General features: G+C 36.7%; 204 protein-coding genes, 2 tRNA genes and 1 other RNA gene (1 of these 207 cut by a window edge). 109 read left to right on the top strand and 98 right to left on the bottom strand.

Translation table 11 applies throughout. From position 1 onward, the window contains the following. Positions 1-1,801 carry the 3' portion of a T9SS type A sorting domain-containing protein gene (locus ULVI_RS08720; RefSeq protein WP_068591862.1) on the top strand. It extends 509 nt beyond the left edge of the window, so the window shows 1,801 of its 2,310 coding nt (coding positions 510-2,310); the start codon falls outside the window, past its left edge; it ends in the stop codon at positions 1,799-1,801. A 312-nt stretch (positions 1,802-2,113) separates the two neighbouring features. On the opposite strand, the gene ULVI_RS08715 is transcribed toward ULVI_RS08720, so the two are convergent. Together ULVI_RS08715 and ULVI_RS08710 are read right to left on the bottom strand one after the other, a co-directional pair. After that, a complete protein-coding gene (locus tag ULVI_RS08715; RefSeq protein WP_068591860.1) occupies positions 2,114-2,557 on the bottom strand; it encodes a PepSY-like domain-containing protein in 444 nt (147 codons plus the stop codon). A gap of 94 nt (positions 2,558-2,651) precedes the next feature. Continuing rightward, positions 2,652-3,269 (bottom strand): HD domain-containing protein, encoded by a 618-nt coding sequence (locus ULVI_RS08710; protein WP_068591857.1) that lies wholly within the window; start codon positions 3,267-3,269, stop codon positions 2,652-2,654. Between the two features lie 182 nt (positions 3,270-3,451). Here ULVI_RS08710 and ULVI_RS08705 point away from each other — a divergent pair, with 182 nt between their 5' ends. The 3 genes from ULVI_RS08705 (at position 3,452) to ULVI_RS08695 (ending at position 6,351) form a co-directional block, all read left to right on the top strand. Further along, the gene (locus ULVI_RS08705) at positions 3,452-4,126 is read left to right on the top strand and encodes a response regulator transcription factor (RefSeq protein ID WP_068591854.1); all 675 of its coding nucleotides are present in this window, start codon (positions 3,452-3,454) and stop codon (positions 4,124-4,126) included. Further along, a complete protein-coding gene (locus ULVI_RS08700) occupies positions 4,123-5,403 on the top strand; it encodes a sensor histidine kinase (RefSeq protein ID WP_068591853.1) in 1,281 nt (426 codons plus the stop codon). The genes ULVI_RS08705 and ULVI_RS08700 overlap by 4 nt, the downstream gene beginning before the upstream one ends. Positions 5,404-5,487: 84 nt before the next feature. Continuing rightward, entirely contained in the window at positions 5,488-6,351 is an 864-nt protein-coding gene (locus ULVI_RS08695; RefSeq protein ID WP_068591851.1) for an SdiA-regulated domain-containing protein, read from the top strand. A 93-nt stretch (positions 6,352-6,444) separates the two neighbouring features. Here the strand turns inward: ULVI_RS08695 and ULVI_RS08690 are convergent, their stop codons facing one another. The 8 genes from ULVI_RS08690 to ULVI_RS08655 all read right to left on the bottom strand — a co-directional run bounded on the left by ULVI_RS08690 (position 6,445) and on the right by ULVI_RS08655 (position 15,195). Beyond that, positions 6,445-7,287, bottom strand: a complete 843-nt coding sequence (locus ULVI_RS08690) for a universal stress protein (protein ID WP_068591849.1) — start codon at positions 7,285-7,287, stop codon at positions 6,445-6,447. A gap of 12 nt (positions 7,288-7,299) precedes the next feature. Continuing rightward, a complete protein-coding gene (locus tag ULVI_RS08685; RefSeq protein WP_068591847.1) occupies positions 7,300-7,689 on the bottom strand; it encodes a hypothetical protein in 390 nt (129 codons plus the stop codon). 15 nt (positions 7,690-7,704) lie between these two features. Then, on the bottom strand, positions 7,705-8,127 hold the full coding sequence (locus tag ULVI_RS08680; protein ID WP_068592551.1) for a hypothetical protein: 423 nt from the start codon (positions 8,125-8,127) through the stop codon (positions 7,705-7,707). Between the two features lie 10 nt (positions 8,128-8,137). Beyond that, complete coding sequence (locus tag ULVI_RS08675) at positions 8,138-8,557, bottom strand: GreA/GreB family elongation factor (RefSeq protein ID WP_068591845.1); 420 nt, start codon at positions 8,555-8,557, stop codon at positions 8,138-8,140. Between the two features lie 23 nt (positions 8,558-8,580). Next, positions 8,581-9,885: a Glu/Leu/Phe/Val family dehydrogenase gene (locus ULVI_RS08670; protein ID WP_068591843.1), complete on the bottom strand. Its 1,305-nt coding sequence runs from the start codon at positions 9,883-9,885 to the stop codon at positions 8,581-8,583. Between the two features lie 535 nt (positions 9,886-10,420). Continuing rightward, positions 10,421-11,752: a sigma-54-dependent transcriptional regulator gene (locus tag ULVI_RS08665; protein WP_068592550.1), complete on the bottom strand. Its 1,332-nt coding sequence runs from the start codon at positions 11,750-11,752 to the stop codon at positions 10,421-10,423. Between the two features lie 16 nt (positions 11,753-11,768). Next, positions 11,769-12,848 (bottom strand): sensor histidine kinase, encoded by a 1,080-nt coding sequence (locus tag ULVI_RS08660; RefSeq protein WP_068591841.1) that lies wholly within the window; start codon positions 12,846-12,848, stop codon positions 11,769-11,771. An 82-nt stretch (positions 12,849-12,930) separates the two neighbouring features. Further along, positions 12,931-15,195, bottom strand: coding sequence for an FUSC family protein (locus tag ULVI_RS08655; protein ID WP_068591839.1), 2,265 nt, complete (start codon positions 15,193-15,195; stop codon positions 12,931-12,933). Positions 15,196-15,612: 417 nt separating this feature from the next. Between ULVI_RS08655 and ULVI_RS08650 the strand changes: the two genes are divergently transcribed. Both ULVI_RS08650 and ULVI_RS08645 read left to right on the top strand, forming a co-directional pair. Further along, complete coding sequence (locus ULVI_RS08650; RefSeq protein WP_068591838.1) at positions 15,613-16,050, top strand: hypothetical protein; 438 nt, start codon at positions 15,613-15,615, stop codon at positions 16,048-16,050. Positions 16,051-16,223: 173 nt separating this feature from the next. Next, positions 16,224-17,039, top strand: a complete 816-nt coding sequence (locus ULVI_RS08645) for an SDR family oxidoreductase (RefSeq protein ID WP_068591836.1) — start codon at positions 16,224-16,226, stop codon at positions 17,037-17,039. Positions 17,040-17,208: 169 nt separating this feature from the next. On the opposite strand, the gene ULVI_RS08640 is transcribed toward ULVI_RS08645, so the two are convergent. The 4 genes from ULVI_RS08640 to ULVI_RS08635 all read right to left on the bottom strand — a co-directional run bounded on the left by ULVI_RS08640 (position 17,209) and on the right by ULVI_RS08635 (position 18,466). Continuing rightward, positions 17,209-17,293, bottom strand: a tRNA-Ser gene (locus ULVI_RS08640). Between the two features lie 161 nt (positions 17,294-17,454). Further along, positions 17,455-17,598: a hypothetical protein gene (locus ULVI_RS15430; protein WP_157632595.1), complete on the bottom strand. Its 144-nt coding sequence runs from the start codon at positions 17,596-17,598 to the stop codon at positions 17,455-17,457. An 11-nt stretch (positions 17,599-17,609) separates the two neighbouring features. Then, positions 17,610-17,759, bottom strand: a complete 150-nt coding sequence (locus ULVI_RS15560; RefSeq protein ID WP_197463494.1) for a hypothetical protein — start codon at positions 17,757-17,759, stop codon at positions 17,610-17,612. A 134-nt stretch (positions 17,760-17,893) separates the two neighbouring features. After that, positions 17,894-18,466 carry an outer membrane beta-barrel protein gene (locus tag ULVI_RS08635; RefSeq protein WP_068592549.1) on the bottom strand — a complete coding sequence of 191 codons (573 nt, stop codon included), beginning with the start codon at positions 18,464-18,466 and terminating at the stop codon, positions 17,894-17,896. Between the two features lie 230 nt (positions 18,467-18,696). Here ULVI_RS08635 and ULVI_RS08630 point away from each other — a divergent pair, with 230 nt between their 5' ends. The 3 genes from ULVI_RS08630 (at position 18,697) to ULVI_RS08620 (ending at position 20,612) form a co-directional block, all read left to right on the top strand. Further along, positions 18,697-19,377, top strand: coding sequence for a magnesium and cobalt transport protein CorA (locus ULVI_RS08630; protein WP_068591834.1), 681 nt, complete (start codon positions 18,697-18,699; stop codon positions 19,375-19,377). Between the two features lie 5 nt (positions 19,378-19,382). Further along, entirely contained in the window at positions 19,383-19,985 is a 603-nt protein-coding gene (locus ULVI_RS08625; RefSeq protein ID WP_068591832.1) for a DUF2652 domain-containing protein, read from the top strand. A gap of 141 nt (positions 19,986-20,126) precedes the next feature. Further along, positions 20,127-20,612, top strand: a complete 486-nt coding sequence (locus tag ULVI_RS08620) for a ferritin-like domain-containing protein (protein WP_068591830.1) — start codon at positions 20,127-20,129, stop codon at positions 20,610-20,612. Positions 20,613-20,679: 67 nt separating this feature from the next. On the opposite strand, the gene ULVI_RS08615 is transcribed toward ULVI_RS08620, so the two are convergent. After that, positions 20,680-22,065, bottom strand: a complete 1,386-nt coding sequence (locus ULVI_RS08615) for an MBL fold metallo-hydrolase (protein ID WP_068591828.1) — start codon at positions 22,063-22,065, stop codon at positions 20,680-20,682. 226 nt (positions 22,066-22,291) lie between these two features. Between ULVI_RS08615 and ULVI_RS08610 the strand changes: the two genes are divergently transcribed. Continuing rightward, complete coding sequence (locus ULVI_RS08610; protein ID WP_157632594.1) at positions 22,292-22,624, top strand: hypothetical protein; 333 nt, start codon at positions 22,292-22,294, stop codon at positions 22,622-22,624. Positions 22,625-22,681: 57 nt separating this feature from the next. After that, entirely contained in the window at positions 22,682-23,692 is a 1,011-nt protein-coding gene (locus tag ULVI_RS08605; RefSeq protein ID WP_068591824.1) for a M28 family metallopeptidase, read from the top strand. Positions 23,693-23,952: 260 nt separating this feature from the next. Here ULVI_RS08605 and ULVI_RS08600 read toward each other — a convergent pair. The 3 genes from ULVI_RS08600 to ULVI_RS08590 all read right to left on the bottom strand — a co-directional run bounded on the left by ULVI_RS08600 (position 23,953) and on the right by ULVI_RS08590 (position 26,020). Beyond that, positions 23,953-24,028, bottom strand: a tRNA-His gene (locus ULVI_RS08600). 112 nt (positions 24,029-24,140) lie between these two features. Further along, on the bottom strand, positions 24,141-24,857 hold the full coding sequence (gene bshB1, locus ULVI_RS08595) for a bacillithiol biosynthesis deacetylase BshB1 (RefSeq protein ID WP_068591820.1): 717 nt from the start codon (positions 24,855-24,857) through the stop codon (positions 24,141-24,143). Then, positions 24,854-26,020, bottom strand: coding sequence for a trans-sulfuration enzyme family protein (locus tag ULVI_RS08590; protein WP_068591818.1), 1,167 nt, complete (start codon positions 26,018-26,020; stop codon positions 24,854-24,856). Before ULVI_RS08590 ends, bshB1 begins: the two co-directional genes overlap by 4 nt. A 64-nt stretch (positions 26,021-26,084) precedes the next feature. Here ULVI_RS08590 and hutI point away from each other — a divergent pair, with 64 nt between their 5' ends. From hutI to ULVI_RS08560, 6 genes are all read left to right on the top strand, one after another. Continuing rightward, positions 26,085-27,326: an imidazolonepropionase gene (hutI, locus tag ULVI_RS08585; protein WP_068591817.1), complete on the top strand. Its 1,242-nt coding sequence runs from the start codon at positions 26,085-26,087 to the stop codon at positions 27,324-27,326. An 8-nt stretch (positions 27,327-27,334) separates the two neighbouring features. Continuing rightward, positions 27,335-28,339 carry a formimidoylglutamase gene (locus ULVI_RS08580; protein ID WP_068591815.1) on the top strand — a complete coding sequence of 335 codons (1,005 nt, stop codon included), beginning with the start codon at positions 27,335-27,337 and terminating at the stop codon, positions 28,337-28,339. After that, positions 28,330-28,794, top strand: coding sequence for a GNAT family N-acetyltransferase (locus ULVI_RS08575; protein WP_068591813.1), 465 nt, complete (start codon positions 28,330-28,332; stop codon positions 28,792-28,794). Before ULVI_RS08580 ends, ULVI_RS08575 begins: the two co-directional genes overlap by 10 nt. Before the next feature lie 62 nt (positions 28,795-28,856). After that, a complete protein-coding gene (locus tag ULVI_RS08570) occupies positions 28,857-29,669 on the top strand; it encodes an MBL fold metallo-hydrolase (RefSeq protein ID WP_068591811.1) in 813 nt (270 codons plus the stop codon). Positions 29,670-30,059: 390 nt separating this feature from the next. Further along, on the top strand, positions 30,060-31,214 hold the full coding sequence (locus ULVI_RS08565; RefSeq protein ID WP_068591809.1) for a N(5)-(carboxyethyl)ornithine synthase: 1,155 nt from the start codon (positions 30,060-30,062) through the stop codon (positions 31,212-31,214). A 243-nt stretch (positions 31,215-31,457) separates the two neighbouring features. After that, positions 31,458-32,525: a methyltransferase gene (locus tag ULVI_RS08560; RefSeq protein WP_068591807.1), complete on the top strand. Its 1,068-nt coding sequence runs from the start codon at positions 31,458-31,460 to the stop codon at positions 32,523-32,525. Between the two features lie 35 nt (positions 32,526-32,560). Here ULVI_RS08560 and ULVI_RS08555 read toward each other — a convergent pair whose 3' ends face one another. From ULVI_RS08555 to ULVI_RS15425, 3 genes are read right to left on the bottom strand one after another with little or no spacing between them, the layout of a single operon-like run. Then, a complete protein-coding gene (locus ULVI_RS08555) occupies positions 32,561-33,022 on the bottom strand; it encodes a hypothetical protein (RefSeq protein WP_068591805.1) in 462 nt (153 codons plus the stop codon). After that, complete coding sequence (gene ettA / locus ULVI_RS08550; RefSeq protein ID WP_068591803.1) at positions 33,023-34,714, bottom strand: energy-dependent translational throttle protein EttA; 1,692 nt, start codon at positions 34,712-34,714, stop codon at positions 33,023-33,025. A 30-nt stretch (positions 34,715-34,744) separates the two neighbouring features. Then, positions 34,745-34,921 carry a CAL67264 family membrane protein gene (locus ULVI_RS15425; protein WP_241780980.1) on the bottom strand — a complete coding sequence of 59 codons (177 nt, stop codon included), beginning with the start codon at positions 34,919-34,921 and terminating at the stop codon, positions 34,745-34,747. 310 nt (positions 34,922-35,231) lie between these two features. On the opposite strand from ULVI_RS15425, the gene ULVI_RS08545 reads away from it, so the two are divergent. The 3 genes from ULVI_RS08545 to ULVI_RS08535 all read left to right on the top strand — a co-directional run bounded on the left by ULVI_RS08545 (position 35,232) and on the right by ULVI_RS08535 (position 38,796). Further along, positions 35,232-36,875 (top strand): acyl-CoA carboxylase subunit beta, encoded by a 1,644-nt coding sequence (locus tag ULVI_RS08545; protein ID WP_068591801.1) that lies wholly within the window; start codon positions 35,232-35,234, stop codon positions 36,873-36,875. A 150-nt stretch (positions 36,876-37,025) separates the two neighbouring features. Next, entirely contained in the window at positions 37,026-38,297 is a 1,272-nt protein-coding gene (locus ULVI_RS08540) for an MFS transporter (RefSeq protein ID WP_068591798.1), read from the top strand. A 25-nt stretch (positions 38,298-38,322) separates the two neighbouring features. After that, positions 38,323-38,796 carry a nuclear transport factor 2 family protein gene (locus ULVI_RS08535; RefSeq protein ID WP_068591796.1) on the top strand — a complete coding sequence of 158 codons (474 nt, stop codon included), beginning with the start codon at positions 38,323-38,325 and terminating at the stop codon, positions 38,794-38,796. A 13-nt stretch (positions 38,797-38,809) separates the two neighbouring features. Here the strand turns inward: ULVI_RS08535 and ULVI_RS08530 are convergent, their stop codons facing one another. From ULVI_RS08530 to ULVI_RS08495, 8 genes are all read right to left on the bottom strand, one after another. Then, entirely contained in the window at positions 38,810-40,135 is a 1,326-nt protein-coding gene (locus tag ULVI_RS08530; RefSeq protein WP_068591794.1) for a M24 family metallopeptidase, read from the bottom strand. A gap of 138 nt (positions 40,136-40,273) precedes the next feature. Next, a complete protein-coding gene (locus ULVI_RS08525; protein WP_068591793.1) occupies positions 40,274-42,142 on the bottom strand; it encodes a vWA domain-containing protein in 1,869 nt (622 codons plus the stop codon). Between the two features lie 157 nt (positions 42,143-42,299). Continuing rightward, the gene (locus tag ULVI_RS08520; protein WP_068591791.1) at positions 42,300-43,379 is read right to left on the bottom strand and encodes an AMP-binding protein; all 1,080 of its coding nucleotides are present in this window, start codon (positions 43,377-43,379) and stop codon (positions 42,300-42,302) included. A gap of 23 nt (positions 43,380-43,402) precedes the next feature. Beyond that, entirely contained in the window at positions 43,403-44,314 is a 912-nt protein-coding gene (locus ULVI_RS08515; protein WP_068591789.1) for a CPBP family intramembrane glutamic endopeptidase, read from the bottom strand. Between the two features lie 29 nt (positions 44,315-44,343). Beyond that, entirely contained in the window at positions 44,344-45,387 is a 1,044-nt protein-coding gene (locus ULVI_RS08510; RefSeq protein WP_068591787.1) for an o-succinylbenzoate synthase, read from the bottom strand. Positions 45,388-46,178: 791 nt separating this feature from the next. After that, on the bottom strand, positions 46,179-46,859 hold the full coding sequence (locus ULVI_RS08505) for a metal-dependent hydrolase (protein ID WP_068591785.1): 681 nt from the start codon (positions 46,857-46,859) through the stop codon (positions 46,179-46,181). Positions 46,860-46,930: 71 nt separating this feature from the next. After that, positions 46,931-47,833 carry a 1,4-dihydroxy-2-naphthoate octaprenyltransferase gene (gene menA / locus ULVI_RS08500; RefSeq protein ID WP_068591783.1) on the bottom strand — a complete coding sequence of 301 codons (903 nt, stop codon included), beginning with the start codon at positions 47,831-47,833 and terminating at the stop codon, positions 46,931-46,933. A gap of 87 nt (positions 47,834-47,920) precedes the next feature. After that, a complete protein-coding gene (locus tag ULVI_RS08495) occupies positions 47,921-51,820 on the bottom strand; it encodes a choice-of-anchor I family protein (RefSeq protein ID WP_068591781.1) in 3,900 nt (1,299 codons plus the stop codon). 203 nt (positions 51,821-52,023) lie between these two features. Between ULVI_RS08495 and ULVI_RS08490 the strand changes: the two genes are divergently transcribed. Next, positions 52,024-52,395: a DoxX family protein gene (locus ULVI_RS08490; protein WP_068591779.1), complete on the top strand. Its 372-nt coding sequence runs from the start codon at positions 52,024-52,026 to the stop codon at positions 52,393-52,395. A 43-nt stretch (positions 52,396-52,438) separates the two neighbouring features. Here ULVI_RS08490 and holA read toward each other — a convergent pair whose 3' ends face one another. After that, positions 52,439-53,446 carry a DNA polymerase III subunit delta gene (holA, locus tag ULVI_RS08485; protein WP_068591777.1) on the bottom strand — a complete coding sequence of 336 codons (1,008 nt, stop codon included), beginning with the start codon at positions 53,444-53,446 and terminating at the stop codon, positions 52,439-52,441. A gap of 89 nt (positions 53,447-53,535) precedes the next feature. Here holA and ULVI_RS08480 point away from each other — a divergent pair, with 89 nt between their 5' ends. From ULVI_RS08480 to ULVI_RS08455, 6 genes are all read left to right on the top strand, one after another. Beyond that, complete coding sequence (locus ULVI_RS08480) at positions 53,536-53,982, top strand: type I restriction enzyme HsdR N-terminal domain-containing protein (protein WP_068591775.1); 447 nt, start codon at positions 53,536-53,538, stop codon at positions 53,980-53,982. Between the two features lie 156 nt (positions 53,983-54,138). After that, positions 54,139-55,131, top strand: a complete 993-nt coding sequence (locus tag ULVI_RS08475; RefSeq protein WP_068591773.1) for a glycosyltransferase family 2 protein — start codon at positions 54,139-54,141, stop codon at positions 55,129-55,131. Between the two features lie 89 nt (positions 55,132-55,220). Beyond that, the gene (locus ULVI_RS08470; RefSeq protein ID WP_068591771.1) at positions 55,221-56,081 is read left to right on the top strand and encodes an OmpA family protein; all 861 of its coding nucleotides are present in this window, start codon (positions 55,221-55,223) and stop codon (positions 56,079-56,081) included. Between the two features lie 221 nt (positions 56,082-56,302). Then, positions 56,303-59,209 (top strand): T9SS type B sorting domain-containing protein, encoded by a 2,907-nt coding sequence (locus ULVI_RS08465; RefSeq protein ID WP_082830822.1) that lies wholly within the window; start codon positions 56,303-56,305, stop codon positions 59,207-59,209. Positions 59,210-59,226: 17 nt separating this feature from the next. Beyond that, complete coding sequence (locus ULVI_RS08460; protein ID WP_241780968.1) at positions 59,227-60,192, top strand: PorP/SprF family type IX secretion system membrane protein; 966 nt, start codon at positions 59,227-59,229, stop codon at positions 60,190-60,192. A gap of 10 nt (positions 60,193-60,202) precedes the next feature. After that, positions 60,203-62,245, top strand: a complete 2,043-nt coding sequence (locus ULVI_RS08455; RefSeq protein ID WP_068591767.1) for an OmpA family protein — start codon at positions 60,203-60,205, stop codon at positions 62,243-62,245. A gap of 81 nt (positions 62,246-62,326) precedes the next feature. Here ULVI_RS08455 and ULVI_RS08450 read toward each other — a convergent pair whose 3' ends face one another. The 4 genes from ULVI_RS08450 to ULVI_RS08435 all read right to left on the bottom strand — a co-directional run bounded on the left by ULVI_RS08450 (position 62,327) and on the right by ULVI_RS08435 (position 66,949). Next, positions 62,327-64,603, bottom strand: a complete 2,277-nt coding sequence (locus ULVI_RS08450; RefSeq protein WP_068591765.1) for a beta strand repeat-containing protein — start codon at positions 64,601-64,603, stop codon at positions 62,327-62,329. Positions 64,604-65,182: 579 nt separating this feature from the next. Beyond that, positions 65,183-66,019 (bottom strand): alpha/beta fold hydrolase, encoded by an 837-nt coding sequence (locus ULVI_RS08445; RefSeq protein ID WP_068591763.1) that lies wholly within the window; start codon positions 66,017-66,019, stop codon positions 65,183-65,185. 93 nt (positions 66,020-66,112) lie between these two features. Continuing rightward, entirely contained in the window at positions 66,113-66,730 is a 618-nt protein-coding gene (locus ULVI_RS08440; RefSeq protein ID WP_068591761.1) for an L-threonylcarbamoyladenylate synthase, read from the bottom strand. 6 nt (positions 66,731-66,736) lie between these two features. Continuing rightward, on the bottom strand, positions 66,737-66,949 hold the full coding sequence (locus ULVI_RS08435) for a hypervirulence associated TUDOR domain-containing protein (RefSeq protein WP_068591759.1): 213 nt from the start codon (positions 66,947-66,949) through the stop codon (positions 66,737-66,739). A 108-nt stretch (positions 66,950-67,057) separates the two neighbouring features. Here ULVI_RS08435 and ULVI_RS08430 point away from each other — a divergent pair, with 108 nt between their 5' ends. Together ULVI_RS08430 and ULVI_RS08425 are read left to right on the top strand one after the other, a co-directional pair. Continuing rightward, positions 67,058-67,939 (top strand): alpha/beta hydrolase, encoded by an 882-nt coding sequence (locus tag ULVI_RS08430; protein ID WP_068591758.1) that lies wholly within the window; start codon positions 67,058-67,060, stop codon positions 67,937-67,939. A 429-nt stretch (positions 67,940-68,368) separates the two neighbouring features. After that, positions 68,369-69,385 carry an alpha/beta hydrolase gene (locus tag ULVI_RS08425; RefSeq protein WP_317039838.1) on the top strand — a complete coding sequence of 339 codons (1,017 nt, stop codon included), beginning with the start codon at positions 68,369-68,371 and terminating at the stop codon, positions 69,383-69,385. On the opposite strand, the gene ULVI_RS08420 is transcribed toward ULVI_RS08425, so the two are convergent. Then, complete coding sequence (locus ULVI_RS08420; RefSeq protein ID WP_068591755.1) at positions 69,375-71,693, bottom strand: ATP-dependent helicase; 2,319 nt, start codon at positions 71,691-71,693, stop codon at positions 69,375-69,377. The two genes, ULVI_RS08425 and ULVI_RS08420, sit on opposite strands and share 11 nt — an antisense overlap. A gap of 190 nt (positions 71,694-71,883) precedes the next feature. Between ULVI_RS08420 and ULVI_RS08415 the strand changes: the two genes are divergently transcribed. From ULVI_RS08415 to ULVI_RS08400, 4 genes are all read left to right on the top strand, one after another. Beyond that, positions 71,884-73,167 carry an amidohydrolase gene (locus tag ULVI_RS08415; RefSeq protein ID WP_068591752.1) on the top strand — a complete coding sequence of 428 codons (1,284 nt, stop codon included), beginning with the start codon at positions 71,884-71,886 and terminating at the stop codon, positions 73,165-73,167. Continuing rightward, entirely contained in the window at positions 73,168-74,784 is a 1,617-nt protein-coding gene (locus ULVI_RS08410) for an FMN-binding glutamate synthase family protein (protein WP_068591750.1), read from the top strand. Between the two features lie 7 nt (positions 74,785-74,791). Next, positions 74,792-75,313 carry a DUF7935 family protein gene (locus ULVI_RS08405; RefSeq protein WP_068591748.1) on the top strand — a complete coding sequence of 174 codons (522 nt, stop codon included), beginning with the start codon at positions 74,792-74,794 and terminating at the stop codon, positions 75,311-75,313. Between the two features lie 267 nt (positions 75,314-75,580). Further along, positions 75,581-76,876 (top strand): amidohydrolase family protein, encoded by a 1,296-nt coding sequence (locus ULVI_RS08400; protein ID WP_068591746.1) that lies wholly within the window; start codon positions 75,581-75,583, stop codon positions 76,874-76,876. Between the two features lie 14 nt (positions 76,877-76,890). Here ULVI_RS08400 and ULVI_RS08395 read toward each other — a convergent pair whose 3' ends face one another. Genes ULVI_RS08395 through ULVI_RS08380 form a run of 4 tightly spaced genes read right to left on the bottom strand, consistent with a single transcriptional unit; the run spans position 76,891 to position 79,737 of the window. Beyond that, positions 76,891-77,529: a response regulator gene (locus tag ULVI_RS08395; RefSeq protein ID WP_068591744.1), complete on the bottom strand. Its 639-nt coding sequence runs from the start codon at positions 77,527-77,529 to the stop codon at positions 76,891-76,893. A 53-nt stretch (positions 77,530-77,582) separates the two neighbouring features. Beyond that, entirely contained in the window at positions 77,583-78,332 is a 750-nt protein-coding gene (locus ULVI_RS08390) for a sensor histidine kinase (protein WP_068591742.1), read from the bottom strand. Beyond that, complete coding sequence (locus ULVI_RS08385) at positions 78,314-78,970, bottom strand: hypothetical protein (protein ID WP_068591741.1); 657 nt, start codon at positions 78,968-78,970, stop codon at positions 78,314-78,316. The genes ULVI_RS08390 and ULVI_RS08385 overlap by 19 nt, the downstream gene beginning before the upstream one ends. 11 nt (positions 78,971-78,981) lie before the next feature. Continuing rightward, positions 78,982-79,737, bottom strand: coding sequence for a hypothetical protein (locus ULVI_RS08380; protein ID WP_068591739.1), 756 nt, complete (start codon positions 79,735-79,737; stop codon positions 78,982-78,984). A gap of 478 nt (positions 79,738-80,215) precedes the next feature. On the opposite strand from ULVI_RS08380, the gene ULVI_RS08375 reads away from it, so the two are divergent. Both ULVI_RS08375 and ULVI_RS08370 read left to right on the top strand, forming a co-directional pair. Next, positions 80,216-80,647: a lipocalin family protein gene (locus tag ULVI_RS08375; protein ID WP_068591737.1), complete on the top strand. Its 432-nt coding sequence runs from the start codon at positions 80,216-80,218 to the stop codon at positions 80,645-80,647. 88 nt (positions 80,648-80,735) lie between these two features. Next, positions 80,736-81,032 carry a DUF721 domain-containing protein gene (locus ULVI_RS08370; protein WP_068591735.1) on the top strand — a complete coding sequence of 99 codons (297 nt, stop codon included), beginning with the start codon at positions 80,736-80,738 and terminating at the stop codon, positions 81,030-81,032. An 81-nt stretch (positions 81,033-81,113) separates the two neighbouring features. Here ULVI_RS08370 and ULVI_RS08365 read toward each other — a convergent pair whose 3' ends face one another. Together ULVI_RS08365 and ULVI_RS08360 are read right to left on the bottom strand one after the other, a co-directional pair. After that, positions 81,114-81,533 carry a nucleoside-diphosphate kinase gene (locus tag ULVI_RS08365; RefSeq protein ID WP_068591733.1) on the bottom strand — a complete coding sequence of 140 codons (420 nt, stop codon included), beginning with the start codon at positions 81,531-81,533 and terminating at the stop codon, positions 81,114-81,116. 349 nt (positions 81,534-81,882) lie between these two features. After that, positions 81,883-82,935, bottom strand: a complete 1,053-nt coding sequence (locus ULVI_RS08360; RefSeq protein ID WP_068591731.1) for an alkaline phosphatase D family protein — start codon at positions 82,933-82,935, stop codon at positions 81,883-81,885. 75 nt (positions 82,936-83,010) lie between these two features. Here ULVI_RS08360 and ULVI_RS08355 point away from each other — a divergent pair, with 75 nt between their 5' ends. Genes ULVI_RS08355 through ULVI_RS08345 form a run of 3 tightly spaced genes read left to right on the top strand, consistent with a single transcriptional unit; the run spans position 83,011 to position 85,697 of the window. Beyond that, positions 83,011-84,033, top strand: a complete 1,023-nt coding sequence (locus tag ULVI_RS08355; protein WP_068591729.1) for a DHH family phosphoesterase — start codon at positions 83,011-83,013, stop codon at positions 84,031-84,033. After that, complete coding sequence (gene gldI, locus ULVI_RS08350) at positions 84,020-84,580, top strand: gliding motility-associated peptidyl-prolyl isomerase GldI (RefSeq protein ID WP_082830820.1); 561 nt, start codon at positions 84,020-84,022, stop codon at positions 84,578-84,580. Before ULVI_RS08355 ends, gldI begins: the two co-directional genes overlap by 14 nt. Positions 84,581-84,590: 10 nt before the next feature. Further along, on the top strand, positions 84,591-85,697 hold the full coding sequence (locus ULVI_RS08345; protein WP_068591725.1) for a peptidylprolyl isomerase: 1,107 nt from the start codon (positions 84,591-84,593) through the stop codon (positions 85,695-85,697). Positions 85,698-85,772: 75 nt separating this feature from the next. Here the strand turns inward: ULVI_RS08345 and lysM are convergent, their stop codons facing one another. Together lysM and ULVI_RS08335 are read right to left on the bottom strand one after the other, a co-directional pair. Beyond that, the gene (lysM, locus tag ULVI_RS08340; RefSeq protein WP_068591723.1) at positions 85,773-86,270 is read right to left on the bottom strand and encodes a peptidoglycan-binding protein LysM; all 498 of its coding nucleotides are present in this window, start codon (positions 86,268-86,270) and stop codon (positions 85,773-85,775) included. Between the two features lie 96 nt (positions 86,271-86,366). Next, a complete protein-coding gene (locus tag ULVI_RS08335) occupies positions 86,367-87,824 on the bottom strand; it encodes an aminoacyl-histidine dipeptidase (protein ID WP_068591721.1) in 1,458 nt (485 codons plus the stop codon). 162 nt (positions 87,825-87,986) lie between these two features. Between ULVI_RS08335 and ULVI_RS08330 the strand changes: the two genes are divergently transcribed. The 5 genes from ULVI_RS08330 to ULVI_RS08310 all read left to right on the top strand — a co-directional run bounded on the left by ULVI_RS08330 (position 87,987) and on the right by ULVI_RS08310 (position 94,857). Then, positions 87,987-89,054: a DUF3810 domain-containing protein gene (locus ULVI_RS08330; RefSeq protein ID WP_068591717.1), complete on the top strand. Its 1,068-nt coding sequence runs from the start codon at positions 87,987-87,989 to the stop codon at positions 89,052-89,054. Positions 89,055-89,724: 670 nt separating this feature from the next. Further along, a complete protein-coding gene (locus tag ULVI_RS08325; protein WP_068591715.1) occupies positions 89,725-92,685 on the top strand; it encodes an amidohydrolase family protein in 2,961 nt (986 codons plus the stop codon). Between the two features lie 7 nt (positions 92,686-92,692). Then, a complete protein-coding gene (locus ULVI_RS08320; protein ID WP_068591713.1) occupies positions 92,693-93,982 on the top strand; it encodes an amidohydrolase family protein in 1,290 nt (429 codons plus the stop codon). Positions 93,983-94,045: 63 nt separating this feature from the next. Then, positions 94,046-94,303: a VF530 family protein gene (locus ULVI_RS08315; RefSeq protein ID WP_068591711.1), complete on the top strand. Its 258-nt coding sequence runs from the start codon at positions 94,046-94,048 to the stop codon at positions 94,301-94,303. 92 nt (positions 94,304-94,395) lie between these two features. Further along, a complete protein-coding gene (locus ULVI_RS08310) occupies positions 94,396-94,857 on the top strand; it encodes a tRNA (cytidine(34)-2'-O)-methyltransferase (RefSeq protein ID WP_068591710.1) in 462 nt (153 codons plus the stop codon). Positions 94,858-94,952: 95 nt separating this feature from the next. On the opposite strand, the gene ULVI_RS08305 is transcribed toward ULVI_RS08310, so the two are convergent. The 4 genes from ULVI_RS08305 to ULVI_RS08290 all read right to left on the bottom strand — a co-directional run bounded on the left by ULVI_RS08305 (position 94,953) and on the right by ULVI_RS08290 (position 100,650). Then, positions 94,953-95,762, bottom strand: coding sequence for a DUF6503 family protein (locus tag ULVI_RS08305; RefSeq protein ID WP_068591708.1), 810 nt, complete (start codon positions 95,760-95,762; stop codon positions 94,953-94,955). Positions 95,763-95,846: 84 nt separating this feature from the next. Further along, entirely contained in the window at positions 95,847-97,610 is a 1,764-nt protein-coding gene (locus ULVI_RS08300; protein WP_068591706.1) for a T9SS type A sorting domain-containing protein, read from the bottom strand. A gap of 58 nt (positions 97,611-97,668) precedes the next feature. Next, positions 97,669-98,583 carry a patatin-like phospholipase family protein gene (locus ULVI_RS08295; protein ID WP_068591704.1) on the bottom strand — a complete coding sequence of 305 codons (915 nt, stop codon included), beginning with the start codon at positions 98,581-98,583 and terminating at the stop codon, positions 97,669-97,671. Continuing rightward, positions 98,584-100,650: a M1 family metallopeptidase gene (locus ULVI_RS08290; RefSeq protein WP_068591703.1), complete on the bottom strand. Its 2,067-nt coding sequence runs from the start codon at positions 100,648-100,650 to the stop codon at positions 98,584-98,586. A 90-nt stretch (positions 100,651-100,740) separates the two neighbouring features. On the opposite strand from ULVI_RS08290, the gene recG reads away from it, so the two are divergent. Beyond that, positions 100,741-102,846: an ATP-dependent DNA helicase RecG gene (recG, locus tag ULVI_RS08285; RefSeq protein WP_068591701.1), complete on the top strand. Its 2,106-nt coding sequence runs from the start codon at positions 100,741-100,743 to the stop codon at positions 102,844-102,846. A gap of 131 nt (positions 102,847-102,977) precedes the next feature. Continuing rightward, entirely contained in the window at positions 102,978-103,358 is a 381-nt protein-coding gene (locus ULVI_RS08280) for a hypothetical protein (RefSeq protein ID WP_068591699.1), read from the top strand. 5 nt (positions 103,359-103,363) lie between these two features. On the opposite strand, the gene ULVI_RS08275 is transcribed toward ULVI_RS08280, so the two are convergent. Both ULVI_RS08275 and ULVI_RS08270 read right to left on the bottom strand, forming a co-directional pair. Beyond that, positions 103,364-103,711, bottom strand: a complete 348-nt coding sequence (locus ULVI_RS08275; protein WP_068591697.1) for a MotA/TolQ/ExbB proton channel family protein — start codon at positions 103,709-103,711, stop codon at positions 103,364-103,366. A 36-nt stretch (positions 103,712-103,747) separates the two neighbouring features. Then, positions 103,748-104,992: a serine hydrolase domain-containing protein gene (locus ULVI_RS08270; protein ID WP_068591695.1), complete on the bottom strand. Its 1,245-nt coding sequence runs from the start codon at positions 104,990-104,992 to the stop codon at positions 103,748-103,750. A 321-nt stretch (positions 104,993-105,313) separates the two neighbouring features. On the opposite strand from ULVI_RS08270, the gene ULVI_RS08265 reads away from it, so the two are divergent. The 3 genes from ULVI_RS08265 (at position 105,314) to ULVI_RS08255 (ending at position 108,058) form a co-directional block, all read left to right on the top strand. Then, entirely contained in the window at positions 105,314-105,949 is a 636-nt protein-coding gene (locus tag ULVI_RS08265; RefSeq protein ID WP_197463493.1) for an SMI1/KNR4 family protein, read from the top strand. Positions 105,950-106,433: 484 nt separating this feature from the next. Then, entirely contained in the window at positions 106,434-107,330 is an 897-nt protein-coding gene (locus ULVI_RS08260) for a sensor histidine kinase (RefSeq protein WP_241780967.1), read from the top strand. A 2-nt stretch (positions 107,331-107,332) separates the two neighbouring features. Then, a complete protein-coding gene (locus ULVI_RS08255; RefSeq protein WP_068591691.1) occupies positions 107,333-108,058 on the top strand; it encodes a LytR/AlgR family response regulator transcription factor in 726 nt (241 codons plus the stop codon). Positions 108,059-108,164: 106 nt separating this feature from the next. On the opposite strand, the gene ULVI_RS08250 is transcribed toward ULVI_RS08255, so the two are convergent. After that, complete coding sequence (locus ULVI_RS08250) at positions 108,165-109,553, bottom strand: M16 family metallopeptidase (RefSeq protein WP_068591689.1); 1,389 nt, start codon at positions 109,551-109,553, stop codon at positions 108,165-108,167. Then, entirely contained in the window at positions 109,553-110,956 is a 1,404-nt protein-coding gene (locus ULVI_RS08245; protein ID WP_068591686.1) for a M16 family metallopeptidase, read from the bottom strand. The genes ULVI_RS08250 and ULVI_RS08245 overlap by 1 nt, the downstream gene beginning before the upstream one ends. A 205-nt stretch (positions 110,957-111,161) precedes the next feature. Between ULVI_RS08245 and ULVI_RS08240 the strand changes: the two genes are divergently transcribed. After that, positions 111,162-111,428, top strand: a complete 267-nt coding sequence (locus ULVI_RS08240; RefSeq protein ID WP_068591685.1) for a hypothetical protein — start codon at positions 111,162-111,164, stop codon at positions 111,426-111,428. 108 nt (positions 111,429-111,536) lie between these two features. Here the strand turns inward: ULVI_RS08240 and ULVI_RS08235 are convergent, their stop codons facing one another. Further along, positions 111,537-112,748 (bottom strand): peroxiredoxin family protein, encoded by a 1,212-nt coding sequence (locus ULVI_RS08235; RefSeq protein WP_068591683.1) that lies wholly within the window; start codon positions 112,746-112,748, stop codon positions 111,537-111,539. A 96-nt stretch (positions 112,749-112,844) separates the two neighbouring features. On the opposite strand from ULVI_RS08235, the gene pheT reads away from it, so the two are divergent. Continuing rightward, positions 112,845-115,271 carry a phenylalanine--tRNA ligase subunit beta gene (pheT, locus tag ULVI_RS08230; protein WP_068591681.1) on the top strand — a complete coding sequence of 809 codons (2,427 nt, stop codon included), beginning with the start codon at positions 112,845-112,847 and terminating at the stop codon, positions 115,269-115,271. An 81-nt stretch (positions 115,272-115,352) separates the two neighbouring features. On the opposite strand, the gene ULVI_RS08225 is transcribed toward pheT, so the two are convergent. Together ULVI_RS08225 and ULVI_RS08220 are read right to left on the bottom strand one after the other, a co-directional pair. Further along, positions 115,353-115,976 (bottom strand): fasciclin domain-containing protein, encoded by a 624-nt coding sequence (locus tag ULVI_RS08225; RefSeq protein WP_082830819.1) that lies wholly within the window; start codon positions 115,974-115,976, stop codon positions 115,353-115,355. 91 nt (positions 115,977-116,067) lie between these two features. Continuing rightward, positions 116,068-116,649: a fasciclin domain-containing protein gene (locus ULVI_RS08220; protein WP_068591678.1), complete on the bottom strand. Its 582-nt coding sequence runs from the start codon at positions 116,647-116,649 to the stop codon at positions 116,068-116,070. 145 nt (positions 116,650-116,794) lie between these two features. Here ULVI_RS08220 and ULVI_RS08215 point away from each other — a divergent pair, with 145 nt between their 5' ends. Continuing rightward, positions 116,795-117,520, top strand: coding sequence for a hypothetical protein (locus ULVI_RS08215; RefSeq protein ID WP_068591676.1), 726 nt, complete (start codon positions 116,795-116,797; stop codon positions 117,518-117,520). Between the two features lie 29 nt (positions 117,521-117,549). Further along, entirely contained in the window at positions 117,550-118,365 is an 816-nt protein-coding gene (locus tag ULVI_RS08210; RefSeq protein ID WP_068591674.1) for a DUF1572 family protein, read from the top strand. An 87-nt stretch (positions 118,366-118,452) separates the two neighbouring features. Here ULVI_RS08210 and ULVI_RS08205 read toward each other — a convergent pair whose 3' ends face one another. Continuing rightward, on the bottom strand, positions 118,453-120,081 hold the full coding sequence (locus tag ULVI_RS08205; RefSeq protein WP_068591672.1) for an ABC-F family ATP-binding cassette domain-containing protein: 1,629 nt from the start codon (positions 120,079-120,081) through the stop codon (positions 118,453-118,455). 153 nt (positions 120,082-120,234) lie between these two features. Here ULVI_RS08205 and ULVI_RS08200 point away from each other — a divergent pair, with 153 nt between their 5' ends. Next, positions 120,235-121,626 carry a TlpA family protein disulfide reductase gene (locus tag ULVI_RS08200; RefSeq protein ID WP_157632592.1) on the top strand — a complete coding sequence of 464 codons (1,392 nt, stop codon included), beginning with the start codon at positions 120,235-120,237 and terminating at the stop codon, positions 121,624-121,626. Positions 121,627-121,747: 121 nt separating this feature from the next. Here the strand turns inward: ULVI_RS08200 and fsa are convergent, their stop codons facing one another. The 3 genes from fsa to ffs form a co-directional block, all read right to left on the bottom strand. Continuing rightward, on the bottom strand, positions 121,748-122,401 hold the full coding sequence (fsa, locus tag ULVI_RS08195) for a fructose-6-phosphate aldolase (protein WP_068591669.1): 654 nt from the start codon (positions 122,399-122,401) through the stop codon (positions 121,748-121,750). Positions 122,402-122,613: 212 nt separating this feature from the next. Further along, positions 122,614-123,423, bottom strand: coding sequence for an SDR family oxidoreductase (locus ULVI_RS08190; protein WP_068591667.1), 810 nt, complete (start codon positions 123,421-123,423; stop codon positions 122,614-122,616). Positions 123,424-123,563: 140 nt separating this feature from the next. After that, an RNA gene (gene ffs, locus ULVI_RS08185) (signal recognition particle sRNA small type) lies at positions 123,564-123,662 on the bottom strand. 86 nt (positions 123,663-123,748) lie between these two features. Here ffs and ULVI_RS08180 point away from each other — a divergent pair. From ULVI_RS08180 to ULVI_RS08170, 3 genes are all read left to right on the top strand, one after another. Next, positions 123,749-124,804, top strand: coding sequence for a glutaminyl-peptide cyclotransferase (locus tag ULVI_RS08180; protein WP_068591666.1), 1,056 nt, complete (start codon positions 123,749-123,751; stop codon positions 124,802-124,804). A 163-nt stretch (positions 124,805-124,967) separates the two neighbouring features. Then, positions 124,968-126,065: a carboxypeptidase-like regulatory domain-containing protein gene (locus ULVI_RS15655; protein ID WP_068591664.1), complete on the top strand. Its 1,098-nt coding sequence runs from the start codon at positions 124,968-124,970 to the stop codon at positions 126,063-126,065. An 87-nt stretch (positions 126,066-126,152) separates the two neighbouring features. Continuing rightward, complete coding sequence (locus ULVI_RS08170) at positions 126,153-127,700, top strand: hypothetical protein (protein ID WP_068591662.1); 1,548 nt, start codon at positions 126,153-126,155, stop codon at positions 127,698-127,700. A gap of 9 nt (positions 127,701-127,709) precedes the next feature. Here the strand turns inward: ULVI_RS08170 and ULVI_RS08165 are convergent, their stop codons facing one another. From ULVI_RS08165 to glyA, 5 genes are all read right to left on the bottom strand, one after another. After that, on the bottom strand, positions 127,710-128,249 hold the full coding sequence (locus tag ULVI_RS08165; RefSeq protein ID WP_068591660.1) for a Cif family virulence factor: 540 nt from the start codon (positions 128,247-128,249) through the stop codon (positions 127,710-127,712). Between the two features lie 87 nt (positions 128,250-128,336). Further along, on the bottom strand, positions 128,337-129,683 hold the full coding sequence (locus ULVI_RS08160) for a cytochrome-c peroxidase (RefSeq protein WP_068591659.1): 1,347 nt from the start codon (positions 129,681-129,683) through the stop codon (positions 128,337-128,339). A gap of 252 nt (positions 129,684-129,935) precedes the next feature. After that, a complete protein-coding gene (locus tag ULVI_RS08155) occupies positions 129,936-130,433 on the bottom strand; it encodes a GNAT family N-acetyltransferase (RefSeq protein WP_068591656.1) in 498 nt (165 codons plus the stop codon). 9 nt (positions 130,434-130,442) lie between these two features. Beyond that, positions 130,443-130,943, bottom strand: a complete 501-nt coding sequence (locus ULVI_RS08150) for a GreA/GreB family elongation factor (protein ID WP_068591655.1) — start codon at positions 130,941-130,943, stop codon at positions 130,443-130,445. 49 nt (positions 130,944-130,992) lie between these two features. Next, the gene (glyA, locus tag ULVI_RS08145) at positions 130,993-132,267 is read right to left on the bottom strand and encodes a serine hydroxymethyltransferase (protein WP_068591653.1); all 1,275 of its coding nucleotides are present in this window, start codon (positions 132,265-132,267) and stop codon (positions 130,993-130,995) included. A 107-nt stretch (positions 132,268-132,374) separates the two neighbouring features. Between glyA and fahA the strand changes: the two genes are divergently transcribed. After that, entirely contained in the window at positions 132,375-133,655 is a 1,281-nt protein-coding gene (fahA, locus tag ULVI_RS08140) for a fumarylacetoacetase (RefSeq protein ID WP_068591651.1), read from the top strand. Positions 133,656-133,705: 50 nt separating this feature from the next. Continuing rightward, on the top strand, positions 133,706-134,887 hold the full coding sequence (locus tag ULVI_RS08135) for a hypothetical protein (RefSeq protein ID WP_068591649.1): 1,182 nt from the start codon (positions 133,706-133,708) through the stop codon (positions 134,885-134,887). A 73-nt stretch (positions 134,888-134,960) separates the two neighbouring features. Here the strand turns inward: ULVI_RS08135 and ytxJ are convergent, their stop codons facing one another. After that, on the bottom strand, positions 134,961-135,353 hold the full coding sequence (ytxJ, locus tag ULVI_RS08130; RefSeq protein WP_068591647.1) for a bacillithiol system redox-active protein YtxJ: 393 nt from the start codon (positions 135,351-135,353) through the stop codon (positions 134,961-134,963). A 300-nt stretch (positions 135,354-135,653) separates the two neighbouring features. On the opposite strand from ytxJ, the gene ULVI_RS08125 reads away from it, so the two are divergent. Both ULVI_RS08125 and clpB read left to right on the top strand, forming a co-directional pair. Beyond that, on the top strand, positions 135,654-139,004 hold the full coding sequence (locus ULVI_RS08125; RefSeq protein ID WP_068591645.1) for a fibronectin type III domain-containing protein: 3,351 nt from the start codon (positions 135,654-135,656) through the stop codon (positions 139,002-139,004). Between the two features lie 167 nt (positions 139,005-139,171). Further along, positions 139,172-141,781 carry an ATP-dependent chaperone ClpB gene (gene clpB / locus ULVI_RS08120; RefSeq protein WP_068591644.1) on the top strand — a complete coding sequence of 870 codons (2,610 nt, stop codon included), beginning with the start codon at positions 139,172-139,174 and terminating at the stop codon, positions 141,779-141,781. A gap of 203 nt (positions 141,782-141,984) precedes the next feature. Here the strand turns inward: clpB and ULVI_RS08115 are convergent, their stop codons facing one another. Then, positions 141,985-142,170: a CsbD family protein gene (locus ULVI_RS08115; RefSeq protein WP_068591642.1), complete on the bottom strand. Its 186-nt coding sequence runs from the start codon at positions 142,168-142,170 to the stop codon at positions 141,985-141,987. A 297-nt stretch (positions 142,171-142,467) separates the two neighbouring features. Between ULVI_RS08115 and ULVI_RS08110 the strand changes: the two genes are divergently transcribed. Then, positions 142,468-142,995, top strand: coding sequence for a SixA phosphatase family protein (locus ULVI_RS08110; RefSeq protein ID WP_082830817.1), 528 nt, complete (start codon positions 142,468-142,470; stop codon positions 142,993-142,995). Here the strand turns inward: ULVI_RS08110 and ULVI_RS08105 are convergent. Continuing rightward, the gene (locus ULVI_RS08105; protein WP_068591640.1) at positions 142,992-143,738 is read right to left on the bottom strand and encodes a DUF6503 family protein; all 747 of its coding nucleotides are present in this window, start codon (positions 143,736-143,738) and stop codon (positions 142,992-142,994) included. The genes ULVI_RS08110 and ULVI_RS08105 overlap by 4 nt on opposite strands. A 92-nt stretch (positions 143,739-143,830) precedes the next feature. On the opposite strand from ULVI_RS08105, the gene smpB reads away from it, so the two are divergent. From smpB to ULVI_RS08090, 3 genes are all read left to right on the top strand, one after another. Then, complete coding sequence (smpB, locus tag ULVI_RS08100; RefSeq protein WP_068591639.1) at positions 143,831-144,298, top strand: SsrA-binding protein SmpB; 468 nt, start codon at positions 143,831-143,833, stop codon at positions 144,296-144,298. Positions 144,299-144,367: 69 nt separating this feature from the next. Beyond that, the gene (locus tag ULVI_RS08095; protein WP_068591636.1) at positions 144,368-146,848 is read left to right on the top strand and encodes a DUF5686 and carboxypeptidase regulatory-like domain-containing protein; all 2,481 of its coding nucleotides are present in this window, start codon (positions 144,368-144,370) and stop codon (positions 146,846-146,848) included. 117 nt (positions 146,849-146,965) lie between these two features. Further along, positions 146,966-147,946: a DUF1028 domain-containing protein gene (locus tag ULVI_RS08090; RefSeq protein ID WP_068591633.1), complete on the top strand. Its 981-nt coding sequence runs from the start codon at positions 146,966-146,968 to the stop codon at positions 147,944-147,946. A gap of 6 nt (positions 147,947-147,952) precedes the next feature. On the opposite strand, the gene ULVI_RS08085 is transcribed toward ULVI_RS08090, so the two are convergent. Continuing rightward, complete coding sequence (locus tag ULVI_RS08085) at positions 147,953-148,594, bottom strand: protein-L-isoaspartate(D-aspartate) O-methyltransferase (RefSeq protein ID WP_068591631.1); 642 nt, start codon at positions 148,592-148,594, stop codon at positions 147,953-147,955. Positions 148,595-148,746: 152 nt separating this feature from the next. Here ULVI_RS08085 and ULVI_RS08080 point away from each other — a divergent pair, with 152 nt between their 5' ends. From ULVI_RS08080 to miaA, 7 genes are all read left to right on the top strand, one after another. Continuing rightward, entirely contained in the window at positions 148,747-149,715 is a 969-nt protein-coding gene (locus tag ULVI_RS08080; protein WP_068591629.1) for a Gfo/Idh/MocA family protein, read from the top strand. A gap of 64 nt (positions 149,716-149,779) precedes the next feature. Then, positions 149,780-150,670 (top strand): 3-hydroxybutyryl-CoA dehydrogenase, encoded by an 891-nt coding sequence (locus tag ULVI_RS08075; protein WP_068591626.1) that lies wholly within the window; start codon positions 149,780-149,782, stop codon positions 150,668-150,670. A gap of 41 nt (positions 150,671-150,711) precedes the next feature. Next, on the top strand, positions 150,712-151,950 hold the full coding sequence (locus ULVI_RS08070; protein WP_068591625.1) for a DUF1015 domain-containing protein: 1,239 nt from the start codon (positions 150,712-150,714) through the stop codon (positions 151,948-151,950). Between the two features lie 32 nt (positions 151,951-151,982). Continuing rightward, positions 151,983-152,645: a YggS family pyridoxal phosphate-dependent enzyme gene (locus ULVI_RS08065; protein WP_068591622.1), complete on the top strand. Its 663-nt coding sequence runs from the start codon at positions 151,983-151,985 to the stop codon at positions 152,643-152,645. A 36-nt stretch (positions 152,646-152,681) separates the two neighbouring features. Beyond that, a complete protein-coding gene (locus ULVI_RS08060) occupies positions 152,682-154,061 on the top strand; it encodes an exonuclease domain-containing protein (protein WP_068591621.1) in 1,380 nt (459 codons plus the stop codon). A gap of 40 nt (positions 154,062-154,101) precedes the next feature. Then, positions 154,102-154,977: an ion transporter gene (locus ULVI_RS08055; protein ID WP_068591619.1), complete on the top strand. Its 876-nt coding sequence runs from the start codon at positions 154,102-154,104 to the stop codon at positions 154,975-154,977. After that, on the top strand, positions 154,967-155,884 hold the full coding sequence (gene miaA, locus ULVI_RS08050; protein WP_068591617.1) for a tRNA (adenosine(37)-N6)-dimethylallyltransferase MiaA: 918 nt from the start codon (positions 154,967-154,969) through the stop codon (positions 155,882-155,884). Before ULVI_RS08055 ends, miaA begins: the two co-directional genes overlap by 11 nt. A gap of 35 nt (positions 155,885-155,919) precedes the next feature. On the opposite strand, the gene ULVI_RS08045 is transcribed toward miaA, so the two are convergent. From ULVI_RS08045 to ULVI_RS07965, 17 genes are all read right to left on the bottom strand, one after another. Continuing rightward, entirely contained in the window at positions 155,920-156,636 is a 717-nt protein-coding gene (locus ULVI_RS08045) for a response regulator transcription factor (protein ID WP_068591615.1), read from the bottom strand. 4 nt (positions 156,637-156,640) lie between these two features. After that, on the bottom strand, positions 156,641-158,203 hold the full coding sequence (locus ULVI_RS08040; RefSeq protein ID WP_068591614.1) for a sensor histidine kinase: 1,563 nt from the start codon (positions 158,201-158,203) through the stop codon (positions 156,641-156,643). 72 nt (positions 158,204-158,275) lie between these two features. After that, positions 158,276-158,866 (bottom strand): dephospho-CoA kinase, encoded by a 591-nt coding sequence (gene coaE, locus ULVI_RS08035; protein ID WP_068591612.1) that lies wholly within the window; start codon positions 158,864-158,866, stop codon positions 158,276-158,278. Continuing rightward, positions 158,863-159,813: a YbbR-like domain-containing protein gene (locus ULVI_RS08030; RefSeq protein ID WP_068591610.1), complete on the bottom strand. Its 951-nt coding sequence runs from the start codon at positions 159,811-159,813 to the stop codon at positions 158,863-158,865. Before ULVI_RS08030 ends, coaE begins: the two co-directional genes overlap by 4 nt. Positions 159,814-159,841: 28 nt before the next feature. Then, positions 159,842-160,843, bottom strand: coding sequence for a glycosyltransferase (locus tag ULVI_RS08025; protein WP_068591608.1), 1,002 nt, complete (start codon positions 160,841-160,843; stop codon positions 159,842-159,844). Between the two features lie 14 nt (positions 160,844-160,857). After that, positions 160,858-161,673, bottom strand: a complete 816-nt coding sequence (locus tag ULVI_RS08020) for an enoyl-ACP reductase FabI (protein WP_068591606.1) — start codon at positions 161,671-161,673, stop codon at positions 160,858-160,860. Between the two features lie 24 nt (positions 161,674-161,697). After that, positions 161,698-163,350 carry a DNA repair protein RecN gene (gene recN / locus ULVI_RS08015; protein ID WP_068591603.1) on the bottom strand — a complete coding sequence of 551 codons (1,653 nt, stop codon included), beginning with the start codon at positions 163,348-163,350 and terminating at the stop codon, positions 161,698-161,700. 111 nt (positions 163,351-163,461) lie between these two features. Further along, positions 163,462-164,352 carry a type IX secretion system protein PorD gene (gene porD / locus ULVI_RS08010; RefSeq protein WP_068591602.1) on the bottom strand — a complete coding sequence of 297 codons (891 nt, stop codon included), beginning with the start codon at positions 164,350-164,352 and terminating at the stop codon, positions 163,462-163,464. After that, the gene (gene coaBC, locus ULVI_RS08005; RefSeq protein ID WP_068591600.1) at positions 164,345-165,556 is read right to left on the bottom strand and encodes a bifunctional phosphopantothenoylcysteine decarboxylase/phosphopantothenate--cysteine ligase CoaBC; all 1,212 of its coding nucleotides are present in this window, start codon (positions 165,554-165,556) and stop codon (positions 164,345-164,347) included. Before coaBC ends, porD begins: the two co-directional genes overlap by 8 nt. Positions 165,557-165,558: 2 nt before the next feature. Further along, a complete protein-coding gene (locus ULVI_RS08000; RefSeq protein ID WP_068591598.1) occupies positions 165,559-165,894 on the bottom strand; it encodes a DNA-directed RNA polymerase subunit omega in 336 nt (111 codons plus the stop codon). A gap of 10 nt (positions 165,895-165,904) precedes the next feature. Next, positions 165,905-166,732 carry an outer membrane protein assembly factor BamD gene (locus ULVI_RS07995; protein ID WP_068591596.1) on the bottom strand — a complete coding sequence of 276 codons (828 nt, stop codon included), beginning with the start codon at positions 166,730-166,732 and terminating at the stop codon, positions 165,905-165,907. Positions 166,733-166,868: 136 nt separating this feature from the next. Further along, positions 166,869-167,744, bottom strand: coding sequence for a 4-hydroxy-tetrahydrodipicolinate synthase (dapA, locus tag ULVI_RS07990; protein ID WP_068591594.1), 876 nt, complete (start codon positions 167,742-167,744; stop codon positions 166,869-166,871). A gap of 31 nt (positions 167,745-167,775) precedes the next feature. After that, on the bottom strand, positions 167,776-168,294 hold the full coding sequence (locus tag ULVI_RS07985) for a DUF6913 domain-containing protein (RefSeq protein ID WP_068591592.1): 519 nt from the start codon (positions 168,292-168,294) through the stop codon (positions 167,776-167,778). A gap of 58 nt (positions 168,295-168,352) precedes the next feature. Then, positions 168,353-170,347 carry an NAD-dependent DNA ligase LigA gene (ligA, locus tag ULVI_RS07980; RefSeq protein WP_068591589.1) on the bottom strand — a complete coding sequence of 665 codons (1,995 nt, stop codon included), beginning with the start codon at positions 170,345-170,347 and terminating at the stop codon, positions 168,353-168,355. 108 nt (positions 170,348-170,455) lie between these two features. Then, positions 170,456-171,046, bottom strand: coding sequence for an LOG family protein (locus ULVI_RS07975; RefSeq protein ID WP_068591587.1), 591 nt, complete (start codon positions 171,044-171,046; stop codon positions 170,456-170,458). Beyond that, a complete protein-coding gene (gene prmC / locus ULVI_RS07970) occupies positions 171,039-171,893 on the bottom strand; it encodes a peptide chain release factor N(5)-glutamine methyltransferase (RefSeq protein WP_068591585.1) in 855 nt (284 codons plus the stop codon). The genes ULVI_RS07975 and prmC overlap by 8 nt, the downstream gene beginning before the upstream one ends. Before the next feature lie 6 nt (positions 171,894-171,899). Next, on the bottom strand, positions 171,900-172,385 hold the full coding sequence (locus tag ULVI_RS07965; RefSeq protein ID WP_068591583.1) for a GNAT family N-acetyltransferase: 486 nt from the start codon (positions 172,383-172,385) through the stop codon (positions 171,900-171,902). 27 nt (positions 172,386-172,412) lie between these two features. Here ULVI_RS07965 and ribD point away from each other — a divergent pair, with 27 nt between their 5' ends. The 16 genes from ribD (at position 172,413) to ULVI_RS07885 (ending at position 193,040) form a co-directional block, all read left to right on the top strand. After that, the gene (gene ribD / locus ULVI_RS07960) at positions 172,413-173,465 is read left to right on the top strand and encodes a bifunctional diaminohydroxyphosphoribosylaminopyrimidine deaminase/5-amino-6-(5-phosphoribosylamino)uracil reductase RibD (protein WP_157632590.1); all 1,053 of its coding nucleotides are present in this window, start codon (positions 172,413-172,415) and stop codon (positions 173,463-173,465) included. Then, positions 173,462-174,334 carry a DMT family transporter gene (locus tag ULVI_RS07955; protein WP_068591579.1) on the top strand — a complete coding sequence of 291 codons (873 nt, stop codon included), beginning with the start codon at positions 173,462-173,464 and terminating at the stop codon, positions 174,332-174,334. The genes ribD and ULVI_RS07955 overlap by 4 nt, the downstream gene beginning before the upstream one ends. Next, positions 174,334-174,978, top strand: a complete 645-nt coding sequence (locus ULVI_RS07950; protein WP_068591577.1) for an IMPACT family protein — start codon at positions 174,334-174,336, stop codon at positions 174,976-174,978. The genes ULVI_RS07955 and ULVI_RS07950 overlap by 1 nt, the downstream gene beginning before the upstream one ends. A gap of 283 nt (positions 174,979-175,261) precedes the next feature. Continuing rightward, complete coding sequence (locus tag ULVI_RS07945) at positions 175,262-176,068, top strand: TrmH family RNA methyltransferase (protein WP_068591575.1); 807 nt, start codon at positions 175,262-175,264, stop codon at positions 176,066-176,068. Between the two features lie 34 nt (positions 176,069-176,102). Further along, positions 176,103-177,335, top strand: a complete 1,233-nt coding sequence (locus ULVI_RS07940) for a M48 family metallopeptidase (RefSeq protein WP_068591573.1) — start codon at positions 176,103-176,105, stop codon at positions 177,333-177,335. 37 nt (positions 177,336-177,372) lie between these two features. Next, a complete protein-coding gene (locus tag ULVI_RS07935) occupies positions 177,373-179,121 on the top strand; it encodes a mechanosensitive ion channel family protein (RefSeq protein WP_068591571.1) in 1,749 nt (582 codons plus the stop codon). Positions 179,122-179,399: 278 nt separating this feature from the next. Continuing rightward, positions 179,400-181,604, top strand: a complete 2,205-nt coding sequence (locus ULVI_RS07930) for a RelA/SpoT family protein (protein ID WP_068591569.1) — start codon at positions 179,400-179,402, stop codon at positions 181,602-181,604. A gap of 22 nt (positions 181,605-181,626) precedes the next feature. After that, on the top strand, positions 181,627-182,082 hold the full coding sequence (locus tag ULVI_RS07925) for a Fur family transcriptional regulator (protein WP_068591568.1): 456 nt from the start codon (positions 181,627-181,629) through the stop codon (positions 182,080-182,082). A 3-nt stretch (positions 182,083-182,085) separates the two neighbouring features. Next, entirely contained in the window at positions 182,086-183,357 is a 1,272-nt protein-coding gene (locus ULVI_RS07920; protein WP_068591567.1) for an adenylosuccinate synthase, read from the top strand. A gap of 50 nt (positions 183,358-183,407) precedes the next feature. Continuing rightward, a complete protein-coding gene (locus ULVI_RS07915; protein WP_241780966.1) occupies positions 183,408-185,183 on the top strand; it encodes an OstA-like protein in 1,776 nt (591 codons plus the stop codon). Positions 185,184-185,222: 39 nt separating this feature from the next. After that, complete coding sequence (locus tag ULVI_RS07910; protein ID WP_068591565.1) at positions 185,223-186,404, top strand: aspartate aminotransferase family protein; 1,182 nt, start codon at positions 185,223-185,225, stop codon at positions 186,402-186,404. A gap of 146 nt (positions 186,405-186,550) precedes the next feature. Continuing rightward, on the top strand, positions 186,551-187,954 hold the full coding sequence (locus ULVI_RS07905) for a tetratricopeptide repeat protein (RefSeq protein ID WP_068591563.1): 1,404 nt from the start codon (positions 186,551-186,553) through the stop codon (positions 187,952-187,954). Positions 187,955-187,988: 34 nt separating this feature from the next. Beyond that, positions 187,989-188,963, top strand: coding sequence for a DUF368 domain-containing protein (locus tag ULVI_RS07900; RefSeq protein WP_068591561.1), 975 nt, complete (start codon positions 187,989-187,991; stop codon positions 188,961-188,963). 127 nt (positions 188,964-189,090) lie between these two features. Beyond that, positions 189,091-190,113 carry a DUF368 domain-containing protein gene (locus tag ULVI_RS07895; protein WP_068591559.1) on the top strand — a complete coding sequence of 341 codons (1,023 nt, stop codon included), beginning with the start codon at positions 189,091-189,093 and terminating at the stop codon, positions 190,111-190,113. Continuing rightward, positions 190,106-190,837 carry a shikimate dehydrogenase family protein gene (locus ULVI_RS07890; protein ID WP_068591558.1) on the top strand — a complete coding sequence of 244 codons (732 nt, stop codon included), beginning with the start codon at positions 190,106-190,108 and terminating at the stop codon, positions 190,835-190,837. Before ULVI_RS07895 ends, ULVI_RS07890 begins: the two co-directional genes overlap by 8 nt. 91 nt (positions 190,838-190,928) lie before the next feature. Then, a complete protein-coding gene (locus tag ULVI_RS07885; protein WP_068591556.1) occupies positions 190,929-193,040 on the top strand; it encodes a DUF349 domain-containing protein in 2,112 nt (703 codons plus the stop codon). Between the two features lie 52 nt (positions 193,041-193,092). Here ULVI_RS07885 and ULVI_RS07880 read toward each other — a convergent pair whose 3' ends face one another. The 5 genes from ULVI_RS07880 to ruvX form a co-directional block, all read right to left on the bottom strand. Continuing rightward, positions 193,093-194,031, bottom strand: coding sequence for an FAD-dependent oxidoreductase (locus ULVI_RS07880; RefSeq protein WP_068591554.1), 939 nt, complete (start codon positions 194,029-194,031; stop codon positions 193,093-193,095). Between the two features lie 40 nt (positions 194,032-194,071). Beyond that, positions 194,072-194,845, bottom strand: coding sequence for a nucleoside triphosphate pyrophosphohydrolase (gene mazG / locus ULVI_RS07875; protein ID WP_068591552.1), 774 nt, complete (start codon positions 194,843-194,845; stop codon positions 194,072-194,074). 138 nt (positions 194,846-194,983) lie between these two features. After that, a complete protein-coding gene (locus ULVI_RS07870) occupies positions 194,984-195,562 on the bottom strand; it encodes a DUF5606 family protein (protein WP_068591549.1) in 579 nt (192 codons plus the stop codon). Between the two features lie 99 nt (positions 195,563-195,661). Next, positions 195,662-196,252 carry a peptide deformylase gene (gene def, locus ULVI_RS07865; RefSeq protein ID WP_068591547.1) on the bottom strand — a complete coding sequence of 197 codons (591 nt, stop codon included), beginning with the start codon at positions 196,250-196,252 and terminating at the stop codon, positions 195,662-195,664. Between the two features lie 92 nt (positions 196,253-196,344). Further along, positions 196,345-196,755 (bottom strand): Holliday junction resolvase RuvX, encoded by a 411-nt coding sequence (gene ruvX / locus ULVI_RS07860; protein WP_068591545.1) that lies wholly within the window; start codon positions 196,753-196,755, stop codon positions 196,345-196,347. A 183-nt stretch (positions 196,756-196,938) separates the two neighbouring features. On the opposite strand from ruvX, the gene ULVI_RS07855 reads away from it, so the two are divergent. Further along, positions 196,939-197,754 carry a 2,3,4,5-tetrahydropyridine-2,6-dicarboxylate N-succinyltransferase gene (locus ULVI_RS07855; protein ID WP_068591543.1) on the top strand — a complete coding sequence of 272 codons (816 nt, stop codon included), beginning with the start codon at positions 196,939-196,941 and terminating at the stop codon, positions 197,752-197,754. An 81-nt stretch (positions 197,755-197,835) separates the two neighbouring features. Beyond that, the gene (locus ULVI_RS07850) at positions 197,836-198,849 is read left to right on the top strand and encodes an LLM class flavin-dependent oxidoreductase (protein ID WP_068591541.1); all 1,014 of its coding nucleotides are present in this window, start codon (positions 197,836-197,838) and stop codon (positions 198,847-198,849) included. Between the two features lie 29 nt (positions 198,850-198,878). Here ULVI_RS07850 and ULVI_RS07845 read toward each other — a convergent pair whose 3' ends face one another. Continuing rightward, complete coding sequence (locus ULVI_RS07845; RefSeq protein ID WP_068591539.1) at positions 198,879-199,637, bottom strand: lipopolysaccharide kinase InaA family protein; 759 nt, start codon at positions 199,635-199,637, stop codon at positions 198,879-198,881. A 51-nt stretch (positions 199,638-199,688) separates the two neighbouring features. Here ULVI_RS07845 and ULVI_RS07840 point away from each other — a divergent pair, with 51 nt between their 5' ends. Further along, entirely contained in the window at positions 199,689-200,762 is a 1,074-nt protein-coding gene (locus ULVI_RS07840) for a glycosyltransferase family 9 protein (RefSeq protein ID WP_068591537.1), read from the top strand. Positions 200,763-201,053: 291 nt separating this feature from the next. Here ULVI_RS07840 and ULVI_RS07835 read toward each other — a convergent pair whose 3' ends face one another. Continuing rightward, on the bottom strand, positions 201,054-201,872 hold the full coding sequence (locus tag ULVI_RS07835; RefSeq protein WP_068591535.1) for a glycosyltransferase family 2 protein: 819 nt from the start codon (positions 201,870-201,872) through the stop codon (positions 201,054-201,056). A 1-nt stretch (position 201,873) separates the two neighbouring features. Then, entirely contained in the window at positions 201,874-202,698 is an 825-nt protein-coding gene (locus ULVI_RS07830; RefSeq protein WP_068591532.1) for a glycosyltransferase family 2 protein, read from the bottom strand. Positions 202,699-202,811: 113 nt separating this feature from the next. Here ULVI_RS07830 and ULVI_RS07825 point away from each other — a divergent pair, with 113 nt between their 5' ends. The 3 genes from ULVI_RS07825 (at position 202,812) to ULVI_RS07815 (ending at position 205,240) form a co-directional block, all read left to right on the top strand. After that, positions 202,812-203,549: a glycosyltransferase family 2 protein gene (locus tag ULVI_RS07825; RefSeq protein ID WP_082830815.1), complete on the top strand. Its 738-nt coding sequence runs from the start codon at positions 202,812-202,814 to the stop codon at positions 203,547-203,549. Between the two features lie 108 nt (positions 203,550-203,657). Beyond that, on the top strand, positions 203,658-204,422 hold the full coding sequence (locus ULVI_RS07820) for a glycosyltransferase family 2 protein (RefSeq protein ID WP_068591528.1): 765 nt from the start codon (positions 203,658-203,660) through the stop codon (positions 204,420-204,422). Positions 204,423-204,433: 11 nt separating this feature from the next. Further along, positions 204,434-205,240, top strand: a complete 807-nt coding sequence (locus ULVI_RS07815) for a glycosyltransferase family 2 protein (RefSeq protein WP_068591526.1) — start codon at positions 204,434-204,436, stop codon at positions 205,238-205,240. Positions 205,241-205,306: 66 nt separating this feature from the next. Here ULVI_RS07815 and ULVI_RS07810 read toward each other — a convergent pair whose 3' ends face one another. After that, the gene (locus tag ULVI_RS07810) at positions 205,307-205,705 is read right to left on the bottom strand and encodes an acyl-CoA thioesterase (RefSeq protein ID WP_068591524.1); all 399 of its coding nucleotides are present in this window, start codon (positions 205,703-205,705) and stop codon (positions 205,307-205,309) included. A 204-nt stretch (positions 205,706-205,909) separates the two neighbouring features. On the opposite strand from ULVI_RS07810, the gene dnaA reads away from it, so the two are divergent. From dnaA to ULVI_RS07790, 4 genes are read left to right on the top strand one after another with little or no spacing between them, the layout of a single operon-like run. Further along, positions 205,910-207,340, top strand: coding sequence for a chromosomal replication initiator protein DnaA (gene dnaA, locus ULVI_RS07805; RefSeq protein WP_068591522.1), 1,431 nt, complete (start codon positions 205,910-205,912; stop codon positions 207,338-207,340). A 48-nt stretch (positions 207,341-207,388) separates the two neighbouring features. Beyond that, complete coding sequence (locus tag ULVI_RS07800) at positions 207,389-207,841, top strand: low molecular weight protein-tyrosine-phosphatase (RefSeq protein ID WP_068591519.1); 453 nt, start codon at positions 207,389-207,391, stop codon at positions 207,839-207,841. Positions 207,842-207,877: 36 nt separating this feature from the next. Next, positions 207,878-209,260 (top strand): PQQ-dependent sugar dehydrogenase, encoded by a 1,383-nt coding sequence (locus tag ULVI_RS07795; RefSeq protein WP_068591518.1) that lies wholly within the window; start codon positions 207,878-207,880, stop codon positions 209,258-209,260. Positions 209,261-209,267: 7 nt separating this feature from the next. Next, positions 209,268-209,981 (top strand): SAM-dependent methyltransferase, encoded by a 714-nt coding sequence (locus tag ULVI_RS07790; protein ID WP_068591516.1) that lies wholly within the window; start codon positions 209,268-209,270, stop codon positions 209,979-209,981. A gap of 5 nt (positions 209,982-209,986) precedes the next feature. On the opposite strand, the gene ULVI_RS07785 is transcribed toward ULVI_RS07790, so the two are convergent. The 4 genes from ULVI_RS07785 to dapF form a co-directional block, all read right to left on the bottom strand. Then, complete coding sequence (locus ULVI_RS07785) at positions 209,987-210,637, bottom strand: peptidoglycan-binding protein LysM (RefSeq protein ID WP_068591512.1); 651 nt, start codon at positions 210,635-210,637, stop codon at positions 209,987-209,989. Between the two features lie 325 nt (positions 210,638-210,962). Continuing rightward, positions 210,963-212,006: an endolytic transglycosylase MltG gene (gene mltG, locus ULVI_RS07780; protein WP_068591510.1), complete on the bottom strand. Its 1,044-nt coding sequence runs from the start codon at positions 212,004-212,006 to the stop codon at positions 210,963-210,965. 24 nt (positions 212,007-212,030) lie between these two features. Then, a complete protein-coding gene (locus ULVI_RS07775) occupies positions 212,031-212,564 on the bottom strand; it encodes a GNAT family N-acetyltransferase (protein WP_068591507.1) in 534 nt (177 codons plus the stop codon). Continuing rightward, positions 212,561-213,334, bottom strand: coding sequence for a diaminopimelate epimerase (gene dapF / locus ULVI_RS07770; protein WP_068592538.1), 774 nt, complete (start codon positions 213,332-213,334; stop codon positions 212,561-212,563). Before dapF ends, ULVI_RS07775 begins: the two co-directional genes overlap by 4 nt. A 134-nt stretch (positions 213,335-213,468) precedes the next feature. Between dapF and ULVI_RS07765 the strand changes: the two genes are divergently transcribed. The 12 genes from ULVI_RS07765 (at position 213,469) to ULVI_RS15785 (ending at position 228,802) form a co-directional block, all read left to right on the top strand. Then, positions 213,469-214,863, top strand: a complete 1,395-nt coding sequence (locus tag ULVI_RS07765; protein WP_068591505.1) for a S1C family serine protease — start codon at positions 213,469-213,471, stop codon at positions 214,861-214,863. 262 nt (positions 214,864-215,125) lie between these two features. Then, a complete protein-coding gene (locus ULVI_RS07760; RefSeq protein WP_068591503.1) occupies positions 215,126-216,574 on the top strand; it encodes a glyceraldehyde-3-phosphate dehydrogenase in 1,449 nt (482 codons plus the stop codon). 141 nt (positions 216,575-216,715) lie between these two features. Next, a complete protein-coding gene (locus ULVI_RS07755) occupies positions 216,716-217,996 on the top strand; it encodes an AsmA family protein (protein ID WP_082830814.1) in 1,281 nt (426 codons plus the stop codon). A 55-nt stretch (positions 217,997-218,051) separates the two neighbouring features. After that, complete coding sequence (locus ULVI_RS07750; RefSeq protein WP_068592535.1) at positions 218,052-218,507, top strand: GNAT family N-acetyltransferase; 456 nt, start codon at positions 218,052-218,054, stop codon at positions 218,505-218,507. 42 nt (positions 218,508-218,549) lie between these two features. Then, on the top strand, positions 218,550-219,227 hold the full coding sequence (gene trmD, locus ULVI_RS07745) for a tRNA (guanosine(37)-N1)-methyltransferase TrmD (protein WP_068591501.1): 678 nt from the start codon (positions 218,550-218,552) through the stop codon (positions 219,225-219,227). 27 nt (positions 219,228-219,254) lie between these two features. Beyond that, positions 219,255-221,048, top strand: a complete 1,794-nt coding sequence (locus tag ULVI_RS07740; protein WP_068591498.1) for a DUF885 domain-containing protein — start codon at positions 219,255-219,257, stop codon at positions 221,046-221,048. A 271-nt stretch (positions 221,049-221,319) separates the two neighbouring features. Next, complete coding sequence (gene rplS / locus ULVI_RS07735) at positions 221,320-221,670, top strand: 50S ribosomal protein L19 (protein ID WP_068591496.1); 351 nt, start codon at positions 221,320-221,322, stop codon at positions 221,668-221,670. 598 nt (positions 221,671-222,268) lie between these two features. After that, positions 222,269-224,497: an NADP-dependent isocitrate dehydrogenase gene (locus ULVI_RS07730; RefSeq protein WP_068591493.1), complete on the top strand. Its 2,229-nt coding sequence runs from the start codon at positions 222,269-222,271 to the stop codon at positions 224,495-224,497. 81 nt (positions 224,498-224,578) lie between these two features. Beyond that, positions 224,579-226,939: a TonB-dependent receptor gene (locus ULVI_RS07725; protein ID WP_068591491.1), complete on the top strand. Its 2,361-nt coding sequence runs from the start codon at positions 224,579-224,581 to the stop codon at positions 226,937-226,939. A gap of 3 nt (positions 226,940-226,942) precedes the next feature. Beyond that, positions 226,943-227,743, top strand: coding sequence for a DUF4249 domain-containing protein (locus ULVI_RS07720; RefSeq protein WP_068591488.1), 801 nt, complete (start codon positions 226,943-226,945; stop codon positions 227,741-227,743). Positions 227,744-227,760: 17 nt separating this feature from the next. Then, entirely contained in the window at positions 227,761-228,579 is an 819-nt protein-coding gene (gene murQ, locus ULVI_RS07715; protein WP_068591485.1) for an N-acetylmuramic acid 6-phosphate etherase, read from the top strand. Continuing rightward, positions 228,557-228,802, top strand: a complete 246-nt coding sequence (locus ULVI_RS15785; RefSeq protein ID WP_082830813.1) for a DUF6095 family protein — start codon at positions 228,557-228,559, stop codon at positions 228,800-228,802. Before murQ ends, ULVI_RS15785 begins: the two co-directional genes overlap by 23 nt. 10 nt (positions 228,803-228,812) lie before the next feature. Here ULVI_RS15785 and ULVI_RS07705 read toward each other — a convergent pair whose 3' ends face one another. Beyond that, entirely contained in the window at positions 228,813-229,922 is a 1,110-nt protein-coding gene (locus ULVI_RS07705) for a T9SS type A sorting domain-containing protein (RefSeq protein ID WP_068591482.1), read from the bottom strand. Positions 229,923-230,686 lie beyond the last annotated feature (764 nt).

Raw genomic sequence — 230,686 nt, 5'->3', positions numbered from 1 at the left:
GTGGAATGAAATTTATTACACCAACAATTACGACACTGTCTTTATAAACGATGTTGCTATTAATCCTGCCGACCCCAATACACTTTATTTATCTCGTGGTAATGGAAGCACCGATGTAGATGGTGGTCTATTTATTTCGAATGATGCTGGGCAAACTTGGACCGAAACTTTAGAAGGTATTATTCTAGACCCAATCACATTTAACCCCGAAGATGCCCAACATTTTTGGGTTGGAACAGGAATTAGCTTTGGGGCTACAGAAGAAAATTTATACGTTTCTGAAGATGGAGGAAGTACATTTAGTACGGCTGATATTTCATGGACCGAAGGAATTTTAAATAGCATTAATGTTATAACATACAATGAGGCAAATCCTTCACAACTTATCGTTCTAGAAGAAAATGAAATTGCAATTTCTGAAGACGGAGGTACCACCTGGCAAAACATAGTCTATCCTGATGAAAATCCTGAAAGTTATTATTATGGACTAAATGCTTCGTACAATCCTCAAAATTCAGAAGAAATTCTAATAAGTGCTAATTATATTCCTTTAGTTTCAAGCGACGGTGGTGTTACACTTTCATGGTTAAAAAGTCCGTATTTTGTAAGTACCGGAACAATGGATCTTTTCAGAAATGAAACAGAAACGCACTTATATTACGGGGTTCAATTCGGATTTGTACATCGGGATGTTTCCACTGGTGTCGACACCCCTTACGATATTGTTCCTTTAAACATTTTCTCTAATAACCCTGGGCAAACGCAATATGCTGATAAACAAACTGCAGGTCGTGTGTACACGTTCACATCTAGTTTTTTAGGATCTAATTTAATGCTTAGTAACGATCATGGTGCGACTAAGATACAGTTAGAGAATATCTTTACGAATTTTTTCACAGCTGTAGCTTCGTTTCCAGAATCACCAGATAAAATACTAACCGCTTTTGCAGGGTTTCAGCCAAGTGAAACCAAGCTACAACATATCGATTTTTCTGATGTCAATAATATAGTAATCACAGATTTGGTTTTACCAGAATTAGATATAATTAATGCTATCTCAATTGATGGATCTGGAAAGATTGTACTTCCAATTGGAATCAGTGTTTATACTTCGGAAGATGAAGGAGCGACTTGGACAAACAGCAGTACTGGTCTTGAAGTTTTAACTGCAAACGATCTTATTTTCGATATACAACGCGACCCCTTGAATAGTTCTAACTATGCATTGGCCTCTTCAAAAGGAATATTTATTTCTGAAGATGGAGGAGAAAATTGGGAGCGAAAAACAACCTCGTTAGTATATACAGTTGCCTTTTCTACTGAAACGGAAGGAGCTATGGCAGCCGCAACCTATAGTTCGCAATTTTCAGAATACGCTTTACATTATTCGACCGATGGTGGTGAAAACTGGGATACATTAACGAATACTGAGTTGTTAGGTATTGCTGCCAACAACACAGAATTCTATTTTGATGAAACCTCAGTAAGAGCCTATATAGGATCTTATGATGTAGGTCTAGTAGAATATACGATAGACTTGACCACACTAAACAATGAAGATTTTACCAATACTGAAGCTTCCTTTATAATGTATCCTAATCCTGCTTCAGATCAAGTTTCAATTCAACTAAAAAACGAATCGATACATACGGTAACACTCTTTTCTGTAACTGGTGAAAAAGTTATGGAGTTGAGATCCATTAATACTTTAAACATTTCCGAATTGGCACAAGGCATATATGTTGTTCGGGTTACCACAGATTCAAATAAAACATATTTCAAAAAATTATTGGTTCACTAATTCCTCACAATTATTTATGTAGAAACATAGCTCTGTGGAAGTACCACGGAGCTATATTTTTTTATACTAATTACTACTAGTGAATATATTAAGAGTCGAGAACGTTTATAGCATATCATTTTAAGTAAAACAGAAATAATCTTAAAACAAAAGTTAGCTGCAGCAACCTATTAACAAATGCTTTAAACCAAAAATCCCCGTCATCTAATCGACAACGAGGACCTTACTTAAAAGGGAAGTAATGTCTAGCTAGAATACATGAGCAACTTAGCTCCGCTCCTAGCCCGACAACTTTTAAATATTAAGTTGAGATTACATTCTTTCTTCTACAATGCTACCATCGTCTAACATAAATAACTCTATGTCTTTACTAAACATTTTCTCAAGCTCAACTTCGTAGATTTTCTTACCGTTTTCTTCGGTCATTTCTACTTCATCGATTTTATGTTTCGAGTAGTTCGTTTTTAAAGCGGTAGTTACTGCTGCCGGTAAATCGGCGATGGCAAGTTCTTTTTCCGTTTTAACTATATTTCCATTTTCAGAATACCAGATTTCATGCTCCATTCGGTTAGCGTCGAATTCCACCTTATATGTGGTTCCTTCTTTCTCCCATTCTACATCGGTAGCTTGAGGATATGCTTTCTGAAAACTTTCATTTAAATTGGCAGGAACTTCCTGCATTGTTAAATCCTGTGCTTGTACTGCAACAACTCCAAATAAGGCTAATGCCGCGATTTTAAATTTTAAATTTTTCATGTCGTTTATTTTTTAATTATGCTACAAAGTAATGAGCCAAAGCTGTAAGAAATTGGGAATCTAGGGTCTTAAAAGGTTAATACTTTCCAAAAAATTATTCGGCCAGAGCTCTCCTTTTTTGGTCTGCTTGTACCTTTAACATGTTTAGATTTTTAATTTTCTGAGGTGAAAATTTTTCTTTAGCATACGTAGTGTAAAATGAATGTTCTTTTAAAAAGGTAATATTTTTAGCTAACCATTCATCATCGGTGTAGCGAGCATCGCCAAATGTTGCCCATTCTTTTCGCAGCTTCGCATTTTTAGTACTAAAATTTTCAGTTCCTAAATGAATAAGGTCTGCATCACATAAAACTTGTTCTTCAACAGTGGTTGGTTTTTTCGATATTTCAGTAGCCTTAATAAGTTTTATAACTGCATTAATTTGTTCCATATTACACCCCTCTTTTTTTAAAAAATTATAAGCATACTTACAACTTAACGCTTCATGTCCCGCAGCACCTTGCTCATTACCAAGGTCGTGAAAATATGCTGCTATAGTAAGTTCAAAAATACTTGCTTCACTCAATCCTTCACCTTGGGCAATATGTTTAGCATAGTGTACAACGTCGAGCGTATGCTCCCAATTATGAAAAGGCAACGTACTACATCTACCCTCATTCATTACAATTGAACAATATTCCCTAACTTTTTTTAGTAGTTTTTTACGTATCATGGCAGCGGTCTTAATTTTCCCAATAGTAAATAAACTATAGAATTCTGTAATAAATTGGTAATCTGTCTTTTCTATGGTATTAGACTTTTTTTAAAAACTTGAATGCTGAATACTAGAGATTTTAGAATCGTTCCCAATTCTTTATAGATTTCCGTTATATTGTTGTAGAAATTGCAACTGAAATGAAAATCTTAATTGTAGAGGACGAACCCCAAATGCTGGATAATATGCGCCAGAGTTTAGTACGTGAACATTATACCGTAGAAGCCGTATCAAGCTTTAAAGATGCTAATGATAAAATTGGTCTGTATGAATACGACTGCATCTTATTGGATATTGGTCTACCCGATGGCAACGGATTAGAATTGCTTCAGAATTTAAAAAAACAAGGTAAAGAAGATGGGGTGATTATAGTTTCTGCAAAAGATTCGCTAGATGATCGTTTAACAGGATTAGACTTAGGTGCAGACGACTATTTGCCTAAACCATTCCATATGGCTGAATTGCATGCACGTGTAAAAGCTGTAGTGAGACGCCGAAATTTTGAAGGAAATAAACTGGTTGAAGCAGGAAATGTAACTATAGATCCCGAAAGCAGAAACGTCTTAATCGAAGGCGAAGAAGTAATTTTAAATCGAAAGGAATATGACATTCTCATGTATCTTATAACCAATAAAACACGACTAGTTACTAAGGCAGCTCTTGCAGAACACGTTTGGGGAGACCATATAGATCAAGCAGATAGTTTCGATTTTATCTATTCGCAAATAAAGAACCTGCGTAAAAAATTAGAAAAAGCAACTATACAAGTAGAAGCTGTATACGGCGTTGGTTACAAGCTAGAAATAGATTCATGAAGCTACTTAATTACACTTCTAAATATTTAGCATTGGTACTTCTATTGCTCATCACTTCTTGGGCAGTATTGTTTTATTACGCTATGCTGGATGAAATTTATGATAGTTTAGACGACGGACTAGAAAATCAAAAACTTCTTATGGTCGAACGGGCTGCCGAAGACCCAACCATTCTTTCTCAAGATGATCCAGAATTTAAAAAACACGTATATAATTTTACCCCTATTTCAAGAAAAACATACCTCAACTTTAAAGAGAGTTACCGAGACACCTCTATGTTTATGCTAAACGAAAAGGACTTTGAACCAGTTCGAATCTATGAAAGTGCGGTAGCATATGGTGATGATCATTATAAACTAAAAATCATTACCTCTATGGTTGAAGAGGATGATTTAGTTCAAGATCTTGCCGTATACCTTATTGGGCTCTACATTATACTTATTTCAAGCATTTTATTACTGAATAATTTATTACTTAAAAAAATATGGAAACCTTTCTACAACCTTATCGCACAACTAAGAGATTTTAAAATTGAAAAAAATACAACCATTGCAATTCCAGACACTACTATTGAAGAATTTAATTTATTAAATACAACGGTAGACAAGCTTATAAAAAAATCTACAGGGAGTTATGTAGCACAAAAACAATTTATTGAAAATGCATCCCACGAACTACAAACGCCACTAGCTATTAGCATTAACAAATTGGAGCTGTTTTTAGAAAATAATACACTAAATGAAAAGCAATCGAAAGATCTTGCTACCGTACTGGACAATCTTGGGAAATTAACCCGAATGAACAAATCACTATTATTGCTTTCAAAAATAGAAAATCAGCAATTTGAAGAAGAAGCATTGGTAGATTTTGCGGCACTTACCAAAAGAATTATCTCCGATTTTGAAGATCTTGCTCATCACAAACAAATGGAAATAAAATTTATTTCTGAAGGAACATTCAAACTAAATATGAATGAAGACCTCGCTATTATTTTATTAACTAACCTAATAAAAAATGCGCTGATCCACGGAAAGAAAAAAGAGGAAATTCTTATTACACTGCAAAAAAATAGTTGGCAAATTAGCAATTACGGTATCACTAATGAATTGGATAAAACAACATTATTTAGTCGTTTCAAGAAAACTGGAAATTTAAAAAAATCTACAGGTTTAGGTCTTGCCATCGCAAAAGCTGTCGCCGATAAATACTCTTTAGAACTAGGCTATAATTTTAAAGATTTTCATACATTTAATATAGCGTTACCCCTCAACAGTTAAAGTTTTCCAAATTAGTTACCAGCAGTCAAAATTCCAAATTGTTTACAGTTTTGGCATAGATATTTGTACTCTAAATTTAAAGCTATGAAAACGCTAAACTATTTTTTACTCGGATTATTTACGGTAATAGTTGTGACAGCTACTTTAGCAGTAACTGCGCAGCCATTAACAAACAAATTGCAACATACGCATGGTGCTTCCGAATATTCGGTTGAGAAAACATGGGAGTTGCCAAAAGATCTAAACGAAGTAAGCGGTATTGCCTGGATTTCAGACAACACCATTGCTAGTGTACAAGATGAAGATGGTGTAATATTTATTTATGACCTTGAAAAAAAGAAAGTCGTTAAAGAGATCGAATTTGCAGGATCTGGCGATTATGAAGGTATTACGGTACATAATGATAATGCCTATGTGCTTCGAAGTGATGGTAAGATCTATGAGGTTGTAAACTTTTTAAATGAAAATAAATCAGTAACCACTTTCGAGACTGACTTTTCATCTAAAAACAACATGGAAACCCTTGCTTTCGATACAGCAAATAAAGCGTTACTAATCGCTCCCAAAGACCGGGATAAGAAAGATGATTTTAAAGGATTATACACCATTCCCATCGAATCTAAAACAATGGAAGCAGTCCCCACTATTAAAATAAATATGAACGATATTGCTTTTAAAAATTTTAAAAAGAAAAAGGTGTATAAAACATTTAGTCCTTCAGATGTTTCTATTCACCCAAAAACAGGAGAATATTATGTTCTTGAAGGTATAAAACCTAAATTAGTGATTCTCGATGCAGACGGAACTATAAAAAAGGTACATGAATTAGATACCAAAGAATTTTCGCAGCCAGAAGGAATAACTTTTAGTCCAGATGGTACATTATATATTTCGAATGAATCTGGCGATGGACCCGCCACTATTGTTCAGGTAAAATTCAACCAATAAAATTAATTAGTTATTTTTACGAAAAAGCCTTGTCATTACATTAATGCCAAGGCTTTTTATATTAAAAATTATTTGCGCTACTTAGTTTTACATTTAGGGATGAAGCGCTATTAGAGGAGTTTTTTGCAGAGGTCCCATGTTGGTAATTCTTGAATGTGTTAACCCGCATTTTTGCCAAAAATCTGGTTTGCGGTCTAGAACACAAATTATATAATCTGAATGGTAATCTGCAAAACTTTTTAAATCAGGAGCAGTTTCAATATATTCAACACCTACTGGGTTTTTTGAGAGCATTTCAATTTGAAAACGCACTTTATTCTGATTTTCTTTCTGAAGCTTTGTCATCTTATCTTTTTCGCATAACGTAAAAATCTTAACGCTTCCTCTCGAAATTTCTACAAATTCGTACCAATTTTTAAGCTTCGATTCTGAAAGAAGGACTTCAAAGTTAGAAACTAATACAAATTCTGGTTTTTTCTGTTTAGGAGTCGATGCTGGTATAATCATAACCGGGCATTCCCTAATATTGTCAAGAATACGCTTTGTGTTTTTACTGTACGTATCTGTAGCTCGTTTTGTTTGCACTTTCCCAGCAATCACTACTAAATCAATATCAAGTTCTTTAATGGCTTTTCTAACACCTTCAATGAGATTTGCATATTCTGAAATTGCATTAAATTGATGCCTTTTATTTTCACATTTTGAAGTTATTTTCTGAATGACGCGTCCCAAACTCATTTCTGATTCTCTTTTTGGTTTCTCAAAAAAATCATCTCCTGCCTGAAGTAGATTTACTGCATTAAGCCCTTCAATATCGTAGGAATACGTATTAAGGAAGTAAAAGTGACATTTCTCCCTTTTAAAAAAAGAAACTGCATAATCAATCGCGTCATAACTTTTAAAGGTAAAGTCGATAGGAATTAAAATCTTTTTCATGGCATCGTGGTTTTAGTTTCGTTTATATGTGGATAGCATTGTATAGACCGATTTTCTCAACGCATAAAAATCATGCATTAGCTCCATATAACTATCTCGTTTTTTCTCGTGTTCTTTCGCACGTTTCACGTCGTATATTACTTTTCCATATTCATATTCACTATTTAATCCTTGTTCGTACTTGCAGAGAGCTGCCAGCACTAAAGTATTTTTTCTTCGTACTCCCAAAAGCGTCGTCTCGATCGTAATATTTTGAAGAAGTTGCTTTTCAATTACTAGTAACTGTGATAATTCAGTATTAAGAATTGTTAACGTATCGATCCACATATTTAATTCAATGAGATCTTTTTTAATACACAATCTTCTATGCGCATCTATTTTATATAACAATTCGTTTTCCAATAAGATGTTTGTTATTTATTGTACTGGGTTATTCACTATAAACTTTCCTTTTACTTTGCTAAAAAATTCATCCTTCAACCTTCTGTATTTATCTAAGTGATATAAATAACTTCGTCGGTACGTCTCGTGTTCTGTTATATACACCATATCACAATGCGTGTCTTCACACTCTGCGATATCTACTCTAGATTTCATGTATTTATATAGTACTTGAAGCAGGTTATCATTTTCAGCATTCTTTTTTTGAAATCTTTCAAGAATACTTTCATCCTCTAATTTACTAGATAGGTCCTCTCCACAAAGTCCTATTAGGTTCATGAGCTCCTTCTTAATGTATTTTAAATGATTAATCCAATTGTCTAATTCAATATTGTTAATCTTATGTGTTACATCTACATCGGTGTCGTGATTGTAAATTTCTTTTTGAAGTATTTCCATAGCATTTGTTTTAAATCGGTACATCAATTTTTTTATGCATAATATCTTGTGTTACCGCTACAATTTTAATTTTCTCTTCTCCCTTCGGAAAATCCCAAACTACGGTATCTCCTTCCGAATATCCAAAGAGGGCTGCTCCCATAGGAGTTAAGATAGAAATCTTATTTTGCTTCACATCTTTGTCTCCTGGAGTTACAAGTTGGATTGATTTTTCCCATCCTTTTTCAGAGTAAACCGTGATCTTACTGTTAAATCGAATAACGTCATCGGGCATTTCAGCTGCATCCATTATTTGAGCATTCTTTAACTCTTCACTGAGCCGATGCAGTGATTTCTGAATTTGAAAATCTTCTGCATATCCCGAAATATTTAGAATACGTTTTAGATACACATATTCTTTTTTTTCTAGCAATAAACTACCGTATTTCATAATCTATTTTTTTTATTTAATAATTAAGGAAAAATCCCTCTTTGAATGTATGCTTTCTCTATACGCTTAATAGCGATACAGTAGGCAGCTGTACGCAGATCCATTCCTTCTTTTTCTGAATATTCATAAACTTTATTGAAAGACTCTTTCATTTTTTTGTCCAACTTCGCCATTACTTCGTCTAATTGCCAAAGCTCTCCGTTCCGGTTTTGAAGCCATTCAAAATAACTACCTACAACACCTCCAGAATTACATAGAATATCAGGAAGGATGGTAACACCTCGCTCCAACAATAGTTTTTCACCTTCTACATTGGTAGGTCCGTTAGCACCTTCAGCAATAAGTTTTGCCTTAATTGTATGTGCATTTTCTACGGTAATTTGATTCCCCAAAGCCGCCGGTATGCATATGTCACATTCAGTTCCAAAAAATTCCTCTTTATTTAAAACAACCGATTCTGGAAAATCTACAATGCTTCCATTATTTACCTTAGTGTAATTAAATAGGTCGTCTACTTTAATTCCGTCTGCATTCTGAATACTTCCAAAAGCATCCTGCACTGCAACTAACTTGGCACCTTCCTTTTCTAAGAAATAAGCTGCCCAATACCCAACATTTCCAAATCCTTGAACAATAAATTTCTTTCCATATAAACTTTCATTTTTACGTTCTGCCCAAAATTTAATATTCAGAAATACTCCATAACCTGTAGCACGATCTCTACCTTCTAGTCCCCCACTTCCGTCAGGTTTTCCAGTCACCACGTGTTGATTTGCAGTACGCTCTGCAGGTGGACGCGTACTCATATACGTATCTGCAATCCATGCCATAGTTTGACTATTGGTGTTTACATCTGGTGCAGGAATGTCGTGCTCTGGTCCAATATTATCTGCCAGTGCAAACGTGAATCTACGCGTAATGCGTTCTAATTCGTTTTGAGAGTATTTTGAAGGGTCTAGTTGAATTCCTCCTTTACCTCCACCATAAGGTAAGCCTGCTAAAGATGTCTTCCATGTCATCCACATAGCTAATGCTCGTGCAGCATCAATATCTACGGTAGGATGATATCGAAGACCGCCTTTATAAGGTCCCAATGCATTATTATGTTGTACTCTGTACCCAGTAAAAATTTCTACATCCCCATTATCCATTTTTACGGGAAAATGAACGATGATTTCATTATTAGTTATACTCAATATTTTCCGAATGTTAGGGTGTAGATTTACTTGTTCTGCAGCACTGTTGAACTGCTCCATTACATTATCCATCATCCCCTTTACAGGAGTTCTTTTTGTTTTTGTATCTAATTCTGCTGTGATTGCTGTCATAATTGTGAACCGCTCATGCGGCTATTTTAAATAATTATCTAAAAAGACGATTTGCTATGCTTCTTTCGTGATATTTTTCAATTACATAATTGCTTTTTCTTTTCTTGTTACCTAGCTTTTGAAGCTTCTTAGCGGTTACCATTGCATGTAAATTCATAATTATTTGATTTAAAATTTATTTAAGCCAAAACCAATTCAAATTGGCACTTAGTATTTATATTAAATTCCTGCGCTTGTTGAAACGTTGTTTTATAAATAGTTTCTTCATAATCGCAAAATGACCATTTCTATTCTTTATGATGCGCTAACAATCAGTTTTTTACACAAATACAAGTAAGACATATAATAATTGAGCTTGTCTTATAGAACATGGTTATTTTTATATACCTAAGGGCAATCTATATGCCATAGCATACCAAAAAAATGCCTTATACAGTAGAAACCCAGTGGTAGAAAGGGCTTATGTGGATAATCGCAAAAGAGTCTAAATTTTAAATTGGGAGAATACTACCCAACTGGGGTAAAAAGTATCGCTTTAAAGTTCGTCTTCAGAAAGTTTTTGTCGAATGGTTTTTCGATCAATTCCTAAAATTTCTGCAGCTTTAGTTTTATTATTATTGGTAGCATTTAACACCCTTCTAATGTACTGTTTCTCTATTTCCTTTAAGGGAACGAGTTGATCTTTGGAGAAATCGATTGTATATTTTAGAGACTGCGGAAGATGTTCGACACCAATTATTCTATCACACATAATTACTGCGCGTTGTATTACATTTTCCAATTCGCGGATATTCCCAGGCCAATGGTATCGTTGTAACACACTAGAAGCTTCTTCAGTTATTTTTACAAAACGATCTTTATATTCCACACCATATTTAAACAGAAATTTTTCTACCAATAGCGGAATATCTTCCTTCCGTTCGCGAAGTGGAGCGACTTCAATCTCAACAACAGTAAGTCTGTAAAATAGATCTTCTCTAAAAGTTTCCTTCTTAATCATCTCCTGCAGATCACTATTAGTAGCTGCAATAATTCGCACATCGATTTTTTCAGCTTTTTGAGCCCCTACCTTTACTACCTCTTTCTCTTGAAGCACTCGCAATAATCTTGACTGCACCGCCGTAGAAGCATTGCCTATTTCATCTAAAAATATCGTTCCCCCGTTTGCCGCTTGGAAAAATCCGTCGCGATTACGATCGGCTCCTGTAAAAGCCCCTTTAGTATATCCAAACAGTTCAGACTCTAATAAGTTTTCTGGAATGCCTCCGCAATTCACCGAGATAAAAGGCGCTCTTGAGAATTTTCCTTCATAGTGTATTGCCCGTGCTACAAGCTCTTTTCCAGTACCACTTTCTCCTTCTATAAAAATAGTGGCCTTATTATTCTTTACACGTTCAATAATCTCAATAACATTATTAATTTTTTCTGAATTTCCAATTATGCCTCCATACCCCTTGTTTTTTTCTTCGGAAAAAGTTGCCTTAGGAATAATTGTTCTTTCCCCAATAGATTTATCTATCGCGGTTTTTAACTCCTCTTTAGTAAAGGGCTTGGTTAAATAATCGACTACTCCCGATTTAATCACTGAGAGAGAATCTTGAACCGAAGGATATCCTGTAACTACAAGTTTGGGAAGTTTCGGATAATGCTCTGAAACAAATTTAATAAGTTCAAATCCGTCGATGCCCGGCATTTTTAAATCGGTAATAAGCAAATCGATGTGGGTATCTCGCAAGATCTGAACGGCTTCTTTTACCGAAACTGCTTTGTAGGTATGAAAATTCCAAGATTGCAAATGGCGTCGCAACAACTCTAATATATTAATATCATCATCTACAATTAATATGTTTTCATTTTTTAGTCGCATGTCCATTACAAAGTAATTAAGATTTAGGAAGTTTTACAGTAAAACTTGCCCCTTTTTTTTCATTGTTCTCCGCCACTATAGTACCATTATGACTTGCAACAATTCCATGAACAACACTTAATCCTAATCCAGAACCATCTCCTGTAGGTTTAGTAGTGAAAAATGGCTGAAATACTTTTTCTAAGGCTTCTTCAGAAAGTCCTGTGCCTTCATCTATAATTTTTAGCACGATATCTTTACGCGACTGAAATGCCTCGATGGTAACCAATCCATTTACGGGAGAAAAATAAATCGCATTAATTATTAAATTAAATATTATCTGAGTTAATTGAATTGTATCTGCTCGTAACATTAATACCTCATCTTCAATCTTAATGACATAATTCACTTGAGCTTTTTTAAAAGATGCATCGAGTAATGCTATCGCGTTCTTAATACTGGGTACAATATTAACTTCTTGCATTTCCTGGGGCATTTCACAAGCAAAGAACATAAGTTTTTTTACTACCTCACGAGAAAAAATTGCATTGCTAATTACTTTTTCGATGTCTTTTGAATCTTGCTTATTGGCTTCAAGTTCTTCTTTTATTAATTCTGAAAAACCTAAAATATTAGCCAGTGGAGTATTAAGTTCATGTGCGATTCCAGCAGTAATTTCTCCCAAAATACTAAGTCTGTCTGCACGTTCCATTTGTCGTTTTAAAGAAGTTTCGTTCTTCTGAATCTCAATTCTTTCAATCAAATTTCCCAATTTTAGCGCAACATTGTCCAACAATGGTTGCTCTTCAGTAAGAAATGTATCTTGGTTATTTTGAAGCGATGCATTAATACTCCCACTTACTTTATTAAAAACTAATATATCTGAAGAGATGCAGTTATCGGTGTTGATAGCTCCTGTTTGGTACACATTTAAATTAGTTCGAATCACAATTTCGGTTCGGTCGGGAAACTGAAGCCCCTTTTTCAAACTTAGTGCTATTGCCTGTGCCATACTCGATATCGATTCTGCATCAGCATTCACTATAATGCTTGATACTTCATAGAGGCATCTAAGCTCTTTAATGCGTTCTTTTAAAGCTTCATCGGTAGTACTCATAGTAACATAAATATTCAATTAATACTTCATTAAACCTTCATCGTCACAAAAAGAATATCGTGTTCTGTAACGACCTGTTATTCTATGCATGCATACGCTCTTTTAATACTGCATCGTATTTTAATGTAGCTTTTTTAAGATTTTCTGAAAGAGCCTTCATCCAAACTAACTGGTTCGCCATTAAGTAAGCTTCTTGCAAGTGATGCAACGTTTCGGTGTCGATCTCTGTATTTCCTTCCTTAATATCACGATCTCGAAGTTCAGATAAATGCTGGTATGCCTCCATGATCTTTTTTTCAGCATTGCTACTTTCGCTCGCAACAGACACTTCTTCAGTAAAATTTGTATCCTCTAATATAGCGGTTGCAGCCCGTAATGTATTAACTATTTTAAGAATAATAGTATCAAATTCTTTAGAAGCAGGAGTGGTTTGGTGATTGGTTACAAAAGTTCCAATCGAAGCGATCCCAGAGATCATTGTTTGGTTCAAGGTAACCATATCATAAAGTAAACGATATTCTTTTTGTTTCGATTTGGGGTCTTGGGTCATTCTTTGAAAAGCTCCATTTAAGTTACTTATCGCTAGAAATGCTTCTTTTCTCGCTACTTTATAACTAAGTTCTGCTTCAGTTTTATCGTGATATAACTTTTGAGTGGCAATGAGATATTCGGTATTTCTTTGCAGCATCGTTAAAAGAACGTGTTTCATATTTAAAGCTTCCCAGCTTGGCCATAAAGTATAGTTTGCAATTACCGCAATACCTGCACCAAGCACAGTGTCAATTACACGATACTGTATAACTTCTAATGCATCAGGATTTATAAGTGAATATACAAATATGATATTCAGTGTAATAAAAGCAGCTCCCGACTTGTAATTTTGTTGAATAAGGGCAAATGCCATCGTTAACGATATAATAGCCAATACCGAGTAGATAATCGTATTCTGGGTAACAAGTACAATTCCAATAGCAATCACGGCACCAATAAGCGTTCCCACGATGCGGTCTTTAGACCGTTCTTTCGTCAATCCATAATTGGGTCGCATAATCACAACGATTGTCAAGAGAATCCAATAACCGTTATGAATTCCGAGTAACGTTCCTAGTACATACGCAAATAAAATAGCAACAGTGAACCGTAAAGAATGTCTAAATAAGGTAGATTGTAAACTGAAGTTTTGAATAATTACGTTGAAGCGGTATTCTTGGAGAGTTAAGAACTTACTTTCCTCTTGACGCTTAACAGATACTTTTGAAGCATGCTTTACATTTGCCATGACTCTTCGAATGGCCCTTATTTCTTGAAACAATTGCTCTTGATAATCGAAAAGGTTTTTTAAGATAAGTGCACCTTCTCGTGCTTTGGGTAGTGTAACATCCTCAACATAGGTCGAAATTACACCTCGAGCCTTTTGTAAAGCCTCTAATAACAGATCTTTGCTAGGAATTTTATCTTTTTGAATAAGTATTTCTGAAAGCGTAATAAGATGATTCCCCATTTTCTTATTTAACTTTTTTGATGCTTTCAAGTATCCTTTATTATTTTCAAACAGAGCATCAATCTCACTGTAATCTAAATGTTTTGCTTCAATAAGTTCTACAATGTTAATAGTAGAGATAAAAATAAGAAGCTGTTTTTCATCGTAATGAGATCGTCCAGATCGTTTTCTCTCTAGAAGTAGTAATTCTCGTAAGGTTTCTTGTTTTTCAGTAATTTGAGTTTGTAGTACTATAGATTGTTGCATTAGCGTCTCCCTGTCTGCTTTTTTTGTAAGCAATCGAGCTCTAAGCCTTAAGTATTCTCCAATAGTATGGAGCGTTTCAGAAAGGAGTTGATTTGCATCTTTATTGGGAGCTAGTTTCAGAAAAACATATGAAACTATTAAATACCAAAGCCCCCCTACTCCCATCAAGAGAACATGAGACCATATTTCGAAGGCAGTTTCTTTTTGAATAGCAAAAGCAAGTACCATCGCTAATAATCCCGAAAAAGATACCAATGAAGCTCTAAATCCGTAAATTGATAAGAAAGAAATAAAGAAAGAAATTATGGCAAGTGCTCCTATGAGTATAAATGCAAAAGGCTTTAAAAATAAAATTATCGCCGTAATGAGCATTGTTAAACCTGCACTTATTAAAATAGCATTTACTTTACGTTTTAAACTTCCAGGGATATCTCCAGGGGCATTTAAAAAAGCCCCAATTACGATGGGGGGAGCATACTCAAAAAGTCCTAAAAAGTTTAAAATTACTAAGGGAATAACTACAGCAAAGCTAAGCCTAACACCACTGTAAAAGTGGGAACTTCTTAAAAACAATTCGATGATTGTTAGGTATTTTCTCAAGACGTAATTTTTAAAGTACAAAGGTACTGTAATTAAAACTTCACAGTTAATTCTGCACCACCTATAAACTCTTACCCCGCACCTAACATTACCCAAATTCGACGCGTTAAAAAGTGTATCTACATATTACGAATAGACGTAAATCGATAGATGATAGACTTACATTAGATGTGAAAAAGCATTTTTTAAGGGACAGTTTAAATACGGAAAAAGATAAAACTAGTCTACTTAATATACTAAGTAATAACTGATGGTACTATTCTTTTCTTCTGAAACTGATAACCTTTTTTAATAGTTATAGTTTCGACATAACAAATTATACTACTTTATATAAGAAAGCTCTTTTTAAAGTATAACTAAAAAATGTTTCAGTTAAATAATTAGCTATCTTGACAGGCACATAATTGAAAATGCTATATGGAACTTATTTCAGAAATTATTACCGTGGGAATAATAGCAACCTTAGGTATGACTGCCTTTAGTTATCTTGTTTCTTATTTTTCAAATAGTAAATTTGAAGAACCTCAACTTCTAAATATTTTAATTAGAAGGTATCAAGGGCCTGCAACGACTATTTGTAGAGAGCATGTGTTGGGATGGACGATTCATTTTTTAATAGGGATGTTATTTGTAGGAGTTTTTAAAATTTTACAGGGTTATTCGATTGTAACATTAACTCTTTTATCTGGATCGATCTTTGGATTTTTAGGTGGAATATTTGGTGTTGGTTTTTGGGGATTTATACTTAAAATTCATCCCAATCCTCCACAAATTAATAAAGTAGTTTATTTTATTCAGTTGGTCATTGCACATGTTATTTTTGGAATATGTCTCATTTATCTTCTAAATTTCTAATGTAGTTACTAGCTACACATACACACTTTCGGTAATTTACAAGAACAGGTCGATACAGAATCGCCTTCAGTACTAATTTAGAAAACTTCCGTACAATTTCTTAAACTGCTAATGTTATTATAATTAACTACCAAGCGAGCCTTAATCCTGTTAGCTTTGATTAAAAAACTACCATGAAAACAATTATGATTACAGGAGCCGGATCTGGCTTAGGAAAAGGAACGGCAATTGGACTTGCTAAAAAAGGCCATAAAATTATTGCGGGAGTTCATGTTTGGGAACAGAAATCTAAATTGCTAGAAGAAATTAAAGCGAACAAGTTGCAGGATAACATTGAAATCATCAAGCTCGATATTTTAAATGATTTGGATTGTATGAATGCTTCTAAATATGAGATTGATATTTTAGTGAATAATGCAGGGATGGGACATTCAGGTCCTGTAGGAGAAATGCCTGTCGATTTTTTACGTGAAGTAATGGAAACGAATGTCTTCTCTACATTAGAGTTTTCACAACCATTTATTAAGCAAATGGTAGAAAGAGGAACTGGAAAAGTTGTTTTTGTATCATCAATTGCTGGGCTTACAACCTCTCCATTTTTGGGTGCTTATAATGCCTCGAAACATGCATTAGAATCGGTTGCGCAAAGTTTAAGAGATGAACTTCATGAATTTGGAGTACATGTAGCAACTATTAATCCAGGACCCTTCGAAACAGGATTTAATGATCGTATGTATGAAACATTTGAGCAATGGTATGATGAAGATTTCTATTTTACAGATAAAGAAACCATTGTTAAAGCTTCTAAAGAATTGTTAGACAACCAATTTGATCCGCAACAAATGATCGACGAAATGGTCGATGTAATCCCTAAGGATAACCAAGCTTTTAGGACTATTGTTCCAAAAGATTTTATTGAACAATGTAAATCGTATCAAAAAAGACAATATGAATTAAAATGTAATGAAATTGACGATAGTAAATCTTAACCAATTCATTATTACGATGAGAGTTGTTGCACAAAGATGACTGTTATGAAATTAACGCTAAATTTGCTCTATAATTTATTAGATCGAGCATTTTATTTCATCTACGAGTAACTATCCTGTCAACTACAAAAATAAAGCCCCGTTATCATTGCGATAACGGGGCTTTTTGCGGAGAAAGAGGGATTCGAACCCCCGGAGGTGTAACCCTCAACAGTTTTCAAGACTGCCGCATTCGACCACTCTGCCATTTCTCCTTGAGTGCCTCATCAGGTATTCCCTGAATGCGGGTGCAAATATAACACCTTTTTTCACTCTTTAAAACCTTTTAGATTAATTTTTAAAAAAAGCACAAAAAAAATCTGAAGTCAACATCTTATGAATGTTACTTCAGACTTTATGTTTGCACTATATACTATTAACGACTCGGTTTTTTCGAATCGTCTTGATCTCCATATTGATTTGTATGTTCGTCCTTTTGTGGACCTTTAATACGCTCTGGATTTAGACTATCTCTCTCTTCCGATTGTTTGTCTTTGTTTTTTTTATCATTATCGCTCATAATATGTGATTTTAAGCGTTATCGCGTGGCTGATGTTGTTCTCTTTTTTGCTCAACTTGATGGTTTATTTTTTTACCATCAGCTTCTCTTCCTTTTTTATTTATAGCAATCTCTTCTTCACTTTGATTGCTCTGATTTGGAATTTTCTTTTCATCGTTCATAATAGTTGATTTTAAAGTTCACTTAAAAGTAACGATAATTAGACATTCATCCTTCAAAATTATTAAACCTTAACAGCAGTTGTTAAAAGTGCCTTAACGCTTTCATTAAGATTCTTAAAAATTTTATTATTGTTTTAGAAAGGTACCGAAAGACCCAATATGATCTGCTCTGGACGGGTGTCTATTCTATTAGTAGGAATGTTCGAGAAATCCACTTCATTTTCAGAAAGTCCTCGTTCGTAACGAACATCAATTCCAAAACTTTCAAAATTTAGTCCTACCCCTAGTTGTGCTCCTACTGTAAAATCGTTTTCAGCAGTTTCCAGATCGAAATCTTCAAACTCATTCTTCAAAATATATTGAAGCGAAGGACCTGCAAAGACGGTAATAGGTCCTAAAACATCTATACCCACTAATAAAGGCACATCGAGTTTGCTTACTGAAAGATCCCCACTTCTATACTCACTTTTTGTTCTTGTGTAAACCGCTTCAGGTCTTAGGTATAATAGTCCAAGATCTATTTTTCCGAAAAAACCAATATGAAACCCAACATTTTTAGAAGGATCTTCAATAATTGCTTGAGCCCCATTCTCGAAATCGCCGTTGCTTCCGTAGTTTAATCCTCCGGTTACTCCGAATCCACCTCCTTTTTGGGCATAACCCGTTACACACATTGCTAACAATATAACACACATTACTTTTTTCATAATCAACATTTATTAGGTTAATTTAAAGACAATCCAAGTTTTAAATTGTTACAGTCTTTAAGAAGTAATGGTATATAATAGGTAAGAGTTTTAAGTATTGCAAGTAGACTATATAATAACTAATTGCCTTATCTTTTATTGTCTTACTTAATAAAAATTGCCTACAAATTGTTAAACCTATATCAGCATGAAAGTACTTCATGTATCTTCACAGTTCTAAATAGTAACAGGTGAAAAAAACAATAAATTGTACTCCAAATTCTTTTAAAACGCTAGAACGGATTCCTAATTCTTGGTCTCAAGCAGATTATAGTGCTTTATTAAAAGAAATGGAATACGATTCTGAAGAAGCATCGACAGAAGAATTAGAAGAACTTTGCCTCTTATCTCTTACCGATTTTGAAAAAGAAGAGGCCGCCCAAAAAGTATTGCGCTATGTTTTTAAATCTCATTTAAACGAAGGGCAAATACAAAACCTTTCACATGAGATGCAAGAAGAGAAAGTATGGGAAGAATATGCGGACATCCAATTACACGAGCAATTTTTTAATGTAGGTGAAATCTTGTACAAGGCATTTAATGGTCAAGGATTTCCTATGGCTAAAGCGATAGAAATATTAGTAACATTTTCTTCGGAAAAAGAACCATTGCCTAAAAAACTCCGAGATGCTGATCCATCTGTAATTCTGAAACTACTCGCACAAGGTCTTCCAAACAATGCAATTATTAACCGATTATATACAGATCAATTACAACAAGAGGTCATTTCTGAAGCAGATGCTATTCTATGGCAAATTCATCTTTTAGATTCACAAGAAAAAAGCATTCAATTAAAAATTATAAGTTCGCAGTATTGGCTTGAAGATTTTAAATTTACAGAGCCTTATACAGCACTCTTAAACATCACTTAGAACCTATGCAAAAAGCAGAACCCACATTAATTTGTATTCCAGACATTAGCGGATTTACCCGTTTTATGCGTGATGTAGATTTTAAACTTAGCTCGGAAGTAATTCCTGCCCTTCTTAATAATATTATTTATTCTAACGAACTAAATTTAAAAGTTTCAGAAATAGAAGGAGATGCAGTACTATTTTATAGAACCGGTGATCTTCCCTCTCTAAGAGAACTTATAGATCAATGCCGAAGTTTTTACGAAGAATTCTATAAGCAGATAAAGTCACTTGCAGAAAAACATAAACACAACAAACAAAGTACAGACCTTCCCGAAATGTTAGGACTAAAAATTATTTTGCACTTCGGAAATGAAATTGGAAAGGTGCAAATTGGAAATAGAATTAAATTAATGGGTGAAGATGTTATCACTGCACATCGCCTATTAAAAAACGATATTAATATCGATGAATATATTCTAATTTCTGAAACATTATTGTCTCAATATAGAGCTAATAAAGTAGACGAAAATTTCGATTGGGCGACATTACACGAATCCTCTATTGAAGCAGAACATCTCGGAGAATTAAAGTTTAATTACATTGATTTATCTTCATTAAATTAGCTCTTAACTCATTAAGGACAAACGAATCATAGAAATTATAGCTTCCTTAACAAGATGTGTTAAACCCTTGCGAATTGGCAAAATGCTAAGACCCTTCGATATAGTTTAGTACTATCTTTAGGATAACAAAAAACTATAACTATGAAAACTACAAGAGAAGAAGCAAAAGAAAATATTCATGATAATTTGGTAGATAACCTTCAAGGGTTACTCGAAAAAAATTATGATGCAGAAAAAGGTTTTAAAAAAGCGCTTGAAAATGCGAAGGACAGTAGTCTTAAGAATTTTCTAAAGCATCAAGCGGTTACAAGAAATCGATTTGCAACAGAATTAGATAATGAGATTCGTAATCTTAACGAAAAACCAAAAGAAAGTGGAAGTGCTACAGGTACATTACACAGAACATGGATCGACGTTAAAACAGCATTTACTGGTAGTGATGATGAAGCTGTATTAGAAGAATGTATTCGCGGTGAAAAAGCAAGTCTCGAAGAGTACGAAGAAACTCTAAAAGACAACCGATTTCCACCACAAATTCAATCTGTTTTAAACAACCAATTATCTGAAATCCGTAATACGGTATCTCAAGTAAAACGATTAGAAGATATTGCAGATAACTGGAATTAATTTCCTGTAGCTGTAATTAAAAAAGCCTAAGATTAAAATCTTAGGCTTTTTTTTATATATGTATTTTTTAAGAAACTACAGAGATTTCGGCTTCCTTAATGGCTTTAAAACCACCAGCAACATCAATTACATTATGTATGCCACGGCTCTTTAGTATCGATGCTGCGATCACAGATCGATATCCGCCCGCACAATGAATATAGAAAGGAGTCTCTTTCGGGAATTCTTTTAAGTAAGTGTTTAATGCATTTAATGGAGTATGCACTGCATTCGGGATATGCGAACCTCCAAACTCGGTGTCGTTTCTTACATCAAATACAGGGGCATTGCTACGTAATGCTTCCTTTAAGGTTGTAGCGGATACAGATTCTAAGGTATCGACATCCTTTCCTGCTTTTTCCCAAGCTGAAACACCACCTCTTAAAAAACCAAGAGTCTTATCAAACCCCACTCTAGACAGGCGCGTTATCGCTTCTTCTTCCCTTCCTTCTTCCACAACTAGAAGAATGGTTTGCATTACATCGCCAATTAAGGCACCTACCCATGGAGCAAATCCGCCGTCGAGTCCTATAAAAATCGAATTCGGTATATGTCCTTTTATAAATTCACTTTGATGACGTACATCAAGTACAATAGCACCAGTGGTATTTGCAACCTGTTCAAACTCGTCGGGAGCAAAAGCCTTAGTACCACGAGCTACAATAGCATTTAAATCATCGTATCCTTCTTTATTCATACGAACATTTAATGGAAAATAACTTGGGGGTGGCAATAAGCCATCTGTTACTTCATCGATAAATTCATGTTTAGTCATGTCCGCCCGTAATGCGTAATTCATCAGTTTCTGGTTGCCTAGCGTATCTACCGTTTCTTTCATCATTTTCTTTCCGCATGCAGATCCTGCTCCATGTGCCGGATAAACGATCACATCATTGGGTAATGGCATAATTTTATTTCGAAGACTTTCAAACAAGATTCCAGCGAGATCTTCTTGTGTTACTTCCGAAGATTTTTGCGCAAGATCGGGTCTTCCTACATCCCCAAGAAAAAGCGTATCGCCACTAAAAATGGCATGCTCTTTCCCGTTTTCATCTTTTAATAAATAGGTCGTACTTTCCATCGTATGTCCCGGTGTATGTAACGCCGTAAGAGTCACATTCCCTACTTTAAATTCTTGTCCGTCTTTCGCGATCAAAGCATCGAAACTTGGATTTGCGTTAGGACCAAAAACAATGGGTGCACCCGTTTCTTTACTTAAAGTCACATGACCACTCACGAAATCGGCATGAAAATGTGTTTCAAAAATATATTTAATGGTGGCATTATCTCTTTTAGCACGATCTAAATAAGGCTTGGTTTCTCGCAATGGATCTATAATAGCGATTTCTCCATCACTTTCAATATAGTATGCTCCTTGCGAAAGGCATCCAGTATAAAGCTGCTCTACAGTCATTCTTTTAATTTTTTGTAAAGATACTAATTGACATCAATTGTGAGTAGCTTCAGAAACCGAATTAATAACTATTGCTATAAAATTTTTAACATACATACGTTAGCGCTTGGTAATTTTAAAAGCGCTTTCTTACTTTCAGAAAAATGATATGATATTAATTTTCACAAAATTTTCACATACTCCCCTACAAGTTGACTTATCTTTATCGGCAACCAAAGACTATACAATGAAAAAAATCATTTTACTGTTACTCACCGTTTTGGCAGTTTCCTGTTCATCGAATGAAAAACAAATGGAAACAGTATTAGAAAGAGCGAAAGACGATCTTAAAATTCAATTACAGCTTCCAGAGGAGACTAAGTTTAGTGAAACAGATTTTAATATTAAAGAAACTGCTTCAGATCTTGAGAACATTGGTGCCAAATATATAGTTACATTTACTGTTAAATCCCAAGATGCGGCAGGTGAACTTGTCCAAAAAAAACATCGGTTGGTGTATTTAAAAGTTGGTGAAGACGGTCTTGCCAAAAGAGATTACGAATTAGAATCTTTCGATTAAAAAGATCGTTAAACCACAGAATCATGAAATTCAATTCCAAGAACTAAATATAAACTAATGAAATATTTTATTATTGCCGCACTAAGTGTACTGTCTATTTCCTGTAACTCAGCTCAGAACACTTCAAAACAAAAAATGACTCGGGTCGATTATGCAAATAGCATTACTTCGGAAGAATTAAAAGAATTACTGTACACCTACGCCGGTGATAAAATGGAAGGCAGAATGACTGGTAGCAAAGGGCAAAAAATGGCTACAGAATTTATTCGGAATTTTTACAAAGAGCATAATATTGCCTCTCCCGATGGAGTAACAAATTATTACCAAACTGTCCCTGCAGAATTCTTAGACCGATTAAAAGAGCCCAGCGATTCTGAAAATGTAATTGCTTACATAAAAGGTTCCGAAAAACCCGATGAAATTATTATTCTTTCTGCACATTTAGACCATGTTGGGAAAGATAATGATGGGAATGTTTTTAATGGTGCTGACGATGATGGTAGTGGTACCGTAGCCATGCTAGAAATGGCTGAAGCCTTTCAACAAGCTGTAGAAGATGGCAATGGTCCAAAGCGATCGATTCTATTTTTACATGTAACGGGTGAAGAAATAGGACTGTATGGTTCTAGGTATTATACTGAAAACCCTATCTTTCCTCTAGAAAATACGGTTGCCAACTTAAATACCGATATGATTGGAAGAATAGATCCCGATAAAATAGACACTCCAAATTATATCTATCTCATAGGAAGCGACAAACTAAGTCAAGAGTTACACGATGTATCTGAAGCTATAAACAAAGAATACATTAATCTTGAACTCGATTATACTTACAACGATGAGAACGATCCAAATCGTTTTTACTATAGAAGTGATCACTATAATTTTGCAAAAAACAATATTCCTATTATCTTCTATTTTAACGGTACTCACGAAGATTACCATAAAATAAGTGATACACCAGATAAAATCGAATACGAATTAATGACAAAGAGAACTCAGCTTATTTTTCAAACAGCATGGGAACTTGCCAATCGTGAAGGAAGAATTACTGCAGACAAATTGTAATTAAAATTAGGTTATAACACACCTCTTCTTAGGTATCTACAGATATCTAAGTTTTTTATAAAAATCGACAAAAAAGGCCTTTCAGAAATGAAAGGCTTTTTTTTGCTCTACAACGTACATAAAGAAGTTTAACATAACGCAATGCTTTTAACAGCTGAAATTGTAACTCCGCCAAAAAAGTATGGACGTAATCGTAATAAAAAATTACCTCACTTTAAGCCACAAAAAAAGCCTCATGTTTCCATGAAGCTTTGTCTTTTGGGTGGAAGACGGGATTCGAACCCGCGACTTCCGGCACCACAAACCAGCGCTCTAACCAGCTGAGCTACAACCACCATTTATACTTGGATTTTATTCCAAATACCCCTTCACCATACGATGTATCGCTTAGGAGGATGCAAATATAAATCATTTACTACGGTTGCACAATAACTAATTGCAAGAATTTTTAGATTAAATCAAAAATTGAATCTACCGCAACGTATCTTTCTGCAGTAAAGCCTTCTGCATATTCCACACCAATTAATCTTCCTAGATTTTTTGCACGATACGAAATACTTTCTTTAAAATTATTAGTTGCAATTGGGGTTAAAGGCTCTTTAGAGTCGACATCAAAAAACTGACTCCCATAAGCTTCAACCGAAGCTATTTTTTTATCCATAAAACCAGTAATATCAACAACAAAATCTGGAGTTATATCTTTCCATTGAATGTAGTGATATACATGTTTTGGTCGCCATTGTTTTTGATGGTTTCCTTCGTAAATTGTTTCAATTCTTCGTAAACCACTAAGAAAGCAGGCATCGCTCACTAATTTACTACCCTTAGGATGATCGATATGTCGATCATCTATCGCATTACAGAGTACGACATCGGGACGGTATTTTCGAAGAATTTTTATAACTTCTAATTGCGATGCTGGATTATTTACAAAAAAACCATCAGAAAATTCGAGATTTTCACGAACAGACACTCCTAAAACTTCTGCTGCTGCCGCCGCTTCATTATCGCGAATTTCGGCACTTCCCCGCGTTCCTAATTCTCCACGAGTAAGATCTAGAATTCCTACCCTCTTTCCGTTAGCGACTTCTTTGGCTATAGTACCCGAGCAGCTTAATTCCACATCATCGGGATGTGCACCTATGGCTAATATATCAAGTTTCATACGAGTTGCTTTTTTGTGACCAACTGAAAGGCCTGTTCAAAATCAAAGATAAGGTCGTTGGTTTCTTCAATTCCCACAGAAAAACGAAGCAATCCATCGGAGATACCCTGTTTTTTGCGTTCTTCTTTAGTTAACAAAAAATGAGAGGTTTCCGCCGGAGAAAGAATGGTCGATTCTATACCCGCAAGACTCATCGAATATTTTACCAGTTTTAACGCTCGCATAAATTCGATAGCATCTAATTCTGGGAGTAATTCGAATGAAAGCATTCCGGTATATCGTTTCATTTGCTTTTTCGCCAACGCATGATCAGGATGCGATTTCAAGCCTGGATAGTATACTTTCGAAACCAATTGGTGTTGCTCCAACCACTTCGCCATTTTTTTCGCATTCTTGCTTTGCGCTTTTACACGAAGTGCCATCGTTTTTAAACTTCGTTCCAGCAACCAAACGGTGTAATCGCTTAAATGCCCTCCCATATTAATAGATGTTTCCCATATTTTGTCCTTATGCTCTTGAGAACAAGCAATTGCTCCAGCACTAATATCGCTATGTCCACCCATGTATTTGGTCGCACTATGAATTATAATATCGATACCAAAATCGGCTGGCGTCTGATTAATAGGGCTCGCAAAAGTATTGTCGATAATACTCAACAAATTATGCTGTTTAGCAATCCGCCCAATCATTTCTAAGTCTGTGATTTTCATCAGCGGATTCGAAGGAGTTTCTATATAGATGATCTTTGTATTCTTTTTTATTTCTGAAGTAAAATCTATTTCCGAAAAACCCTTGGCAAAACTAAATTCGATTCCAAATTTTGGAAGCTCTTTTACCACGAAATTATACGTTCCTCCATATAAGGTTTCCGGTAATATTATATGGTCTCCCTGCTTCAGAAATGCGAGCAAGCAATGACTAATTGCTGCCATGCCACTTCCGAAGATCATTCCTGCCTCACATTTTTCTAATGCAGCGATCTTTTTTCCGAGGGCAACTTGATTGGGAGAATTAAACGAACGCGGATAGCGCTTTTCATCCATCCCATCGTATTGGTAAGAAGTCGCCATAAATAGCGGTGAAATTGCCCCTCTGTATTGAGTGTCTTCTACCTCGCCGGTATGTGTACAAATAGTATTAATTCCTTTTTTTTCTGAATTCATTCTGTGTTTTTTTCTGAAAGTACTAAGGTATTAATTACTTTTAAGGTTTACTAGAAATTACAAGATGAAACTACTATTAACACACATAAAAGAACTATTACAAGTTCGAGACAATGCACCTGCAAAATTAAGTGGTGCAGAAATGAATCACCTTCCTACTTTAAAAAATGCGTGGCTATTAGTGAAAGATGGTAAGATCTTCGATTATGGATCGATGACTAAAATGCCGGAAACTAAAGGATTTAAAACCATCGATTGCAAAGGAAAAATTGTACTACCCGCATGGTGCGATTCTCACTCTCATTTGGTGTATGCCGGAAACAGAGAACAGGAATTTGTAGATCGTATTAAAGGGCTTTCCTACCAAGAAATTGCCGAAAAAGGGGGTGGCATTGTAAACAGTGCAAAAAAATTACAACAAACTTCTGAAGATAGCCTCTACAAACAATCAGCAAAACGACTCGAAGAAGTTATGCGTTTGGGAACTGGAGCCATAGAAATTAAAAGCGGCTACGGATTAACCACCGAAGCTGAATTAAAAATGCTTCATGTAGCAAAACGGCTCGCTGAGCATTATCCCATTACCATTAAAACCACCTTTCTCGGTGCTCATGCCATCCCTACCGAATTTAAAAATAACAAAGATGGATATCTTGATTTAATATGCAACGAGATGCTTCCGAAGGTAGCAGAACAGCAACTCGCAAGTTATGTCGATGTTTTTTGTGAAGAAGGCTATTTCTCAGTTTCAGACACAGAACGTATCCTTTCCGAAGCAAAAAAATACAATCTTATTCCAAAGATTCATGTGAATCAGTTTAATGCGATTGGCGGTGTAGCGATTGGAGTTAAGTACAAGGCGTTGAGCGTCGACCACTTAGAAGTTTTAACAGACGACGACATTGCTGCTCTTAAAGGAAGTGAAACTATGCCGGTAGCCCTTCCCTCCTGCTCTTATTTTTTAAGTATTCCCTATACACCCGGGAGAAAGATTATCGATTCTGGACTTCCGTTGGCACTCGCGACCGATTATAATCCGGGTTCCACACCAAGCGGAAACATGAATTTTGTAGTAAGTACCGCATGTATTAAAATGCGCCTCACTCCCGAAGAAGCCATAAATGCAGCGACTATTAACGGGGCATACGCCATGGGATTAAGTGAAACCCACGGTAGCATTACCAAAGGTAAAGTTGCTAACCTCATCGTAACAAAACCCATCCCTTCCTACGGATATCTCCCCTATTCCTTCGGAAGCAACCATATTGAAATGGTTATTTTGAACGGTAAAGAAATAAAACAGTGAATAGCACCATGAAAACCATTCATTTTTTTTCTGAAAGCGAGTATAAAAAACGTATAAACAAACGAGAAGGTGAGACAAAACTGGGCGAGGTGATCGAAGTAGCTTCAGGGTGGGATGCACTTAATACTTCGGAAGCGAAATATGTTCTTTTAGGAATTCCTGAAGATATCGGGGTGCGGGCTAACTTGGGAAAAAAAGGTGCTTCGGAAGCTTGGGAGGCAACATTGAATGCATTTGTAAACGTTCAGAAAAACTACTACATAAATCAGGAGGGTCTTATATTGCTGGGAACAATCAATTGCGATCAACAAATGAAACAGGCGGCATCCATTTCGGAAGATGACACACACTATGCCGAAAAACTAGGAGAACTAGTCACGCAGATCGATCATATGGTTTCAGAAGTGATCGGAAAGATTGTAGCCACAGGAAAAATTCCTATTCTAATCGGCGGTGGACATAACAACAGCTACGGAAACTTAAAAGGAGCGAGCGAAGCTCTTACATCCCCCGTAAATTGTATCAACTTCGATGCACACACCGATTTTAGATCGTTAGAACATCGCCATAGCGGCAACGGATTTACATATGCTTTCGAAGATGGATATTTAGACCGTTATTTTATCTTCGGACTGCATCGCAACTATACTTCTGAAAGTATTTTCGAGAAGCTTCAGAAACATGCAAAACGTATCCAATATATATTGTTTGAAGGAATATCTATTTCAGAAGAAAATACCTTTTCTGAAGCTCTTCAACAAGCAGAAACCTTTTGCTGTAACAAAAAGTTCGGACTCGAACTGGACTTAGATGCTATTGAAAATTTTGGAAGTAGTGCCATGACACCTAGTGGATTTACGCTTACAGAAGCTCGAAAATTTTTGTCGTATTTTTCAAAACACCCAAATTGTACTTACATTCACATCTGCGAAGGCGCTCCTTCGGCGGGTATTTTTCCTAATCAGGTGGGGAAAGCAATATCATATTTAATAAGTGACATCGTATGCAAATAGAAATAATCTCTTTCGATCCTAAATATGCATCGGCTTTCTATGAGTTTAATATAGAATGGTTAGAAACTTTTTTTTACGTCGAAGACTACGACAAAGAAGTTTTAAGCAATCCCGATGAACACATTTTAGGTCCTGGTGGACACATATTCTTTGCCAAAGAAGAAAATGAAATTCTTGGTACGGTAGCTCTTTTAAAGCGAGGTGAAGGAATATTCGAACTTACTAAAATGGCTGTTCCACCAAAACAACGTGGAAAAAATGTAGGGCAATTGCTCATGCAACACTGTATTAATTTTGCCAAAGAAAATGAGTTTAAAAAATTGTTTCTGTATTCTAATACCAAATTAGAAAATGCAATTTATATCTATCGAAAATACGGGTTCATTGAAGTACCAGTAGAAACAGACAGTCCGTACGAGCGAAGCAATATAAAAATGGAGTTACAACTCTCTTAAAGTATTGTAAAACCTCATAATTCTTGTGTTATTTCTTAGTATTTTAGAGCAAAATAACCATTATGAAAAAAGTACTTTACTTCGCAGCAGTAGCATTAATGCTATTGGGCTGTAATTCGAAAAAAGATAAAAACGCATCAGAAAACGATGATGTTGCGACTGTAACTTCAGATACTGAGGATACTTCTATGGAAGTAGCAGATTTTAATATAACCCCTATTTCACATGCGACCATGGTATTAGAATGGGAGGGAAAAACGATATATGTAGATCCCGTAGGTGGCGCTGAAGCATTCGCCGGAATGGAATCACCCGATCTTATCCTTATTAGCGATATACACGGAGATCATTTAAACGCAGAAACGGTAACGGCTGTCATTGCAGATGGTACAGGAATTATCGCGCCTAAAGCCGTTGCAGATAAACTGCCAGAAGAATTACAGTCTGTAACAACTATACTAAATAACGGAGCAAATACCAATATGAAAGGTTTCGACGGATTTACATTCGAAGCGATCCCCATGTACAATTTACGAGAAGAAGCGCTAAAGTTTCATGAGAAAGGTCGTGGAAATGGATACATTATTGAAAAAGACGGCATGCGTGTATACATTTCTGGAGACACCGAAGACATTCCAGAAATGCGCAATCTAAACGATATCGATGTGGCATTTGTTTGCATGAACCTTCCGTACACAATGACGGTAGAGAGCGCTGCAGATGGTGTACTGGCTTTTAAACCAGCTAAAATATATCCATATCACTACAGAGGAACCGACGGTTTAAGCGATGTTTCTAAATTTAAGGAACTTGTTAATAATGGCGATACGAATATCGAAGTAATACAATTAGATTGGTATCCCGAAAAAGAGTAGCATCCCGTACCTCTCTAAAAACCGAATAGAAGAATTCTAAAAACAGCTTACTTAAATAAGCTGTTTTTTATTTTCTATAAATACGAGAGAAAAGACGATTTAATTTTAAAAGTCCTTTTCTTAAGAAAAAGCAAGCAGCCTAATTAACTTATTAATCATGAGATTACTAGTTCTTAATGAAGTATCTTTAACACTGTATTATTCATCTTAATAATCTCTTCGCATTCCTTCTGCTTCTCTTTGCAGTCGTCTTCAAAGCCACTATTCTGATTTATGAAACTCCAGTGAGTAGATTAATGCCTAACTGCTGGAAAGTAACTATCACTTAGTACTAATAATCTTACGCTTTGCCGATCTCATTATTTTGCAATTCGTTTCAATAAGAAAAAAATGGCTTTGTTAAAAATGGGAGTTATCGGAACTTCAAGAAAAGTAGATGAACGACGAGTTCCAATTCACCCCGAACACCTAAAAAGACTTCCTCAATCTATTCGTAAACAACTTATTTTCGAAAAAGGTTATGGTAAACCTTTTCATATCAAAGATGAAGAAATTTCAGAGCTCACTGGCGGCGTTGCCTCTCGACAGGAAATACTAGCCGATATGGGCGCTGCTATCATTGCCAAGCCCATACTTTCCGATTTAAAAGACCTAAAGGAAGGCGGTATTATTTGGGGATATCCTCATTGTGCTCAACAAAATGACATTACCCAAATAGCTATCGATAAAAAGCTAACACTAATTGCCTTTGAAGATATGTATGTCTGGAGTCCCAACGGACAAAAAGGAAGGCATACTTTTTATAAAAATAACGAAATAGCAGGGTATGCTGCCGTTATACATGCGCTTCAATTAAAAGGTATCGACGGACATTACGGAAACCAACGTAAAGCAATTATTTTCAGTTTTGGTGCTGTAAGCAGAGGCGCAATTTATGCGTTAAAAGCACATGGTTTTAGAGATATAACAATATGTATTCAAAGGCCCGATCATGAGGTTAGAGAAGAAGTATTAGATGTGCATTATACCAGATTAAGAAAAGGAAATAAAGATGAAGCAAGACTAATTGTGGTCGAACATGACGGAACCGAACGTCCTTTAATAGACCTTATTAAAGAATCAGAAATCATTATTAATGGAACTTATCAAGATACAGATAACCCCATCGATTATATAAAAGAAGAAGATAAAAACATGCTTACACCTGGCACACTAATTATAGACGTAAGTTGCGATGAAGGTATGGGATTCTATTTCGCTAAACCTACTACGTTCAAAAACCCCATGATAGCAATAGACAAAATAGATTACTATGCAGTAGATCATACACCGAGCTACTTTTGGGAAAGCGCCTCAAGGTCTATTTCTGCCGCCTTAATTGTACACCTACCTTCTGTTATTGAAGGACGCCTAAGCTGGGAAAAAAATACAACCCTAAAAAATGCTATCAATATCGATAAAGGAGTCATCGTAAAAGACACGATTTTGCGGTTTCAGAATCGAAACTCCAAGTACCCACATGTAATTACTACGTTGACAAAATGATAATAGAGAGAAGAAAACTCAGTCAACTTGAAAACAAAAATAACTTTTCATCTTAATGGGTCTGTTCTTTTAGGGCATGACCCTACAGCTTTGTTATACAAAAAGCTGTAGGGTCGGGCTTTACGTTTCAATTCCTCACTCCTCCTCTGTCGGGTTGCGGGATTTACACTACAATCCCTCATGCAAATTATTTGTAATTGAAGCAGAGAAATTCATTTAAACAAACATCAACACTATTTTCTTATGGCATTAGACATCCAAATAAATAAACCTGCACCTATTCCACTTAAGTCAGAAATAGCTGTTTATAATCAAGAAACAGAGCTCGCAGAAACAATAAAGCTCTTAGAAGCTGAAAAACCGGTTTTAATAACTGCTTATTATAGTAATGGTTTAGTGCTCCTTAAAGCATTAAAGACGCACTTAAAAAAGAAGTTCCCAAACAAATCTTTCCAAGAGCAACGTGCATATCGCGCAGAATATCACACACTGTCTAATCGTGTATTAGCAGAAATTCAAGACCATAAACTAATAGTAAAAAAAGCACCCGAAATTGGTTGGTTTAAAAAATTGTATCCAGAACTCAGCAATTTTTTATTCCCCTTTCCTCAAATACAAGGATTAAATAGTTCTTGGCAATGGTATGAGAACGGAATATCGATTCCAGTTTTACGAAATAAAATTCATCCCTATTACGGCACTTATTTCCCTACCCGTTTCGATCATTTAGAACTTTTCGATAAGTGGTTAAAGCGGTACGAAGGGGCTAAAAAAAACGCTATTGATATTGGTTTCGGAAGTGGTATTCTTTCATTACAATTAGTGCAGCACGGATTTCAAAAAGTATTTGGCACCGATATAAATCCGAATGCCATCGTAGGGTTAACCGAGTTTATGGGAAACACAAAACTGTCACGAAAAATAGAATTAGAGTATACCTCCCTCTTTGGAAATTTCAAAAAACAGACCGAACTCATTGTTTTTAATCCACCCTGGTTGCCAGAAACACAAGACTCAGATGGTATCGATGCAGCCATATATTACAACGAAGAATTATTTCCAGACTTTTTCGAAGCAGCTAAAAAACACTTGTTACCAGAGGGAAAAGTAATACTCTTATTCTCGAATCTAGCACATATAACAAACGAAACGAAAGCGCATCCTATAGAAACAGAGTTACTAAAAGAAGGACGCTTTAAATTAGACCGATGTTACAAAAAGCGAGTACAAACAGCTTCAGAAAAAACAAAACGCGATCAACATTGGCGTGATTCCGAAGAAGTTGAACTTTGGGTGCTTTCGCATAAATAACCACTAACCTTAAAAATAAGGTGTAGAATTAGTACTTAGAGTCGTTCACACGCAACACCCCAGATCATAATTGTTTTCTTATCGGTATTTATTCGTACCGTACGATCATCGATCACTTTAAACTCATTACTGCCCCCGTAAGTAGCATCGAACAAAGCTGATAGAGAAAATTTCGGATTTCTAAACTTCAAGGTTTTTAAATTCCCTTCAGAAGTAAAAGTTCCTTTTTCTGAAATTTTTATAGCATCGCCCCCATCTTCCGGCTGTGGAATACTGGTTAGCTCGAAGATGAATAAATCGTTTTCAAACAATTCAAGTTGTATCGAAGCCACTCCATTCCCTAAACTTTTATACGCAATAGTAGGATTCGTCCCGGTCTCAACTTCCTTTATTTCGGTAGCTACAGTAGTGTTTTCAGTTGTAGCCACATTTTTCTTTGCGCCACACGATGCTAGACTTACAGCAATAAGAAGCACCATCACATTTCTCAACATCATTTATCGAATCAGTTTTTTATACTTAATACGTTTCGGCATCAAATCTCCACCCAAACGTTGTTTTTTATTCTCTTCATACTCACTAAAACCACCTTCAAAGAAATATACTTGGCTGTCACCTTCAAAAGCAAGAATATGTGTACAGATACGGTCTAAGAACCAACGGTCGTGACTAATTACTACAGCACAACCGGCAAAATTTTCCAGACCTTCTTCCAATGCTCGAAGGGTGTTTACATCCAAATCGTTCGTAGGCTCATCGAGTAACAAAACGTTTCCTTCTTCTTTTAGGGTCATAGCAAGGTGCAAACGGTTTCGCTCACCACCAGAAAGCATCGATACTTTTTTGTTCTGTTCGCTTCCGCTAAAATTAAACCTGCTTAAATACGCTCGTGAATTCACTTGTCGTCCGCCCATCATTACCAACTCCTGCTCATCGCTAAAATTCTGCCAGATCGTTTTGTTGGGATCAATATTAGAGTGCGCCTGATCTACATAGGCTACCTTTGCCGTTTCCCCTGTGGTAAACTCACCTTTATCGGGAGTTTCTTCATCCATGATCATTCTAAAAATTGTAGTTTTACCAGCCCCGTTAGGTCCAATCACTCCCACAATTCCTGCTTGTGGCAACTTGAAGTTAAGATCTTCATAGAGTAGTTTATCTCCATAAGCTTTACTCACACCTGTTGCTTCGATCACATTGGTTCCTAAACGCGGTCCGTTAGGGATGTAGATCTCCAGCTTTTCGTCCAGTTGTTTTTGGTCCTGACTTAATAATTTATCATAATTCTTTAAACGTGCTTTTTGTTTGGTCTGTCTTCCTTTCGCACCTTGACGTACCCAATCTAATTCACGCTCTAATGTTTTCTGACGTTTCGAAGCCGTTTTACTTTCCTGTGCCATACGTTTCGATTTCTGATCCAACCACGAAGAGTAATTCCCTTTCCAAGGAATTCCTTCACCACGATCCAGTTCTAAAATCCAACCTGCCACATTATCCAAGAAATACCGGTCGTGCGTTACCGCGATCACTGTTCCTTTGTATTGTGCTAAATGGTGTTCTAACCAGTGTACACTTTCTGCATCTAAGTGGTTCGTTGGTTCATCAAGGAGTAACACGTCTGGCTCTTGTAATAACAAACGGCACAATGCAACACGACGTCGTTCCCCACCCGATAATACCCCAATTTTTTTATCGGGATCTGGCGTGCGAAGTGCATCCATCGCAATTTCCAATTTAGTGTCCAATTCCCAAGCGTCTGAAGCATCGATCTGGTCCTGTAGTTTCGCCTGGCGGTCCATGAGCTTCTGCATTTTATCTGCATCGCTATATACTTCTTCCAGACCAAACATATCGTTGATCTTATTATACTCATCTAAGATTGCTACGGTTTCGGCAGCTCCTTCTTTCACCACTTCCAAAACAGTTTTATCTTCGTCCAACTGCGGTTCTTGTTCCAGGTAGCCTACGCTATATCCGGGAGCAAACACTACATCGCCTTGAAAATTTTTATCGACCCCCGCAATAATCTTAAGCAACGTGGATTTACCACTTCCGTTAAGACCAAGAATACCGATCTTCGCTCCATAAAAGAAGCTTAAATATATATTTTTAAGCACCGGAGTCTGCGCGTTTTGAAACGATTTAGTTACTCCGGACATTGAAAAGATTACTTTCTTATCGTCTGCCATTTTTGTGTTTTTTTTGTTATTTCTGTTAAGCTACATACGCCCTTTCAGCGCATTAAATACCCATGCGATCGCAAAGAAGCCAATTCCTACCGCAGCAAATCCCCATCCGGCAACATCATCGTACCGAAACGCTCCTAAAGCAATTAAGGCACATCCTACTAAGATCATTATAAATGTGGCCCAAGCCAGTACTGTATTTTTATTCATCATATGTGTTTATTTTTGGGCGTTCCTCTTTCCGCTATCGCTTCAAAAGGCGGGCTTTTCGTTATATCTCTCCGAATCGCCCCAAAAGGCGACGGCGAGGATGCCACTGCAATCCCTAACGCAAAGTTTTCAAAAGAATCATGAGAGTTTAATCGTATAATTCAACTGGTTCAGATTCCCAAAAAACGAAACACAAATATCGTTAATTAAAAATAGTTTCCGAAGAGAACGTAGTAACTTTTATATTTTTTGAGATCAGTACGCTTTCAAATCGCCGCATTTTGTATTTTTGAGCAAATTCGATACATTCATGGACATCAACTTCAACAAAAACGAAGATCATAATAAATTATTAGCATCAGACCTAAAACAACGTCTTGCCAAAGTAAAACTAGGAGGCGGTGAAAAACGCATTGAGAAACATCATGCAAAAGGTAAAATGACCGCGCGAGAACGAATTAACTACTTGTTGGATGACACCAAGAACAGTATCGAAATAGGTGCCTTTGCAGGCGAAGGCATGTACAAAGAACACGGTGGATGCCCCAGTGGTGGTGTTGTAGTAAAAATTGGCTACATTAAGGGAACTCAGTGTATTGTAGTTGCAAACGATGCGACAGTAAAAGCAGGTGCTTGGTTTCCTATCACAGCGAAAAAAAATCTTCGTGCTCAGGAAATTTCTATAGAGAATAAATTACCCATCATTTACCTAGTAGATAGTGCGGGGGTGTACCTGCCGATGCAAGATGAAATATTTCCCGACAAAGAACACTTCGGACGCATATTTAGAAACAACGCGGTAATGAGTAGTATGGGAATCACGCAAATCTCTGCGGTAATGGGAAGCTGTGTGGCTGGAGGTGCGTACTTGCCTATTATGAGCGACGAAGCACTAATTGTGGACAAAACAGGAAGTATTTTCTTGGCAGGAAGTTATTTGGTAAAAGCAGCCATTGGCGAAAGCATCGATAATGAAACCCTTGGTGGTGCAACTACACATTGTGAAGTAAGCGGTGTGACCGACTATAAAGCAAAAGATGATAAAGATGCATTAGATACCATAAAGAATATCGTTTCAAAAATTGGAAGCTACGATAAAGCAGGTTTTAATCGTGATAAACCAAAAAAGCCAAAAGAAAAGGCTGATGAAATTTTTGGCATTTTACCAAAATCGAGAGCCGATCAATACGACATGCGGGAAATTATAAAACGTCTTGTTGATGGCAGCGAATTTGAAGAATATAAAAAAGGTTACGGTCAAACCATCCTCACAGGCTATGCGCGTATCGACGGATGGGCAGTGGGAATTGTAGCCAATCAAAGAAAGCTTGTAAAAACCACCAAAGCAAAAACTAAACCCAGCGAAATGCAGTTTGGCGGTGTGATATACAGTGATAGTGCCGATAAAGCCACGCGATTTATTGCCAATTGCAATCAGAAAAAAATTCCATTGGTCTTTTTACAAGATGTAACTGGATTTATGGTAGGTAGTAAAAGTGAGCACGGTGGTATTATTAAAGACGGTGCTAAAATGGTAAATGCGGTAAGTAACAGTGTGGTTCCAAAATTCACGGTAGTTATTGGAAATTCGTACGGTGCAGGAAACTATGCCATGTGCGGAAAAGCCTACGACCCAAGACTCATAGTTGCTTGGCCAAGTGCCGAATTGGCGGTAATGAGCGGTAACAGTGCCGCTAAAGTTTTGCTACAAATAGAAACTGCTTCTCTAAAGAAAAAGGGAGAAACAATTACACCAGAAGTAGAAAAAGAATTGTACGACCGAATTAAGGCACGCTATGACGAACAAATTTCACCCTATTATGCTGCTTCCAGAATTTGGACCGACGCTGTAATTGATCCATTGGATACTCGAAAATGGATCTCTATGGGAATCGAAGCAGCCGATCACGCGCCCATCGAAAAGAAATTTAATCTCGGAGTGATTCAGGTCTAAGCGGAAACGGAAGGCTAGAGATAGGATACAGCAGAATTTATACATTAAAAAGATTATTAGAAATATCTTTAGTAGAGCAGTAACATAGTTAAATGAAAGTCGTTTAAAAATTGCCTTGAATTTCTGTATCTTGATTGCCAAAGTGATGTCTTGTTAGCACCGAAAAAGAAGCACCAACCATTTTATATTCTACTCCTGCTCATTCTTGCCGGAGAAGCTGTGTTTATTTTACCCTTTGTACTAGCGCGAATTTTTCGTCCCACAGTTTTAGATCTGTTTCAACTTACAAACTTCGAATTAGGTGCGTGTTTTTCGATCTATGGGATTGTTGCTTTTGTCTCCTACCCACTTGGAGGTACGCTGGCAGATAAATTTCAACCTAGAATACTCCTTACTGCTGGATTATTACTCACCGCACTAGGAGGTTTGGTCTATGCAACATTTCCCTCCTATACTCTTTTAAAAGTGCTGTATGGATACTGGGGCTTCACTACAATTTTTCTGTTTTGGGCAGCCATGATTAAAGCGACCCGCGTGTGGGGTGGTGCTTCCAAACAAGGAATAGCTTACGGATTACTCGATGGCGGAAGAGGTTTGGTCGCAGCAGCATTCGGCTCTCTAGGTGTATTTATATTTTCTTTGTTTATTATTTCTGAAATTTCAGTCGCTACAATTAGCGAACGCAAGGAAGCTTTTCGCTACGTAATTTTAATCTCTTCCGCAATTATTGCTTCCGTAGGTGTTCTTATTTATTTATTTCTGAAGCCGCAACAAAACGATGTAGTTTCCGAAGTGAGAAAAAATCGTAAAGAAGTCATTGGTTTATATAAAACCGCATTAAAATTACCTTCGGTATGGTTACTAATGGTTATCATTTTATGCGCATACGTTGGCTACAAAGTGACCGATGTGTTCTCACTCTATGCCAATGAGGTAATGTTATTTAATGAAATCGACTCAGCACAAGTGGGTGCTTTTATGCTCTATATTCGTCCCGTAGTTGGTGTTGGTATAGGACTACTTGCCGACCGAACAAAAGCCTCTTTTCTAATGCTCATCGGATTTGTGATTATTTTTATTGGGGCCATGTTATTTGCCTCTGGTATCATCGGCCCCAATATGAGTGTCTTGTTTTTTGTTTCCTTAGTAATTACGGCGACCGGAGTGTATGCGTATAGAACATTATATTTTGCAGCCATGCGGGAAGGAAAAATTCCGTTAGCCATTACTGGAACCGCCGTCGGACTCATGTCACTTGTGGGGTATACCCCAGATATTTTCGCGGGTCCCGTAATGGGATATTTACTAGATACCTATCCTGGCGAAACTGGACATCAATATGTGTTCGTAATGCTGGGAATTTTTTCTCTTATAGGCTTAATCGCCTCTGTAAGCTATTATAGAATCGCCAAAAGAAACTAAATAATATTTTTTAAAGCATGACATTATGAACCACGTTATTGAAACATTTTACGAAGCTTTTAAACATTGTGATGGGGAAACTATGGCAGCTCAATACCATCCTGAGGTTACTTTCCACGATCCCGCTTTTGGAACCTTACAGGGAGAGCATGCAGGAAACATGTGGCGTATGCTTACTGAAAAATTAAAAGGTGCTGATTTTACTTTAGCTGTGTCTGGGATTGAAAGTGATCAAGAAACAGGGAAAGCGCATTGGGATATTGTATATCCGTTTTCAGCGACCGGTCGAAAGGTGCATAATAAAATCGACGCTTCTTTTACTTTTAAAGACGGAAAGATCTTCACCCATACCGACAATTTCAATTTACACACATGGGCAAGACAGGCATTGGGTATTAAAGGACTCATTTTGGGTGGCACTGGTTTTTTCCGAAGAAAATTACAACATCAAACAAATAGCACCTTAGTACAATGGGAATTGAAACAAAATGAAGCGTAAAAGCCACGTATTCTTAAAACCGAATTGCTTTTATACTTTCTTGGCGTCCATTTACGTAGCGAAACCCCTCTTCTCCATAAAATCCAGCTTCTTCTAACATAATACGAATGTCTTGATTCCATTCTTTTAAAGCGACAATGGTATTAAGTTCGATGGCATACACCGTATTGGGATGCATGGGATAATCACCAGTAAAAGGAACGCCTTCTTGCGCGTCCCACATTCCGATTGTTGTACCTGCGCTATGGCCATACATACCTAAAGGATGTGTATAAATGGTTGGTTGCAATCCCTCTGCTTTTGCTTCAGTAAGGGAGATTTCTAATAATTCATTTCCGGTGCGCCCAGTCTTGAAATTAGTGGTTAAAATATCTTGTAGCCGATTTCCTTTCCGAAGTGCTTGATCTAAAAAAGTAGGCACTTTCATTTCACCGTCTTTAAGCACGTACCCGAGTTGCTGGCAGTCTGTATTAAGACCAATGTACGTGATTCCGAAGTCACAATGCAACAAATCACCTTCACGGATTATATTTTCTGAAATTTTTATTTCTGAATTTTCTTGTTCTATTCCCCCCTCTTCTGAAACTAACGGCTCTTTAAACCGTTGCAGATCAATGGTAGGATGAAACCATGTCTCTAATCCCATATCGGTAACTTTTTGGCGCATCCACCATACAACATCTTCGGTAGTAGTAACTCCTGGAGTGATCACTGCGTTTGAAAAAGCCTCGTCTATAATATCGTGCGTAATACGAACCAGCGTTGTATACAACTTCATTTCTTTTGGAGTTCTGCTTTCGATCCATCCAATGGCTAACGCTTCGGCAGAGACCAATTTATCTTCCATTTCTTGCGGAAGTGCCTTTTTTAAAGCTTGATAATCGGTGTGAACGAGCCCGTCTGCAATTCCAAAATGTTCCGATATATTAATACCAATAGTTTTAGGTTTCCAGGTTTCAATTAACGCTATAAGTGCTTTCCATTGGTTGGGTTCGGTCTCTTTGTCCCATGCCGATTTAATGTGTTCTCCCACGTCGTACCTAGAAATTGCAAATCGTTCTACCGTATTAAAAACCGGATCTCTAAAAAAGACCAAAATTGTTCTTCTTCGAGCATTTAACCAAGTCGCAGGTAACATCGTCTTTAGCACAGGATCTTCGTTGTATTCCCGGGAAATAAGCACCCACATGTCGATACCTGTTCGTTGCATAAGATCGGGCAACAGGTTTTCATAACGATCGATTAATAATTCATTTTTTAAAGTGGCGCGATCCTTTTCAGGAAGAATTTGTGCCATAGCCGAACTGGCTACCAAGAGTAGCAATACAAGTGTTTTCATAATTCAATGGTTAGTTGAGTTCTATAAACCTACTCATTTTCAGCGTATAAAAAAAGGACCGATCTCTCAGCCCTTCATTCTATCACTTTTTGAATGTATTTCTATACATCAACCACTACAGAAATACCTTACATTAATTTAGCGATAACTTTTTACCAATCGAATAAATTCTGCCCGATAGCCTTCTTTGTCTTTTCCACGACCTGCTTCTGCTAATCGCAATACATCTTTGGTACTTTTAGCTTCAATAAATTCTGATCCTCGTAGCTGCTGACCAAATAAGGCAACTGCTGCAGAAAATTGAAAATCTTCAGAGGTGTTGCGTACTAATGTATTTGTATCTTCTAAGGTGCGCACCAATAATTTACTAGTCGTTCCATCAGGATCTTTGTATCTAAACTTCACAGTAAGTAATTCGTTTCCTGTGGAGGCTTGTTTCGGATGGGTATATTTTAATTCATCAATCGATTTCACGTAGGCGCTCTTCACTCCTACTGGAATAATTTCGTAGAGTGCAGTTACGGTATGTCCGCTTCCTAATTCACCGGCATCTTTTTTATCGTCGTTAAAATCTTCGTCGTTTAGCAAACGGTTTTCGTAGCCAATCAATCGATACGCTTGTACTTTAGTCGGATTAAACTCTACTTGAATTTTCACATCTTTTGCAATGGTATAGATGGTTCCGAAGAATTCAGTTCCCAGAACCTTTTTGGCTTCCTGCATCGTATCGATATACGCGTGATTTCCGTTTCCTTTGTCGGCAAGGGTTTCCATTTTAGAATCTTTATAATTCCCCATCCCGAAACCAAGGCAGGTTAGAAAAACACCACTTTCACGCTTTTCTTCGATAAGATCTTCCATCGCTCTATCGCTGCTTGCACCTACATTAAAATCTCCATCGGTTGCGAGAATAACTCTGTTATTTCCATTCTTGATAAAATGCTCTTGAGCTATTTTGTATGCCAGCTGAATTCCTTCACCTCCTGCTGTAGATCCGCCAGCACTTAAATTTTCGATCGCCTTCATGATTGCAGTTTTATTAGCTCCAGAGGTTGGTTTTAATACCAGTCCTGCTGCTCCAGCATATACAACGATCGATACTTTGTCTTGCTCTCGCAATTGATCTACCAACACTCCCAAGGCGGATTTAAGCAGACCTAATTTGTTAGGAGAATCCATCGATCCCGATACGTCTAATAAGAAAACAAGATTGCTGTTTGGCAGATTTGCAGTGCGAATGTCTTTTCCTTTTAATCCAATTTTCACCAGCTTTGTATCTTTATTCCAAGGAGAAGCTGCCATTTCGGTACGTATTGAAAAAGGCTCATCTCCTTTAGGTTCTGGATACTCATAACTGAAGTAATTAATCATTTCTTCAATTTTTACTGCATCTTGTGGAATTTTTTGACCGTTATTAATCATTCTTCGCACATTGCTATATCCTGCTTTATCCACATCGATAGAGAACGTAGATAACGGCGCAGTTTTTACTCGTTTAAAATTATTTTCTTCGATACGTTGGTACGATTCATTGTCGGTAGCGACACTGGCTTTGCCTCTAATATGCATGGCTTGAGGGGAGGCAACGTTCGAGTTTGTTACTTGAACACCGGCAACTTTTCCCTGTAAAGCACGATGATTTTTGGCTACAGAATAACTTACTACTTCTTTCTCTCTGGAAGGTGCATATCCGGTTATCACAACCTCATCTAATTGAGCTCCTACTTTTAGTGATACATTTATTTCGGTACGGTTCTTTTTAATCTTTTTTTCAACACTGTTAAATCCTATATAACTAAACACAAGGGTTTGTCCTACGGCAGCATTAATTGAATAGTTTCCATCAAAATCAGTTTGGGTTCCGTTGGTAGTTCCTTTTAGTATCACATTGGCTCCGGGAAGCGGAAGTCCACCTTCATCTGTGACAATTCCTGTTATTGTAACATTTTGCGCATGTAGTTGAACCAGTAAAAGTGATGCAACCATAAAAGATAGTAGTGTTTTCATAATCGTGTGGTTTTTAATTATGAAATAAAATTATTGGGATTTACATCGTAATAAAAAGCCCTTTGAGTAAACAGCAGGTTTCAGCTAGGGAGCGAGGAATATGAATTAGCGTGAATGTGAAAGGAATAAGGAAAATTAAAAAAGTATTCGATAAAAACTATTTATACTTTTTTAAGATCTGAAGCACATCGCCGCGTTTTATCTTTCCAGTTTCAGTATACGGAAATTGCGACAGTGTATATATTTTTTTTGGGCGTTCGTATTGTGATAACTTCTGAAACGCTTCTGTATAGTTAGGAATTTTAAGCGCTTCTTTGTTCTCTAGAACCAGAATGACTTTCTCTCCTAACGCTTCATCTTTTTCTGAAGCAATAAGAAATGGAAATTGAATTTCTGAACGTAATTTATCTTCCACTACTTCGGGGTGAATTTTTACACCACCACTATTAATCACATTATCGTATCGTCCTAACCATACGAAAGAAGTTGATGAAAGCAATTGGACTGTATCGTTCGTGACAACAATTTCTTCTGAAATTTTATCCGCCTTAATGACAAGACAGCCTCGATCGTCTTCAGAAAAAGTGACATTTGGAAGTGCGTGATATGCTTTGGAGCGATCTTTTCCGTTGAGACGACGCATCGCAATGTGCGAAATGGTTTCGGTCATTCCGTAGGTAGAATACGCTTCGGTAGGCAGCGCTTGCAGTGCATTTTCAAGATCTTCAGAAACTGCGCCTCCTCCAATAATTAGCTTTTTTACTTTATGTAGCACATCTAACGAATGAAAGGCTTGGTACGGAACCATAGCTACAAAATCATAGTCGTTATCGTATTGAGAAAGCGCGTCTTTTTCGGGAGCGACCACATGAAGGTTCCATCCTAACACCATGGCTCGAACCAACATCATTTTTCCGGCAATATAATTGGCTGGCAAGCATAACAAGGCTTCAGTTCCTTTGGGTAATTCTAAATAAGTACCTGTTGCCTTCGCACTGTTTATCATGTGCTTTTTCGCAATTTTTATCTTCTTCGGACTTCCCGTAGAGCCAGACGTTTTAACTGTAATCGTTGTTTCTTCTTGCAACCATTGTCGAATAAAAACTCCGATCTCAATTTCATAATCGTCACCTTCAGTAGTAAGTTTTTCAGCAAATTGTAATAGCTCTTGTTCCGTCTCAAATTGCAATCCGTTGAGCGTAAAAGAAGGATGAAGTATGTATGAGGTTACATTCAACTATATGGGGAAGCTACAAGGTTTTATTGAATCGTTTCTATTGGAGGTGTCACTTTTCCGAAGAGCTTATCTCCCCAGCCTTTCCATTTATAACGCCACGCCATGATACCGAGAAAGATCGGATAAATAATGAGCACTGGCGCCAATATATCGATGCCTGCAGAAGGATCTGAAATATCTTTTAAAACCGAATTGGTTTGAAACACCGTCCAGTCTGCAGTAACTAGTAATGCGGTCACTAAATTGTTTCCCGCATGAAAGCCAAGTGCCAGTTCCATGCCTTCGTCCATTAAGGTCATAATCCCTAAAAAGAACCCGGTACCTATGTAATACACCATAATAGTTGGTCCAATTTTATCAACTTCAGGATTAAAGAAATGCATTCCTCCAAATACTACAGAAGTAAAAATTAAAGGAATCCATCTGTTTCTAAAAAGGACTCCTATGCCCTGCATTAAATAGCCTCGAAATAAATACTCTTCAAAACTAGTTTGAAGTGGAATAAAAATTACGACAATAAGAGCAAGAATAAGAAAAGGTTCTAAATCAAATTGAAGCACATAATCTTGAGGGTTAGAATAATAATCTATTGCTGTAATTAAGATAGTAAAGGTTGCTATAAGTCCAAAACCAAACCAAAAACGTCCCCAATCTATCTTCTTACGTGATGTTGTAACTGTTTTAATAGGTTGTTTGTGTACAAAGTAAATCCACAAAAACAATAGAGCTAGAAAAATAGCAAATGGGATTAAATTTTCTAAAAAGAATTGGTTTGAGCCCTTTCTTTCCAATTCACTTTTCATTATTTCATTTACATCGAGATTAAGTAGTTCAATTACAAAGTAATTAGCCCCAATTAATCCTAAAAAACCTAAAAAAGGTAGTGCGTATCGCCACCAATCGTGTTTATATCTAAATGCTTGTGCTATATACATTACAAAAAAATGTTAAGAGTGGCCGATCGTTAGCTGGTAATCAAATTGATATCCCACTCGTTATTTTTATGATACTCCAGAGTTCCGTTTCGAACCGCTAAAGGGGATGGAATGTTGTTAGTAAACAAACTTCCGGTTCCCAATCCTTGCGGCAATATACTATTTTTTGTGAAGGTGTATTGTGAAATTGCATTTAATCCTATATTGCTTTCAAGTGCCGATGTAATCCACCATCCAATACCGCTTTGTTCGGCCAAACGGATCCATTGGTCAGCTCCTTGAAAACCACCAATTAAGCTAGGTTTTAAAATAATATACTGAGGTTGAATTTCTGTAAGTAAGGCTTGTTTTTTTTCTTCGGAAAAAACCCCGATAAGTTCTTCATCGAGCGCAATAGGAAGTGGAGTATTTTCACAAAGCAAAGCCATTTTAGACCATTGTCCCGGTTGAATGGGTTGTTCTATAGAATGCAAGTGTAGCTCTGAAAGTACCTTCAGTTTTTCTATTGCTTCGGAAGGGGAAAAAGCTCCATTGGCATCCACACGTAATTCGATATCTGTGGGCGAATACTCCCTACGAATCATTTTCAATAACTGAAGCTCCGTCTCGAAATCGATCGCGCCAATTTTCATTTTAATACAGGTAAATCCGGCTGCAATTTTTTCTGAAATCTGTTGTTTCATAAAATCGGCTTCCCCCATCCAAACCAATCCATTAATGGGAATTGCTGCTTTGTGCTCTGTAAATGCTGAAGGAAATAAATTAAAAGGTGAATCTGATGCCAACGAGCGAAACGCCATCTCTACCCCAAACTGAAGCGACGGAAATTCACTTAATGCTTCGTATAATTGTTGAAATCCCAGCTGAATATTATCACATACCCATTGTAGTTTCGCTTCATAATCGGGACGGTCGTCGACACTTAATCCGCGTAAAATGCCACACTCTCCTATTCCCAGACGTGTTCCCTCTTTCAAAATGAGAAACCAAGTTTCCTTCGTTTTTAAGATTCCGCGGGAGGTACCGCCGGGACGTTTAAATTCGAGGATGTGTTTTTTGTAGGTCGCTTTCATTACGGCAAAGATACGGATTCGGTAATATGGTATCTATTAATAGTACATGAAACCTCTAATATCACGCTGAGACGGACCGTTGTTTTCATAGTTGCATTTTCTGAAGAAGAAATAAATTTCCCAATTACAGAACATACTTCTCATTGTACTGAAAAGTCAATTCACCGCCTTAAAGTCACGCTGAGTCTGTCGAAGCGCATTCGAACTTCGCTTCAATTAAAAAGGTCTTCGACAGGCTCAGAAGGACCGTTGTTTTCATAGTTGTATTTTCTAAATAAGAAATAAATTTTTCCAATTACGGGACAAACTTCTCGTTTTACTGAAAAGCCAATTCACTACCTTAAAGTCACGCTGAGCCAGTCGAAGCGCATTCGAACTTCTCTTCAACTAAAAAGGTCTTCGACAGGCTCAGACAGACTGTTGTTTTCATAGTTGTGTTTACTGAATAAGAAATAAATTTTTCCAATTATGGAATATACTTCTCATTGTACTATAATGTCAATTTATCGCCTTAAAGTTACGCTGAGCCTGTCGAAGCGCATTCGAACTTCTCTTCAATTAAAAAGGTCTTCGACAGGCTCAGACGGACCGTTGTTTTCATAGTTGTATTTTCTAAATAAGAAATAAATTCTTCCAATTACGGAACATACTTCTCATTGTACTATAATGCCAATTTATCGCCTTAAAATCACGCTGAGCCTGTCGAAGCGCGTTGGAATTTCGCTTCAACTAAAAAAGTCTTCGACACGCTCAGACGGACCTTTATTTTCATAATTGTATTTATTAGAACATTACAACTCAATACTTTCTCCAATGTCCAACAACATGAGATCTTTATTCACATCGTAGAATTTTTTCTTGGCTTCTTCGTGGTCAATTTCAATGTACCCGAATGTATCGTAATGCACGCCTAATATTTTATCGCACTGTACAAAATCGCTTGCAATGATTGCATCATCCACACCCATTGTAAAATTGTCGCCAATAGGTAATATTGCAAGATCGAGTTTGGTGTGTAAAGGAATTAATTTCATATCCATTGTTAATGCAGTGTCACCAGCGATGTAAATATTCTTATGCTCTCCTTCAATAACAAAACCTCCCGGTTGTCCACCATAGCTTCCGTCAGGGAAAGAGCTGGTATGAATAGCGTTAACATATTTTACATTTCCGAAATCAAATTGCCAATTTCCCCCGTGATTCATTGGGTGTACTTCAAATCCTTTTTCTTCGTAATGATTTGCAATTTCAAAATTACTTACAATCGTTGCTCCCGTATTTTTTGCAATAGCTTCTGCATCTAGAATATGATCTTGATGGGCATGTGTTAATAAGATGTAATCTGCTTTAAGGGCCATAATATCTACCTTATCTTTTGCTAAATCGTTTCCTGTAATAAAGGGGTCGACAATAATGTGTTTATTTCCTATTTCTAATGACAGACTATTCTGCCCGTAAAAAGTAACTTTCATATCTTTTGGTTTTGCCTTAAAGATAATGTAGAGGTGGCAGGTAATGCGTTAAGAAATTCTAAAACTTCACTTTAAAAGCACATCGAAATAAAGAACAGTAAGGAAAATAAGAAAGTACTTAATGCTACTTTTTTTAATTCGGGATCTAACAAGGGAGGTGATGTGGTTTTGTATACAGTTACCAAGTGCACAAATAATGGAAGAAATGCTAGTAAAGGAAAAAAATGTGTCCAATGTGTCGCCTTTAGAAGAAAATAAACAAGAGCGCAAATAAAAGCTCCCAGCACCAAAGCTGTATGATAGTGTTTTACTTTCGGCTCTCCAAGCACTACCGCTAATGTATTCTTATTCACTTTTTGATCTGCTAGGCGATCTCGCATATTGTTTAAATTAAGTACCGCTGCACTTAAAAGTCCGATAGTAATGGCTGGAAGTAAGATAAAATCTGCTATTTGTTGAGCGAATAGATAATAGCATCCAACCACTCCGACCAGACCAAAAAATATAAATACAAACACGTCTCCCATAGCACGGTAACCGTAGGCATTCTTACCAACCGTATACGTAATAGCGGCAATTACGGCAGCTATTCCTAAGTTAAAAAAGATGACAGAAAGGACAAAATTTTCATTTCCGAAGGCAGCAAAAATAAGCATGCTTGCGATCAATAACGTGATCGCAGCTGTAATAATCATTCCAGTTTTTAATTCTTTAGCGTTTAGTAATCCACTTTGCATCGCACGAGCCGGCCCCACTCTATCTGCATTGTCGGTTCCTTTTACTCCGTCACCGTAATCGTTCGCAAAATTAGATAGGATTTGAAAACCCAGCGTCGTTAGGATCGCCAGAATAAAAATAAGTTTTGAGAAAACACCTTCCGCTAAAGCTGCTGCTGCCGCAGTAATAATTCCAGAAAGTGACAAAGGCAATGTTCGCAGACGAGCCGCAGAAATCCAAGCTTTTATTTTGATCATATCGTACTTTTACTTCGGCAAAAATACATTAAAATTAAAAAGCCGCCTCTATGATAGAAGCGGCTTTTCTTGAAAAACTAAACAAACTTACTCCACAAGTAATTTTTTAGAAACTCCGTTTTTATCTTGAACGATATAAGTTCCAGAGGCTAATCCTGAAACAGAAATAGAGGCTACATTTTTAAGATCTTGTAATAATCTTCCTAAGCTATCGTAAATTTTATAGTCACCTGGCTTATTCATAAACACCATTCCTTGTGTTGGATTTGGATACAAACTAAATGTTTCCGAAGCCATTTCATTAAACTCGTTTACGCCTAGAATTTCAGCATCGATCGAATACACACTTACTGTTGCACTTACCTCATTAGACACTACAAGCAGTGGACTTCCTGTCGGACTTTCTTCTGCCGTTACAAATAGAATTCCTTCTGGTCCTAGATCTCCACCTTCTTCTCCTCCTTCTATAGCATCACGATTGTTTACGTATTGAAGGAACACGGGATTAATTGGATCGGTGATGTTATAAATCATCATCCCTCCTATTCGCTCTAAAATAATAAAAGCATAGGTATTGCTACCTAGTGTTTGTACGAGAATCCCTTCTGGCTCGGGACCTTTGTTGTCGCTTCGGTTCTTATAATTATTGTTTTCATTGCTTGCATTAAAAATTGATCCATATACAGGATCTGCAGCTGTAATTACTTCAAAATCGTTTCCACTATCATACACTAAAGTTGCTGTTTCAGCTTCAAAAATACTAAAAGACCTTCCGCCGAAAATATGAATCTCTTCGTACATACCATCCCCATCGCTGTCTCCAGAAGCACTACTTATTTTTATTCTCGCAAGATTGGTTCCTAGCGATAAAATGTCTTCGTTATTAAACACAGAAGGATCTAACACATATCCATCATCACCAATATTTACCTCTTCTTCGAACGCATCGTACTCACGTGCATCTCCTTCGTTTGCGGTAAGAATGTAGGCGGTTCCGTTAGTTTCATAATAAGCGATCGCGTCGGGCATAAACATTCCTTTAACTGGCCAAGACGCATTAAAGATAAAATCGGTTTCATCGTTAAGGTCTAACGAATTTTCTGGCAGGCTGTGATCCTTTAGTCCGAAAGGGAGTATGTTGGTAACCTCCATTGCCGAAATATCCACAATTGCGTAGGCATTGTTTTCTTGTAACGTTACGTATGCCATTGATGAATCATCAGACACAGCGATGTATTCTGGTTCCATGTCTTGCGACACGGATGCATTGGGACCATAGATACGAACTCCAGCTGCTTTTAGAGAAGCGTCAGAAGCATCGAATGCATTAAAATTTAAGGATGTTACACTTGCCTGAGAAATGGTACTTAATCCGCCAGACACATCGATCACAGAAACGCTTCCTTCCGGATCGATTGTGTAATCGTTACTAGGTTGCCCTTCATTTGCAACTAACACTTTTGAGCCATCTGGTGTGAACGTAAGCATATCGGGTAACGACCCTACTTCAACAATGGTTGTGTTAATTCCATCCAAATCGGTAAATACTACAAATCCGTTATTTGTTGGAGGATCAGCAGCTACAGCAGCAGCAACTATTCCGTTATTAACAGCAATGCTTTGTACTCCTGAAGTTCCCGGAGGAAGATCTACCGATGCTAATGAAGTTATATTCTGTGGATCTGAAAAATCGAGTACCTCAACACTTGTTGCATTGGTTACATATAGGCGTTGCGTACTAGCATCGTATGCGGTAATTTCTGCTGTACCATTGGCATCTACTAAATAACTGCTTAAGAAATTTACATCTAATTCTGAAGCATTTGCTTCGGGTACAACAGTATCGTCATCTAAAATATAGACCGAGTACATTCCAGTTCCAGTAAGTTGTGCATCTGCCAAATTCTGAAGCTGCACTACAAAGAACACATCACTATTGTCATCGGCAGTATCGGCTATAGGGATTGTAACCGTCTGTGGTGTGGTGCTTCCTTGAGGAAAAATCACTGTGGAAGTGGTATAATCGAAATCTGTTCCTTCGATCGCCGAACCTCCTGAAAGTAATGCTACGTCTACCATTACATCGGTTGTAGGTGCTGCTGAAATTTGAACAGTAACTGTTACACTTCCTTCATTTTCTACTACAGAAGTAAAAGCCCCGTCAAATCCAATGGCAACTGTATTCACTTCAAGTCCATTTCCGGGCGAACCTATGTTGGTTACATCCGCGTTATCTCCTCCGGCTTCAATAGTCTCAACAGCTCCATTTGCATTACCTACCACACTAAAGGCTGCCAGTTCCACGTCGTACGATTGTCCATCATTTAATTCTGTATCAGGATAGGTTCCGCTATTCACGGGAGTAGTTGTAAGTGGATCACCCACCCAAAGGGTTACGGTGTCTCCTCCACCACCAAGTCCTGCACCATCAGTTGTTCCAATTTGGACGTCTGTTAAATCGATTACGGTTCCCCATACATTGGTGAAGGTTGCTATATCATCGGTTGTCCCTGTTACTAAAACAATGGCTGAAGTACCGGGAGCAATTTCAGTAATGCCTGTAATAATATCAGCTTCAGATCCGGAAGCAGATTCATCATCATAATACAAATCTCCATCTACTCCGGAAACCCATGCAGTATCTCCATTATTGGTAATTTCGAACCAATCTGCGGTAAGATCGGCACCTTCTTGTCCTGCAAATATTTCAGTGATAACTAAATCGGAAGTAAGGGGGATTGCCATACCATTTCCGGGTGAACCAATGTTTTTAACGTCTGAAGTGTCTCCACCTCCTTGAACAGTCTCAACAGCTCCATTTGCATTTCCTACTACGCTAAAAGCAGCCAGTTCCACGTCGTATGATTGTCCATCATTTAATTCTGTATCAGGATAGGTTCCGCTATTCACGGGAGTAGTTGTAAGTGGATCACCCACCCAAAGGGTTACGGTGTCTCCTCCACCACCAAGTCCTGCACCATCGGTTGTGCCAATTTGAACATCTGTTAAATCGATTACGGTTCCCCATACATTGGTGAAGGTTGCTATATCATCGGTTGTCCCTGTCACTAAAACGATGGCTGAAGCACCGGGAGCAATTTCAGTAATGCCTGTAATAATATCAGCTTCAGATCCGGAAGCAGATTCATCGTCGTAATACAAATCTCCATCTACTCCGGAAACCCATGCAGTATCTCCATTATTGGTAATTTCGAACCAATCTGCGGTAAGATCGGCACCTTCTTGCCCTGCAAATATTTCAGTAATTACGAGTTCTGAAGTTTCGGTAGTTGCAGGTTCTCCTTCTGCTAGGATGTTATCAAGGTATAGTGCTTCACTTCCTGAATTCACACGTACTTCAACAACGAGTTGTGCTTCAATTCCATCGGGAAGTAAAGCTGTTCCCGTTACCCAAGCACCCTCTACCATAAGATCGTTGATATCGGTGCCTTCAGAATTAAAAATATCTATTTCGGTCATGTTGGTTAGGTCCCTAACATACATTCGCATTCGGTCGCTTTCTTCGGTATTTTCAGTCCCATCACCTTCGTACCCTGTTGCTGCAATAAAGTAATCTATCGAAATATTGGTGTTGGTAAATCCTGCAAAATCAACAACATCGAACTCTACAACCATTGTTCCGTCGGTGTCTGATATTTGGTAGCCGTTCGCACCGTCTGTGTACATACCTACAGTAGAAGTAAAATTGGTAACGCCAACAAAATCTCCATCTGTAAGTCCGTTGGAAGGACTATCGTAGGGAAAATAACTTGCCGAAAATCCCATCTCTTCATTATTTGCTGTGAAGTTTATTATCGGTTCGTCTGCATTACTTAAAAGCTCATGAGCTACCGCAGGATCTCCCAGATCTGTATATTGTCCAGAAATCACTTCTGGCGATTCGAAACTTGTAAGGCTTATGGTTTCAATTTGTGAAAAAAGGACACTACTAAAAAGTAATGTAATTAGTAAGGTAATTCTTGTCATAATAATTTAGTTGTTTAGTTTCGTATAAAAGTAGCCTCTCGATGCACCCTTACTTTTATCTAAATTTTAAATTAGTATGAACAATTCTTACGAAATGCTTCAATTTGATAGTAGATTTTAAGAAAATGTAACGAAAATGTTATTCGACACTTTTCAATTAGATTTCTTTGCTTATTTTCGAAGTCCAAACCAAAACTACTATTATGAATCCTACTTATCACTTCGGTCTTCTTTTTCTACGTGTTACTTTTTCAGCCATGATGCTTACGCATGGTATCCCTAAACTTATGAATCTTGTTCAAGGAAATTTGGATTTTGGTGATCCGCTTGGCATTGGTTCGACGGTGTCTTTAATACTCACAGTGATTGGAGAAGTTATTTGTCCGCTACTTTTAATTATAGGATTTCGAGTACGCCTTAGTGCAATTCCTTCAATTATTGTAATGGGAGTTGCTGCTTTTGTAGTACACGGAAATGATCCTTTGGCAAGAAAAGAATTGGCTCTATTATACTTATTTGCCTTTGTAGCTATTGCGCTGCTTGGTGCTGGAAGGTATTCGGTGAGTAGAAGATAAAATTCGGTAGAAAATTAAATTTCCGTCTCAGCTAATTTTTTGATTAATTAAAAATATGAACTAAGAGCTCTTTTAGAAGATCTCCTTGAGAAATATTTGCGGCCCCCACTCCTTTGCTTTTCATATCGGTATCACGAATGGTAGCAATGATCGCACTTACTTTTTTCATGGGATAATTACGAGCAGCTTTTTCGTAATCTTTTATAAAGTACGGACTCACACCAAGAGCTCTAGCGGCATCACCTTTATTGGTAAGGGCATGGTATTTTAAGAGCTTCGAAAAGAAACTATACAACAAGGCCACCGTCATTACAATAGGATGATTTTTTGAATTTTGACCAAAATACTGCACAATTGCGTATGCTTTTTTAATATTGCGTTCTCCTATTGCATTTTGAAGTTCAAAATTATTAAAGTCTTTACTTATTCCAATATTAGCTTCTATGAGGTGAGGCGTAATTTGTTCTCCAGGATTAATTATAAGCTGTAGCTTCTCTAATTCGTTATTCACTTTTCCTAGATCGTTCCCTAAAAATTCGACCAGCATTTGTGCTGCTTTTGGAGTAATGGTATAACCTTTTCCAGCAAGAACCCTGCGAATCCAATCTGGCACCTGATTTTCATAAAGTTTTTTACTCTCGAACACAACCCCCCCCTCTTTGGTGATTGTTTTTGCGAGTTTCTTTCGTTTGTCTAGCGATTTGTATTTGTAACAGATCACTAAAACAGTAGTGGGTTGGGGATTTGCAACATAGGGGACTAAATTTTCAATAGTTCGGGAAAGGTCCTGCGCCTCTTTAACGATCACCACTTGTCGTTCTGCCATCATAGGATAGCGTTTCGACTGACTTATAATATCGTCGATACTTACATCACGACCGTACAAAATCATTTGGTTAAACCCCTTCTCCTCTTCACTAAGCACATTATCTTCAATATATTTAGCGATCCCATCGATATAATATGCCTCTTCACCCATTAAAAAATAGACGGGTTTCAGATTTCCGGATTTTATATCGTTTATAATGGTTTTAGCTTTATCTAGAGGCATTGTAAGTTGCGATTACGATAGCGCATGTATCGAATTAAATTCTGAATTCTGCATTTTGTATTCATTGAAGGAAACAGTTTCTTTGCTGTATGTTGAAATTAAACTTCCCTGAATATCAATTTCGCTTCAAAAGTAACGAAAACAAACCGTTGATTTTTGATGTGATTAGAAAAAAATTCGTGGTACTTACCCCAGAAGAATGGGTACGTCAACATACGCTCCAATTTTTACTTTCAGAAAAAAAATATCCCGCTTCTCTCATTAATGTAGAAAAGCAGTTGCAACTTCACAACACTATAAAAAGGTACGATATTGTAGTTTATAATAACGACGGAAGCATTCATCTCATTGTAGAATGCAAACGTCCCAAAGTTTCAATTACACAACATACTTTCGATCAGATTGCTCGTTACAATCTCACACTTGACGCCACTTACCTCATGGTTACGAATGGAATAGAACATTATTATTGCCAAATGGATATGGAGGCAGAACGTTATATATTTCTGAAAGAATTACCTGCTAAAGAGCGTTAAGTATCTCGCTCCTTCCTTTTTTCTGAAAATAAAGTAACCTTTTAATAAACGGATTGCTTCTGAAGTTTTTTACCATACGAATCAAACTTCAAGTTCTTTATTTTTTAAGAAAGATTCGTGCAATTGGATTGGTTAAAAAACTGTTTCTTTGCATTCGTGAATGTAGCAGTAGTCATACTTAACTGGAACGGAAAAGCATTGTTAACCCAATTCTTACCTTCAGTAATGCGCTATTCTAAAGGTGCTACTATTTACGTAGCCGATAATGCTTCCACCGATGATTCGATAGCGTTTGTCACTGAAAATTTTCCGAAGGTAACCATCCTTAAAAATTCAATCAACGGAGGGTATGCCAAAGGATATAATGATGCCCTTTCTACTCTTTCCGAAGATCTTTTTGTACTCCTTAATAGTGATGTTGAAGTAACCGAAAATTGGCTACAACCTATCGTATTTGAATTTAAAAATGACTCGTCACTTGTAGCTGCACAGCCTAAAATATTAGACTTTAAAAACAACTCCTATTTTGAGTACGCAGGGGCTGCTGGAGGGTTTATAGATGCTCTTGGGTATCCCTATTGTCGCGGTCGTATTTTTAATACAATTGAAGAAGATATTGGGCAGTATGATGATACAATTCCTATTTTTTGGGCGACAGGCGCTTGTTTGTTTGTTACTAAAAAAGCATTTAAAACTATTGGGGGATTCGATGAAGATTTTTTCGCACATCAAGAGGAAATCGATCTTTGTTGGCGTTTAAATGCTCAAGGAGGCAGTATAAAATATGTTGGAGCTTCGCAAGTATTTCATGTTGGAGGAGCGACCCTTGGCGCCGCAAATCCTAAAAAAACATTTTATAATTTCAGAAACACACTACTTGCTTTAATTAAAAATGTTGCTGGAAATAAAGTTTGGTTGCTCCTTTTTATTAGAATGATCTTAGATGGAGTCGCGGCAGTTCAGTTTATTTTTCAAGGTAAACCTATGCATTTCTTAGCTGTTTTTAAGGCGCACTTAAGTTTTTATAGCTTGTTGCCAAAATTCTTAAAGAAGAGAAAAACAGAAGCTACATCCTTTTCCTATTTCAATTTAAAATCTATTGTCTATCAATACTTTATAAACAAAAAACGTCATTTTAATAGCCTGTGATTTTTTTTTGCTTAAAGTATTGTTAATCCTTCTGTAAGTAATCATCCTTTTAATAATTTTGGATGACAATTTAAACCTTAAACACAATTATGAAAAAACTTTTGATATTAGCTGTATGTTCCAGCTTAGCGCTTACTTCATGTGTTTCAAAGAAGAAATTCACAGAATTAGAAGCACAACAAAAACAAACAAAAGACCTTTTAAACACTGCAACCGTTAAATTAAATGATTGTTTAAGTGATAAGTCGGGGCTTGAGAGTGAAAATAATTCATTAAAGAGTCAAGTGGCTTCTTTAAACGCGACCAATGGGGATCTTATTAAACAGATCGGAAACTTTACAGACCTTACTAGAAAAGGAGCTGATAATCTTGAAAAGTCGTTAGAAAGCTTAAAAGAAAAAGATCTCACTATTCGTAAGTTACAAGATGCGGTTACACGTCGTGATTCTGTAAACCTTGCTTTAGTTCAAAGTTTAAAAGGAGCTATTGGGAACTTAGATGACCAAGATATTGAAATTAGCGTGGAAAAAGGTGTTGTTTATGTAAACATAAGTGATAAGCTTTTATTTAACAGTGGTAGTTACCAGGTAACTTCGAGAGCACGTGAAGTATTAGGTAAAGTAGCTAAAGTAGTAAATAACAAACCAGATTTTGAATTTTTAGTTGAAGGACATACAGATGATGTGCCAATTAAGACTTCAGGAATTAAAGATAACTGGGATTTAAGTGTACTACGTGCTACTTCAGTAGTTCGAATCTTACAAAATGAATTTGGCGTGGCTCCTGCTCGTATGACTGCTGGTGGACGTGGAGAATATGTTCCTGTAGCTTCTAATGCTGATTCTGATGGAAGATCTAAAAACAGAAGAACGAGAATTGTAGTACTACCAAAAATTGATCAATTCTATAATATGATCGAAGACGGATTAAAAGATCCTAAGATCAATTAAATTTTATAAAGCCTAGCTTTAAAGCCGATCCTAAAAGGATCGGCTTTTTTTATACCCAATAATTAATGTAAACATTAATAATTGTAAGAATTACACGAAAAAAAATAGCTCAACATCGATAAAACACGTATTTTTACGCTAAAACGTTGTTTTAATTATATTAAAATATATATTTGTAGTCCAAATCCTAAAGAAAACTTAATTTAACCCCCGAATCGATTATGTTAAACTTTTATGGTAAACACTATGTATTTAGCATAGTATTATTTAGTTTCTTATTCTTCAACTTCCAAACGAACGCCCAATGTACGGGTACTTCTTCAATTGTGGAGGTGTGCGAAAAAGATCTTGACTCAGCCAACCAAACTTTCAATCTTTTTGACGAACTAGGTGGTACGCCACAACCCGGTGGTATTTGGATCGCTGAGAATCCTTTAAACAACAATGCCCTTGATGAGGCTAGTGGAATTGTAAATCTATGGGCAATAAATAGAGCGAACATTCATATTTTCACATATTCGTTTTCGTCATGCGATAACTCTACCGCAACCGTCACGATTAATTTAGGAGGATATCCTGGCGAAAGTAATACTAGTGGTGGTGCCAATGCATGTCAAGGAGATACTGTAAATTTATTTTCTTTTTTAGATAGTAGTTCAGATAACTTAAACACAGATGTTAATGGAGTTTGGGAAGAAGTTCCTAATAACGCTACTGGAAATTTATCGGGCGAAATGTTTACAACTGGTGGATTAGAGCCTGGGTTTTATACTTTTCAGTACACGACTCCTGCCGTTGGAAATTGTCCAGAAAGAACATCTATGGTAATTTTAGAAGTTCACCGACTCCCCAATCCGGGTACGCCAGAAAATCTTGAGTTTTGTGAAACAGATGATTTTTCAGACTATACCAATCTAAACCTTCATGATTTACTTGAAGATGAAGATGAAGATGGGGTTTGGATCGACATGGATGAAACTGGACAACTAACTTTTCCAGCCGATACAATAATAAACCTCCAAGAAATATACGATACTTTTGGTCCAGGAATGTTCAACTTTCTTTATAAAGTCTCCTCCACACAAGGGGTGTGTCCAGATCAATTTACTACCGTTTTAATAACTATCGAAAAACAACTCAGCCTTGTTGGTACTATATCAATAGATGATTACTGTGAAGGGAATGGTCCCCCTCTTGTAAATGTCGTGTACGATGATTCCTTGTTAGTTGATAGCATTTATGAGGTAACTGTCCAACTTTCGGGTGGTGTATCACAAACATATTCAATTCCAGGAATACAGTTTTCGAATGGTAATACGTCTTTTACTTTAAATGAACCCCTACCTACTAATGTAGAGATCGTAGTAGAAATTACAGATATGGGACCAGCCTCACTCTGCGAAAGTTTTATAGATGTTCCCACAGACAGTTTTACAATATTAGAGGTTGAACAACCTACACTTACTGCAGATGATATATGCTTTGGAGAAGCTACTACTGCATATCTTTCGAATGTGGTTGACAGTTCACTTATACAACAGTCTAATGAAGAATATACACTAAATTACGAACTTACGGCTCCTTCAGGAACCATGCAAGTGCTAACTTCAGAAGAAATTACTTTTACTAATGGAGACGGTAGTTTTATTATTGACGCTGCTTTTATCACTGAAACAGGAACTTATACGATTGTCATTAATGAGCCATTAAATTTTGCTCCTCCTTGTCCCATAGCACCAATAGATACAACTTTCGAAGTCACCCCAAGACCCGATAATATTGAATTGGATCTTATTATCGATAATTCCTGTGATGCTGCTAGTGTTATGGTGACTATTAATGCTCCTCAACTAAATAATGGACAGTATACGGTTTCATATAAAGTTATGGAAGTAGGAAGTTCTGTTGTTTTAACCCAAAACACAATCGTATTTTCGGGAGGAACTGCCAACTACGATATCAATATTAATACACTCCCTGCTGGCAATTACATTGTAACTGTTGAAAGTACTCAAAATGATACCACCTTATGCCGAGAGCAATTTGATTTTATAGAATCGGAAACATTCTCAATTGATGGAATCCCTGATGTTCCAAACCTAGATGCCTCTCAGTCGTTTTGTTTAGGAGATTATGAACCCGATGTTCCAAGAATATCAGACATAACAGTAATTAGTGGGCAAGGTCTACAATGGTATGATACGGCAGACTCAACAGAAGAATTAGCTGTAAACTCTCCGCTTATCGACGGAGAAGATTATTACGTAACTGCGACAAATCCAGAAAATGACTGTAATAGTTCTAACAGAAGTGTGGTAGTAGTTTCTTTAATTGAAACTGAAACACCAATAACAAACAATGCAAATCCAGTATTTTGTGCTGAAGATATGCCTACCGTAGCAGATTTAAATGCTTCTTCTCAAAATGGTGGCACTATTATCTGGTACACAGATGCTTCGGCAGGTGTTGGACTTCCTGCTTCAACTCTCCTTGTGGATGGAACAACTTATTACGCTACTGAACAAGTAGGGGTTTGTGAGCACCCTAATAGATTAGCTGTTACGGCCACAGTTATAACCGTTCCTGCTCCTGTTTTGTCAAGTGACCCTGAACTTTGTGTTATCGATCTTCCTACTATTGCAGAGCTTGAAGAAAACATAACAATAAACGCTTCTTACAACCTCGTTTGGTTCGCCTCAGCTACAGGCACTGCCTCGTTAGATACCGATGACCTCTTAGAAGAAGGAACTTATTATGTAGGAGCTACAGATCCAACATTTGGTTGTAATAGCGCTAGAATTCCAATAATTGTTATGCTAGATAATTGCGATCCTACAAATTACGATTCGCTTATCCCGGATGGTTTTTCTCCTAATGGAGACAACGTTAATGATACTTACAACTTAGTAAACTTTCAATTTATATTTCCAGATTACACATTAGAAATTTATAATCGCTACGGAAAAATACTCTTTAAAGGAAATTCCGCTACAGGCCCTTGGGACGGAACAAGTAGTTCTGGTGGCTTAGGAAGCGATATCGTACCCGCTGGAGTTTACTTCTATGTCGTGAATTTTAACCGAGACAACCTCGCCCCAAAGCAAGGAAGATTATACTTAAGCCGTTAACCCCCGAATAACACTTAATGATGAATAAATACCTACGTACTATAAAAAATCTGTTATTAGTTTCAATATTCGCTATTGGCTGTACAGGTTTTTCTCAACAAGACCCACAATATACACAGTACATGTATAATATGAGTCTTGTAAACCCCGCCTATGCAACAGATGATCTAGGAGTTATAAATTTTGGTGGCTTTCATCGCTCCCAATGGGTAGGTGCTGTTGGTGGCCCCACTACATTCTCCGCATTTGCTCATGTTCCATTTAACACAAAAGTAGAGTTAGGACTCTCATTTGTTGCCGATGATATTGGTGATGGAGCACTTCGCGAAAATAATATCTATGGAGATTTTGCCTATAAACTCCAACTAAATAATACAGGCCATCATCTTTCTTTAGGATTAAAAGCAGGAGTAACTTTGTTTGACACTAATTTTGAAGGATTTCAATTAGAATCTGGTGGTGCAGGAACCGATGTAGCTTTCGGTCCAGGAGAGAGTAGAACATTTCCAAATATTGGAGTAGGTGCATTTTATTACACAGACACTTACTATGTCGGACTTTCAACTCCAAATGTACTAAGTACAAAACATCTTGAAAGTAGTGATGGCATCGAAAGATTAGGCTCTGAAGAAATACACATTTTCTTAACTGGTGGATATGTTTATCAACTCAATGAAACTGTCTTACTAAAGCCAAGTATTCTTTTACGAGGTGTAGCAAATGCACCTTTTATGGTAGATGTTTCTATGAATGCCCTTTTATACGATCGTTTTGAACTAGGACTTTCATATCGCATTGATGATGCCGTGAGTGCAATGGTAAATTTTAAAATAACCCCAGAGCTACGAGTAGGATATGCATACGATTATACCGTGACTAATTTCGGAAACTACAACTCTGGATCGCATGAGATCTTTCTTCTTTACGATCTTGATTTAATGAAACTAAATAAAGGCTTCAATAAATCCCCAAGATTCTTCTAAAATACCTACTATGAAAAAACTTAGCTCCCTTATAATAATCCTTCTTGGATGTGTTGCCATAACCTACGGACAATCAGATCTAAAGCGCGCAAATCGGTATTTCGAAAATGCCTATTACGCTCAAGCCATTCCATTATATAAAGAAATTACAAAGAAAAACAGCAACACTGAAGTCATAAAAAATCTTGCGGATAGCTATTATAATATTGGTGATTTTACATCGGCATCTCGATGGTATCGCTATTTGGCAAATAAATATGGAAACGATCTCGAAGCCGACTATCGTTTTAAATACGTACAAACTTTAAAGGCTAACAACAATTATGCTGACGCCAATAAGATAGAACGGAATTATTTAAAATCGATCAACGACCTCGAAGCTCTTGCTGCCTTCGAAAAAGACCTTGAATACCTTGAAAATGTAAGAGCCATCGGTGATCGCTATGCATTAGAAAATTTAAAAATTAATACCGAGTTTTCAGAATTTGGAATGATCGAACACGGTAGTGAAGTAGTTTTTGCTGCACCTAAAAAACAGAATGGACTGCTAACTTTTACATACGGATGGAATGGTGAAGCGTACCTAGACCTTTATTCAGCAGAAAAAGATAGGATGAAGTTTGGAGATAGTGTTGCAAAACCATTTTCAGAAAAAATTAATACAAAACTACACGAAGCCAACGCTGTATTTACTAAAGACGGCAAGACCATGTACTTTACACGTAATTTCTATGTTGACGGAAAGAAAAAAACCGACGAAAATGATGTAGTACATATCGAACTGTTCAAAGCGACATGGGAGAACGATACTTGGACAAATATCACGGTACTCCCCTTTAATGGTGAAAATTTTTCGATTGAACATCCTGCATTGAGCCCAGACGAGAAAACCTTGTACTTTGCTTCAGATATGCCGGGAACAAATGGGTCTTTCGATATTTTTTCCGTAGCAATAAAAAAAGATGGGATGTATGGTGAACCTGTGAATTTGGGAAGCACTATCAACACCCCACAACGCGAACAATTTCCTTTTGTGGCTTCAGATGGAAGTCTTTATTTCTCTTCGAATGGACATCCCGGATTTGGAGCATTAGATGTTTTTATTTCTGAAACTAAAAAAGGCACCTTTCAGAAACCCGACAATGTAGGAACTCCTGTAAATAGTGGGTTCGATGATTTTTCATTCAATATTAATCAGGCTACAAAACAAGGCTATTTTGCATCGAATCGACCTGGTGGAAAAGGAAAAGACGACATCTATTCTCTTACTGAAACTAAAGATCTTAACATTGAAGATTGCGGACAGTTTATAGCTGGAACTATTACCGATGCGGCTACTAATGAAGTTCTTAAAAACGTAACCTTACAAATTAGTAATGAAACAGACGGAAACGCCATCGCAGGAAAAATTACAACCGACGAAAATGGAACATTTAAACTTCCCGCAGGTTGCGAATTATCTATTGTAATAAATGCTTCTAAAGCAGGCTATCAAAATAATGAGAAGAAAATTTTCCTCGGAAAAAGACGAAATCAGACAAACGATGCTTCCATGGCATTGGTCTCTTTAGAAAGTATTCGAAAGCAAGAAGAAGCCAAACGTGTTGCTGCTGAAAAAATGAAAGTAAAGGAAGAAAAAGACCGAGTGAAAAATATCATCCAAAAAGAAAAAGACATTGTTAAGCGCGATGATAAACTCATGATTCGCGTTGAGAATATGCGTTTCGATTACAACCTTTGGTACATGCGTCGAGATTCTAAAAAGATTTCTCAAAAGGTAATAGACATGATGAAAAAATACCCTGAGATGGTATTAGAAATTGGTACTCACACCGATATTCGCGGAACGGCAAAATACAATCAAGAATTATCGCAAAAAAGAGCAAACTCTGTATTAGCATACTTTATTGAAGAAGGTATTGAAGCCAATAGAATTACCGCCATAGGCTACGGAGAAGCTCAACCCATTCAAGAATGTGCTACCGAAGATGCCTGCGACGAAGAACAACACGAAACCAACAGACGTTGTGAGTTTGTTATTAAAAGTCTTTAACTCGCCACACTACTAAATAAAAAAACTGCCACTCGTAATAAGTGGCAGTTTTATGCATTATATCAAATTAGCAATAGAAAATTAGTTCTGATTAACAGACGCGTTATTTCCATTACCGTTCTGACTTACAGTACTCATATTCATAAGTCCATTTTGGCTTACCATAGAACTATTTTGTCCACCTGTTTGAAAAACATCACTCATGTTTTCAGTTCCAACTTGATCTACGGTAGACGTATGTCCAAATCCGTTTTGAACTACTTCACTAAGGTTTTCTGTTCCTCTTTGTGTAACTGTAGAAGTTTCAGTTGCTCCTTTTTGAAGGTCATACGCCTCGTTCCCTGTTCCTTGTTGAGAGATAGTAGCAGTATGGTTGTTACCTTGTTGCTCTGTTCTTACAAAGTTCATTTGTCCAATTTGTGTTTGAGAAACTAAAGAATTATTTGTTCCGTTTCCGAAAGGTGACGTCTGAATTGAATACGCTTCATTTTCACGACCTGTTTGTGACTGTGTTGCTGTATTTGCACCTGGCTGAGAAGCATCGTTCACTTCTGTATTCTGGATTACATCCGCTAAATTCTCACGTCCAGATTGTGTTTGAGATGCAGTATGACCATCACCACGTTGCATTGCAGTAGCATTGTTCATCGTTCCATCTTGAGTTTGTGTTCCAGTATTCGTAGCACCTTTCTGATTAAGATCTGCTACGTTCATGAAACCACCTTGTGTTTGTGTTGCCACATTATCAAAGCTTGTTCCTGCAAATGTTCCTTCTTGAACTACTACCGCATTGTTCTCTCTTCCATTCTGAGTTTGAGTAGTCGTATTGTTATCACCTTGCTGCTTAGAATCTGCTACGTTATCTCTTCCTGTCTGCGTTTGAGTAGCTGTAGAGTTCTTCGTGGTAATTAATTGTCTTGCTTTTGCATTATTTCCGTTTCCAGTCTGTGTTTGAGTGATTTCATTAGAGAACGTACTAATTCCTCCACCAGATCCCTGCATAGCATCCGCAAGGTTCGAAGTTCCTTGTTGACGTTGTGTAATCACATTGTTGCTTGCTCCCGCATTTTGATTAGCGATTGCTTCGTTCTCTGTTCCACGTTGACCTTGATCGATAAGATTTCCACCTGCACCTAATCCGCCTTGAATAGCATCAGCATCGTTCCCAGTTCCTCTTTGATCTTGAACAATGTCATTATTATTACTTCTTGTATTTTGAAAGAAACCAGGAAATAGCTCTCTTGAATTCCCTTGCTTAGCATTCGCATCGTTACCATCACCTCTTTGTGACTGCATTACTGTATTGTCATTACCAATAGTATTAACAACTGCATTATTTTCATTACCCGATTGAAAAACTACAGCTCCATTATCATTTGATCTAGCTGATGAGCTCGCAGGATTTCCTTGTGCAACAGTCGCTGTATTAAGACTTCCAGACTGAGTTGCATCTGAACTATTTCCGTTACCAAATTGATTTACATCTAAATTATTATTAGGTTCTGCTGTACCAGCATCTCCGTTTTGAACCGACACAGATTCGTTACCCATACCATCTTGAGTAATAGTTGCTAGATTAGAAGATCCTCTTTGTGAAGCATCCGAACTATTTAAAGTTCCATCTTGATCTACCACTAAGATCTGATCGTCACCCCGTTGTGTTGCGGTTGATGCATTCTCCATTCCATTTTGGGTAATGGTTGCCTCATGATTTCTGTTCTCACCGTCGTCTCCACCAAATTGTGACGTTGATGCCATGTTTCCTGTACCTGTTTGATTGGTTATAGTTTCATTACTATTTCCATTTTGTCTGGTTGAAGCATCGTTTAATTCACCAGATTGAGTGGTAGTAGCTACGTTATTATTACCTACTTGATTAATAGCACTACTATTGTTTGGTTCACTGTCTCCAGCATCTCCATCTTGAGTAGTTACCGCCATGTTTTCATCTCCTCGTTGGTTAATATCTGAAAGTTGAGAAGAACCATCTTGATTTACAGAAGCTTCGTTTAAATCTCCTCTTTGTGTAACATTTGCAATATTATCGTCATCTAACTGAATTACTTCGGAAGTATTTAGAGTTCCATTCTGATTAACGGTAGCTTCGTGATTTGCATTTTCTCCATCCCCATCAACTTCTCCAGTTTGAGAAACTTCTGAAACATTGGTAGTACCAGACTGAGTTACGCTCGAAACGTTCGAAAACCCGTCTTGAATGGTATTAGAGTCGTTTGTGATTCCGGTTTGATCTGTTGTTGATACGTTGTCGTTTCCTAATTGATCAACATTACTATTATTCTGCTGAGCGAATACGGTCGCCCCGAATAATAAAACTGCACTAAATAATACTTTTTTCATAAATGATTTAATTTTTAACTGTTAGTAATTGTCATTTCGTAAGCAGTATTTATTGCACGCTAAAGCATGTATAAAAGTGCTATACAAAATCATTTTTAAAATTGAGGGGATATGAAAAAATTGGAAAAATCTAAAAATAGAATTGTTATTCTATAAAACTAGAAAGCAGTTTTTTGAGTTTGAGTTAGTTCGTCAACAATGTGATCACATTTTTAACTACTTTAAAAGTGAGAAATTTAAACTACGTATACAATAGGAGTTTTGAATTGAAATAAGATTATTAAAATCGTGTAGGATTTAACTGACAACAAATTTTTAATTCAACGATTTTACGTAATTAAGTGAAGTTCAAATACATAAATTCGTTTAAAAACTGAATATGTTAAACTTATGTTACAGAAACGTTAATGCAACTTTCTTTTAACTCATTCAGACTATATAACTGAAAAACAATAAAATACATATTGAATATAAAATCGATAAATAGAAAGAAAAATCTTACAAATGATTGATTTTTAGATTAAAAAGAAATAATCCACTCTTTCGAGTGGATTATTTGTTCAAATATTTATAAAATTATTAGGAGTTGAAAAAGTCTAATAAGATAGAATTAACTTCTTCTGTATGTGTAAATACACAACCATGTGGAGCGCCTTTAATAACTTTAAGCAAACTGTTTTTCACAATCTTATGACCTTGTTTGGCTGTAGGGGCTATTGGCACTACTTCATCTTTGTCTCCGTGAATAAACAAGCACGGAATATCTATTTTTTTTAGATCCTCACGTAAATCTGTTTTTCCGAAAGCATCGATACAATCTAACGTTCCTTTAGGTAAAGCTCCCATTGCTATACTCCAGCAAAAATGCAGTTGTTTTGCGCTTACCTTATCTTTATTATCTTCATAATTAACGAAGTTCTTTCCGAAGTCGTCCATAAATCCAGCTCGATCTTTTCTAATTGCTTCTTTAAATTCTTCAAATGTTTCCGAAGATACACCATCTGGATTATCATCAGTCTTAAGCATAAATGGTGCAATCGAACTTAAAAAAACAATTTTTGAAAGATGCGCTGTTCCGAAGTTTCTAACATATCTACCTAATTCACCTCCACCCATGGAAAAACCTACAAGAATAACGTCTTTTAATGACAATGAATTTATAAGATCATTAAGATCTGTTGCCATGGTATCATAATCGTAACCATTCCAAGGTTGATCACTTTTACCAAAACCTCTTCTATCGTACGTAATACAACGGAAACCCGCATTAACAATAGCTTCTTTTTGATATTCGAACATCGCACCACTAAGTGGCCATCCATGAACTAAAACTACTGGCTGTCCTTCGCCATAGTCTTCATAATATAAATGAATAGGATTCGATTTTTCTTTTGATGTGGTTTTAATATAGCTCATAATAATTTTTTATTTAAAGTACGATGAAGGCTACAGTAGAAAAAATTTTAGAACCTGTTTAATTAATTTTTAACGCAGTGTGTTAATCGGTTATTAAATTTCTAAACTCCCTTTACCTTCTCTAATAAGAACAGGCTCATTTCCAGTAAGGTCTATTACAGTAGATGCAATATTATCACCGTATCCACCATCGACTACAACATCAACTAATTTTTCCCATTTTTCAAAAATTAGTTCTGGGTCTGTGGTATACTCTATTACTTCGTCCTCATCCTTAATAGACGTAGAGATTATAGGATTACCGAGCATATTTACGATTGCGCGAACAATCGCATTATCGGGAACACGAATCCCCACTTCTTTTTTCTTTTTAAATACGGTTGGAAGATTATTATTTCCCGGAAGTATAAAAGTATAAGGACCTGGTAAGGCGCGTTTTAGTAGTTTAAACGTACTACTATCAATTTGTTTTACATAATCTGAAAGATTACTAAGATCTTCACAAACAAAAGAGAAATTCGCTTTTTCGAGTTTCACTCCCTTTAATTGTGCAACGCGCTCTAATGCACGGTTATTAGTAATATCACACCCCAGTGCGTAAACTGTATCACTAGGATAAATTACCAACCCTCCCTTTTTAATAATATCAACAACCCGTTTTATATCTTTTGGATTCGGATTTTCTTCGTAAATGCGTATTAATTCTGCCATCTTTTTTTATTGTATTCGTTCAACTTCACTTTCTAGTTTGAGAACAGCGTCCCCATCCTCTTGTATAATATATAAAGCCTTATTCCCTTCTTCGCCCTCTCTAGTAACCTCATTACCTTTAATAGTACGTGTTACTTTTCTAGTAAACGTTTCCTCTACTTTTCCAGTTGCTAAACCAGTGCCCCATTTCCATTGGACTTCTGTACCTTCTTTAATCATCGATTTTGTTTTTACTGAAAGTTAAGCGATTTCTTCGGAACTATTTAATTTGTAACTAATTCTTAACATAAAAATGAAATTATAACGTTAGCTCTAAAAACAATTTATATGCAATTTCTGAAGCTGTCCATTTTTACACTTTTTTACTGCCTTTCTTTTAGCAGTTGCACATCTGATGATACACCCCCTACTGAAGCTTCTTCCAATGTAGCAGCCGAGGTATTTAAAGATATTTCTTACGGTACGCATGCACAACAAAAGTATGACCTCTATCTTCCTGAAGGGCGCAATACACAAAAAACAAAAGTTCTTGTTCTCGTGCATGGTGGCGGATGGACCGAAGGTGATAAGACCGATATGGATGGATATGTAACGCTGCTGCAAGAATCTCATCCCGATCATGCTATTGTTAATATAAATTATGTGTTGGCAGCACCTCCTTCAACACCTGCATTTCCCAACCAGTTTTTAGACCTTCAGAAGGTAATTCGAAAACTTTCCGAAGAAAAAGAAACCCTTCAAATAAAAGATGATTTCGGACTAATTGGTGTTAGTGCAGGAGCGCATATTTCATTAATGTATGATTATGTATACGATATAAATGACCAAGTAAAATTTGTGTGTGACATTGTAGGTCCTACCAACTTTAATGACCCTTTTTATACCGAAAATCCAAATTTTGAAATTTTATTAAACTTTTTAACCGATGCGGCTGCGTATCCAGAGAATACAGATCTTGCTACGGCAGTTTCTCCTGCACTTCAAGTATCGCAGAGGAGTAGTCCATCAATATTATTTTATGGTGATCAAGATCCGTTGGTTCCGCTATCTAATGGAACTTTCTTAGCCAATGCCCTTTCAGAATCGAATGTTACTCATAATTTCACCGTTTATGAGGGAGGACATGGAAATTGGGACCTTACGAGTCTCACAGACCTTCAATTTCAGTTAAAACAATTTATAAATCTACATTTACCAATTTCAAATTAATTAACCTTTACAAAAATAAAAACTACCATTTTTTTTATTATTAAAGCACGCTACATTATTATTAGGCATATCTCGTTAGTTCATTAGAATAAAAAGCCTACTAAATACTTCTCATAGTAGCTAGATGCTCCGAGTGTGAAGAATTCCAGATTATTAAATCTAAATTCCGATTAGAAGTGTCGCACGCTGTGTTTGATTTACATTGAAAATTTAAACTCATTGCGTTACTATCGCCAAATACCTACAATCGACGGAAATCGGGGGTATTTAATACCTGACACTAGCTTGGTATAATATGATGTAGATACTCCCCTATACATATTCTCTATTCTATAACATAAATAGAAACGTTAGCTAACGTTTCTATTTAGGCTAAAATCTATCAAAAAAAACGTATTTGGTTAGCGTTCAGAACCTAAAAAATGTTAAATTTTCCGTTTAAGTGTATATTTTTACAGATTAAGTGTCGTAGAATGTAAGATATTATATACATTTGTATTGCCCCTAAATAACCTACTTATGAAAACCAATCACATTAAAATGGCAGCTTTGGCTGTAGCTTGTCTTTTATCGACAGCATGTTCAAAAGAATCTATCGATTCTACAATAAACGATACCGATCTCGTATATAAAGTAAGTACAGAATTAGAATCTGCAGTCTTCACGGATCTTGATTATGGAGATCACGAACAACAAATTTTCGATGTTTACTTGCCTGCTAATCGTTCAACACAAACAACGAAGGTTATCATTCTTCTTCACGGTGGTGGTTGGATGAATGGAGACAAAGCAGGAATGAATAATTACGTGCAAAGCATTTCTGAATCAAATCCAGATTATGCTATTGTTAATATGAATTATGTATTAGCAGCAGCCCCTTCAACACCAGCTTTTCCAAACCAATTTCATGACATTGGATTAATGTTAGATCATCTAACTTCCGAAAGTGAATCTTTGCAAATCCTTCCAGAATTTGCTCTCATTGGCAAAAGTGCTGGAGCACATCTTGCATTACAATATGATTATATGTACGATTTAGAAGATCGTGTAAAATCTGTGACAAGTATTGTGGGTCCTACAGACTTTACTCATCCTTATTATTCTGAAAATCCAAATTATACACACTTACTAAATATTCTCGTCGACTCAAACGCATATTTCGCAAGCTCGATAGGAGCCATGAATTTAAAACCTAATGTAATTAAAATTCTAAGTCCGTTATATCAAGCAAGCGTAAACAGTAGTCCTACCCTACTTTTTTATGGGAAAAACGATACTACCGTTCCTGTGAAGAATGCATACGATTTAGAAGAAAAATTAAACTTCCTAGGAGTACCCGTTCTATTAAATGTTTTCGAAGGAGGACATAATGATTGGAATACAGAAACTAACGAACATGTTTCTAATACACTAACTGGATTCTTAAAAGAACATTTTACGATATAACATTCAGTTTCGCAAAACGAAGTAATAATTTTTTAAGACCGCCATTTTCAAATTTGATTTCGGCTTTAGTATCGGCTCCTACGCCTTCAATTTTAAGGATCTTTCCTTTTCCGAAGCGTACATGCTCTACCACCGTTCCAATTTGAAGATTGGCGTCTTTTGCATTAAAATTCTTATCGGTATCACTAGCAACAGGTCGTAGCCGACGTAACTTTCGCAGTTGATCTTCTGTGGGTCCTTTTGGCGGTGTTCCTCCTTGTGGTTTCCGAAGACGTAATTTGCTTTTATCAACATCTTCAAAAATATCAGCGTCTAATAATGGGCGATACCTGTGTTCTGTAATTGGGGTAAGATATTCTAAATACCCAGCATCAATCTCTTCAATGAACCTACTCGGCTCTGCATCTATTAATTTTCCCCAACGATATCTCGATTGTGTATAGGTAAGGTACGCCTGTTTTTCTGCTCGGGTAAGTGCCACATAAAATAAGCGACGTTCTTCTTCAAGTTCAGCACGAGTATTCATGCTCATTCCACTTGGAAAAAGTTCTTCTTCCATTCCTACAATGTACACATATGGAAATTCTAACCCTTTTGCTAAATGTACCGTCATTAAGGCGACACGATCTTCGTCTCCCTTGTCGTTATCTAAATCGGTTGCTAGAGCTACATCTTCCAAAAATTCTGACAGTGACCCCGTGGTATCAGCAAGCTCTTTTTGCTCTTCCACAAAGTCACGCATTCCGTTTAATAATTCCTCAATATTCTCTATACGAGCAATCCCCTCTGGAGTACCATCTTTTTTAAGTTCTTGAACCAATCCAGTTTTCTTAGAAACATGCTCTGCCATTTGAAAAGCATCATAGCTTTTATTAAGCACCTGAAAACTTTCGATCATCGTCGTAAAATCTTGAAGCTTTCCTTTGGTTCCTTTATTAATCTTAAGGTCAATCTTATCTATATTTTGCATCACCTCGAACATAGAACGTTCGTAGTGATTTGCCGCAACTGTAACTCGCTCAATAGTAGTTTGTCCAATTCCTCGAGCTGGATAATTTATAACGCGTTTTAACGCTTCTTCATCTTTCGGGTTTAAAACAAGTCGTAGATAAGACAATACATCTTTAATCTCTTTTCGTTGGTAGAAACTCAATCCCCCATAAATTCGATAAGGAATGTCTTTCTTTCTAAGGGCATCCTCCATAGCCCTAGATTGGGCATTGGTTCGGTATAAAATTGCAAAATCACCATTTTGTGCTTGCTCATTCATTTTGGTTTCAAAAATATTACCTGCCACAAAGCGTCCTTCATCCCCATCGGTCATGGTTCGGTTCACTTTTATTTTTGCTCCTTCATCATTCGCGGTCCAAACAACTTTCTCTAATCTGGTTTTATTTTTTTCAATAATGCTATTAGCAGCGTGGACAATGTTTTTTGTAGATCGGTAATTTTGTTCCAGACGATATAATTTTACATCGTCGTAATCTTTCTGAAAATTTAAAATGTTATTAATATTTGCTCCCCGGAAAGCGTATATACTCTGGGCGTCATCTCCTACTACACAGATGTTCTGAAACTTATCGGAAAGAGCACGAACAATTAGGTATTGACTGTGGTTGGTATCTTGATACTCATCGACCAGAATGTAACGAAAACGGTTTTGATACTTAGCCAATACTTGCGGAAAACGGGTTAACAACTCGTTTGTTTTAAGAAGCAGATCGTCGAAATCCATCGCACCTGCCTTAAAACATTTATCGACATAACTTTTATAAATATCTCCAAGCCTTGGCATCTTCGCCATAGCATCGGCTTCCATTAATTCGGGATTATTAAAATAGGCTTTTACCGTTACGAGACTGTTTTTATAGGATGAGATCCTTGAATAAACTTGCTTGTATTTGTAAACATCTTTATCGAGGTTCATTTCTTTAATGACCGCACGAATTACACTTTGCGAATCTTGAGTGTCATAGATGGTAAAATTAGAAGGATAGCCCAATTTATCTGCTTCAAAACGAAGAATTTTGGCAAAAATACTATGAAATGTACCCATCCATAAATTTTTTGCTTCGCTGCTTCCTACAATTTCAGAAATTCTTTTTTTCATTTCTCTTGCCGCCTTATTTGTGAAGGTTAAGGAAAGAATATTGAAAGGATCTACCCCTTGTGACATGAGGTATGCAATTCTAAACGTAAGCACACGAGTTTTACCAGAACCAGCACCGGCAATTACAATCATAGCACCGTCTTTCTGTAATACAGGTGCGCGCTGGGCATCGTTTAATTGTTCTAAATAATTCTGCAAAGTTTTGAGTTTTGAGTTCGGCTTCAGATTGATCTGAAAGCTTCATAGATTTTTTTCTGAAAAGATCTAAAGCGTGAAATTACTGAAAATGATGAACAATAAAAGGGAGATTTTTCAGAATTTATAAACAAGGAAATGGTTTTAAGTTTGCTTAAAAAATGAATATCTTAGCGCAAACAACAAATTGCCTATGAATCCCTTCAAACTCTTGTCGCTATTACTATTTGTAAGTGTAACTACTTTTGCGCAGAGCGACAACAAATTACAAGATGATATTAACGAAATTGAACGTCAAGTAATTGCATGGAGGGAGTATTTTCACCAACATCCCGAACTTTCTAATCGGGAATTTAAAACGGCCGAAAAAATCGCTGAACATCTCAGTTCTTTAGGTATTGAGGTACAAACAGAAGTTGCTAAGACAGGTGTAGTAGGCATCTTAAAAGGACATAACTCTGGAAAAGTAGTAGCTCTTCGTGCCGATATCGATGCACTTCCCGTTACAGAAAGAAATAATCTCGCATTTAAAAGCGAAGTGAAATCCAAATTCCTTGATACTGAAACAGGCGTAATGCATGCCTGTGGACACGACACACATATTGCCATTTTAATGGGAGTTGCCGAAGTATTAAGTAAACACAAAGATAAAATTAATGGCACAGTAAAATTTATTTTTCAACCGGCCGAAGAAGGTCCACCACCTGGTGAAGAAGGAGGTGCGAAATTAATGATTAAAGAGGGCGTTTTAAAAAATCCAGACGTGGATGCAATCTTTGGGCTCCACATAAACTCGGCAACTCCGGTGGGAACTATTCGGTATAAACCTGGAGGAACTATGGCAGCTGTAGAGCGCTTTGTAATAAATGTACAAGGAAAATCAACTCATGGTTCTGCACCTTGGACTGGAGTGGACCCTATACTTATTTCAGCTAAAATAATCGACGGCCTCCAAACTATAATTAGCCGAGAAGCTCCCTTAGTGCAAGAAGCTGCTGTGATTACTGTTGGAAAAATTACGAGTGGGGTTCGCTTTAATATTATTCCTGAAACTGCAGAACTCATTGGTACTGTTAGAACACTTGATCCACAAATGAAAGAAATGATCATTAGACGTATGACCGAAATGACTGAAACCATTGCAAAAGCGTATGGCGGAAGTGCAACCATTGAATTTCAAAACAACACCTCGATTACCTACAATGATCTTGCATTAACAGAACAAATGCTTCCCACACTTCAAAACGTAGCTGGTGCCGATAATGTCGAACTTGTAAAAGCCACTACTGGAGGGGAAGATTTTTCTTATTTTCAAGAGAAAGTGCCTGGGTTTTATTTTTTCCTCGGCGGTATGACACCTGGAAACACGACTCCCTATCCACATCATACGCCCGATTTTTTAATAGATAATGCAGGAATGCTTTTGGGAGTACAAACAATGATACAACTTTCTATAGACTATTTAAACGCAAACTAAATGCAACCTGTATTCGATTTTTTAGGACAAATCCCATGGTGGGCTTGGATACTTCTCGTATTAGCCTTCATCGCAATTAGAGATATTTTTTTTAACAAGCGCCACACCATACTTCATAATTTCCCTTTGGTAGGGCATATAAGATACATGCTCGAAAGTATAGGTCCCGAATTACGACAATATATCGTCGCAAATAATAGAGAAGAGCTTCCCTTTAACCGTATTGAACGCGGTTGGATTTATGCATCTGCTAAAAACGAAAATAATTACGAAGGTTTTGGTACCGATCGTGATATTTATGAAGCGAATTATATTTTTATTAATAATGCAATGCTTCCGTTTAAAGTAACCGAAGATCACCCAAATGCAAAAGATCCATATTTTTTACCTTGTGCGAAAATTATAGGGGAATACAATAAGCGACGAAGACCATTTCGACCTGCTTCAATAATCAATGTTTCTGCCATGAGTTTTGGCTCTCTTTCAGCAAGGGCTATAGAATCTTTAAATAAAGGATGTGCCCAAGCACATGCCTATCATAATACAGGTGAAGGCGGACTTTCACCCTACCATAAAAAAGGCGGCGATATCGTTTTTCACTTCGGAACAGGATACTTTGGAGTGCGAGATGATGATGGTGGTTTTTCCATGGAAAAAATGATTCAATTAGTAAATGACAATCCACAGATTCGCGCTATTGAAATAAAATTATCACAAGGTGCCAAACCTGGAAAAGGCGGTGTTTTACCAGCTTCAAAAATAACCGAAGAAATCGCGAGCATACGGCACGTCCCTATGGGCAAAGATGTTTTAAGTCCGCCCACACACTCAGCATTCGATGGCGTTGAGGGGTTACTTCAATTTGTAGAAGACATTGCCGAAGCTACTGGCTTGCCTGTAGGAATAAAGTCTGCAATCGGAAAATTAGAAGACTGGAATAAACTTGCAGGTATAATGGAAGAAACTGGTAAAGGTCCCGACTTTATTACCATCGATGGTGGTGAGGGAGGTACTGGTGCCGCACCTCCCAGTTTTGCAGATCACGTGGCACTCCCCTGGGTATTTGGTTTTACCGAATTTTATAAAATTTTTAAAAAACACAACTTATGTGAACGAGTTGTATTCATTGGAAGTGGTAAACTAGGATTTCCAGCACGAGCTGCCATGGCGTTCTCTATGGGTGTAGATTGTATTAATGTGGCTCGTGAAGCAATGTTGGCAGTGGGATGTATTCAAGCTAAGGTTTGTCACAACAATACATGTCCGTCGGGAGTGGCTACACAGAATAAGTGGTTACAGCGAGGTATTAATATTGAAGATAAAGCGGTCCGTACTCATTTTTACTTTAAGAACTTTAGAAAAGAACTGCTTGAAATGACACATGCCTGTGGATATGAGCATCCATCACAATTTACGATGGATGATGTTGAAATTAGTTTGGGTGATAAAAACCTGATCAAAAATTTAGCGGATTCTTTCGCCTATCATAAAGTAGCTGTTCCCTTTAAAAGCGTTAAAGCTTTACAGAACTGCCCCTATTTGGGAGGAAACTACAGTAAAAAGGAAGAGAAAAAGGAAGTCAATAAAATGAAACAAAAGGACAAAGTCCGATATTAATTAATTTATGGAAATAACTCAGATAATTAACTATTTTGCTTATTTGTTGCCTGCGATTGTTGTAGGTGTTGTAGCATATTATTTTTTCAAGGGACATACCGCTAATGAAGAAGGAAGACGTCGGTATTTAATTCAAAAAGAGGCGCAAGGGCAAGTTCTTCCGTTACGCTTGCAGTCGTATGAACGCATCACATTATTTTTAGAACGTATGGACCCAAATAAATTATTGGTTCGAGTAAAGCCTTATTCTGAATCGGTGGAGGATTATGAGAATCTTTTAATTAAAAACATTGAACAAGAATACGAACACAATCTTACGCAGCAAATTTACGTTTCTCAAGAATGTTGGAATCTTGTAAATGCAGCTAAGAATGCAACTATTCACGTTATTAGACAGGCGGCTATGCATGAAAAACAAGGGGCATCCGATAAAATGAGAGAGTGGTTATTACGTAATTTTATGGAAGAAATTACTCCTTCCCAAAAAGCACTTACATACGTTCGAAAAGAGGTAGCTGAATTGTTTTAGAAAAGTGCTAAATTGAGACTATAGCTGTAGTTACTCTAAAGTTATTTAATCTGGTATCTATTAAATAAATTAACAAATAAAAATTCTCGCAGCGAGATTAAAGTATTATCTAATTAGTCTTACTACTCAGATCATTTATAAATCGTTTGTTTAATAGCGTACTTAGCAACTCAACTTTTGGTAAAGGTGAGTTAATTTAGACCCTATTGAGGGTTTTTAACATACCAAAAGAACTACTTCTAAAAAAACTAATATTCTTCTAATGCTATGAAAAAAAAAGTATTTTTTATCCTTCTCATTTTAGTTACTTTAAAGAGTTCTGCCCAATTCAATTTTACAGATTATGCCTTGCATCATCTCAATATCGTAGATGTAAAGACTAAAAATATCTTTCGTAATTATACAATAATTATTCATGAAGGTTATATTAAGGAAATTGTACCTACTAACGAATACATTCAAAATGACAGTATACAATCGATATTACTAAAAAATAAATATGTAGTTCCAGGACTAATTGATGCTCATGTACATTTCGCTACTAATCCTTCCCTAGAGAGAAGAGACAACGCTGAGATGGTTCTTAAACAAATGCTTTTAAGTGGTATCACCTCAGTACGAGATATGGCGGGAGATGCAAGAGCTTTATCAGGATTGTCAAGAAATGCTTTAGTAGGTGACATAGAAGCCCCAACTATATATTACGCGGCTTTAATGGCTGGAACAGATTTTTTTTCTGATCCAAGAACTATCGCTACAGCACAAGGAGGCGTTAGTGGGCAAATGTCCTACATGAAAGCTATAGATGACGACTCGAACATTCCTTTAGAAATTGCCGAGGCAAAAGGTTCTGGAGCATCTGGAATTAAACTATACGCCAAATTATCGGAAGATCAAATAATTGCAATTAGTAAGGAAGCGAAGCAACAAAGCATTCCAGTATGGGCCCACGCTTCATTGTATCCCGTTAAACCCTCTAGTATAATACCTGCAGGGATTTTATCTATATCGCATGTAAATATGCTTCTCGATGAATTTACAAATACTAACACGGATCTAATTCCTTTATGGGAGAAACATCAAAACTCAGAAAATGATAATGCTTTTTGGGACCAGCAGTTCGACCAATTAGACTTTAAGCCATTATACAATCTAATGATTCAAAATAATGTGATTTTAGACGCCACAATTAGTGTGCTCGAAAATTACAAGGACAAGCCTAAGAATCGTTGGAAATATGAACTCGGCATAAGAATAGTAAAGAATGCAAATAAATATGGTGTTCGAATAGCGGCTGGAAGCGACACTGATCAAAAAACATTTGTACAACACGAAATGGATCTAATGGTGAATCTTTGTGACTTTACCCCTCTCGAAGCAATAATTGCTGCCACAGAAAATAGTGCTTCTGCTATTGGGGCATCTCATTCTGAAGGTAGTATAGAAGTCGGTAAAAGAGCTAATTTGCTTATAGTTAATGAAAATCCAACCCAAGATATTAATAATATAAACGACGTTTTTTTGGTTGTCAATAAAGGAAAGTTATACAATCCTATTAAGTAATCGCTTATATTTAATTATTCTGGCACACAAATACGGTTGCGAATTGCGTAGAGCACCAAGCCAATTCTATTTTTAATTTCGAGCTTTTCATAAATGGAATCCCGATAACCTTCGATGGTCTTCGTGCTTAAACACATAATGTCTGCAATTTCCTTGTATGTTTTTTCAGTACAGGCGTGTTTCATGAATTCTAATTCACGCTCCTTCAGTTGTACTTCAGATGGTTTTTTGGTGAGTGACCCCACAAGGATTTGTGCAATGGTATTGGTGTGGTAATATCCTTTTTCCATCGTTTGTTCTAATGCCTCTCTCAGTACTTCTTTTTTAGTATCTTTCATTAAATACCCTTTTGCTCCAGCACGAAGCATTTTCAGAATGGTATTTTCATTTTCTTCAATAGAAAGTGCTAAAACATTGATATCGGGATATTTTTCAGTGAGGATTTTTGTAGTTTCGATGCCATTCAAGATAGGCATGTTTATATCCATTAGAACGATATTCGGAATTTTATCGGGAAATTTAAGTTTTTCTAATAGATCTTGTCCGTTCTTGCAAGTATACAGTAAATTGAAATGATCGAAATCGTTCACAAGATTCCCGATCGCTTCTGAAAGCAAATTATGATCGTCTACTACTACTACTGAATATTGCATCTTATAAATTTACGTAAATAACTGATAATAAAAACTATGAGGTATTTATTTTATTAAAAATCATAGCTTAACTGAAGCATTGTTCCTTTTCCTTTTTCTGAATGAATTTTCAATTTTGCTTTAACTACTTTAGCCCGATTCTTCATGTTCTTCATCCCAATTCCCGCAAAATTTGAAGTAGCGTTAAAACCAACTCCGTCATCCTTGGCTTCAATATGCAAAGAATCATTCAGGTATTTTAACGTGACCATTAAATTTGAAGCTTTCGAATGTTTGATGGTATTGGTGAAAAACTCCTGTAATATTCGGAACAAAATAATCTCATTATCTGAAGCTAATCGCTTAGGAACACCTTCAACCTTCAAAGTCGCTTTAATAAAATTGAGCCGATTAAAGCGTTCGATCTCCAATTGCAGCGCTTCCTTCAGACTTAAACTTTTAAGTGCTTCCGGATTGATAAGTTTCGATAACGCACGTAGTTCTTGAATCGCATTTCCGATTGTACCCGCGACTTCTTCAAAATTTTCTGGAGCATCGACCGCCATTTGCGCCTGTATCTTCGCAAGGGTCATTAACTGCCCGATATTGTCATGTAATTCCCAGCTAATATTCCGAAGAGTTTCTTCCCGAATTTCAATTTGTATTTCAGAAAGTTCTTTATTAAAAGCTTCTTTCGCTTGATTTTGCTCTTCTAATAATTTGTTCTTTCGTTTTACAAATACCGAAAAAAGGGTGATGATTACAGCAACCAACACTAAAAGTACTAGCACTGTTATGAGTGTAACTACTTCTTTTTCGTCCATAAAAATCCAATTATAAAGCAGGTATTCATAAGGATAACTAATATAAGATGTACCATTCGCAAGGTCGAATATGTATTTGCCGATTCAAATGCGTAAACGTTTCTAGTAAACTTAATGGGTAAATAGCCTACATAAAAAAGTAGTAATCCAATACTAATCCAAAATACTATTTCTTGATTTACTAACAAGATACGTGAAGTTGTAAGTACTTCGATAAAGTATAAAATAATACAGAAAAGAAGCACGACCGCACCAATAGCATACGATAACAATTGTGATTCAAATAAAAAATTTTCATAGAAGAGATTTATAATAGACGAGAGCAGAAAAAGGCATATTCCAATTACAATCCAGTTTCTATAGCGAATTTTACGAATTACATTATAGAATACGTAATAAAAAAAGAGAAAATAGATGACATTAAACACATTATAGATCACCACATTATTAGGTCCCATGTTTCTACTAATGTACACTCCTAAAAGTCCTGTTATAAAAACATATACTAATAGAATGGGAAAGTATTTTAAGGGCGTGCTTTTATATTTTAAATAAAAAACAATTGCTAATAACGCTGAAAGTCCCTCAACAAAGGTTACAACGTGCGATAAGAATGCATTTAAAACATCTATTTTCACCTCTCTTCTTGTTAGTTATCAAATTCGGTAGCTTGATTTGGAGGAGGAATCATATGCGCTTCATTTAAAATTAGACTATTAATTTGCTGTACATTCGAGGATGTAGGAGGCGTTACCGTAGTTAATGGCAACATCAACATTTTAGGATGTCCTCCATTTTTATTCGTATTCATTCCTGTAGGAGAAGATTGTAATTGCTGGCCTTTTCCAAAGCCTTCAAGAATATCTGCGATAAGTACTAATTCTTTTTGCCCATTCTCATTAGTTTGGGTTAAAAAACCTTGGTCTTGTCCGTTAATATTGGTTGTAGGCAATAGAAATATGGTGTTATGCCGCTCTAAATCACCATTGGAATTATCGGGATAATTGGCGAAGTAGAAACGCATGCCAGAGACCTCAACTTCAACATCTTCGGCTTCTTGCTTTACATAGGCAATCCAATGTTTAATAGTTTCGAAATCCCATTCTCCGTAACGTGACGGATTAAATGGAGAGCCATCGTCGTTAGGTGATTCTGTTTGCTGAATTAGTCCAATACGGCGCTCCGTATAACTGTCGTAAATAGATTTGGCTTGCTCAAGTGAGATTATATTATCTGGCGCCCCTTCGTAATCGGGTTCATCGTCGGTGTTCTGTCCGTCATCATCATTTTGTGATGTATCATCATCCTGAGGATCTTGATTTTCACAGCTTTCACAGGAAGATAGGCTTAAAAAAAGAAACAATAGCGGGAGTACTAATAAAAGTGATTTTTGAGAGGTTTTCATAAAAGTTGGTTTTAGTTATAACTATTTTACTGAAGCCGAAACAAGGTAACAACTTCGATATTAAACGTTTAAAGAACTAAGGTAGTGGTTTAGATTCAGTAAAAAAACACTCAGTATTATAATAGGGTAAAATACTTTTACAGAAGGGTTAATTATAAATTCAAAAAAAGGGTTTTTCCTGTAGGATCTCTATAATGGATAAAAAGGAAAATGAAAATTAGTAAATTGATATAGAATAAACATAAAACATACGTATACAGTAGACATGAGAATCATACTCAAACAGAAACTACTTATAATTTTACCGCTCCCAGAATTCTCTAAGTGTCATTTATAGTATCTTTGATTATAGCAAAAAAACATTCAATTAAATGAGTCTTTTTAGTCTGAAAAATTGATTAAATTTTATTTGAATTTGCTTAACGTTATACCATATTTAAACAAACAAGCGTATTCAACCTCAACAACATATTATTAAATGAAAAAAGAAATTTATTCTATCATACTATTCTTAGTCTGTATTTCTTGTCACAAACAAGATCCTTTAGAGCAGGTTGAACATCTCGACGGCTATTGGGAAATTGAGTCGGTCACATTGCCAGATGGAACAAAAAAAGAATTTAGTATAAGTGCTATTGTAGATTTTATAGAAGTTAATGAAATGACAGGGATGCGTACCAAAGTAAATCCAAAATTAGATGGAACATTTACAAATAATGGCACCGTTGAGCCTTTCACACTTCGCATTGAAGAAGACAGTCTTAGAATATACTATACAACTCCGTTCGATAGTTGGAAAGAAACTGTATTAATAGCAAAAGACAGTACCTTACAAATCTTGAACCGAGATAATAAACGATATACCTATAAAAAATTTACGCCGTTCACTAATTTTGAGGAATTTAAATGATATTAATTTCGAAAGTAATTTTTAGACAAAATTTAAACTGTCCGGTTTATGGATTTTTTAGTAGATAAAAACATTTAAAATATAAAATTTGAAAAAAAGAAAAAGAGAAGAAAGCACAATAGGTGACGTATTAAAAGATTTTATTGCTACCAACCGACTCGAAAAAGGACTGGATAAAATTGAAGTAAAGGAAGTGTGGCATAATGTGATGGGAACTGCCATTTCAAAATACACAACCGATTTAAAACTGGATCGAGATACACTACATGTGCAGCTAAGTTCTTCGGTATTGCGAGAGGAATTAAGTTACGGAAAAGAGAAGATCATAGCGCTTTTAAATAATGAGCTAGGGAAGCCACTTATTTCGAAATTGGTGTTACGCTAATCTTTGAATGACACACATAAAAAAACGCCCTTCAAAAATTTGAAAGACGTTTTTTGCAATTAATACAAAATGTATGTTGTTTTAGAACATCTCTCTTCCTGAGAAATGAAAAGCACCTTCAATTGCAGCGTTCTCATCGCTATCACTTCCATGTACTGCATTTTCTCCTATAGAAGCTGCATATAATTTACGGATTGTTCCTTCAGCAGCATCTGCCGGGTTGGTAGCACCAATTAACGTACGAAAATCTTCAACTGCATTCTCTTTCTCAAGAATTGCTGCAACGATTGGTCCGCGTGTCATGTACTCCACTAACTCTCCGAAGAACGGACGCTCGTTATGAATCGCGTAAAACTCTTCCGCATCTGCTTTTGTCATTTGCGTCAATTTCATCGCCACGATTCTAAAACCTGAAGCTGTAATTTTTTCAAGAATAGCACCAATATGTCCTTTTTCAACACTATCAGGCTTTAACATGGTAAACGTTCTATCTGTTCTCATAATTTTTTAAAATTTTGTGCAAAAGTAGGTATTTACTTTTCAATAACAAGTGGAAATTTAAGCTGTTTTTAATTCAATCCGTATTTCTGAATAAAAACAAATGACAAGCAATTAATAAACTACCTTTATTTAATTAGGATTTTTTTTTTATTGAAGACTTTAATCCTACATGCTTGGACAGACTCAGCGGGACACACATTAATGTTTGAGTTAAATAAAGCAGTAGTGATAGGATCAATTATCAGTCACAAAAACGATGGTCAGCTTGAGTGTATTGAAGGCTACTGTACTATCCTTTGAGTAAGACTAAAACTTCTATGTTTAATTGCAATGCTATAAAGAACTTTCTCTAAAATTGTTGCACATAGGTTACAAATTCTACATCGTTCTCCCCTCGTATTTCGAATGTAACCGTTTCCTTCTTAAAATTAAATTGTAGTACACCAAAATTTAGGTCCTGTATCACTTTCCCTACCCGATAGCTATTTGCAGGTGCGGCCGAATCGGGAAATGTATGTGTTAATCCGCTGGTCGTAAAATCGATTAATGGATACGATAAGCCCGGAACCTCTGTACGTGAAATTTCAGCTAAGTGTCGATCTCCACTTACAATAAAGATATTATTCGCTTTGGCATTTTGGAGCAATGTTTTCATTTTTTCAACTTCAGACGGATGATTGCCCCACTTCTCCCAACCATGTTCATCTGCAAGAAATTGAATACTACTTACAATCATCGTAAAATCTGTGGTGTTATCGTTCAATTCGTTTTGTAACCACTTCCATTGAGTCGCTCCTAAAACTGTTCCACCCTCCCCCATTGGCCAGGGATCGTAGCGTCTTCCTTTTATTGGACTTCGATTAAGTGCATCGCGAAATGTGCGAGTATCGAGAAGAATTACTTTAACGCTTCCCTCTGCCATTGTGTACTTTTTTGAATAATAAATTCCTTCTTGTTTTCGTAGCGGATCATTTTTTGGAACCTCTATAAAATCTAAAAATAATTGTTGCGCAGGTGCTTTCATTTCCCACTCTTTCCCTGCATCGTTCTTTCCGTAGTCATGATCATCCCACGTTCCAATAATTTCTGTAGTATTGGCTAACGCAACATATTCTGGGTTCGATTTTACTTTATTATAATCCTTTTGCATTTTTTCCATGTCGGCTGTATCGGCATAAATATTATCGCCACCCCATATAAAAACATCGGGAGCATGCTTCAGAATAGGTTTCCACAAAGGTTGCGGTCGGTCTTGGTCGTTACAACTCGCAAAAACAATGGTAAAATCTGTAATTGCTTCGGAAACAGTTTCCGAAGAATTCATCTCTTCCGAAGAAACTGATGCTTTGGGTTTACAAGAAAAAATAAAAGCTATTGAAACTAATAGAAAAATAACGCGCATCTCATTTTGTTTTAGGAATTTCAAAAATACGAATCTATTTTATACGAACTGTTAAGAAATTGTATCTTCGCAGCTATGAATTTGGAAACTACAGCTACGGTACAAACGCTTTTAAGTACCCCAAAAAAAATCGTTATTACTGGACACAAGAACCCCGATGGAGATGCTATTGGATCTTGTTTAGGACTCTATTTTTTTCTGAAAGCCAATGGGCATGACGCGCAGGTAATTATGCCAAACGATTTTCCAGATTTTCTAAAATGGCTGCCTGGAATTGACACCCTAATAATTCATGAAAAAGAAGTAGAAAAAAGTACAGAACGTATTGAAAACGCCGATCTTATTTTTACGTTAGATTTTAATGCCCTAAATCGAGTGGGTGACCTACAGCCTTTGCTAGAAAAAAGCACTGCTAAATTCATTATGATCGATCACCACCAGCAACCCGATGCCTACGCCGTTGCAACCTATAGTGATGTTCGCATGAGTTCTACCTGCGAAATGGTGTATCATTTTATCGATGCTCTGGGGGGTAATCAGCAAATTTCGAAAGCGATTGCTACATTGTTATATACGGGAATAATGACCGATACAGGTTCGTTTCGTTTTTCATCTACAACACCTGTCACCCACAAAGTAATTGCTCATTTACTGGAAGCAGGTGCTAACAACGCAGCGATTCATCAAAATGTGTACGATACCAACAGTCCAGATCGCATGCGGCTATTGGGTGTTGCACTAAAAAATTTACAGATCTTTCCAGAATACAAAACAGCTTTTATCACTTTATCACAGAAAGAACTCGACACTCATAATTTTAAAAAGGGAGATACCGAAGGATTTGTAAACTATGCGTTATCGGTAAAAGGAGTTCGTTTTGCCGTTATTTTTATTGAAAACAAACAGGAATCTATTGTAAAAATATCACTTCGAAGTAAAGGAGATTTTTCGGTTAATGAATTTTCAAGAAAACATTACAATGGTGGGGGTCATACCAATGCTGCTGGCGGAAGAAGTTTGCAATCCCTTAACAAAACCATTACCCATTTTATTAGTATATTGCCAGATTATACAGAGGAACTTAATGATGACGCGTAATCTTCTAATTTTTATTTTAATTACTAGCACTTTTTACACCGCTTGTAAAAGTCCGGAAGCACGGCAACCTGTACAACAAACCTCCGGAACTTTTATTGAAGCTTCTGCAGATAGAAATAAAAAACTCTACGAAAAAGAAAAGAAACAGATTCAAAATATCATTCAGAATGATGACCTAAATTCCTATGTATCTTCAGATAGCGGATTCTGGTATTTTTACAATGAGAAAGATTCTATTTCAACTCAAAAACCAGTATTTGGTGATGTAGTTACCTTTACTTATAATGTACGAAAATTAAATGGTGAGACGGTTGTTTCTGAAACTGAAAATGGACTACAGAATTACAAAATAGATCAAACCAACCAAGAATTAATATCGGGGATACGAGATGGCTTAAAACTTATGAAGGAAGGGGAAACAGTAACCTTCTTATTTCCTTCTTACAAAGCATTTGGTTATTATGGCATTCAAAATAAATTAGGTGCGAATACTCCAGTTCAAAGCACCGTAACACTCAAATCAATAAAACAATCACAAGAAAATTAAGTAAAAACCTATGAAAAATTTATCAATTTTAGTATTACTCCTAACGCTAAGTTTTACTTCTTGCCAAGAAAAATATCCCGATTTAAAAGAAGGTGTGTATGCAGAGTTTACCACGAATAAAGGAACCTTTGTAGCTAAATTATATAATGAGGCAACACCACTAACAGTATCTAATTTTGTGTCACTTGCAGAAGGAACCAACAAAATGGTAGACTCTGTATACAAAGGTAAAAGATTTTACGACGGATTGGTCTTTCACCGGATCATTAAAGATTTTATGATTCAAGGTGGAGATCCTAAAGGTGATGGAAGCGGAAATCCTGGATATAGATTCCCTGACGAAATTGTAGACTCATTAAAACACAGACAAAAAGGGCTGTTATCTATGGCAAACTCGGGCCCAGCAACTAATGGAAGTCAGTTCTTTATTACACTTAAAGAGACCCCTTGGTTAGACGGAAAGCATACAATTTTTGGAGAGATTGTCGAAGGACAAGAAATCGTAGATTCTATTGGTGCTGTTGAAACAACCAAGCCAGGAGATAAGCCTGTTAACCCCATAACTATTGAAAAAGTAGCTATTATTACCAAGGGAGACGTTAAAGTACCTTACTTCACAGAAGAAATGGAGTCTATCGAAAAAGAGAAAAAAGAGAAAGAAGATCGACTTTTAAAAATTAAAGAATCTACTATATCTGAGTTTGAACCACTAAAAGAGAAAGCAACAGAGTTGCCTTCAGGTTTAAAGATCTTTTATACTAATAAAGGAGATGGTGTTAAACCAGCTGAAGGAAGCAAAGTACTTATGAGTTATGCAGGATATTTAACAGATGGTACCTTATTCGACACCAATTATATTGATGTTGCAGAAAAATTTGAAGCAGTTAACGAAGCACGCAAAGCAGCCAATCAATACGCTCCTGTCCCTACGTCTTATAGTAAAGATGCTCGCCTAATTCCAGGATTTAGAGAAGGACTATTAAATCTTAATGTAGGTGATAAAGCGATGCTCTTTATTCCTGCTCATCTAGCATATGGAGAACGTGGTTATCCACCTGTAATTCCAGCAAATGCAGATCTTATTTTTGAACTAGAACTTGTAGAAGTTGTAGAATAACATAAATCAACTTTCAAAAAAAAACCCGCTTACTATTTGTAAGCGGGTTTTTTAATAATATCTATCGTAAAATACTTAATCCAGGTTTGGAATTCGAAGTACTTGTCCCGGATAAATTTTGTCTGGGTGTTTCAACATTGGCTTATTAGCTTCAAAAATTACTGGGTACTTCATAGCATCTCCATACACATTCTTTGCAATTTTACTAAGCGTATCCCCTTTTTCAACAGTATGAAAAGTAGCCTCAGGCTCCTGTACTTCAACTTCCATATTGTCTTGAACACTTGCAATTCCTGCAGAGTTACCAACGACCAATACAATCTTCTCGCGAGTAGCCTGATTCGCAGCTTTTCCAGTAACTGTGGCCATATCATCTTTAATAGAAATGTTTAAATTTTCTACTTCAAGACCTAGGTCTGAAACCACTTCACGCAAATGTTGTTCAGCTTGTCGGTCTTCGTTTGCCTCTTTAGCATTTGCAGCGGCAGTTGCTTCCGCCTTCTTTTCTGCAGATGTTTTTCCAATTCCGAAAATTTTAGCTCCGGCGTCTTTAATAAATGTAAATAATCCCATTGTTTTTAGTTTTATGTTAGGTATTAAGTCTCTAAATTACAATTAATCCCAAAGTCTCGTTTGTAATAAGTGGTAATATGTTGTTAAAATAAATAATTATTTCTTCGGTATATTTTTTAAAATCTCTATAACAAATTCCCAGTACTTCTGCGCAGATGAAATACTTGCACGCTCATCGGGAGAATGTGCTCCTTTAATTGTGGGACCAAAAGAGATCATTTCCATGTTCGGATAGTTCTGACCAAGAATTCCGCATTCTAGTCCGGCGTGACACGCTGCAACATGTGCCTTTTGCCCATTAATTTTCTCATACAATTCATCTAAAACCTTTAAAATGGAGCTATTCATATTAGGTGCCCATCCCGGATATTCTCCCGAAAAAGAAACTTTAAAATCGGCCAGCTCGAAAACAGATTGTAATGCATTTGCTAGGTCCTCTTTAGAAGAAGCAACCGAAGAACGGGTTAAACACAATACTTCGATCTTACCATTCTCTACAGTAATTTTAGCAATATTATTAGAAGTTTCTACAAGATCCTCGATCTCAGGACTCATTCTATACACACCGTTATGAGCGGCATAAATGGATCGCACAAAAAGGTTTTGCTCTTTCTTAGAAAGTACTTTTGTTGACTCTTTATTAACTCTTTCAGTAGTTATAGAAAGTTCTGGTTCTAGTGACTTGAATTCTTCCGTAATTTCTGCTTTCAGTTTTCGAATTTCAGACAAAAAAGCATTCTCATTAGTTTCAGAAACTAAAACAATGGCTTCACTTTCTCGTGGGATCGCATTGCGAAGACTCCCTCCTTTCAATTCTACAAGATGTACTATATCGTTTACAGCGTAAAGCAAACGATTCATGAGTTTGTTCGCATTTCCAAGCCCCTTAATAATGTCCATTCCACTGTGACCACCCTGCAATCCTTTCACGGTAATAATGTGGGATTTCGTGTGTTCGGGCGCTTCTACTTGTTTGTATTTTTTTTCTGCGGTAACATCGACACCTCCTGCGCAACCCACACCAATCTCATCATCTTCTTCAGTATCTAGATTAAGAAGAATTTCTCCCTGAAGAATTCCACCTTTTAAACCCATTGCACCTGTCATCCCAGTTTCCTCATCGATTGTAAAGAGTGCTTCCATCGCAGGATGTGCAATGGTATCACTTTCTAATATCGCCATAATTGTTGCAACCCCAAGACCATTATCGGCTCCTAGTGTAGTACCATTGGCACGTACCCAGTCACCATCGACCTTCATTTCGATTCCTTGTGTATCGAAATCGAATTGGGTATCATTATTTTTTTGATGCACCATATCTAAATGCGATTGCATAACAATAGGCTTCCTGTCTTCCATTCCTTTGGTTGCAGGTTTTCTAATAATCACATTTCCCACCTCATCTTCGATGGTTTCTAAGCCCAGATTTTCTCCAAAATCTTTCATAAAAGCAATCACCCGCTCTTCTTTTTTCGAAGGTCGTGGAACCGCATTTAAATCGGCAAATTTATTCCAGAGGGCTTTGGGTTTTAGATTTCTTATGGCTTCGTTCATAGTGTATTCCCGAAAACGGGATCGTATTAGTTATAGAATAGCGTTTAATAGGTAAGGCTACACACTCAATATAGTTGAACTCGGTACCCTTCCTTACAAAATTACGGTTTTCGATTCGCTATAAAAACTAAGACGTAAAAGAATTCTTCGTATGTTTGACATATGCGGAAAAAAACACCCCTAATTCTTACCCTGCTGTTATTAGTACAGATTATTTTACTTCAGGTTTTAAAGCAATTTCCTCAATTCGTAGAAACGTATTACAGCCTCGGAATCTACCCCGTAATTTCTAAAATTTCACGCACTCTGTTTGGTTGGATGCCTTTCTCTATAGGGGATGTCTTTTATATTTTAATAGGCCTATATGCGCTTCGGTGGATTTATAAAAATTTTCACCGCCTTCGGTACGAACCCGTTCGATTTATTGTAGATATAGCCGCTACAGTTTCGGTAGTATATTTTATGTTTCACATGCTTTGGGGGTTTAATTATTACCGTCTTCCGCTACACACTTCGTTAGATTTAGATAGTGATTACACGACCGAAGAATTAGTCGCTACCACAAAAAGGCTCATTCAAAAATCGAATACAATGCATCGCGAACTAGGATTTGCCGATAGTATAAAGATCGATCTTCCCTACTCCCAAAAAGAAATCTTTCAGAAATCGATAAACGGTTATAAAAACCTCGAACAGGAATTTCCCACCCTAGCTTATTCCCCAAGAAGCATAAAAAAAAGTGGATGGAGTCTCGGGTTAACCTACATGGGATATAGTGGATATCTTAATCCGTTTTCTGGAGAAGCACAGGTTAACAATTTAATTAAAACTTACAAATTTGCCGTAGTAAGTTGTCACGAACAAGCTCACCAAATAGGGTATGCCGCAGAAAATGAAGCCAATTTTATTGCGACCCTAGCCACCATTAATAACGACGACACCTATATACAATACTCAGGTTATATTTTCGCCTTACGATATTGCATCAATGAGATCGCCCGACGTGATATGGAAACCTACAACGAATTACTCGAAACCGTAAACCCTGGAATCCTTGCCAGTTATAAAGAAATGCGAGATTTTTGGGACAGTTACGACAACCCGTTCGAAGAGTTTTCTAAAGGATTCTACAACATATTTTTAAAAGCAAATAATCAATCTAAAGGCTTAATGAGTTATAGTTATATGGTAGCCTTGGTTGTGAATTACTTCGAAGACAAGCCGTTCTAAAATTCATTTAAACACATCTCGTATAGCAATACTTTGGGCAAGTCCCTCTTCGCTTCGCTACGAGGGTCGGGCTATCCGCGCTACACGGTAGCCAGCTTCTATCCCTCTTGCAATCTTCGACCATCTAAAACATTTCATAGTTGACTTCTAAAGAGAAACAACTACCAAAAAACACAAATCAAAGTAACCGGGTCACGCTGAGCCTGTCGAAGTGCGCACAATCCATCTTCAAAAAGCTCAAACTAACTATAGCATATAATAGTTGAATTCTAAAGAAAAAATACTAAACCCAAATAAAAGTAACCGGGTCACGCTGAGCCTGTCGAAGCGCACACAACCAGTCTTCTACAAGCTCAAACAAACTATAACATTTCATAGTTGACTTCTAAAAAGAAACAACGACCAAAAAATACAAATCAAAGTAACCGGGTCACGCTGAGCCTGTCGAAGTGCGCACCATCTCTCTTCGAAAAGCTCAAACAAACTATAGCATTTCATGATTGACTTCTAAAAAGAAACAACTACCAAAAACACAAATCAAAGTAACTGGGTCACGCTGAGCCTGTCGAAGCGCTAGCTAAAATCACAACAAGATGTTAAAGAATTCCAAAAACAATGTGAAACATCCTAACATTTCTATCTTTAGATTTCGATTAATAACTATTTATACATGAAAAAATATCTACTCCTATTATTTCTTTGTGCGGCAACCATTTCTGTAAACGCACAAGATTATTTCCCAAAAAACGACGGTGTTAAAGAAAGTAATTCAAATTTTACGGCCTTTACAAACGCTACCCTCTTCATTACTCCCACTCAGAAAATAAATAAGGGAACCTTGCTTATTCATGAGGGAAAAGTTATTGCTTCGGGTAAATCGGTCACCATTCCAAAGAATGCAGTAGTGATCGATCTAAAGGAAAAATACATCTACCCTTCTTTTATAGATCCGTATACCGGATTTGGAATCGAAAAACCAAAAAGACCGGAAGGAGGCCGCCGCTCTCCACAATACGAAGCAAGTCGGGAAGGCTTTTACTGGAACGATCACATCATGCCCGAAACCAACGGTATTGATACGTTTAAATACGATAAAAAAAATGCAGAAGAACTCAGAGAAGCCGGATTTGGAGTAGTAAACACGCATCTCATGGACGGTATTGCCCGTGGAACCGGAGTTTTGGTTGCGTTAAATGATGATGACGGTGATGCAGCACGAATTATAGAGGATGCTTCAGGACAATTCTTTTCTTTCAATAAAAGTGTCACCAGCCGTCAGTCTTATCCCACTTCACTCATGGGAGCTATGGCATTGTTACGTCAGGTGTATTACGATGCCGACTGGTACGAGAAAGGTAAGGTCAAAACTAAAGACCGTTCGCTGGAAGCCCTTATCGCCAATCGAAATAAAGTTTCCTTTTTTGAAGCAGGAAATAAAACCAACAACCTGCGTGCAGACAAGATTGGTGATCAGTTTAACATTAACTATGTAATAGTTGGTGGCGGAGATGAATATGAAGCCATAGAACAAATTAAAGCTACACAGGCACGGTATATCATCCCACTAAATTTCCCAGAAGCTTACGATGTGAGCGATCCGTATGCTGCTGAATATATTTCGTTACAGGAAATGCGTAAATGGAATCAGGCACCGATGAATCCTAAAAAGCTCACTGAAAACAATATCATCTTTTCATTGACAACGCACGAATTAAAAAAAGTATCAGAATTTAAAGACAACCTAAAAAAAGCATTTGCTTACGGTTTCGATAAAACCAAAGCACTAGAGGCATTAACAACGGTTCCAGCAGAATTACTTGGTAAAAGCGACGAAATAGGAAGTTTACAACCCGGACGTTATGCCAATTTTTTAATCACCTCGGGTCCTATTTTCGAAGAGGATACCACACTTTATGAAAACTGGGTACAGGGAAACAAAAACATAATTAACACGAAAGATCAGACCGATATACGCGGAAACTATACACTTACTGCCGCTGGAAAAACGTACGATTTTAATGTTACTGGAACACCTTCAAAACTTGTTTCAAATGTGGCTATTGGGGAAACCGAATATCCTTCAAAACTTGAATATTCAGAAAATTGGGTTACTCTCTCATTTTCTAATGAAGAAACGAAAGAAGTGTTTCGTACTACGGGGATCATTCCGAAGCAAGGAGGAAACTTTTCAGGAAGACTTGTAGCACCCGACGGTAGCGAAAGTAGTTTTAATGCAGTTCGAAAAAGTGATTCCAAAGCGTCTTCCGAAGAAAACAAAAAAGAGACCGATGCACCACCAAAAATCCTTCCTATTATGTATCCGAATGTAGGATATGGAGCAATCACCAAACCTAAAGCTCAAAACATACTCTTTAAAAATGCAACCGTATGGACCAGTGAAGATCAAGGAATTTTAACCGAAACCGATGTTCTTGTAAAAAATGGAAAAATTACTGGCATTGGTAAAAACCTTTCGGCAGGCGGAGCTACAGTAGTGGATGCCACAGGAAAGCATCTTACGGCAGGAATTATCGATGAACATTCGCACATTGCTGCGTTGGCAATAAACGAAGCCGGACATAACTCCTCGGCAGAAGTAACCATCGAAGATGTGATCGATCCTGAAGACATGAATATTTACCGCAATCTTGCCGGAGGGGTTACCACCATTCAAATTTTACACGGTTCGGCAAACCCGATTGGAGGAAGATCGGCAATCATCAAATTAAAATGGGGGGAAGATGCCGAAGGATTAAAATTTCCAGACGCACCAAAATTTATAAAGTTTGCTCTCGGTGAAAACGTAAAACAATCGAATTGGGAAAGTTACGATCGCTTTCCTCAAACACGAATGGGGGTAGAACAACTGTATGTAAATTATTTTAACCGTGCGAAAGCTTATGATGAACAAAAGAAAAACGGGCAACCTTTTCGCTATGACGAAGAAATGGAGGTCCTTGTTGAAATCTTAAATGGAGAACGATTTATAAGTTGCCATTCGTACGTACAAAGTGAGATCAATATGTTGATGAAAGTAGCCGAAAAATTTGGTTTCCGAGTGAACACCTTTACGCATATTCTAGAAGGCTATAAAGTTGCCGATAAAATGAAAGAACACGGTGTCGGCGGATCCACTTTTAGTGATTGGTGGGCGTATAAATTTGAAGTAAATGACGCCATTCCCTATAATGCTGCGATCATGGCAAGTCAAGGAGTAACCGTAGCAATTAACAGTGATGATGGTGAAATGTCCCGCCGTTTAAATCAAGAGGCCGCCAAAAGTGTAAAATATGGAGGAATGACCGAAGAAGAAGCTTGGAAAATGGTGACTATTAATCCTGCAAAATTACTGCATATAGATAACAGAGTGGGAAGTATAAAAGAAGGAAAAGATGCCGATTTGGTATTGTGGAGCGATCATCCTCTTTCGGTATATGCTAAAGCTGAAAAAACGTTGATTGAAGGAATTCCTTATTTTGATAAAGAAACAGATCTTCAAAAAAGAAAAGCGGTAAAAGCAGAACGCACCCAACTAATAAATATGATGCTTGCTGAAAAAAATGGAGGTGGAAAAACAAAACCACCTACAAAAAAAGAACGTCGTGATCTTGAATGTGAAACTATAAACTAAACGAAAGATGAAAAAAGCAACAAACATACTACTTGCAGCAGCCTTTAGTTTAGGGATTACTGCATTCGCGCAACAAACACCAGCACCAGTTCAAAAAGAAGTTATTACGATTACTGGCGCTACGGCACACACAGGGGACGGAAACGTGATAGAAAACAGCGTCATCGTTTTCGAAAACGGAACCATAACTGCAATGGGAGGAACAGAGGTAGCCACTCAAGGAAGGGTGATCAATGCACAAGGGAAACATATATATCCTGGTTTTATTGCGCCCGCAAAACCGCTGGGACTGGTTGAAATAAATGCCGTTCGTGCAAGTGACGATCAAGATGAATTGGGAAGCATGATTCCACAGGTTCGAAGCCTTATTGCTTATAATGCTGAAAGTAAAGTTGTCGAATCACTGCGACCAAATGGCGTATTATTAGGTCAGATCACTCCACAGGGAGGGCGCATTAGCGGAAGTTCCTCTATTGTGCAATTCGATGCCTGGAACTGGGAAGATGCTGCCATTAAAGTGGATGATGGGATTCACCTCAACTGGCCGAGTAGCTTTCGTAGGGGCCGTTGGTGGGAAGGTGAAGAACGTGGCTATAAGCCAAACAAAGAGTACAACAAACAGATCGATGAACTCAAACAGTTTGTTGTAAATTCGAATGTGTACCAAAATGATGCAACCGAAACGAACGAAGCTATGAAAGCCATGAAAGGATTGTTCGACGGTTCTAAAAAATTATACGTTCATGTAAATTCTGAAAAAGAAATTATTGATGCTGTTACAACAGCCAAAGAAAACGGTATAAAGGAAGTTGTCATAGTAGGTGGTTACGAAGCCTATAAAATCATCCCTTTTTTAAAGCAAAATAATATTCCTGTCTTAGTGCAGCATACGCATAACCTTCCAGACCGCGATGATGATAATTACGATCTTCCTTATAAACTTCCTAAACTGCTAGTAGATGGCGGATTGCTCGTCGGATTAGAAAATTCAGGGACGTCTAACTTTCAAGTAAGAAACCTTCCTTTCTATGCCGGACAAGTGGCTGGACAAGGGATGGACAAAGAAACTGCCTTGCAATTAATTTCGGGAAATACAGCTAAAATCCTTGGCATCGATGCCAACTACGGAACTCTTGCAGTGGGTAAAAGTGCTACACTATTTATTTCTGAAGGAGATGCACTTGACATGAGAACCAACCAGCTAACACACGCTTTTATCGACGGTCGGGAAATTTCTTTAGAAACTCACCAAACTGAATTATGGAAGCGATATATGGAAAAGTATTCGAGAAAGTAAAAACAGTATTGAGTATTGAAAATTAAATAAATCTTTGAAGTAGCACTTCTCTTAAGGAAAAACATGACAGACGCCGATAACAATAATGCCAAATCAGAACTCAAGAGTAATTCTCAACCTAACAATCCATTGCATGGCGTAAAACTGGATGATATTGTAACGTACTTGGAAGATAAATACGGTTGGGAAGAATTAGGTAGCAGGATCAATATTCGCTGTTTTACACACGACCCTTCTGTAAAATCAAGTCTTAAGTTTTTAAGAAGAACCCCCTGGGCACGAGAAAAAGTGGAGCGATTGTATTTAAAATCGATTCGATAACTCTTAACTCATCTTGCTATTATATTGGTCTAACTTAGTTTTTACTATTTTTCTTTATTCCTTACTCATTCACCCTTACTTCACTTTAAATAATGGCATATAATATTGTATTACTAGAACCTGAAATACCTAACAACACTGGGAATATAGGTCGCTTAAGTCTGGCATCGGGATCGCATTTGCATTTAATACAACCCTTTGGATTTGAACTTACCGACAAACGTCTTAAACGCGCTGGATTAGATTACTGGCAACACCTTCCAGTAACGATTTATGAAAATAAGGAGGAATTTTTTAAAAAACATTCTGATAAAAAAATGGCATTCTTTTCAAGCCATGGCACTAAAAACCATTGGGAAATTGATTTTGAAGACGAACTGTTTCTAATTTTTGGAAAAGAGTCGGTTGGATTGCCTTCCGAAGTAACAGAAAAACATGCCGATTCCCTGTATAAGATTCCTATTTTCAGTGAACATATTCGCAGTTTAAATTTGGCTAATGCGGTTGCTATTGTCGTGTACGAAGGCATTAGAAATATGAACAAAACTCCTTAAAAGTTTTTTATTAAAGCACTAAAAAACCACGAATGCCTCAATTATTAGTGCATTCGTGGTTCTTATTTTAATCTCTATTTTTTTAAATTTTGTATTTATCTCGGAACAACCACAGCTCCTTCAGGTTTTGCAAAAACATCATTATCTAGCATGGTTTCGGTCATTGTTATTTTATCGAAACGTCTGTCTTTTTTCTCTCCCGTAGGTTTTCCATCCTTTACATGGTACCAAGTTAGTTTTTCTGGTAAGTTCAATCCGTTTACTTCTTGCCATTTATCGTATTTAATAAAACTCCATTGATCACTCTTTTCACCACTTCTATAAGTTACAGTGTACCCCAACCACACCATCTGGTTCGTGGAAGGGTCCGAATACAGAATATATTCATCATCGGGAGCGTCTCCTATTCCGGCATTATACGAAATCTTAGTGGCGTTGTACATACTGCCATCGAGTTCCTGAGGTTCCATTGCAGTGTAATTTATTCCGTCATCTGCCAGTACAAAAGGCATTGCATAAAAATAAAACATGAGATTGTGATAAAATCGAGCATTTCCTTCATACGCTCCGGGTTCATTTTCTAACAACCAAACTTCATTACCGTCGTACCCAATCGTCCATTTTTCATGTTCGATTTTTGATTTTCGGTCACGCAAAGAAATGGTATGAATCTCCTTACCATTATTACCATCCAGTTCGAAACAAAGATTGTTCATACTGTTCCATGTATCGATCCCACCATGCGCGGTTAAAATGCCCGATACGGTTTTAGGATAGGTAGCTTTTTTTGTTTCTGAAACTTCAACAGTTTCGTTGTTTGCTTCCGATTCGGTATCGGTTTTTACTTCATTCTTACAGCTAGTAAGGGCGAATACAGCAAAAGCAAATATTGAAAAATACTTCATGGTGGTTGGTTTTAAGTGAATTGTAAAGATAAAAAGCTCCCGCAAGTGACGGAAGCTTTTTGGAAACCTTTATGATTTTACGCCTTACATTTTGATAAATTTTCTCGTTATCGAGGCTGCTTCCGAAGTAACTTTAAGAAAGTACACACCACTTTGAAGCGATGCTACGTTGAGTACAAAGTTATTTTCTTCGGAAGCTACTACGATAGGTTGTACTTCTTTCCCTTGAAGATCGTACAGAACGAAGGTAGTTTCCAAAGTGAAAAATTGCGATTTAATAACTACCATTTCTGAAGCGGGGTTCGGAAACAGTTGTAAGTCGGTAACTATGTTTTCTGAAACCTCTAAGGTAACATCGGCATCAAGGAAATCGGGAATGTTATTTTGGTTCATGTCATCGTCTCTCGGGTCTCCATTACCATTATAATCTTCATCGATGGTTAATGTCATATCACCATCATCGTCATTATCTAAATAATTTTCGATAGTATCTTCATCTGTATCTATAAAAACATACGTATTGCTAAATCCCGCGCCTATGCCAGTAATCTCGTCGATCGTTTCTACTAAATCTCCATCGTCATCGCTGTCTAAGTAATTAGGAATTTCGTCGCCATCGGTATCGTCATCTTCTAAGTTTCCGTTATTGTTAAGGTCTTCGTCCATATCGGCAATACCATCATTATCGGTATCTTCTGCATTTTCTTCAACGATAAGAGAAAAACTGGTAGTAGCGAAGCAAGATGTATTTACGATTTCTATTCGTGCGAAAATCACTGCGGTAGCACTCGTAAATGCTTCAGGCGTTGCGATAGGATTTTCATTGGAACTTGCATCGGCTTCCGAAGTAAAATACGCTATTGAATAATCTGCTGGATTCTGTGAACCAAGAATAAGAGGTGTATTTTCTGTTAGATCGAAAAGCGCCATTCCGTCATCGTTCGTATCTACTTCAATTATTTCATTAGGGATTCCGGCCACTGGAAGTGCTACCGCTTTAATCGTAAAAACATTAATAGCAAAGCATCCCGAATTAACATCCTCTAATCGCACATAAATTTGTTGTGGGTTACTACTATTCACATAATTGATGGGATTGAGAATAGGAAGTTCATTGTTTACAGCCGCGGCTTCGCTTTCATGATAAGATAACGCATAATCACCGGTAGGGTTAGAACCAAAAATAGCAGCTTCATGAATTGTAAGGTCGAATATTTCCTGTCCGTCTTGATCTTCATCACAAAGTAAAATACTGTCTAGTGCAGGAATTACTAAGGTGGGGTTTACAATTAGTTCTAATTCTACAATTGTAAAGCAACCAGTAGTATTATTGGTGGCACGCGCATAAATAAGTTGAGTAAACGGCGTTACATTTACATAGGGGTTTGGAAGCGCAAACACACCAGCTTGGGCATCGGCTTCAGTTTCGTAGTACGTGATAGTAATGTCGGATTCACCACCAATTATCTCGCTATTTTTTGATGCCAAATTAAAAGAAGCAAATCCGTCGCTATTTACATCACACACTTTTAAAGGTGTCGGTGTTATAGGGCTTGGCAATGGAAGAAATGAAACCATTACATCGTCTATACATATACCTCCACCATCATTCACTTCAACCGAGTACGTTCCTGTTTGTGTAACCTGCAAGGTACTAGTAGTTTCATCGGGTAGAAACTCACCATTAAAAAACCATTGATACGTATCACCACCGCCAGTGTCTGCAAATAATAGTAACGTTTCGCCGTCGCATGCTTCTTGATCGGGTCCTAAGTCTACTGGACAATCGATAGGAGCAGCAAAAGAAAATAGCGTAGTAGTAAAGAAGATAAGTAGAATTTTATACATCGTTTGGGATTTTAGGGTTACAATATATAATATAACGTTAAAATTAACAAAATATAAATTATTGGTCTTGCTCTTTGATTTCGTTCAATTCTATATTTTTTTGTTTTGCGTAATTAAAACCACTCTCCCACCACTGGGTCATTTTTACTTTATCAAAAATCAAGGAGTTCGTTGTAAGTACAGTGGGTGTATAATAAAGATTAATGATCGCATTGTTATTTACTGCTACAAATTTACCAATGCGAATGTTTTGTTTTTCTACCCTGTCCAGCATATAAGCATGCATGTTGGTGAGCAACGAAAAAACATTTCTTGAGGGTAGGCGGTTGTAATAAGCAACTTCGGTTTCAAGTATGATTACATCTACTGTTGTGGCTCCTCTATCGATAGCTTCTTCTATAGGGACCATACTTCCAAAGCCACCATCAGCATATTCGCATCCATTTTTTTTAACCAAACTCATAAACGGAACATAATTGCAAGAGATCCAGATCCAGTCACAAAAATCGTCGTAATCATAATCGTTGATCGACTTATACTCAACTTGATTTAAAGACAAATTAGAAACTGTTACCACAACTTCTTTATTACTCTGTTTTAATTGATTGAATTCTACTTCCGTAAAATTTTCTTTAATCAGTTTTCTTAAATTGTGGCTTTCTCCGAAAGTCTTACTACCTCGTAGAAAATTTCGTAATACACTAAAATGATCGATCCCAATTTCCTTGCCGCCATATTTTGTTTTCTTTACTGAAAATGGACGATTGCTAAAAATGCTGTTCTGATTTACAGATGTATACACTTGTTTCATTTTCTCGATCTTATCTAAAGCTAAATGAGAAATAAGCAAGCTTCCTGTCGAAGTACCTACGAAAATATCGTAATCATGGTGCAATTCTTCCATGAGATACTGTGCAACACCACCTGCAAATGCCCCTTTACTACCTCCACCACTAATTACCAATGCTCGCATTTATTCTAAAAATTTTGAATTTAAATATCGTTTTTCTTTTTCTGAAAGTTCCTTCATTAATCCTGATAAAGTTGCTTTATACGCTTCGTTTTTAAATACTTCGGAAAGCAATCCTCTTGCATAATTTCTGAAACGCCAATTATGATGTACAGAAGCAGAAACAAGATTTTTCAATATTTCTTTATCGTACAACTGAAGCTCATGAATATACCCAAAGGCAGTTTCTCTAATTTCAAAACTAAAATCGGATGAGGAATAGCCTTTTAACTCGTTTAAAAAGCTCTCTTTAAAAGCGGTTTCGTATCCTTCGGTAACCAATGCAAGCGCTAGCCATAATTGACGAATATTTTTATTTTGAAATCCTATTACATCTTTCAATTCATTCAAATACGCAGTGCGGTCTTTTGGGAATTGAAGCCACAAACCGTATAACGCAGCTTCTTTCGTGACATACGAATCATCTTTCAGTAAAGATTCGAAATTGGTTTTTAATTGTCCTGGAATTTCTTCCGTAGAAATAACAATTGCTTGTCGCACAAAGAGATTGTTACTTTCAAACGCCTTTTTATATAATGGAAGTGTTTCTGTAAGCGGCTCTCCCACTAATTGATAAATGGCTTCCTGCCCAATAAAATCATTTGGAAAGGTAAGCGCTGTAGTTAGTAGAGATTTCTTGTCCTGTAACGGAACGCCTCGTAAGGCTGCAACTTCAAAATAGTTATTTATAAATTCAGATTGTTTCAAAGATTGGTAAGCTTGTTCCGCTTTAAAAGCACTTTGATGCAACCAATCCGCTTCCCATTGCGCAAGGTCCACATTGCTAACCGCTTTTACTTCATCAATAAAATTGGACGTTTCTACATTTTTATAGGCGTATTTCTGAAGGTAATTTTTTATGGCACTTTTAAAAGATTCCTCACCAATTAACTCCCGAAGTAAATGCAATGCCCACGCCCCTTTTTCATAAAACGTAAGAGAACTAGCTTTGGCATTTAAAAGAGCTTCTCCTTTTCCGTCATCACTCAACGCTTGTAATTGCTCGGCAGACTGAAACAATTTCCAATAATAATAGTCGTCTCCAAAAATTTCTTTTTCAGCTAACAGCGCATAATATGTTGCGAAGCCTTCTTGCAACCAGTGGTGTGTTCCTTCGGTTTCGGTAACCAAATCACCAAACCACTGGTGAGCCAATTCGTGAGCGTTCACAGTAACATAGTTTCGATCTTTAAAAGCGGTGCTATCCACGACAAAGGCTTGAGAAAAAATAGTGGCTGTGGTATTTTCCATCCCCGCATATAGAAAATCACGTACAGGAACTTGTTTATAATTTTGCCACGGATACGGAACATCGATCTCTTTTTCAAAAAAATCGAATATGGTTTTTGTGTACCGATAGGTTGGTTCAAAAAGAGCACTATCAATTTTAGATAGGTACAATTCGATAGGAATTCCAGAGTCAGATTTTATATCCTTCTTTACAAAATTACCAATCGCAAATGCCACCAAATAACTCGACATAGGCTTCTGCATGTCGTACTTCCAATAAGAAAATTCTGTTTCGGTGCGTTTTGAACGCAGTTTGCCGTTCGCAATGACTGTTTTTTCGGGCGCAGCAACAATGGTGAGATCGAATTCTATTTTATCATTCATATCGTCGATGCTGGGAAGCCAATGAGAAGTATACTTCCCCTGTCCCTGCGTCCAGACTTGATCGTTCGTAAAATACAACGTCTGTTTCGGAATTGCTTCAAAAGAAATAAATGTTTTATAAACTTTCCCAGCTTTAAAGTTAGCTTTTAACCAAATCTTATCTTCGGAAGCAGATGAAGATATCTCGCGAATACCTGCTACATCATCGTGATAGGTAAGCTTCATAGCATGTGCATCTAAATAAATAGAATCGGTCGACTGAAGCATTTTAAATGAAACTTGCATGGTTCCTTTTATTTTTTCTTCAGAAGGAATGGGTTGTACTATTGCTTCAATAGTAATAAAATCTACTACATCGGTTTGTTGTGCGAAACCAACAGTGCTGCAGATGAACAATAAAAAAATGTATTTTATCATGGAATTATTTGGAGTGGGGTTCTCTGTTGCAAATTACAAATTTTAAGGCAAGTGGATTCACCCTTCCAAAGAAATTGGTATTTTCGTTTTATGAATGCTAATTTTCTGCAAACACCTATAGAATATCTCAAAGGCGTCGGTCCAAATCGCGCTAATTTGTTGAAATCGGAACTGGGCATTCATACCTTTCAAGATCTATTAAATTTGTTTCCGAACCGTTATTTGGATCGTACACAATTTTATAAAATAGGACAATTACAACGAACCAATGCCGAAGTACAGATTACAGGGAAAATTACTCATTTTAAAACGGTAGAACAAAAAAGAGGCAAGCGTTTAGTGGCTACTTTTAGAGATGATACTGGGGTCATGGAATTGGTTTGGTTTCGTGGACAAAAATGGATTCGGGAACAATTAAAATTAAATGTTCCTTATGTGATTTTTGGCAAAACAAATTTTTATAACGGTACCTTTTCGATGCCTCATCCCGAGATGGAATTACAGAAAGACCATGAAAAAAGTTTGCGTTCTGCCATGCAAGCTGTGTATCCTTCTACAGAGAAATTAGCCAATAGCGGAGTTACAAATCGAGTGATAAATACGCTTATGCAAGAGTTGTTTATGGCCTCGAAAAATCGCTTCTCTGAGACCCTTTCTGAAAGCATACGCAACTCGCTTAAGCTACTCTCAAAAAGCGAGGCTTTATTCAACATTCACTTTCCTACGAGTCAGGAAAAATTGGCACGTTCTCAATACCGCCTAAAATTTGAAGAATTGTTCTATATTCAACTACAGTTGATCCGTAAAAATTTGGTTCATAAAGCGAAAATTAAAGGGTATCCATTTAAAGAAATAGGAAAGAATTTTAATACTTTTTATACCAAACATTTACCCTTCGAATTAACCAATGCTCAAAAGAGGGTAGTGAAAGAAATTCGAAATGACCTTGGCAGTAACGCTCAAATGAATCGCCTTTTACAAGGTGATGTAGGAAGCGGGAAGACCATTGTAGCGCTATTGTCAATATTAATAGCACTTGACAACGGCTTTCAAGCCTGTTTAATGGCGCCGACTGAAATTTTGTCAGTACAACATTATAACGGTTTAGTTGAATTATGTAAACCACTCAACACCAGTATTAAACTTCTTACTGGCTCAACCAAAGCTTCAGAACGGAGAAAAATTCACGAGTCATTACAAAATGGCTCTTTAGATGTGCTTATTGGTACGCATGCCTTGCTCGAAGATAAAGTAAAATTTTCAAATTTAGGACTTGCAATTATCGATGAGCAACATCGTTTTGGTGTTGCCCAACGAAGCAAACTTTGGCATAAAAATGAATACCCACCACATGTATTGGTAATGACCGCTACCCCAATTCCAAGAACTCTTGCAATGAGCGTGTATGGCGACTTAGACATTAGTGTGATCGACGAACTTCCACCGGGAAGAAAAGACATTAATACCGTGCATCGTTTTGACGCTAATAGACTGAAGGTTTTTCGCTTTATTAGAGACGAAATTTCAAAGGGTAGACAGGTTTATATGGTGTACCCATTAATACAGGAAAGTGAAGCTTTAGATTATAAAGATTTAATGGATGGATACGAAAGTGTTGTTCGTGAATTTCCGCAACCGGAATATCAAATTTCTATTTTGCACGGAAAAATGAAACCTGCCGATAAAGAGTTTGAGATGGATCGCTTTGTAAGAGGAGAAACTCAAATTATGGTCGCCACTACAGTTATAGAAGTTGGGGTAAATGTTCCCAATGCAAGTGTCATGATAATTGAAAGTGCAGAGCGTTTTGGATTATCTCAACTGCATCAATTAAGGGGTCGTGTAGGTCGGGGTGCCGAACAAAGTTTTTGTATTTTAATGACGAGCCATAAGCTTTCTGCAGATGCTAAAACACGTCTTGAAACCATGACACGTACAAGCGACGGATTCGAAATTGCAGAAGTTGACCTTAAATTAAGAGGTCCTGGAGATATTATGGGCACTCAACAAAGTGGTGTATTAAACTTACGAATTGCAGACATAATTAAAGATTCCGAAATTTTAAAAATAGCTAGAAGCTATGCCATTCAAGTTCTCAAAGACGACCCAGTACTTAGAAAACCTGAGAATAAAACCATACAAAACACCTTTGCTCAATTAACGAAATACAAAAATATCTGGAACTACATTTCGTAACCACTGGGGTAACTATGTTTATGTAATAGTTCTTTCATAATTTTTTATATCTTTACAAAGCTCCAAATTTATTCTCACCCCCTTTTACTTATATCTTTACCTTTATTAATTATTTACAACGTTTAGTATCTATGAAAACCTTTGGAGTTTTAAAATCAGTACTCATATTTATCGTGGCTTTTTCAGTTTTATCTTGTAGCGATGATGACAATGAGGTGACTCAAAATTTAGATTTAGTTGGTGAATGGCAAAGAAGTGATTTTAGTGATGAATTTGAATATAAAATCACTTTTAACGCAGATAATACAGGTGTGATAATTGAGCGAATCGGGCCTTTAGATGGTTCTGGACCACTAACATCCTCCGCCTTGGAATTTAATTGGAGAACTAAAGAAAATACATTAACTCTAAATTTCGGGGAAGAAATGGAAACATCTAATTTCTCGATAAACTCTGAAGGACAACTCTTTTTATCAGAACTATCTGATTTTTATTTCATACAGCTAGAGTAGCCATTTTATTTCTTTGTTTTTACCTGTAATATTAAAATACCGATTCTTGCGAATAAAAACGTTACTAAGCCAAATAAAACGGGCAAAAATGTAAGCTTTAATGCTTCAGCAAGAATAGTAATAGTAACTTCATTGTGTCCCTCGACAGCATCGAATGCATTAATCAACCCAAGCACTTGACCCAATACTCCCCAGACAAGGGCTAAAAGACCTACTGAGCTTAATAATGTTATCATTTCAACACGCACCTTAGATACCATAAGCGCTCTCACAAATAGCACTACCAATACAATAAATAAAAATAGAATAGGGTACATAAAAATTGGTCCTCCTTCTTGTAGTCTATTAAACATCGTTTGTGTTTTTAAGAATATTAATAGTTATAAGTGTTACGCCTTTGCTCTACGAATAATAACTACCGCTCCAAAAATAATAACTAAATACCCTATAATTAAAAGAGTGATGAGGTACGATTTGTTTCGTTGCATCACTACATAATCTGCAATTTCTAATTTCCAAAACATCCATTCATCCGCGAGCCTAGATGCCATGCCATGATTTCCCATTTCTAATACTACAATCCCGTCTTTAGTCTCTGGGATAAGTCGTGCTGCGGTGTTAATTACAGGTCGATCACTGCTTCCATCATGCCCAATTACTGGAGCATTTCCTTCCGTTCCTCCATAAATTGCTGGACCGGCGGCATGAACTGCATACGAATGTTGAAATGCCTCTGGAGCATGCATTTGTTCAAGTGTCTCTATAGATAGCACATTATTTTTAGCACTATTAGCTATTACAAATTTCGATAAATCGGAAGCACTCGTGTATAAAGACGCCGCTGCCAATGCTGTAAAATATACTGGTTTTGAAACACTGCCATCATCTTTATACCAAGTTGCAACTTGAACACTTGGCTTTTCTGAAAGTATAAAGGTTGAATTGTTCATTTGTAATGGTTCGAAAATATTTTCGGTCATGTACTGCTGAAACGATTGCCCACTCACTTCTTCTATTAGCAACTGAAGAATGGTATATCCTGCACCAGAATACTGATATTGCGTGTTGGGTTCATTACCTATTTTTGCTATTCCTTCAGAATAAGGGGCATCTGCGGCTCTCGTTAAGGAGGCTTCTATCGTCTGCACTTTTTCTTGAGAATAGAAACCATCGTATCCTAATCCATCCACAAGTCCAGAGGTGTGTGATAATAAAGATCGAACCGTCACTTCATCGTGGTCAAATTCGCTTTCTGGGAGATGCCATCTCGTTAAATAGTGTTCTATAGGCGTATCTAAAGCCAATTTATCGTCTTCTATAAGTTTAAAAATTCCCCAAGAGGTCACCCATTTACTTATAGAGGCCACTTGAAATACGGTATTCTCGGTTATAGTTTCATTGTCGATGCCATAGAAATAACTTTCAGAAGGGACCCCATTTTCTATTAGTATCATAGCAAGATTCCCTACGAATTCTGCACTTATTTCCTCTTTTGATGCTTTGATAAATTCTTCCGAAGAAGTTTCGGAGGTAATTGGTCTCAAAAGAAATCCATTTATAAAACCTGCCGCTACAAAAACAGTCCAAAGTATAATTGCTACTATTGGCAGAAAGATTCGTTTTAATTTTTTCATCCAGTTTGTTTAATCTATTTCAATAATGCTATCAAACATAAGTAAATTTGTATGTTTTATTATTTATTTGCGATGAGCAACTTATTTAATGCGGTAGATAACAAGATAACTTATGCTAGTTGTTTGTAATTATTGCGAACCCTTCTACAGGAGTTATTTATAGTATATTTGAATTAGCCACTACCCTTTTAATTTAAATTGTTTAGAAAAAATTTAATTATCCCTATAGATTTTAAAACATAAAATTTCCCTGTAAAGATGGAACAAGAACACACTACATCAAAATTCACGCATCTCCTAATTATGTAATCACACACTAAAATGAGATTCTTTCTTATATTTATAACTTTAGGTTTTTTTATAAATTCTTATCATAATGAAGGAATGAAAATTGAATTAGAAAAACTTGACAGTCATTTAAGAGAAAAACGTCCAGACTATTATACTAAGCTTCAAGAACCTTTGTCTGAAGCGCAAATTTTAAAGTTAGAAATTGAATTTAACATCAAGTTGCCAAGTGACCTAAAGCAACTTTATTTATGGAAAAACGGCCAAGCACCTAACTGTTATGAAGCCTTGGTAAATAATTCATTATTTGAGCCATTAGAAGAAGTCTTATCAGCAAATAAAGAATTTACGGATATGATAGGCCATGATTTTACTATTGAAAATTGGTGGAACAAAAACTGGTTACCCATTTTTGGTAACGGAGGTGGCAGTTCTATCTGCTATGATCTGGAAGGCGTATTTACCGGAGAAAAAGGGCAACTGGTAGCATATTGGAATGAATATGATGACAGGCCCGTAATTGCGCCAAGTCTTAGGGGTTTTATAAAAAAGATGAATCAATATTATGACGAAACACCTGCCGAAGAATTTGATGAGTTTTTTGATATTAGTGATGACATCTCTGATTGGAGAAAGGAATTTATTGTAGATCAACCAATAAAAAGATAGATGTTTTCAAAAATTTAAAGCAATTTAAAAATGGCGATGATGTATTAAATAACGGACTTTAAATTATTAATTCTGTAACATAATTCATGTTCTAGAAAAGCAAAACCAATTACCTAAAAAAAGCATTAAATAAATAGCATAACCTCTTTTTTATAGACGATTACGAAATCGAATATTCTCAACCTAGCCTAGACAAATCTAACTACGACTAAGATATTTAAGACGTTGAAAAAATATATAATGTAACAGACTAAATATTTAAACGCCTATAAAAATTGGTTACTCGTCTCAAAAAATTCGATTTCCATAAAAAAATCACCATCTTCGTTAAATGAACGATTTCCAATTCAGCAATTTTAAGTTTGTACCACTTCACATACTTTTCTGGGTTGGCGTGTGGTTCTTTTTTGTGTATTTCTTCAGTTATAATTCCACCAATTCCTCGTACGTCTTTTATTTCTCAAGTTTCTTATTGCCAATAACTATGGGGACGACATACTTTTTTGCTTATTTTTTAATTCCGAAGTATGTGTTTCGAAGTAACTACAAACTATTTATAATCTACGGAATTTTCGCAATCGTTTTTTCTACCTACGGAATTTTACTTACCATTTTTGGAAATTTCATTTTTTTAACCAATTTGAAGGTGACAAACGTACCTCCAATGAGCCGAAATTATATTTTTGTACTCATACTGGTATATCTCGTTGTCGGTCTAGTAAGTTTTATAAGAGTACTTAAGAAGAATTCTGAAACGATCGCAAAAAATGTACGCCTAGAGAATAAACTCTTAGAAGGTAATTTAAGGCTAAAAGATCAAGAATTACAATACCTAAAAAAACAAATTCATCCACATTTTCTCTTCAATACATTAAATACAATTTATGGATTTGCTATCGCACGTTCCGAACATACACCAGAGCTAATTTTAAAACTCTCTAATCTATTAGACTACATTCTTTATCAAGTACAAAAACCTTTGGTGCCGCTGCAAGAAGAACTTGCACATATCGAAGAATACATTTCTTTAGAACAGATTCGTTTTAAAGATACTTTGCAGGTCACCTTTAAAAAAGAATTGAAGTCTAAAAACCTTCAGATCCCCCCAATGCTGTTTATTCCATTTATTGAGAATGCTTTTAAACACGGCACAATTTTATTAGGAACTCTAGAAATTGCTATTCAGATTCAGGCTTCAGAAGAAACCATTTTTTTTGAAGTTACAAACACAGCGTCGAAATTAAATTCAAACACAAACCCCATAGGATTAGGACTTCAGAATATAGAAAAAAGGCTCCAATTACTATACAAAAACAATTTTACGCTCGTTTCAGAACAAACCAAAAACAGCTATTCTATTAAATTAACTATCCACTTATAATATTGAAAACACCAACCACATACAAAGCTCTTATTATCGACGACGAACCAGCTGCGCGCGAAATTCTCACAACACATTTAAAGAAAATTGATGTAATTACGGTGGTGGGTGTTTGTAAAAATGCATCAGAGGGTTTTACACACCTCAGCAAACAACAGGTCGATCTTATATTTTTAGACATAAATATGCCTGAGATCTCTGGACTTTCTTTCGCAAAAGCGCTTCAAAAAGAAACAAAGGTAATTTTTACTACTGCATACCGTGAATACGCTGTTGATGGATTCGATTTACAAGCAGTCGATTATTTACTGAAACCTATTTCATTGGAACGACTTGTTAAAGCAATCAACAAATTTTTAGGAGAACATATTGTGCCAGAAGAAAAAACACGATCTAAAATCACTTCTGAAGCAACCAATTATATGTTTGTTCGTGCCGATAGAAGGATGATAAAAATTATGTTTGAAGAAATATTATTTATTGAAAGCCTTTCCGATTATCTGAAAATTCACACAACAGAAAAAACAATTACCACGCGTGAAACAATTTCAAATATTCTAACTCGATTGCCCACATCTTTGTTCGTGAGAAGCCATCGTTCTTATATTGTAAATCTTTTGCAAATTAATTCTTTTACAAATGAAGTTATCGAAATAGAAAACAATGCAATACCTATAAGTCGTAGCTATAAAAAAGACGTTGTATCCCTTTTAAACACGACCATTTAGACTTAATTCTAAATCTGGTATTTATAAGAAAAAACCACATATGAGCAACGTTGAAGGCTTTGCTCATTTGTGGTTATGTTGAATTTTAAACTATCGTTTAAAGATACTATTGCCCTTCTTTTTTGGGTTCTTTAATAGTTTCCTGTACTTGATTCTTAATTTTTTCCTTATCCCCAACCACGATAAGTGTCATATTCTCGGGAGTAATGTACTTCGTTGCCATTTTCTGTACATCTTCGGGAGTAATAGCATTAATATTTTTTACTTTATCAACAAGAAAAGATTCGGGTAGCTCATGCACGTCTAAAAAATTTAACTGTCCGATGATTCCTCCCGGGGAAGAATTTTGAAGCACATAAATTCCCGATTCGTAATTTTGAATGCCTTTTAACTCTTCTTTTGTTGGTGGTTCGTTCTGCAAGCGTGTAATTTCTTTTTTAATTTCATCGATAGATGCACCCGTATGTTCGGTCGTAACATCGGCTACTTCATACCATACTCCAGTTCTATAATTGTTATTTAAAATACTACGTGGCGAATAGGTATAGCCTTTATCTTCACGAATGTTACTCGTAATACGAGATCCGAAGGAGCCTCCTAACAGTGAATTCATGACATCTAATGCCACATAATCTTCGTTGGAAGGATCTGCTACTGGCAAACCATAATACAGTGTAGATTGTGGAGCTCCTGGTCTATCAATAACACGAACGGTATTGGCAGAATTTGGAGTAGCAACTGGATAGGATGCTTCTGGTCCTTTTTGCCAATCGCCCATTTGTTCTTCAACAATTTGCTTAATTTTTTGCTTATTAAATTTACCCACAACATATACAGTGGTTCGTTGTGCCCCGTAATTTGCTGCATAAAAATCTTTTATATCTTCTAAGGTATACGAATCGATCTGCTCGTTGGTAGGATAGATTCTGCCGTAAGAATGATCGGGATATAATTCTGAAAAGAAATCTTGCCGTGCCTGTGAACTTGGTGTAGAAAGTGATACGGTAACATTCCGCTTCATGTTACTTTTTAGACGGTCAACTTCAGACGCAGGCCATTTAGGGTTGGTTAATACATCGGTAAGTGCATACATTGCATCGGAAGCATATTCTGAAAGTACTCTGGTACTAATCGATGAAGTATGAACACCAGTATTAATATTTAAATTTCCTCCCATCCCTGCTAGGGTATCATTTACAGAATATCCTGCCACACTTCCTTCTTTCATTAGTTCTCCAGTGAGATCTGCAAGCCATGTTTGGTCTTCCGTTTCGTGAATATTCCCTGTTTTAACGGTAATATTTAAGGTTGCTTTTGGAATGCTTCCGTAGGGGATCAACACCAATTTAAGTCCGTTATCGAATGTCATTACTTCTTTTTCAGGAAGTGAAAATCCTTTTGGAGTTCCACCTTCTGGCGGAGTTTCTTTTTCTTGTGCTATTACAGGCACAGCTAGAAACAAGCTTAGTATAAAGATATATAGTGAAGTTTTCATTAGTTGCTGTTTTTAGTGTTAGTAGCCAATAGCGGGTTCACCGTTAGAATCGTTCTATTTCCTTTCCTCAGATATTCTGAAACGGTTTTATTGACAATTTCTGGGGTTATTTTTTTAAACTCATCTTCCAACGAATTTATTCGCGCTGGATCATCATCAAATAAAGCGAAACTGCACAATAAGTCTGCACGGCCAAAACCAGAGTTTCCTCCAATATTATCGTATAAACTAGATCTCATTTTTACAACGGCTTGATCGAGCATCTTTTGGGTTACTCCTTCAGAAACGGTTGCTATAACGTCATCGATCGCTGTAAGCACCTGTTCTTTAGAAGTTTCTGTATCGTATGTTAGATCGAACATAATTTGCATAGGACCTTTGTAATTAAACATATTTCCGAGGTAATTAATCCCTCCACTAACATTCGAGGTATATCCAAGTTCATTTACCAATTTTTCCTGTAACAAGGCATTGTCTCCTTGAATTAAAATTTGGTCAAGTAATCCCATAGCATAAAACTCGGGAGTATTTCGCTCTGGCATGTGATAGGCTACTGCAATAGCAGGTTTATTTGCTAGAGCATCGTCTTTTACAAAACTCTTTTCTTCTTCCTGTCTCGGTTCTGAAATATCTGGCTGGTCTGGTATTTCTGCGGAAGGGATGTTCCCAAAGTATTTTTCGATCCATGCTTTTGTTTCGGTCATGTCGAAATCGCCTACTACAGAAATAGCAGCATTATTTGGAGCATAATATGTTTTAAAAAAACTCGAAACATCTTCTAGGTTTGCAGCATCTAGATCTTTTAAATCTCCGTAAAAGTTGTGTGCATTGTACCAATTAGTATTTGCGTATTGTGGCATATCAAGCCAAGGAAACCCACCATACGGTTGATTTAACACATTTACTTTTACTTCATTCTTCACAACTCCTTGCTGATTGGTAAGGTTCTCTTGCGTAATGTCTAGTCCTCGCATACGGTCGGCTTCTGCCCAAAGCATGGTTTCCAGTTTGTGTGCTGGAACAATCTCAAAATAATTGGTGAAATCGAAACGAGTTGACCCATTAAGCACACCACCGTTACTTTGTACGAGTTTAATAAATTCCATCTTTCCAAGGTTTTTAGAGCCTTGAAACATCATGTGTTCGAAAAGATGTGCAAAACCTGTTCGGTCTTTAGGTTCTATTCGGAAACCGATATTGTAATATGCTGCGACAATGGCGGTGGGAGAAGATTTATCTTGTGACAAAATAACTTTTAATCCGTTGTCTAACGTATAATATTCTACTGGTACTTGAAACGTACTAACAGCCTCAGAATTTTCTTCTGAAACTTGCTTGCTTTTAGTATCGCAACTAAAACAGCATACTCCTAAAAAAAGAAGCAGGATGATCTTGTTTTTCATAAAGGTTGGTTATTGGTTACTATCTATAACTTAATAGACTTCAATCTATTGCAAATGTTACAAAAAAGCTATTAAAATATAAAATCGACTCTCCGAAACTTAAAATAAGATGTACGTCTTTCCGAAAAATAATTAGATGTATAAAAATAATCTTTTATTACATTTAGTTCCTTGATTATGAGCCTGTCATAAATTTTTATAAAATATGAATTATTTCAAACAAGTTTTAAACGAGAATAAATACAATCATCATTATTTATTTCATGGTCCAAGTCGAGATGAGTTAGCTAAAAAAATCGACACAGTTTTTCATACTTCTGGATATACAACATCGGCTGGCAGTCATGGCGATCTTGTCTATACAAAAGGAGATAAAACCTTACGTATGCTACTTGGTGCTCTTGTAGCGTATTATACCTTTAGAGTAATTACGACTGAAAAAGAAAATGATACGTACGAGGTAGAACTGTAAAATACTACGCCACAACTTACTGGTGGTTTAATCGGTATTAGGAAAGCTGAAAAAGAATTACAGCGAATTGGCACTGAATTTCAACAGATATAATGATATTGTGCTTTATTACTCTTTACGAAGCATGGCAACGAACGCCTCAAATTCTAACACAAATTCATCGTATTTCTCTCCAGTTGCGGGACCGTTAAAGCCAGTATGAATTTTTCTTACCTTTCCGTTCTTATCTATAAAAATTGTAGTGGGGTACGACAATACATGATTTAACATCGGGAGTTTTTCGTTGGCTTTTTTCTTATCGCTTGATCCGTATTGTGCTAATAATATGGGATACTGAATTCCCAATGATTTTTGAAACCGCTCTATAGAGGCAATCGCTTTTTCTTTCGTTGGAGCATATTCAAACGCAAGCGAAACAAATTCGAGATCATTCCCTTTATTCTCATCATAATACGTTTTATAATACTTAGATTCATCAAGACAATTGGGACACCACGTACCCATTATTTGTACTACTGTAACTTTATTTTTAAAGTGTGCATCGTCTAATGATATCGTATCGCCTTTCACATTTGGAAATGCAAAAGTTAGAGAGTCGTATCCAGTTTTTAAATAAGTGAGTGTTTCAGCTTTTGGAAGCTCATAAGTATCATTCCGTTTTGCTGTAAAGGGCTCTTTCCAATGATCTCCACTGTAAAAAAGCCCTGTCATTATACTATCATTTAATTCGGCTTCAAATAGAAATGCATGGGCCCCATCGAAGGTAGACAACTTAATAGAATCGTTTACCACTACCCCATCTAAATAACGGTAATCTCCAGTAGTGGTTCTAAAAGTTCCGGTAAGACGATTTCCTTTTTGTTCAAAAATACCTTTAGCAATATAGCGATCTGCTTCAGAATCGGGACTAAAAACTGTTTCCCAATTGCCCGTAACAACAACATGTGGAGCTTCATTTACCGCAAAACGAGCAGCTCTTCCATATTCCATTTTAAAGGGCACTACACGGTCTAAGCTTGGTTTTATAAAACTTCCGTAGATAGAATCTTTCGAATATATTCCTTTAAAAATTCCTTCAAAAACAGGGTGCTCAATGTATATTGAATCCCCAAACAAACGAATGTCCTTCACTTCAATACGCTCATCGGCATTAATAATTGTCATCGTGGTGTCTTCGGCAAAATCGAAAAGAAATGGAAGTTCTTTTTTATCTTTCAGAAGCAATACTGCTTTCCAAGGACCCTCTTTTGGTGCGTTCGACGCTTCATTTACACAAGAACTACATATTATAATCGTAAAAAGTAAAAGGAATTGTTTCATCTTAAAAAATTAAATTTCTTTAGAACGAAAGTATTAAAATAACTTACAAAAAAGGCAGTAAATAGTATCTTTGCACTTCGGAAAAGAAATATACGAATGAAGATTTCATACAACTGGCTTAAACAATTTATCAACCTCGATTGGGAAGCAGAACGAACTGGAGCGCTTTTAACAGACCTTGGACTCGAAATTGAAGGTATCGAAACCTTTACATCGGTTCCTGGCGGACTGGAAGGGGTGGTCGTTGGTCACGTATTAGAATGTGACCAACACAGCAATGCCGACCGGCTAAAAGTTACCAAGGTCGATCTTGGAAACGGAGAGCCTGTACAAATTGTGTGTGGAGCTCCCAATGTTGCAAAAGGGCAAAAAGTACCCGTGGCAACCGTTGGTACAACACTTTATGATGAAGATGGAAAACCGTGGAAGATCAACAAAGGAAAAATTCGTGGGGAAGTAAGTATGGGGATGATCTGTGCTGAAGATGAATTAGGTCTTGGAAAAAGTCATGATGGGATCATGGTATTAGATGATTCGGTAGTAGCAGGAACCAAGGTTTCAGATTTACTCGAAATCGAAAACGATATTGTATTCGAAATTGGCTTAACTCCAAACCGCGCCGATGCAATGAGTCATTGGGGTGTTGCTAGAGATTTAAAAGCGGGGTTGTTACAACAGGATATTTCTTTAGAAATGATCACGCCTTCTACCACGAATTTTAGAATCGAGAACCGAACGCTGAAAATGGATGTAGAAGTTGAAAACACCGATTTAGCACCTAGATATTGCGGGGTTACCATTAGTGGATTAAAAGTTGAGGCTTCTCCGGCATGGCTTCAAAACAGGTTAAAAGCAATTGGCGTCGCTCCAATTAATAATGTTGTTGATATTACCAACTATGTACTTCATGACATGGGGCAGCCGCTGCATGCATTCGACGCAGCAAAAATAACGGGTAATGAAGTAATCGTTAAAACACTTCCGAAGGGAACAAAATTTACTACGTTAGACGGTATAGAGCGTGAATTACACGAAGAAGACCTAATGATCTGTAATGCAGAAACACCTATGTGCTTGGCAGGTGTGTTTGGCGGCATCGATAGTGGCGTTACCGAAACAACTACAAGCATCTTTTTAGAAAGTGCCTATTTTAATCCGGTAAGCATTCGTAAAACAGCGAAAAGGCACGGGTTAAATACCGATGCATCTTTCCGTTTCGAACGTGGCATCGACCCTAATAGTGTTGAGTATGCTTTAAAAAGAGCTGCGATTTTACTTATGGATATTGCTGGAGGAGAAATTACCAGCGAAATTGTAGATATTTATCCGAAGAAAATAGAAGACCATCAAGTAGTTCTTAACTTTGCAAATACAGCAAAACTTATTGGGGAAGAAATTCCACGAGAAACGATTAAAGACATCCTTAATTCGTTAGAAGTACACGTAAATAATGTAACAGAAACCGGGATCGGGATGACCATTCCTGCCTACCGAAATGATGTAACCCGTGAAGCGGATGTGATTGAAGAAGTACTTCGGGTTTATGGATACAACAAAATTAATGTCACCCAGAAACTCAACGCTTCAATCTCGGTGACTCAAAAAAACGAAGACTATCAAGTTCAAAATAAAGTAGCAGCACAACTTACAGCACTTGGATTTCATGAAATTCTAGGAAATTCACTTACCACCCCAATTTATGTAACGTTAAGCGATCACTTAGACAGCAGCCATGATGTGGTAATGTTGAATCCTTTAAGTCAAGATCTTTCAGTTTTACGGCAATCTTTACAATTTGGAGGGTTAGAAGCGTTATCCTACAACAGCAACCGTAAAATGCAAAATGTGAAGTTTTTCGAATTCGGAAAAACGTATCACAACTACCCTGACGGAAGACAAGAAAAGAAGCATTTAACTTTAACAATTTCTGGTAATAAAACAGAGAATAGTTGGGCTACTTCGGAAGCTAAAAGTGGTTTTTTCTACGGAAAAGGTGTTATTTCAGCAATACTAGACCGATTAGGGATTGAAGGATATTCTGAAAAAGCTGTAAAAAACGATCTTATTGCTGAAGGGATCTCGCTCGTTAAAAACAAAAAAACACTGGTCGAGTTTGGAGTGATCGCTAAAAAAATTGGTAAGCATTTCGATATTGAAGCGGAAACTTTACAAGCAGACTTTAACTGGGATGCAATTTTAACCGAATTGCCTACTGTAAATTTCGAAGTAAAACCTATTTCAAAGTATCCTACCGTAAAACGTGATTTCGCCTTATTATTAGACGAATCGGTTACGTTTGAAGGTTTACAACAAGCAGCCCTACAAACCGAAAAGAAGCTTTTAAAGGAAGTGAAATTATTCGATGTGTATACGGGTAAAAATCTACCGAACGGAAAAAAATCGTACGCACTAAGTTTTACCCTTCAAGATGAAAACAAAACGCTTACCGATAAACAAATCGATAAGATCATGAACAAGTTGCAACTACGTTTCGAAAAAGACTTTGGAGCAAGTTTGAGATAAAGTTACTACATATATTAAATAGAAAATCGGTCGCACACCTAGTACGACCGATTTTTTTTATTTCATTAAATTCTTTACAGATTACATCTTAGCTCCTGGAAGCACCACTGTATCTACCACGTGGATCACACCGTTAGATTGGTATACATTCGCGATAGTTACTGTAGCAGTATTCTTGTTCTCATCGGTAAGCACAAGATTTTTTCCATCCATCATCGCAGTTAATTTTCCTCCGTTTACAGTTGTAAAACGTGCTGTACCCTTATTATCTTTAATCGCTTTCGCAATAGTCTTGGCGTCCATCTTACCAGCAATTACATGATACGTAAGCACCTCTTGTAATTGTTTTTTGTTTTCAGGTTTTAGTAGGGTTTCAACAGTTCCTTTTGGTAATTTCTCGAAAGCTGCATTGGTTGGGGCAAATACGGTAAAAGGTCCCTCACCTTGTAAAGTTTCCACAAGTCCAGCTGCTTTTACAGCTGCTACTAACGTAGTATGGTCTTTAGAATTAATTGCATTTTCTACAATGTTCTTATTTGCATACATAGGAGCTCCACCAACTTCCGGATTCATTTTTTTAGACATATCGTTCATTTTCATGTCCTTTTTTTCTTCCGTCATCATTTTTTTGTCCTGTGCCAATAATGCTCCTGTACCAAATACTAACATTCCAGCAACAAGTGCAATACTCTTTAAATTTTTCATTTTATGTTCTTTTAGGTTTATATGCATACAAACGAGAAAAATTTTCCGGTGGTTTTACAACACCCCCCTTTTGGCTTTAGTTTAACGTATGCTACTCCTTATTAGATCTCGGAAAAAGAATACCGTCTATAATATGAAAAAAACCGTTTTTGTGGTAGAAATTAGCTTCGGTAATAGTTGCTGTGCGATTTTCACTATCGATTAAGGTTAGTTTTCCATTGCGCATTGTTGCCCCTAACTTAGTTCCTTCTAACGTTCTAAAATAAGCAGTCCCATTGTTATCTTTAATAGAACGCTCAATAACTCCTGCATCTAAACGTCCTGGAACCGCATGGAAAGTAACATACGATTTTAATAATTTTGGATGAGCAAAAATAGAATCTCTCTGAGCTTCTGGCATGGTTTCAAACCCTTTATTTGTTGCTACAAAAAGGGTGACCATTTCTTCATTAGCAAGGGTTTCAGTAATGGTAGAATCTTTCAGAATCGTATTCAGAAAAGAAAATTTTTCCGAAGTTTTTAAGTTTTCAGCAATTGTTTTGGCTGAATTAAATGTAGCTCCCTCCCATTGAGTTGTTGTCGCTACAGATTGTGTATTAGTATATTTTTGAGCCGTAAGTTGTAATAATGAACTACAAAAAAATAGTGTTAAAAAAAGTGTTTTCAATTTCATAATGTGTGCTTATAAACCAAAGGTACATAATTATTATACTAAATAATAAGAACGAAAAGAGTGGTTAAATATTTACTTCGGAAAGTGTTAAATAATTGGTTGACTGAACCGTACTATGTAACTTTATACAAAAAGAGGCACGACTATGTTGGAAAGAACTAATATCGAAACCAAACTTATACGAGCAAGATCTAATCGTATTTCTGAAGCTGCGATCCTTAAACAAGTGCAAAATATCTTTTCGGAAACAGATACAGAACGAAAGAAAATACGCCATACCCTTTCTGAAGCTACTGAAATAACTAAAGAAATTACAAATACCTTCAATGTTGATTTGTTGCAAGCAAAACAGATTTATCATCTTACAGATATTGAAAAACTATGCGTCACCTACCGTCTTCGTTTTTTGGATGCGCATTACTTTAAAGGAGATTTTCCAGAAGAAGCGATTTCGAAAATAAGACATCTAGAAAAAGAACATCAAACCCAATTAGTTTCTTTAAAAATTGTAGCACCTGCGAAATTATTAAAACTTGAAAATGCAGATGACCCTTTATTATTCGCTCCCATGGGAAACGATTATTTTTATTTAATTCATAAATGGGGAAACGATCTGCACCCGTTACGAAAATGGCTCATGTGGCCGTACAAAACTTTTGAAAACCTAGTACTAACCATTTTTGTAATTAGTATTTTGCTCACCTACATAACACCCATGCAATTATTCATACACACCGTTGCTATGCAAGAATATGTGTTAATGTTTCTTTTCATGTTTAAAGCAGTAGCGGGGATTGTTCTATTTTACGGTTTTGCCAAAGGAAAAAACTTTACTACTGCGATTTGGCGAAGTAAATATTACAATGCTTAAAAGATAAATGGAACGAGCCTACAACCCCAATGGAAACAAATTATTTAGAAAGTGTAACAAAGCAGTTTGCGTATTATAAACTACTGGGTGACAAGACTATCGATCAACTAGAGGATGAACACCTTTTTTATCAATTTCATATAGAGACGAATTCTATTGCAATTATTGTAAATCATTTATGGGGAAATATGCGTTCTAGATGGACCAATTTTCTTACAACCGACGGAGAAAAAACATGGCGTAATCGGGATCTTGAATTTGAATCTGTATTAAAATCCAGACAAGATATTTTACAGAAATGGGAAGCTGGATGGGAGTGTCTTTTTACCGCGTTAAAATTGATATCTTCGGAAAAATTAAACACCATTATTTACATAAGAAATCAAGGGCATACGGTAATTGAAGCTATTAATAGACAACTTGCCCATTATTCCTACCATGTGGGACAAATGGTATGTATAGGCAAAATTTTAAAAGGAAAAAGCTGGGAGTCGCTTTCAATCCCAAAGGGTAATTCGAACATTTATAACAGGAATAAATTTTCCGAAGAAAAGAAAATAACACATTTTACAAATGAATATTTAATAAAACAAAAAACTATGAATACAGATGAAAAAATGACCCGAATTTATACCGGCTCTCCCATTTTAGCGGAAGCTTTGGTAGGTAGATTAAAATCGGTAGATATTATCCCAATTGTGAAAGACGACCAACAGAGCGGAATAATGTTTGGCAATGCTCCAAATCTCACCTCACAAGTTCGAGTATTTATTAGAAACGATGAAATGACACAAGCACAACCTATGATTGAAGCTTTTTTTAAAGAGACTGGAGAAGAGAAATAGTTAAAAATTTTAAGCATTCTATTACAAAAAAAATCCCAAATTCTTACTAGTGTAAGAGTTTGGGATTTTAAAGTTATCGCAATAAAATTATGCCTTTATAGCACCATACATAGCGTCTCGTTGCTCTTTAATTTTCTTATCACTCATATAATCATCGAAAGTCATGTAACGGTCTATTACTCCATTAGGGGTTAATTCGATTACTCTGTTACCTACTGTTTGAGCAAACTCATGATCATGTGTGGTTAAAAGTACAGTTCCTTTAAAGTTCTTCAAAGAATTATTAAATGCTGTAATTGATTCCAAATCCAAGTGATTGGTTGGTTCATCGAGCATTACCACATTAGCACGCATCATCATCATTCGGCTTAACATACAACGAACTTTTTCTCCTCCAGATAATACACTACATTTTTTAAGGGCTTCTTCACCACTAAAAAGCATTTTTCCTAAGAAACCCCGAATATGAACTTCTTCCCGTTCTTCTTCAGTTTTTGCGTATTGACGAAGCCAATCGACTAAACTAAGGTCAGACTTAAAGAAGTCTTCATTATCTAAAGGAAGGTAACTCTGAAGCGTTGTAATTCCCCATTGAAATTCTCCCGAATCGGCAACAGCATTACCATTAAGAATTTCATAAAACGCAGTAGTCGCTCTCGAATCTCTCGAAAAGACCACCACTTTATCCCCTTTCGTTAAGTTGATATTAATTTTTCTGAATAATATCTCATCGTCGATAGATGCAGAAAGGTTTTCTACATTTAAAATCTGGTCTCCTGCTTCGCGTTCGCGTTCGAAGATAATTGCAGGATACCTCCTACTAGAAGGTTTAATTTCTGAAACATTTAATTTATCGATCATCTTTTTTCTACTAGTTGCTTGCTTCGACTTTGCAACATTGGCAGAAAATCTTCGAATAAAATCTTCTAACTCCTTCTTCTTTTCTTCAGCTTTTTTGTTCTGTTGCGCGCGTTGTCTTGCTGCTAACTGACTGCTTTCGTACCAGAACGTATAATTTCCACTAAAGTGATTTATTTTTCCGAAGTCGATATCACTAATATGCGTACATACCGAATCTAAAAAGTGTCTGTCGTGCGAAACTACGATCACACAATTATCGTAATGGGCCAAAAAGTTTTCTAACCAGGTAATCGTTTCATAATCCAGATCGTTGGTTGGCTCATCCATAATAAGCACATCGGGATTTCCAAATAAAGCCTGCGCTAGTAATACGCGAACTTTTTGTTTTCCATCAAGGTCTGCCATTAAGGTATAATGATGACTCGCATCTATCCCTAGGTTTGAAAGCATTGCAGCTGCATTACTGTCGGCATTCCAACCATTCATCTCTTCAAACTTAACTTGAAGTTCCCCAATTTTATCGGCATTTTCATCGCTATAATCAGCATATAATGCATCGATCTCAGCTTTTAAAGAAAAAAGTTCTTTATTACCTCGCACTACTGTTTCTAAAACACTAAATTCATCATAAGCGTTGTGATTCTGTTCTAACACAGACATGCGTTTGCCAGACTCGAGATGAACATGTCCTGAAGTGGGATCTTGTTTTCCTGAGATAATTTTAAGAAATGTAGATTTTCCGGCACCATTGGCACCAATAATTCCGTAGCAATTCCCTGTTACAAACTGGGTATTAACATCGTCGAACAAAATACGTTTTCCGAATTGAACGGATAGATTAGAAACTGAAAGCATGCTTCTTTATATGTTTTAAATATTTTTGCAAAAATAGCCAAATAACAGGGACAAAAGAAATATTAACGTTTATATATTCCTTTTAACTAGTAATTAACATTGTGGGCTTGATTAGTGGTTATTTTTGTTATTATCGATCGATTTTACCCCCGTATGAACAGAACAATACTCTACTTACTTCTAGTAACCTTTATTACCTCCTGCCAGCAAAACGATTCTACTAACGTGGATACTATTTGGATAGGTGGAGAAATTATCGCACCTAAGTCTGATTATATTATTTTAAAGAAAGACAATCAAACTATCGACACCATTTTATTAGAGCGTGATAATACATTTTTGTACAAAGCGGACACCCTTTCTGAAGGACTGTACACTTTTCATCACAACGAATACCAAATCATGCACCTCACACCTGGAGATAGTCTTCTTTTACGAGTAAATACTTACGAATTCGACGAGTCCCTCACCTATTCAGGAAGAGGAGCTGAAAAAAACAATTTTTTAATGGATTTGTACCTTTTTAATGAAAAGGTAAATCGTGACATGCCGAAACTGTATCAACTTCCTCCAAGAGAATTTGAAAGAGAATTAGATTCTATTCAGCTTATTAAAACAACGATGTTGAAGCGTTTTAAAAGTAACCATACAATTAATGATGCCTTTGAAGAAGTTGCCCTTGCCGATATTAATTACGGTAATTATCTAAAAAAAGAGCTATATACTTCTGCCAATTACCGTAGAAAAGAAACCTTAGACTTCCCAGCATCTTTTTACGATTATAGAGATAAAGTAAATACAGAAAAAACCTTTTTAAAAGTATACCTTCCTTATTATAGATTTTTAAATGCATATTCAGACAACTTAGCGTTCGAAAAGTATAAAGCGAGCGATTCGTTTAGCAGGTATTCTTATCAGCATAGTTATCATAAACTAAAAACGATCGATAGCCTTATTAAAAGCCCCGTTTTAAAAAATGCATTATTAGAAAATAATGTAAGACGTTATTTGAATCGAGCAAATAATGCTGAAGAAGAACAGGAAATAAGCAAACTGTTTTTAAAAATGGACACCAATAAATCGCATCAGTATGCGATTCAGAATTTAGTTGACGCTACTCTTAAACTTACTCCTGGAAATAAAATTCCCGATTTAACCCTAGCTACCGTAGATAACAATGCAGCATCGTTAGCAGCATTAATAAAAAAACCTACCGTACTTTATTTTTGGTCTTCACAATCTGTTAATCACTATAAAGACATTCATAGAAAAGCTGAATTATTACAAGAAAAATTTCCTGAATACGATTTTATTGGAATTAATACCGATACCAATTTTCGAAAGTGGAGAGATCTTGTCACTGCACTAGGGTATGATTCCAGCCAAGAGTTTCAATTTGAAAACATTATTGAAGCAGAAAAGCAACTGGTTTTAAATTCGGCTAACAAAACAATGATCTTAGACCGTAGTGGGATTATTTTAACAGGAAACACCAATCTTTTTAATCCTAATATTGAAAAACAGTTAAAAGATTTTAAAAAATAAAGACCTTTTTTACTATCTAACATCTTACAACCATCCTCATATATAATAAATCCACGAATACCAATGCGCTATTCGTGGATTCTTCTTATTAGTATATACTCAATACAAAAAGCATTGAAGTTTAATTCCCTTTCTTATAATCCGCTAAGAACTTCTCTAGACCAATATCGGTAAGGGGGTGTTTTAACAAACCTTCTATAGAAGATAGAGGCCCTGTCATTACGTCGGCGCCAATTTTCGCACATTCTAAAATATGCATGGTATGGCGTACAGAAGCAGCTAAAATTTCAGTTTCAAAACCATAATTATCGTAAATTAATCGTATTTCTGCAATTAGATTGAGTCCATCGGTAGAAATATCGTCTAACCTGCCAATAAATGGAGATACGTAGCTTGCTCCTGCTTTCGCAGCTAATAAAGCCTGCCCTGCAGAAAAAACCAATGTACAATTTGTACGTATACCATTATCAGAAAAATATTTAATGGCTTTAATTCCTTCCTTAATCATTGGTACTTTTACAACAATTTGTTCGTGTAATTCTGCCAGTTCTTCCCCTTCTTTAATCATTCCTTTTAAATCGGTCGCAATCACTTCCGCAGAAACATCTCCATCAACAATATTACAGATATCGACATAGTGTTTTAAAATATTATTTCTTCCTGTAATTCCTTCCTTAGCCATAAGCGAAGGGTTCGTAGTTACTCCGTCAAGTACTCCAAGATCTTGAGCTTCACGAATCTGATCTAAATTAGCGGTATCGATAAAAAATTTCATAGGTGCTGTTTTACGTTTTCACAAAAGTAAGTAAGATTTAAAAAGAGTGCGAAGCTTCCACCTATTTATTTATAAGCGATTGTTAACAAACCCAGAAAGAGAAAACTATAAATATAAATTGGGTTTGAGAATATCAAAAATGGTTAAATATTCAATATTCATTGCTCAATACTCAATATTTATTATTCAATACCTAATACCTAGTTTACAAATTACTTCAGCTTATAATGTTTCAGCAATATGTTTTCGTACATTTTATCGGGCAAGATGCGTTTTAAGACAATCGAGAATTTCTGCATTCTCGCTCCTACTTTGTAATGAATTTTAGGCGAATTACTCGTAATAATCTCATGTACAACTTTTGCCATTTGCACAGGATTTTCTCCCGCATCAACATGTGCATTCATCATCTCTAAAGTATTTCCATAGGCTTCTTTATAGGGAGACCCTTCTAAAACTGGTGCATGATACCTTCCTGCAGCTATATTGGTTGCAAAATCTCCAGGAGCAATATTCGCCATTTGAATTCCAAATTGCTTGGTTTCCATTCTAAAAGCTTCGGTAGTTATTTCTAAAGCCGCTTTAGTGGCAGAATAAATTCCACGATACGGCAGTCCCATATACCCAGCAATAGAGGTAATATTAACAATAAGACCTCCCTTTTGTCGACGCATGTGCGGCAACACAGCTTTCATTACATTAATAGGACCGTAAAAATTAGTTTCAAAAGCTTGTCTTATCTCTTCGGTTGGGGTTTCTTCTACGGGGCCGGTAATACCGATTCCTGCATTATTTATTAATACATCGAGTTTTCCTTCGGAAGAAATAATCGTTGCGATCGCATTATCGATAGTTTCTGGAATAGTTACATCCATTGGAAGTAACGTAAAAGGAAGTGTTTCGGCTAGTTTTGAAGGGTTTCTACTGGTACCATATACCGTATATTGTTTTTCTGAAAGGTAGCAACCAATGGCTTTTCCAATACCTGAAGATCCTCCAGTAATAAGTATAACTTTTGACATACATGTTGTTGTAAGGGCAAAGATGCAGTTACCTAATTAATAATCCAAACAGATTTTAAAAAAGAATTGCAAGTGCCAAAAGTGTCGTGGTAAAGAAGTGTTTTTTTATGCCTAGAAAATCGTTCACTTTAGCGCATAAAAAATGGCAAGCTACCTACATCACACCGCTACGACCATCTACCCTTGCTGCGTTCCCGCCCTGGGGGATTCAATAGGAGCTGGTTGTGTAGGACTTGCCGCTGCAAAGATACAGGATTTTAGATATATTACAAGGATTTTTAGTTATCAATTATAATAAATATCTTGCTTAAAAATTAGACTGTACATGAAGACGTATAAATTATTAGTAGTGACACTATTAGCTATTGCATGTAGTAAATGTGGGGACTCCAGCACGAAAGACAGTGACCTTTTTTCACTTCAGATCGCTCCTTCAAAAAAGGGATATAAGACCTCCGAATCACTTTCAGTTACGTTGAACAACAAAAAAAACAAGGCAGTCGATTCTGTTGTTTATTATCTGGATAATGATCGTTTCATGCCCGCTAATTCTAAAGGAGCTACTACGGTAAGTCTTTCAGAAGTAAAACTAGGAGTACGTACTCTTCAAGCAAAAATATATAGTGATGGCGAACACTTTGCTGCTGCAGAAAATATTACAGTATTAGCTTCAGAAAAACCAGAACTTTACACCTATAAAATTATTGAGACCTATCCGCATGATATGGATTCGTATACGCAAGGACTTGAATTTGAAAATAATACGCTATACGAAAGCGCCGGACTTCGAAAGAAATCTTCGCTTCGAAAAACCAATTATAAAACTGGAGAAGTGCTGCAAAAAGTACCATTGGCTGATGAATATTTTGGGGAAGGACTTACTATTTTAAATGACAAAATTTATCAACTTACCTACAAAAGAAAAACTGGGTTTATCTACGACCTTAAAACCTTAGATAAAATAGGAACCTTTGTCTACGGAAACAGCCTCGAAGGATGGGGACTTTGTAACGATGGCACAACCATTTATAAAAGCGATGGGACCGAAAAAATCTGGACCTTAAATCCTGAAACCCTTGCTGAAGAAGATTATATTGAGATCTACACCAACACCAGCCGTATTAAAAGTGTAAACGAACTGGAGTGGATCGATGGAAAGATCTATGCAAATATTTATCAGCAAGATGCAGTTGCCATTGTAAATCCTAAAAATGGTGCTGTGGAAGGAGTTATTAATTTTAAAGGATTAAAGGACAAAGTAACACAACATGATGCCTTAGATGTGTTAAATGGTATTGCCTACAATGGCGAACCCAACACCTTATATATAACTGGGAAAAACTGGGATAAATTATTTAAAGTGGAAGTAGTAAAAAAGTAACTAAGACCTAATTGCACATATCCATAAAATATGATGCAAAAAATCTTCATATAAATATAGGCTGTAATTTATTATAGTTCCCTCATTAAAATAGGCAGTTCGCTCATTTCAGGTTTTATAATGCTTTCTTTTTTCATTGTTTTGGAGAACAAAATCCAACACCATGAAAAAAACCATCACAATTTCGATTCAGGAACCTTGTCACGAAGACTGGCAAGAAATGACGCCCACCCAAAAAGGAAAATTCTGTGATTCGTGCGCAAAAGAAGTTTTCGATTTTACCGATAAAAGCGATGAACAGATTGTTGCTTTTGTTGCTAAAAATTCGAATGTTTGTGGACGATTTAAAAAGAACCAGACAGAACGCGAATTAAAAATGGAACGAAAATCGGGATTCCATCTGGCTCCCTATGCAGCTTCCCTCCTATTACCCATAACACTTTTAGGAAACTCGAACAGTACGCCTACATCCTCAAATTCTTCAAAAAGTAAGTTTGTTTCGTTAGGAATTGGTCGGTATAGCGATGCTGGTTTAGAACAGAAGAAAATACAGTATTCGGGAGTTGTTCGAGATGAAAATGGCCACGGAGTTTCTAATGTAAAGATTTCAGTTAAAGAAACGGGAGCTTCTGTGGTTTCAGGGTTACGCGGGCACTATAAGATCTCTTTACTGAATCACCAAACCTTGATTTTTCAGAAGAAAGGATTCGAAACCGTAGAAATACGTACCTCAAAAAATTCCGAAGAAAAAAACATTGTATTAGGTTCCCAAGCTAATTCTTTAAAAAATATCGTTGGTAAGATCGCTACAACGCCTGTAGAAATTAACACAGTTACTATTCAAGGTACTCTTACCGACGCCCAGAACACACCAATTCCAGGAGTTTATGTACTTGTAAATGGCACCACTATAGGAACACAAACAGATTTCGATGGTTTCTACTCAATTGAAGCCCAGCCAGGATCTCAACTTGTTTATTCATACGTAGGGTATGAAGAACGTCGAGCCACCATTTCTAATATCGACACTGTGTTAAATATACAACTTAATGAATCGTACAATATTCTAGGAGAAATAGTAATCATGGGAGGTATAGGCAACGAAGGGCCTATGTTACCTCCTCAGCTTTCTACAGAAGAAAAAGCCGCTAAAAAACTTCAACGAGAATCCGCATATAAAAATGAAATAGAATTCCAGAAATTGAAACAAGAACGTAAAAAAATGGAGCGATTAAAAAAGCGTGCTAAAAGAAGAAATTAAGCGTAACGCTGTCTGTGATATAAAAGTTATGTCTATTACAATAAGTTCCTTCATAAAAAGTTATATTTTTACTGAAATTTTTTCTGAATGAAGTATGTATACGGTTTAGCGATTCTTTGTAGCATCGTTTTGTGGAGTTCATGTCGCAACGATTTTGAAAGTGTGCCAAGCACCGGAAACCTTGAGTTTTCGAGAGACACTGTTTTCTTAGATACTATATTTACCAATATTGGTTCGAGCACGTATAACTTAAAAGTATATAACCGAAGCGATGAAGACATCAACATCCCTACGGTTGGTCTTGCACAAGGAGAAGCATCTCGATACCGATTAAATGTGGACGGACTGCCAGGGAAAACATTTAGTGATATTCAGATCATGGCAAAGGACAGTATATTTATTTTTGTGGAAACCACTGCCGATATTAATGAACTTCCCACCGAAACAAATAATTTTCTGTACACCGATCAAATTGTTTTTGATGCTGGTGGAAGTGAGCAAGAAGTAGAGTTGGTTACTTTGGTTCAAGATGCTGTATTTCTTTTTCCCGACGATTTAGGAAATGGAATGGTCGAAACATTAAACTTAGGTACCGATGGTGAAGGCAACGATATTTTAATTGAAGGATTTTTTCTTGACGACAGCGAACTTATTTTCACAAACGAAAAGCCTTATGTAATTTATGGGTATGCAGCAGTTCCTCCTGGAAGAACTCTTAATGTGGAAGCTGGAGCAAGAATTCATTTTCATCGCAATAGTGGGATTTTGGTTGCAAACGGTGGAACTATGATCGCCAACGGACTTCCAAGTACAGATCCTGAAGCCTTAGAGAATCAGATTATTTTTGAAGGCGATAGACTAGAGCCAGAATTCTCGGACATCGTAGGGCAATGGGGAGCTATCTGGCTTACCTCTGGGAGTACCAATAACCAATTTAGACATACAACCATAAAGAACGGAACCGTAGGATTATTAATGGAAAATAACGATGGTGACGAAACATTGCGCTTAGAAAACGTACAGATTTACAATAGTGCGAATTATGGAATTTTAGCAAGAACAGCGAATATCTATGGAGAAAATGTGGTGATTAACAATAGTGGAGAATCTTCATTAGCCTGTTCTATTGGTGGAACATATACTTTTAATCACTGTACATTTGCCAATTACTGGACGAACAGTTTTAGAAACACTCCTACCGTTTCTTTAGACAATGTTTTAAATGAAACCCAAGGGATTTCCCTTCAAGCAGAATTTAATAACTGTATTATCTACGGAAACGAACTACGTGAATTAGGACTTTTTGCTTCTGAAGATGCATCGGCCAGTTTTACATTTAATTTTAGCAATTCATTAATTAGATTTGAAGATCCACAAGATGATTTTTCTGATAATCCGCTGTATCAATTTGAAGATAACATACAATTGTACACGAATGTCGTATTGAATTTGGATCCTGTATTTCAGAACACAAATCTTAACAATTTTAATATTGAATCTGGAACTTCAGCAGCAGATGGTATTGCCAACCCTTCTATAGGTCCTTCTCAGGATATCACAGGTGCATCTAGAAGCACTACTGCACCAGACGCTGGAGCTTATGAAAGTACGGTGTTCCCCGACCCAGAGGATTAAATCTTTGTTTTAATTATCTGTTGATTTTTCGATAGAACACATGTGATCTTTAATGATGTACCATTGTCCGTTATATTTTTTGAGGTCGTAGCTTATAATCATTTTATTATAATAAGGTTCTCCATTTCGATTGGGCTCTCTATAGGTAGCTTCAACGATGGCCATTCCCATTCTTAATTCCACTTCAGTAGCAATAATTTTAGACTCTAATGTCCAGTTGGGTTCTTTAAACCAAGCAACATGATAATCCATAAACTCAGAAACCGTGGTCGTCATTTCAGTTTGTGGTAAAATTAATAGCATGTTTCCTTTGGGAGAAAGAGTACGCTCCAAAGTTTCCAAATCACGGGCACTTATTGCATCAAGATGCTGTTGGAGTCGTTTCGTGAAATTTGCTTCAATTTCAGCTTGACGCTTTTCTCTAAGTTCAGTTTTATTCTCTCCTACGGGAGCTTCCTTTTTAATGTTCGAAGTACATGAGGTTAATACAAACATTGTTATAATTATTAATAGAAATTCTTTCGGAAGCAATTGAATTTTAAAACACATAGTTCACATTTTTAAACACTTATCAAGGTAATATAAAAAAAGTGAATTCAAAGAAAACGCTTTTTAAAATAAATATAGGACCTTTTGCTAATCACAACCTAGATCAATTCTAGCTTGAGCATCGTTGCTCGGAATGCAGTTTCCAGAAAGTACAGATTCTGGTGCATATCGTGCTACATTGGGATCGAAAAGGCCATTCTCGATAAAATCTGTGAGGTTACTTATATCGGCTTCTGTTAAATTTAAATTCCCAAATTGAATAGCTAGACGACTATCAGGCACTGCATTATTTTCTTTCTCTCCATTGTTCTTATATTCAATGACCTGTTGGATCGTATTAAATGTTCCTCCATGACCATAGAAAGGTGTGTCTTTTAAATTGTATAATGTTGGAACTTTAAATTTAAAAAAGTCTTCTTCAATCCCAGTAAATTCACCCCGGCCTTTGGTGGGGTTTAATCTAAAACTTTTTGAAATATCACTATTTAAATTTAAGTCTCCCATTCCGAAGGCATAAAACTCATTTGATTTTAATGCAGGTCCCGTATGGCATTCGTAACATTTTCCTTTATCAAAAAACACAACAGCACCTCTCTTTTGCTTATCTGTTAAGGCATTAGAGTTCCCTCGTAACCACTCTTGCCAAGGGGCTTGATTAGCCAATACGGTACGATTAAAAGCAGCAATAGCCAAAGCACCATTTAAACTAGAATATCGTTCAGATACAGGAACTTCAGGGTAAGCGGCATCGAATAGCGGTTTGTAACCAAATTGCGTTGCAAACTCTTCATCTATTTTTAACCGGTGTGCAGTTTGCCCTATCATACCTTGCACCTCAAGACCTTGAAATCCTAAAAGGTTTTCCGGAAAATCTTCTGCATTTTGTGCTACAAAAGGTGCGTTAATACCTGCTCCACCAAGTGAACCATTCCAAAGAGCTACTTCTTGATAGGCTACATTAAGTAAGGTAGGTACTTTTACAGGTAATGCATCGATAGAATCATTAGGCATGAGATTGCTAGGCATTTTTACACGTCCTTCGCCTTTAATCCCAAAACCAGATCCCCCTTCAGAAATTCCTTTTCGTACCGCTGAAAAAAAACTTGCTGCAGCTGGATGGCAGGTTGCACAAGAATACATTCCTCTATTAATTTCCATTTTGGGATTGCCTCCCGTTGCTGTTTCATGAACAAGTAATTGTCCTAAAGCTACTTTCTCTGCTGTAATAGGATTTAGTGGATCTTGTGGTATATTGGCGAAATCTGTTTCAGAAGGGAGTTCAAAATACGCTATTCCCTGCCCTTCTGAAATATTCTCCAACAAGGCTACTAGTTCGAGGTCTAAGGCATTTGGAACCGGTTCGTAAGCATCATCATCTTTCTTACAAGAAATGCAGAGGATAACAATACAAATTAATAAAATCGTTTTTTTCATCATTTTTGAGTTAGTTGTTCTAAGTACCGATGAAAAACACGTAATAGCAAACCCTTAAGAATGTTAGGGATATGATGAGGAATAAATTGGGTTGGTGCATACCTGTTTTACAACAGCAGAATTTTAATGCGATATAAATGTAAAGTCTTTTTTAATTCCTACAATTTATTATCGACGTAAAGCAGATAAAATCGATATATAAAAAACCACCTTCCAAAATGCGTTAATAGTTTCTGAAATATTTAAAAATTCCTACGTTGAAAATAACAATAATTCATCGTCGTCGTCTTCAAATTGGTATACTCCATTTTCTACCAATCCAATTTTAAGTAACAAAGCAATAGAGGCTTTATTATTTTTCGTAGTAAACCCTAAGATTCTAGGAATCTTTAATGTGGTTCTGGCGTACGTCATTAATTTTGATGCGGCTTCGAAGGCATATCCTTTTCCGAAGAATTGTGGTAAAAAAGCAAAACCAATATCGGGATGGTTCAAATTTTCTCTTTTATAAAGACCGCAACTTCCAATAATCTCACCAGTTTCTTTTAATACACATACAAAAGATCCGTATCCATTAATTTTAAACGAGGGAAGGTATTTATCTCTAATGTAATTTTCAGCATCTTCTATGTTATGTACATTTCGATCTCCAATATATTGTTTCCAACCAGGGGAATTGAAAAGTTCTAAAATAAAAGGAGCGTCCATAAGACTAATTTTTTTTAACTCCAAACGATCGGTTTGTAACATAATTAAAAATTAGTATGTTATAGCGATAATTTCTATTTGACGTACTTCACTACCTAATTCAAGAACGGCAGGATCGCCTACTTTTTTCCCAGTAATCGCTTTAACAATAGGTGAAACAAAAGAAAGCTTATTTAATTTAACATCTGCTTCATCGACACCCACAATCTGAAAGTTCATTTTAGTAGGAGTGTTTGTATACTTTATTGATACAGTAGCTCCAAATCGAACTTCATTTTGTGGTTGATCTTGCGGCAATAAAACTTGAGAGGAAGCAATTCGTTCATTAAGTAATTGAAGCTTTCCATTAAGTACCGCTAAGGTTTTCCGTCGCTCAGAATCGTTGTCTGTAGGTACTTCACGGATTTCAGATTCCAATTGCGTGCGTTCTTCAAGCAAGGCTTTTTTTCCAAAAGAAGTTACATAATTTGTAACACCAGTGGGCAATGCTGCTCTAGGGGGAATAAAGGGTGCTTCTTCTTGATCGTCTTCTTTTACAAATCCTCTGCTCATAGTAATCGTGTAATTATTTGCTTCAGAAAGATACGATTCTTATTAAAACCTACATAGTAAAGAGTGGTCTTCCCGCCATCATTTTATTTACTTTTTCTGAAATAGCTTCCAGCTTTTGCTCATCTTCAAAATTTATAATGACCTCATCGATAAGGTCAACTATTTTCCCCATATCGTTTTCTAAAAGTCCCCGTGTAGTTATTGCCGCTGTACCAATGCGAATTCCACTTGTTACAAAGGGTGATTTATCGTCGAAAGGAACCATATTTTTGTTTACCGTAATATCGGCTTTTACTAACGCTTCTTCGGCTTGCTTTCCACTTATGTTTTTATTACGAAGATCGATCAGCATCATATGGTTGTCGGTACCCCCACTTATTATATTGTACTCTTTAGCGACAAAAGCTTCAGCCATCACGGCAGCATTCTTTTTAACCTGTATCATATAATGTAGAAACTCGTCGGTTAATGCTTCACCAAATGCGATGGCCTTGGCAGCAATAATATGCTCTAATGGACCTCCTTGATTTCCGGGGAAAATCCCACTATCAAGAAGCGAAGACATTTTCCGAAGATTCCCATTTTTTAGTTTGATTCCGAACGGATTCTCGAAGTCTTTCCCCATTAAGATCATTCCTCCTCGCGGACCTCTTAGTGTTTTATGTGTGGTTGTAGTACATACGTGACAATGCGGTACGGGGTCGCCAATAATTCCTTTTGCTATAAGACCTGCAGGATGTGCAATATCTGCCATTAAAATAGCTCCAACTTTATCTGCAATTTCCCGGAATCGTTTGTAATCGATCTCGCGAGAATACGCAGAAGCTCCTGCTATGATCATCTTTGGTTCTTCTTTTAATGCAATCTTCTCTACAGCGTCATAATCTATTCTCCCCGTTTCTTTATCAACTCCATAAAATACTGGATTATATAATTTCCCGGAAAAGTTCACCGGAGACCCGTGTGTTAAATGTCCACCATGAGAAAGGTCGAATCCGAGAAATTTATCTCCAGGTTTAAGGCATGCCGCAAACACTGCAGTATTTGCTTGCGATCCACTGTGAGGTTGTACATTAACATATTCGGCTCCAAAGAGAGTCTTTGCTCTTTCAATAGCTAGTGTTTCAACTTCATCCACCACTTCGCAGCCACCGTAATAACGTTTTCCAGGATATCCTTCTGCATACTTATTGGTTAATACCGAACCAGCAGCTTCTAAGACCTGCTCACTTACAAAATTTTCAGAAGCAATTAATTCCAACCCGTTTAATTGGCGTTGTTTTTCTGCTTCAATTAGTTCAAAAATTTGTTGATCACGTTGCATAAATGGAGTTCAAAAGTTAATAAAAACCAAAAATAGTAAATCCATATGGTTAGTCCTTCAGAAATTATATATTTGATACACATTTAATAAACACAAACAAGAAAACTATGCCACTAACCGCTAACGACCCCACACGTACTTCCTGGCTTGATATTCCAACCCATACCGATTTTCCCATGCAAAACATCCCTTTTGGAGTGTTTTTAACCCGTGATGATATTATTACGATAGGAACTCGCATTGGTGATTATGCCATCGACCTAGGTGCGTTGCATCAACTAGGATATTTTGAAGGTATCCAACTTACAGATGATATTTTTTTACAGGATAGTCTAAATGACTTTATCAGCGACGGAAAAAAGACGTGGCGTTTAGTGCGTAACAGAATCTCTGATATATTTCTAAAAGACAACTCAAAACTTCGGGATAACGAAGAACACAGAAAACAAGTCTTATTCACATTGGATGAAATTGAGATGCAACTTCCTGTTGATATAGGCGATTATACCGATTTTTATGCCAGTAAAGAACACGCTACCAATGTAGGGTCTTTATTTAGAGATCCGGAAAATGCATTATTACCTAACTGGCTTCGCATTCCTATTGGATATCATGGCCGGAGTTCTTCTATTATTCCATCAGGAACACCGATTCGCAGACCTATAGGACAAACCAAACCTGGCGATGATGGCACACCTGGATTTGGTCCCTCAAAATTATTGGATTTCGAGTTGGAAATGGCCTTTATTACCACCGACACGAATGACTTAGGTAAAAGAGTCTCGGTAAAAGAAGCAGAAGATTATATTTTTGGATTGGTACTTTTTAACGACTGGAGTGCTCGTGATATTCAAGCATGGGAATATGTTCCGTTAGGACCGTTTCTTGGTAAAAGTTTTGCTTCTACCATCTCTCCATGGATCGTAACTTTAGATGCTTTGGAATCGTTTAGAACTGAAGGACCTGCACAAGAGCCTACACCACTACCCTATTTACAGCAATCGAAAAAGAATAATTTTGATATTCACTTAGAGGCAGCTATTCAACCAGAAAACGGGGAAGAAACTGTTGTTGCAAATTCTAATTTTAAATATATGTATTGGTCTATGGCGCAACAATTGGCGCACCATACGGTAAATGGATGTAATGTACGAAGTGGTGACATGATGGGAAGTGGAACCATCTCGGGCCCCACAAAAGATTCGTATGGATCTATGTTAGAATTAACATGGCGTGGGCAAAATCCTTTAAAACTCAATGATGGTAGTGAACGTAAGTTTATTGAGGATGGAGATACTGTAATTATGCGTGCGCATTGCACTCGTAACGGACTTCGTATAGGGTTTGGTGAATGCAGCGGAAAGATCCTACCCGCCATCCCTTTTTAATTTTTGGCATTACAATTGTATTTTCACTCTTGTAACCAATACCTTTCGTTATGAGAAATACTATTACATTATTCAGTATTGCCATACTGTTACTTTCATGTAGCAGTGTGAAGAGAAATCAGAAAATGGTAGCTCAAGGCGATTACGACCGCGCTATTGAACTAGCTGTAAAGAAATTACAAAAAGACAAAACGGCCGACAAGAATGATACACATATTGTGTTGTTAGAAGAAGCTTTTAAAAAGGCTTCGGAAGAAGATACCCGACGAATTGCTTTCTTAAAAAAACAAAACGATCCAGCAACGTCTAAAGAAATTTACACCCTATATCGTGACTTAGAATATAGACAAAACCTTATTCGTCCTTTATTACCATTATACAGTGCATCACATCGAAGAGATGCTTTTTTCGATGTAAAGGATTATAGCAATGAGATAATCGCCGCTAAAGAAAATTACATTCACTATTTATACGATGAAGGAGCGATTTACATGAATCGTCAAACCATTGCCGATTACCGTACTGCATACCATATATATTGTGAGCTAGAAGAGCTACGATCTAATTATAAAGATGTAAGTACTTTAAAAGATGATGCGCATTTCTACGGAACAGAATTTATTTTTGTTTCAATTAATAACCGAAGCGGACAAATTATTCCACAACGTTTAGAACAAGAATTACTTGATTTTAACACCTACGGACTGGATAACTTTTGGACCGAGTTTCATACGCAACGCGAAGCAAATATCGAATACACTAAGGGAATCGCTTTAAATTTTAGATCGATCGAATTTTCACCAGAGCGTATTTCCGAGAAAGAATTCCAAAGAACTCAACGAATTATTGACGGTTCTACCTATAAGAAGGATCGAGAGGGAAATATCTTAAAAGACCGAGAAGGTAACCCTATAAAAATTGACACTTACATAACTGTAGAAGCACGTATTAAAATTACTGAGCAAAACAAAGCTGTTCGTGTGATTGGCGAGGTTATATACCGAGATCTTTTAAGAAGAAGAGATATTGATAGCTTTCCTCTTTCGACCGAATTTATTTTTGAGAACATCTTCGCCATCTATAGAGGAGATAGACGCGCCTTATCAGGAAATGACCTTAACTGGATTAATAACCGGTTTGTACCCTTCCCAAATAATGCTCAACTTTTACTTGATGCAGGTGATGATATTAAATTGCGATTAAAAGAGATTGTAAAAAATCACTCAACTTAATCCACATAGTTTATTAGTAATAAAAAAAGAGCCATTTTGGCTCTTTTTTTATGTTACAATTTAAATTAGTTTGCTATATAAATTGCTTTAAATGATCTGCATCAATTCCTTGGTGTGAATCGTGATGTACAGTTTTTCCATTTTTAATCACAATAAGTTGCGGGCTTTCATGATGTACTTGAAAACGTTCGGCAATTTCATTAGAAATAGATCGATATTTCTTAAGATCAAGGAAATATAATTTAATATCTTCTTCGGAAAATGTATAATTTTTCTCAAACGAACGCAATACCATTCTGCTTATACCACAGGTAGTAGAATGTTTAAATATAACAATTGGCTTGTTTGAAGATTCTGCAACTAATTCATCAATTTGATCACTTGATGTTATAAGATGCCACGGCACTTCCACTATCTCTTCTTTCGCAATATCTCTTTGTGATTTAAATTTATCAAACAGTCCCATAGAATATAATTTTAGTTAATACAAAACTACAACCTAAAAATTTTATCTGTTAATAATTACAATCAATTAAGTTGGATTTAACGTTAAACGACTTAGTATAATGGATATCAGCTAAAATAAATTTGAAAAACAATTATTCAAATTTGTTAAAAAATAAAATTGTAAAAAACATTTACGTCGAATATATCTACACATTATCTAAAAGCTGTTAAAATCTATAACAAAAATTGAAATAAACTCTTAAAAACTCTTAAAATTGGTATATTTATACATCATTTAATAAATAAAACTATACTAATTATGAGAAAATTTACTTTACTTTTTTCTGCGATATTATGCCTTGCCGGTCTATGGCAGGGACATGCGCAAAATGGTGGTGTCGATTGTGATAATGCTGTCACAGTGACCCCCGGATCTATAACGGGTGCGTTAATAACCGACACTGGTGGGACAAATAATACCGGAGATGCTATTTGGTACTTATATTCTCCTGCTGAAAGTGGAACGATAACTATTAGTTCCTGTGGGAATGCTACCGGAATGGATACACGATTATTTTTACTTTCTGGAACTTGTGATGCACTAGTTAATGAAGACAATGATGATGATGGCTGTGATGCTCCTGTTGGATTAAACTCTTTGCTGGAAGACGCATCAGTAGTAGCAGGAACGAATTATTATATTCAATGGACTGACCGATGGGCTGGATCTGAAGATACTGCCTTTGACTGGACTTTAGATTTCGTTCCAGCACCAGACTGTGCAAATCCTGATCCTTCAGTAGATTCTACTACAGACGTATCTGCAGAAGTTAGTTGGGATCTTGTACCTAATGTCGATAATTACGATTGGGAAGTTGTTCCCTCAGGTAACGACCAAGGTGATGGCGTTGTAGACAGTGGAAACACAACAGAAGGAATGGCCAGTATTACTGGTTTAGCACCTGAAGTAGAATACGATTTTTTAATAAAATCAGATTGTGAAACTGAATATGCAGCACCAGTTACCTTTACAACAAATGCTACACCTCCTGCAAACGATGCATGTGTAGATGCTACAGAAGTTACAGCTTTTCCTTATACATTTACTCAGGAAGATGCCGCAGGAGCTACAAACAACGATGGAGCCATCATAGTTACCGATTGTGGTTCTGGAATGAACGACGGAGTTTGGTACACATTAACAGGAGATGGAAATGAAATTACAGTAACGGTAACACCAGATGCATGGGATTGCGAATTAGGAATTTACAGCGGAGACTGTGGTACTTTCGTATGCGTAGACAACGCTGATTCAGGTCTTAGTGGTGGTGCTGAAGAAATCACATTTACTTCTGAAGTAGGAACATCTTACTATATTAATGTAGGACACTGGAGCACATTCGATAATGTAGAAGACGCTTTTGATATTTCAATCACTTCTGAAGAGATTGTAGAGCCTTCAGGTTGTGACCAAACACAAGTTAGTAATGCTTTTGAAAATGGTCTTTTCAATGAAGCAGGTGGAGCCCAAATGGTTGCAGATGACTTTATTGTTTCTATTAATACAATTAATTTTAGTGTAAGTAGTCTAAACCTTAACATTTTCACGCAAGGTGGAATGGATAGTGTTGACCTCGTTTTCTATGACGACAACAATGGTATACCAGGGGCGGAACTTGAAACAGTTTCAGGAATTGTACCTACTTCCCAAGAAGTTATTGGACAAATGTTTGGTTTCGATATCCACGAAACCATTATTGATTTTGACACACCTATCGACTTCCCAGGAACTGGGATGGAAGAAGTTACTTATTGGATGCAGGTTACAGTAACACCAACTGTTGCAGGTACACAAACAGCATGGGAAAGCACTACAGCAAGTATTATTGGAAATCAAGGGGTTTTCGATAATGACGCTGTAGACGTATGGACTCCAACAGGAGAAGATTTCGTTTTCAGTATTATTGGTGATTGTGAATTAGTAGATGGATGTTTAGCGGTTGAAAACTTAACTGTAACCGATATTGATGATACTTCTGCTACAATTAGCTGGGATGATTCTCCAACAGCTACCGATGGGTACATTTTAGAAGGGTACTTTGCTGGTGATGATCCAGATACAGACCCAACACAGTTCGACGCAACAATAGCTGCAGGAACTCTTACATATGATGCTACTGGGTTAAATCCAGACACAGCATACGATGTATACGTAACAGCAGATTGTGGTGACGAACAAGGATTTACAATAATGGAAACGTTCATGACAGCACCTACACCACCAGATAATGATGATGCTTGTGATGCCATCGCATTAACTGTAGATGCAGAATGTACTGGAGCAATTTACACTAGCATTGCTGCAACAGTAGAAGATAGCGAGCCAGAAGGAGATTGCTTTTTCGGAGGTCCTCAATTTACAGTATGGTTTACGTTTGAAGCGCCAGATAATGGTAGCGTTGTTATCACCACCGATCTAGATTCAGGTGTTGCTACGCATACCGATACTGAGATCGCACTTTATAGCGCTCCAACAGACTGTACAGATCTTTCTACTTTCGATCCTGCTCTAGCTTGTGATCAAGATAGTGGTGATGTTATTATATTTAACTCTATTATCGAAGCTGAAGGGTTAACGCCTGGAGAAACTTACTATGTACAAGTAAGTGGATGGAATGGAAACAACGGTACATTCTGTATAGAAGTACAAACAGGACCAGATTGTCCAGAAGTTGAAAACTTTGCGGTTGCTGGAATTACAGAAACAGCTGCAGATTTCTCTTGGGACCCACTTGCGAATGCAGATAACGGATACCAATTAACTGTATTTGCTGCAGGAACTACTACAGATCCTATTGTTGACGAGGCTATTGCTGCTGGAACAACTACCTATTCTACAGGTGATGTTTTTCTTCCAGGAACACCATATGATGCATATTTAGTTGCAGATTGTGATGCAGGTGGTTTGTCTGAAGCGGTTACATTAAGCTTTACAACATTATTCCCGGATGCACTTCCAGAAGAATGTGACGGTCAGTTTGTTGATTCAGGAAATACGAATGGTAATTATTCAGCCAATGAAGTAACTACTACTGTATTAACTCCAGATGATGGTACTTCAGTATCTATTACTTTTACCTATGTAGATATTGAATCTGCTACTGGCGCAGGAACACAAGATGGATGTTGGGATTACTTAACGATCTATGATGGTTCTGATACTTCAGCACCTGTAATCGCTGAAACTTTATGCGGTGAAGAAAGTGGTGATGGAGGAGTTCCTTCAGTTCCAACAAGTTTACTTTCGGTTGGAGATTCTTTCGAAGCTACCAATCCAGATGGTACATTAACTATTGTATTTACATCAGATGGTACTGTACAAGAAACGGGATGGTTAGCAGATATTACCTGTGCACCTCTTGCGATCGAAGACTTTACTTTTGCTAATTTCAACTATCATCCAAACCCAACGACAGGGATCTTGAATGTAAATGCGAAATCTGCGATTGAGTCTATCGAATTGTACAACATCTTAGGACAGCAAGTATTACAACTTCGTCCAGATGCATTAGATGCCGTATTAGATCTTACAGACCTAAGCAGTGGAACGTATATGATGAAATCTACTGTTAATGGTAATTCGTATACACATAAAGTGATTAAGGACTAAGTAAGTTTTTAAATCATATATATAGTAGGATAAGCCGCCCATTGGGCGGCTTATTTTTTTAATGCATTTTGACAAAATGTCTGTTGAAAACCTTCTGCAACAAGTCAAAATGTCCTGATTTTCACTTGGTTCAGTTATTGACTATAGTATCTCAAAAATTGAACACAATGAACTTTAATAATTTCACTATAAAATCACAGGAAGCTATCCAGCGAGCTCAACAGCTTGCTCAAAGTTTAGGTCATCAACAAATCGAAAATGAACATATTTTAAAAGCCATTTTTGAGATCGATGAAAATGTAACTCCGTTTATTCTAAAAAAATTAAATGTAAATAATACACTGTTGCTTCAAATATTAGATATGCAACTGGAAACGTACCCAAAGGTTTCGGGAGGGGATATTATTTTATCCCGCGAAGCAAACAAAACAATAACAGAGGCAGGTATTATTGCTAAAAAAATGAACGATGAGTTTGTTTCAATAGAACATTTATTACTTGCTATTTTTAAGTCAAAAAGTAGTGTAGCACAAGCTTTAAAAGATCAAGGTGTTACAGAGAAATCTTTATTAGCAGCTATTGAAGAATTACGCAAAGGAGATCGGGTTACTTCACAAAGTGCCGAAGAAACCTATAATTCTCTTAACAAATACGCGCGCAATTTAAATCAGTTGGCACGTGATGGGAAGTTAGACCCTGTAATAGGCCGTGACGAAGAAATACGAAGAATTCTTCAAATATTATCTAGAAGAACCAAAAATAATCCGATGCTTGTGGGAGAACCGGGGACGGGTAAAACTGCGATCGCTGAAGGACTTGCACATCGTATTGTAGATGGTGATGTACCAGAAAACCTTCAGACCAAAGAAGTGTATTCTCTAGATATGGGGGCACTTATTGCAGGAGCAAAATATAAAGGTGAATTCGAAGAACGATTAAAATCTGTAATTAAAGAAGTTACAGGAAGCGATGGAGATATTGTTTTATTCATCGACGAAATTCACACCTTAGTTGGAGCAGGTGGCGGACAAGGAGCCATGGATGCTGCCAATATTTTAAAACCTGCTTTAGCCCGAGGTGAATTACGAGCTATTGGAGCGACTACCCTAGATGAATATCAAAAATATTTTGAGAAAGATAAAGCACTAGAACGTCGTTTTCAGAAAGTAATGGTAGACGAACCCGATACCGAAAGTGCTATTTCAATACTTCGTGGAATCAAAGAAAAATACGAAACACACCATAAAGTACGCATTAAAGATGAAGCGATTATTGCGGCAGTAGAATTATCACAACGCTACATTACCAATCGATTTTTACCCGATAAAGCGATCGACCTTATGGACGAGGCAGCTTCAAAGTTACGCATGGAGATCAATTCAAAACCTGAAGAGTTAGATGTACTCGACAGAAAGATTATGCAGCTAGAGATTGAAATTGAAGCAATTAAACGAGAAAAAGATGAAGCTAAATTAAAAGGTCTACGGTCCGATCTCGCTAATTTAAAAGAAGAACGCACCGAAATTAATGCGAAATGGAAGAGCGAAAAAGAGGTCGTTGATACTATTCAAAATTATAAAACCTCTATTGAAGAGTTTAAACTTGAGGCAGAGCGAGCCGAACGTGATGGAGACTTCGGAAAAGTTGCCGAATTGCGTTATGGTAAAATTAAAGAAGCGCAAGAACAATTATCTAATCTAGAAACAAAACTTGCCGAAAACCAAAGTGCGAATTCGCTTATTAAAGAAGAAGTTACCAATGAAGATATTGCAGAAGTAGTTGCAAAATGGACTGGAATTCCAGTGACTAAAATGCTACAAAGCGATCGTGAAAAACTTTTAAGACTAGAAGATGAATTGCACAAACGTGTTGTAGGACAAGAAGAAGCAATTGTAGCCGTAAGTGACGCTATTCGAAGAAGTCGCGCAGGCTTACAAGATGCTAATAGACCCATCGGTTCCTTCTTATTTTTAGGTACTACTGGAGTAGGTAAAACTGAATTGGCAAAGGCTCTGGCCGAATATTTATTCGACGATGAAAATTCGATGACACGAATCGACATGAGTGAATATCAAGAACGTCATAGTGTTAGTAGATTAGTAGGAGCTCCTCCTGGATATGTAGGCTATGACGAAGGGGGACAATTAACTGAGGCTGTTCGTCGAAAACCCTACTCTGTAGTGTTGTTAGATGAAATTGAAAAAGCACATCCAGATACTTTCAATATTCTCTTACAAGTTTTAGATGAAGGAAGACTAACCGATAATAAAGGTCGAGTAGCCGATTTTAAAAATGCTATTATCGTTATGACGAGCAATATGGGAAGTGATATCATTCAACAGAAATTTGAATCCGTGAAAGACCCAGATACTGCGATGGAAGCTGCGAAAGTAGAAGTGCTCGGTTTATTAAAACAAACAGTACGCCCGGAGTTTCTTAATCGAATCGATGATATTGTGATGTTTACACCACTAACTAAAAAAGACATTACTAAAATTGTAGGGCTACAGTTAAAAGGAGTACAGAAGATGCTGGCGAAACAACAAATTGTTATGGATGCTACCGATGAAGCGATTTCGCATCTCGCAAAAGGTGGTTACGACCCACAATTTGGAGCACGACCTGTGAAACGTGTTATTCAAAGGGAAGTGCTTAACCAACTTTCTAAAGAGATTTTATCGGGTAAAATCTCTACCGATAGTATAATTCTCTTAGATAGTTTTGATGATAAACTTGTCTTTAGAAATCAGAGTGATTTGGTTTCTGATGTAGAATAAAAATAGAGGTTTGAACTTACCTCGTGATCTGATCCTTTATTGCTATCGGCTTCAGAGAATAAAAAGTTCGTTTCATAATTGGTTGTTAGTTAGAGCCGTTCGTAATTATAATGATTGCGGACGGTTTTTAATTTCTAAAATTTAAAGCATAAAAAAAACCCTTCTGAAATTCAAAAGGGCTTTTAGTTTAAGAAACTTAATGCTTACCAGCTTTCAATTTCTTTTTTTACATCTTCTTTTGCTTTTCCTGTTTTCTCTTGGATTTTACCTACCATTTCGTCATACTTACCTTCAGTAAAAGCTTCATCATCATTAAATGTAATACCATATTGTTGTTTTGCATTACCTTTAATTTGTTTCCATTTTCCTTTTAATTGATCAGAATTCATAGCATTTTTGTTTTAAGATTAATAGATATTAAAGATACGATTCAATTCATCGATGATATGATAAAAAAATATTAAAAGGAATTACATATTCGTTATTATTTTGCCAAGACATCTTAAAAAATGATAAAAAGAAAATAAGCCCTTCTTTTATAGTTAAAAGAAGGGCTCAAATAGATTAATCTAAAACCTATAGCTCTTATAAACCTCACATTCATAAAAACTTATATAATAATTTACGTCAAGAGGTCATTTATGGTTTTTGCTTTTAGTACTTTTAACATTTAATCACCCTACATCATGCGAAATATCTACATTCTTATTTTAATTTTAACAATTACCTCGTGCAACAGCCAACATAAAAAAGATGATGTTGGGGTTAAAGAGGAGCTCATGGAAACAACTTATTATTTAATAAGACATGCTGAAAAAGATCGCAGTGACCCTTCTAATTCAAATCCTGCCCTATCTAAAACAGGAGTCGAACGTGCTAAAAGTTGGTCTGAATATTTTAAAGATATCCCTTTAAATGCGATTTATAGCACGAACCTTACTCGTACACAACAAACTGCCTCATACACCGCTTCAGAAAAAAGTATTAACGTGCAAACCTATGATCCTACTAACCTTTACAATAAAACTTTTAAAGATGATACAGCAGGGAAAAAAGTGCTAATTGTAGGGCACAGTAATACAACGCCATTTTTCGTAAACAAAATTATTGGAGAATCTAAATATAAAGACATTCCAGACAATGAAAACGGAATGTTATATATCGTTACTATAGTAGGAGATGAAAAAGAGGTAGCTATAAAAACTATTAATTAATGCTTCGGAAATCGTACCGAGATATCTTCTGTTTCTATTTTTGAAAGCAATTTTAACTCCCCTTTTTCAAATAACTTTGGAAGCTGTTGCAATGATACAGTTAAGCTCTCGGGCTTGAAATTATTATAATCTACAAACCGTATTTGTTCTATCCTTCTTTCATTATACGCTTCTCTGAAACGAATTCCTCCACCATTTACAGCATACTTATAGGCCAAATAATCTACTGTAAATTTTTTGGTATGAATCCAATAAATAAACACATCATCAAAATCGGTTCCACCTCCTTCTTCAGAAAAAGTAATTTCTACTTCATAATAGGGTTGTTCTTTTATCTTAGTCTTTCCCAATAATTTTTTACGAACCGCAGGGGCTTCTAATCCGAAAGGAACTTGTGCAAAATAATGAACCGAATTAACCGCATCCCCAAGTTTAATTGCTGTAGTATCTGCAACTTCCTGCATTTCATTATTTATTAGTCGTTGAAATCCTTTATTTGATAGCACATCTTTTGTCTCACTAATAGAATCTAGAATAATACGCTCTAGTCGGTATGCTCCACCATCTCTAATACTAGTATATTTATTTTTTCTGAAAGTAAAGTTGATTGTTGCATGGTCACAATTACCGTTACATTGTGCTTCAATTGATTTTTTTACAATAGCTTCAGCTGTAAGTGGTGCCTCTTCTTCTACACAAGACCAAAAGCATAACATTATTACAAGAAAAAAAACGGTTTTCATATTTTTATTATTTCATTCAAAAGTACGGAAGCCCCTTTAAATCTTATGATTCTTTTAAAATTATTTCTCACTAATAATAGTATTTTTGTTTTATGGCACAGCTTCAGAAAAATGTAGTAATAAAGAACAGAAAAGCTAAATTCGAATACGAGTTTATAGATACCTATACGGCTGGTATTGTATTGGCAGGAACCGAAATTAAAGCGATTCGTGAAGGTAAAGCTTCCATAGCGGAAGGTTTTTGTGAGTTTCAGAATTCAGAATTATTTATTGTAAACATGACCGTACAAGAATATTCTCATGCCAATGCTTTTAGTCACAACCCAAAGAGTGAACGAAAACTATTACTCAATCGTAAAGAACTTAAAAAACTCGAAAAGGAGGTTAGAAACTCAGGACTAACTATAATTCCACTACTGCTTTTCACAAACGATCGCGGTCTGGCTAAATTAAAAATTGCCCTAGCGCGGGGTAAAAAAGAATACGACAAAAGAGAATCGATTAAAGATCGCGATAGCAAACGAAATCTTAGTCGTATTAAAAAAGCATTTAATAATTAAAATGTTAAACCGCCATGCATTCGTAACAATTAGCTACTTGCAAGCGTCTTAAGAGTAAGAAATATTTTTATGAAAAAACTATTACTACTCACTTTCTTCTTATTTACAATAATTGCGCAAGCCCAAATTGTTGGTAAAGTAACCGATACGCAAGGAGAACCTTTACCCTTTGTAAATATTTATCTCGATGGATCTTACACGGGAACTACATCTAACAACGATGGTAATTTTCAGTTAGAGGTTTCAGAAAAAAAAAGTTATACTGTTGTTTTTCAGTTTTTAGGCTATACCACAGCACGTAAAGAAGTAACTGTTTCCTCTTTCCCACACATTTTAAATGTTTCTTTAAAAGAAGAATCTGTAAGTTTAGATGAAGTTGTTATTTCTAATACGGAAGATCCTGCATATCGCATTATTCGAGAAACCATTGCCAAACGAAAAGAAAATTTAGAAAAAATTGCAGCGTACTCTGCAGACTTTTACTCTCGTGGCTTGTGGCGTGTGGAAGATATTCCCGAAAAAATCCTAGGACAAGAAGTAGGTGATTTTGATGGCGCACTCGATTCTACCCGAAGCGGAATTATTTATCTTTCAGAAACAATTTCGAAAATCTCGTACCAAAGACCTGACGATTTTAAAGAAAAAATTATTGCTAGCAAAGTAAGTGGAAACGATAATGGATTCAGTTTTAATAGTGCTCAAGACGCCAATTTTTCTTTTTATGAAAACACTATAGATCTCAACGCTGCTATTGTATCTCCAATAGCAAACAATGCCTTTAATTATTATACCTATAAATTAGACGGTGTTTTTTATGAAGGAGCGAAACTTATTAATAAAATAAAAGTAACCCCTAAACGTCCTAAAGACAGAGTCTGGGAAGGGTCGATTTACATTGCAGAAGATGATTGGCAACTCTATGGTGTTGAGTTAAAAACCACGGGGGCAGCCATTCAAATTCCTTTTATTTCAAAATTAATATTTAAACAGAATTTTAAATTCGATGAAGCTTCAGACCATTGGATTAAGATCTCCCAAACCATTGATTTTGGCTTCGGATTATTTGGTGTCACCGGGGACGGAAGATTTATCGCTGTGTATAGTAATTACGATTTCAATCCAGAATTTTCCAAACGTTCTTTTACCAACGAGGTATTATCTTTCGAAGCGGAGGCCAATAAAAAAGACAGCTTATTTTGGAAGGGTACACGACCCGTCCCACTTACAAATGAAGAATTAAATGATTATATTAAGAAAGATAGCATTCAAGAATTACGGAAATCGAAAACTTATCTCGATTCTATTGATGGGGTGTCTAATAAATTTGGTTTGCTTAGTGTTGCAACAGGCTACAGTTACAAAAACAGCTACGAGAAATGGCGTGTGAGCTACGACGGCCCGGTAAGTCCAGATATTTCTTATAATACCGTACAGGGATGGAATGGAAAAGCAGGTCTCTCTTATTTTAAATGGTACGACGATAACCAAACAAAATGGATCTCGGCAAACGTGCAAGCTACGTATGGCATTGCTGAAGATCGACTTCGTTTTAGCGGAGGAATCACGAAGAATTTTAATAGAACCAATCGTCTTCGATTGTCTATAACTGCAGGAAGTGAAGCCGTACAATTTAATGCACTGCAACCTATATCTCCATTGGTAAATACTGTTTCAAGTTTATTTTTTGAGCGTAATTACATGAAATTATACGAATTAAATTACGCCCGTTTTGGCTACAGCCAAGAACTTTTCAACGGATTACGCATCTTTACCTCAACAGGATACGAAGAACGAAAACCACTTTTTAATAACACCGATTACGTCACCATACCAAATGACGATGTAACCTACACTTCGAATAACCCTGTCGAACCAGACAATTTTGATACTGCTGTGATCGATGCGCACGATATTATTAAAACTTCGGTGACCGCAAACATTACATTTGCTCAAAAATACATGAGCTATCCCGATGGAAAATTCAACCTCGGTAATGAAAAGTACCCAGCACTATCCGTTACTTTCGAGAACGGACTCGGTGCTTCCAACAGTGATTACAATTACAGTCAGTTACGGGCAGGACTTAGACAAGCAATAGATATTGGTAATAAGGGACAATTTATATACAATCTTAAAGGAGGAACATTCTTTCATGGAGACAATATTTCTTTTGTAGACTACCAACACTTTAACGGAAATCAAACGCGCATCGGCACCTCTCCCAATTACACCAATGTTTTTAACCTACTGCCCTACTACAGTTTAAGCACAAATAAAAGCTATTTCGAAGGGCATGTTGAACACGACTTTCGAGGTTGGATTTTGGGAAAAATCCCTGGAGTGAATCAGTTAAATTTTAATCTTGTCGCCGGAGCACATACGCTGCTTATTGACAGCAACAAACCGTATTCTGAAGTTTCAATAGGTCTTGATAATATTGGCTTCGGAAAGTTACGTTTGTTACGTTTAGACTATGTACGCTCGTACTATAATGGCGAAAGCGAAGGTGCTTTTATTTTCGGTTTAAAATTTCTAGGGTTTATTAATTAATTGTGCTTCGGAAAAATAAGGAGAGAGAGGTTATATATTCTTTCGTTTTATATCTAGGCATTTGCTTACATTTAGCCTACAATTCTAACTGAAGGTGTCTCTCAAACAATTATTACAATGAAAAAAACCATCCTCATCCTTACATGTTTACTAAGTTTATCAGCCATGTCTCAATCTAAAAAACCTTCCGATCCTTTAGCACATACCTATTCTATTGTTGCACGTGATGCAAAAACTGGAGAAATGGCCGTAGCGGTTCAAAGTCACTGGTTTAGTGTGGGTACAGCTGTATCCTGGGGAGAAGCGGGAGTTGGAGTTGTGGCAACCCAATCGTTTACCAATAAATCGTTCGGAGTACGTGGATTAAAATTACTCAAAGAAGGTAAATCTCCTTCCCAAGCATTAGAACACCTACTTAGCGATGATGATGGTGAAGCATTTCGGCAAGTTGCCATTCTCGACGCCCAAGGCCGTGTAGCTACTCATACAGGTGCTAAATGCATTGCGGAAGCAGGACATGCAAATGGAGAAAACTTCTCGGTACAAGCTAATATGATGCTTAATGACAAGGTAATACCTGCTATGGAAGAAGCTTGGAAAAATAACGATACATTACCGCTAGCCGAACGAATGGTTGCTGTTTTAAAAGCAGCTCAAGATCAAGGAGGAGATATCCGGGGAAGGCAATCGGCTGCCCTTTTAGTAGTTGCGCCGAAAGCTTCAGAAGAGCCTTGGAACGACAAATTGATCGACCTTAGAGTAGACGATGCTCAATCTCCAGTGCAAGAATTAAGTAGATTGCTAAAAGTTTTCAGAGCCTACGAATTTATGAATCAAGGAGATCTTCACGTAGAAACGGGCGCTATGAAAGAGGCGATGGAATCGTATAACAACGCCATGAAACTTTTTCCCGAAAATTTAGAAATGAAATATTGGACAGCGATTACATTAGCTAACGACAAAAGCATAGAGAAAGCAAAAGAAATGTTGCAACATATTTATGCAAAAGATCCTAACTGGCGTTTGCTTACAGAACGACTTCCTAAAGTTGGGTTGCTAAATGTTTCCGAAGAAGAATTAAAAATGCTCTTGAAGTAACGTAAATTAATTTTTATCTTCAAGTAAAGGAACAAACCTAAATTCTCCGAAAGTTTCTTTATCAAAATCTGAAGGTGATTTTCTGGTAAAAACGGTCATTATTTGCACCTCATCTCCCACGGGGATTACGAGTTTCGCTCCTATTGCAAGCTGCTTTAAAAGTGGTTCGGGAACAAAAGGGGCTCCTGCGGTTACAATAATCCCATTAAAAGGAGCTTCTGTTGGCCATCCTTTATAGCCATCTCCGAAAATGAATTTCTTAGGACGATAGCCAATTTTAGGAAGAAATAATTTTGTTCTTTTAAACAATTCGTTCTGCCGTTCAATACTATATACTTTCGCCCCCATTTCGAGCAAGACGGCAGTTTGGTATCCACTACCCGTTCCAATTTCAAGAATGGTATCACCACGTTTTACTTCGAGCAACTCCGTTTGTCGTGCTACCGTATAAGGTTGCGAAATGGTCTGGTCTGCTGCAATAGGAAAGGCCTTATCTACGTAAGCATGATCCACAAAACCAGAATCCATAAAAAGATGTCGTGGAATTTTACTAATCGCCTTTAAAACTAATGCATCTTTTATACCCTTGGCTTCTAAGGTTTTTACAAGTTGTTTTCGTTTTCCTTGGTGGGTAAATGTATCCTTCAACAGTAATTTTTTTGTGTTTGCAAAGTAAGAAAAATACGGTCTTTAAAACAACCTCCAATGCCAATTAAAAAATTCAGAAATACGAAAAACTCATAAATCATTAACTTTTAATGTTCTTCTGAAACCCGTACCTTTGTGAAAAACGTATACCAATGCTAAAAGCCGGAGTCTTAGGTGCCGGTCACCTTGGAAAAATTCATTTAAAATTACTGAAACAATCCACCCAATACGAACTGGTTGGTTTTTTCGATTCAGATCCCGAGGCTTCAAAAGCGATTGAAGCTGAATTCGGATATAAAAGTTTCCCTTCGATGGACGCTTTAATTGAAGCCTGTGATATGGTCGATGTGGTTACTCCAACCATCTATCATCATGCTTGTGCTAAAAAAGTAATCGAGGCAGGAAAGCATCTTTTTATAGAAAAACCCATTACGCATACCGTTGAAGAGGCCAATGAAATTCGTGATTTGGCAAAAAAATATAAAGTGCGCGGACAGGTGGGACAAGTAGAACGTTTTAATCCTGCTTTTATGGCAGTGAATAAAATGATCGAAAACCCGATGTTTATTGAAGCTCACCGATTGGCGGAATTTAATCCTCGGGGCACCGATGTTTCGGTAGTGCTCGATTTAATGATTCACGATATCGATGCCATACTTAGCGTTGTTAATTCGAAAGTGAAAAACATTGATGCGAGTGGTGTTTCCGTAATAAGTGAAACTCCCGATATTGCCAATGCACGTATCGAATTTGAGAATGGATGTGTTGCCAATTTAACGGCAAGTAGAATCTCAATGAAGAAAATGCGGAAAGCTCGATTTTTTCAGAAAGATGCCTATATCTCTGTAGACTTTCTTACTAAAAAATGTGAAGTAGTAAAAATGAAGGACGCCCCGAAAGATCCGGATGATTTTGCCATGATTCTTACCAATGCCGAAGGAGTAAAAAAACAGATCTATTTTGATAATCCTAATGTGCCAGAAAATAATGCTATTCTAGACGAATTAGAAGCATTTGCAAATTCTATTGCTACCGATACAACTCCGATTGTAAGCTTACGGCAGGGTGCTGAAGCCTTACGTGTGGCCATGCAAATCATAGAAAATTTTAAACATATATAAGCATTAATTAAAAAAAATCTCTGCAAAAATTTATATAAAGCAGAGCCGAAATAAACAATTTTACATGAAGAATATAGCAGTGATAGGTGCAGGAACTATGGGGAACGGAATTGCCCACACATTTGCACAATACGATTACAACGTACAACTTATCGATATTTCACAGACCTCTTTAGATAAAGGGATGACTACCATCACTAAAAATCTTGATCGCATGGTAGCGAAAGAAAAGATTTCTGAGGAAGACAAACAGCGCACTTTGAACAACATAACCACTCACACCAGTTTAGAAGATGGCGTTAACTCTGTAGGGTTAGTCGTTGAAGCCGCTACCGAAAATCTAGATTTAAAATTAAAGATCTTCCGTGATCTTGATTCATTTTGTGCTAACGATACTATTTTAGCGAGTAACACTTCTTCAATTTCTATTACAAAGATCGCTTCCGTTACCTCACGACCCGAAAAAGTAATTGGAATGCACTTTATGAACCCAGTGCCTATCATGAAACTGGTGGAAGTTATTAAAGGATATAGTACTAGCGACGAAACGTATAATTTAGTAAAAGTCCTTTCAGAAAAACTAGGTAAAGTTCCTGTAGAAGTAAACGATTATCCTGGTTTTGTAGCCAATCGTATTTTAATGCCCATGATCAACGAGGCTATAGAAACTTTATATAATGGTGTTGCAGGTGTAAAAGAAATAGATACGGTAATGATGCTGGGAATGGCGCATCCAATGGGACCGCTCGCATTAGCAGATTTTATAGGGCTAGACGTTTGCCTTTCTATTCTGAATGTAATGTACGACGGATTTAAAAATCCGAAATACGCTCCATGCCCCTTGCTTGTAAACATGGTCATGGCAGGAAAACTAGGTAGTAAGAGTGGCGAAGGATTCTATGACTACAGTGAGAATCGAAAGGCCGAAACTGTTTCAAAAATGTTCGCGAAATAGACTGGAAACAAAAAAATAAATAATAATTCTGAAGTAAAAACTTGGCAAAAGTCATCCCTTTTAAAGCAGTGCGTCCCACACGCGACAAAGTAAGTTTGATCGCAGCACGATCGTACGATAGCTACACCCCTGCACAAGTTGAATCACGGTTGCGGGACAATCCTTTTTCGTTTCTTCATATCGTAAACCCTGGCTATAAGTACCAACAGGAAATTTCTGGGGAACAACGCTATACATTAGTAAGAAATCGCTATCAAGAATTTAAAGAAGAAGAAATCTTTATTCAAGACGAAAAACCTTCTTATTACATTTATAAAATTGTGAATCGCGACGGATTAGAGTTTAATGGGATTGTAGCTGCTACCAGTGCAGCAGACTACGAAAATGATGTGATTAAAAAGCACGAAGATACGCTCGAGTATAAAGAAGTGATTTTCGAAAAATATTTAAATACGGTAGGTTTTAATGCAGAACCAGTGCTTCTCACCTATCCAGATTCTCCCGATTTGGAAGCTATTATTGAAAAAATAATGAAAACGAGGGCAGAATTTGAATTTACCACAACCTATCGCGATACGCATTATTTATGGAATGTCGATGATGAAAAAATTGTTATAGAAATTGAAGCGCTATTCGCAAAAATGGAAACTCTCTATATTGCAGACGGCCATCACCGATCGGCTTCATCGTATCTATTAGCGACACATTTAAAGGAAGAAAATAAAGAGCATACAGGAGAAGAGCCTTATAACTATTTTATGAGCTATTTAATTCCTGAAAGTGATCTAAAGATTTATGAGTTTAATCGTCTAGTTAAAGACCTTAACGGACTTTCAAAACAGGAGTTTTTAATACAATTGGACGGGGTTTTTCGAATTGAGAACCGTGGACAAGAATATTATAAGCCTTCAAAAAAACATCATTTTAGCATGTATCTTGACGGGGAGTTTTATTCGTTATACCTTCGGAAGGGAACGTATACAATTTCGAATGCACTCGATGCTTTAGACACTCAAATATTATATAAAACTATTTTAAGACCAATGCTGGGTATTGAAGACGTACGAAATGATATTCGCATAGGATATTCGCACGGAAAAAACGATCTGGCATATGTTAAAACCGCAGTAGATTCGGGGGAATACAAAGTAGGTTTTGGCCTGCTATCTATCACAGTTGATGAGATGAAGCAAATTGCAGATGAAGGTTTAAAAATGCCTCCTAAAAGCACCTACATCGAACCAAAACTGAGAAGTGGTGTCACGATTTATGAGTTTTGAATAGAGAGTAGTGAAAAATTAGATATGCAAAAATGAGTATTTCAGAGAATTTAACAACATTTAAAAAGAAATTACCAGACACCGTTACGTTAGTTGCCGTGTCGAAAACAAAGCCTGTTTCTGAAATTATGGAAGCCTATAACACAGGGCAACGCATTTTTGGTGAAAATAAAGTGCAAGAAATGGAAGCCAAATGGCAGGAGATGCCTAAAGACATCGAATGGCACATGATTGGGCATGTGCAACGTAATAAAGTAAAATACATGGCTCCTTTTGTTTCTTTAATCCATTCGGTAGACAGTGCGAGGTTGCTTAAAGAAATTAATAAACAAGCGAAAGCTTCAGACCGTGTCATCGACTGTCTGCTACAAGTGAAGATTGCTGAAGAAGACACTAAATTTGGACTCGAAGCTGATTCTGCAAGGGAATTATTAGCTTCAGAAACAACAAAAACATTTCATAACGTTAACATTGTAGGCCTTATGGGAATGGCGACATTTACCGAAGACAATGAACAGGTATCGAGAGAGTTTCAGAAATTAAAAAAACTGTACGATACTTTACAGGAAACCTACAATTTTAAATTTTTATCGATGGGCATGAGCGGCGATTACCAACTTGCTATAAAAAACGGAAGCAACTTAATTCGTGTTGGAAGTGCAATTTTTGGTGCCCGTAACTATTCAAATGAATAGTAAAAACAACAAATAAATAATACCTAAAATTATCATTTGTACGCAATATTAGATATAGAGACCACGGGAGGAAAATACAATGAAGAAGGGATTACTGAAATCGCTATTTATCGGTTCGACGGGCATGAAGTGGTAGATCAATTTAGCAGCCTTGTAAATCCGGAGCGCCCCATACAACCTTTTGTAGTAAACCTTACTGGTATTAATAGCGACATGCTTCGGAACGCTCCTAAATTCTATGAAGTAGCCAAACGCATTATTGAAATTACGAACGATTGTATTCTTGTAGCACACAATGCTAAATTCGATAACCGGATCTTAACCACAGAATTTGATCGATTGGGATATCCTTTCGAGAAAGACACCCTGTGTACTGTAGAACTTTCAAAAAAACTTATTCCCGATCTTCCTTCGTATAGTTTAGGAAAATTAGTGAGATCGTTGGGCATTCCGTTAAGTGATCGGCATCGAGCGCAAGGGGATGCAAAGGCAACTGTAACATTGTTTAAAATGTTGCTGAATAAAGACAACAATAAAGAGATTATAAGTACTTCTATAAAAAAAGACCCAAAGCGGCAGTTGGAGCCAAAACTTATCGATATGATTGCTGCTGCACCTACCGATACTGGAGTGTATTACATGCACAAAGCAGATGGTAGCATAATTTATATTGGAAAAAGCAAGAATATAAAAAAACGCCTTACCCAGCATTTTACCAACGACAATAAGAAATCGAAACAAATCCAGTTAGAAGTTACAGCGGTGACCTACGAAAAAACAGGAAATGATCTTATTGCGCAATTAAAAGAAAGTGAAGAAATAAAACATAACAAACCTAGATACAATCGAGCATTACGCAAAACCTTATTCCAGTATCAGCTCGCCGTTCACAAAAACGAAGAGGGCTATTTAGAATTAAAAATCGAAAAATCGGATGCGCGTAAGAAGCCTGTCACTACATTTACTAATTACCAACAGGCAAAATCTGCATTATTTCTCATCACAGAAAAATACCAGTTGTGCCAGAAATTAACTGGTTTACATAAAACAGATGGAGCGTGTTTTCAATATACTATTAAAGAATGCCTGGGGGCATGTATACAAAAAGAATCTGCTGAGGCATACAATGAACGAGTACGAGAATTTTTAGACAAAAACAGTTATAGCAATCAACACATGCTTATTATCGATAAGGGGCGTGACATCGATGAACGCTCTGTTATTCTTATAGAGAACGGAAACTACAAAGGATATGGCTATTATAATTTGAATTATCAGATTAACAACCCCGAGATTCTTCGTTCAATTATTAATCCAATGCAGAATAATCGGGACGCCCAGCATATAATACAAAGTTACTTACGACGCAATAAGGTACTTAAAATAGTAAATCTTCCACAGGAAGCCCCCATGTAACAAAAGTTGCGTAATTTTATACCTATCTAAAAACAATACGTTGCCGAAACCAAAAGAGAGCATCTGGAAAAGAAGATTACACGAGATCATTTATGAGGCTGACACCCCCATGGGAAAACTCTTTGATATTGTGTTACTTATTCTCATTTTATTAAGTGTTATTTTGGTAATGGTTGAAAGTGTAAAAGGCCAACCAGATTGGGTATACGATTATTTATATTATGGAGAATGGGTTATCACAATCTTTTTTACCTTCGAATATATTGCACGAATTATAACCGTAAAAAAGCCGTCTTCTTACATTTTTAGTTTCTATGGAGTCATCGATTTTCTATCGACCATTCCTCTATACTTATCTTTTATCTTAGTAGGAAGTAACTATTTACTAACGGTTCGCGCACTTCGTTTGTTACGAGTATTTCGAATTTTAAAAGTAACTCGCTATATAGGAGAGGCAAATAAACTGGGAAAAGCATTAAACGACAGTCGCCCTAAAATACTTGTTTTTCTATTTGCTGTTCTAATAGTAGCAATTCTCGCGGGGACCCTTATGTATCTTGTGGAAGGAGAAGAAAGTGGATTTAAGAGCATTCCAGCAAGCGTATATTGGTCTATAGTTACTCTTACTACTGTTGGATTTGGAGATATCGCTCCTGTAAAGCCATTAGGGCAATTTATAGCAGCTGTACTCATGATTATGGGATACGGAATTATAGCAGTTCCTACGGGTATTGTGAGTGCTGAGTATGCAAGAAGCACCGGTAAAAAACCAGATCTAGACAGCGATCAATATGTTCACGTAAATTCGCAAGCTTGTCGTAATTGTGGTGCATCAAGGCATCGCGATGATGCAGAGTTTTGTCATAAATGCGGAAACAATTTGCATCCGGAAGATATAGTTCCCAATGCCGATTAAAAAACCATTACTTATTTGTATTGTAGGTCCTACTGCCATTGGCAAAACCTCCCTCTCTATTGCTATTGCAAAAGCGTTTAATACTGAAATTATATCGGCCGATTCGCGACAGTTTTATAAAGAAATGTCGATTGGAACTGCAGTTCCTTCTTCGGAAGAATTAAGGGAAGTACCGCATCATTTTATACAGAACAAGAGTATTTTTGAACCGTATAGTGTGGGTGATTTTGAAAAAGAAGTCCTTCTGAAGCTACACCAATTATACGAACAGTATAAAGTTGTGGTGATGGTTGGTGGCTCTGGTCTATATGTAGATGCAGTTGTAAAGGGATTAGATTCGTTTCCTAAAGTACCAGATAGCATTCGCAAAACACTAAATAATATTCTCGAAACCGAAGGGATTGCAGTTCTGCAGCGTGAATTGAAAGAGGTTGACCCCACTTACTATAAGACTGTAGATCTTGAAAATCCACATCGCCTTATCCGCGCATTAGAATTGTACCGTGGTACTGGAAAGCCGTATTCCTCATTTCTGAAAAAAGATCCCGGGGAACGTGAATTTAATACACTGCTCATAGGGCTTACTGCAGAAAGACCAATCGTTTACGATAGAATTAATCGTCGGGTCGACATCATGGTGGACATGGGGTTAGTTACTGAAGCAGAAAATCTAAAGGAACACCGCCATTTTAATGCGCTTCAAACAGTGGGATACAGAGAGTTGTTTGAGTATTTCGATGGTGATTTATCTTTAGATGAAGCTATTTCAGAAATAAAGAAAAACACCCGGAGGTTTGCTAAACGACAAGGTACTTGGTTTAGAAAAAATAAAGAAATTCAGTGGTTTGATTTTGAGACAGAACCTTCAGAAATAATAGATTTTATCAAACTAAAAAGCGCCCAATAACCGGGCGCTTTTTCACACTTTATGTATCTTAATTCTTAGTTATCTACTTCATCTTTAACAACCAAACGGAATCCTTCCCCGTGAATGTTAATGATCTCAACACCGTCATCTTTACCAAGATATTTACGCAATTTAGCAATGTAAACATCCATACTACGAGAGGTGAAATAGTTATCATCTCTCCATATTTTGGTTAGTGCTAATTCACGTGGCATTAAGTCGTTTTTATGCAACGCAAGTAGACGTAATAATTCGTTTTCTTTTGGAGATAGTTTTATTGGATCTTCTTTTTTATACGTAAGAAAACGAAGCTTAGAATTTAAGTGGAAGTTACCAACTTGAAATTCGAATTGTTTACTATCTGCAAGAGAATCTGTTGCTTTTCGTTGAATTATTGCTTTAATTTTCATGAGCAATACTTCACTATCGAAAGGTTTATTTAAATAATCGTCTGCCCCTACTTTATATCCCTTTAACACATCTTCTTTCATCGCTTTCGCTGTAAGAAAAATGATAGGTACATCTTCGTTTTTTTCACGAATTTCTTTTGCTAATGTAAATCCATCCTTATACGGCATCATCACATCGAGAATACAAAGATCGTAATCGTCTTTTTTAAATTTCTCGAAACCTTCCATTCCGTTTTTAGCGTGTGTAACTTCGTATTCGTTCATTGCTAAGTAGTCCTTAAGTACCGTTCCGAAATTCGGATCGTCTTCTACCAGCAAGATCTTTTTGTTTTCTGTTTCCATAATGTTAAGATATTAAGTGTAATTTTATAATAAATGTGCTTCCTTTTCCCTTTTCACTTTCTACGTATACTTCTGCATCGTGATCGTCTAAAATTCTTTTAACGTATGCGAGTCCAAGTCCATGACCTTTTACATTGTGTATGTCTCCAGAGTGTTCTCGATAAAATTTATCGAAAATTTTCTTTTGTACGGTTTTCGACATTCCCATTCCTTGATCCCGTATTTTTAAGATGATAGAATTCTTTACATTCTCTGTATAGATGTCTATTTTAGGCTCGTCTTCAGAATACTTTATTGCATTATCTAACATATTAACGATTACATTACTAAAATGAGAATCGTTTGCCAGAATAGAAGATTTTAAGGCTCCGAAATGTGTTTTTATATATCCTCCACGATCTTCTACAAGTAAGCTGACATGCGTGATCGCATCGTCGATCAAGTCGTGTAATTTTAAACGTTCTTTTGGTAGGTCTAGTTCGTTTTTTTCCAATTTAGAAATGCGGAGTACATTTTCTACTTGGGCATGCATTCGTTTATTTTCATCACGGATCATCTTTAGATACCGTGCCAAAAACTCTTTATTATCTTTTACCTTTGGATTATTTAAAGCATCTAACGCAAGGTTAATTGTTGCTATAGGAGTTTTAAATTCGTGGGTCATGTTATTTATAAAGTCTGTTTTTATCTGTGCGATTTGTCGTTGCTTAAACAACTGTGATAACGCACTATAAAATGCAAATACAATTACAGCCGTAAACAATAATGAAAGTACTGCCATCCCTAAAATAGAACTTCGTACTACTTGTTGTTTTTCTGAGAAATTAACATACAATGTGTATTGTTTATTAAATTCTTCGTTTACAAAAATTGGCACCGAGTAGGTTGATTCTGGATCATATTGAAACTTGTCCGACCTAACTTTAGTTGCAAGGTTGTTGCTGTAAATTGCAAACTCAAATTTAGAATCTACCCCTCTTTCAAATAATTCGTCTGAAATTAATTTCTGTATTTCATCTGCAGAAACTCTTCTATGAATTGGAATTTTTGCTGAAATATTATTAAACGAATTTTCAAACTGTTTGCGTTCGTAATCTTTTAATCTACTAAAGGCTACCGAATTTATTTGGGTTTCGCTCTTTCCATCTACCCCTTCTATTATTCTTGTGGTGGTCTTTCTATTTGTTAATCTTCTAAAACGAATACTATCAACTTGTGTATCGAAAAAATTAGAGGTTAATTTATAGTCTTCTTCATAGATTCCATCCGAAAAAATATAGGTTTCGTTCGTCTCGTCACTTTTAATTTTGTAAATAAGTTCACTTATACTTTCTCCATCTTTGGTCTGTGAACTATCAACAATACCACTGTACAAATTATAATACTCCTCTACTTCTCTAGTGGTCAATTCCTTAGAAGTATCAAGCATCACTTGATTAATATTAAAATTGAATTGGTCCTCTTTTGTTTGATACGAATTAGATATCCAATATCCTTGAACAAAAACGATTCCCAATAATGAGAGTATCATTAGGGCTATGAGTAATACAAATAGCTGTTTGTTCATACCCCAAAAGTATGATTTTAACATTTGTTCTCCTTTCTGTTTAACCAAATGTTAACAAAAAGAAAAGTGTAATTAAAAAGTAGTTTTTTGAGAAAATATCTGATGTAATTCTAGCACTCTCTTTTTTGTGTTCTGAAGGTCTATATTTTCAATAACAAAATCGGCCATTTTTGCTTTTTTATCATCACTCCATTGGTGGTCCATACGTTCAAGAATTGCATCTTTAGTAGTAGCATCACGCTGCATTACACGCTCTAATCGCATAGCTACTGGTGCAGTTACCAATACAGTTGCATCACAACTTTTATAACCTCCATTTTCAAAAAGTATTGCCGCTTCCTTTAAACAGTAGGTCCCATGTTGTTTTTCAACCCAACTTTGAAAATGTTTTGCAACTTCGGGATGTATAATCTTATTCATTTTTTCTAAGAGTTGAGCATCTTTAAATACAATGCTCCCAACGTAAGCTCTGTCTAGTCCAGATTTAGTATAAATTGAATCGCCTAATAATTTAATGAGTTGCTCTCTAATTAGTTTCGAACTATTAGTAAGTGCACGGGCTTCATCATCGGCTATATATACTGGCACTCCAAGCTCCATAAACATTTTAGCCACAGTGGTTTTACCACTTCCAATACCGCCTGTAAGTCCTAGTATTTTCATTTAAAAATAAGATAATCAATTTTTTTTGTACTAAATTCAGCGTTTACAATTCCCTTTGGAGATTTAATTAGCTTAGGAATCATAAAATTTTCTTCGGAATTTCGTTCTTTAAAATCACAAATTATACGAAGACTATCTCTGCTAATAGTCTTAAAGTTTTGGACGGAAGCATTAAACGTAACCGTAATCATTTTCGGAATCAATTTAATTGTAGTTCCATCTGGAATATTAATTACTTCTATAGGAACACTAATTTGTTTTTCGGCAAACTCATCAACCGTGATAGCAATACGTACTTTTTTAGGTGAAAGTCTTAATGTTAATGAGTCTGCCACTACTAAAGAAACATCAGCCGAAATATTATCCTGAACCTTATTAAAAGAACGATTTTCGGTAACAATAGAGTCAAGAACATTTACATATTTTGAAGGCCCTGAAACCATCACAGAGTCTGGTACAGAATGTAAACTGTCTAAAGCTTGATATCCATTCTCAAACGATATGGTAGCTCTTGCAATAACGGGAACTTTTTTAGAAACAATATCATCTAAAGGAATATGCAATTGCTCGGGCGAAATGTTCTTTACTGCAATAGATTGTTTTAATTGTGCCGTAGTAAGTTTTATAAGTTCACTTTTAGGAATTACAATTTCGCTGGCACCTTCTTTAAAATATTCACTTAGGTCGATGCGCACCTCCGGATTTTTAAATTTATAAAAAAGAAAACCAAATCCATTTCCCGTGAGATCGAACGAAACTTCATTTGGGTGATCTTTAGACAAAGATGTATTATTCGGTGGGTTATAATAATCAACCTTAGCAGTTACAGTAGCTGTATATTCTTTTGAAAACTTTGTAAGAGTCCAGAAAAGCATTGCAAGTAATAAGAAGAGCAGAAAACTTTTAATTTTCGACTTTTTTAATGCAGGAAATGAAATTTTAGACATACAAATGGCTTCTTTTCAGCTTCTAAATTTACTTAAAAAATAAGTTTGGAAACTTCTTTTCAGGGTCTTTCTGAAGCAAACGTATAAAGAAGGTAGATTTTAAAAATGCAATCCCGTAGCCAAAGAACTGAACAAAAACAGCTGCGACAGACAAAATTCCAATACCTATACTCTTAGTAACGAAAGAAGCATGAAATAAAATTAAAAGTACATATCCGAGAAGTGGGATAATAAGTTCCCATCGATATAGCAATGCGCCTAAGACTGATGCTATGGTGAATATCACAAATAAGCTTGGAAACCAAAAAGTAACCTTCGCCGCAGTAGGGTGCCACTTTGTTAAAATAGGTCGCACCATTCCAAACTTTTTCACTTGCGTATAGAACTTGTTCCAAGAAATACGCCTTTTATGATAGACGAAAGCATTAGGAATAAATGTCGTTTTAAAACCAGATTTTAAGATGCGTTGAGATAAATCGGGATCTTCTCCAGGGTGTATCTTCGCAAAACCCCCAGTAGCTTCAAATGCTTTTTTGGAAATCCCCATATTAAAACTTCGCGGTTCGAAATGTTGTACGCTTTTTTCACTTCCACGAATTCCTCCCGTTGTAAAAAAGGAGGTCATTACATAATTAATTGCTTTCTGTAAAGGTGTAAAACTATCATGTGCCGCATCTGCCCCACCAAAGCAATCGTAATACGTTTTCTTCAAAAATGCATCGACCGTCTTTAAATAATGTGGAGGCATCAATACGTCTGAATCTAAAATTATAAAGTAGTTCCCTTTTGCTTTTTGCATTCCGAAGTTTCTGGAAGCACCGGGACCCGAATTCGGCTTAAAGTAATAAGTGATAGGTAAGTTATTTGCAAAACGCTTCACCACCGCTTCAGAAGTTTCCGAAGAGCCGTCTTCAACGATAACAATTTCATAGGGTTCATTGTACTCCATTTTTATAAAACTGCCTAAAAGTTCTTCGATCTCTTTCGAACGATTAAAGACAGGAATAATAAAAGAATACATTCGACTCATAATATATAAAGGGACTATTCTTTTGTAAAAGCATCCATTACAGCATCGCTTACTCCCATATTAGAAAAACCACCATCATTATAAAGGTTCTGTAGCGTAACTCGTTTTGTAAGGTCACTAAATAAAGAAACCGTATAGGCAGCACAATCTTCGGCGGTAGCATTTCCTAGTGGAGACATTTTATCGGCATATGAAATAAAGCCATCAAACCCTTTTACCCCCTGCCCTGCTGTGGTAGGTGTTGGGGATTGTGAAATTGTATTCACTCTAACTTTCTTATCTCTTCCAAAGAAATAGCCAAAACTACGTGCGATAGATTCTAAGTACGCCTTGTTATCCGCCATGTCATTATAATCTGGGAATACGCGCTGTGCCGCCATATAGGTAAGCGCTACAATACTTCCCCATTCGTTCATCGCATCTTGTTTATAAAGCACACTCATCGTTTTATGAAATGACACGGCAGAGACGTCCCATCCTTTATGAGTCCAGTCGTAATTAGAATCGGTATAATGTTTTCCTTTGCGAACATTAACAGACATACCAATAGAATGCAGCACAAAATCTAATTTTCCTCCAAGAATCTCTTGCGCTTTTGCAACAAGGTTTTCAAGTTCTTCTAAATTAGTAGCATCTGCGGGTATAATCTCTGACCCCGTTTTTTCTGCCAATTGTTTAATTTGTCCCATACGCATTGCAATTGGCGCATTCGTTAATACAAACTCTCCACCTTCCTCATGTACTCGCTCAGCTGTTTTCCAAGCAATAGAATTTTCATCTAATGCTCCAAATATAATTCCTCGTTTTCCTTTTAGTAAATTGTATGACATGGTGCTAATATTTTAAAATCAATTTTAGTTTAATAATTCTTTTGCATTTGCAAGTGCTGCATCGGTGACGTGTTTTCCCCCGATCATTTGTGCAATCTCGACGATGCGCTCCTCTTCCGTAAGAATTTTCAATCCCGTCACCGTGCGCTCATTAACATCCTCTTTATACACTTTTATATGATGAGCTCCTTTAGAGGCGATTTGTGGAAGGTGGGTAATGCTAATTAATTGCATACTGACACTCATTTCCGCCATGATTTTTGCCATTTTATTTGCAATCTCCCCCGAAACTCCTGTATCAATTTCATCGAAAACGATGGTGGGTAACTTTTTGTACTTAGCAAGCACCGCCTTTACAGCTAGCATAATCCGGCTCATTTCTCCTCCAGAAGCAACTTTCTTTAAAGGTGCCGGTGCTAATCCTTTATTCGCTGTGAACAACAATTCGAGTGTATCGGTTCCAGCACTTCGAAAAGTTTTAGAGGCATTTAAGTCGAACTGAAACGTTGCATTTGGCAACCCTAATTCTTTTAAATACGCTTCCAATTGTTTTTTTAATTCGGGTATAGCAGCGATACGTTTTTTATGTATTTCGGAAGCTGTTTGCAAGGCAATTTCTTCCGCATGCGCTTTTTCTCTTTTAGCGGCATCTATAGCACTATCTAAATGAAGAGTTGTATCGATTTTTTCAGCAAGAGACTCTTGAATTTCGATCAATTCATTAACAGTGGCTACGGAATGTTTCTGCTGAAGTTTATAAAGTGTTTGAAGCTTTGCATTTAATTCGAATAAGGTGGATGGATCTGCTTCTACGGTATCTGAAGCTTCAGAAAGTGCTTCGAATATATCTTCTAATTCAATTATTACGCTGTTAATACGATCCCAAAAATCTTCATAACGACTGGCATAATTTTTTAATTTTGACAGTGTAGCTCGTACTTGTTTCGCTGTTTCTATTGTTCCAACATTTTCTTCAGATAATAATTCTAAGCCCTGTGCAATTCCTTCTTGAATTTCTTCAGAATTACTCAATGTTTCAAAAGTTTCCTCCAATTCTTGTTGATCCATTCCTTTTAAATTAGCTTCAACTAATTCTGTGTGTTGAAAGGTATGGTAATCGAGTTCTTTTGTAGCGGTTTCCTTTTCAGAAATAAGCTTCTCTAATGTTTCGGTAACCGTTCTATATAAAGACAATTGTGAGGTATATTCTTGTAGTAGCTCAGCATTTCCAGCAAGTGCATCGATCACCTCGAGTTGATAAGCCTCTGACGCTAACGATAGTGTTTCATTCTGACTGTGAATATCGACTAAGTAAGGAGCTAGCGATTGTAGCTGTGAAAGATTAACTGGAGTATCATTCACGAAAGCTCGGGATTTTCCTCCTGGTAGAATTTCTCTGCGGATTATGGTATGTAGATCGTAATCTAAATCGTACTCATCGAAAACGGCTTCAAGTCCATATCCTTTTAACGTAAATTCAGCTTCAATCACACACTTTTTTGAGTTGTCTTTTACACTGCTAAGGTCTGCGCGTTTCCCTAAAAGTAAGGCAAGTGCTCCCAAAAGAATAGATTTTCCGGCACCAGTTTCTCCTGTTATAATTGTTAGTCCGGGTTGTAAAGTAACGCGGATGTCTTCAATAAGAGCATAATTTTTTATGGCAAGTTGTGAGATCAATTCAGAAAAAAATTACAATTAGCAATGTAAACTTTCCGAAGAGACACCCCTCGGAAAGGAGTTTGAAAGATACGGGTTTTTAAAAAATCTACAGGGAAATACGATATAGAATTAAAACTTTATATTACTCCAAGTTTCTCTTTTAGTAGGTGCCATACGAGTAAGGTTTTCGAGAAGCGTGGTAATATTTACGGAAGGACCTCCGCTAAAAACTGCTTGAATTTCATCACTCTTCGTATCAAAAAAAGTACGAATTAAATACGAGTTTGGGCGACGGTCATTAATATTTTTCAACTTCCCGATCGCAGCGATCATATTTTCTTTCGCTTGCTTTTGGTCTTCAGACATTAAATCTAATCCTTGAAGATGGTATTGATACATAGCATCGTGAAACTCACTGTATACATTCGAAATTAGAGCATCGTTATAGCGGTAGCGCGACTGGGTTCCGTCGCTCGCTTTCCAACCTACAGAATTACTTCCTGCTGCTGTATTTACGATTTGTTTTACCGTCTCGAAATATTCGGCACCGCCATTTAATTGAAAAGTATCTGCATCGAGCCCTAAGATTGTATACACATGAAAAGCGATCGCAGAAATAAGGTTAGAGTCGAACGTATTAATATTAAAGTTCAATGGTTGAAACTCTTTATAGGTAAAGCCTAATTGTTTATCGTTATAATTATAAATGGGTGTATCGTAGGTGGAGTTAAAAACAGGTCTCGAAGCTTGTATTTGTAAGGATCCTAAAAAAGAATCTCCGTTATACTCTGTAAGAATTAAGGTGAAATTACAATCGATTCGCTCTTGGTTCTTAAATGTTTTATTTGTCCACTTGGTGTTGGTTACAAATTCGGTAAGTTGTTGTTGCAACGTTCGAAATACTTGCTGATTTGGCTGTCCTGTTTGTTCTGCATCTATGGTAACTGTAGCGTTTAGTTCTTGAGCTTGTGCTGCAAAAACCATAAACATAAGACTAGATAAAAGTAAAAATTTACGCATGTATGTATTGTAAAATATGATCTAAAATATCGGTAGCTACTTCCGACTTCTGTTTAACTTCAAACGGAAGTACTTTATTGTCTTTAGTTACAAAAGTCACTTTATTTGTATCTTTTTGAAACCCTGCTCCCTTGTCTTTTAGCGAATTTAAAACAATTAAATCTAAATTCTTTTTTTGAAGCTTTGTTTTTGCATTTTCAAGTTCGTTCTGGGTCTCTAAAGCAAAACCAACTAAAAATTGATCTTTTTTAATAGCCCCAAGTGAAGCAAGAATGTCTTTTGTTTTTTCGAGATGGAGCGTTAATGTACCCTCTTTCTTTTTAATTTTTTCTGAAGCTACTTCGGAAGGTCTGTAATCGGCTACTGCCGCACTTAGAATAGCAACATGTGATGTACGAAAATGATCGTGCACAGCCTCACACATATCTTGAGCTGAAACTACCCGTATTACCGTCATGCTCTCTTCTGTTACTTTCACGGCCGATGGACCTAACACAAGTACGACCTCAGCTCCCAGTTTCGCAGCTGCTTCCGCTATAGCACATCCCATTTTACCACTGCTGTGATTTCCAATAAATCGAACAGGATCGATCGCTTCGTACGTTGGTCCTGCGGTGATAAGAATTTTTGTTCCTCGAAAAGGTAATTTCTTAGAAAGTTCTTTTTCAATAAATGACACAATAGCTTCTGGCTCTGCCATTCTACCTTTCCCTATTAAACCACTTGCCAACTCTCCATGATCTGCTTCAATTTGTATATTCCCAAACGATTCTAACGTGGCAAAAGTCGCGAGGGTGGAGGGATGTTTGTACATATCTAGATCCATTGCTGGCGCATAATATACAGGACATTTAGCAGAAAGATATGTGGCTAGCAACAAATTATTACTAGTTCCGTGAGCCATTTTCGAGAGCGTATTGGCTGTGGCGGGAGCTATAATAAATAAATCTGCCCAAAGGGCTAACTCAACATGGTTATTCCATTGGGCATTTTCATTCTCTTCATTGGTAAAAGAAGAGTGTACTTCGTTTTTCGAAAGTGTTGATAAGGTTAAAGGAGTTACAAACTCTTTAGCCGAAGGAGTCATAATAACTTTTACTTCCGCACCTTTCTTAACAAGCAATCGAACTAAAAAGGCAGATTTATAAGCAGCAATACCGGCTGTAACGCCTAGTAAAATATGTTTACCGCTTAAAACTCCCATTTTTATTTTTCGATATCTTCGTCTGCTGTATTACGGAAATAGATCTTATTATCCAACCATTCTTGAACTGCTAGCGCATGTGGCTTAGGTAGTTTCTCATAGAATTTAGAAACTTCGATCTGCTCTTTATTTTCGAAAATTTCTTCCAAACTATCGTTATAGGTAGCAAACTCATCTAACTTTTCAAGCAATTCTTTTTTGATATCGCCATTAATCTGATTGGCTCTCTTAGAAATAATAGAGATTGCCTCATAGATGTTATTAGTTGGTGCATCAACCAAGTTTTTATCAATAGTTGTTGTATTGATTGGTGCTTCAGAATTTTTAATATCTGTCATAATGTAAGGATTATGGTGTTGTTTCAGTCTCAGTTTCGGTTTCAGTAGGGTACGCTGCTAACCGTTTATTAATATCTTCCAGAATTTCATTCGCACGTGGACTGAATTCAGAATCTTTATAATATTTATTAAAGCTGTTATAATACTCTTTTGCTTTTAACAAACGTAATTTTACCAAAGCTGGAAAACTATTTATCGCTAATCTATATCCCGCTTCTAGTCTTCCTAAAAATGCTTGACTTCTAAACTTAGACCCTGGATTATCTACAATGAAGTTTTCAAACGCTTCGATAGCAACTTTATAATCTTCTATACGAAGATACTGGTTTGCTGTTTCGTATGATTTTCTATCTAACTTTAATCGAAGTTCAGCAACAGAAGCATTGGCTTCCTCCCTATAGTCTGAATTAGGATACTTGTTAATATATCCTTGAAGTTTTTCAAGTGCTGTATATGTTTCTTTCTGGTCTAGAGAATATCGGTTAGATAGTTTAGCATAACTTTTTGCAGATCTATACGCTGCAACTTCTACACTATCACTCTGCGGATACGTATCTGCAAAACGTTCAAATTGGTATCCTGCTAAATAGTTATCACCTAACTCATAAAAAGTATTCGCATACAAATACATAAGACGCTCAGCTTGTGGCTTACCTCGATATGCCGGTACGATTTGCTCCATTAAACGCAGGGCTTTTTTGTATTTGCCTTTACGGTATAGTGAATCTGCCATAGCATATTTATTCCCTATATCGTCACCAGTAAGCACCTTTTGATACTCACTACATGAACTAAAAAAAATTACGCTAAAAAAAAGAAGTAATAGACTTGCTCTCATATATTTAAAAAACATCGTGCAAAAGTAGTGAATTATGTGCTATTATAAAAACTTATTACCGCACATGTTTATTGTCCACCAAAGCACTATTCATAGCTGTTTCTGAAAACTTTAACACAAAGAAGTATGCGTAAAATTAAAATTCCGCTACAAATGAACGTAGCTTCAGTCGAAGTTGATCACTAACACCAACCAATGGAAGACGTACTGTATCGTCACACAACTGCTTTTCTTTAAAAACCGCTTTAATTCCTGCAGGGTTCCCTTCGGCAAAAATATAATCGATAGAAGGGGCTATTTTATAATGAATAGCGTATGCCTTGTTCACCTCGTGGTCGAGTCCTAATTGAACCATTTTAGAAAATTCACTAGGAAATCCCTGTGCAATCACCGAAATCACGCCAGCACCCCCAGCTAATACCATTGGCAAAGTAATCATATCATCTCCAGAAATCACTAAAAAATCATCAGGTGTTCCATCAATCATGCGCATGGCTTGTACGATATCTCCAGCAGCTTCCTTTACTCCAACAATATTTTTAAAATCGTTTGCCAATCGAAATACAGTTTCAGGAAGCACATTAGAGGCAGTTCTTCCAGGCACATTGTATAAAATAATAGGTTTTGGAGCCGCTTTCGATATAGCAGCAAAATGTTGGTAAATTCCTTCTTGGGTAGGTTTGTTGTAAAATGGAGAAACTGAAAGAATTGCTGTAAATTCAGAAAGATCGCGTTCTTGCATTTCTTCAATCACGGCCTGTGTGTTATTCCCACCAATACCTAATACTAAAGGAAGTCTTCCTTTGTTTTCAGAAATAATAGTATCGATTACGAGCTGCTTTTCTTTTTTTGAAAGGGTAGCACTTTCTGCTGTTGTACCTAATACAACCAAGTAATTTATTCCGTTCTCAATGTTAAAGTTCACCACCTTTCTTAATGCTGCAACATCTACAGAAAAATCTGCTTTAAATGGGGTGATTAGTGCTACTCCAGTGCCTCTTAATTCTTTCATGGTTCAATCCGTTTACTACGGAAGTTTTATATTACTCAATCTTTTTTAAAATTCGAAGATACTTGGCAATCTCTGTTCTAATTTTTTTTGGTTCCGAAACAGCGACATCGATCAATAAATCGAACAAACGTTCGTCACTTCCGGCAACTCCTACTTTAAATCCTGCCTGACTCTGTGCTACCATCATGTCTAGATATTCATTAGCTCCTTTATAATATCCTACCAAAACATCGAAGGGTGTTTTTAAAAATTCGGTTGCGTTTTGGTTTTTAATATCTCCGCGCCAATTTACATCCTTATTATTAAGTTGATTTTGACGCATTGACGGTAGTTTCTTTTTCACTTCGATAAACGTAAAAACTTTCACATCTTTTCTTTGAATGCCTAGCTCATTCCAAATCTCATACAAAGCTTCAAAATTCTGGAAATCGGCTTCATTCACTAAAAAACCAATAGTCTTAACACGTGCATTACGCTGAGATGTATCCCGTGATTTTAAATAACGATCGGTTACTTTCCGAAGCGATCTCAGCTTTATTTTTCTAAACATATTGGTGACTCGTATCGCATGTAAAAATACAATTTTCGTGAGATATTCGAAGGCAAGATTACGAAATCATTTCAAGGAACTCTGCTTCCGAAATAATCGGAATTCCCAACGATTCTGCTTTGGTTCTTTTGCTCGGCCCCATATTCGCTCCTGCAACTAGGTATCCGGTTTTCCCCGAGATAGATCCAGAAACTTTCCCTCCGTTATTCTCTATAAGTTTCTTTAATTCGGTTCTCGATACTTTTTCAAAAACTCCTGAAACCACAAAGGTATTTCCTCCTAAGGTATCGGTTTGATTTGCCAATTTCTCTGCTGAAATCTCCAACTGAACTCCATACCTTTTTAAGCGTTCGACGACTTTTTTATTTTCTTCGGAAGCAAAAAATGCCACCACACTTTGTGCAATTCGCTCCCCTATCTCATCCACCAAAATCAACGTCTCTTCTGAAGCTGCTGCAAGTGCAGCAACTGTTTTAAAGTGTTTTGCCAGTTTCTTTGCGACGGTTTCTCCCACATACCGAATTCCCAAAGCAAACAACACACGCTCAAACGGAATTTCTTTCGAAGCTGCTACTCCTGCCACTAAGTTTTCAGCACTTTTTTGAGCCATTCGCTCTAAAGGAATGATCTGATCTGCAGTTAGTTCATAAAGATCGGCATAGTTATTTATAAGTCCGTTGGTGACCAACAGTGCAACGGTTTCCCCTCCAAGCCCTTCAATATCCATCGCCTTTCTTGAAATATAATGCTGAATCCTTCCTATGATCTGTGGAGGGCATCCTTCGGTATTCGGACAGTAATGTTTTGCATCGCCTTCTTCACGTGCCAACGGTGTATCACACTCCGGACAAGTGGTTCTATAGATTGTTGGCTCGGTATTGGGATCTCTTTGCGTAAAATCTACCCCGATGATCTTTGGGATAATTTCCCCTCCTTTTTCAACAAAAACAGTGTCACCTTCCCGAATATCCAATTTAGCGATTTGATCTGCATTGTGCAGTGATGCTCTTTTTACAATTGTGCCCGCCAGCTCCACAGGCACTAAATTTGCCACGGGAGTAATCGCTCCTGTTCGACCTACCTGATAACTAATATGTTCTAAAACGGTAGCGACCTGTTCTGCTTTAAATTTATACGCCATTGCCCATCGCGGCGCTTTCGAGGTGTAGCCCAATTCGTCTTGTTGATGCAGGTTATTCACTTTAATTACCACGCCATCGGTTTCGTATGGCAAATCGTGACGATGAACGTCCCAATAATTTACAAACTCCAACACCTCATCGATCGATGTTGCAAGCTTTGCCACTTGAGGTACTTTAAACCCCCATGTATGTGCTTTCTCAAGACCTTCAAATTGTGTTTTAAACGGAAGATTTTCTCCTTTTAAACTATATAACAAACACTCTAAAGGTCGTTTTGCCACTTCACTACTATCTTGAAGTTTTAAACTCCCAGACGCGGTATTACGAGGATTTCGATACGGCTCTTCTCCTGCTTCCACACGTTCGGCGTTCATTTTCACAAAACCTTCAAAGGGGAGAACGATCTCACCACGAATTTCAAAAAAATCGGGATAATCCCCTTTTAATTGTAGTGGTACCGACGGGATGGTTTTTACATTCGCTGTTACATTATCTCCTTGAAAGCCGTCGCCACGTGTTACTGCTCTCACCAAACTTCCTTTCTCATAGGTGAGACTCATGGAAGCGCCGTCGTATTTTAATTCGCACACATACGACACGGGCCCATCGATCATTTTTTGAATGCGTTTTTCCCAATCTAAAAGATCTTCTTTCGAATACGAATTATCCAGTGAATACATTCTATAGGTATGCGGAACGGTTTCAAAATTTTTTGTCACCTCACCTCCTACTCGCAAGGTAGGTGAATTGGGGTCGTATAATTCGGGGTGTGCAGCTTCAAGGGCTTGGAGCTCCTTCAGTTGAATATCGAAATCGTAATCGGATATCGTGGGGTTGTCCAATACGTAATAATTGTAATTATGCTCCCGGAGAGCATTGCGAAGTTGTGTGATTTTTTCTTCCGTAGTCATACCACAAAGATAAAATTTTATCTTGCGCTTCTTTTAAAATGAATAAGGATTTAATAGACTTTCAGAGAATTCATTTAGAAAAGTAAGACTCTAGATCTTAACGCTCTTTTAGGTTCTTTCTTCACTGAGCCATTTTGGAAGTTGCGGCGGTTTAAAGTCTTCCATTTTCTGAAGCAGAATATCGACCGAATTTGAAACAAGTAATAAATTATAGTTCTCCATAGAGACAAATCCTTTACGAACCATCGTTTCAAGCATTTTAAGAAGATCATCGAAAAACCCATTTACATTAAGAAGCCCAATTGGTTTGTTGTGCAACCCTAACTGAAGCCACGTAATAATTTCAAATAATTCTTCTAACGTGCCGAAGCCTCCAGGAAGTGCTATAAATCCATCACTTAGTTCTTGCATTTTTAATTTACGCTCATGCATGTTCTGTGTTGTAACAAGCTCTGTTAAACCCAAGTGAACTACTTCTTTTTTCTTTAAAAAATCGGGTATAATACCAAGTACTTTTCCTTTATTATCGAGTACTGTTTTTGCCAGCGTGCCCATAACTCCTATCTTCGCAGCACCGTATACCAATTGAATGTGTTGTTCTGCGAATCGTTTTCCCAAAGTTTCAGCAGCTTCCGTAATAGCACTGTCATTTCCATCGCTGCTTCCGCAGAAAACACAAATATTTTTTAAATCATTCATACCAGCGACATTTTAGCATTCGATCTTTTCCGAAGAGATCTTTTTTTAGTTGTATTTCTGAAAAACCTTCCGTTTCCAGTAAGGTTTTCATCTCTTTACCAAGATACTCATTAATCTCGAAATACAGAATTCCTTTAGGGCTTAAATGGCTTTTAGCGACTTGAGCAATCTTTCGATAAAATAATAGTGGGTCGGAATCTGAAACGAACAATGCAGTCCCAGGCTCGTAGTCTAAAACATTGTGATGCATGGCTTTTTTTTCCAACTCACGAACATAGGGCGGATTGGAAACAATGATATCGTACGTTTTTGGAAGTGGTGTTTTAGAAAGAATATCATGTTTGAGGAAATCGATTTCCACAGTGTTCCTTACAGCATTTTTAGTTGCTATTTGCAAAGCTTCTTGCGAAATATCTAACGCAGTTATAGGGACTTTTGGAAGGTGTTTCGCCAAAGAAATTGCAATACATCCCGATCCTGTTCCGATGTCTAGAATTCCATGCTGTAAAGGCTGCTGTTGAAGATCTTTAAGGATCCATTCAACCAATTCTTCAGTTTCAGGTCGTGGGATGAGCGTATGTTCATTTACACCAAATGGCAATCCGAAGAATTCTGTAATCCCTGTGATATATTGAATTGGCTGATGTCGCTTTAGTTTTGAAATAGCTTCAGAAAACAAATTAGAAACCTCTGTTGAAATTTCCTGTTTGGGCTTTAGTGCCACATCGATGCGACGCAACTGAAGGTAATGTCCCGTGAGTTCATAAAAGAACGCCTGTGTTTCTTCTGAAGGATACACGTCTTTTAAACTTTCAAAAAACTGGGTTCTAAGTTCACTTAATGTCATGGCTACTTATAAATCTTTAAGCATGTGCACGGGGCACGAATAATGTCCAGTATTTCCCAACGCACCATCGATATAACTAAATCCGCTTCGTTCGTATAATTTTTGGGCTGCCTTCATGTATGGCATGGTTTCCAAATAGCATTTTTCAAACTGAAACTCTTTTGCTTTCGCTAAACAGTTTTGCATCATGGCACTCCCAATGCCTCTTCCCCGAGCTTGTGGTAAATAATACATTTTTTGAAGTTCACAAACATTTCCTTCATAATTCGCTAAAGGAGCTACGCCAGCACCACCAATAAGCTCTCCATTTTCTTCTACTACAAAATAGGCCATACGGTTAGACTGGTATGTTTCGAACATACAATCGAGTGCAGCGTCTTCGTAGGCAGTTCCCACCTTTGGAACACCCAAATCGATTAAAACACTTCGTATCACCCTTGCTATATGAGGATTATCTTTTTTTTGAATCGGACGTATTATTGGCTCGTTCATCTCCTTTAGAACTTGTATTTTTACGTCGTGAAGATACACGAAAAATATATGTTGCGTTGCATACAACTGGCGAAAAACGGCTTACCAGAAGCAATGCCTAATCCGTCGGTAGGTGCCTTGTTGGTTCACAATGGACAAATTATTTCGGAAGGATTTACCAGTGCTTATGGAGGTCCTCATGCCGAGGTAAATGCAATTAAAAATCTGTCTAATACGAGTCTATTATTGGAGGCCACTTTGTACGTTACCCTAGAACCCTGCAGTCACTTCGGAAAAACCCCTCCCTGTGCCGACCTTATTATCGCGAGTGGTATTAAAAAAGTGGTGATTGGCGGCACCGATCCCAATCCGAAGGTGGCCGGGAACGGTATTAAAAAACTTATCGAAGCAGGTTGTGATGTCATTGTAGGAGTATTAGCCGAAGCATGCGAAGCTGTAAACAAACGGTTTTATACCTTCCACACACAAAAACGTCCTTTTATTACTTTAAAATGGGCGGAAACAAAAGATCATTTTATCGCACCTTTATCTAAAAATAGGGGCATTGCAAAAGAACCTTTTTGGATCACCAATAGATTTTCACGCCAACATGCCCATAAAATGCGGGCAATGGAGCAAGCCATCCTTGTGGGAACACAGACGGTATTGCAGGACAACCCATCTTTAACTACCCGGGATTGGCACGGAACCTCTCCTATTCGAGTTATTTTAGATCGAACATTAAAAATCCCAAAAGATGCGGCAATCTATGATAGCAACGCACCAACCCTCATAATTACGGAGCAAAAAAGAGAAGCAGTACAAAATATTACGTTCGAAACTATCGTGTTTTCAGAAACATTAGCGAAACAAATTTGCGCTATTGCTTATAAGCACAACATTCAATCTATTTTAATAGAAGGTGGAGCTAAAATGCTTCAGACGTTCATCGATGAAAATCTTTGGGATGAAGCTTTTGTCTTTACCGGAGCAACTCAATTTAAAACTGGAATTAGCGCACCATTACTTTCAGAAGAACTCGTTTCAGAAACCATTTTAAAAGATGATCTTTTAACCTATTATAAAAACCAAACGAATTGACGGCTCTTATTCTTAGCGTTTTCGCTTCTACCTTGATCTTTGTGATCTTTAAACTTTTTAGTAAGTACGGAGTGAACACGATGCAAGCGATTATAATAAATTATTTTGCCGCCTGTCTCTGTGGGCTCTTTTTTTATTCGGAACCCATAACCATCTCGAAAATTCCCACCTACCCTTGGTTTTATTATACTCTTGTTTTAGGAGCATTATTTATAATTGTTTTTAATTTAATGGCAATAACTACCCAACGAAGTGGACTTTCGGTAGTATCTGTAGCAACAAAAATGAGCGTTGGGATCCCCATCGTTTTTGGACTGCTTTATTACAAAGAAAGTTTAGGGATATTAAAAAGTGCAGGAATTTTACTCGCATTGGTTGCTGTTTATCTTGCTTCAATTAAAACGAAAGATGGAATCGCTATTAAAAAGAAGAATCTAATTTTTCCGCTATTGGTATTTTTAGGAAGTGGAATTATAGACACAAGCATTAAATTTTTGGAAGATGCTTTTGTCGCAGAGCAAGACGTTCCTCTATTTTCTGCTACCATCTTTTCTGCTGCTGCATTTATTGGAATTCTAGTGCTAATTACTCAAGCAATACAGGGAAAGTTTAAATTTGAGTTTAAAAATGTTATTGGTGGAATAGCCCTTGGTATCCCAAATTACTTTTCAATCTATTTTATCGTTAAAGCATTACGGAGCGATCTTCTAGACAGTTCGGGTATTTTTACCGTAAACAATGTTGCTATCGTTATGATCTCAACGTTTGTAGGAATTCTTTTTTTTAAGGAAAAATTACTTCCAAAAAACTGGCTAGGCATTGTATTAGCTGTAGTGAGCATTTTTTTAGTAGCTTTAGGAACATGGTAATGGAGAAAGAAAGAGACACGTATAAAACTATCGTAAAACCTTCTTCGGAAGTACTTTTTAAAGACCGCGGAAGTAAGTTTTTTGGATATGCATTTCCGGCGACCAACGAAGATGAGATAAAAGAACATCTTGAAGCTTTAAAGAAAACGCATCATACAGCACGCCACTTTTGTTATGCTTGGCAGTTGGGGAAATCTTACGACAGCTATCGGGCTAATGATGACGGAGAACCCTCTAACAGTGCTGGAATGCCAATCTACGGTCAATTACAATCTTTTGATGTTACTAACATTCTGGTCGTGGTGGTACGGTATTTTGGTGGAACAAAATTAGGCGTTGGCGGGTTAATTCAAGCTTACAAAGCCACTGCACAAATAGCATTAGAAAGTTCAAAAATAGTGCAACGAACCATTGATGAAGAATTGATTTTAAAATTTGAATACCCCGAGATGAATACGGTAATGCGTATTATTAAAGATGAAAGCCTCAACATTACATCACAAACAATGGAATTGAATTGTGAAATCATTCTTTCAGTTCGAAAAAAAGACGCCGATCGTATTTTTAAAATTTTTAATACAACGTATAAGGTGAATGTAAAAAGAGAGGCAGATGACGAGGAAAGAGCGCAGAATCAGGAATAAAATACGAAATGAAAAGTTGACGTGCTGTAAATTAGCTATGTTAATGGCAATTAAAAACTTATTTTAAAAAATTGACACAGTATAAAATATAAACACACCTTCTATTAAAATCTTTTTTCTAACACCTTCCCTTCAAAAAAAGAGGTCTTCTTAAAATTATTGTTGCGAGTCTACTCTTCCTCTATAAGGAGGTAAAAAAAGTGGCTGCATTATTTTCAATGCTAATAATTTAATGCTACTTCCGCACGATGTACCTCTCAAAAACTTCTTTTACCTTTGCAACATGCACAAACACATTTCCAGCCTTCAGAATCCATTGATAAAACACGTGATGCAGCTTCAGGAGAAATCCCGAGAGCGAAAAAAAAGCGGCGTATTTGTTTTAGAAGGACAACAGGAAATTGAGCTAGCTCTTGAAGGAGGTTATTTATTAAAAACGCTGTTCTTTTGTTCAGAGATAATTTCCGAAGCGCAACTTTCTAAAGTACAAGCAAAAGTTACAACAGCTTTAGAAGCTATCGAAATTACTAAAGTAGTATATGAGAAGATCGCCTATCGGAAATCCACCGAAGGCGTTATTGCTATAGTCCAGTCGAAAGAACAAGCGCTATCTTCCCTAGAGTTTTCAAATAAAAATCCGTTACTATTGGTAGCAGAAGCCCCTGAAAAACCAGGGAATATTGGAGCGATACTTCGTACTGCAGATGCGGCAAATGTAGATGCCGTTCTTATCGCAAATATGAAAACCGATTTGTACAACCCCAATGTGATTCGAAGTAGCGTGGGGTGTTTATTTACAAACACTGTTGCGACGGGAACTACTTCAGAAATTATTGCATTTTTAAAAGCGCAAAAAATTACGATATATTGTGCCGCGTTACAGGCATCGGTTGCGTATCATACCTGTGATTTCGAAAAGTCAACAGCGATTGTCATGGGTACAGAAGCTACTGGACTTTCTACGGAATGGCTCGAAAACAGCGATCAGAATATCATTATCCCCATGCTCGGAAAGGTAGACTCAATGAATGTTTCGGTGGCAGCTGGAATCCTTATTTTTGAAGCCAAACGACAACGCAATTTTTTGTAAATAAAGCCGCATAACAAGTATAATACCCAACCGTATGACTCCAAATCAAGTTTTTTACCTCATTATCGGGCTGCTTGTTCTCAATTTTGTGATTGACACCCTCCTCGATTTTTTAAATGCACGCCATTTCGACGATCCCATTCCCGAATCCTTAAATGAAGTCTACGCTACTGCCGAATACCAAAAATCGCAACGGTATAAAAAAGAAACCTACCGCTTTAGCTTACTTACTTCTAGTGTATCTATTGGTGCAACGCTTGCCTTTTTCTTTTTCGACGGTTTTGCCTATGTAGACAGTGTGGCACGATCTATTTCAGAGAACGCTGTTGTGGTTGCTTTAATTTTCTTCGGAATTATTCTCTTTGCCAGTGATGTGCTTACCTTGCCATTTAGCTACTACCGTACTTTTGTGATCGAAGAAAAATACGGATTTAACAAAACAAATCTTCAGACCTTCATTGTAGACAAACTGAAGGGTTGGGGAATGATGGCACTTTTAGGCAGTATTCTCATGACCGCATTAATTTGGTTTTATGAAACGGCAGGATCTAATTTTTGGCTGTATGCTTGGGGAATGATCACCGTTTTTGTTGTTTTTCTGAATTTATTTTACGCTCGTTTAATTGTTCCTTTATTCAATAAACAAACCCCTTTAGAAGCAGGAACGTTACGTACTAAAATTGAAGCGTATTCAGAAAAAGTGGGCTTTACTCTAGACAAGATTTTTGTGATCGATGGCTCTAAACGCAGCACCAAGGCGAATGCTTATTTTTCAGGCTTCGGAAGCGAAAAACGAATCACTTTATACGACACCCTCATTAACGACCTTGAAGAAGAAGAAATAGTTGCTGTGTTGGCTCATGAAGTAGGGCATTATAAAAAAAATCATATTATCGTAAACTTATTGCTATCTATTGGTAACATTGGAATTACTCTTTGGATTCTCTCCCTACTTGTTGGCAATCCAATTCTTTCTGAAGCCTTGCACGTTTCAGAACCTTCCTTTCATATTGGTCTTATTGCTTTTGGTGTTTTATACAGTCCCATTTCTGAAATTACAGGACTTTTTATGAATTACCTCTCTCGAACGTTTGAATATCAAGCCGATAATTATGCGCAAGAAACCTATGCTGGAAAACCACTTATTACCGCCCTTATGAAGCTTTCAAAAAACAGTTTAAGTAATCTCACGCCGCACCCTGCTTTTGTTACAGTGCATTATTCGCATCCTACGCTGCTACAACGGTTTCAGAATCTTCAGAAATAATAAGGACATTCTTTAAAAATTACCTATTTTGAAAACTATGAAATCGTTCGCTATCCTCTTACTTTTATTGTTTTCAGTAGTAACTACTACAACACCTCTTTCAGCACAGACAGAAACAGACTCTACACAGAAAAAAGGAAAGGAACTTCCTTCTAAAGAATTTGTTGTAAAAGAAGATGCCCTCTACGGCTCCAATCCCTTTGGAGATTATAACGAAGCGTATTATCTGGTTAATAGACTCAACGATCAAATAGGGTTACCTCCCACCAAATTTAACTTGAGGACACCGCAGGCAGCCCTTGAACATTTTGTTATGAGTGCGCGTAATGGTCGTTATGAAGACGCCATGCATGCACTAAATCTTAATTTATTACCTACGGACCTCACCAAAGAACAAGCCATTACCCTAGCAGAAAAATTATATTTTGTGATCGACCAGCGAGTATCTATAAACTGGGATGGACTCTCAGACAGACCCGATGGTCAGATCGACATGAGCACCTCTACCAACAAGGCCATTGCCGGAAAACCTAGACGCAGTGTGGTCTTTGGAGAGGTAGGTCTTGATGAACGCGATATCGTTTTACGAGTGCAAAGGGTACGGTATAAAGATTATGGAGCATTGTGGCTTATTTCCGCAAATACGGTTGAAAACATTGAACCTTTGTACGAAGCTTACGGACCAAGAAAGTTAGATACCATGATGCCGGAGTGGGCGCGATTTGAATTTCTTGGATTTCCAGTCTGGAAATTTGCAGGCACGATACTTTTATTTATTATCTCTTATTTATTTGGAATAGGAGTGGTTCGTGTTTCACAAAAGCTGTTTCGACGATCGGAAAAAATATGGATTAAAAGCATTGCCGATAAACTAGCGAAACCGGCAGGTATTCTCTTTGGAAGCTTTCTATTCTATATATTACTAAACTATTTAATTTCGCTGTCTGGTGGATTTGCCTCCATTGTATATACAGGGCTTATCATACTCATGATTATTGCAATCACTTGGTTTGTAACACGCCTTGTAGATTATCTAATGACTTACATTGCCGAAAACAAAGTAGGCGATATTTCTGAAGAAGAAAATGAAGAAGCACGAAAAATGCTGACCTACATTTCGGTTGCAAAACGCATTGTAACCTTTCTTATTTTTATTATTGGAGGGTACGTGATAATTTCTCAATTTCGATCGCTTGAAAAATTCGGGATTTCGATTCTAGCATCGGCAGGGGTTGCAACAGTGATCTTAGGTATTGCAGCACAAAATACCCTTGGAAATATTTTTGCAGGATTACAAATTGCACTTACCAAACCCGTACGAATTGGAGACACGGTGATTATTAACGACGATTGGGGGAATGTAGAAGAAATTGGTTTTACTTATATGGTGATACGAACGTGGGACCTTCGCAGATTAGTAGTACCCCTACGATGGGTCATTTCCAATATTTTTGAAAACTGGTCGATGACAAGTTCTCACCAAATACGCCCAATAATTATTCACGCTGATTACAGAATTGATGTTCCAAAAATAAGAACCAAATTCGAGGAATTATTAAAAAATGCAGACGAATGGGATGAAGAAAACCCGCCCATTCTTCAAGTGGTAGATACTACAGACAAATCTATAAAACTCCGTGCCTTGTGTAGCGCTAAAGACGCAAACACCTCTTGGAATCTTCATTGCAAATTAAGGGAAGAATTAGTGGCCTATATTTGTGAATTGGAAGAAGGCATCTACCTTACGAGAGAACGTATTGACGTTTCACAGACAAATGCTTCTTAGTGAAAAGGTTTTTATATAAGCTAACCACTGCTACACTATTTATTGTTAAAAATCTTATAATTTACTGCCTTCTAATTATTTACAATAAATAGATATGCTATTTTTTTGATGAATAATAGAACAGAAATTTTAAATCATTAATAGCAATTACAACTCTTTTTTTGATGTTAATGAACTGTTAATTTATAATCCCCTGAAATAGAATAAAGTTTTATTTTAAGATTAAGAATCTAGAAATAACACTTGGCTGTTTTAACCTATTAGCGTACATTTAATGTATGACAGAGGAAGTATTAGAAAAAGAGAAAAAACAACTCGCCAAAGAATATAAAGAATTACTTAAAATTAGCTACCGAATGCTTTCTACGGAAGACAAGAAGCTAATTAGAAGTGCATTCGATATTGCTGTTGATGCCCACAAAGATCAACGGCGCAAAAGTGGTGAAGCATACATTTTTCACCCCATAGCTGTAGCAAAAATAGTAGCTTCAGAAATTGGCTTAGACGCCACTTCTATTGCTGCCGCTTTATTACACGATGTAGTAGAAGACACCTCTTACACATTAGATGATATCGAACGAATGTTTGGAGAAACTGTGGCTCGTATCGTAGATGGATTGACGAAGATTTCGAACATGCCTTACGATAAAGACGTTTCTCTTCAAGCGGAGAACTTCCGAAAAATGCTCTTAACGCTTAATGAAGATATTCGTGTAATTATAATTAAAATTGCCGATCGATTGCACAATATGCAAACGATGGACTCTATGCCGGCTCATAAACAAGTAAAGATAGCTTCAGAAACCCTTTATATTTATGCTCCGATGGCACATCGTATCGGTCTTTATAATATAAAATCTGACCTCGAAGATCTCGGATTAAAATATACAGAACCTGAAGTATACGACGATATTCTCAGTAAAATAAAAGAAAGTAAAGAGGATCAGGATGCCTATATCGAGGCATTTTCGAAAACCATTCAAGACTCTTTAAACGCTGAAAATTTAGACTACCAGATTAAAGGCCGTCCAAAATCCATTTTTTCAATTCGAAGAAAGATGCTTGCTCAAAACGTAAGTTTCGATGAGGTCTATGATAAATTTGCGGTTCGAATTATCTATAAAAGTGATCCGGAAAATGAAAAATTTGTTGCTTGGAAAATATATTCAATCGTAACAGATCATTTTCGCCCCAACCCAATTCGATTGCGAGATTGGATTTCTTCTCCTAAATCAACAGGATATGAAGCATTACACATTACTGTAATGGGACCAAAAGGACGATGGGTTGAAGTGCAAATTAGAAGCCAGCGAATGAATGAAATAGCCGAAAAAGGCTATGCTGCTCACTACAAATATAAAAACAACGAAAAAGAAGATGGAGGTTTAGACGACTGGTTAAATAAATTACAAGAAACACTCGAAAACCAAGATATAAACGCAATAGATTTTGTTGAAGAATTTAAACTAAATCTTTACGCTAAAGAAATATTTGTATTCTCTCCTAAAGGAGATCTGTATTCGTTACCAAAAGGTTCTTCTGCTTTAGATTTTGCTTTCCATGTCCATACAGAAATAGGTTCACACACTAGGGGAACCAAAGTAAATGGAAAATTAGTTCCACTAAGTTATGAACTTAAAAGTGGTGATCAAGTAGAGGTAATTACGTCCGAAAAATCAAAGCCATCTGCCAACTGGCTAGATTATGCAACTACTGGCCGTGCACGGTCTAAGATAAAATCTTCATTAAAAGATGAAAAGAAAACCTTAGCCGAAGAAGGGAAAGTTATCCTTGCTAGAAAATTAAAATCGTTAAAAATCACATTAGACGAAAAAACGATCAATCAACTGGTGATTTATTTTAAAGTAAAAACGAGTCTCGATCTTTTTTACCGTGTTGGTGCTGGCATTATTGATAATCAGAAATTAAAAGATTTTGCCAACTCCAGAAGTAACGCTTTTGTAAGTTTCTTTAAAAACAGAATTCGGAAACCCGATACTCCCGAAGACATCCACAAAGATGAAATCACCGAGAAATACGACCAAATTGTTTTCGGAAAAGACGAGCAAAAGTTAGATTATAAAATGGCCAATTGTTGCAATCCGATTCCAGGAGATGATGTGTTCGGATTTACAACCGTAAATGAAGGCATTAAAGTGCACAAAAAAAATTGTCCGAATGCGGTTCAATTACGAGGGAACATGAGCTATCGGGTGCTTCCAGCAAAATGGATTGATTCTACACAACGAGAATTTAAGTCGGAGTTAATCCTTACGGGTATCGATTCTGTTGGATTGGTAAACGAACTTACTAAAGAGATTTCTAGCAATTTACACATCGACATGAAAAGTGTTCATTTCGACAGTAATGACGGGGTTTTCTCTGGTAGAATTACGGTAGTCGTAAAAAATAAGAACATTTTAGACAATCTTGTTCAAAACATTAAAAAAATAAATGGAATTGATAAAGTTACACGAGTATAAATGAGTAACTTTGCAACGCTATATGAGTACGAAGACAGATACAAATAATCAAGCTATTGTAAAGAATGTGTTTACGGGTTTCTTAGAACAAAAAGGACACCGTAAAACTCCCGAACGCTACGCAATACTTCAAGAAATATACGATCAAGAAGTTCATTTCGATATTGAGTCGCTATACATCAATATGAAAAATAAAAACTATCGTGTAAGCCGTGCTACCCTTTACAATACAATCGAATTATTATTGGAGTGTGGGCTTGTTCGAAAACATCAATTCGGGCAAAATCAAGCACATTATGAAAAATCATACTTCGATAAACAGCACGACCACGTAATTCTCTCCGACGGAGAAGTAATCGAATTCTGTGATCCTAGAATTCAATCCATTAAAAAAACTATCGAAGAAGTTTTCGATATAGAAATCACCAACCACTCACTCTATTTCTACGGAAATAAAAAATCTACCAATACTAAATAAATTATGGCAGTAGACTTACTACTCGGGCTCCAGTGGGGCGATGAAGGAAAAGGAAAAATTGTTGATGTACTTACCAGCAATTACAATATAATTGCACGTTTTCAAGGAGGACCTAATGCTGGTCACACCCTCGAATTTGATGGAATTAAACATGTATTGCGCACCATTCCTTCAGGTATTTTTCATGAAGAATCCATAAATGTAATTGGTAATGGTGTCGTTATCGACCCAGTGGTTTTCGTTAAAGAATTAGAGGGACTCGATAAATACAATTTAGATTATAAGAAAAACCTTATTATTTCACGTAAGGCACATATCATTCTCCCAACCCATCGTTTATTAGATGCGGCTAGTGAAGCATCAAAAGGAAAGGCGAAAATTGGTTCCACTTTAAAAGGAATTGGACCAACATATATGGACAAAACTGGAAGAAACGGAATTCGTATAGGAGATCTTGAACTGGAAAACTGGCAGGACAAATACCGTGCTTTAGCAAACAAGCATGAAGCAATGATCGATTTCTACAATGTAGATGTACAATACGATCTAGCCGATTTAGAAGCAGAATTCTTCGCGGCGGTCGAAACACTAAAAAGACTTACATTTATAGATAGCGAAGAGTACTTACATCAAGCCCAAAAAAATGGAAAAACCATTTTAGCTGAAGGAGCTCAAGGGTCTTTATTAGACATCGACTTTGGAACCTATCCTTTTGTAACCTCTTCCAATACTACAGCTGCAGGAGCCTGCACAGGTTTAGGAGTAGCACCTAATAAAGTTAACGAAGTATTTGGGATATTTAAAGCCTATACAACACGCGTTGGAAGTGGCCCCTTCCCTACCGAACTTTTCGATGAAACCGGCTTAAAAATGGCGAAGATCGGAAATGAATTTGGTGCAGTTACAGGACGTCCAAGACGTTGTGGCTGGTTAGACTTGGTAGCGTTAAAATACGCTGTACAAGTAAATGGAGTTACGCAGTTAATGATGATGAAAGGCGATGTTTTAAGCGGCTTCCCAAAATTAAAAGTATGTACTGCATACAATTATAAAGGGGAACAAATAAATCACCTACCCTATAACATTGAAGCTGAAAATGTGACGCCAATCTATACTGAAATGGAAGGATGGAAAGAAGACCTTACGGAAATGACAGAAGTTTCGCAGTTTCCAAAGGCTTTAAATGCGTACATCGATTTTCTTGAAAAAGAACTGGAAGTGCCTATTAAAATCGTTTCAGTAGGTCCCGATAGAAAACAGACCATTCATCGGTAAGCATACGTTTTTGTTGTAGTGGTCGTTATCGTATGTATAAATTCATTTTATTGAAGATTCCTAACTACATATTTTTAATTCTGTTTTTCTTCGGAAGCCTTGCAGTTGCACAAACTCCACAGGAAAAACAGAAAGTAGATATTAAATCAGGATATTTAGAAAAAAAACCTGAATTTCCTGATGCCATTATTTACACCAAAGATGAAGCGGGACAGGTCTATATTGTTCACGAAGGCATCGAGATGTGGTGCGATCAAGCTTATGTTTATCTTAAGGAAAATTTTGTAAAAGCCTACGGAAGTGTTCGCATTACGCAAGCCGATACCATTAATATGCGCAGTAAATACGCTGAGTATAATGGGAATACACAATTTGCCTTTGCAAGTGGAGATGTGGTGATGAAAGAACCCAAAACTACACTAAAAACAGATACTCTTTACTTCGACCGAATTAAACAACAAGCATTCTACCGAACTGGCGGAACTGTCATCGATACCGCGAGCACACTTACAAGTCGTATTGGAAGATATTACGCAAAAGACAAGAAGTATCAGTTTCTTTCTAATGTTGTCATTACCAATCCAGATTATATCGTAAATTCTCCACAATTAGATTTTTATTCTGAAACGGGAGGCGCATACTTATACGGTGCTTCAACTATAGAATCTGATAATAGCACCGTGTATTGTGATCGCGGCTATTATGATACTCGCAAGAAAACTGGACATTTCGTAAAAAATTCAAGAGTGGACTACGAAAACAGAATTTTGTACGGAGATAGTATTTATTTCGATCAGGAAAAAAGTTTTGCTTCCGCTACAAACAATATTAAAGTCTTAGATACTGTAAACAAAAGCATCATACGAGGGCATTATGCAGAAGTTTTTCGCGCCAAAGATTCTGTATTTATTACTAAACGTGCAGTCGCTATAACTCTACGCGACAACGATTCAATTTATGTACATGCCGACACCCTTCAAGTGACAGGAAAACCGGAGAACAGAATTATAAAAGGATTTTATCGAGCACGTTTGTTTAAAAGAGGATTAGGTAATGAGCAGCCTACCAGCGGAAAATGTGACTCGATCTTTGTCGATCAGAAATCAGGAATTACAAAATTACTACGAAATCCTGTATTATGGACTGGTGACAATCAAATGACTGGCGACACCATTCATTTATTATCGAACACCGTCACAGAAAAACTCGATACTCTAAAAGTTTTTAATAATGCTTTTTTAGCTCAGAAAGATACTTTGGGAACCGGCTACAATCAAACTTCGGGTGAACGACTTATCGGTTTGTTTCACAATAATGAACTTGACACTGTGAACATTAATAAAAATGCACAGGTCATTTTCTTTTCCAGAGATGAAGAACAAAAGCTGGTAGGTATTAACAACACTACCTCCAGTAATATTCAGATGTATTTGGAAGACCAACAAGTACGCGGTATTCGTTTTATAAAACAAGCCAAAGGAAAAGTATATCCGCCATCTCAATTTCCAGAAAACGCCCGAATTCTCCCTGGTTTTAATTGGCGCGGAGAAGAACGATTGCTTACAGTAGAAGACCTTTTTAAGGGGAAACCACGCCCTGTACTTCCAAAAATCAACGGCATTCCACTACCTGAAGACGAAGGAGAATTTTTTGAAGAAATGGATGAGGAGGAACTTGATTTACCCCCCGAATCTAAACTAAAACCGGAAGATCTTCAGAACCGGGAAGACGATCCCAAACAACGTACCCGACAATCGGAAGAACAGCAAGAAGGCAAGATTAAAAACGACAGCATTCTGGAAGATAATTCCGAAGAAAATAAATAATTACTTCGAAAATTAATTCCCGCTTAAACGGTACGCTGCATGAAAAAAGACTTTCTAAAATACCAGACGCAAACCACACCACATCCCTTAGCGATGGAAGTTTCACACGCTACAGGAAGTTATATTTACGACACGAATGGAAACAAACATCTCGATTTCGTCGCTGGTGTTTCCGCGTGTACATTAGGACATAGTCATCCGAGAGTCGTGAAAGCTATACAAGCACAAGTTGAAAAATACATGCATGTCATGGTCTATGGCGAATACATTCAATCGCCCGCTATAGCGCTTACTAAATTATTAGCAGAGCAACTCCCAAGCCCTTTAGAAACTACCTATTTAGTGAATAGTGGTACAGAAGCCATCGAAGGCGCAATGAAACTGGCACGACGCGCAACCGGAAGAACCGAATTGTTATATATGCATCATGCCTATCACGGCAATACGATGGGTTCTTTAAGTCTTATGGGCTATGAAGAACGAAAAAAAGCCTTCGAACCGTTGCTGCCCGACTGTCATGAAATCACGTTTAATGCTGTAGATGATCTTAAAAAGATTACATCCGCTACTGCTGCCGTGGTGATGGAAACCATTCAAGGCGGGGCAGGATTTATTCTTCCGAAAAATGACTATTTAAAAAAAGTTAGAGAACGTTGCGATGAAACTGGTACTCTCTTGATCTTAGATGAGATTCAACCGGGTTTTGGTCGGACTGGAAAATTATTCGGATTTCAGCACTTCGGAATCGTCCCCGATATTCTTGTAATGGGTAAAGGAATGGGTGGCGGACTCCCCATTGGTGCTTTTACAGCTTCGGAAGCGCACATGGCATTACTGAAAGAGAATCCGAAGTTGGGACACATTACCACCTTTGGCGGAAATCCCGTGATAGCTTCAGCAGCGCTCGCAACATTACAAGAATTAATTGAAACAGATTTGATTTCTGAAACGCTTCGGAAAGAAAAAATCTTCAGAAATGAATTAAAACACCCTCTTATAAAAGAAATCCGCGGCAAAGGGCTCATGTTAGCAGCCATGGTTGAAACTGCCGAAATAGCTTCCGAAGTAATTTTAAAATGTAAAGATCACGGTTTGATACTGTTTTGGCTTTTGTTTGAGCCTCGCGCCATTCGAATTACTCCCCCACTAACCATTTCTGAAGAAGAAATAAAAGAAGGTTGTGCCATCTTGACAAAAATACTCGATAGCATTTCCTGTTAATAGCATCTTACTAAACGCCTTCAATTCAGTAAAATAAAGACCAAAAATCGTGTTAATAAGCCTGTTAACAACAATAGCGGCATATTTATTGAACTTCGGTTTACATTAGTATCTTTAATTAAGAAGAAACAGTTAAAAAGCATCGTATGCAATTAAGCCCGAACGAGCACAACAACAATTTCTCCCTTTCCCGATTTGAATCCATGTTAAAGACGAATAATGTGCTATTTTTTGACTCTGAAGAGTTCGAAAATATCATTCATCATTACTTAGAAAGTGGAAAAATCGCCCTTGCGAAAAAGGCAGTAAAACTGGGATTGGAGCAACATCCTTCATCGACCAACTTAAAGTTGTTTCAGGTGGAGATGCATATTTTCGAAAATGAACTAGACACGGCAGATGAATTGCTAGATACCTTATATGTATTAGAGCAATCTAATGAGGAAATCTATATTCAGAAAGCGAATATCTTATCCCGTCGTGACGAACATAAAAAGGCGATTCAGTTGCTAGAAATGGCTCTAAAAATCACCGACGATGTGACCGATGTGTTTTCTCTTATAGGAATGGAGTATCTTTTCCTTGAAGATTTTGAAAATGCTAAGTATTACTTTATAAAATGCCTGGAAGATGACGAGATGGATTATTCGGCATTGTACAATATTATTTACTGTTTTGAATATTTAGAACAACATGAGGAAGCGATTGAATATTTAAATGATTTTTTAAATAAAAATCCTTATTGTGAAGTCGCGTGGCATCAAGTTGGAAAGCAATACTTTGCTTTAAAAGAGTATAAAAAAGCATTGGCCGCATACGACTTTGCTATTATTAGCGACGATAGTTTTATAGGTGCCTACCTTGAAAAAGGGAAAGTACTCGAAAAAATGAAACGGTATAATGAAGCAATTGAGAGCTATACCATTACGTTAGGGTTAGACGATCCTACTTCGTTTGCATTGTTGCGTATTGGAAAATGTCATGAAAAGTTAGGAAATAAAGAGTTGGCGCTTCAATTCTATACCAAATGTGTTGAAGAAGATTCGCTTCTTGATAAAGGGTGGATCGCAATTACCGATTTTTATTTTAGAGGCAAAGATTACCAAAAGGCGTTATATTTTATTGACAAAGCGATAAATATAGACAGTGAAAATGTGTTGTACTGGAAACGGTATGCAAAGATCAACAACCGCCTAAATCTGTTTGAAGAGGCAGAGCACGGCTTCCGAAGAACTTTAGAACTGGGTAATTACGAGTTAGAAACTTGGCTCACACGATGTGATATTCTTATAAAACTAGGGGAATTTGAAGCGGCTATCAATAATTTAAATCAGTCGGCCGAATTTTACCCGGAATGTGCAGAAATTGAATTTCGTTTAGCTGGAATTTATTACTTTTTAAATGAAGCTACAAAGGGACGTTTTCACTTAAGAAACGGATTAAAAATTGAATTCGATTTTGTAATGGTTTTAGAAGAACTATTCCCAACCGTTTATACGATGAAACCGGTACAGGAAATTATAGCAAGTTTCAAAAAAGCATCCTTATAATTTATGTATTTTTGAGGCTTAGAAATTTAATCCTATGCCTGAATCTCGCTCGTTTTTACAGTATTTACTAATTACCGCTAAAGGGCTTGCCATGGGTGCTGCCGATGTAGTGCCAGGTGTATCTGGTGGAACCATCGCATTTATTTCTGGTATTTACGAAGAGCTTATTGAAACCATTCACAACTTCGATCTAGGCTTTTTTAGTCTTTGGAAAAAAGATGGATTTAAAAAAGCTTGGAAGCAGTACAACCTTTCTTTTCTAGTTGCTTTATTTTTGGGAGTTGCTATAAGTATCCTTTCATTAGCAAAAATTATTACGTTTCTGTTAACCGAGCATCCTATTTTAGTGTGGTCTTTTTTCTTTGGATTGGTTATAGCAAGTATTCTTTACGTTGGAAAACAAATTACTTCCTGGAATTTTAAAGTAATCGTTTCAATTATAATTGCAGCGGCCATTGCATACGCCATCACACTTGCAAAACCTATTGGTACTCCCGACAGTACCTGGTTTTTATTTTTAGCTGGTTTTGTAGCGATTATTGCTATGATTCTCCCTGGAATTTCAGGAGCTTTTATTCTGTTACTTTTAGGGGCTTATGAAGCTGTTATAGGAACCTTATCTCAATTAGGGGATGGAGTTTCAAAAATGAACTGGGATTTATTTTCTGGAGCATTTTTAAAGTTGTGTGTATTTGGAATAGGAGCTATTGTGGGTTTAAAGTCTTTTTCGGGTATTTTAAATTGGATGTTTAAGCATCACAAAAATATTATTCTTGCAGTGCTTACAGGGTTTATGATAGGAGCTCTTAATAAAATATGGCCTTGGAAGGAAGTTTTAGAATTTCGAGTGAATCACAATGGAGAGGAAATTCCATTTTTAGAAAAAAGTGTGTTGCCCGGAAACTATCCCGATGAAGCACAAATAGGCTTGGCTATTCTCTTTATGAGTCTTGGGTTTTTAAGTATTTTTATCCTAGAACGAATTGCAAAAAAGAAAGAAACACTCTAAATAAAGCTTCTCAAAGTTGTTTTTACTGCTTTTAACATAGTCTCAACTATTTGTTCCCTAAATTTATAATAGCTTTATGCGACTTAAGTAACAGGAATCACTAACCAAAATATTACCACAAAACCGAATGCAGGAAAATCGTTCTTTTAACGATAAGATCTGGCTTGTTTTAAAAGGACTTGGCATGGGCGCTGCTAATAAAGTGCCGGGAGTTTCGGGTGGTCTCGTTGCTTTTGTAGCAGGGTTCTACGAAGAATTTATATATTCCCTTCAAAAAGTAAACAGGAAAGCATTTGCCTTATTAATAAACGGTCGATTTAAAAGTTTTTACAGATACATTAATGGTTCTTTTTTAGGACTCCTAATTCTAGGAATGATTATAAGTTACTTTAGTGTTTCTAAAATTTTAGATTACCTTATTGTAAATTTCGAATTGTATGTTTGGGCGGGATTCTTCGGTTTGATTATTGGTTCGATTTATTTTATTACAAAAGATTTTGGCGAATGGTCCCGTAAATATGTTGCCTATTTGCTCTGCGGTATTATAGCTGGAGTAAGCATTAGCTTTTTAGAACCTGCTAAAGAAAACACCAATCTAATTTTCGTTTTTGCATGTGGAATTATTGGTGTTTCAGGGATGACACTTCCAGGGCTTTCAGGCTCGTTCATACTTATTTTATTAGGAAATTATGTGCTATTACTGGTCGACTCAGTAAACGCTTTGTATGACACAGTAGCCGATCTTTTACAAGGAGATTTAGCGTTTATGGAAAATACTGAACGGCTACAGCTTTTAAAAGTGCTGGTCGTATTTTCATTAGGGTCTTTAACGGGACTTGTATCGTTATCTCATTTATTGGCCTATGTGTTAAAAAGATATAAAAAAGCAACCTATGCAGTAATTATCGGTTTTATAGCGGGTTCTTTAGGAGTAGTATGGCCTTGGAAAGAAAAAATAGTAGAGCTCGATGCGCTAGGTAATTTACAATACGATGCCAATGGAAGAGAGATCATTAAGGGGTATGACCGTTACTTTCCATCAGAATTTTCGCTCGACACGATTTTGGCCATTTTCTTTATTTTCGTAGGAATTATTATCGTACTGAGTTTAGATTGGTACCAAAAAGCAAGAAATAACTCAAATGGCTAAATACGGATTAATTGGCAAAAACATATCCTATTCATTTTCAAAGACTTTTTTTAGTATAAAATTTGAAAATGAAAAAAGAAAAGACAGCTACCACAACTTTGATCTTGAAAATATAGACTTATTGCAAGATATCGTTTTAAAAGAAGAGAATCTTAAAGGACTTAATGTAACGATACCCTACAAAGAACTTGTTCTTCCGCTACTCGACAACGTAGAAAAAGAGGCGGAAAAAATAGGGGCTGTAAATACAATAAAAATTTCGCGCAATAAAAAACTTACAGGCTACAATACAGACCATTATGGTTTTGCAAAAGCCCTTGCCATGTTTTTTCCTTTACATAAAAAAACAGCCCTCATTTTGGGTACCGGAGGTGCCTCTAAAGCGGTAGCTTACGTATTAAAGACGCTTGAATTCGATTATAAATTTGTTTCGCGCACAAAAACACCAAACAATTACACGTATAAGGAGTTAACTCGTGAAATAATGCATAAACACTGCCTTGTAATAAATTGTACTCCATTAGGAACGTTCCCTAACATTCAAGACTTCCCAGACATTCCTTATCACTTTATTACTGAAAATCATTTACTCTTCGACCTTATTTATAATCCTAGAGAAACCGAATTCCTTAAAAGAGGATTTGCCAAAGGGGCTAGAGTTACCAACGGACTTAAAATGCTGGAATTTCAAGCCAAAAGATCGTGGAAGATCTGGAATTCTTAATTTTTACCGAAAAAACCACTCAGGCTTTGCCAATTAAGCAGTTGTTAGTATCTTGACCCAGCAAGTACGACGAACTTTAACATTGAAAAAAATGTCTGACAACAAAATTCCCGAAAACACAGAAAATACTACTCCGAAAACTCCTTCTCCAGAAGCAACTGGCCCCCTTGAAAAAGGATTGAAAGAAGAAGCAGAAAAAGCATCAGAAACTTCTAAGTCTGAAGCAGTTTCAGAAGAGACTAGTGACCTTCCAAAAGCCATGCTAGATGAGGCTTCAAGCAAAACTCCTTCAGATGAAAAAGAACCCTCTAAAAAAGAAGTTGCTGCCCCTTCAGAAGAAAAAAAGGAAGAGAGTAATTCTGAAGTAAAAGAAGAGAATACGCCCAATTCAGAAGAAGAGAACAATTCAGACGAAGAGGACGAAGAGGAAGTAAGCTCGTCTGACGATGAAGAGGAAAGCGAGACAGACGATAAAGATGAAAAAGATTACAGTACGTTGTCTAAAAAAGATCTTATTAAGGAATTGGAAACCCTGTTGAAGAATCAACCTATTCAGACCATTAAGAATGACGTTGAAGAAATACGTTCAGAATTTAATTCAAAGTTTAATGAGGAACTTGCTCAGAAAAAAGAAGAATTTTTAGCAGAAGGTGGAAATATCATCGATTTTTACTACTCCACCCCTATTAAAAAAGAGTTTAACACGCTTTATTTCGATTACAAAGAGAAAAGAAACAATTACTACAAGAGTTTAAAGAAAGACTTACAAGCCAATTTAGAAAAGCGCGAAGCACTTATTGAAGAGTTGAAAGGCTTACTAAGTGCTGAAGAAAACATAAATACTACGTACAAACATTTTAAAGACATACAGAGTCGTTGGCATGAGGCGGGAGCGATTCCCAGAGATGTTTACAATACTGTTTGGAATACCTACCACCACCATGTCGAGAACTTTTACGATTTTCTGCATTTAAACCGTGAATTTCGTGATTTAGATTTTAAACACAATCTCGATCAGAAATTAAAACTCATCATTCGTGCCGAAGAACTGGCAGAACAAAAAGATCTCAATAAAGCATTTAGAGAGTTACAAATGCTTCATAAAATGTGGAAAGAAGAGATTGGACCTGTCGCTAAAGAATACCGTGATGAAGTGTGGGATAAATTTAGTGCTGCCACCTCTGTTATACACGATAAGCGTCAAGCACAGCTGCAGGAACAAGAAGCTAAATTCGAAGAAAATCTTGTTGCAAAGAAAAACCTAATTGCTAAAATTGGGGAAGTTACAGAAAACACAGGGTCGAGCCATAAGGCATGGCAGAGTGCAATGAAAGAGGTACAAAAAATGAGAGACGCCTACTTTGAAATTGGAAAAGTACCAAGATCTCATAATAAAGAAACTTGGAATACATTTAAAGAAGCCACTCGAAATTTTAATAAGGCCAAAAACACTTTTTATAAAAATCAGAAAAAAGAACAATACACAAATCTAGAAAAGAAACGTGAGCTTGTAGCAGTTGCTGAAAAACATAAAGACAGTGAAGATTTTGACACGGTCACTCCTTTAATGAAGAAAATTCAAAACGATTGGAGACAAATAGGACACGTACCAAGAAAAGATAGCGACGCCATTTGGAAAGAGTTTAAAGCTGCTTGTAATTATTATTTTGATCGCCTACATGCGCAAAAAAATGAAGCTAACAAAGAAGAAGTAGCAAATTACGAAGCAAAAATTGCACTCCTAGAGAAGCTAGATGACTTTAAGTTTACCGGAGATCATAAAGAAGATCTTAAGGGAATTAAAGAACAGATAAAATCTTGGAAAGAAATAGGACGTGTACCTTATAATAAACGATCTGTTGAGCAAAAGTTTAACAAAGCGCTTGATGGAATGTTCGGCAAATTGGACCTCGATAAAAAAGAAACCGAATTAATAAAATTCGACAACAAATTAAATACGCTTACAAATCGGGACGATGATCGCAAATTACGAAATGAACATTTCTTTATTTCCAAAAAAATTGAAGAAACGAAAGCAGAAATTATGCAATTGGAAAACAACTTAGGGTTTTTCCAACATGTTCCCGATGACAATCCAATGGTGAAAGAAGTGCATAAAAATATTAATCGCCATAAAGAACAACTTGAAGTATGGAAAGCGAAGTTGTCTAAAATTAAATCGGTTCGGGAAACAGGAGAATAATGTGATTTTAAATGTGTAGCGTAATGTTTTTTTAAAGCAGTAACCTAAAAAGCTATTTGCTACTCATAATTGTCGCAAGCTCCGTAGCACATCCCCAGGCTACTGTATACCCTGCTCCTCCATGACCATAGTTATGAAATAAATTTGCATGCACAGGATCAAATTCAAAACGTACAGCAGTCCTCCCCGGACGTAATCCTACCACGATTTCTTTTATTTTTGGAACTTCTGCACTAACATTAAATCCATTTAATCTGTTTAAAATTAAATCTGTATCGGCCATATCTGTGTTTATATTCCAGTCGTTTTTGTAATCAGTACCCCCAATAATAGCATCTTCACTTCGGTTAATTACATAACATAAATTACCCTTTCGGGTTCCATCTGCAAAAGACATAGTATTTAGCTTAGCACAACGTAAAATTTGTCCTCTAATAGGGTACATGGCATCATCATTACAAAGGATCTTTGCCCCCAACCCTGTACAATTTACTACCCAATCATCCAATCTACTTAATACCTCGATCGATGTAATAGTTTGCTTTCTAAATGTTCCTCCACTATCTAAAAATAACTGGAATAAATAAGGAAGGTAGAAAGGAGGTTCGGCTAACGGAACACATGCTACATGTCCCATTCTCATTCCTGAAGGAAGTTCTTCTTTAGTTGCTTCCCGCACCGCTCCTTCAGGCAATTGTTGAATCCAATCTATGTTACTTTTAACTGTATATGCCGATATAAATGGGATGAACGTAACTCCACTCTTTTTCCTGGCTTCTTTTTTATATCGTTGGTAAGACATTGCTGCCCATAGATTTGCTTTTTCTAAAGGGTAAATTTCAAAGGGAAACCATATTGCGCCCACTTTACTGGATAAGGTTTTTTCGTAACATTCTTTAGCCAGAATCATTACTTGAAAACCCTTTTCTTGCAAGGCAATTGCCGTGGTTAAACCAATAATTCCAGAACCAACAACCGTTACAGTTTTCATAGCTACATCACTATTAATATATTTAATATGTATTGAGATGTTACAATAACTTCGCTTCTTCCCAGTACACATCCATTTCTGCGAGCGTCATATCTTTCATTGCTTTTCCTTGCGATGCTGCTTTTCCTTCAAGGTACTGAAATCGTTTAATAAATTTCTTGTTAGTTCTTTCTAGTGCATTTTCTGGATCTACATTTAGAAAACGCGCATAATTGATCATTGAAAATAAGACATCTCCAAATTCAGATTCGATTTTATCGGTATTTTCTTCGGAAATTTCATGCTGCAATTCTTCCAATTCTTCCTGAAGCTTTTCGAATACCTGTTGGGGTTCTTCCCAATCGAAGCCGACACCTGCTACTTTATCTTGAATACGATTTGCTTTTACCAGTGCTGGAAGTGATTTTGGAACTCCTTGAAGTACACTGGTTTTTCCTTCTTTTAATTTAAGATTCTCCCAGTTTTGTTTTACTTCTTCTTCATTTGCAACTTCAACATCTCCGTAGATATGTGGATGTCTCGAAATAAGTTTTTCACAGATCTGATTTGTGACATCGGCAATATCGAAATCGTTGGTCTCGCTCCCTATCTTAGCATAAAAAACTATGTGAAGCAGCAGGTCGCCCAACTCGCCCTTTACTTCCTGAAGGTCTTTTTCGAGAATCGCATCGCCCAACTCATAAGTCTCCTCAATGGTTAAATGGCGCAGAGTTTCCATCGTTTGCTTTTTGTCCCACGGGCATTGCTCCCGAAGTTCGTCCATTATTGTTAGGAGTCGGTCAAAGGCTTCTAATTGGGATTTTCTTGAATTCATAGTGTGCTAATTTCCAAATGGGTTTTCACAAAGCTAGTATAATTCATATACAGAGATTAAAAGAATTATAAAAAAGCGTAAACAAAAAAACCTGTTGCTTTAAAGACAACAGGTTTTGTATGATTATAGAAAGAGATTCTACTTTTTCCTAGCGGAAGTATTTTTAGCAGCGCCTCCCTTTTTAGCTGAAGTAGCCTTAGGAGTAGCTGTTTTTGCAGCAGGTTTCACTTTTCCTTTTGCTGGTGCTTTCTTTACAGCTTTTGTCTTTCCTTCTTTTTCTTCGTTTTCTTCAGAAGCTTCCTCCGAATTTTTATCTGTTGCAGCAGTCTCTTCAGAAAAATCTGTATATCCGTTTTTCACTAAAAGATTATACCATTGTATCACTTTTTTAATGTCACTCGCATACACGCGATCTTCATCATAATCGGGAAGCACAGAAAAGAAATATTCTTCTAATTCGATCTTTGGCACTTTATGATTAATAGCCTCTCCTCCATCTTCCTTTTCAGAAATCTTTGCAAAAACCTCTCGCAAAGGCACTTCTTCAGTTAAAGTATAAATAGCGATCTCACTTAATAGACTTACATTGTGACGTCCACCGACACTGATACGCTTACCATCTAGCAACGACTCTGCTAAAAAACCGGCACGTGTTTGTGTGGTTAATTTGTATAAACCCGGTTTTCCGGAGATCGATAATATTTTCTCTAAATTCATAAAATTCAATATTAGTGGTACGCCAGTCCCTTTTAGAACGGCATGTATTTTTTCAAAAGGCTACAAATATGCAGGGTTTGTATGAATAATCCAAAGGCGTTAACGTTTCTTTTTAGCTTTTGGATACCGCATACGGTAATCGATGTTTGTTTTTCCTTTCGAAATATTAGTCAACTTACTCTTTATGAGTCGTTTTTTAAGAGGAGAGAGTTTATCGGTAAACAAAATTCCTTCAATATGATCGTATTCATGTTGAATGATCCGGGCTACAATACCACTGAATTTCTCGGTATGTTTTTTAAAATTTTCATCCTGATACTCAATCACAATATCTGGTTGACGAAACACATCTTCGCGTACATCTGGGATGCTAAGACATCCTTCATTAAATGCCCATTCGTCGCCACTTTCTTCAATGATCGTGGCATTGATAAATACCTTTTTAAAGGTTGAAACAAATTTTTGTTCTTCCTCAGACAGATCTTCATCGTCTTCAAATGGAGTTGCATCAACAATAAAGATACGCACTGGAACTCCAATTTGAGGTGCCGCCAGACCAATACCATGTGCGGCATACATCGTCTCGAACATATTCTCGAGTAATGCATCCAAGTTTGGATAGTCTTCTGTGATCGCTTTGCATTCTTTTCGTAAAACGGGATCTCCGTAAGCTACAATGGGTAATATCATCTGTGTAAATTATTTTTCTTTATTCTTTGTACTTGCTTCTTGAATACTTTTTTCTTTTAGCATAAAGTATCGCATACAAGATTCCTTAATAATCACTTATTATAAAGGTAATCTTGCAAAATTATGGTCGCACTAATCTCATCGATCAATGCTTTATTTCTGCGTTGTTTTTTTTTCAATCCGCTGTCAATCATGGTTTGAAACGCGCGTTTGCTACTAAACCGTTCATCCACTCTTTTAACGGGAATATCGGGAATGGCTTCAGAAAGTTGTTTCAGAAAGGGTTTAATTTCTTCTTCCACATCAGACGGCGAACCATCTTTTTGGGTAGGTTCTCCCATGAGAAATAGTTCTACTTTTTCAGTAGCTACATATTGTTTCAGAAATAAAAGTAATTCGTTCGTAGCAACTGTCGTTAAACCCGACGCTATCAACTGCATTTCATCTGTGATTGCGATGCCTGTTCGTTTTGTGCCGTAATCTATTGCTAAAATTCTTCCCATATTCGGTGCAAAAATAAGTGAATGTTTAATAGTATGCTAAAATGTATTCTGTTTTCGGTAGTGAGCGTTATATTTGTACTACGGAAAGTACATCGAAAACGGGAAATTCTCCTCTCGTTTATTATCAATTACTAAATACGAACTAATGCTTTCTGTTTTTAACTATATCTGAAGCAAGTATCCATGAACGAACTACAAAAAACCATAGAAAAAGCATGGGATGATCGATCCCTTTTAACCAATCCTAAAACCATTGCGGCCATTCGTGAAGTAGTAAAACAATGTGATGAAGGAACGTTACGTTGTGCCGAACCTACCGCAAATGGATGGCAAGTAAACGAATGGGTAAAAAAGGCAGTCGTATTATATTTCCCGATTCAGAAAATGGAAACGATGGAAGCTGGTATTTTCGAATATCACGATAAAATTCCTCTGAAACGTGGGTATGAAGCTAAAGGAATTCGAGTAGTGCCTCACGCAGTTGCACGCCATGGCGCCTATATCTCGAAAGGAGTAATTCTAATGCCGAGTTATGTCAATATCGGTGCCTATGTCGATGAAGGGACGATGGTAGATACTTGGGCAACAGTTGGTAGTTGTGCGCAAATCGGCAAACAGGTACACTTGAGTGGCGGCGTTGGAATTGGCGGTGTATTAGAACCATTACAGGCAGCCCCTGTAATTATTGAAGACAATGCATTCATTGGCTCCCGTTGCATCGTGGTTGAAGGCGTTCGTGTAGAAAAAGAAGCTGTGCTAGGAGCAAACGTTGTATTAACTGCTTCCACTAAAATTATCGATGTTACGGGAGAACAACCAGTGGAGAAAAAAGGAGTTGTTCCAGCACGATCGGTGGTAATACCTGGAAGCTACGCCAAGCAATTTCCAGCGGGAACATTTAACGTACCCTGCGCATTGATTATTGGAACCCGCAAAGAAAGCACCAACAAAAAGACATCGCTCAATGATGCCTTGCGTGAGTACAATGTAGCCGTTTAATAATTTGTTGCTTTATAACTTAATAAATCAGCCGTACTTATAACGTGCTGAAATTCCTCATTACTTTGAATTTGTGTAACTATGAATACGAAACAAACGGCATATTCAGTTTTAGACCTTGTACTTATCTCAGAAGGACGTTCCTTAAAAGAGACGTTTAATAATTCTCTTGAACTGGCTCAAGTTGCAGACCAAAACGAGTACAAACGGTATTGGCTTGCTGAGCATCACAATTCTATCGCTATTGGAAGTAGTGCCACCGTCGTACTTATAGGCTATGTAGCGCAAGAAACCCAATCGATTAGAGTAGGCTCTGGTGGAATTATGCTTCCCAATCATTCGCCATTGATCGTGGCAGAACAGTTCGGTACGTTGGGAGCTTTGTATCCAAACCGAATCGATCTCGGATTAGGACGCGCCCCCGGAACCGATCCGCAAACGGCTCAGGCAATTCGTTCCGATTTTATGCAGGCAGCACATTCGTTTCCTTCTGAAATTCAAAAAATTGAAACCTATTTTTCTTCTGAAAATAGCAACGCAAAGGTTCGAGCCACTGTTGCTGAAGGTGTTAATGTCCCGCTTTATATTTTAGGTTCTAGTACAGACAGTGCGCATTTAGCTGCACAGAAAGGTTTGCCGTACGCTTTTGCAAGTCACTTTGCAACAACGCATTTATTTGATGCCCTAGAGATCTATCGAAATGAGTTTACCGCTTCTAAAACATTAAAAACCCCATATACCATAGCTGGCGTAAATATCATTATAGCACCCACCGATGAGGCCGCACAAAAAATTTCCACCTCTTTCGTTAAAATGATCGTAGGTATCTTAACTGGGAAAAGAGGTTATGTGCAAGCGCCCGTCGAAATGACTCCCGATTTAGAAGAAGTCATGCAGCATCCAGCGGTACAGAAAATGCTGAAGTATTCTTTTATTGGAAGCAAGGACACTGTAAAAACACAAATAAAAGAGTTTTTAGAAAAAACCAATGTGCACGAACTTATTGCCGCCACTAATATTTATGATCACAGCGATCGGGTGTATTCTTATACTAAGTTTGCTGAAATTATGAAGGAATTGAACGAAGCTGAATAAGTACAATTAAAAAGAAGTAGCTCACACACTTATTTTCGTCTCCACGTCTGCTTTCGGATTTTTTTTGCGTTTTTTTTCTTCTGAAAGGTCCTAACATGCGAAGACATACTACTATGCACCTCTTCAAACGAACGACCAGAAAGTTTCGCATATTCTGCAGCCATGATCGTGATCATTGTTTTTGAAGGCCATAAACGCCGAAAATTATGCATTCGCTTTTCGAAATCCATTGGTTCAAAACGCATTCTGTTTAGATCGATGAGATAAAACTCGTATTCGTTAGTTCCTTTATCAACCACGAGGGTATTACCAGGAGAATGGTCTAAAAAGTTGATCCCATTTTCGTGAAGTTTAAAGGTAAATGCAGTAAACTGTTTTAGAATTTCTTCTCGGTTGGGAAATTTCGGCTGATGTATTAATACTCTAAAATCGAAATCGTAATTAATATGCTCACAGGCGTAAAAACTAGTGGTAAGTCCTGCGGAAAAGGTTTCAGCATACGCGACAGGAAACGGGGTTTTAATATCCAAATCGATTAATTTCGAGGCATATTCAAAAGAACGTTTTGCCTTGCTTTTCCTGAGAAACTGATATACAAAGCGTTGAATGAAATTGGGATCTTTAAACTTTTTTATCGTGATTACTGTGTCATTCAAATTCACTTTTTTAATGACATTGCGCTCCCCTTTTGTAACGTATTCACCGCTATTCTCAAAAGAATGAAAAAGGTGCTGTAACTCCTTTCGGAATGCCTCATATTTTGGATGAACCACAAAAACTTCTTTCATTATAAATTTTAAAAAACTTTAAAAACAACGTACTTTGCGAAGGTAACGCTAATGAAGAAAATACTCGTAATACAAAACAAAAGAATTGGTGATGTGCTGCTTAGTTCAGTGATCGCCAATAATATTAAAACAGTATTTCCCGATAGCGAAGTACATTTTTTTGCCTACGATTATACCACCGGAGTTCTTGAAAACAATCCGAACATCGACCATATTATTCGTGTAAAAGAGAAAGAGCTTAAGAAAATTAACATTCTTATAGAGACCATCGATGGCATTCGTCGTGCGGGTTATGATATAATTTTCGATCCCTACGCGAAGTTTCAAAGCCGAATGATGTGTTTGTTTAGCAAAGCAGAGTATCGCATCGGATTTAAACGTGCTGAAAAAAAACTACGACTTCCTTTCTATACGCACCCAATTAATTTTAAGAAAAAAGCAACGCTCATTTGCGGAAGGGCTATTGAAGATCGTATTCATTTGGTGGAATCGGTTTTTGAACTCCCAACTCCCGATACCGTGCCTAAAATTTTTCTCACTTCGGAAGAACAGAATAGTGCTGTTTTAAATGGGATAGAAAAGCCTGTGATCATGCTGGGGGTTTTAGGAAGCACGCCACAGAAATCGATGCCATATGAATATATTGCCGAATTAATTAATTACATCACAGCAACGTATCGAGCAACGCTGCTTTTTAATTATGCACCTCATCAAAAAACAGAAGCGCAAAAAATTTATGAATTATGTGATGATAAAGCGCAGATCAACCTCGATGTGTATGCAGATTCGATTCGTGATTTTGCGGTGCTTATGAATCAATGTGATCTATTGGTTTCTAATGAAGGTGGTAGCGTGCACATTACAAAGGCTCTCGACAAGCCCACGTTTACAATCTATTCTCCTTACATAGATAAAGATGCTTGGAATAGTTTTGAAGACGGAAAATTTCATGAATCTATTCATTTACTAGAAGAACAACCCGATCTCTATACATCGTTCAGCCGGGAAGAGACCAAGAAGATTGAAGAAAATCCGGAACTTTTATACAGAAAACTCACCCCGGAACTGATTCTTGGTAAATTAATACCGTTCCTTCAACATCATTTAAAAGGATTTGAGAAATAGTTGAGTGGTGTGGACTTCATGATTGAGTTGCTGCTATTTTAAGAAGAACATCCTTCCCCAGCGCTTCCTTCAAAGGAAGGGAGCTTACTAAATCTCTTTTTAAAAATCTCTTTTTATAGAAAAGTATCATTGGAATTATTTCGTGTAGAACATCCTTCCCCAGTTTTCTTTTAAAGGAAGGGAGCTTACTAAAGCTACTGAGTAATAATTTTATTTGCAAGAGGGATTGAAGATGCTACCGTGTAGCGATGAAAGCCCGACCCGACCTAGGGGCTTGCCCAACCACTAAAATTAACCTTTATCGATGCCAAATTCTGTCCACACTTTTTTCTGCTGCTTTGTAGTGTGTCGTATTGCTTTGTTCGCATCGATCATTTGTTGTGTGACATAACCGCGCTCGTGATCGAGATGGACCGTCACCGCACTGTATCGAATTTGAAGCGCTTTAATTCCGTTATTCATCATGCGTTCGCCCAGTTCGCGGTCTTCTCCGCCGTAACGCATGCGCTCGTCAAAACCATTCACGGCAAGTATCTCTTTTCGCCAGCCTGAGGCATTGTTTCCGTCCCAAGTTGCTTTCGTTGGAGTTAAGGTATTTAATAGTTTTTCTTTAATTCCGTGAGAGGTGAGCTTGTTTATTTTGAAGGTTTTTTTTACACCTTTTTCCACCAACCAAGAGGCGTTAAAGCAATTTTGCTCCTTAATGTCTTTTTCTGAAATCGCTTCGGAAACGGTCATTGGTAGTTTAAAATAGCCACCCGATAAAAAACAGTTTGGCTTTCGCAAGCGAAGGTGTTTGGCTATAAAATCGTTTCGCGGAATGCAATCGCCATCGGTAAAAATAAGATAGGTACCTTTTGAAGCGACAATCGCTTTATTGAGAATCTTTGTTTTTTGAAATCCGTCGTCTTCTTGCCAGACGTGAGTTATTTTTAAAGAAGATTTTTTCTGAAATGTTTTTATCAGGGTTTCGGTTGCTTGCGAAGAACCATCGTCTGCAATCACAATTTCGAAGTCGGTGTGGGTCTGCTGCTCAAATCCCCACAAGCATTTCTGCAACCATTCGGGTTGATTATAGGTACTGATAATTACTGAAACCGAAGTAGTCAAATTAGGTGGGTTTTACAATTCCGAAATCGGTCCATTTCTTTTTCTCCTCTTTGGTAGCATCACGAATCGCGCGGTTTTTATTGATAGATTCTTGATTTTTATATCCTCTTGGATGGTCTAAATGAATCACGACTGCATTGTAACGAATCTGTTTGCTTTTAATTCCGTAATGAAACAATCGTTCCCCCAGTTCACGGTCTTGCCCTCCATATTGCATGCGTTCGTCGAACCCGTTTACAGCGACAATATCTTCTTTCCATCCAGAAGCATTGTGACCGTTCCAGCTGGCATTGGTTGGGGTAATTGTATTTAAAACAGCTGCTTTTATAGGGCCCGAAGACAACTTATTATTTTTAAAAGATGTTTTTAATCCGTGTTGCTTAAGCCATTTTACATCGAAACAACGTTCGGTATAAATGTCTTCTTTTGTAATTGCTGTAGAGAGTTCCATAGGCAACATAAAATATCCCCCACTTAAAAAATAGCCTTCTTCTCTGTACTTTACGTGTTGCTCTACAAAGTCTTTTCTGGGAATGCAATCGCCGTCACTCATTATAATATAAGGCGTAGTGCATTGCATGGTGGCTTTATTAAGAATTTGAGATTTCTGAAACCCGTTATCCTCATGCCAGACATGTATAATCGGGTAAAATACAACAGTCCGCATCTGTTCGATCAATTCTTTTGTTTCCTGTTTAGAGCCATCATCAGCGATGACGATCTCGAACATGCGGTAGGTCTGGTTATTATACCCATACAATACTTTCTCAAGCCACTGTGGAGAATTGTAGGTACTAATTATAATGGAAGTATCGGGTGCATTCATTGGTACAAATATAGTAGTATTTCGGTTGTTTCCATTCGTTGGCTTTTAAATGCACTACGGAAAGTTCTAATAGGCACGAAGATTATATGGAAGACATTTCCTAAGTTTGTATCATGGCGACGTTATCTGTTATTATTCCTTCTTTTAATGAAGCAGCTTTTATTGAAGATGCGATTCGTTCGGTTGCCTTTGCCGATGAGATCATCCTAATCGATTCGTATAGTACCGATGAGACTGTAGCGATTGCGACACCTTTGGTTACGAAAGTAGTGCAACGGGAATTTGATAATTTTTCCAATCAAAAAAATTATGCCTTGGAGCATGCAACCTGTGACTGGGTACTTTTTTTAGATGCAGACGAGCGTGTTACCCATTCGTTGGAAGCAGAAATAAAAGCGACCATCGCAGCTCCCAAACACGGCGGGTACAAAATTAATTTTCCGCATTTTTATATGAATCGTTTTCTTTATCATCATAGCGACGATGTATTGCGACTGGTAAAAAGAGAAAATGCTCATTTTTCAGGATTGGTTCATGAGAAATTGCATTGTGAAGGAAGCGTTGGAAAGCTTACCCACAAAATGCTTCATTATACCTACAAAGGATTGAACAATTACATCGCTAAAAAAGAATCGTATGCTTGGTTTCAAGCGGAGCAGTTACAGAATAAAAATAAGCAGGTCACATGGTTTCATTTATTCTTTAAACCCATGTATCGCTTCTTTAGTTCTTTTATTTTAAAAGGAGGCTTTCGCGACGGCGTCCCGGGAATGACGGTTGCCGCAGTAAATGCGTATGGTGTTTTTTCGAGGTATGTGAAATTAATGCTACTTAATAAAGGCATGCGATAGCGTGTGCAGTATAAAAAAACTGTAATTAATTTTTGTACTGAATCTTAAAACTATGAATCCCCTTCTGAATCTTGAATTACGTATTTTTGCTGAAACGAATAAAACCGATTGAAAACCATCCCGAAAATTACGGCACTTGCCATTACCCTAAATGAAGCAGCTTCTATTGAAAGTTACATTGATAGCGTTTCGTTTGCGGATGAGATCGTGATTGTAGATTCTTATAGTAGTGATAAAACAGTAGAACTTGCCGCTGCTTATAAAAATGTAACCGTCTTCCAACGGACCTTCGATAACTTTTCTGCACAGAAAAACTTTGCACTTTCAAAAGCAAGTCATGACTGGATCATCTTTTTTGATCTCGATGAAATTGTAACGCCGGCGCTTTCCGAAGAAATTCAGACAACGATTGCCGCTAACCCCAAAGAAGTTGCATTTTTCGTAGATCGTGACTTCTACTTTATGAACAAACGTATTAAATACAGCGGGATGCAGAATGATTCGGTGATTCGGGTATTTCAAAAAAAACACGGTCGGTACAACGATCAATTAGTCCACGAAACCCTTGAAGTTGATGGTGCTACTGCAACGCTTCGGGAATCACTTCCGCATTATACGTACAAATCGTTTGACGCCTATACCGTAAAGATCCATCGTTACAGCGAACTGCAAGGCAATATGCTGTACGAAAAGAAAAAGAAACCAACTTATTATCATTTTATTGTACGTCCCTGGTGGCGGTTTGTGCATCAGTATTTTATAAAACTAGGGATTTTAGACGGAAAAGAAGGATTTATCTTGGCGTATGTGAGTGCTTTTGGAGTTTTTAAACGGTACGTAAATCTGTGGTTGTTGTACCGAAAATTAAACTAATTTTGAAACGTATGAAATCTGACACTGCCTTTCCGAAATGTTCGCTCGTTACTCCAACGTACAATTGGCCTGAGGCTTTAGAATTGCTATTATTAAGTGCCAAACACCAAACACACCTTCCCGATGAAGTGATCGTTGCCGATGATGGCTCCCGGAAAGAAACCACCGAACTGATTAAAAAATTTCAAAAAGATTTTCCGGTTCCACTCCATCATATATGGCATGAGGACAACAAAAATCAGAAGCCTGCAATCATGAACAAGGCGATTGCTAGTGCAAACTATGAATACATTGTAGAGATCGATGGAGATATAATCATGCATAAGGATTTTGTTAAAGACCATCTCTCGCTTGCCGAAAAGAATACTTTTTTATACGGAAGCCGAGTGAATATTCAAGAATCGTACTTGGAAACACTTTTCAAAAAAAAACAACTTCATTTTAATTTGTTTTCCAGTGGGATAAAAAAAAGAGGACGTACCCTTCGTATTCCATTACTAGCCAATAATCGCAAAAAAGAAAACGAACGCTCCTCAAAGTTACGTGGCTGTAATATGTCGTTCTGGCGAGAAGATTTTATAAAAGTGAATGGTTTTAACGAATCGCTTACGGGTTGGGGTATCGACGATAGTGAAATGATCCAGCGAATGATAAATAATGGGGTGCAGGGAAAACGCTTAAAATTTAAAGGAATCGCCTATCATATTTACCATCATGAGCAAAATAAAAGTCACATTGAGATAAACCGGATAATTGAAAAAGAAACAACCGAAAAGCAACTCACCTACATTGACAAAGGAATCGATCAATATCTTTAAATAATGTGAGGATAAAATGAAAATGATCCCCCATAATTTATTTTATTAATTTAAAAATCTGTTTAACTATTTTACTAGTTTTTCTAACAAAAAATTAGGGGCTCTCATGAGCTTATTTGTAGTGGTATTTATAAATACTAAATCGGTAGATGCGGTTACTAAAAGTTCATTGCTTTGATTATGAATTTCATACTCAAATGAAATTCGAATTGTAGGAATTTCCTTAAGCCTAGTTGTAATGCAAATAACATCGTCATACCGTGCTGGAAGCTTAAAATTAATTTGTAGGTTTATTACTGGGAGTTGTATGTTATTTTCTTCCATCCATTTGTACGAAAGCCCCAATTCTCTTAGCCATTCGGTGCGTCCTTGTTCTAAATATTGTGCATAATTTCCATGGTAAACAACTCTCATTTGGTCGGTTTCTGCATATCTAACTCTTAATTTTGTAAGATTTTTTTTCACGGCGTTTGGTCTTTAAAAAGGAACTTTTTTCGTAGCTTTAACGATAATGAAGTATGCGTAAAAAAAATAAGAAATTCAATACCCAAACCGTTTTTTTTTTCATTTTTTTGTTCACATATTTGCACCATTAAGAAACTGTTTAGTGTCTGCACTTTTTATTTCTTGATCAATTCAAAAAACTAACTAATAATTTCAATAATTACTATGAGCAAAACTGCGGAATCGGTTTGGAACAATTGTTTGTCCTTTATTGAAGATAACATAACTTCACAAGCGTACAAAACTTGGTTCGAACCAATAAAAGCTGTAAAGCTTACCGACAATGCGTTAAGCATTCAGGTCCCCAGTAAATTTTTTTACGAATGGCTCGAAGAACATTATGTGAAATTATTAAAAGTAGCATTAACGAAAGAGTTAGGTACTTCTGCCAAATTGGTGTACATCATCAAAATGGAAAATACCTACGGAAATAAACAACCTTTCACAGAAAAAATTCCAAGTTCGAATCGGAGCAATTATCAATCTTCTCAAGAAGTTGATGTTCCTTTGAAGAATAAAAGTCCAGAACTTAAAAATCCTTTTATCATACCTGGCATTCGAAATGTAAAAATCGAATCGCAATTAAACCCGAGTTATAATTTCGATAATTTTTTAGAAGGAGAGTCGAATCGTTTGGCACGTTCCGCTGGTCTCGCAGTAGCAAATAAACCAGGGGGAACCTCTTTTAATCCATTGCTTATATTTGGAGGCGTTGGTTTAGGTAAAACGCATTTAGCACATGCTATTGGTGTAGAAATTAAAGATAAATACCCAGAGAAAACCGTTTTATATATCTCTGCTGAAAAATTTACGCAACAGTACATTGAATCGGTTAAGAAGAACAATCGAAACGATTTTATTCATTTTTATCAGATCATCGATGTACTAATTGTGGATGACATTCAACTACTTTCAGGAAAGGCAGGAACTCAAGATGTATTCTTCCATATATTTAACCATTTACATCAAAATGGAAAGCAAGTTATTTTAACTAGTGATAAGGCTCCGGTTGATATGATCGACATTGAGCAACGCTTATTATCTCGATTTAAATGGGGGCTTTCTGCAGAATTAAATCACCCAGATTACGATACACGTGTTGCAATTATTAAAAACAAACTATATCGTGACGGTGTTGAAATGCCAGAAGATATTGTTGAGTTCTTAGCCAATAATATTAAGACAAATATTCGTGAACTAGAAGGCGCAATTATTTCTTTAATCGCTCATTCTTCTTTCAACAAAAAAGACATTACGATCGAACTTGCTAAAAAGATCGTAGACAATTATGTAAAGCATACTAAACGCGAAGTCTCTATCGACTATATTCAAAAAGTAGTTAGTGAATACTTTCAAATGGATGTGGATACGCTTCAGTCTAAAACGCGAAAGCGACATATCGTACAGGCGCGTCAGTTAGCAATGTTCTTTGCGAAGAAATTTACAAAAGCATCCTTGGCTTCAATTGGCTCTCAAATTGGGCAACGAGACCATGCAACAGTTTTGCATGCATGTAAAACAGTTGACAATCTTTCAAGTACCGATAAGCAATTCAGAAAATACGTAGAAGACCTCAATAAAAAATTGACGCTCTAACCTTTTTATTCCTTCGGAAATTTTCATTTTAATTTGTACTTTTCAGAAATGAAAACAAAGATACTTATGGTATGCTTAGGAAATATCTGTCGATCTCCTTTAGCTGAAGGCATTTTAAAATCGAAACTTGACCTTTCTAAATTCGAAGTGCAATCTGCTGGAACTGGCGGATGGCACGTAGGCGATCTTCCCGATCCAAGAAGTATCGAAATTGCAAAAGAAAACGGTCTTGATATCACAAATCAACGCGGGAAACAATTCTCCACTTACGATTTTGAGATCTATGATCATATTTTTGTGATGGATAACAGCAATTACAAAGACGTTATTAAATTAGCAAACACAGAAGCTGAAAAGAAAAAGGTACAACGCATTTTAGACGAACTTTTTCCTGGAGAGAATGTCGATGTTCCAGATCCTTACTATGGAGGAGATGCTGGTTTTGCAAATGTTTACAATATGTTAGATCAAGCCTGTGAATCGATTGCACGCAGATTGTAATAATATTTCATTACTTTTAAAAAAATACTTCTCGCTATGAAAAAATTAGTCCCTTTGCTATTATGCATGTTACCCTTTTACTCTCTTTTGGCTCAAGAAATATCTATAGAATTATTTAAAAGTGATTTTAATAGCCCTGTCAACCTTCAACATGCTGGAGATGAACGTCTATTTGTCGTGGAACAAGGAGGGTTAATTAAAGTTATTGATGCCGATGGATCTGTATTGCCAACACCGTTTCTAAACCTCAGCGGTCAGATCTCAACTGGAAACGAACGTGGATTACTAGGACTTGCCTTTCACCCAGAATATGCTTCAAATGGATTTTTCTATGTGAATTATATCGATACAAATGGCAATACCCAAGTATCCCGTTTTAATGTAAGCGCTGGCGATGCAAATATAGCCGACCCTAATTCAGAATTAGATATTATAGACTACATCCAACCTTCTGGAAATCATAATGGAGGATGTATGGCTTTTGGTGCCGACGGATATCTTTATATATCATCTGGAGATGGTGGAGGTAGTGGAGACACAGATAATCGCGCACAAAATCGTTTGTTACTTTTAGGGAAATTATTACGTATTGATGTGGATAACCCATCCGATGGAAATAATTATGGAATACCTGCAGACAATCCGTTTATAGCAGATCCAGACGGACGTAACGAGATTTGGGCGTACGGATTAAGAAATCCGTGGAAATTTTCATTCGATTCTGAAACAAATGATTTATGGATCGGAGATGTAGGGCAAGGTGCTGTAGAAGAAATAGACAGAGCATCAGCTACTCAAGCAGGCTTAAATTATGGATGGCGATGCTATGAAGGAAATGCCCCATTTAATACAGCCAATTGCCCTGATGACAGCACCCTCACCTTTCCTATTGCACAATATTCTTCTGCAGGCGGATCCCCTCATTGTTCTATTACAGGAGGCTATGTTTATAGAGGAAGTGCATTTCCCGAAAATTACGGACTCTACTTTTTCGCAGATTATTGCAGTGGACTTATAGGGACTGTAGACGCTGAAGGCAATTTAACTGAACAAGAAACTTTTGGAGGAAACAACTGGGTATCCTTTGGAGAGGATGTAAATAAGGAATTATACATTTTAAGCCTTGGCGGAACTATTTATCGAGTTACTTCGGAAACATTATCCACTTCTGAATTTACAACAGAAGACTTTTCACTTATTCCTAACCCAGCTTCAGATAAGGTTATACTGAATTTTAAAAATGAGCGTGTTCGTTCTATTTCAATTTTCGACTTAAAAGGGAGCTTATTGTTTTCTGAAGAAGCAATTTCTACAACTAATAAGGAAATTTCTCTGTCAGGTTTTAGCAATGGAATATATTTGGTAAAAATCACTTCCGAAGCTGGAGACACGCAGGTGAAGAAATTACTCATTCAATAACGTACTTATGCAGCCCCAAAAAGGAAATCTATATCTTATACCCTGCACCCTAGGAGAAACTCCACCTCTAGAAGTTTTACCGCTTTTGGTTAAGAAAGCAGTGGAACACATCGATTATTACATTGTAGAACATGAAAAAAATGCAAGACGTTTTATTAAGAGTATCGTTCCACGTAAATCACAACCAGATTTAAAACTGGAAATGATTAACAAGTTTACTAATGAAGAAGATATTCCCAAAATGCTAACACCATGTTTAGAGGGTTATGATGTTGGTGTAATATCGGATGCCGGTTGTCCTGGTATTGCCGACCCTGGTGCTGGTGTGGTTGCTGAGGCACATCGAAAAGGAATTAAAGTAGTACCACTAGTTGGCCCCTCCTCGATTCTTATGGCAATGATGGCGAGTGGATTTAACGGTCAAAATTTTGCTTTTAATGGGTATTTGCCAATCGATAAATCGGAACGTAAAACAGCTATTAAAAAATTAGAGCGACGTTCGATCGAAGAAGACCAGTCGCAGAGCTTTATTGAAACTCCGTACCGCAACAATCAGTTACTAGAAAGTTTAGTTGCTACGTTACATCCACAAACTAAGATCTGTGTGGCTTGTGATATTACATTGCCTTCAGAATACATAAAAACGGCTACTGCAGAAACGTGGAAAAAAACAAAGGTCGACCTCCATAAAAGACCGACCTTATTCATTCTTCAAAAGTAAAAATGCTATAATACTTTTGCCTTTTGATTTGCAGGGATATGAGACGTATCGTATCCCGAAAATTTCTTTAAATAATATTTAATTGAAGTTCCAAAAGCATCATTGAACCCAATAGTTCCTCCACTGCGAAGAAATTTTTTGACATTCCCTGCTCCAGCTAAATGTGCTGCTGCTAATATTCCAGATTCTGTCACTTTTACACCTCCAATATATTTTCCCCGGTACCTTTTAATATCCCGACGTAAGATCCATTTGTTTCTTGAAGTGTATGCTTCGAAGGCGCTCTCCTGTAAACTAGTATCGTTTATAAAATTTTCTGTGTTATAAACACCAATCATATGAAGAGTTGTCTGTGCAAATTGGTATTTTCCCAAATAACCAAATTGATTAACAATTCTGTAATCACCTCTTGACTCTTTAAACCCTAGTGCTTCTTTAAAGCCCAAATAAGTTTTACCTAGAAATAATTGATATTGTGGCAATGCGACAGGTTCTGGGTACAAAGAAACCTCTTCTTCTGTTGGAACATGATACACATACACATCTTCGGTTATTTTAAACCGTGACAAATCTACTTTCTTCTTATAGGTAAATCCTGAAGCTACTACTATAGTAACGATAAGAAGAACTACTGCTTGTAAAAGATTTCGTTTCATATCTATTTTTGCTTTTAGGTGAGAATTTTCATACCTAAATTTCGGCGTGCAAAGATACACCTTTTTTTATAAATCTGAATTACAGACCGTTAAAAAATGTTAATATTAGAACACACCCGTATTGAGGGGAATTCCTACATAAAGTTAAGCGCAAAAATAAAAAAGGATTTGATTCTAAAATTGAAGATTAACAACTTTTAACTTCATAGTTATCAACATCTTAACCATGAACAATCATTATTCCGATAAATGGATAAATTAAAACGACTATATGCATTTTGTACATCTTATAAAATAAAATTTTGAAGATGTGTTTTAAAAATTTCTATCGGTTAATGCCGTTTGCATTCACCCAACGCACATATTCGGCTTTATTACGATTGTGTTGCGCTAATGTTTTAGCAAATTTATGATATCCAAAATTTGTAACATTGGCTACAAAATAAAGGTAATCATGGTCTTCATAATTTAGCACCCCATCTATAGAGGTGATATCGGGCATTGCGATAGGTCCAGGAGGAACTCCTGTAAACTTATATGTATTATAAGGAGAATCTAGTTCAAGATCTTTATATAACACACGTTTAATCACTTGATCGAAATCATTTTCTGCTTTTTTCTTTGCATAAATAACAGTCGGGTCTGCTTGCAGAAGCATTCCTTTTTTTAAACGATTTATATAAACCCCAGCAACCCGTGGACGTTCGTCGGTTTTAGCTGTTTCTTTTTGTACAATTGAAGCCAATGACATAACTTGAACTTTAGTAAGATTCAACGCATTAGCTTTATTTATTCTCGTTTCATTCCAAAAGCGATTATATTCAGTTTTCATTTTATCACGAAAAGTTTCAGCACTACTATTCCAATAAAACTCGTAGGTGTTAGGAATATACATCGCAAGAGCAGTCGCTTCAGAAAATCCATTGCTTGAAAGAAATTTAGACTCTCGCATTGTCTGAATCAACGAAGCACTATCCGCTTCAATCTGTCTTGAAATATGCCCCGCAAGATCCTCTAAACGTTCTTGATTGTTAAATTTTACTTGAATCGGAACATTCGTACTTCGTAAGGTGTTAACGAGGTCATTATTATTCATTCCCTTTTTAATAATATAGTGTCCGGGTCTTATATTGGTGCTATACCCTTTTCGTTTTGCAACAGCTTCAAAAGAATCAATATCTTCTAAAAGCGGCGCTACTTCTTCTAAAACTTCAGAAAATGATGCATTGCTAGGAATATATATGTGTGCTTCCGTATTATTAAATGCAGTATTAGGGATAAATACTGCGTTATAAACATACCAAGCAAACCCTGCCATGATAACTAGCCCTAGTAAAGCAACGGCAACTACTATTTTTTTTAAATACATGCTTTTAACTTATTTGTAAAAAATTTACTTGCGAATTAATTGATACATATGTTCATCTTTAAAACCGGTCTCGAAACGAACCCAATCCTTTTTTATTCCAGCTTTATTAAATCCTGCTTTTTCAAAAAGAAGCATACTCCTTGTATTGTCTTCAGTAATATTTGCAAAAATTTGGTGCAGCTCTAATCGATTAAATGCGTATTGTATAATTAAATTTAATGCAATTCGGGCATTGCCTTTATTTCGGTCTTTATCGTCATAAATAATAATTCCGACACCCACTCGCTGATTTTTGGGGTCAAAATCGAATAAATCTATAAATCCTATAGGGTGTTCCTGCACTGCTTCTAAACATATAACTAAGCGCAGTTGTTTTACATCGTAAATATCACGATGCGCATTCTCCAAATATTGATTTAAAATAAATTTTGAATAGGGCGCCATAGTATTACTCAACTCCCATATTTTTTCATCATTTTCTAGTCGATATAAGAAATCAATATCTTCGGGCTCGAGAGCTCTTAACACTACCCCATCTGCTTTTAAACTAACACTCATGCCCACGTTCCTTTAAATACTCGAATGGCAGGCCCCTCTAGAAATACTTCTTTGTAAATTCCATTTTCTTTACTGAAAGAAACCTGTAACACACCTCCTTGTGTATTAAGCGTTACTTTTTGTTGGGTTGTTTTTCCTGTTTCGAACATAGCAATAGCTACTGCAGTCACTCCCGTGCCACAGGACAATGTTTCATCCTCTACTCCCCGTTCGTACGTTCTTACTGAAAATGTATCGGTATCAGTTTGCGTAACGAAATTTACATTAGCACCTTCCTTTCCGTAGCGATCATTTCTAATTTTTCTTCCTTCTGAAAAAACATCATATCTGGTTACATCTTCCACTAATTGTACATGATGTGGTGATCCAGTATTTAAAAACGCTACCTTTTCTGAAGTTTCAATTTTAGTAACATTGTTCATTTTGAGTGATACAGTATTACCTAATATAGATGCTTCATGCATACCATCAACGGCTTCAAAAAAAGCATTTTCTTTTGAAATACCAAGATAATTAGAAAAATGAGCTATGCATCTGCCTCCATTCCCGCACATCGTACTCAAGTTTCCGTCAGAATTATAATACACCATCTTAAAATCGGCACTATCATGGTTTTCCAATAACAGCAAACCATCGGCACCTATGCCAAATTTACGGTCACACATACTGGCAACCAGATTGGTATCATTTTTGGGGAAATACATTTGGCGATTATCTATGATGATAAAATCGTTTCCAGTGCCTTGATATTTGTGAAATGGGATTTCCATAGCCGCAAAGGTATAAAAAGCCATGTGGACTTGTTTCATTTCGCTCTTGTTAAATGGACGTTAAAACTGAAATATTTTTAAAATAGTATCGTCTAATAATTGTTACCTTATGTATAATTAAAAAATTAAAGTATATGAAACAGACCATTCGATTATTCGTTGTCGCACTTTTAGCAGGTGCTGTAACCTTAGGAGGTTATAAATTTTTCACTGAAGAAGAGGGAGTTTCTTTTATTCCTGAAAACAATACAACTTCATTTATACCTACTACCTACGATTCGTACGGTACCGAGGCACTTGATATAGATTTTACTCAAGCCGCAGAAAAAACTGTAAATGCTGTCGTTCACGTCAAAAACATGACGATTACAGAACAACCTACTAATATGATGGAGTATATTTATGGTACAGGGCAACCCAAAGCACGAATTGGTTCGGGAAGTGGTGTAATTATTTCTCCAGACGGTCACATAATTACCAATAATCATGTAATCGCCAATGCTACCGAGCTAGAAGTTACCTTGAATAATAACAAAACATATAAAGCCACTCTTATTGGCACTGATCCAAAATCGGACATTGCTCTTATTAAAGTTGATGCTAAAGTAGATCTTCCTTCTATTGCGTTTGGTGATTCGAACATGCTAAAACTAGGAGAATGGGTATTAGCCGTAGGAAACCCATTTAATCTTACCTCAACTGTAACAGCAGGGATTGTGAGTGCTAAAGCAAGAGATCTAAATGAATTTGATGGTAACCCGCAATCGTTTATTCAAACCGATGCCGCTGTGAATCGAGGAAATAGTGGTGGTGCCTTAGTGAACACACGTGGAGAGCTAGTAGGGATTAATACTGCTATTACAAGTGAAACTGGATCGTATGTTGGTTATTCTTTCGCTGTACCTTCGAATAATGCTCGAAAAATTATTGAAGATATCATGCAGTACGGTAATGTACAACGTGGAATTTTAGGAATTCAAGGAAGTAATTTAAATTCAGAAAGAGCTAGGAACCTAGGAATTAGTGAAACTGAAGGAGTCTATGTAGGTGGAATAGAAAAAGGAAGTGGCGCTGATGAAAGTGGAATTAGGAAAGGCGATATCATTAAAGAATTAGATGGTATTACGGTAGGTAAATTCTCTGACCTATCAGGATATTTAGGTTCTAAAAGACCTAACGATGTTGTAAATGTTACCTTGCTACGTAATGGAAAACAAAAGACAGTTCCTGTAACATTAATCAAATTAGAAACCTACGAGATTGACTATTTAGGTTTGGAGGTTAAAAACGCTACTAAGGCAGAAATTGCAAGTCGAGGAGTTTCTAATGGAGTAATTGTTACAAAACCATTAACTAGAGATATTGCACAATACAACCTTTCTGGCATTTTAATTACGAAAATAAATGATCAGAAAATTGAAGATATCGAAGATGTAAAAAGAGTAATGGCAGCTAGAGATTTTTCTGCTCCAATTAAAATGTCTTTTATTACTGAAAAAGGAGAAGCTAATACGTTTATTTTTAGATAAAATAAAAAAGATTTAATTCTTCAATAACCCTGTTTTTACAATAAACAGGGTTATTTTGGTTTCAGAAAACACGTTTATTTATTCTAATGCACCCTATCTAAAACTCATACTATATCAGACTGCCCTATTTTTGTTTTCACAAATCTTTCAGAGGCGTATTTATTTTACAGTTTTACTTCCCGAAAACGATTGAAATCGTTACTTTTGCAGCAAAATTTTAAACCTTGATTTTTGCTTGCAGAGATCTTAAATCCACACCACTATGAGTTTTGATGACGTTTATGAAAAAGAACTGTCTTTTCAAACCGATCGCCGCAAGGCAACCGTCGAATTTATTAATATTATCAGTGATCTTTGGTACGACAAGTCCATAGAATTGGTAATTTTCAGAAATCAATTAATAGACCGCAACGTTAGTGAGATTCTTAATCTTCACGAATATGCAGGTGAGTTCGTTCAAAAACCAATTTCGATTTTCGATTCTGTTGAGATCGCCCAAGCCATCAAAACATTGAATCTACCTCCTGCAAAATTAGACATCGGGAAATTAACCTACGAGTATCACTTAGAAGACAATAAGTATACCGATGCTCTTGCATTTGTTTCTGAAAAATTAAAAGATGCAAAAGACAAAGAAAACATTGTTCCTAAAGATGTTATCTTATATGGCTTCGGAAGAATCGGAAGATTATTAGCCAGAGAACTAATGACGAGAACAGGTCAAGGAAACCAAATGCGCCTACGGGCAATTGTGACTCGGGGCACAATCGACCAAACAGTATTAGAAAAAAGAGCGTCGTTACTACAGTACGATTCGGTACATGGGGATTTTCCAGGTACAGTACGTGTAGACCTTGAAAACAAAGCGCTCGTAATTAACGGAACTACAGTACATATTATCTCAGCCAATGCTCCCGAAGATATCGATTACACGTCATACGGAATTGAAGATGCACTCGTAATAGACAACACTGGTGCTTTTAGAGATAAAGAAGCTTTGAGTCGTCATTTAGTTGCTAAAGGGGTTTCAAAAGTGTTATTAACGGCACCTGGAAAAGGAATTCCAAATATTGTTCACGGGGTAAACCACGCCGAATACAACCCAGATGAAGTAGATATTTTCTCTGCAGCCTCTTGTACTACTAATGCAATCACACCTATTCTTAAAGCAGTAGAGGATTCGTTAGGTGTAGTTCACGGTCATTTAGAAACTATTCACGCTTACACAAACGACCAGAACCTTGTAGATAATATGCATAAGAAATACCGTCGAGGTCGTGCTGCTGCATTAAATATGGTAATCACCGAAACAGGAGCAGGATCTGCAGTTTCTAAAGCACTTCCTTCTTTTGAAGGGAAATTAACTTCTAATGCGATTCGTGTACCAGTGCCAAACGGTTCATTAGCAATTCTAAAATTAGAATTAGAAGGTAAGACCTCTAAAGATGGGATCAACTCTATTATGAAGAAATATGCTTTAGAAGGCAACTTAGTAGAGCAGATTAAATATTCACTTAATAATGAATTGGTATCTAGCGATATTGTTGGATCTTCTGCTCCCTCTATTTACGACAGTAACGCTACTATCGTAACTAAAGATGGTAAAGATGTTGTATTATATGTTTGGTATGATAACGAGTATGGGTATAGCCATCAGGTTATTCGCTTAGCTAAATACATCTCTAAAGTACGTCGATTTACCTATTATTAATTGAGTGCGAAAGCAGCTTTTATAGTAGAAAATCAGTTCAAAAAAAGGTTCGGTCATTGATCGAACCTTTTTTTTTATGACTTCATTAACCCTCTATACATACAATTTCCTCGAAATTTACTTCGTCTCAACGACTTAACTATGACTGAAAGAAAAAAAAGGAAACCTTACAAAAAGAAAAGGTATACAATACCAATCATTATTTTACTTTTACTAATAGCCGGTAGACTCTACTTACCTATCTATGCAAAGAACTATATAAATGAAGTATTGGCTGATATCCCAGGGTATTATGGACAAGTAAGTGACATAGATATTTCATTATGGCGTGGTGCTTATGTTATTAATGGGATGTATCTTAATAAAGTCGATGCTGGAACACAGGTTCCGTTTCTCAATTTTCCAAAGAATGATATTTCAGTTGAATGGAAGTCTTTATTAAAAGGAAAGATCGTTGCCGAAGTAGTAATGATGAGCCCAGAAATAATCTACGTATTAGAAGATCAAAAAACAACTCCTGCCGAAGGGGAAGCCGATATCGACGACTGGACCAAAGCCCTTACAGACATTGTCCCACTCGAAATTAACCACTTTGAAGTTCACGACGGAACTTTTGCCTACGTAGTGTTAGAGTCCGATCCTAATATCGATCTCCAAATTAATAAGATTCAACTTACCGCAGACAACCTAAGAAATGTAGTAGAAAAAGAACGCATTCTCCCCTCTCCTGTCAAAGCAACTGGAGTTTCTATCGGAAACGGAAATGTATCACTCGATGGTAACATCAACCTAATTAAAGAAATTCCCGATATGGATATTGCTTTTTCTTTGGAAGACGCTGACGTTACTGCAATTAACAATTTTACACGCCATTATGCCGGAATAGATTTTAAAGAAGGAACTATGGGAGTATATAGTGAGATCGCAATTGCCGATGGATACATGAAAGGGTATATGAAACCGTTACTTACCAACTCAAAACTTATTGGTAAAGAAGATGGTTTTCTCGGAGTGCTTTGGGAGGGATTTGTGGGTTTCTTTAAATTTATTCTGAAAAATCAAGGGACCGACACCATTGCAACACGCGTTCCTATTGAAGGCGACTTGAATAATGTACAAGCGGGTGTTTGGCCAACAGTATTCAATATTTTTGAAAACGCTTGGATTAGTGCATTCAAAGGCGAGGTGGATAACGACATCGATTTCGAAGATGCCTTTAATGATCCTAATCTTACAAGAGAAGAAAAGAGAGAACTACGAAAAAAACGCCGAGAACAACGTCGCGCCGAACGTAAAGCTGACACTACCGATGGATTTTTTAAACGCTTGTTCGATGGAAATGAAGATGAAGAGGAAAATGATACATTAAAAGAGGGAGAACAGAAACAAGAAAATACGGACGAAACTAAACCTGAACACTAAGCAATAATTGATAAAAAAATTAAATCCGTACCTTTCAAAAAAGTACGGATTTTTTATGAAAACACTTCGAGCAACTTCGCAGCATTTGGAACAACTCATTGCCTTATTCGATGCGTATCGCGTGTTTTATAAGCAGACTTCAGATATCGATGCGGCCCGAAAATTTCTTGCAGAGCGGTTTCAGAAAAATGATTCTGTAATTTTTATTGCCTTTTCTTCGGAAGAGCAACTTGTAGGGTTCACACAATTGTACCCTAGCTTTTCGTCTGTTTCCATGCAGCGCACCTACATTCTCAACGATCTATATGTTGCTTCTGAAGCTAGAAAGCAAGGAATTGGCGAGGCTCTTTTAGAACACGCTAAACAATTTGCTATTCACCAAGGAAGCAAAGGACTAATACTTGAAACTGCCGTGGAAAATCCTGCGCAAAAATTATACAAACGACTAGGGTGGAAAAAAGATATAGGCGTGCAACATTATGCTTGGGAAATTCAGAGTTCAGATAAATAGTTTATTTTTACATCTCAAAATTCATACTTACCGAGACAGCTCATGCGCATTGATATTATTACCGTACTACCCGAATTATTAAGAAGTCCTTTCGAAGCATCCATCTTAAAACGTGCGATCGAAAAAGGCCTTGTGGAAATACACATGCATAATCTTAGAGACTTCTCCACCAATAATTACAATCAGATAGACGATTATCAGTTTGGCGGTGGTGCAGGCATGGTCATGATGATCGAGCCTATCGATAAATGTATTACCAAACTTAAATCTGAAAGAAACTATGACGAAGTAATCTATATGACACCCGACGGCGAAACCTTTAAGCAAACTATTGCCAATCAATTATCATTAAAAGAAAACATCATTATCCTTTGTGGACATTATAAAGGAGTGGATCAACGAGTGCGCGATCAGTTTATCACTAAAGAGATCTCTGTGGGAGATTTTGTGCTAAGTGGCGGTGAGTTAGCGGCTGCAATTGTTTGCGATGCCGTAATTCGTTTACTGCCTGGCGTATTAGGAGATGAGACGAGTGCCCTAACCGATTCTTTCCAAGACAATTTACTAGCACCTCCAATTTACACCCGCCCCTCCGAATACAAAGGATGGGAAGTTCCTGAAATATTATTAAGTGGACATACTGCAAAGATCGAAGCATGGCGTGAAGACGAAGCGTACAAACGTACGGAGCGATTACGTCCAGACCTTTTAGAAGATTAATTTAATATACACGAACCCGTTGTACCCATGAAAAAAATACTATTAGTACTTCTTACTGCCGCTAGTTTCTCAGCGTGTAATGAAGGAAAGAAATCTGAAACGAAGCCTGAAACTGCCATGACTTCGAATACCGCTTTTTCAACCCTTTTAGAAGATTATTACGAAGAAGGTTTACAACTAAATCCGGTGAGCGCAACTACAGCGGGAGATTCTAGATTTAACGATCAATTTCCAAATACTCTTTCGGAAGCGTATCGCACTAAACTAAGAACCTATTACACCTCGTATAAAGAAAAATTAAACGCATTCTCTTCTAAAGATCTTTCGGAAACCGAACAAATGAGTAAGGCAATTCTGGAATGGGAATGCAACATTAACCTAGAAACCATGTCTTTTAATAAAGATAAATACCTGCCGATCGATCAGATGTGGTCGGTGAACTTATTCATGGGACAATTAGCAAGTGGTGCAAGTGCGCAACCTTTTAAAACAGTAGCAGATTACACCAATTGGTTACAAAGGCTTGAAGGATATTTAGAATGGTTGAAAAATGCAGAAACCAATATGCGCGAAGGGATACAACAAGGGTATGTACTTCCAAAATCTTTGATCGTGAAAGTGCTGCCACAATTAAAGGAAATGACCGAGCCGAATCTGGACAATCATTTATTTTATTCGCCTATTAAAAATTTTCCCGATTCTTTTTCTAATACTGAAAAGCAAGAACTCACCGAAGCGTACACCCGTATAATTAACGACAAATTAATTCCGGCTTACCAAAGTTTGCATGATTTTATGGCTACTGACTATTTGGAGGCTGGAAGAGAAAGTAGTGGTATTGCTGAAACACCAGAAGGAGAAGCGTATTACCAGCACCAAATTAAATTATACACCACAACTAATATGACTGCGGCAGAAATTCATCAACTGGGATTAGATGAAGTAGCCCGTATTACTATGGAGATGGAAAAGGTGAAGAATGAAGTGGGTTATGAAGGCGATCTCAAATCCTTTTTTAATTACGTTCGGAATAACAAAGAGTTGATGCCGTATAAAACCCCGAAAGAGATCATCGACAATTTCAATGCAATTCATGAAACAATGAAACCAAAGTTGAATGTCCTCTTTGATCAAAAGCCTAAAACTCCGTTTGAAGTTCGACAAACAGAAGCATTTCGTGAAAATTCAGCAAGTGCAGAATACAATCCTGGCTCTGTAGATGGGACAAGACCAGGAATTTTCTACACTCCTATTCCAGACGCGACCAAATACAATGTCTATAGCGACGAATCGTTATTTTTACACGAAGCCATTCCAGGACATCATTATCAGATTTCATTAACACAAGAAAACGAAAAACTTCCAAAGTTCAGAAAAACACTTTGGTACAGTGGGTATGGAGAAGGCTGGGCATTGTACAGTGAATCACTCGGAAAAGAATTAGGACTTTATACCGATCCGTATCAGTACTTCGGAATGTTGGGTGCCGAGATGCACCGAGCGGTTCGATTGGTGGTCGATACTGGACTTCATAGCAAAGGCTGGACTCGGGAAGAAGCAATACAGTATTCGCTAGAGAATGAAGCTGAAAGTGAAGCTGGGATTACTTCGGAAATTGAACGATATATGGCGAATCCAGGACAGGCTTTATCATATAAGATCGGACAACTAAAGATTCAAGAGTTACGAAAGAAATCGAAAGAAGCCTTGGGAGACCAGTTTTCTATTAGTGAATTTCACAATCAGGTATTGGCTACTGGCTGTGTTCCTTTAGCGCTACTCGAAGATAAAATTGAACGATGGATTGAGGAAAAACTGTAGCGAATAATTTGTGCGTTAGGGATTGAACGGTGTGTTTAAGCTCTTCTTGAAGCGACAGCGTAAAGAAAGCGAGTAGTGAAAGCCCGACCCTTTTTTAAGGGAAACGCCCTAAATTTTGTTACACTATGAAAGATAATTCTTGAAAAGACGAATAATTATCGTGAAAAACTTGTGCTATCTTAGAATTTACTTATTTTTGCACTCGATTTAATCCAACCTCTGGCGATGTACGTGAATGTTGTTTTAAACAAAACCCTTTCAAATTAAAACAATGGAAAGTTTAATAAAATTTGTACAAGACGAATTTGTAACAAAGAAAGAATTTCCGAACTTCGGAGCTGGTGACACGATTACAGTGTACTACGAAATTCGTGAAGGTGAAAAAACAAGAACACAGTTTTTTAGAGGTGTGGTGATCCAGATTAAAGGTACTGGACAGACTCAAACATTTACTATTCGTAAGATGTCTGGAACTGTTGGTGTAGAGCGTATCTTCCCAATGAATCTTCCAGCGTTACAAAAGATCGAAATTAATAAAAAAGGTAGCGTTCGTAGAAAACGTATCTACTACTTTAGAGGTCTTACTGGTAAAAAAGCAAGAATTAGAGAGAAGAGAAGTTAATACTCTTTCTCAACATATTAAAAAAAGCGGTTCTTATAGAACCGCTTTTTTTATGAACAATTGTTAATAAGCGATGTTCACAAATGGTTCATATCTAAATCATTACGCATAGTTGTTATTTTAAAAATGTGTCTTATATTTATACTATCAAATTGATGGAAACATCATGAAGATATTATAAAGTAACGTTCTTTAGATCCCTTTTTATAATTGTTTGAAATGCCAACGATTCATTGAATGGTTGGGATTGAGATTAAAAAAGGTTGAATACAGATGTTTTAAAAATAGAGAATAACTTTTCGTTATTGTTTTTATAACAGCATGTATTCAGTGTAGAAACAAATCACGACTGCAAGGGTTTAATAAACTTGCATACATTGGCTTCGGCTAATGAGTCGGCAACGATGTGTTTCTCAAGAAGCCATAGTTTGGTAGCGATACCATATTATGGCTTTTCTTGTTTTTACTTATAATAGCTCCTCCCTTAAATTAATAACACTGTTTCCTAAAAAAAACATAAACTTCCAGGTACTAAAACTTACACCTTTTATTACCCTTCTCATTTATGTATATTTGCATTTCTGAAAAAAATTATCTTATGACAAAAAAAGCCAAAATTATATATACGAAAACCGATGAAGCCCCTGCTTTAGCTACGCATTCATTCTTACCTATTGTTGAAGCATTTGTAACACCGTCGAATATTGTTGTCGAAGCAAGAGATATATCATTGGCAGCCCGTATTTTGGCTCAATTTTCAGATCTTCTTTCAAAAGAACAGCAAGTAAACGATGCCCTGAGTGAATTGGGAGAATTGGCGAAACAACCGGATGCAAATATCATAAAGCTACCTAACATTAGTGCGTCGATGCCACAACTCACAGCTGCGATAAATGAATTACAAACGAAAGGATATCCCCTACCCGATTATCCAGAAGATCCAGCGAACGATGAAGAAAAAAGCATAAAAGCAAAATATGATAAAGTGAAAGGGAGTGCTGTAAATCCTGTACTACGTGAAGGAAACAGTGACCGTCGCGCGCCTAAAGCAGTAAAGAATTTTGCGAAAAAACATCCACATAGAATGGGTGCATGGGATAGTGATTCTAAATCGCACGTAGCGACTATGGGGCATGGTGATTTTAGAAATAACGAAATTTCTGTCACTCTTAAAGAAGCAAATACCGTTAAAATTATCCATACTGATACAACCGGTAATAAAACTGTTTTAAAAGACGCAATTCCTGTTTTAAAAGGGGAAATTATAGACGCTACCAAAATGGAAAAAAAGGCGTTACTATCGTTTCTTGAAGATCAAGTAAAAGATGCTGCCGCGAAGAATGTACTCTTTTCACTTCACATGAAAGCAACCATGATGAAAGTTAGTGACCCAATAATATTTGGTCATGCGGTAAAAGTCTATTTTAAAGAATTATTTTCAAAACACAAAACTACCTTTGATGAATTGGGCGTGGATGTAAATAATGGGTTTGGAGATCTAACTACTAAAATCGAAGAATTACCCCAAGATAAAAAAGAAGCTATCCTTAAAGATATCGAACAGATCATGGACGACCAACCAGATCTAGCCATGGTAAATAGCGATAAGGGCATCACAAATTTACATGTACCAAGCGACGTAATTATCGATGCTTCGATGCCAGCGATGATACGCACTTCTGGACAAATGTGGAATGCAGATGGAAAACAACAAGATACAAAAGCTGTAATTCCAGATAGTAGTTATGCTTCCATATATCAAGCAACTATTAATTTTTGTAAAGAGCATGGTGCTTTCGACCCTACAACTATGGGTACTGTCCCTAATGTAGGATTAATGGCACAAAAAGCTGAAGAGTATGGGTCACATGATAAAACATTCGAGATCAATTCTAATGGTACTGTTAGCGTGATAGACGATAATGGAAACACGCTTATAGAACATTTTGTTGCCGAAGGTGATATCTGGAGAATGTGTCAAGTAAAGGATCTACCAATACAAGACTGGATTAAATTAGCCGTTAATCGTTCAAGAGCGACTGGAAGTCCAGCAGTTTTTTGGTTAGATGAAGACCGTGCTCACGATGCTGAATTAATTAAAAAAGTAAATACATACCTTCCAGACCACAATACAGAAGGGCTCGAGATAAAAATACTTTCTCCAGAGAAGGCTACTTTATACACACTTGAACGAGTTAAAGAAGGGAAAGAAACCATTTCTGTTACAGGAAATGTTTTACGTGATTACCTTACCGATCTCTTCCCTATTCTTGAATTAGGCACTAGTGCAAAAATGTTATCGATCGTTCCATTAATGAATGGCGGAGGATTATTCGAAACCGGTGCGGGAGGTTCTGCTCCAAAACACGTACAACAATTTGTAGAAGAAGGTCATTTACGATGGGATTCGCTCGGGGAGTTTTTAGCACTTGCAGTTTCTCTGGATCATTTAGGAGAAACCTTTAATAATCCGAAAGCCACTTTAATGGGAGAAGCGTTAGACGATGCTACCGAAAAATACTTAGAACACAGTAAATCGCCATCCAGAAAAGTAAACGAACTAGACAATCGTGGAAGTCATTTCTACCTTGCTCTTTATTGGGCACAGGCTTTGGCTAATCAGGATAAAGATGATGTCTTAAAAAAACGTTTTACTCCTATTGCTGAAAAATTAGCTAAAAATGAAACAAAGATCGTTTCAGAATTAAATTCTGCACAAGGAAATTCTGTAGATATAGGCGGCTATTATGAACCTAACGAAGCATTGGTTTCTAAAGAAATGAGACCAAGTAAAACGCTCAATTCTATTCTCTCTGAGATTAAATAACTAAAAAAAGCCTTCTGTTTTGAAGGCTTTTTTTAAACACTCAACTCAATTATGTTTTTGGATTAATAAGGATATTGCAATTTGAAAAATCTAATACTCTTCTTTTTTCTCTTCGGAAGTCTATATTCCTATGGACAAAGCAAATTTACGATTAGTGGAACGGTTTCTGAAGCGGGGTCGGGCGAAACGTTATTTGGAGCTAATGTTATTATCCCAGCATTGGAAACTGGAACGATTACCAACGAATACGGATTTTATTCTATCACGCTTCCTGAAGCGGAATATGATATTTATTTTCAAAGTATCGGGTTCACTTCTGAAAAGAAATTAGTCGTACTTTCTGAAAATATTACACTAAATATTTCTCTAGAAACCAATACAGAGGAACTTAGCGAAGTTATTGTAAAAGCTGATGGAGAAAAGTTGAATATTCGAGATCCACAAATGAGTACTAACACTTTATCATCGAGTACTATAAAGAAAATCCCCGTAGTTTTGGGAGAGGCAGATGTTATAAAAGCTATCACTTTATTACCAGGAGTTACAAGTGCAGGTGAAGGCGCGAGTGGTTTTAATGTACGTGGAGGAGCAGCCGATCAAAATTTAATTCTATTAGACGAAGCTACACTATATAATTCGTCGCACTTATTTGGTTTCTTTTCGGTATTTAACCCAGATGCTATTAAAGACCTCACACTTTACAAAGGGGGTATTCCCGCCAGATACGGTGGAAGAATTTCCTCCGTATTAGATATTTATCAAAAAGATGGTAGTAAAAAGAACTTTGGTGCCACTGGAGGAATCGGATTAGTCGCAAGTCGATTGCTACTGGAGGGTCCCATAAAAAAGGATACTGCTTCATTTCTTATTGGAGGTCGGAGTAGTTATGCGCATTTATTTCTTCCCCTATTCGATAATGATAATGTAGCCTATTTTTACGATTTAAATACTAAGGTTAGCTACAATGTAAATAAGAACAATCGATTATTTTTATCGGGATATTTCGGCAGAGATGTTTTTAGTATTTCCGATAGTTTTTCAAATAGCTTCGGAAACGCAACGCTAAATCTACGTTGGAATCACTTATTTTCAAATCAACTATTTAGCAATCTTTCTTTAATTTACTCCGACTACTATTACGGTCTTGAATTAAAATTTGTGGAATTTCAATTCGATAGCGGTATTAATAATTTTAATTTAAAATATGATTTCACGCACTATCTAACCAATAAAGTGAAATTACAATACGGACTAAATAGTATTTATTATAGATTTAATCCTGGCGAGGTTACACCAACTTCAGAAACGAGTGGTATTAATCCGAGCAAACTTACAAACAAATTTGCTTTTGAAAATGGTATTTATTTAGATAGTGAAATTGAAGTTTCAGAAAAAATAAAAATTCAGGCGGGAATTCGGTTTTCAACGTTCAATCGGTTGGGGCAAAATGCTATTAATGTATACGAAGACGACAATCCTATTCTATACGACGAAATATTAGATATCTACAGTAAAGCAAGACCCATCGACACCATTGCAGTTGATAGAAATACCACTATAAAATCGTTTGGAAACTTAGAGCCCAGATTTGCCATTTCGTATCAATTAAATGATGTTTCTTCACTAAAAGCAAGTTATAATAGAACGGCTCAATACATTCATTTAATAAGTAATACAAGTTCTCCAACTCCATTCGACATCTATGCCCCAAGTGGACAGTTTATAGATCCACAATTAGCAGATCAAGTCGCAATGGGATATTTTAGAGAATTTGAAAATTTTTCTTTTGAAGCAGAAACCTATTATAAAAAGGTTGAAAATCGGTTGGATTATGTTAATGGAGCTGATCTAATTGCCAACAATGCTATTGAACAAGTTCTATTAAATGGAGAAGCAAGAGCGTATGGTGTGGAACTTTTACTAAGAAAAACTACGGGAAGACTACAGGGTTGGATTGCTTACACATTGGCAAAAAGTGAGCAACGAACCCCCGGAAGAACTCCAGTGGAAACGGGAATAAACAATGGAGAGTGGTACAATTCTGCTTGGGACAGAACACACGATATCTCAATCACATCCCAATATAAATTAAACGACCATTGGACGTTTGGCTCGAATTTTATCTTTCAGACCGGGCGCCCTGGTACGTTTCCAAATGGGCAATATCAATATAATGATTTAACGATTCCAGTGTATGAATCTAGAAATAGCAGTAGACTGGGGGCGTTCCATCATTTAGATATTTCTGCTACATGGACACCTAAACATAAAAGAGAAAAAAGGTTCAAAGGAGAATGGGTTTTTAGTATTTATAACCTCTACAACCGTAAAAATGCTAGTTCGATTTCGTTTTCAGAAAACACAGATATTAATCAAAATGAAGCAGTTAAATTGTCTATTTTCGGAATTATCCCATCGGTAACCTATAACTTTAAATTTTAAGCTATGAAGAGACTTTTAGCTATCGTATTTTGTTTTTTACCATTTGTTTCTTGTGAAGATGTAATAGATCTAGATTTAAATGAAGCTGAACCTAGATTAGTAATTGATGCAGAAATTGTTAAAAGCGTTGAAAATGATTCGTCTGTTGCGCGAGTAAGAATAAGCTTGACCACACCCTTTTTTGAAAATGAACCCGCCTTTATTAATAATGCCATGGTAACTATAACAGACAGTAACGGAGCTGTTTTTACGTTAGAAAATACCTCAGACGGATTCTACAGTTTTCCAGATTTTAATCCTGAAGTGAATACTGCCTACACACTTCAGGTTATTTATAATACCGAAATATATTCAGCTACTGAATTATTACAAACTGTAGTTCCTTTAGAATATATAGAACAAGACAACGATGGTGGTTTTCTAGGAGATGAAATAGAACTTAAAGCTTTCTATACCGATCCAGTAGGTGAAGAAAACTTTTACTTTTTTGAAGGCTTAGGACCTCCAGGAAATGTTCGTGACGTTTTTGATGATGAGTTCACAAATGGAAATCAAGTGTTTGCGTTATACGTTACTGAAGATTTAGCAATTGGAGATGATGTATATTTTTACTTATACGGAGTAAACGAGCAATTTTATAATTATATGTCTTTATTACTACAACAAACTGGCGGTGGTGGTCCTTTCGAAACACAACCCGCAACCGTAAAAGGAAATATCGTCAACGAAACAAATCTTGAAAATTACCCTCTAGGATATTTTAGAATTTCTGAAGTTTCCGTATTATCCTATACTGTTCAATAATAATGTAACTTTGTATGATGTCTTTTATAAAAACTACAGAAGCCGACTCTAAGTACGATCATTTAGAAAAAATGAACGTTTCGGAAGTATTAAAAAATATAAATTCTGAAGATAAAACAGTTCCTGATGCGGTTGAAAGATCCATGCCGCAGATAATAGCACTTACCGAAATTGTTTCATCAACCTTAAAAAAAGGGGGAAGATTATTTTATATAGGCGCAGGTACAAGTGGAAGACTCGGAATTGTTGACGCTAGTGAGTGTCCACCCACTTTTGGCGTACCACACGGAATGGTCATCGGGCTTATTGCTGGAGGAGATACCGCCATTCGTGAAGCTGTGGAATTTGCAGAAGACTCTAAGGATCAGGGCTGGAAAGACCTTCAGTCGAATAAAATTACTTCAAAAGATATTGTTATTGGCGTTGCTGCTTCGGGAACTACTCCTTATGTAATTGGAGCCTTAGAAGAATGTAATAAAAATAATATTGCAACGGGATGCATCACGTGTAACGAAGGAAGTCCGTTAGGCAAAACAGCAAAATTTCCTGTCGAGGTAGTTGTAGGTCCCGAGTTTATTACAGGAAGCTCTCGCATGAAAGCTGGTACTGCCCAAAAGTTAGTACTTAATATGATCAGTACCACTGCAATGATTCAATTAGGAAAAGTTAAGGGAAATAAAATGGTGGATATGCAATTAAGCAATCACAAATTAGTGAATCGAGGAACCCGTATGATTATGAATGAATTACAAATTTCTGAAGATAAAGCTGCGGAACTTTTAGATAAAAATGGAACTGTACGAGCAGCAATAAATGCGTATTATAATGCCAAATAACCACACCGATCAAAAACTATTAATAAGGGGGCTAAAACGCTTGGTCCTAGCCTTACCCTTATTAGTAGTAACTACATATCTTCTCAACTTTGCTTTCTTGAACAAAGCCACAATTCCAATCTACATCGCACTAATACCTGGAATTGCATTTATGATAGTAACAATTTACCTTCTTTTTAATGGAATAAAAATTATAATGCGTTCCCTCTTCGGTGACAATTAAATAGCTTCAATTAATTAGACTTTACAACCTGTACCACTTTTTGCGTCGCGCCAATTTGTAATTTCACTAAATAAACGGCTGCTGCTAGGCTAGAAATATCCAGATCGATTTCATTAGAATTCACAGACAGGTCAATCACTTTTTGTCCTAGCAAAGAATATACAGACAGATTTTCTATAACATCCCCTTGATGGCGAATATGAACAGTAGAATTTGCCGGATTAGGATACATAATTACAGTACTGGCATCGAACTCATCTACACCTAAAACCACATTCACTGTCACCGCAAATGGAGCACTAGGACACTCGTCTACAATATTAACTGCATAATAAGTGGTATTATTTACTAATTCTGTTGTTATATCTAGAGGATCAGTTAATGTCGTTGCATCATCTAACGTAGCAAACCAAGTAACATCGGTCGGACTTATTACAATATCGGCAAGAGTTGCTCCTTCTGTAAATGTTTGCATAGCTTCACCAGTGGGAGTGTCTGGAGGCGTACATGCTGCAAGGTTTAATCTGCCAAAATATTGGGTAGATTCAGCCATACCAATAGGAGTACTCGTCCCTGTAGAAGGATCGAAAAGACGATATCCAGCATCAGAAGAAATCAATAAATTTCCTGCGTCACCAACACTTATAACTCCACGCAATGCTCCTTCATCCCAATAATTAAGAATAGTACCGTCATCTATTGAAAATTCATACAAACCAGAATCATTAGACCCCAAGGAACTAAAAACTGCAGCATATATTGAGTTATTTTCGGAATTTACTTCCATTTGTTGAATAAAACTAACCACACCTTCTCCAACAATATTCCCGAGAACATTACCGTCATAATCGCGTCTTTCAATTTTAGTATCTGCACTTATATAAGAGATATATACTTCATCACCTACATCTATAATATCAAAAATAGACCCGTCGTCGGTAGTAGGATAAAACCCGATAAGAGCCCCATCAAAATCAAGCCTAACGATGGCATTTTCGGGAGCACCATTATTAGAGCCTGCATTGGTCACCCATATTTCACCATCTACAATTTCAAGCACCCTTATATTATCTAGCCCCACATCTACTCCTTCAATAGTACTTACATAGACACCTTCCAAATCGAAACGATCGATACGATCTTCGAGCTGATCTGAAATCCAAATTTCTTCTCCAACCTGTAATATATCTTTGGGAGTTCCTTGACTTAATGGTGTTAAATCTATAAATGCAGGATCAATTATCGAACCATCATCGGGATCTAATAATATTAAAAATGGTTCTTGAATTACAGCAGTTCGTTCTTACTATGCCTGCAATGTTGTTACTGCAAACAGCATGAATATGACACATAAAGAAATTGATTTCTGAATAATTAAAGTAGTTTTTTTCATAACGTATTGATTTTGTGACACTAATTTAACTAAACATTTATGGAAATAAAAAAAATTGGCATCATTTCCTACATAAACTATGGGGAAACATTGTTTTAAGATAGTAGAGATTTTTAAATATGAAAGTATAAATCAGTATGACATTATACGTATTGCAAGTTGATCTTTGCGCAATAGGCATCACCTTGTACCTACTCTTTGATGCAATTCCTCATTTCGCAAAAAAGCTTCACTGCGAAACGTCCTGTTTGATACCCTTGAGGGAGTAGAGCTTGATTTACCTAGTAAATTACAACTAATTATAATCCTATAACAAAAGATGACATTTTATCGGGTCTTTAACCTAGCGATACGTTTAATATAAATTTTAAAACGTTTTAACGGTTAAAAACGGCTCTGTTTCAAGTTCAGTAATAATGCTGTGATTAGCGTGTTTTTAGTGGTTTAAATCAACAAAAAAAAGAGTTTCTTTTAGTATTAATTTTTGAAGT

The organism is Cochleicola gelatinilyticus, from assembly GCF_001637325.1.
GTDB classification, from domain to species: Bacteria; Bacteroidota; Bacteroidia; order Flavobacteriales; family Flavobacteriaceae; genus Cochleicola; species Cochleicola gelatinilyticus.
Note: the sequence above shows the minus strand (reverse complement) of the source record. Positions and strands in the feature narration are given on the sequence as shown.

Excerpts from the sequence above, each read along its gene's own strand:
- ULVI_RS07965 (WP_068591583.1), bottom strand. The coding sequence starts at position 172,385 with ATGAACGAGCCAATAATACGTCCGATTCAAAAAAAAGATAATCCTCAT.
- ULVI_RS07935 (WP_068591571.1), top strand. The coding sequence starts at position 177,373 with ATGAAATCGTTCGCTATCCTCTTACTTTTATTGTTTTCAGTAGTAACT.
- ULVI_RS07870 (WP_068591549.1), bottom strand. The coding sequence starts at position 195,562 with ATGAATTTAGAGAAAATATTATCGATCTCCGGAAAACCGGGTTTATAC.
- ULVI_RS08045 (WP_068591615.1), bottom strand. The coding sequence starts at position 156,636 with ATGGAAACAGAAAACAAAAAGATCTTGCTGGTAGAAGACGATCCGAAT.
- ULVI_RS08150 (WP_068591655.1), bottom strand. The coding sequence starts at position 130,943 with ATGAGCAGAGGATTTGTAAAAGAAGACGATCAAGAAGAAGCACCCTTT.
- ULVI_RS08310 (WP_068591710.1), top strand. The coding sequence starts at position 94,396 with ATGGCATATAATATTGTATTACTAGAACCTGAAATACCTAACAACACT.
- ULVI_RS08265 (WP_197463493.1), top strand. The coding sequence starts at position 105,314 with ATGAGATTCTTTCTTATATTTATAACTTTAGGTTTTTTTATAAATTCT.
- ULVI_RS07785 (WP_068591512.1), bottom strand. The coding sequence starts at position 210,637 with ATGAAACGAAATCTTTTACAAGCAGTAGTTCTTCTTATCGTTACTATA.
- ULVI_RS08560 (WP_068591807.1), top strand. The coding sequence starts at position 31,458 with ATGGCATTAGACATCCAAATAAATAAACCTGCACCTATTCCACTTAAG.
- ULVI_RS08110 (WP_082830817.1), top strand. The coding sequence starts at position 142,468 with ATGCGAAATATCTACATTCTTATTTTAATTTTAACAATTACCTCGTGC.
- ULVI_RS08355 (WP_068591729.1), top strand. The coding sequence starts at position 83,011 with ATGAATTTGGAAACTACAGCTACGGTACAAACGCTTTTAAGTACCCCA.
- ULVI_RS07740 (WP_068591498.1), top strand. The coding sequence starts at position 219,255 with ATGAAAAAAATACTATTAGTACTTCTTACTGCCGCTAGTTTCTCAGCG.
- ULVI_RS08320 (WP_068591713.1), top strand. The coding sequence starts at position 92,693 with ATGAAAAAAGCAACAAACATACTACTTGCAGCAGCCTTTAGTTTAGGG.
- ULVI_RS15425 (WP_241780980.1), bottom strand. The coding sequence starts at position 34,921 with ATGAATAAAAATACAGTACTGGCTTGGGCCACATTTATAATGATCTTA.
- ULVI_RS08090 (WP_068591633.1), top strand. The coding sequence starts at position 146,966 with ATGAAAAAAACCATCCTCATCCTTACATGTTTACTAAGTTTATCAGCC.
- ULVI_RS07790 (WP_068591516.1), top strand. The coding sequence starts at position 209,268 with ATGCAGCCCCAAAAAGGAAATCTATATCTTATACCCTGCACCCTAGGA.
- ULVI_RS07890 (WP_068591558.1), top strand. The coding sequence starts at position 190,106 with ATGGCTAAATACGGATTAATTGGCAAAAACATATCCTATTCATTTTCA.
- ULVI_RS08575 (WP_068591813.1), top strand. The coding sequence starts at position 28,330 with ATGCAAATAGAAATAATCTCTTTCGATCCTAAATATGCATCGGCTTTC.
- ULVI_RS08610 (WP_157632594.1), top strand. The coding sequence starts at position 22,292 with ATGAAAAAAATCATTTTACTGTTACTCACCGTTTTGGCAGTTTCCTGT.
- ULVI_RS08270 (WP_068591695.1), bottom strand. The coding sequence starts at position 104,992 with ATGAAAAAATTAAAACGAATCTTTCTGCCAATAGTAGCAATTATACTT.
- fsa (WP_068591669.1), bottom strand. The coding sequence starts at position 122,401 with ATGAAATTTTTTATCGATACCGCTAATTTAGATCAGATTCGTGAAGCT.
- ULVI_RS07945 (WP_068591575.1), top strand. The coding sequence starts at position 175,262 with ATGCACAAACACATTTCCAGCCTTCAGAATCCATTGATAAAACACGTG.
- ULVI_RS07905 (WP_068591563.1), top strand. The coding sequence starts at position 186,551 with ATGCAATTAAGCCCGAACGAGCACAACAACAATTTCTCCCTTTCCCGA.
- ULVI_RS08380 (WP_068591739.1), bottom strand. The coding sequence starts at position 79,737 with ATGAAAACCTCTCAAAAATCACTTTTATTAGTACTCCCGCTATTGTTT.
- ULVI_RS08335 (WP_068591721.1), bottom strand. The coding sequence starts at position 87,824 with ATGAACGAAGCCATAAGAAATCTAAAACCCAAAGCCCTCTGGAATAAA.
- ULVI_RS07755 (WP_082830814.1), top strand. The coding sequence starts at position 216,716 with ATGACTGAAAGAAAAAAAAGGAAACCTTACAAAAAGAAAAGGTATACA.
- gldI (WP_082830820.1), top strand. The coding sequence starts at position 84,020 with ATGATGACGCGTAATCTTCTAATTTTTATTTTAATTACTAGCACTTTT.
- ULVI_RS08165 (WP_068591660.1), bottom strand. The coding sequence starts at position 128,249 with ATGTGTTTTAAAATTCAATTGCTTCCGAAAGAATTTCTATTAATAATT.
- ULVI_RS07985 (WP_068591592.1), bottom strand. The coding sequence starts at position 168,294 with ATGTTTAGAAAAATAAAGCTGAGATCGCTTCGGAAAGTAACCGATCGT.
- ULVI_RS08245 (WP_068591686.1), bottom strand. The coding sequence starts at position 110,956 with ATGAAAAACAAGATCATCCTGCTTCTTTTTTTAGGAGTATGCTGTTTT.
- ULVI_RS08190 (WP_068591667.1), bottom strand. The coding sequence starts at position 123,423 with ATGTCAAAAGTTATACTTATTACTGGAGGATCTTCAGGTATTGGAAAA.
- dnaA (WP_068591522.1), top strand. The coding sequence starts at position 205,910 with ATGAGCAAAACTGCGGAATCGGTTTGGAACAATTGTTTGTCCTTTATT.
- ligA (WP_068591589.1), bottom strand. The coding sequence starts at position 170,347 with ATGACTACGGAAGAAAAAATCACACAACTTCGCAATGCTCTCCGGGAG.
- ULVI_RS08430 (WP_068591758.1), top strand. The coding sequence starts at position 67,058 with ATGCAATTTCTGAAGCTGTCCATTTTTACACTTTTTTACTGCCTTTCT.
- ULVI_RS08525 (WP_068591793.1), bottom strand. The coding sequence starts at position 42,142 with ATGAAAACACTACTATCTTTTATGGTTGCATCACTTTTACTGGTTCAA.
- ULVI_RS08300 (WP_068591706.1), bottom strand. The coding sequence starts at position 97,610 with ATGTATAAAATTCTACTTATCTTCTTTACTACTACGCTATTTTCTTTT.
- ULVI_RS08645 (WP_068591836.1), top strand. The coding sequence starts at position 16,224 with ATGAAAACAATTATGATTACAGGAGCCGGATCTGGCTTAGGAAAAGGA.
- ULVI_RS08480 (WP_068591775.1), top strand. The coding sequence starts at position 53,536 with ATGTTGAAATTAAACTTCCCTGAATATCAATTTCGCTTCAAAAGTAAC.
- miaA (WP_068591617.1), top strand. The coding sequence starts at position 154,967 with ATGCCGATTAAAAAACCATTACTTATTTGTATTGTAGGTCCTACTGCC.
- recG (WP_068591701.1), top strand. The coding sequence starts at position 100,741 with ATGAATGCTAATTTTCTGCAAACACCTATAGAATATCTCAAAGGCGTC.
- ULVI_RS08660 (WP_068591841.1), bottom strand. The coding sequence starts at position 12,848 with ATGAGTACTACCGATGAAGCTTTAAAAGAACGCATTAAAGAGCTTAGA.
- ULVI_RS07995 (WP_068591596.1), bottom strand. The coding sequence starts at position 166,732 with ATGAGAGCAAGTCTATTACTTCTTTTTTTTAGCGTAATTTTTTTTAGT.
- ULVI_RS07850 (WP_068591541.1), top strand. The coding sequence starts at position 197,836 with ATGAATACGAAACAAACGGCATATTCAGTTTTAGACCTTGTACTTATC.
- ULVI_RS08080 (WP_068591629.1), top strand. The coding sequence starts at position 148,747 with ATGCTAAAAGCCGGAGTCTTAGGTGCCGGTCACCTTGGAAAAATTCAT.
- ULVI_RS08000 (WP_068591598.1), bottom strand. The coding sequence starts at position 165,894 with ATGACAGATATTAAAAATTCTGAAGCACCAATCAATACAACAACTATT.
- fahA (WP_068591651.1), top strand. The coding sequence starts at position 132,375 with ATGCCACTAACCGCTAACGACCCCACACGTACTTCCTGGCTTGATATT.
- ULVI_RS07795 (WP_068591518.1), top strand. The coding sequence starts at position 207,878 with ATGAAAAAATTAGTCCCTTTGCTATTATGCATGTTACCCTTTTACTCT.
- ULVI_RS08395 (WP_068591744.1), bottom strand. The coding sequence starts at position 77,529 with ATGCAATATTCAGTAGTAGTAGTAGACGATCATAATTTGCTTTCAGAA.
- ULVI_RS08450 (WP_068591765.1), bottom strand. The coding sequence starts at position 64,603 with ATGAAAAAAGTATTATTTAGTGCAGTTTTATTATTCGGGGCGACCGTA.
- ULVI_RS08700 (WP_068591853.1), top strand. The coding sequence starts at position 4,123 with ATGAAGCTACTTAATTACACTTCTAAATATTTAGCATTGGTACTTCTA.
- ruvX (WP_068591545.1), bottom strand. The coding sequence starts at position 196,755 with ATGGGAAGAATTTTAGCAATAGATTACGGCACAAAACGAACAGGCATC.
- pheT (WP_068591681.1), top strand. The coding sequence starts at position 112,845 with ATGAAGATTTCATACAACTGGCTTAAACAATTTATCAACCTCGATTGG.
- ULVI_RS08400 (WP_068591746.1), top strand. The coding sequence starts at position 75,581 with ATGAAAAAAAAAGTATTTTTTATCCTTCTCATTTTAGTTACTTTAAAG.
- ULVI_RS08405 (WP_068591748.1), top strand. The coding sequence starts at position 74,792 with ATGGAAATAACTCAGATAATTAACTATTTTGCTTATTTGTTGCCTGCG.
- ULVI_RS08180 (WP_068591666.1), top strand. The coding sequence starts at position 123,749 with ATGAAGACGTATAAATTATTAGTAGTGACACTATTAGCTATTGCATGT.
- ULVI_RS08135 (WP_068591649.1), top strand. The coding sequence starts at position 133,706 with ATGAGAAATACTATTACATTATTCAGTATTGCCATACTGTTACTTTCA.
- ULVI_RS07900 (WP_068591561.1), top strand. The coding sequence starts at position 187,989 with ATGCCTGAATCTCGCTCGTTTTTACAGTATTTACTAATTACCGCTAAA.
- ULVI_RS08040 (WP_068591614.1), bottom strand. The coding sequence starts at position 158,203 with ATGAACAAACAGCTATTTGTATTACTCATAGCCCTAATGATACTCTCA.
- prmC (WP_068591585.1), bottom strand. The coding sequence starts at position 171,893 with ATGACATTAAGTGAACTTAGAACCCAGTTTTTTGAAAGTTTAAAAGAC.
- ULVI_RS08065 (WP_068591622.1), top strand. The coding sequence starts at position 151,983 with ATGAGTATTTCAGAGAATTTAACAACATTTAAAAAGAAATTACCAGAC.
- murQ (WP_068591485.1), top strand. The coding sequence starts at position 227,761 with ATGTCTTTTATAAAAACTACAGAAGCCGACTCTAAGTACGATCATTTA.
- trmD (WP_068591501.1), top strand. The coding sequence starts at position 218,550 with ATGCGCATTGATATTATTACCGTACTACCCGAATTATTAAGAAGTCCT.
- ULVI_RS07800 (WP_068591519.1), top strand. The coding sequence starts at position 207,389 with ATGAAAACAAAGATACTTATGGTATGCTTAGGAAATATCTGTCGATCT.
- dapF (WP_068592538.1), bottom strand. The coding sequence starts at position 213,334 with ATGGAAATCCCATTTCACAAATATCAAGGCACTGGAAACGATTTTATC.
- ULVI_RS08290 (WP_068591703.1), bottom strand. The coding sequence starts at position 100,650 with ATGATAAAATACATTTTTTTATTGTTCATCTGCAGCACTGTTGGTTTC.
- ULVI_RS15785 (WP_082830813.1), top strand. The coding sequence starts at position 228,557 with ATGCGTATTATAATGCCAAATAACCACACCGATCAAAAACTATTAATA.
- ULVI_RS08410 (WP_068591750.1), top strand. The coding sequence starts at position 73,168 with ATGCAACCTGTATTCGATTTTTTAGGACAAATCCCATGGTGGGCTTGG.
- ULVI_RS08155 (WP_068591656.1), bottom strand. The coding sequence starts at position 130,433 with ATGTTACAAACCGATCGTTTGGAGTTAAAAAAAATTAGTCTTATGGAC.
- ULVI_RS08530 (WP_068591794.1), bottom strand. The coding sequence starts at position 40,135 with ATGAAAACACTTGTATTGCTACTCTTGGTAGCCAGTTCGGCTATGGCA.
- ULVI_RS08275 (WP_068591697.1), bottom strand. The coding sequence starts at position 103,711 with ATGTTTAATAGACTACAAGAAGGAGGACCAATTTTTATGTACCCTATT.
- ULVI_RS08295 (WP_068591704.1), bottom strand. The coding sequence starts at position 98,583 with ATGCGAGCATTGGTAATTAGTGGTGGAGGTAGTAAAGGGGCATTTGCA.
- ULVI_RS08125 (WP_068591645.1), top strand. The coding sequence starts at position 135,654 with ATGAGAAAATTTACTTTACTTTTTTCTGCGATATTATGCCTTGCCGGT.
- ULVI_RS08555 (WP_068591805.1), bottom strand. The coding sequence starts at position 33,022 with ATGATGTTGAGAAATGTGATGGTGCTTCTTATTGCTGTAAGTCTAGCA.
- ULVI_RS08470 (WP_068591771.1), top strand. The coding sequence starts at position 55,221 with ATGAAAAAACTTTTGATATTAGCTGTATGTTCCAGCTTAGCGCTTACT.
- ULVI_RS08280 (WP_068591699.1), top strand. The coding sequence starts at position 102,978 with ATGAAAACCTTTGGAGTTTTAAAATCAGTACTCATATTTATCGTGGCT.
- ULVI_RS07840 (WP_068591537.1), top strand. The coding sequence starts at position 199,689 with ATGAAGAAAATACTCGTAATACAAAACAAAAGAATTGGTGATGTGCTG.
- ULVI_RS08025 (WP_068591608.1), bottom strand. The coding sequence starts at position 160,843 with ATGAGTCGAATGTATTCTTTTATTATTCCTGTCTTTAATCGTTCGAAA.
- ULVI_RS07830 (WP_068591532.1), bottom strand. The coding sequence starts at position 202,698 with ATGAATGCACCCGATACTTCCATTATAATTAGTACCTACAATTCTCCA.
- ULVI_RS08505 (WP_068591785.1), bottom strand. The coding sequence starts at position 46,859 with ATGAAAGTTACTTTTTACGGGCAGAATAGTCTGTCATTAGAAATAGGA.
- ULVI_RS08670 (WP_068591843.1), bottom strand. The coding sequence starts at position 9,885 with ATGACAGCAATCACAGCAGAATTAGATACAAAAACAAAAAGAACTCCT.
- ULVI_RS07825 (WP_082830815.1), top strand. The coding sequence starts at position 202,812 with ATGGCGACGTTATCTGTTATTATTCCTTCTTTTAATGAAGCAGCTTTT.
- ULVI_RS08375 (WP_068591737.1), top strand. The coding sequence starts at position 80,216 with ATGAAAAAAGAAATTTATTCTATCATACTATTCTTAGTCTGTATTTCT.
- ettA (WP_068591803.1), bottom strand. The coding sequence starts at position 34,714 with ATGGCAGACGATAAGAAAGTAATCTTTTCAATGTCCGGAGTAACTAAA.
- ULVI_RS08495 (WP_068591781.1), bottom strand. The coding sequence starts at position 51,820 with ATGACAAGAATTACCTTACTAATTACATTACTTTTTAGTAGTGTCCTT.
- ULVI_RS08605 (WP_068591824.1), top strand. The coding sequence starts at position 22,682 with ATGAAATATTTTATTATTGCCGCACTAAGTGTACTGTCTATTTCCTGT.
- ULVI_RS08390 (WP_068591742.1), bottom strand. The coding sequence starts at position 78,332 with ATGGACGAAAAAGAAGTAGTTACACTCATAACAGTGCTAGTACTTTTA.
- ULVI_RS08095 (WP_068591636.1), top strand. The coding sequence starts at position 144,368 with ATGAAAAAACTATTACTACTCACTTTCTTCTTATTTACAATAATTGCG.
- ULVI_RS08305 (WP_068591708.1), bottom strand. The coding sequence starts at position 95,762 with ATGAAGTATTTTTCAATATTTGCTTTTGCTGTATTCGCCCTTACTAGC.
- ULVI_RS08115 (WP_068591642.1), bottom strand. The coding sequence starts at position 142,170 with ATGAATTCTGATCAATTAAAAGGAAAATGGAAACAAATTAAAGGTAAT.
- ULVI_RS08705 (WP_068591854.1), top strand. The coding sequence starts at position 3,452 with ATGAAAATCTTAATTGTAGAGGACGAACCCCAAATGCTGGATAATATG.
- ULVI_RS08690 (WP_068591849.1), bottom strand. The coding sequence starts at position 7,287 with ATGAAAAAGATTTTAATTCCTATCGACTTTACCTTTAAAAGTTATGAC.
- ULVI_RS08570 (WP_068591811.1), top strand. The coding sequence starts at position 28,857 with ATGAAAAAAGTACTTTACTTCGCAGCAGTAGCATTAATGCTATTGGGC.
- ULVI_RS08170 (WP_068591662.1), top strand. The coding sequence starts at position 126,153 with ATGAAGTATGTATACGGTTTAGCGATTCTTTGTAGCATCGTTTTGTGG.
- ULVI_RS07930 (WP_068591569.1), top strand. The coding sequence starts at position 179,400 with ATGACAGAGGAAGTATTAGAAAAAGAGAAAAAACAACTCGCCAAAGAA.
- ULVI_RS07895 (WP_068591559.1), top strand. The coding sequence starts at position 189,091 with ATGCAGGAAAATCGTTCTTTTAACGATAAGATCTGGCTTGTTTTAAAA.
- ULVI_RS08105 (WP_068591640.1), bottom strand. The coding sequence starts at position 143,738 with ATGAAAACCGTTTTTTTTCTTGTAATAATGTTATGCTTTTGGTCTTGT.
- ULVI_RS08225 (WP_082830819.1), bottom strand. The coding sequence starts at position 115,976 with ATGAAAAATTTAAAGAGTATTGCACTTGTTGCTGGAATGTTAGTATTT.
- ULVI_RS08205 (WP_068591672.1), bottom strand. The coding sequence starts at position 120,081 with ATGCTTTCAGTTTCTAATCTATCCGTTCAATTCGGAAAACGTATTTTG.
- ULVI_RS08490 (WP_068591779.1), top strand. The coding sequence starts at position 52,024 with ATGAATCCTACTTATCACTTCGGTCTTCTTTTTCTACGTGTTACTTTT.
- porD (WP_068591602.1), bottom strand. The coding sequence starts at position 164,352 with ATGCGTAAATTTTTACTTTTATCTAGTCTTATGTTTATGGTTTTTGCA.
- ULVI_RS08030 (WP_068591610.1), bottom strand. The coding sequence starts at position 159,813 with ATGTCTAAAATTTCATTTCCTGCATTAAAAAAGTCGAAAATTAAAAGT.
- ytxJ (WP_068591647.1), bottom strand. The coding sequence starts at position 135,353 with ATGGGACTGTTTGATAAATTTAAATCACAAAGAGATATTGCGAAAGAA.
- ULVI_RS08415 (WP_068591752.1), top strand. The coding sequence starts at position 71,884 with ATGAATCCCTTCAAACTCTTGTCGCTATTACTATTTGTAAGTGTAACT.
- ULVI_RS08635 (WP_068592549.1), bottom strand. The coding sequence starts at position 18,466 with ATGAAAAAAGTAATGTGTGTTATATTGTTAGCAATGTGTGTAACGGGT.
- ULVI_RS08620 (WP_068591830.1), top strand. The coding sequence starts at position 20,127 with ATGAAAACTACAAGAGAAGAAGCAAAAGAAAATATTCATGATAATTTG.
- ULVI_RS07920 (WP_068591567.1), top strand. The coding sequence starts at position 182,086 with ATGGCAGTAGACTTACTACTCGGGCTCCAGTGGGGCGATGAAGGAAAA.
- ULVI_RS15430 (WP_157632595.1), bottom strand. The coding sequence starts at position 17,598 with ATGAGCGATAATGATAAAAAAAACAAAGACAAACAATCGGAAGAGAGA.
- bshB1 (WP_068591820.1), bottom strand. The coding sequence starts at position 24,857 with ATGAAACTTGATATATTAGCCATAGGTGCACATCCCGATGATGTGGAA.
- ULVI_RS08235 (WP_068591683.1), bottom strand. The coding sequence starts at position 112,748 with ATGAAACAATTCCTTTTACTTTTTACGATTATAATATGTAGTTCTTGT.
- ULVI_RS07880 (WP_068591554.1), bottom strand. The coding sequence starts at position 194,031 with ATGAAAACTGTAACGGTTGTTGGTTCTGGAATTATTGGTTTAACCACG.
- ULVI_RS08075 (WP_068591626.1), top strand. The coding sequence starts at position 149,780 with ATGAAGAATATAGCAGTGATAGGTGCAGGAACTATGGGGAACGGAATT.
- ULVI_RS07750 (WP_068592535.1), top strand. The coding sequence starts at position 218,052 with ATGAAAACACTTCGAGCAACTTCGCAGCATTTGGAACAACTCATTGCC.
- ULVI_RS08325 (WP_068591715.1), top strand. The coding sequence starts at position 89,725 with ATGAAAAAATATCTACTCCTATTATTTCTTTGTGCGGCAACCATTTCT.
- ULVI_RS15655 (WP_068591664.1), top strand. The coding sequence starts at position 124,968 with ATGAAAAAAACCATCACAATTTCGATTCAGGAACCTTGTCACGAAGAC.
- ULVI_RS08695 (WP_068591851.1), top strand. The coding sequence starts at position 5,488 with ATGAAAACGCTAAACTATTTTTTACTCGGATTATTTACGGTAATAGTT.
- dapA (WP_068591594.1), bottom strand. The coding sequence starts at position 167,744 with ATGAAAGAATTAAGAGGCACTGGAGTAGCACTAATCACCCCATTTAAA.
- ULVI_RS07885 (WP_068591556.1), top strand. The coding sequence starts at position 190,929 with ATGTCTGACAACAAAATTCCCGAAAACACAGAAAATACTACTCCGAAA.
- ULVI_RS08710 (WP_068591857.1), bottom strand. The coding sequence starts at position 3,269 with ATGATACGTAAAAAACTACTAAAAAAAGTTAGGGAATATTGTTCAATT.
- mltG (WP_068591510.1), bottom strand. The coding sequence starts at position 212,006 with ATGTATTTAAAAAAAATAGTAGTTGCCGTTGCTTTACTAGGGCTAGTT.
- ULVI_RS08330 (WP_068591717.1), top strand. The coding sequence starts at position 87,987 with ATGCGGAAAAAAACACCCCTAATTCTTACCCTGCTGTTATTAGTACAG.
- coaBC (WP_068591600.1), bottom strand. The coding sequence starts at position 165,556 with ATGGGAGTTTTAAGCGGTAAACATATTTTACTAGGCGTTACAGCCGGT.
- ULVI_RS08240 (WP_068591685.1), top strand. The coding sequence starts at position 111,162 with ATGAATTATTTCAAACAAGTTTTAAACGAGAATAAATACAATCATCAT.
- mazG (WP_068591552.1), bottom strand. The coding sequence starts at position 194,845 with ATGAATTCAAGAAAATCCCAATTAGAAGCCTTTGACCGACTCCTAACA.
- def (WP_068591547.1), bottom strand. The coding sequence starts at position 196,252 with ATGATATTACCCATTGTAGCTTACGGAGATCCCGTTTTACGAAAAGAA.
- ULVI_RS15560 (WP_197463494.1), bottom strand. The coding sequence starts at position 17,759 with ATGAACGATGAAAAGAAAATTCCAAATCAGAGCAATCAAAGTGAAGAA.
- ULVI_RS08360 (WP_068591731.1), bottom strand. The coding sequence starts at position 82,935 with ATGCGCGTTATTTTTCTATTAGTTTCAATAGCTTTTATTTTTTCTTGT.
- ULVI_RS08580 (WP_068591815.1), top strand. The coding sequence starts at position 27,335 with ATGAAAACCATTCATTTTTTTTCTGAAAGCGAGTATAAAAAACGTATA.
- ULVI_RS07765 (WP_068591505.1), top strand. The coding sequence starts at position 213,469 with ATGAAACAGACCATTCGATTATTCGTTGTCGCACTTTTAGCAGGTGCT.
- ULVI_RS07925 (WP_068591568.1), top strand. The coding sequence starts at position 181,627 with ATGAGTACGAAGACAGATACAAATAATCAAGCTATTGTAAAGAATGTG.
- ULVI_RS08650 (WP_068591838.1), top strand. The coding sequence starts at position 15,613 with ATGGAACTTATTTCAGAAATTATTACCGTGGGAATAATAGCAACCTTA.
- ULVI_RS08675 (WP_068591845.1), bottom strand. The coding sequence starts at position 8,557 with ATGAAATACGGTAGTTTATTGCTAGAAAAAAAAGAATATGTGTATCTA.
- ULVI_RS07845 (WP_068591539.1), bottom strand. The coding sequence starts at position 199,637 with ATGAAAGAAGTTTTTGTGGTTCATCCAAAATATGAGGCATTCCGAAAG.
- rplS (WP_068591496.1), top strand. The coding sequence starts at position 221,320 with ATGGAAAGTTTAATAAAATTTGTACAAGACGAATTTGTAACAAAGAAA.
- ULVI_RS08315 (WP_068591711.1), top strand. The coding sequence starts at position 94,046 with ATGACAGACGCCGATAACAATAATGCCAAATCAGAACTCAAGAGTAAT.
- ULVI_RS08210 (WP_068591674.1), top strand. The coding sequence starts at position 117,550 with ATGGAAACAAATTATTTAGAAAGTGTAACAAAGCAGTTTGCGTATTAT.
- menA (WP_068591783.1), bottom strand. The coding sequence starts at position 47,833 with ATGATCAAAATAAAAGCTTGGATTTCTGCGGCTCGTCTGCGAACATTG.
- ULVI_RS08455 (WP_068591767.1), top strand. The coding sequence starts at position 60,203 with ATGAAAAAACTTAGCTCCCTTATAATAATCCTTCTTGGATGTGTTGCC.
- ULVI_RS08535 (WP_068591796.1), top strand. The coding sequence starts at position 38,323 with ATGAACCACGTTATTGAAACATTTTACGAAGCTTTTAAACATTGTGAT.
- ULVI_RS08665 (WP_068592550.1), bottom strand. The coding sequence starts at position 11,752 with ATGCGACTAAAAAATGAAAACATATTAATTGTAGATGATGATATTAAT.
- ULVI_RS07775 (WP_068591507.1), bottom strand. The coding sequence starts at position 212,564 with ATGAGTGTTAGTTTAAAAGCAGATGGGGTAGTGTTAAGAGCTCTCGAG.
- ULVI_RS07855 (WP_068591543.1), top strand. The coding sequence starts at position 196,939 with ATGAACGAACTACAAAAAACCATAGAAAAAGCATGGGATGATCGATCC.
- ULVI_RS07730 (WP_068591493.1), top strand. The coding sequence starts at position 222,269 with ATGACAAAAAAAGCCAAAATTATATATACGAAAACCGATGAAGCCCCT.
- ULVI_RS08680 (WP_068592551.1), bottom strand. The coding sequence starts at position 8,127 with ATGGAAATACTTCAAAAAGAAATTTACAATCACGACACCGATGTAGAT.
- ULVI_RS08465 (WP_082830822.1), top strand. The coding sequence starts at position 56,303 with ATGTTAAACTTTTATGGTAAACACTATGTATTTAGCATAGTATTATTT.
- ULVI_RS08260 (WP_241780967.1), top strand. The coding sequence starts at position 106,434 with ATGGGGACGACATACTTTTTTGCTTATTTTTTAATTCCGAAGTATGTG.
- ULVI_RS07910 (WP_068591565.1), top strand. The coding sequence starts at position 185,223 with ATGAAAAAAGACTTTCTAAAATACCAGACGCAAACCACACCACATCCC.
- holA (WP_068591777.1), bottom strand. The coding sequence starts at position 53,446 with ATGCCTCTAGATAAAGCTAAAACCATTATAAACGATATAAAATCCGGA.
- hutI (WP_068591817.1), top strand. The coding sequence starts at position 26,085 with ATGAAACTACTATTAACACACATAAAAGAACTATTACAAGTTCGAGAC.
- ULVI_RS08250 (WP_068591689.1), bottom strand. The coding sequence starts at position 109,553 with ATGAAAACTTCACTATATATCTTTATACTAAGCTTGTTTCTAGCTGTG.
- smpB (WP_068591639.1), top strand. The coding sequence starts at position 143,831 with ATGGCACAGCTTCAGAAAAATGTAGTAATAAAGAACAGAAAAGCTAAA.
- ULVI_RS08215 (WP_068591676.1), top strand. The coding sequence starts at position 116,795 with ATGTTGGAAAGAACTAATATCGAAACCAAACTTATACGAGCAAGATCT.
- ULVI_RS07950 (WP_068591577.1), top strand. The coding sequence starts at position 174,334 with ATGGAGAAAGAAAGAGACACGTATAAAACTATCGTAAAACCTTCTTCG.
- ULVI_RS08615 (WP_068591828.1), bottom strand. The coding sequence starts at position 22,065 with ATGACTGTAGAGCAGCTTTATACTGGATGCCTTTCGCAAGGAGCATAC.
- ULVI_RS08510 (WP_068591787.1), bottom strand. The coding sequence starts at position 45,387 with ATGAAAGCGACCTACAAAAAACACATCCTCGAATTTAAACGTCCCGGC.
- ULVI_RS08565 (WP_068591809.1), top strand. The coding sequence starts at position 30,060 with ATGGCTTTGTTAAAAATGGGAGTTATCGGAACTTCAAGAAAAGTAGAT.
- ULVI_RS08200 (WP_157632592.1), top strand. The coding sequence starts at position 120,235 with ATGAACAGAACAATACTCTACTTACTTCTAGTAACCTTTATTACCTCC.
- ULVI_RS08020 (WP_068591606.1), bottom strand. The coding sequence starts at position 161,673 with ATGTCATACAATTTACTAAAAGGAAAACGAGGAATTATATTTGGAGCA.
- ULVI_RS08345 (WP_068591725.1), top strand. The coding sequence starts at position 84,591 with ATGAAAAATTTATCAATTTTAGTATTACTCCTAACGCTAAGTTTTACT.
- ULVI_RS08515 (WP_068591789.1), bottom strand. The coding sequence starts at position 44,314 with ATGTATATAGCACAAGCATTTAGATATAAACACGATTGGTGGCGATAC.
- ULVI_RS08220 (WP_068591678.1), bottom strand. The coding sequence starts at position 116,649 with ATGAAATTGAAAACACTTTTTTTAACACTATTTTTTTGTAGTTCATTA.
- ULVI_RS08440 (WP_068591761.1), bottom strand. The coding sequence starts at position 66,730 with ATGGCAGAATTAATACGCATTTACGAAGAAAATCCGAATCCAAAAGAT.
- ULVI_RS08445 (WP_068591763.1), bottom strand. The coding sequence starts at position 66,019 with ATGAGCTATATTAAAACCACATCAAAAGAAAAATCGAATCCTATTCAT.
- ULVI_RS08715 (WP_068591860.1), bottom strand. The coding sequence starts at position 2,557 with ATGAAAAATTTAAAATTTAAAATCGCGGCATTAGCCTTATTTGGAGTT.
- ULVI_RS08460 (WP_241780968.1), top strand. The coding sequence starts at position 59,227 with ATGATGAATAAATACCTACGTACTATAAAAAATCTGTTATTAGTTTCA.
- ULVI_RS07975 (WP_068591587.1), bottom strand. The coding sequence starts at position 171,046 with ATGAATGATTTAAAAAATATTTGTGTTTTCTGCGGAAGCAGCGATGGA.
- ULVI_RS08545 (WP_068591801.1), top strand. The coding sequence starts at position 35,232 with ATGGACATCAACTTCAACAAAAACGAAGATCATAATAAATTATTAGCA.
- glyA (WP_068591653.1), bottom strand. The coding sequence starts at position 132,267 with ATGCAACGTGATCAACAAATTTTTGAACTAATTGAAGCAGAAAAACAA.
- lysM (WP_068591723.1), bottom strand. The coding sequence starts at position 86,270 with ATGGGATTATTTACATTTATTAAAGACGCCGGAGCTAAAATTTTCGGA.
- ULVI_RS08590 (WP_068591818.1), bottom strand. The coding sequence starts at position 26,020 with ATGAATTCAGAAAAAAAAGGAATTAATACTATTTGTACACATACCGGC.
- ULVI_RS07815 (WP_068591526.1), top strand. The coding sequence starts at position 204,434 with ATGAAATCTGACACTGCCTTTCCGAAATGTTCGCTCGTTACTCCAACG.
- ULVI_RS07940 (WP_068591573.1), top strand. The coding sequence starts at position 176,103 with ATGACTCCAAATCAAGTTTTTTACCTCATTATCGGGCTGCTTGTTCTC.
- coaE (WP_068591612.1), bottom strand. The coding sequence starts at position 158,866 with ATGAAAATACTAGGACTTACAGGCGGTATTGGAAGTGGTAAAACCACT.
- clpB (WP_068591644.1), top strand. The coding sequence starts at position 139,172 with ATGAACTTTAATAATTTCACTATAAAATCACAGGAAGCTATCCAGCGA.
- ULVI_RS08365 (WP_068591733.1), bottom strand. The coding sequence starts at position 81,533 with ATGAGAACAGATAGAACGTTTACCATGTTAAAGCCTGATAGTGTTGAA.
- ULVI_RS07720 (WP_068591488.1), top strand. The coding sequence starts at position 226,943 with ATGAAGAGACTTTTAGCTATCGTATTTTGTTTTTTACCATTTGTTTCT.
- ULVI_RS07760 (WP_068591503.1), top strand. The coding sequence starts at position 215,126 with ATGAGTTTTGATGACGTTTATGAAAAAGAACTGTCTTTTCAAACCGAT.
- ULVI_RS08160 (WP_068591659.1), bottom strand. The coding sequence starts at position 129,683 with ATGAAAAAAACGATTTTATTAATTTGTATTGTTATCCTCTGCATTTCT.
- ULVI_RS08435 (WP_068591759.1), bottom strand. The coding sequence starts at position 66,949 with ATGATTAAAGAAGGTACAGAAGTCCAATGGAAATGGGGCACTGGTTTA.
- ULVI_RS08625 (WP_068591832.1), top strand. The coding sequence starts at position 19,383 with ATGCAAAAAGCAGAACCCACATTAATTTGTATTCCAGACATTAGCGGA.